At 30.4% G+C, this 230,686-nt stretch carries 166 protein-coding genes, 16 tRNA genes, 2 other RNA genes and 2 pseudogenes (2 of these 186 cut by a window edge); 62 read left to right on the top strand and 124 right to left on the bottom strand.

Annotation, left to right across the window (positions count from 1 at the left end; genetic code table 4):
• The 10 genes from IM807_RS04285 to IM807_RS01970 all read right to left on the bottom strand — a co-directional run.
• Window positions 1-5,300 carry the 5' portion of an SGNH/GDSL hydrolase family protein gene (locus tag IM807_RS04285; protein WP_196362879.1) on the bottom strand. The gene continues 502 nt to the left of window position 1, outside the view, so 5,300 of the gene's 5,802 nt are visible here — the first part of the coding sequence; its start codon is at window positions 5,298-5,300; the stop codon falls past the left edge of the window.
• A gap of 270 nt (window positions 5,301-5,570) precedes the next feature.
• A tRNA-Arg gene (locus IM807_RS01930) sits at window positions 5,571-5,647 on the bottom strand.
• 11 nt (window positions 5,648-5,658) lie between these two features.
• A tRNA-Cys gene (locus IM807_RS01935) sits at window positions 5,659-5,733 on the bottom strand.
• Between the two features lie 384 nt (window positions 5,734-6,117).
• Window positions 6,118-8,865, bottom strand: a complete 2,748-nt coding sequence (locus tag IM807_RS04290) for a DEAD/DEAH box helicase family protein (RefSeq protein ID WP_196362880.1) — start codon at window positions 8,863-8,865, stop codon at window positions 6,118-6,120.
• 24 nt (window positions 8,866-8,889) lie between these two features.
• On the bottom strand, window positions 8,890-10,392 hold the full coding sequence (locus tag IM807_RS01945) for a site-specific DNA-methyltransferase (protein ID WP_374958964.1): 1,503 nt from the start codon (window positions 10,390-10,392) through the stop codon (window positions 8,890-8,892).
• A complete protein-coding gene (locus tag IM807_RS01950) occupies window positions 10,317-10,700 on the bottom strand; it encodes a type III restriction endonuclease subunit M (protein WP_196362881.1) in 384 nt (127 codons plus the stop codon). The genes IM807_RS01945 and IM807_RS01950 overlap by 76 nt, the downstream gene beginning before the upstream one ends.
• Window positions 10,693-12,204: a site-specific DNA-methyltransferase gene (locus tag IM807_RS03745; RefSeq protein ID WP_308699302.1), complete on the bottom strand. Its 1,512-nt coding sequence runs from the start codon at window positions 12,202-12,204 to the stop codon at window positions 10,693-10,695. The genes IM807_RS01950 and IM807_RS03745 overlap by 8 nt, the downstream gene beginning before the upstream one ends.
• The gene (locus IM807_RS03750) at window positions 12,129-12,512 is read right to left on the bottom strand and encodes a type III restriction endonuclease subunit M (RefSeq protein ID WP_230861165.1); all 384 of its coding nucleotides are present in this window, start codon (window positions 12,510-12,512) and stop codon (window positions 12,129-12,131) included. The genes IM807_RS03745 and IM807_RS03750 overlap by 76 nt, the downstream gene beginning before the upstream one ends.
• Window positions 12,513-12,935: 423 nt before the next feature.
• On the bottom strand, window positions 12,936-13,157 hold the full coding sequence (locus IM807_RS04460; RefSeq protein ID WP_374958958.1) for a hypothetical protein: 222 nt from the start codon (window positions 13,155-13,157) through the stop codon (window positions 12,936-12,938).
• Between the two features lie 1,193 nt (window positions 13,158-14,350).
• Window positions 14,351-16,147: an SGNH/GDSL hydrolase family protein gene (locus IM807_RS01970; RefSeq protein WP_196362882.1), complete on the bottom strand. Its 1,797-nt coding sequence runs from the start codon at window positions 16,145-16,147 to the stop codon at window positions 14,351-14,353.
• Between the two features lie 188 nt (window positions 16,148-16,335).
• Here IM807_RS01970 and IM807_RS01975 point away from each other — a divergent pair, with 188 nt between their 5' ends.
• The 3 genes from IM807_RS01975 to IM807_RS01985 are packed head-to-tail and all read left to right on the top strand — an operon-like array spanning window position 16,336 to window position 19,418.
• Entirely contained in the window at window positions 16,336-18,294 is a 1,959-nt protein-coding gene (locus tag IM807_RS01975) for a fructose-specific PTS transporter subunit EIIC (protein WP_196362883.1), read from the top strand.
• Window positions 18,275-18,529, top strand: a complete 255-nt coding sequence (locus IM807_RS01980) for a hypothetical protein (protein ID WP_196362884.1) — start codon at window positions 18,275-18,277, stop codon at window positions 18,527-18,529. Before IM807_RS01975 ends, IM807_RS01980 begins: the two co-directional genes overlap by 20 nt.
• Window positions 18,522-19,418 (top strand): type I phosphomannose isomerase catalytic subunit, encoded by an 897-nt coding sequence (locus IM807_RS01985; RefSeq protein ID WP_196362885.1) that lies wholly within the window; start codon window positions 18,522-18,524, stop codon window positions 19,416-19,418. The genes IM807_RS01980 and IM807_RS01985 overlap by 8 nt, the downstream gene beginning before the upstream one ends.
• Before the next feature lie 105 nt (window positions 19,419-19,523).
• On the opposite strand, the gene IM807_RS01990 is transcribed toward IM807_RS01985, so the two are convergent.
• From IM807_RS01990 to IM807_RS02020, 7 genes are read right to left on the bottom strand one after another with little or no spacing between them, the layout of a single operon-like run.
• Entirely contained in the window at window positions 19,524-20,900 is a 1,377-nt protein-coding gene (locus tag IM807_RS01990; RefSeq protein WP_196362886.1) for an MSC_0618 family F1-like ATPase beta subunit, read from the bottom strand.
• Between the two features lie 2 nt (window positions 20,901-20,902).
• Complete coding sequence (locus IM807_RS01995; RefSeq protein ID WP_196362887.1) at window positions 20,903-22,429, bottom strand: MSC_0619 family F1-like ATPase alpha subunit; 1,527 nt, start codon at window positions 22,427-22,429, stop codon at window positions 20,903-20,905.
• On the bottom strand, window positions 22,429-24,675 hold the full coding sequence (locus IM807_RS02000; protein ID WP_196362888.1) for an MSC_0620 family F1-like ATPase-associated subunit: 2,247 nt from the start codon (window positions 24,673-24,675) through the stop codon (window positions 22,429-22,431). The genes IM807_RS01995 and IM807_RS02000 overlap by 1 nt, the downstream gene beginning before the upstream one ends.
• Entirely contained in the window at window positions 24,668-25,138 is a 471-nt protein-coding gene (locus IM807_RS02005; protein WP_196362889.1) for an MSC_0621 family F1-like ATPase epsilon subunit, read from the bottom strand. The genes IM807_RS02000 and IM807_RS02005 overlap by 8 nt, the downstream gene beginning before the upstream one ends.
• Window positions 25,138-26,004 (bottom strand): MSC_0622 family F1-like ATPase gamma subunit, encoded by an 867-nt coding sequence (locus IM807_RS02010; protein ID WP_196362890.1) that lies wholly within the window; start codon window positions 26,002-26,004, stop codon window positions 25,138-25,140. The genes IM807_RS02005 and IM807_RS02010 overlap by 1 nt, the downstream gene beginning before the upstream one ends.
• 26 nt (window positions 26,005-26,030) lie before the next feature.
• On the bottom strand, window positions 26,031-26,579 hold the full coding sequence (locus IM807_RS02015; RefSeq protein ID WP_196362891.1) for an MSC_0623 family F1-like ATPase-associated protein: 549 nt from the start codon (window positions 26,577-26,579) through the stop codon (window positions 26,031-26,033).
• 10 nt (window positions 26,580-26,589) lie between these two features.
• Complete coding sequence (locus IM807_RS02020) at window positions 26,590-28,143, bottom strand: MSC_0624 family F1-like ATPase-associated membrane protein (RefSeq protein ID WP_196362892.1); 1,554 nt, start codon at window positions 28,141-28,143, stop codon at window positions 26,590-26,592.
• A gap of 225 nt (window positions 28,144-28,368) precedes the next feature.
• On the opposite strand from IM807_RS02020, the gene IM807_RS02025 reads away from it, so the two are divergent.
• Window positions 28,369-29,175, top strand: a complete 807-nt coding sequence (locus tag IM807_RS02025) for a Cof-type HAD-IIB family hydrolase (protein WP_196362893.1) — start codon at window positions 28,369-28,371, stop codon at window positions 29,173-29,175.
• A gap of 93 nt (window positions 29,176-29,268) precedes the next feature.
• Here the strand turns inward: IM807_RS02025 and IM807_RS02030 are convergent, their stop codons facing one another.
• The 4 genes from IM807_RS02030 to IM807_RS02045 form a co-directional block, all read right to left on the bottom strand.
• Window positions 29,269-29,952 (bottom strand): hypothetical protein, encoded by a 684-nt coding sequence (locus IM807_RS02030; RefSeq protein ID WP_196362894.1) that lies wholly within the window; start codon window positions 29,950-29,952, stop codon window positions 29,269-29,271.
• Between the two features lie 58 nt (window positions 29,953-30,010).
• Window positions 30,011-31,474 (bottom strand): magnesium transporter, encoded by a 1,464-nt coding sequence (gene mgtE, locus IM807_RS02035; protein ID WP_308699287.1) that lies wholly within the window; start codon window positions 31,472-31,474, stop codon window positions 30,011-30,013.
• Between the two features lie 2 nt (window positions 31,475-31,476).
• On the bottom strand, window positions 31,477-32,088 hold the full coding sequence (locus IM807_RS02040; protein WP_196362895.1) for a DNA integrity scanning protein DisA nucleotide-binding domain protein: 612 nt from the start codon (window positions 32,086-32,088) through the stop codon (window positions 31,477-31,479).
• A gap of 305 nt (window positions 32,089-32,393) precedes the next feature.
• On the bottom strand, window positions 32,394-34,421 hold the full coding sequence (locus IM807_RS02045) for a hypothetical protein (protein WP_196362896.1): 2,028 nt from the start codon (window positions 34,419-34,421) through the stop codon (window positions 32,394-32,396).
• Between the two features lie 234 nt (window positions 34,422-34,655).
• On the opposite strand from IM807_RS02045, the gene IM807_RS02050 reads away from it, so the two are divergent.
• From IM807_RS02050 to tuf, 8 genes are all read left to right on the top strand, one after another.
• Entirely contained in the window at window positions 34,656-35,918 is a 1,263-nt protein-coding gene (locus tag IM807_RS02050) for a phosphoglycerate kinase (RefSeq protein ID WP_374958959.1), read from the top strand.
• 315 nt (window positions 35,919-36,233) lie between these two features.
• The gene (locus IM807_RS02055; protein WP_196362897.1) at window positions 36,234-36,932 is read left to right on the top strand and encodes a purine-nucleoside phosphorylase; all 699 of its coding nucleotides are present in this window, start codon (window positions 36,234-36,236) and stop codon (window positions 36,930-36,932) included.
• Complete coding sequence (locus tag IM807_RS02060; RefSeq protein WP_196362898.1) at window positions 36,932-38,221, top strand: thymidine phosphorylase; 1,290 nt, start codon at window positions 36,932-36,934, stop codon at window positions 38,219-38,221. The genes IM807_RS02055 and IM807_RS02060 overlap by 1 nt, the downstream gene beginning before the upstream one ends.
• Window positions 38,222-38,258: 37 nt before the next feature.
• Complete coding sequence (gene deoC, locus IM807_RS02065) at window positions 38,259-38,927, top strand: deoxyribose-phosphate aldolase (RefSeq protein WP_196362899.1); 669 nt, start codon at window positions 38,259-38,261, stop codon at window positions 38,925-38,927.
• 120 nt (window positions 38,928-39,047) lie between these two features.
• Window positions 39,048-39,662 (top strand): uracil phosphoribosyltransferase, encoded by a 615-nt coding sequence (gene upp / locus IM807_RS02070; RefSeq protein WP_196362900.1) that lies wholly within the window; start codon window positions 39,048-39,050, stop codon window positions 39,660-39,662.
• Window positions 39,663-39,666: 4 nt separating this feature from the next.
• Window positions 39,667-40,353 (top strand): MPN527 family putative ECF transporter permease subunit, encoded by a 687-nt coding sequence (locus tag IM807_RS02075; protein WP_196362901.1) that lies wholly within the window; start codon window positions 39,667-39,669, stop codon window positions 40,351-40,353.
• 142 nt (window positions 40,354-40,495) lie between these two features.
• Window positions 40,496-42,967 (top strand): endopeptidase La, encoded by a 2,472-nt coding sequence (lon, locus tag IM807_RS02080; RefSeq protein ID WP_196362902.1) that lies wholly within the window; start codon window positions 40,496-40,498, stop codon window positions 42,965-42,967.
• Between the two features lie 243 nt (window positions 42,968-43,210).
• Window positions 43,211-44,419 carry an elongation factor Tu gene (tuf, locus tag IM807_RS02085; RefSeq protein WP_196362903.1) on the top strand — a complete coding sequence of 403 codons (1,209 nt, stop codon included), beginning with the start codon at window positions 43,211-43,213 and terminating at the stop codon, window positions 44,417-44,419.
• 305 nt (window positions 44,420-44,724) lie between these two features.
• On the opposite strand, the gene rplA is transcribed toward tuf, so the two are convergent.
• Entirely contained in the window at window positions 44,725-45,420 is a 696-nt protein-coding gene (gene rplA, locus IM807_RS02090) for a 50S ribosomal protein L1 (protein ID WP_196362904.1), read from the bottom strand.
• Window positions 45,420-45,863, bottom strand: a complete 444-nt coding sequence (rplK, locus tag IM807_RS02095; protein WP_196362905.1) for a 50S ribosomal protein L11 — start codon at window positions 45,861-45,863, stop codon at window positions 45,420-45,422. The genes rplA and rplK overlap by 1 nt, the downstream gene beginning before the upstream one ends.
• Before the next feature lie 223 nt (window positions 45,864-46,086).
• On the opposite strand from rplK, the gene asnS reads away from it, so the two are divergent.
• The 6 genes from asnS to ruvB all read left to right on the top strand — a co-directional run bounded on the left by asnS (window position 46,087) and on the right by ruvB (window position 53,533).
• Window positions 46,087-47,436, top strand: a complete 1,350-nt coding sequence (gene asnS / locus IM807_RS02100) for an asparagine--tRNA ligase (RefSeq protein ID WP_196362906.1) — start codon at window positions 46,087-46,089, stop codon at window positions 47,434-47,436.
• Window positions 47,437-47,447: 11 nt separating this feature from the next.
• Window positions 47,448-48,092 (top strand): RDD family protein, encoded by a 645-nt coding sequence (locus IM807_RS02105; RefSeq protein ID WP_196362907.1) that lies wholly within the window; start codon window positions 47,448-47,450, stop codon window positions 48,090-48,092.
• A 4-nt stretch (window positions 48,093-48,096) separates the two neighbouring features.
• The gene (locus IM807_RS04025) at window positions 48,097-50,355 is read left to right on the top strand and encodes a UvrD-helicase domain-containing protein (RefSeq protein WP_196362908.1); all 2,259 of its coding nucleotides are present in this window, start codon (window positions 48,097-48,099) and stop codon (window positions 50,353-50,355) included.
• A 38-nt stretch (window positions 50,356-50,393) separates the two neighbouring features.
• On the top strand, window positions 50,394-51,821 hold the full coding sequence (locus IM807_RS02115) for a hypothetical protein (RefSeq protein WP_196362909.1): 1,428 nt from the start codon (window positions 50,394-50,396) through the stop codon (window positions 51,819-51,821).
• A 103-nt stretch (window positions 51,822-51,924) separates the two neighbouring features.
• The gene (gene ruvA, locus IM807_RS02120; RefSeq protein ID WP_196362910.1) at window positions 51,925-52,590 is read left to right on the top strand and encodes a Holliday junction branch migration protein RuvA; all 666 of its coding nucleotides are present in this window, start codon (window positions 51,925-51,927) and stop codon (window positions 52,588-52,590) included.
• Window positions 52,568-53,533: a Holliday junction branch migration DNA helicase RuvB gene (gene ruvB / locus IM807_RS02125; protein WP_196362911.1), complete on the top strand. Its 966-nt coding sequence runs from the start codon at window positions 52,568-52,570 to the stop codon at window positions 53,531-53,533. Before ruvA ends, ruvB begins: the two co-directional genes overlap by 23 nt.
• A gap of 8 nt (window positions 53,534-53,541) precedes the next feature.
• Here the strand turns inward: ruvB and IM807_RS04295 are convergent, their stop codons facing one another.
• Both IM807_RS04295 and IM807_RS02135 read right to left on the bottom strand, forming a co-directional pair.
• Window positions 53,542-55,413: a DUF2779 domain-containing protein gene (locus tag IM807_RS04295; RefSeq protein WP_196362912.1), complete on the bottom strand. Its 1,872-nt coding sequence runs from the start codon at window positions 55,411-55,413 to the stop codon at window positions 53,542-53,544.
• 62 nt (window positions 55,414-55,475) lie between these two features.
• Entirely contained in the window at window positions 55,476-56,573 is a 1,098-nt protein-coding gene (locus IM807_RS02135) for a hypothetical protein (protein WP_230861166.1), read from the bottom strand.
• A 270-nt stretch (window positions 56,574-56,843) separates the two neighbouring features.
• Here IM807_RS02135 and IM807_RS02140 point away from each other — a divergent pair, with 270 nt between their 5' ends.
• The 6 genes from IM807_RS02140 to IM807_RS02165 all read left to right on the top strand — a co-directional run bounded on the left by IM807_RS02140 (window position 56,844) and on the right by IM807_RS02165 (window position 68,212).
• Complete coding sequence (locus tag IM807_RS02140) at window positions 56,844-59,063, top strand: Mhp366/Mhp367 family surface (lipo)protein (protein ID WP_196362914.1); 2,220 nt, start codon at window positions 56,844-56,846, stop codon at window positions 59,061-59,063.
• Window positions 59,064-59,584: 521 nt separating this feature from the next.
• Window positions 59,585-61,399, top strand: coding sequence for an LppA-related lipoprotein (locus IM807_RS02145; RefSeq protein WP_196362915.1), 1,815 nt, complete (start codon window positions 59,585-59,587; stop codon window positions 61,397-61,399).
• 260 nt (window positions 61,400-61,659) lie between these two features.
• Window positions 61,660-63,861: a putative immunoglobulin-blocking virulence protein gene (locus tag IM807_RS02150; protein ID WP_196362916.1), complete on the top strand. Its 2,202-nt coding sequence runs from the start codon at window positions 61,660-61,662 to the stop codon at window positions 63,859-63,861.
• 207 nt (window positions 63,862-64,068) lie between these two features.
• Complete coding sequence (locus IM807_RS02155) at window positions 64,069-66,303, top strand: putative immunoglobulin-blocking virulence protein (protein ID WP_196362917.1); 2,235 nt, start codon at window positions 64,069-64,071, stop codon at window positions 66,301-66,303.
• Between the two features lie 440 nt (window positions 66,304-66,743).
• Window positions 66,744-67,484: an NAD(+) synthase gene (nadE, locus tag IM807_RS02160; protein ID WP_196362918.1), complete on the top strand. Its 741-nt coding sequence runs from the start codon at window positions 66,744-66,746 to the stop codon at window positions 67,482-67,484.
• Window positions 67,484-68,212, top strand: a complete 729-nt coding sequence (locus IM807_RS02165) for a YebC/PmpR family DNA-binding transcriptional regulator (RefSeq protein ID WP_196362919.1) — start codon at window positions 67,484-67,486, stop codon at window positions 68,210-68,212. Before nadE ends, IM807_RS02165 begins: the two co-directional genes overlap by 1 nt.
• A gap of 70 nt (window positions 68,213-68,282) precedes the next feature.
• On the opposite strand, the gene IM807_RS02170 is transcribed toward IM807_RS02165, so the two are convergent.
• The 13 genes from IM807_RS02170 to IM807_RS02230 form a co-directional block, all read right to left on the bottom strand.
• Window positions 68,283-68,663, bottom strand: a complete 381-nt coding sequence (locus tag IM807_RS02170) for a DUF4231 domain-containing protein (protein WP_196362920.1) — start codon at window positions 68,661-68,663, stop codon at window positions 68,283-68,285.
• Entirely contained in the window at window positions 68,656-69,189 is a 534-nt protein-coding gene (locus tag IM807_RS02175; RefSeq protein WP_196362921.1) for a DUF4231 domain-containing protein, read from the bottom strand. The genes IM807_RS02170 and IM807_RS02175 overlap by 8 nt, the downstream gene beginning before the upstream one ends.
• Window positions 69,183-69,680, bottom strand: a complete 498-nt coding sequence (locus tag IM807_RS02180; RefSeq protein WP_196362922.1) for a hypothetical protein — start codon at window positions 69,678-69,680, stop codon at window positions 69,183-69,185. Before IM807_RS02180 ends, IM807_RS02175 begins: the two co-directional genes overlap by 7 nt.
• Before the next feature lie 436 nt (window positions 69,681-70,116).
• Complete coding sequence (locus tag IM807_RS04300) at window positions 70,117-71,082, bottom strand: carbohydrate ABC transporter permease (protein ID WP_196362923.1); 966 nt, start codon at window positions 71,080-71,082, stop codon at window positions 70,117-70,119.
• Entirely contained in the window at window positions 71,045-72,055 is a 1,011-nt protein-coding gene (locus IM807_RS02190) for a carbohydrate ABC transporter permease (protein ID WP_196362924.1), read from the bottom strand. Before IM807_RS02190 ends, IM807_RS04300 begins: the two co-directional genes overlap by 38 nt.
• Entirely contained in the window at window positions 72,055-74,223 is a 2,169-nt protein-coding gene (locus IM807_RS04305; protein ID WP_196362925.1) for an ATP-binding cassette domain-containing protein, read from the bottom strand. The genes IM807_RS02190 and IM807_RS04305 overlap by 1 nt, the downstream gene beginning before the upstream one ends.
• A 3-nt stretch (window positions 74,224-74,226) precedes the next feature.
• A complete protein-coding gene (locus IM807_RS04310) occupies window positions 74,227-75,162 on the bottom strand; it encodes a thermonuclease family protein (protein ID WP_308699288.1) in 936 nt (311 codons plus the stop codon).
• A 15-nt stretch (window positions 75,163-75,177) separates the two neighbouring features.
• Window positions 75,178-77,340 (bottom strand): P68 family surface lipoprotein, encoded by a 2,163-nt coding sequence (locus IM807_RS04315; protein WP_196362926.1) that lies wholly within the window; start codon window positions 77,338-77,340, stop codon window positions 75,178-75,180.
• Between the two features lie 40 nt (window positions 77,341-77,380).
• Entirely contained in the window at window positions 77,381-79,615 is a 2,235-nt protein-coding gene (locus tag IM807_RS04320; protein ID WP_196362927.1) for a P68 family surface lipoprotein, read from the bottom strand.
• A 516-nt stretch (window positions 79,616-80,131) separates the two neighbouring features.
• Window positions 80,132-82,276, bottom strand: coding sequence for a P68 family surface lipoprotein (locus tag IM807_RS04325; RefSeq protein WP_196362928.1), 2,145 nt, complete (start codon window positions 82,274-82,276; stop codon window positions 80,132-80,134).
• A gap of 174 nt (window positions 82,277-82,450) precedes the next feature.
• Window positions 82,451-83,389: a DNA polymerase III subunit delta gene (holA, locus tag IM807_RS04330; RefSeq protein WP_196362929.1), complete on the bottom strand. Its 939-nt coding sequence runs from the start codon at window positions 83,387-83,389 to the stop codon at window positions 82,451-82,453.
• Complete coding sequence (locus tag IM807_RS04335; protein ID WP_308699289.1) at window positions 83,329-84,450, bottom strand: ComEC/Rec2 family competence protein; 1,122 nt, start codon at window positions 84,448-84,450, stop codon at window positions 83,329-83,331. The genes holA and IM807_RS04335 overlap by 61 nt, the downstream gene beginning before the upstream one ends.
• Before the next feature lie 164 nt (window positions 84,451-84,614).
• Window positions 84,615-85,070, bottom strand: coding sequence for a hypothetical protein (locus tag IM807_RS02230; protein ID WP_196362931.1), 456 nt, complete (start codon window positions 85,068-85,070; stop codon window positions 84,615-84,617).
• Between the two features lie 379 nt (window positions 85,071-85,449).
• Here IM807_RS02230 and IM807_RS03830 point away from each other — a divergent pair, with 379 nt between their 5' ends.
• The 4 genes from IM807_RS03830 to IM807_RS02250 all read left to right on the top strand — a co-directional run bounded on the left by IM807_RS03830 (window position 85,450) and on the right by IM807_RS02250 (window position 89,799).
• A complete protein-coding gene (locus IM807_RS03830) occupies window positions 85,450-85,617 on the top strand; it encodes a hypothetical protein (RefSeq protein ID WP_230861167.1) in 168 nt (55 codons plus the stop codon).
• 291 nt (window positions 85,618-85,908) lie between these two features.
• On the top strand, window positions 85,909-86,904 hold the full coding sequence (locus IM807_RS02240; RefSeq protein ID WP_196362932.1) for an asparagine synthetase A: 996 nt from the start codon (window positions 85,909-85,911) through the stop codon (window positions 86,902-86,904).
• Window positions 86,905-86,906: 2 nt separating this feature from the next.
• Window positions 86,907-88,535, top strand: coding sequence for a M28 family peptidase (locus tag IM807_RS04340; protein ID WP_196362933.1), 1,629 nt, complete (start codon window positions 86,907-86,909; stop codon window positions 88,533-88,535).
• Complete coding sequence (locus IM807_RS02250; RefSeq protein ID WP_196362934.1) at window positions 88,519-89,799, top strand: hypothetical protein; 1,281 nt, start codon at window positions 88,519-88,521, stop codon at window positions 89,797-89,799. Before IM807_RS04340 ends, IM807_RS02250 begins: the two co-directional genes overlap by 17 nt.
• Before the next feature lie 851 nt (window positions 89,800-90,650).
• Here the strand turns inward: IM807_RS02250 and IM807_RS02255 are convergent.
• The 6 genes from IM807_RS02255 to IM807_RS04345 form a co-directional block, all read right to left on the bottom strand.
• Complete coding sequence (locus IM807_RS02255) at window positions 90,651-91,175, bottom strand: tRNA (cytidine(34)-2'-O)-methyltransferase (RefSeq protein ID WP_196362935.1); 525 nt, start codon at window positions 91,173-91,175, stop codon at window positions 90,651-90,653.
• Window positions 91,168-91,575: a hypothetical protein gene (locus IM807_RS02260; RefSeq protein ID WP_230861168.1), complete on the bottom strand. Its 408-nt coding sequence runs from the start codon at window positions 91,573-91,575 to the stop codon at window positions 91,168-91,170. Before IM807_RS02260 ends, IM807_RS02255 begins: the two co-directional genes overlap by 8 nt.
• The gene (gene gltX / locus IM807_RS02265; protein WP_196362936.1) at window positions 91,548-92,969 is read right to left on the bottom strand and encodes a glutamate--tRNA ligase; all 1,422 of its coding nucleotides are present in this window, start codon (window positions 92,967-92,969) and stop codon (window positions 91,548-91,550) included. Before gltX ends, IM807_RS02260 begins: the two co-directional genes overlap by 28 nt.
• A 70-nt stretch (window positions 92,970-93,039) precedes the next feature.
• Complete coding sequence (locus tag IM807_RS02270) at window positions 93,040-93,747, bottom strand: peptide chain release factor N(5)-glutamine methyltransferase (RefSeq protein WP_196362937.1); 708 nt, start codon at window positions 93,745-93,747, stop codon at window positions 93,040-93,042.
• Complete coding sequence (prfA, locus tag IM807_RS02275) at window positions 93,734-94,819, bottom strand: peptide chain release factor 1 (RefSeq protein WP_196362938.1); 1,086 nt, start codon at window positions 94,817-94,819, stop codon at window positions 93,734-93,736. Before prfA ends, IM807_RS02270 begins: the two co-directional genes overlap by 14 nt.
• A 68-nt stretch (window positions 94,820-94,887) precedes the next feature.
• Window positions 94,888-97,701 carry a DUF31 family putative serine protease gene (locus tag IM807_RS04345; RefSeq protein ID WP_308699290.1) on the bottom strand — a complete coding sequence of 938 codons (2,814 nt, stop codon included), beginning with the start codon at window positions 97,699-97,701 and terminating at the stop codon, window positions 94,888-94,890.
• Between the two features lie 66 nt (window positions 97,702-97,767).
• Here IM807_RS04345 and IM807_RS02285 point away from each other — a divergent pair.
• Window positions 97,768-97,851: transfer RNA gene (locus tag IM807_RS02285), tRNA-Leu, on the top strand.
• A gap of 87 nt (window positions 97,852-97,938) precedes the next feature.
• Here the strand turns inward: IM807_RS02285 and IM807_RS02290 are convergent.
• From IM807_RS02290 to IM807_RS02305, 4 genes are all read right to left on the bottom strand, one after another.
• Window positions 97,939-98,886 (bottom strand): L-lactate dehydrogenase, encoded by a 948-nt coding sequence (locus IM807_RS02290; RefSeq protein WP_196362940.1) that lies wholly within the window; start codon window positions 98,884-98,886, stop codon window positions 97,939-97,941.
• A gap of 76 nt (window positions 98,887-98,962) precedes the next feature.
• Window positions 98,963-100,414: a hexose phosphate transporter gene (locus IM807_RS02295; protein ID WP_196362941.1), complete on the bottom strand. Its 1,452-nt coding sequence runs from the start codon at window positions 100,412-100,414 to the stop codon at window positions 98,963-98,965.
• Window positions 100,415-101,048: 634 nt separating this feature from the next.
• A complete protein-coding gene (locus IM807_RS02300; protein WP_196362942.1) occupies window positions 101,049-101,246 on the bottom strand; it encodes a hypothetical protein in 198 nt (65 codons plus the stop codon).
• Window positions 101,236-102,648, bottom strand: a complete 1,413-nt coding sequence (locus tag IM807_RS02305; protein WP_196362943.1) for a DUF2130 domain-containing protein — start codon at window positions 102,646-102,648, stop codon at window positions 101,236-101,238. The genes IM807_RS02300 and IM807_RS02305 overlap by 11 nt, the downstream gene beginning before the upstream one ends.
• Window positions 102,649-102,825: 177 nt before the next feature.
• Between IM807_RS02305 and IM807_RS02310 the strand changes: the two genes are divergently transcribed.
• From IM807_RS02310 to uvrA, 3 genes are all read left to right on the top strand, one after another.
• On the top strand, window positions 102,826-103,167 hold the full coding sequence (locus IM807_RS02310; protein ID WP_196362944.1) for a hypothetical protein: 342 nt from the start codon (window positions 102,826-102,828) through the stop codon (window positions 103,165-103,167).
• Between the two features lie 200 nt (window positions 103,168-103,367).
• Entirely contained in the window at window positions 103,368-105,686 is a 2,319-nt protein-coding gene (locus IM807_RS02315) for a ribonuclease J (protein ID WP_196362945.1), read from the top strand.
• A 47-nt stretch (window positions 105,687-105,733) separates the two neighbouring features.
• On the top strand, window positions 105,734-108,574 hold the full coding sequence (gene uvrA / locus IM807_RS02320; RefSeq protein WP_196362946.1) for an excinuclease ABC subunit UvrA: 2,841 nt from the start codon (window positions 105,734-105,736) through the stop codon (window positions 108,572-108,574).
• Between the two features lie 2,275 nt (window positions 108,575-110,849).
• On the opposite strand, the gene IM807_RS02325 is transcribed toward uvrA, so the two are convergent.
• From IM807_RS02325 to IM807_RS02350, 6 genes are all read right to left on the bottom strand, one after another.
• On the bottom strand, window positions 110,850-111,251 hold the full coding sequence (locus IM807_RS02325; protein ID WP_230861169.1) for a hypothetical protein: 402 nt from the start codon (window positions 111,249-111,251) through the stop codon (window positions 110,850-110,852).
• Window positions 111,252-111,284: 33 nt separating this feature from the next.
• Complete coding sequence (tig, locus tag IM807_RS02330; RefSeq protein WP_374958960.1) at window positions 111,285-112,688, bottom strand: trigger factor; 1,404 nt, start codon at window positions 112,686-112,688, stop codon at window positions 111,285-111,287.
• 539 nt (window positions 112,689-113,227) lie between these two features.
• Window positions 113,228-114,481 (bottom strand): Hsp33 family molecular chaperone HslO, encoded by a 1,254-nt coding sequence (locus IM807_RS04350; protein WP_308699291.1) that lies wholly within the window; start codon window positions 114,479-114,481, stop codon window positions 113,228-113,230.
• Between the two features lie 27 nt (window positions 114,482-114,508).
• Complete coding sequence (locus IM807_RS02340; RefSeq protein ID WP_196362947.1) at window positions 114,509-115,327, bottom strand: MAGa7180 family putative nuclease; 819 nt, start codon at window positions 115,325-115,327, stop codon at window positions 114,509-114,511.
• Window positions 115,328-115,337: 10 nt separating this feature from the next.
• Window positions 115,338-115,988, bottom strand: coding sequence for a chromate transporter (locus IM807_RS02345; protein ID WP_196362948.1), 651 nt, complete (start codon window positions 115,986-115,988; stop codon window positions 115,338-115,340).
• Window positions 115,972-116,580: a chromate transporter gene (locus IM807_RS02350; RefSeq protein WP_196362949.1), complete on the bottom strand. Its 609-nt coding sequence runs from the start codon at window positions 116,578-116,580 to the stop codon at window positions 115,972-115,974. Before IM807_RS02350 ends, IM807_RS02345 begins: the two co-directional genes overlap by 17 nt.
• Window positions 116,581-116,634: 54 nt before the next feature.
• Between IM807_RS02350 and IM807_RS02355 the strand changes: the two genes are divergently transcribed.
• Window positions 116,635-116,709, top strand: a tRNA-Trp gene (locus IM807_RS02355).
• Window positions 116,710-116,823: 114 nt separating this feature from the next.
• Here IM807_RS02355 and IM807_RS02360 read toward each other — a convergent pair.
• From IM807_RS02360 to IM807_RS02425, 14 genes are all read right to left on the bottom strand, one after another.
• Window positions 116,824-117,420: a hypothetical protein gene (locus IM807_RS02360; RefSeq protein WP_196362950.1), complete on the bottom strand. Its 597-nt coding sequence runs from the start codon at window positions 117,418-117,420 to the stop codon at window positions 116,824-116,826.
• Between the two features lie 91 nt (window positions 117,421-117,511).
• The gene (locus tag IM807_RS02365; protein WP_196362951.1) at window positions 117,512-119,701 is read right to left on the bottom strand and encodes a putative immunoglobulin-blocking virulence protein; all 2,190 of its coding nucleotides are present in this window, start codon (window positions 119,699-119,701) and stop codon (window positions 117,512-117,514) included.
• 193 nt (window positions 119,702-119,894) lie between these two features.
• Window positions 119,895-123,044: a P110/LppT family adhesin N-terminal domain gene (locus tag IM807_RS04355; protein ID WP_196362952.1), complete on the bottom strand. Its 3,150-nt coding sequence runs from the start codon at window positions 123,042-123,044 to the stop codon at window positions 119,895-119,897.
• Between the two features lie 35 nt (window positions 123,045-123,079).
• Window positions 123,080-126,226, bottom strand: a complete 3,147-nt coding sequence (locus IM807_RS02375) for a P97 family adhesin (protein ID WP_196362953.1) — start codon at window positions 126,224-126,226, stop codon at window positions 123,080-123,082.
• Between the two features lie 258 nt (window positions 126,227-126,484).
• Entirely contained in the window at window positions 126,485-129,748 is a 3,264-nt protein-coding gene (locus IM807_RS04360) for a P110/LppT family adhesin N-terminal domain (RefSeq protein WP_196362954.1), read from the bottom strand.
• A 41-nt stretch (window positions 129,749-129,789) separates the two neighbouring features.
• Entirely contained in the window at window positions 129,790-133,203 is a 3,414-nt protein-coding gene (locus IM807_RS02385; RefSeq protein ID WP_196363097.1) for a P97 family adhesin, read from the bottom strand.
• Window positions 133,204-133,455: 252 nt separating this feature from the next.
• Window positions 133,456-135,375: a DNA gyrase subunit B gene (locus tag IM807_RS02390; protein WP_196362955.1), complete on the bottom strand. Its 1,920-nt coding sequence runs from the start codon at window positions 135,373-135,375 to the stop codon at window positions 133,456-133,458.
• 568 nt (window positions 135,376-135,943) lie between these two features.
• Window positions 135,944-136,705, bottom strand: a complete 762-nt coding sequence (locus tag IM807_RS02395; protein WP_196362956.1) for a pseudouridine synthase — start codon at window positions 136,703-136,705, stop codon at window positions 135,944-135,946.
• The gene (locus tag IM807_RS02400; RefSeq protein WP_196362957.1) at window positions 136,683-137,114 is read right to left on the bottom strand and encodes an iron-sulfur cluster assembly scaffold protein; all 432 of its coding nucleotides are present in this window, start codon (window positions 137,112-137,114) and stop codon (window positions 136,683-136,685) included. The genes IM807_RS02395 and IM807_RS02400 overlap by 23 nt, the downstream gene beginning before the upstream one ends.
• The gene (locus IM807_RS02405) at window positions 137,107-138,252 is read right to left on the bottom strand and encodes an aminotransferase class V-fold PLP-dependent enzyme (protein ID WP_196362958.1); all 1,146 of its coding nucleotides are present in this window, start codon (window positions 138,250-138,252) and stop codon (window positions 137,107-137,109) included. The genes IM807_RS02400 and IM807_RS02405 overlap by 8 nt, the downstream gene beginning before the upstream one ends.
• Complete coding sequence (locus tag IM807_RS02410; RefSeq protein WP_196362959.1) at window positions 138,239-138,958, bottom strand: TlyA family RNA methyltransferase; 720 nt, start codon at window positions 138,956-138,958, stop codon at window positions 138,239-138,241. The genes IM807_RS02405 and IM807_RS02410 overlap by 14 nt, the downstream gene beginning before the upstream one ends.
• Entirely contained in the window at window positions 138,959-139,420 is a 462-nt protein-coding gene (locus IM807_RS02415; protein ID WP_196362960.1) for a hypothetical protein, read from the bottom strand.
• Window positions 139,392-140,099, bottom strand: a complete 708-nt coding sequence (locus tag IM807_RS04365; RefSeq protein WP_308699292.1) for a transcription antitermination protein NusB — start codon at window positions 140,097-140,099, stop codon at window positions 139,392-139,394. Before IM807_RS04365 ends, IM807_RS02415 begins: the two co-directional genes overlap by 29 nt.
• A gap of 79 nt (window positions 140,100-140,178) precedes the next feature.
• Window positions 140,179-141,375, bottom strand: coding sequence for a phosphopentomutase (locus IM807_RS02425; protein ID WP_196362961.1), 1,197 nt, complete (start codon window positions 141,373-141,375; stop codon window positions 140,179-140,181).
• A gap of 66 nt (window positions 141,376-141,441) precedes the next feature.
• Between IM807_RS02425 and IM807_RS04370 the strand changes: the two genes are divergently transcribed.
• From IM807_RS04370 to era, 5 genes are read left to right on the top strand one after another with little or no spacing between them, the layout of a single operon-like run.
• A complete protein-coding gene (locus IM807_RS04370; RefSeq protein ID WP_196362962.1) occupies window positions 141,442-143,481 on the top strand; it encodes an Mbov_0121 family peptidase domain-containing ABC transporter in 2,040 nt (679 codons plus the stop codon).
• On the top strand, window positions 143,453-143,836 hold the full coding sequence (locus IM807_RS02435) for an MAG1140 family protein (RefSeq protein WP_196362963.1): 384 nt from the start codon (window positions 143,453-143,455) through the stop codon (window positions 143,834-143,836). Before IM807_RS04370 ends, IM807_RS02435 begins: the two co-directional genes overlap by 29 nt.
• Before the next feature lie 18 nt (window positions 143,837-143,854).
• On the top strand, window positions 143,855-144,307 hold the full coding sequence (ybeY, locus tag IM807_RS02440) for an rRNA maturation RNase YbeY (protein WP_196362964.1): 453 nt from the start codon (window positions 143,855-143,857) through the stop codon (window positions 144,305-144,307).
• Entirely contained in the window at window positions 144,307-144,702 is a 396-nt protein-coding gene (cdd, locus tag IM807_RS02445; protein WP_196362965.1) for a cytidine deaminase, read from the top strand. Before ybeY ends, cdd begins: the two co-directional genes overlap by 1 nt.
• Before the next feature lie 4 nt (window positions 144,703-144,706).
• Window positions 144,707-145,585, top strand: a complete 879-nt coding sequence (era, locus tag IM807_RS02450; protein WP_196362966.1) for a GTPase Era — start codon at window positions 144,707-144,709, stop codon at window positions 145,583-145,585.
• 121 nt (window positions 145,586-145,706) lie between these two features.
• Here the strand turns inward: era and lpdA are convergent, their stop codons facing one another.
• Together lpdA and IM807_RS02460 are read right to left on the bottom strand one after the other, a co-directional pair.
• Window positions 145,707-147,521, bottom strand: a complete 1,815-nt coding sequence (gene lpdA / locus IM807_RS02455) for a dihydrolipoyl dehydrogenase (RefSeq protein WP_196362967.1) — start codon at window positions 147,519-147,521, stop codon at window positions 145,707-145,709.
• Window positions 147,521-148,429: a 2-oxo acid dehydrogenase subunit E2 gene (locus IM807_RS02460; protein WP_196362968.1), complete on the bottom strand. Its 909-nt coding sequence runs from the start codon at window positions 148,427-148,429 to the stop codon at window positions 147,521-147,523. The genes lpdA and IM807_RS02460 overlap by 1 nt, the downstream gene beginning before the upstream one ends.
• A 505-nt stretch (window positions 148,430-148,934) precedes the next feature.
• On the opposite strand from IM807_RS02460, the gene IM807_RS02465 reads away from it, so the two are divergent.
• Genes IM807_RS02465 through IM807_RS04375 form a run of 4 tightly spaced genes read left to right on the top strand, consistent with a single transcriptional unit; the run spans window position 148,935 to window position 153,839 of the window.
• On the top strand, window positions 148,935-149,672 hold the full coding sequence (locus tag IM807_RS02465) for a 1-acyl-sn-glycerol-3-phosphate acyltransferase (protein ID WP_196362969.1): 738 nt from the start codon (window positions 148,935-148,937) through the stop codon (window positions 149,670-149,672).
• Window positions 149,672-150,421: a segregation/condensation protein A gene (locus IM807_RS02470; RefSeq protein ID WP_196362970.1), complete on the top strand. Its 750-nt coding sequence runs from the start codon at window positions 149,672-149,674 to the stop codon at window positions 150,419-150,421. The genes IM807_RS02465 and IM807_RS02470 overlap by 1 nt, the downstream gene beginning before the upstream one ends.
• The gene (gene scpB, locus IM807_RS02475; RefSeq protein WP_196362971.1) at window positions 150,411-150,998 is read left to right on the top strand and encodes an SMC-Scp complex subunit ScpB; all 588 of its coding nucleotides are present in this window, start codon (window positions 150,411-150,413) and stop codon (window positions 150,996-150,998) included. The genes IM807_RS02470 and scpB overlap by 11 nt, the downstream gene beginning before the upstream one ends.
• A 3-nt stretch (window positions 150,999-151,001) precedes the next feature.
• Complete coding sequence (locus IM807_RS04375; protein ID WP_196362972.1) at window positions 151,002-153,839, top strand: lysylphosphatidylglycerol synthase transmembrane domain-containing protein; 2,838 nt, start codon at window positions 151,002-151,004, stop codon at window positions 153,837-153,839.
• Window positions 153,840-154,096: 257 nt separating this feature from the next.
• Here the strand turns inward: IM807_RS04375 and tsaD are convergent, their stop codons facing one another.
• Window positions 154,097-155,065 carry a tRNA (adenosine(37)-N6)-threonylcarbamoyltransferase complex transferase subunit TsaD gene (gene tsaD / locus IM807_RS02485; RefSeq protein WP_196362973.1) on the bottom strand — a complete coding sequence of 323 codons (969 nt, stop codon included), beginning with the start codon at window positions 155,063-155,065 and terminating at the stop codon, window positions 154,097-154,099.
• Window positions 155,066-155,123: 58 nt separating this feature from the next.
• Here tsaD and IM807_RS02490 point away from each other — a divergent pair.
• A tRNA-Ser gene (locus IM807_RS02490) sits at window positions 155,124-155,214 on the top strand.
• Window positions 155,215-155,310: 96 nt separating this feature from the next.
• On the opposite strand, the gene rpsT is transcribed toward IM807_RS02490, so the two are convergent.
• From rpsT to recO, 6 genes are all read right to left on the bottom strand, one after another.
• Window positions 155,311-155,586: a 30S ribosomal protein S20 gene (rpsT, locus tag IM807_RS02495; RefSeq protein ID WP_196362974.1), complete on the bottom strand. Its 276-nt coding sequence runs from the start codon at window positions 155,584-155,586 to the stop codon at window positions 155,311-155,313.
• A 66-nt stretch (window positions 155,587-155,652) separates the two neighbouring features.
• Window positions 155,653-156,306 carry a ribulose-phosphate 3-epimerase gene (locus IM807_RS02500; protein ID WP_196362975.1) on the bottom strand — a complete coding sequence of 218 codons (654 nt, stop codon included), beginning with the start codon at window positions 156,304-156,306 and terminating at the stop codon, window positions 155,653-155,655.
• Entirely contained in the window at window positions 156,287-157,144 is an 858-nt protein-coding gene (gene rsgA / locus IM807_RS02505) for a ribosome small subunit-dependent GTPase A (RefSeq protein WP_196362976.1), read from the bottom strand. The genes IM807_RS02500 and rsgA overlap by 20 nt, the downstream gene beginning before the upstream one ends.
• Window positions 157,145-157,726, bottom strand: coding sequence for a guanylate kinase (gene gmk, locus IM807_RS02510; RefSeq protein ID WP_196362977.1), 582 nt, complete (start codon window positions 157,724-157,726; stop codon window positions 157,145-157,147).
• A complete protein-coding gene (locus IM807_RS02515; protein WP_196362978.1) occupies window positions 157,719-158,279 on the bottom strand; it encodes an RsmD family RNA methyltransferase in 561 nt (186 codons plus the stop codon). The genes gmk and IM807_RS02515 overlap by 8 nt, the downstream gene beginning before the upstream one ends.
• 26 nt (window positions 158,280-158,305) lie before the next feature.
• The gene (gene recO / locus IM807_RS04380; RefSeq protein ID WP_196362979.1) at window positions 158,306-158,986 is read right to left on the bottom strand and encodes a DNA repair protein RecO; all 681 of its coding nucleotides are present in this window, start codon (window positions 158,984-158,986) and stop codon (window positions 158,306-158,308) included.
• Between the two features lie 866 nt (window positions 158,987-159,852).
• Here recO and IM807_RS02525 point away from each other — a divergent pair.
• Window positions 159,853-160,155, top strand: a complete 303-nt coding sequence (locus tag IM807_RS02525) for an Mbov_0400 family ICE element protein (RefSeq protein ID WP_230861170.1) — start codon at window positions 159,853-159,855, stop codon at window positions 160,153-160,155.
• Here the strand turns inward: IM807_RS02525 and IM807_RS02530 are convergent, their stop codons facing one another.
• The 10 genes and pseudogenes from IM807_RS02530 to IM807_RS04390 all read right to left on the bottom strand — a co-directional run bounded on the left by IM807_RS02530 (window position 160,156) and on the right by IM807_RS04390 (window position 181,855).
• The gene (locus IM807_RS02530; RefSeq protein ID WP_196362980.1) at window positions 160,156-160,575 is read right to left on the bottom strand and encodes a tRNA (adenosine(37)-N6)-threonylcarbamoyltransferase complex ATPase subunit type 1 TsaE; all 420 of its coding nucleotides are present in this window, start codon (window positions 160,573-160,575) and stop codon (window positions 160,156-160,158) included. It abuts the gene before it with no gap.
• Window positions 160,576-160,713: 138 nt separating this feature from the next.
• Window positions 160,714-164,820: pseudogene (rpoC, locus tag IM807_RS02535) on the bottom strand (DNA-directed RNA polymerase subunit beta'); the annotation flags it as partial.
• Between the two features lie 222 nt (window positions 164,821-165,042).
• A pseudogene (locus IM807_RS02540) lies at window positions 165,043-168,534 on the bottom strand (DNA-directed RNA polymerase subunit beta); the annotation flags it as partial.
• Window positions 168,535-168,735: 201 nt separating this feature from the next.
• Complete coding sequence (gene rplL, locus IM807_RS02545) at window positions 168,736-169,101, bottom strand: 50S ribosomal protein L7/L12 (protein ID WP_196362983.1); 366 nt, start codon at window positions 169,099-169,101, stop codon at window positions 168,736-168,738.
• A 48-nt stretch (window positions 169,102-169,149) separates the two neighbouring features.
• On the bottom strand, window positions 169,150-169,647 hold the full coding sequence (gene rplJ / locus IM807_RS02550) for a 50S ribosomal protein L10 (RefSeq protein WP_196362984.1): 498 nt from the start codon (window positions 169,645-169,647) through the stop codon (window positions 169,150-169,152).
• A gap of 308 nt (window positions 169,648-169,955) precedes the next feature.
• Window positions 169,956-172,937 carry a P110/LppT family adhesin N-terminal domain gene (locus IM807_RS04385; RefSeq protein ID WP_196362985.1) on the bottom strand — a complete coding sequence of 994 codons (2,982 nt, stop codon included), beginning with the start codon at window positions 172,935-172,937 and terminating at the stop codon, window positions 169,956-169,958.
• A gap of 268 nt (window positions 172,938-173,205) precedes the next feature.
• A complete protein-coding gene (locus IM807_RS02560; protein WP_196362986.1) occupies window positions 173,206-176,187 on the bottom strand; it encodes a P110/LppT family adhesin N-terminal domain in 2,982 nt (993 codons plus the stop codon).
• A gap of 23 nt (window positions 176,188-176,210) precedes the next feature.
• On the bottom strand, window positions 176,211-179,108 hold the full coding sequence (locus tag IM807_RS02565; protein WP_196362987.1) for a P97 family adhesin: 2,898 nt from the start codon (window positions 179,106-179,108) through the stop codon (window positions 176,211-176,213).
• A 153-nt stretch (window positions 179,109-179,261) separates the two neighbouring features.
• Window positions 179,262-180,746 carry a TrkH family potassium uptake protein gene (locus tag IM807_RS02570; RefSeq protein ID WP_196362988.1) on the bottom strand — a complete coding sequence of 495 codons (1,485 nt, stop codon included), beginning with the start codon at window positions 180,744-180,746 and terminating at the stop codon, window positions 179,262-179,264.
• Between the two features lie 413 nt (window positions 180,747-181,159).
• On the bottom strand, window positions 181,160-181,855 hold the full coding sequence (locus IM807_RS04390) for a TrkA family potassium uptake protein (protein WP_196362989.1): 696 nt from the start codon (window positions 181,853-181,855) through the stop codon (window positions 181,160-181,162).
• Window positions 181,856-182,076: 221 nt separating this feature from the next.
• Here IM807_RS04390 and IM807_RS02580 point away from each other — a divergent pair, with 221 nt between their 5' ends.
• The 3 genes from IM807_RS02580 to IM807_RS02590 all read left to right on the top strand — a co-directional run bounded on the left by IM807_RS02580 (window position 182,077) and on the right by IM807_RS02590 (window position 190,252).
• Entirely contained in the window at window positions 182,077-186,843 is a 4,767-nt protein-coding gene (locus IM807_RS02580; RefSeq protein ID WP_196362990.1) for an MGA_1079 family surface serine endopeptidase, read from the top strand.
• A gap of 512 nt (window positions 186,844-187,355) precedes the next feature.
• Window positions 187,356-189,782: a PTS transporter subunit IIABC gene (locus tag IM807_RS04395; protein WP_196362991.1), complete on the top strand. Its 2,427-nt coding sequence runs from the start codon at window positions 187,356-187,358 to the stop codon at window positions 189,780-189,782.
• A gap of 152 nt (window positions 189,783-189,934) precedes the next feature.
• Complete coding sequence (locus IM807_RS02590; protein ID WP_196362992.1) at window positions 189,935-190,252, top strand: hypothetical protein; 318 nt, start codon at window positions 189,935-189,937, stop codon at window positions 190,250-190,252.
• Between the two features lie 41 nt (window positions 190,253-190,293).
• On the opposite strand, the gene IM807_RS02595 is transcribed toward IM807_RS02590, so the two are convergent.
• Window positions 190,294-191,076, bottom strand: a complete 783-nt coding sequence (locus tag IM807_RS02595; protein ID WP_196362993.1) for an alpha/beta fold hydrolase — start codon at window positions 191,074-191,076, stop codon at window positions 190,294-190,296.
• Window positions 191,077-191,179: 103 nt separating this feature from the next.
• Here IM807_RS02595 and ffs point away from each other — a divergent pair.
• Window positions 191,180-191,264, top strand: an RNA gene (gene ffs, locus IM807_RS02600) — signal recognition particle sRNA small type.
• A 48-nt stretch (window positions 191,265-191,312) separates the two neighbouring features.
• Window positions 191,313-192,422 carry a YitT family protein gene (locus IM807_RS02605; protein ID WP_196362994.1) on the top strand — a complete coding sequence of 370 codons (1,110 nt, stop codon included), beginning with the start codon at window positions 191,313-191,315 and terminating at the stop codon, window positions 192,420-192,422.
• A 191-nt stretch (window positions 192,423-192,613) separates the two neighbouring features.
• Here IM807_RS02605 and pfkA read toward each other — a convergent pair whose 3' ends face one another.
• From pfkA to IM807_RS02620, 3 genes are all read right to left on the bottom strand, one after another.
• Window positions 192,614-193,582 carry a 6-phosphofructokinase gene (pfkA, locus tag IM807_RS02610; RefSeq protein WP_196362995.1) on the bottom strand — a complete coding sequence of 323 codons (969 nt, stop codon included), beginning with the start codon at window positions 193,580-193,582 and terminating at the stop codon, window positions 192,614-192,616.
• A 46-nt stretch (window positions 193,583-193,628) separates the two neighbouring features.
• Window positions 193,629-193,704, bottom strand: a tRNA-Lys gene (locus IM807_RS02615).
• Between the two features lie 3 nt (window positions 193,705-193,707).
• Window positions 193,708-193,793 (bottom strand) — tRNA-Leu (locus IM807_RS02620).
• A gap of 266 nt (window positions 193,794-194,059) precedes the next feature.
• On the opposite strand from IM807_RS02620, the gene IM807_RS02625 reads away from it, so the two are divergent.
• The 8 genes from IM807_RS02625 (at window position 194,060) to IM807_RS02655 (ending at window position 202,381) form a co-directional block, all read left to right on the top strand.
• The gene (locus IM807_RS02625) at window positions 194,060-195,304 is read left to right on the top strand and encodes a hypothetical protein (RefSeq protein WP_196362996.1); all 1,245 of its coding nucleotides are present in this window, start codon (window positions 194,060-194,062) and stop codon (window positions 195,302-195,304) included.
• A gap of 71 nt (window positions 195,305-195,375) precedes the next feature.
• The gene (locus IM807_RS02630; protein ID WP_308699293.1) at window positions 195,376-196,965 is read left to right on the top strand and encodes an amino acid permease; all 1,590 of its coding nucleotides are present in this window, start codon (window positions 195,376-195,378) and stop codon (window positions 196,963-196,965) included.
• A 12-nt stretch (window positions 196,966-196,977) separates the two neighbouring features.
• Window positions 196,978-197,493 carry an adenine phosphoribosyltransferase gene (locus tag IM807_RS02635; RefSeq protein WP_196362998.1) on the top strand — a complete coding sequence of 172 codons (516 nt, stop codon included), beginning with the start codon at window positions 196,978-196,980 and terminating at the stop codon, window positions 197,491-197,493.
• Between the two features lie 844 nt (window positions 197,494-198,337).
• Complete coding sequence (locus IM807_RS03920) at window positions 198,338-198,589, top strand: hypothetical protein (RefSeq protein ID WP_230861171.1); 252 nt, start codon at window positions 198,338-198,340, stop codon at window positions 198,587-198,589.
• 50 nt (window positions 198,590-198,639) lie between these two features.
• On the top strand, window positions 198,640-198,876 hold the full coding sequence (locus IM807_RS03925) for a hypothetical protein (RefSeq protein ID WP_230861172.1): 237 nt from the start codon (window positions 198,640-198,642) through the stop codon (window positions 198,874-198,876).
• A gap of 351 nt (window positions 198,877-199,227) precedes the next feature.
• Window positions 199,228-200,571: a phosphopyruvate hydratase gene (eno, locus tag IM807_RS02645; protein ID WP_196362999.1), complete on the top strand. Its 1,344-nt coding sequence runs from the start codon at window positions 199,228-199,230 to the stop codon at window positions 200,569-200,571.
• Window positions 200,572-200,580: 9 nt separating this feature from the next.
• Window positions 200,581-201,822: a serine--tRNA ligase gene (serS, locus tag IM807_RS02650; RefSeq protein ID WP_196363000.1), complete on the top strand. Its 1,242-nt coding sequence runs from the start codon at window positions 200,581-200,583 to the stop codon at window positions 201,820-201,822.
• Between the two features lie 22 nt (window positions 201,823-201,844).
• Window positions 201,845-202,381, top strand: coding sequence for a DJ-1/PfpI family protein (locus IM807_RS02655; RefSeq protein WP_196363001.1), 537 nt, complete (start codon window positions 201,845-201,847; stop codon window positions 202,379-202,381).
• A 96-nt stretch (window positions 202,382-202,477) separates the two neighbouring features.
• Here the strand turns inward: IM807_RS02655 and IM807_RS02660 are convergent, their stop codons facing one another.
• The 13 genes from IM807_RS02660 to dnaX form a co-directional block, all read right to left on the bottom strand.
• Window positions 202,478-203,125 (bottom strand): LemA family protein, encoded by a 648-nt coding sequence (locus IM807_RS02660; RefSeq protein WP_196363002.1) that lies wholly within the window; start codon window positions 203,123-203,125, stop codon window positions 202,478-202,480.
• Between the two features lie 75 nt (window positions 203,126-203,200).
• The gene (locus IM807_RS02665; RefSeq protein ID WP_196363003.1) at window positions 203,201-204,265 is read right to left on the bottom strand and encodes a DUF3137 domain-containing protein; all 1,065 of its coding nucleotides are present in this window, start codon (window positions 204,263-204,265) and stop codon (window positions 203,201-203,203) included.
• Between the two features lie 18 nt (window positions 204,266-204,283).
• Complete coding sequence (ligA, locus tag IM807_RS02670) at window positions 204,284-206,368, bottom strand: NAD-dependent DNA ligase LigA (RefSeq protein WP_196363004.1); 2,085 nt, start codon at window positions 206,366-206,368, stop codon at window positions 204,284-204,286.
• A gap of 3 nt (window positions 206,369-206,371) precedes the next feature.
• Window positions 206,372-207,331: an energy-coupling factor transporter transmembrane protein EcfT gene (locus tag IM807_RS02675; RefSeq protein WP_196363005.1), complete on the bottom strand. Its 960-nt coding sequence runs from the start codon at window positions 207,329-207,331 to the stop codon at window positions 206,372-206,374.
• On the bottom strand, window positions 207,321-208,223 hold the full coding sequence (locus IM807_RS02680) for an ATP-binding cassette domain-containing protein (RefSeq protein WP_196363006.1): 903 nt from the start codon (window positions 208,221-208,223) through the stop codon (window positions 207,321-207,323). Before IM807_RS02680 ends, IM807_RS02675 begins: the two co-directional genes overlap by 11 nt.
• Window positions 208,199-209,014: an energy-coupling factor transporter ATPase gene (locus tag IM807_RS02685; protein WP_196363007.1), complete on the bottom strand. Its 816-nt coding sequence runs from the start codon at window positions 209,012-209,014 to the stop codon at window positions 208,199-208,201. Before IM807_RS02685 ends, IM807_RS02680 begins: the two co-directional genes overlap by 25 nt.
• A gap of 16 nt (window positions 209,015-209,030) precedes the next feature.
• Window positions 209,031-209,570 (bottom strand): hypoxanthine phosphoribosyltransferase, encoded by a 540-nt coding sequence (hpt, locus tag IM807_RS02690; protein ID WP_230861173.1) that lies wholly within the window; start codon window positions 209,568-209,570, stop codon window positions 209,031-209,033.
• A 42-nt stretch (window positions 209,571-209,612) separates the two neighbouring features.
• Window positions 209,613-210,335, bottom strand: a complete 723-nt coding sequence (rsmI, locus tag IM807_RS02695; protein ID WP_196363008.1) for a 16S rRNA (cytidine(1402)-2'-O)-methyltransferase — start codon at window positions 210,333-210,335, stop codon at window positions 209,613-209,615.
• 4 nt (window positions 210,336-210,339) lie between these two features.
• Window positions 210,340-211,203 (bottom strand): DNA polymerase III subunit delta', encoded by an 864-nt coding sequence (locus IM807_RS02700; RefSeq protein WP_196363009.1) that lies wholly within the window; start codon window positions 211,201-211,203, stop codon window positions 210,340-210,342.
• Window positions 211,175-211,828 carry a dTMP kinase gene (gene tmk, locus IM807_RS02705; protein ID WP_196363010.1) on the bottom strand — a complete coding sequence of 218 codons (654 nt, stop codon included), beginning with the start codon at window positions 211,826-211,828 and terminating at the stop codon, window positions 211,175-211,177. The genes IM807_RS02700 and tmk overlap by 29 nt, the downstream gene beginning before the upstream one ends.
• Before the next feature lie 3 nt (window positions 211,829-211,831).
• On the bottom strand, window positions 211,832-212,416 hold the full coding sequence (locus IM807_RS02710) for a toprim domain-containing protein (RefSeq protein WP_196363011.1): 585 nt from the start codon (window positions 212,414-212,416) through the stop codon (window positions 211,832-211,834).
• A gap of 3 nt (window positions 212,417-212,419) precedes the next feature.
• Window positions 212,420-212,707, bottom strand: a complete 288-nt coding sequence (locus tag IM807_RS02715) for a YbaB/EbfC family nucleoid-associated protein (protein ID WP_196363012.1) — start codon at window positions 212,705-212,707, stop codon at window positions 212,420-212,422.
• Window positions 212,708-212,767: 60 nt separating this feature from the next.
• Window positions 212,768-214,921, bottom strand: a complete 2,154-nt coding sequence (gene dnaX, locus IM807_RS02720; protein WP_196363013.1) for a DNA polymerase III subunit gamma/tau — start codon at window positions 214,919-214,921, stop codon at window positions 212,768-212,770.
• A gap of 194 nt (window positions 214,922-215,115) precedes the next feature.
• On the opposite strand from dnaX, the gene IM807_RS02725 reads away from it, so the two are divergent.
• Genes IM807_RS02725 through IM807_RS02735 form a run of 3 tightly spaced genes read left to right on the top strand, consistent with a single transcriptional unit; the run spans window position 215,116 to window position 217,264 of the window.
• Window positions 215,116-215,433 (top strand): hypothetical protein, encoded by a 318-nt coding sequence (locus IM807_RS02725; protein ID WP_196363014.1) that lies wholly within the window; start codon window positions 215,116-215,118, stop codon window positions 215,431-215,433.
• 12 nt (window positions 215,434-215,445) lie between these two features.
• Window positions 215,446-216,444 carry a lipoate--protein ligase gene (locus tag IM807_RS02730; protein WP_196363015.1) on the top strand — a complete coding sequence of 333 codons (999 nt, stop codon included), beginning with the start codon at window positions 215,446-215,448 and terminating at the stop codon, window positions 216,442-216,444.
• 7 nt (window positions 216,445-216,451) lie between these two features.
• The gene (locus tag IM807_RS02735; RefSeq protein ID WP_196363016.1) at window positions 216,452-217,264 is read left to right on the top strand and encodes an alpha/beta fold hydrolase; all 813 of its coding nucleotides are present in this window, start codon (window positions 216,452-216,454) and stop codon (window positions 217,262-217,264) included.
• Window positions 217,265-217,477: 213 nt separating this feature from the next.
• Here IM807_RS02735 and mutM read toward each other — a convergent pair whose 3' ends face one another.
• The 3 genes from mutM to rpsD all read right to left on the bottom strand — a co-directional run bounded on the left by mutM (window position 217,478) and on the right by rpsD (window position 219,497).
• Window positions 217,478-218,302, bottom strand: coding sequence for a DNA-formamidopyrimidine glycosylase (gene mutM, locus IM807_RS02740; protein WP_196363017.1), 825 nt, complete (start codon window positions 218,300-218,302; stop codon window positions 217,478-217,480).
• Entirely contained in the window at window positions 218,302-218,736 is a 435-nt protein-coding gene (locus tag IM807_RS02745) for an RpiB/LacA/LacB family sugar-phosphate isomerase (RefSeq protein WP_196363018.1), read from the bottom strand. The genes mutM and IM807_RS02745 overlap by 1 nt, the downstream gene beginning before the upstream one ends.
• A gap of 143 nt (window positions 218,737-218,879) precedes the next feature.
• Entirely contained in the window at window positions 218,880-219,497 is a 618-nt protein-coding gene (rpsD, locus tag IM807_RS02750; protein ID WP_196363019.1) for a 30S ribosomal protein S4, read from the bottom strand.
• Between the two features lie 253 nt (window positions 219,498-219,750).
• On the opposite strand from rpsD, the gene rnpB reads away from it, so the two are divergent.
• Window positions 219,751-220,047, top strand: an RNA gene (rnpB, locus tag IM807_RS02755) — RNase P RNA component class B.
• A 301-nt stretch (window positions 220,048-220,348) separates the two neighbouring features.
• Here the strand turns inward: rnpB and IM807_RS02760 are convergent.
• The 9 genes from IM807_RS02760 to IM807_RS02800 form a co-directional block, all read right to left on the bottom strand.
• Window positions 220,349-220,424, bottom strand: a tRNA-Phe gene (locus tag IM807_RS02760).
• A gap of 2 nt (window positions 220,425-220,426) precedes the next feature.
• Window positions 220,427-220,502: transfer RNA gene (locus tag IM807_RS02765), tRNA-Asp, on the bottom strand.
• Between the two features lie 3 nt (window positions 220,503-220,505).
• Window positions 220,506-220,580 (bottom strand) — tRNA-Met (locus IM807_RS02770).
• Between the two features lie 61 nt (window positions 220,581-220,641).
• A tRNA-Ser gene (locus IM807_RS02775) sits at window positions 220,642-220,732 on the bottom strand.
• Between the two features lie 4 nt (window positions 220,733-220,736).
• Window positions 220,737-220,812, bottom strand: a tRNA-Ile gene (locus IM807_RS02780).
• A 242-nt stretch (window positions 220,813-221,054) separates the two neighbouring features.
• A tRNA-Met gene (locus IM807_RS02785) sits at window positions 221,055-221,131 on the bottom strand.
• A gap of 3 nt (window positions 221,132-221,134) precedes the next feature.
• Window positions 221,135-221,211 (bottom strand) — tRNA-Ala (locus IM807_RS02790).
• A 6-nt stretch (window positions 221,212-221,217) separates the two neighbouring features.
• Window positions 221,218-221,294: transfer RNA gene (locus IM807_RS02795), tRNA-Pro, on the bottom strand.
• Between the two features lie 108 nt (window positions 221,295-221,402).
• Window positions 221,403-221,479: transfer RNA gene (locus IM807_RS02800), tRNA-Arg, on the bottom strand.
• Window positions 221,480-221,528: 49 nt separating this feature from the next.
• Between IM807_RS02800 and ylqF the strand changes: the two genes are divergently transcribed.
• Window positions 221,529-222,347: a ribosome biogenesis GTPase YlqF gene (gene ylqF / locus IM807_RS02805; RefSeq protein WP_196363020.1), complete on the top strand. Its 819-nt coding sequence runs from the start codon at window positions 221,529-221,531 to the stop codon at window positions 222,345-222,347.
• Between the two features lie 267 nt (window positions 222,348-222,614).
• Here the strand turns inward: ylqF and IM807_RS02810 are convergent, their stop codons facing one another.
• The 8 genes from IM807_RS02810 to atpA all read right to left on the bottom strand — a co-directional run.
• Window positions 222,615-224,330, bottom strand: a complete 1,716-nt coding sequence (locus tag IM807_RS02810) for a hypothetical protein (RefSeq protein ID WP_196363021.1) — start codon at window positions 224,328-224,330, stop codon at window positions 222,615-222,617.
• Window positions 224,315-225,139: an ABC transporter permease gene (locus IM807_RS02815; protein ID WP_196363022.1), complete on the bottom strand. Its 825-nt coding sequence runs from the start codon at window positions 225,137-225,139 to the stop codon at window positions 224,315-224,317. The genes IM807_RS02810 and IM807_RS02815 overlap by 16 nt, the downstream gene beginning before the upstream one ends.
• A complete protein-coding gene (locus tag IM807_RS02820; RefSeq protein ID WP_196363023.1) occupies window positions 225,132-225,992 on the bottom strand; it encodes an ABC transporter permease in 861 nt (286 codons plus the stop codon). Before IM807_RS02820 ends, IM807_RS02815 begins: the two co-directional genes overlap by 8 nt.
• A complete protein-coding gene (locus IM807_RS02825; protein WP_196363024.1) occupies window positions 225,979-227,313 on the bottom strand; it encodes an ABC transporter ATP-binding protein in 1,335 nt (444 codons plus the stop codon). Before IM807_RS02825 ends, IM807_RS02820 begins: the two co-directional genes overlap by 14 nt.
• Window positions 227,314-227,711: 398 nt before the next feature.
• Window positions 227,712-227,972, bottom strand: coding sequence for a hypothetical protein (locus IM807_RS02830; protein WP_196363025.1), 261 nt, complete (start codon window positions 227,970-227,972; stop codon window positions 227,712-227,714).
• The gene (gene atpD / locus IM807_RS02835; RefSeq protein WP_196363026.1) at window positions 227,959-229,374 is read right to left on the bottom strand and encodes a F0F1 ATP synthase subunit beta; all 1,416 of its coding nucleotides are present in this window, start codon (window positions 229,372-229,374) and stop codon (window positions 227,959-227,961) included. Before atpD ends, IM807_RS02830 begins: the two co-directional genes overlap by 14 nt.
• 17 nt (window positions 229,375-229,391) lie before the next feature.
• Window positions 229,392-230,222 (bottom strand): ATP synthase F1 subunit gamma, encoded by an 831-nt coding sequence (atpG, locus tag IM807_RS02840; protein WP_196363027.1) that lies wholly within the window; start codon window positions 230,220-230,222, stop codon window positions 229,392-229,394.
• 30 nt (window positions 230,223-230,252) lie between these two features.
• Window positions 230,253-230,686: the 3' end of a F0F1 ATP synthase subunit alpha gene (atpA, locus tag IM807_RS02845; protein ID WP_196363028.1), read on the bottom strand. Its footprint extends 1,090 nt past the window's final position; the window shows 434 of its 1,524 coding nt (coding positions 1,091-1,524); the start codon falls outside the window, past its right edge; the stop codon is at window positions 230,253-230,255.

Raw genomic sequence — 230,686 nt, forward strand, 5'->3', positions numbered from 1 at the left:
TCTAATTGTGGATCCTTTTTGCCTGAACTAAATAAATCAGAAAACGAAATCCCCGTGTAATGAATGTTATTTAGTTTTTCTAAAATTGGTGACATTTCTCTAGTTTTATTTTTATCTCATTTTGGTGAAACTAAAAAAACTAAGTCAAAAAAATCAGCAAACGCAGCGATTGAAATTTTATTGTTTTTTGGAACTTCAAGATTGCGTGTATCCACACTAAAATTTTGTGCAGTTTCCTCATTTTTTTTAGCGTTTGAGTCAACCAAAGGTTCCAATTTTATAACTAAATCAAGATTTAAAATATTTTCTAGGTTAATTTTATTGAAAATTTCAGTAAAAAAGTTGTTGTCAAAACTTGCTGTTTTTAGCGCATTCACAACTTGGTCTAAAATTGTTGAAACCAAGGGATTTTCGAATCCAAGACTAATAAATTCCTTCAAAAATTTTGTGATTACTTCAGTTGGATTAGAAACTTTATCTATCTTCTCTAAATTTAATTTTAAGTAAGAAGCAATTACTTTTGCAATAATTTCACTAAAATTTTTGTCTTTTAATAAAAAATCAAGTAAGTATCACAAATATGATTTAATAAAATTGGAATTGTTGTGATTTTGGTCAGAATTTGTAGTATTAGAAGAATTAGTCTCCAAAAATGTTTTGAGAATTCCAGAAAAAGTCTTGATACTAGTAAACTTTTCACTGTTTTGATTAATTGATTCAAAAAAACGAATTATCAAGACTTTGTTTGCTGGTAAACTTAAAAATTTGGTTAGTAAATCTTTAAGTTGTAAGTCAATTCTGCTTTTATCAATCTCATTAAGATTTTTAAATAGTGAAAATTCACTAATTTTCCCAAAATTTAGTTGCTTAATTTTAGCGATTAGTGATTCAGATTTAAAAATCTTATCAATTAGGATTCATAAACCGGATTTTTCAGAATGGTCAAGTTTATCAAAAATTTGACCAATTTGCTTGAAAAGTGAGACAATAAATTCCTCATTTCCAAGCTCTTTTTCAAGAATTTCACTAACTGATTCGCTTGAAAAACCTGAACTAATCAGCTTACCAATGATTTTTACAAATTTACTAATTAAAGCGTTTTCTTTTGTATAATTTGGTTTTTTTTCTACTAAAGTTATGGCTTCAGTCGCTCCAACATTGACGGGAATCGCAATGATTTTTGACAAATCCTCAGGTTCATTCTTGTAAAAATTTGTAAGATTATCAGTAATTATTTCTTTAATTAATTCAAATAAAGATTGAATTTCTTTTGTTTCAAATTTTGTTTTGAAAATTTTACCAAATAAACTAGCAAAATTTTTTTCTAAATCAGGGATTTTTCCAACTTCAAGAATAAAATCGCCCACAATTTTTGTAAAATATTGCTTTTCAAAAAGTGTTTTAATTAGTGAAACGCTATCAATTGCTTGGTGAATTTTTGCTTTTGCAAGCAAGGAAAAATAAGAATTAACTAGTTGTTCAAGTGCTTCACTTTTCAAAAAAGCATCAACAATTGGTTTTAAATCCTGCGAATATTCCTGCGGCAACTTAGATAAACCAGTGTCAATTTGAGTTTTGACAGCTTCAGTTTGTGCAATTGCTGCAAAAAGCTTACCAATATTTTGGGTATTTGCACCCTTATTTTCAGAATTTCCCTTATCACCATAATAAAGGTTCGCAATATCAACGCTTAAATTATCAATCAGAGTTTCGTAAATTGACTTTTTGGAAGTTGAATTTGGCGTAATTGAATCTGTAATGATTTTCAAAACTGACTGCATAATCAACGGCGCATCAGTTTTTTGACCCTGATTTGTGGCGATAGTTGCATTTCGTAATTTTGTAAAAATGTCTCTAATTAAGGTAAGAATTATTTCCTTGTTTTCCGAAGAAAGATTGATTTTATTCGCTTCAAGAAGGTTTAACAAAAACTCTCTTAGTGAAATTCAAGTGGCTGAATCGCCAAGAAAAAGACTGAAAATTTTCTCAATTAAAGCCTTGTTTTCATTAAGAAAATTATTTCCAAAGGTGGTAAAATCAGTTGCTTTTTCAAAGTTTTTCTTGTCAAAAATATAGTTGATAAATTTTGCTAATAATTCTTCAACAACACTTGATTCAAAAAAATTTTCAAGAAGGCGAAAAAGTGAATTTTTAACTTTTTCTTGTCCAAAAATAGTGCTTTCTGCCAGTTTGTTCACTAATTGTTTTTCTAAAAAATCCTTACCCAACAATTCTTTAAAAAACAAAACAAGATCATTGACAGTGACTATTGGTTCAATCTTAAGATCAGCTAAACCTCTCATTAATTCAAAAATTTGCTTTGTGGTAAGGAAGTTTTCAAGAAAAAAATTTAAAAAATTACTAAGATTAAGTTCTGCATCAACTGTAGCAATTTCTGTAGAAATTGCATCAATTTCAGTTTGATTTTTTGCTTTTTTAGCAGCTTCAAGTTTACTTTTTAGCTGATTGTATTTTTCAGAATTTTCCTTGGTAAATCTAGCAAAATTTTTAATCACCGATTCAACAAAGTCAAAAATTAGATTACCAGAAAAAACTGTCTGTTTTCCTTTTTGAACTTCATATTTTTCAACAAAATCTTGAAAAATTAACTTTATAAGTTTGACAAAAGTATCAATTGATTGTTGACTTAGACCATGTGAATCAAGTAACTTACCAAACGAATTAGAGATTGATTCTAAAAATTTTTCTGATTTGACGTTTTTTGCCAAAAAATCATAAACCTTTTCCCTTAATTTTGCTAAATTATTAGCTGCGAAGTTGAAACCAAAGCGATTTAATGAGTCAACTTGTTGGTACAAATGCTTGTTTTCAACCAAAAAATCTTCAATTGCAGCCATGACCAAATCATCAAGAACACGAAAGGAATTAGTACTCAAAAAATCTTTGATCGAGTCAAAAAATATCAAAAAACTACCGTAATTAGGTTTGGTTGGACTGATAAAATCCTCGAGTCTGATTTTTGCAACCAGAGGATAAAATTTTTTGGCTAAATTTTTAATTGAATTAATTTGATTTTTGTTTAAATCAAAGCGCAAAATTTCTTGCAAAAGTGTCAAAATATGACTAGGTTTCTTGAAAAAATCAGTGTAGGATTCCTCGATTTTTTTTGTAAAAATTTCAGAAACCTTTTCAGTTGTTGTGCTAAAGTCAGTTTTTTTGATTGCATTTAGGAAATTTTCGGCAACATTTTTAGTTAATTTATTCCAAGTTTCAGTGCGAATCACAATGTCACCAATTGACAAAAATAGATTGCCAATCACTTTTTGTTCCTCTTTCTTTATGCCAAAACTAAAATATTGATTGATAATTTTGACCAAAAGTTGTACTGATTCAGGATGCTTAAGTGTTTCCGAACTAAAATCCTTGGCAAATTTGACAATATTTTGGTAATTTTCGGAGTTTGAAAGAAAAATTCTGATAATGTCCTGAAAGCTTTTAGCAGGCAAATAATCCGCTGAGTTAATTATAAATTCATTAATTACTTTTGTAAAAAGCTGTCGCACCGAGTCAAATTTGAAAATAACCTTCAAATCATCCTGATATTCAGGCGAAATTTTGATAAATTCATTGATCAAAAGGTTCTGAATTGAATTTTCGCCAAAAATAGCAGCAAAAATTAGTTCCTTAATTTTGATCTGATTTTGGCTAACAAAATCAGAATTTATTGTTTCCTTGAAAAGTGAAACCAAGTTTTTTTCGTTAAAATTACTAAAAATAAAATTAATTAAACTAGAAAAAGTTGCCTTTTTTCATTCCTCTTTAGTTACAACATCTTTGATATAATTTTGCAATTTTTCGATAATATCAAGGAAAAAATTACTTTGAAGAATTTTTTGCAAAACTTGAAAAAAGGAAGTATTATTTTTTCCAAGTTTTGCAAAAAAATCACCTAATAAATCAGCAAAATGAGACTTAATTTGTGAATTTGATTGCAAAAAACGTTGTAAAATCACGCCAAAATTAACACCATCACCAACCGCGGCCAAAATCGCGACTTGTGGTCCGGAATTTGGCGAAATTCCGGCAATGCTAATTTTTTCAATTTCTGAATCTTGTGACACAAAATCAGAAATTGAGTCATTGATCGTGAGCTTTTTTAAAATTTCCTCGTTTGTGCCAAGGTCCAAAATTCGCTGATAAGAATTCTCATCTTTTTGCAAATATTCCTTATTTCAGGTAAGTTTTTCGGAAATTTCACTTTCAAAGTCAGGATCTTTCTTAAGTGCAAGTTTAAAAATTAGATCTTGCGCCATTTTTTTGTAACCTTTTGGCGAAGGATGAATGTCAAACTCGTTTTTTGCAAAATTATTTGATTTTTCTTGTCAAAGTTTATCGTTAAAAAGGTCGACAAAATTGAATTTGCCGTTTTTTGCTAGCCTTTGAAGCAATTTGTTAAGCCTTTTGATTAGTGAACCGGCATAATTTTCCTCCAAACCAAGTTCATTTTCAAACATTTTTTCCAAAAATTTGATCGAAATTGAAGACAAAGTATTGTAACCAAGGAAAACAATTTTCAAATTTTTGTTAATTTGACGAATTTTTGTAACTAAAGTTTGCAAATTGCGTTCAATTTGCAAAAAAGCAGTTTCAATTTTTTGCAAAAATTGAAATTTAGCCTCATTTTTTGTGGCAATATTTTGCCCTGGTAAAAAAAGTGCGCCAAAATCCAACGCTGACATCAAGTCATTTGCGCCCAGCGAAATTGTTAGCAAGTTTGCTTTGGCAATTTTTGCACGCAAGAGTGGAAAATTTTCACCGGAAAAATCCCCGAAAACCTCGCTAATTTGCTTTCCATAGGGTGAATTTGTCAATTTATCAAGTTGATGACTAAAATTTAAGTGCCCTTTGCTAAAATTTTTGAACTGCGGATTTGTGGGTTCAAGCAAATAAAGTCAATCGGCAATTGTTGTTCAAGAAAGCGCCAAATTATCAAAGGATTTTAAAGCTCCAGGCTTAATTTTTTGCACAAAATCTGCAAAAAATGCAGGATAAGAAAGGCCTTTGACTTGAGAATTATCATCAAGAAAACCGCGAAAATCAAAACTATAATCTCAATTGAAGCCAGCAGAAATTGAATCACCAAGCGCCAAATAGTTAATTTCTTTCAAAATTGGTTGATTTTCCGCAATTGAATAATTAACAATTGTACTGTTTTTTTGCAAATTACGCCTGTTTTTCAAAGAAATTGCTGCTGCAGTAACTGCGGTCGCAGCAAGAGTTGTGATGCCGAATAAAAGCTTGAAGGCATTAGAAAATACTGGTTTTCTGGAGTTTTTCAATGTTCAACCCCCTTTTAATATTCTTTTTTTAAGAACAACAAGCAACTAATGCAACTAATATAGAAGAATAAATAAAACAAAAAATAATCAAATAATTATAACAATTTTTATCAAAAACATTTTTTTTTTTTTTTTGATAAAAAAAATCCCAAATATATTTGGGATTTTTTAGACTCACATTTTATTTTTTAATTGTTTTTGTTTTTTATTATTAATGGTGATTGAAAACAAAAGGTCAATATAAAATAAAGAACACATACAATATTTTCTTGGCGCGCCCGGAAGGAGTCGAACCCTCAACCTTTTGGGCCGTAACCAAACACTCTGTCCGATTGAGCTACGGGCGCATGGAAAGATTTGGAGGCACCAACCGGACTCGAACCGGTAAATCAGGGTGTTGCAGACCCATGCCTTACCATTTGGCTATGGTGCCGTTTTTTGTCATTGAACAACAACAAGAATATTATACCATATTTTTGAAATTATAAAAATTTTTTTACTTTTTATTATAAATTTTACAAAAAATTTGGCAAAATCATTTCACTAAAATTATACCAATAAAATCTTAAAATTTAGATTAAATTAGTAGAAAAAAGTTTAACAAAATATTTGTAATTTGAGAAGTAGCTTCAAATGTTTCAATTGAACAAACCGGCACTTTAGACCTTAATTTTGCCCATTTCAAAATTCAAGTTAAAAATAAAAATAATCAAAACTGACTAATTTTTTTTTTTTTTTAAAAAAAAAACATAAGTTAATTCGAATGGTAAATTGCAAAAATTTCGGGAATTAGAAGATTTTTTCAATTATATTTATGTTAAGATTCATAAATTGAATCCATTATTTCGTTTAATTTAATAAAATGTTTTGAGCGGTTTTCTTGACTATTTTTGCTGTTTTCAGCTAATCGCCTTAATTTACATTTCTCATAAGAATTTGATACATTAGTGGCACATCTATCAATTTCGCTAATTGATTTTTGTGAAATTTTTTTATTTAAGGATTCAATTGTGCTATAACCATAACATTCTAAATCTTCCTTTTTAGTGATGGTATCAATATAACAAACCATCGCAGTAATATGTGGGCTATTAATAGTTTTTTGTTGATAATTGCGGTAGCCAAGAAAAAAATCAAGAAATGAATCTAATATTACTTCAGTTTTTTGTGGGTTTATGTCACTTTGACTATTTTTAATTTCAATAAAAAATTGGTGACTAACTTTTAAATCATTACTTTCATCCCTTTTACCAATGATAAAATCGGGATAAATTTTTTTTAACATTCCTTCGTTATCAATGTAATTAAGTGAAGGGTTTTCGACATCAACTTTGGCTTTAGTTCAAAAAATTTCTGCCATATTTTTTCTTGATTTTTCTTGATTTTTCTTATTATATTTTTTTAGAATTTGAAAAAATTCTATCTCGGTATCAGAATCAAGAGGAATTAAATCTTTATTAGATTGTTTGCTAGACTCTTTAATTATTTTCTGATTTTTACACGCTGATTCATGTGTAAAAAAGTCATCAATTTCTGCGTGTTTATTATTTAGAATGCTACTATCCTTTCCGTTTTGCACATAAAATTTAAAAATTTGTTCTTGTGGTAGGTTAACTTTATTAATTTTGTAAGTAAATTTTTCATTTTTTATTTTCTCTAATGTTTTATTAAAAATTTTTTTAATTTCAAATATTTTTTGTTCCAAAAACAAAAATCAAAACATATTTAAACTAATTTTAAAAGGCTTAATTCCTTTATTATTAACACTAAATTTGGAAACAATCATGTTATAAAAACTACTTTCAATTGTATTTATTAAAAAGGAATTAAAATATTTTTGATATTTATTTTTTAAATCAATGACAATTTCACTTAGTTCAACAATATTATAAATTTCATATTCGGCTTGCTTTTGTGTTTCACCGTAGGTTTTTAAAAAACCGGAAATATAATGGTTTTTTCTTTCATTTCATTCATCAATTTTTTCAAGAAAATTTTTATAAATTTGACTAGATTCATAGATTTTTTTATTTAATGAATATGATTGATTATTTATTTCTTTTTTGTAAAAAAAATGAAGATTTTTTGTTGTTAAAATTTCAATTATATTTTGGCTTTGAGGTTTATTTTCCTCATATTGCTCATAATCACAATTAATAAAATCGGCTAAAATTTTAAAAACCTCAGGCTTATATTGTTCCAAAAAAGTTGGATTATTAATTAATGAAGTATTTTTGTCAAAGCCTTTTGGGAATTCATGTTCACCAACAATAATTTTTAAAGATTTGTTTTCCTTTTTTAGAGTATAAATTTTTGAATGATAATCATCAATTTTTTTATCAAGATTGCTACTATAAATAAAAAATTTTAAACCAATATGATCACGATTGTTTCTTCAATTATTGATTAATAAAGGATTTGGATTTCTTTTAATGCGGCCAAGAGTTTGGATTGTTAAATTTGGCGAGCTAACTTCGCGTAATTGTACTAGCATGCAAGCACGCGGTATGTCCCACCCGGTTGCAGGTCCAACTTTAAAAATAATGACATCAACAGGCGATAAATTTTTTGATACATCCTCTAATTTTCAATTTTTAGCACCTTTTAAATTTGATTCAGTATCATTTTCACCAAAATACTTGAAGTAATTTAGACCTTCGTTTTTGATAATTTCAATAAAATTGTTGATATCTTCATGAAATTTTTCTGATTCTTCTTTGTTTTCGTTTCGAACTTGAATTAACATTGCTGGATAAATTAGACTTAAGTATGGGTTTTCCTTATACTGCTTTTTAATTTCCTTGAATTTCTGACAAGCAGTTTTTAGAATAATTTTGCTATCAACAATTTGCTTTTCATCAAAACCTGCATTGAATTCTCGCGATGTTTTAATTAAAAGTGGGTTATCATTTTTTAAGTCATCCTCGGTTATTTCATAAATTTTGCTAAAATTATCAGGTGTTGCTGTTGTTTTTACAATGAAAGTTGCAGCCCTTTGAATTTCCTCTTCAAAATTCTTAAAATCTTTATTATTTTTGGTTTCAATATCACCAATATGAGCTTCATCACGTATATAAATTAGCTGATAATTTTGTAGCTTAATTTGGTTTTTGAAGCTTTCAAAAACGTTTTGTTCTTTCATTATTGTATTTTTTCGAAAACTAGCACCCCCTAAAATGTAAATTTTGTTGCGCTTAACCTTGATTGTAAAATCTTGTTCATTAATTTTTCGGCCACTACTCTGAACTGACGGACTTTGGATATGTTCAATTTCAATTTCATTATCATGCTCCTTGTATTCGTTAAATTTTCTATAAATTTGTCCAGGTAAATCAGAAGTTGAAACGGTACAAACGACAAAAACTAATTTTATATTTGCATTATTAAGAAAATTTTGGCGTAATTGCTTGATGAATTCAAAAATTATGAAAGTTTTTCCCGAACCTGTTGGTGCCTTTAAATTAACAAAATTTAATGAGTTTTCCATTGAATTATTGCTTAAATGTTTTTTTGCTTCATTAAATAAATATTCAATTGCATCTTTTTGGGACTTACTTGCTTTCATTTTGTTGTTTTCCTAACTTTTAATTTATTTTTGCGGCTTTAATGATTTTAGCGCTCTAATAATTTCAATTTCATAACTAAAATCTTTATTTTTTTGAATTATATCAAAATCAAATAGCATTTTTTTAAATTTTTTAGCTAAATCGATTAAGATTTTATCATCGCCAAAAACAGAAACATCATAATAATTTATTCTATAAGTATTTAAATTTGATTTAAAAGGCTTATTATTTTTGGTTCAGTCAATTTCTTTGTCTTTATCAAGATTTTGTGGGCTTTTTTGACCAAAATTTATTCGATAAAGTCGTTCAAAAGTAATTTTTTCACCAATTTGATTTTCATTATTTGTTACTAAAACAAAATTGCGATTACCGCCATCTTGTTTGTTTAACTCTAAAACTGCTTGTCCGGTTGTGCCACTTCCGGCAAAAAAGTCTAAAACTTTTGCATTTTTGTTTGGGTGTAAATTAATTAAAAATTTAATTAATTCGACTGGTTTGGGGTAGGAAAATAAATTTTTATCACCTAGAATTGAAACTAAATCCTTTTTTCCTAAACTTGTTATTATGCTTCTTGTTTTTGTTTTCTTTTTGTTATTTTTAGATTCATCATTTTTATTACTAAAATCTTCTTCTATAATAACTTCAATTATGTTGCCAAACCTTATTCCTGCTAGTCTAAATTTAATTAATTCATCATCGTTTTTTGCTTTAGGATTAAAACTAACTTTTTCATATTGCTTACGGTATGCTTTTCAATATTTTATACTTCTAACTTTGTCAATTTCTTGTTTAATCACAATAAATCCTAATTGTTTTCCTTTTTGGAAAGTTTCAAGGTTTCAAGTATAGCACCCGGTTTTTGGACTTAAAATATTTCGATAGTCAATAAATTTTGTCCCATCAGGAGCTTCAATTTCATAATCAAGTGATTTTATATATTGAAAATTTTGTGATGATGAAGTACGAAAAAGTTCTGTTAACTTATAATGGCCACGTTTTTCAAAAAATTCATCCTTAAATTTAAAATCTTTTCGTTCTTCATCTGTATAAATTTTGTAGTTAAAATCACATTTACTGATATTTTTACAATACAAAAGAATGTATTCGCTATAAATATCAATAGAATTTTGCTTTGTAGTATTGCCGCTAGGGCTATTTTTCTTGATTCATATTAAATTCGCAACAAAATTTTCCTCCCCAAAAATTTCATCCATTAAAACTTTTAAGTAGGCTTGCTCATTATCATCAATTGAGACAAAAATTATTCCATCATCTTTTAAAAGATTTTTGGCTAATTTTAGTCTTTCATTTAAAAGATTAAGTCAGCCATTACGGCTAAATTTATCACGGTAAATGAATTTTTTTGGCAAAATTTCGCTTGAAATAAAATTTCCATCACTAAAACTAGCCTCTGTATTATAAGGTGGATCAATGTAGATTATGTCGTATTTTATTGCATTTTTGTCGCTATCTTCTCTCTCTCTCTCTCTCTCTCTATTGCTAAAAGATTTTTTAGAGCATCATAATTTTCGCCAATAATTAGATGATTTTTGGGAAAATTATTTTCATTTTCAAATGAAAAATTTTCATCTTTTTCCAAAATTGCAATTGTTTTTGAATCAGCAATTGGCGTTTCATCAAAAGTAAAACCAACTTTAACACGTTGGAGTAAAAAGCCAAAAATTGATTGTAAATCCAAATTTTTTTCTGCTGAAAATTCTAAAATTTGTTTACAAATTTGTTTTTGTTCGCTGTTGAGTTCATTTTGTGAGACCTCATCAAGTATTTTAAAGAAATTTGTAAGAATTTCTTCGTTTGATTTATTTTTATTCATCGATTTCCCTTTGCGGCTTTAATGATTTTAGCGCTCTAATAATTTCAATTTCATAACTAAAATCTTTATTTTTTTGAATTATATCAAAATCAAATAGCATTTTTTTAAATTTTTTAGCTAAATCGATTAAGATTTTATCATCGCCAAAAACAGAAACATCATAATAATTTATTCTATAAGTATTTAAATTTGATTTAAAAGGCTTATTATTTTTGGTTCAGTCAATTTCTTTGTCTTTATCAAGATTTTGTGGGCTTTTTTGACCAAAATTTATTCGATAAAGTCGTTCAAAAGTAATTTTTTCACCAATTTGATTTTCATTATTTGTTACTAAAACAAAATTGCGATTACCGCCATCTTGTTTGTTTAACTCTAAAACTGCTTGTCCAGTTGTGCCACTTCCGGCAAAAAAGTCTAAAACTTTTGCATTTTTGTTTGGGTGTAAATTAATTAAAAATTTAATTAATTCGACTGGTTTGGGGAAATTAAAAACTTTTTCGGTTGAATCGCTAAAAATTTTATTAAATTCATTTGTCGCTGTTTTATTTCCAAATTTTTTACCTAAAATAAATGATTTTAGAGTGTATGATTGGTCAAATTTTTTAACTTGTATACGATAATTTTTATTCGATCCATCTTTAGGTTCGATAATAACCAGATCGTCTGCTTGTTTTTTTACGGTATTTTTTTCTCAACGTCATACTAATTGAACATTTTTGCCATTTTTTCTAGGTCAAATTTCGACAAAATTTAATTCATTATCAGGTTTTTCAACTCTTATATCTCAAAGGTTACTGTTTTTATGTGGTTTTTCTATTTTTTTTACATAAATTGGATAAAATAAATTTGGTCGATTTGAAGAATTGAACTCACCATTTGAATTCTCAAGATAATTTTGAAGAATATAGTTGTCTTTTTCTTGATCTTGATTAATTTCAGAATCATATTCAACATTTTTTTTATAATTTGGCTGTGTCTCTTGAATGGATTTGGCTTTTCTTTTGGGATATACAACCGGCATAAATTCATTAGCATAATTTTTTTCAATCTTTTCAAAAACAAATTTTTCAGTTTTATATACTAACAAATATTCATGACATATTGCAATATTTGTATTTACTTGACGACCAGAAGAATTAGAAATAATTGAGAAAGTTGAAACAAAATTTTCCTCCCCAAAAATTTCATCCATTAAAACTTTTAGGTAGGCTTGCTCATTATCATCAATTGAGACAAAAATTATTCCATCATCTTTTAAAAGATTTTTGGCTAATTTTAGTCTTTCATTTAAAAGATTAAGTCAGCCATTACGGCTAAATTTATCACGGTAAATGAATTTTTTTGGCAAAATTTCGCTTGAAATAAAATTTCCATCACTAAAACTAGCCTCTGTATTATAAGGTGGATCAATGTAGATTATGTCGTATTTTATTGCATTTTTGTCGCTATCTTCTCTCTCTCTCTCTCTCTCTCTATTGCTAAAAGATTTTTTAGAGCATCATAATTTTCGCCAATAATTAGATGATTTTTGGGAAAATTATTTTCATTTTCAAATGAAAAATTTTCATCTTTTTCCAAAATTGCAATTGTTTTTGAATCAGCAATTGGCGTTTCATCAAAAGTAAAACCAACTTTAACACGTTGGAGTAAAAAGCCAAAAATTGATTGTAAATCCAAATTTTTTTCTGCTGAAAATTCTAAAATTTGTTTACAAATTTGTTTTTGTTCGCTGTTGAGTTCATTTTGTGAGACCTCATCAAGTATTTTAAAGAAATTTGTAAGAATTTCTTCGTTTGATTTTAAGTTTTTCATCTTTGCTCCCTATTTAATTTTTTTAATATTAATATTTTATAGTTAAAATAAAATTATTAATATATTGTTTGCTTTTAATAAAAAAGTTTTAGCAAATTAGCTAAAAACTTTTTTATTAAAGAAACTTAATCAAAATTGAATGTTATTTAGTTAATTTTTACTAACAAAATAACATCGTATTTAGCTAATTTTTTTCTCCCTTGCGATTTCTCTAGTTCAATCAAAAAGATGATTTTGGAAACAAATGCGCCTGAATTTTCAATCATCTTTGTAATTGCATGAAAGGTTCCGCCAGTTGCTAATACATCATCAATGATCGCTTTTTTGGCCTAGTTTGATCATATCGACTTGAACTTCTAAAATTGATGATCCATATTCAAGATCGTAGGCAAATTCCTGAACTTCACCAGGTAACTTGCCAGCTTACCGAACCATTATAAATGGTTTAGAAAGAAAAGCGGCCGTTGGTGTACCAAACAGGAAACCTCGAGCATCGGGACCGACAATAATGTCGACATCCTTTGCTTGTGCTGTCATTTCAACAATAGCATAATTTAGAGCTTTTCCATTAGCGAGTAATGGTGAAATATCTTTAAAACTAATACCTTTCTTTGGAAAATTCTTCAACAGTTCGAATATATTCATTTAAGTTAATTATCATAACTTTCTTATATTATAAACTTTTTTCTTGTTTGTGTTGATAATTTCTAATTTTTTTCAAAATCAATTAGAAATTAAGGTAAAATGGGAATTATGATAAAAAGAAAAGAACAATAATAGTTGTTATTCTTGTTTTTAAAAGTTGGTCAAAATCACTAATTTTAGGTCGAAAGCTTACTAATAAAATTAAATCAAGATCGGTATAATAATTGCAAAAATTAGTGTTAGACTAATTAAAAAACAGAAATATTAATAAAAAATAGAAGGTATTTCTATTTTTTATTAATATTTTTTTACCTTAAGAAAAAATTCAGACAATTAGTTTTTTCAATGAATTTAAGACAGACTTTTTTAACATGTTCATTTTTAAAAAATTTTGAAGAATTAATTAACACACATAAAAACTTGGAGGTTTTATATAAACCGCTTTAAAATCTTGAGTTGGCATATCATTCAATAAATGATTTTATTTTCTGATAGGCAACAGTTGTATTTTCGAAATTTTGATCTTAAACACTAATAAATTCTCGCTGTAAAATTCCATAAAAAATTCAGTTGGTGCGTTTACAGGCGCGTTATCTTTTGACAACATGGATTGTTGGATCTCCTTCTCCTTTAAAAAACGAACAAATTCTACTAGAATTTGTTCGTTTTTTGCTTATCTTTTTTGGTTTCCTATTTTCGTCTTTTAAGTCCATCAAGAACTATTGCAATATTAATTCCGCGCCTTTTTTTAAAGAACATTTTCCATTATTTCTTGATAAATTCCACGATTATTTTTAGAAAGATCGCTAATTGTGTATTTCTTTCTTAGTCTGCGAGAAGATTCGCTTTTTCGGCAAGCGCTCATTAGAATTTTCATAGCATTATTGAAAAGCTTTTGTTACCAATTTCGTATTAAATTATTTCCATAAACATGAAAATTAATTTTTTGTGTGCAATTTTGCTATTTGATTTGCTTTTTAAATTTCTATAAATTCTTACGCAAAATGCAAAATTGCTGTTTTTGACCCTTGAGATTCAGTAATTTTGATGTATTTAATTTTCTGTTTGTAAATTTACACTGTTTAATTCTGACACACTTTATTGATGTGTCTAAAATACTAATTAATCTGGGTTTTTACACTAATTTAAATTCTAATTCTGTCATTCTTTTATTTTTAGAATATTTTTTAAAATTAAGAAGAAGAGCTCGATTTTTTAACAAGATCTTCAAATACTTTTGAAAGATTAAGATTAGAAATTATGTTGCTAATTAAATCAGAAATTAATTTATTAACTGTAATTTCTGAAGTTTTATTTTCTTTCAATTTGTTTTTCAGAAACTCATGTATTTTTTGAACTAAATGATCTAACAAATTAGTATTTGGATCCAATAAATATGGTTTGGATAGTTCGTCAATTTTTCTCAAAGCTTTAGTGATTGTATAATCTGATACATCTTTTGGAAGATTACTTGCAAGCTGACCAGCAAAATCAGCACCGGAATTTTTAATCAAAGTTTTAAAATCCAAATTTCCAATAACTTTTTGATCTAAAACAGCCAAAAATGAATCTTTAAATGAAAATTTGTCATTTCCTAGGATTTTTTGTTGCTCTGTTATAAAATCAGAAGCCTGAATGTTTTCATTGATTTTTTTAATTAATTCATCATTGGATTTTGCAATAGCTGATAAATCAATTGCTTGTGAATAGGTGAATTTTTTATCAACTATATCATCAAATTGGATGTTTTGCTTCAAATTATCATCATTTTTGTTACTATCTGATTGATTAATAGATAATTTCAACAATAATTCTTGAGCTATTTTTTTATGACCTTCAATTTGAGGATGTAAATCAAAATTGGTTGCGTTGTATTTTTGATCATTATCATTTCAAAGAGTTTTGTCATATACATCAACATAATTTACATTATTAGAAACAGAAACATCACGAATTAATGAATTTAATTTTTCAATTGTTTTGTCTAAGAATTTAACATCTAGAATAAATTCATTTGCTAAAAGGTGTCTTAAAATTTTAACCAAATCTGAATTTGGCAACTTGTAACCAATTAAGTTAATAATAAGATTAGGATTTAATTTTTTTAATTCTTTTATCAAATTATCAAGATCAATTTTTAGGGTATTAAAAATTTCTTCAATATCTTTGGTTAAAATTTTCCCTAATTCAGCCCTAATTTTCTGTTGTTTGTCATCTTTTTGTTTAGATTCACCAAGAAGTTTTTCTTGCAACTTCTTAAGTTTTTCTTCAAGACTTGCATTTGGATCAACAAATCCAGCGCCCGAACTAGAATCACTTCCTGCTTTCGGATTTTCCTTTTCATTTTTGGCAATAATATCATTGATTTTTTTTGAAAGTTGCTCATCAGGAGTTAAAAATTGACCAATTTTAGTTGCAAAGGAAAAAATATCATTAGCACCAACACTCATTGTCAAAAAATTTGCTTCTTTGACTTTTTTTATCAAATCAGGATAGGTCTGCTTATCAAAATTCCCAAAAACAGATGTTAACTCATTGAATTTTTCATTAGAATCTATTTTTTGGACAAAGGGATTCTCAACAACTTTATTACCTGGATATTTTACTGGGTCTAATAAGTGTAGTCAATTTTTAGTTGTGGACCCTGAAAAAGCTAAATTATTATAACTTACAAGTGCATCTTTTTTGATCTTTTGCAAATAATGCGCAAAAAATGCAGGATAAGAAAGGCCTGTTAGAACTCCTTTTGAATCTAATTTACCTTGGAAATCTCGATATGTTTCTTGATTAAACCCTGATGTAACTGAGTCACCAATTGCCAAATATTTAACTTTTGAAAGAACCTGTTGTTTACCTTCATTCTGCTTGCCCTCATTTACTATACAGGAAACAGCAGTTGTAAACGTAATAACAGGAACTAATCCAAACATAGAGAGTTTAAGTATTTTTTTTCAAGATGAAGACGAAAAGGTAGTGGAATTAATTTTCATAGTTCAATCCTTTCTATAAAAATTAATTATAACCCAAAAAAAAAAAAAAAACAAGTTTAAAAAATAAATTAGTATAAAAAACCAAATAATTAATTTTTTAAAACAAATTTTTTTCAAGCATAATTTTTAATGTTTTTACTTTTTAATAATATAATTATAAATAATAAATTATATTATTAAGGAGGAAAATGAAGTTTTTTACAAAGGAAAATGTTTTTCTAAAGCAAAATTTGAACTCCCAAAATGAAGTTTTCAATTTTATTGCTACTCAAGCCAAAAAATTAGCGCTAATTATTGATGAAAAAATGTTAATTAGTGACTTAAATGAGCGTGAAAAACAAGTTAGTACTGGCTTGGAAGACGAATTTGCAATTCCACACACGCAAAGTGACACTGTTCTAAAACCAAGTTTATTTTTTATTAGCACACAAAACGGCATTGACTGAAGCAGTTTTGATAAGAGTTTGGCAAAATACTTTTTTGTAATTTTATTGCCAAAAAACAATAGTGATATTGAACAAATTGAAATGCTAACAAGAATTTCAAAAATTCTTTTAGATAAAAGCCTTATTGAACAAATCAAAGAGGGCGATCTTGATCAAACTTTTTCGATCATTAATGAATTTGTTTCCATAAATATGGAAAAAAAGGAAATAAAAAGTGATAAAATTATTGTTGGAGTCACTTCCTGTCCTGTTGGAATTGCTCACACTTATTTGGCTGCAGAAAAATTAGAACAAATTTTGATTGAAAAAGGTTATAAACCATTTATTGAAACTCGTGGTTCAGTTGGCCCAAAAAATGTTTTGACACAAGAGCAAATTAATAAAGCTGAATTTGTAATTGTTGCTACTGATATTCAAGTTGACTCAAGTGCTTTTGATGGTAAAAAGGTGTTTTTCACTTCAACAAAAGAAGCAATTCACAATACTGAAAATGTTGTTAGTAAAGCAAAAAATGCAACAATTTACAAGTATAATGGCCAGAAAACGGATCAAAAAAAGGATGAAACTAGCTTTTTTAGACACATAATTACCGGGATTTCTTACATGATCCCTTACGTTATCTTTGGTGGAATCATGATTGCCTTGTCGCTTGGAATTGGAAAAGCAATTTATGGAAATAATGCTGAAGCTCCTCGCGGCGATTTTCTTTGGTGAATGCTACAAATTGGTATTGTTTCCTTTAATGCAATGATTGGAATTTTGGGCGGTTTTATTGCTTTTTCAATTGCTGGTAGAGCGGCAATTATGCCTGGTTTTGTTGTTTCCACAATTGCAAATAATTCACAACTTTTTTACAACATCGGCGGCATTAACGCGCAAACACCAATGGGGTTTATTGGTTCAATTCTCTTTGGTTTTTTAATTGGTTATACTGTCAAATACCTTGCCAACCTAAAAATTCAAAAGCCAATTAGTTCAATAATTCCAATGTTTATTATCCCAATTGGTGTCACACTTTTTTACGCAATCATCGTAATTTTCCTTATTGGTGCACCAATTGGTTGGGTTAATGATAAATTTATTAGTAGCCTTAAATCACTTTTCTTGAACAAAAATGGCATTGGAATCGGATTGGCAGTTGTTATTGGCGCGCTTTTAGGCGCGATGATTGGATTTGACATGGGTGGGCCAATCAACAAAGTTGCTTTTTTGACTTCAACTGCCCTTGTCTCAGCTCAGGTTTTTGAACCAATGGGAATTGCAGCGGCTGCAATTCCGGTTGCACCATTAGGAATGGGGCTGGCAACTATAATTTTTCGAAAAAAATTTAACAGTGAACAAAAATCATTGGGAGCCTCTGCAATTATTATGGGATTCATTGGTATTTCTGAGGGAGCAATCCCTTTTGCAGTTGCTGATCCAAAAAGAGTAATTTTTGCCAATGTTGTTGGTTCGGCTGTTGCCGGGGCGATTGCTGGTGGGCTTTCTGTTACAAATCAAGCCGGACATGGTGGACCAATTGTTGCACTTTTAGGCGCAATTGGTTCAAATATTCATGGAACAGGTCTGGGAATTGCCTTTTTCTTTTTAGCTGTAATTGTTGGCTCAATTGTAACAATGCTAATTTATGGCTTAAGCAAGGATAGGAAAATTTTTTCATCTTTTACAAAGAAGGTAAAATATGCAATTAAAAAAAGATAAACTTGGTTTTTTTATTTTACTAACAATAATAGTAATTTTACTAATTACAGGTGTTGTTTTAGTTGTTCTTGGAACTCCTAATTACAAGCAATTTATTCAAAAAAGCACAAATTTTGAGACTATTTCTACCTTTGTTTATGGAATTGTTTGCCTTGTTAGTATGCTTTTATTAACAATTTTTGCTGGTTTAATTTACAATAGCAACCGCCTTATGAAACAAAAAACTAATGAATAAGCTTTTCTACTTCTTAAAGCCCTATTTTTCCGAAACAATTTGGGCTAGTAATGAACTTAAAAATTATTTTCAGACCAACAAAAATGTTGGTGAAGCTTGACTTATTAGCGCCTTAAGGGGTAAACAGTCTTTTGTTCTTGAACTTCCACTTGATCAATTTTATCAAGAAAATCCTGACTTTTTCAACTTTTATCCAGCAAAAGAATATCCAAATCTACACAAAATTATCAGTGCCAAAGCTGATCTTAGCATTCAAGTTCATCCAAACGATGATTTTGCGCGTCAATTTAATTCTAAAGGGAAAGATGAATGCTGATTTGTTTTGAGTGCAAAAAATCCTTTTGTGATTGGCGCAAAAGCGCTTACAATAGAATCATTTTTCCATAATTTGCAAGAACAAGATCTTGAAAAATGAAAGCAAATTCTTGTGTACAAGAATTTGCAAAAAGGTGATTTTTGTTATATTCCCGCAGGATTAATTCATGCAATTCCCCAAGAAACAACTGTCTATGAATTACAGCAAGCAAGTGATATTACCTACCGTGTTTTTGATTATAATCGCCGCGATCAAAATGGTGATTTGCGTGAACTTCATCTTGATAAAGCAAGGCAAACAATCAATCTGAATACCAAAGCAATTATTGTTAAAAATCAAGAAAAATTAGTGCAAAATAAATATTTTAATCTCAGCAAAATTGAACTAAAAAATACATTTACATTGCAATTTGACAAAGAAACTTTTTGGTTTGAAGCAGTTATTGTTGAAGGCGCTGGAGAAATTAACAATGAAAAATTTCAAAAATATGATGCAATTATCATTAAAAATCAAAAAGAAATTCCTATTGTTTTCAAGGGAGAAGCAATAATTTTACTTAACAAAATTAGATAAATTTGGCAAATTTACCAAAACCATTATAAAAAGCACAGAAGTAAGAATTACTTCTGTGCTTTTTATATACAAAATACAAACTTTTTATTGTATTTTTCTTAAATTTTAAACTTCTTTTTTATTAGCAAGATCGTCAACTGAACCAATAAAGGCAAATTCAGAAGGTGAAATATCTAAAAATTCGCCATCGATAATTCTAATTACTGAATCAATTGTTTTTTCAAGTGGAACGTAAACTCCCGGTTCCTTTGTAAATGAAGCCGCCATGAAGAAGTTTTGGGTGAAAAAGTTCTCCAATTGGAGTGCTTTTCGCACAATCACTTTACTTTCAGCATCAAGTTCATCAAAACCAAGAATCAGAATCACATCTTCTAAATCCTTGTATTTTTTCATAATTGATTTGGCAGCAATAATTGCATTAAAATGTCTTTCACCAATAACATTTACAGAGACGGAGTTTGAGGTTGAAACTAGTGGATCAAAGGCAGGAAAAATATTTCTTGACATTTTGTCACGTGAAAGCACAAATGATGAATCAAGGTGAGTAAAAAGCGAAATCGCCGCTGGATCAGATAAGTCATCCATTGGTAGAAAAACAGTTTGGAAAGATGTAATCGAACCATTTTCATTTTTGTAAAGACGATCTTCAATAAAGGAAACATCCGAATCCATTGTTGCATGGTAACCACCAATGGAAACATTCTTTTCAAGAGCAGAAGAAACCTCATTAGTTGCTTGAATAAATCGGTAAATATTATCAATAAACAATAAAACATCTTCCTTTTCATAATCACGCGCATATTCTGCAGCTGTAACACCCATTGGCACAATCATTGATCTTGCACCAGGAGTTTCGTTCATTTGGGCAACAAACATTGTTGATTTTTCCATTAAATTTGACTCTTTTAGTTCCAAAAAGAGTTCAAGACCTTCACGGGAACGCTCACCAGAACCAACAAATATTGAAGAAACTTTTTGTCTTTGTTTGGAAACATTAAAAATAATTTCCTTCATTAAAACGGTCTTTCCAACTCCAGCTCCACCAAAAATTCCGATTTTATAACCTTCAAAAATTGGCACAAAAAAGTCAAGCGCTTTGATTCCAGTTTCAAGCAATTTGTGGCGAACCGAAAAATTTTCCTTTGTGACATTAATTGTTGAATTAATTGGAATTGTTTTTGGCCGATATGATGAAGTGTTTTGTGATGTAGCCAAAATGTTGAAAACTTGATTTTTGGCTGATGGTCCAACCGGCACCTGCAAAAAATTCAATGTATTGAAAACTTGATGTCCAACAGCAATTGGTTGTGATTTTGCAATCACAATTGCACGTACTGTGTTTGCATCAAGAATTTTTTTGATCACTAAAACCGTTGTTTTTTCATGCATTAACAAAGCTTGCTCAAGCTGAATTTTTTCAAGATCAGTAGAAAACTTGATCTCCGCAACATTAGTTCAAATTTGGGAAACAACACCAATCATTTTTATCTACCTCCAAGATTTTTTGCTTTTTTAATAATTTCATTTAAAAAAGCTTCTTCCATTTTTGGAAAAACAAGTGGAACATCCAATTCAGTTGTTGTTGATTTTGCCAAAAACTGATTAACAACAGTGGCAAAATAAGAAGCTGCAAGTTCATCATCAACAAACTCATTACTTGTATATTTTTGAAAAATTTGTTTTGCAAAAGGATCGTTTTCAACTAAAGCTTGCACAAAATGAACAACTTTGGTAGGGTCAGCAACATCTTTTAAAAGTCCTCAGGAAATAATTTTAATTCCCATCAAAACACTTTTTGGTGAATAATAAGAATAACCCTTTTGTACTAAAAATTGCTCAACTTGTTGACCTTTAAAGAGTAAATCAGAAGTTTCCTTGTTAAGATCATAATCTAATTTTGCCAACTTAATTTGTTTTTGATAATTATAGTAAAGTGAGGAAATTTCCTTGGAAATTGCACGAATATTTTTTGCTTGGATCGAGGATCCAGTACGGGAAACTGAAAGCCCGATGTTAATTGCCGGGATTTTTCCTTCAGCAAAAAGCGCTGAAGAAGTAATAATTTGCCCATCAGTAATCGAAATCACGTTCGATGATACAAGTGAAGTGATGTCGTTGTCAACTGTTTGTAAAATTGGAAGTGCAGTAATTGATTTACGACCAATAAATTTACCTGATCTTTCAAGTAGCTTTGAGTGAGCAAAGAAAATATCAGCTGGAAAGGCCTCTTTCCCAATTGGTTGATTTGTTAAAAGGGCAACTTCACGTCAAACACTTGCGTGTTTGGAAAGATCATCAAAAACAACAAGAACGTCGTAATTATAACTTAAATTTTCAGCATGTGCCATCGCAAAATAAGGCACTAAATACTGGTCAAAAGGACTTGTTGAAGGTGCATGAATCACAATTGTGTTCGCCATGGCATTATTTTTAACAAGATCATGGTAAAGTGCAACTAAATTTTGTCTTTTTTGACCAATTGAAACATAAATACATTTTGTTGTTGGCGAATCTTTTTGATTAATAATAGCATTAATTCCAATATGTGTTTTTCCTGTTTGGCGATCCCCAACAATTAATTCACGTTGACCAAATCCAACGGGGTTGAAAAGATCGATTGCTAAAATTCCAGTATAAATTTGGCGATCAAGCAATTCACGTTGTAAAACACCAGCAGCAGTTGCAAAAGCGCTGTGGCGCTGAGGTAAAAAATTAGTTGCTGGACTTGAAGATGGTTCAATAATATTCCCTGCCAAGTCAATGATTTTACCAAAAAAACTCATTGAAGTAGCTACTTTATCAAAATCAGGAATTTCAACAAGTTCATCATTGATTTCCACTTTTCCTTTTTGATTGTTAAAAAGTAAATAAGCTTGTTGGTATGATGCTTGAATCACGACAGCTTTAATTTGTGGTTTGTTTTTGATTTGAAAAAACTGTTGTTCTTTCCAATTATATTCTCCTTTTACAAGAATAACATAATCTAAAACTGATGCAATTTTTAGTGCCATTATTTTTCTCCTTCTATTGAATTTATTTGTGCTTTTCTTTTATAGACCACAAGTCTAGTCACAATCGCCGTGCTAACTAAAAGAAAAGTAACTACACCAACGGCAAAATAACCCAAGTTATCACTCATTCACTCACTGGCATTTTGTGAATTGTATTCCTGAATTAAATCAGCAAAATTTTGTACTGGATCAATTTTTTTCTTTGGATCTTCATCAGATCCAGAATTAGGTTGTTTATTCTTGTCTTCCTGACCAAAATAAACAACTTGACCTAGAATTTGGTTCAATTGATTAATTTTTCGACCTAACTTTGTCATTGCCAAAAATGAGGTTACTAAATTTGAGGACAATTTGTAAGATTCATTATGAAATAAAGCAACTTTTTGGTGAGCTTGGGCAAAAAAACGATTAATATCTTCGCGAGTTATGTTTAATTTTTGAAGATTTTCATCAATAAGTTTTTGTTTTTTTGCCTGCTCTTCTTTGTCACCGCGAGGAACAAAAAGATCCTGAAGTACAATTAGGTTTAGAAAATAAATTAAATAATAATGTGCTCAAGCTTTGTTATTATCAATTTCTGATTTTTTAAGGTATGCTAAAAACTGAAATTGTGAAGCCGAAAATACTGTTGAAAATGAAGAACCAACATAATCAGCAGCTAATTTTTTTTGAGCATCAAGGAAATCTTGATTATAAAAAACCTTTGTAATTAGGTAAAAAAAGTTGTAAATAGTTGCTTGTGAACCTGAAGAATAATAACGAATTTGGTCAAAAGTGAACTGATCTTTGACATTAATAGTGGCAAAAAACTCATCAATTACAGCAGTTACACCTAAATTCGAGTGGTATAAATTTGCAGTAATTGCTTGTTTTTGTTCAGGGGTTGCATCATTTGGAAAATCAGTGTAATAATCAGTTTCATAAACTTTTTCAAACTTGGTTTTATCAGTTGATTCGCGGACTTTGTTAACAAAGTCAGTAATTTTCACAGTGGCTTTGATTTTCCCGCCATCACCAATTGAAACTGACTGAATATTGTATTTAAAACGTGAGTTAAGTGGGTTTAAAAAGAAGAAAATTTTCTGTTTTTCTTCAGCAGAAGTTGTTGATGCATTAAATAAATCAACAACATTTTGGTTTGACAACAAGGCATATTCAGGAGCAACAATTGGTGGCAAGTCAGGTGCAATCCGCACTTCAAATTCCGGTTTTTGAGCAACATCAGGCGGGTTTTGGTTGGTTATTTTCTTAATTGCAAGATTAATTTGTTCTTGGGCTGACTGCGAAGAACTCGGATTTGGAAGTTGATTTAGAGAAAAATCAAGCAAAAGTGATTGTTTTTCAAAGTATTTTTTGATTCAATCATCTCAGGAATTAATATTTTTACCCTCAACTCCTTTTGGTTTTGAAAAAAGCAAAAGATTTTCATCACTGTCAACTTTGTCACTGTTCAAATTTAAATCAAAATTTTTCTTGTAAACAGGAAATTCATCTTCTTTAAAAAGATATTGTTTATAACCAGATTCTAGACCCTGAAAGTAGGTTTTAATTCGCTTTTCGAAATCTGCGCCTTTCAAAGTGTTAGGAACTTCAGTTATTTTTTCAGTTTTTACACCACTAATTTTTTCATAATTATCATCATCATTTGACCCTCATTCAAGACCTTTATAAGACTCTTTTTCAAAACTAACATCGCCACGTTTTAATTTCAAGTTATTAGCAAAGGCATATGGAGTAATAATATTGAGGCCAAATTTTTTTGGATCTTGCTTAATTGCTTGTTGATTTTTAGTAAAATAGTATTTTAACTGAATTCAAAAGAAACTTTGTTGCAATCTTTCTTCTAAATTTCCACCAGTTTTTGAGGCAATGTCAGCTAATTTAATTTTTATATCGTCAATTACTTTGGTGATAAAATTGTCAATTAAGTAAGATTTTTGCACATTTCATCAGTCTTTATTCTTTTTTAAATCATCATCGTTGATTGGATCAGCCTTTTTTGGCGCAATTGATTTTCCAGGTTCTTCTGAAGAAGGTTTGCTAGCTTCAGAACCTCCGTTTTCACTGCTTGGGCTAGTTGTAGTTGACCCTGAAGAATCAGAAGAACTTGAACTACCTTCAGAAGGCTGTTCCTGTGTTAATTGAATACCTGATGAAAGAAAAGCAAGTGGACTAAGACTAATGATTGGTGAAAAAAGAAGGAAAATAAGGGCTTTTTTTAGCTTTTTTCTTTTTTTATTAACCATATTGCACCTCCGTTTTCACAAGAAAAAATAATTCTCTAAGTCGATTTTGTTCATTTATTTGGTGAGTTAAATGGTAATTTTTGTACAAATCAAGGTTGGCGCTAATTTCAAGGTTGGCCTGTAACTGCAATTTGCGCACCAAACTTGTTTTTTGCTGTCTTAAAGATTTTCTTTGAACATAAAACTCTTTTTTGTCAGTTTTGTAAAAAACAAGTTCTTCAAAAAGGCGTATTGAAACTGAATCTTCAAGTGAAAAAAGTAGTGAATTATGGGCAAAAAAATAAAAAATTCCACTAGAAATTTCAATTTTAATGAGTGAAAATTCCAGATTTGAAACCAAAAAAGGTTCAAGTGGTGCAAAATATTTTTCCTGTTCAATATTGATGAAAACTTTACATGATTTAAATTCAATAGTTTTGTTTTCGCGAGTTAAAATGCGAAAATTCCAAAGCTTATCTACCATTAGAAAACTCCTTTTGGCCGTGGTTTAATCAAGTTTAGCTCTTCGATTTCTAATTCACGTTCAATTTTGAGAATTGTTGTTTTCAAACGGTGAATTTTTTCTTCAATTTCTTTTAAAAGTGTATTTTCATGAATTAGCTTGTTTTTGTAAACAATAAATTGTGATTCAAGAAGTAAAACCTGAACAGCGGAAGCAAAATAAGTTGAAAGTTGAGCCTGATAAAATTCATCAAAACTTGGGAAAAAGCGTACTTTTTCGGAGTTTTCCTTGATTTTTTCAAGAACTTGTTGGTTTGTTTCCATGCGAAATTCAAATTGGTTTAAAGGGAAAATTGTGGCGATGAAATTCGGAATTTTAGTAGAATAAACAGCCATTTTGACACTTGAAAATTGACGAGTTTTTAGACCATATTCAATAATTTGGGAAATTTTCAGTGAATTTTCAAAGGAATTATCCAAATTTTCAAAACTTGTAAGACTTTGTAAATTACGCGAATTTGCAAACGCAATTGCACGTGCACCAAGTGGAATAATAAAGTCGTTTTCAGAAAAATTTTCTAAGATTTTTTTTTCAATTTGGTCAAAAAAGTTTTGTGTGTATTTTTCATTTGAAGAAGGGTAAATTCATAAACAAGAACTTTCTTTTGCAAGGGTTTTTTGGGTTACAAATGACATTTTACTCATTAAAGAACGTTGTGGTGTGAATTTTTCAAGAAAATATTGACCAACTAGAAAAAATTCATAAACATTACGAATTGTTTTCAAAAGTAAATTAATTTGAATCAAAGAAATATTACGATTTAATGAAACCAAATCATAAATTTTGATAAAATTAGCGCGTTTTTCCTTTTTTTCATTTATATTCATGATTTAAAACTTTCCAAAACCAACAATTATTTTTGATCTTCTTGATTTTCTGTGTTTTCAAGACTTGAAGCCAATGAAACTTCACTAAAAATTACTTTAAGTGTTTGTGTTTGGGGATCGCTGAAAACAATACAACCCTCGACAACTTCAACAAGCCGGTTCTTTTTTGTGATAAAATCCCATGCCAAAGTGTTTAAATTAGCAAGGATTGCTGAAAAACGAGAGTCAGTGTTATCGGCAAAAAAATTATTTGCAAGAACATTTGTTGACTCTTTTTGAGCAATAATGGGAACTAAACCTCTTGTTCCAAATCGCGAAGATCTTTGTCAGGAAATCACAAAATTTTTGAAAACTAGCTCAGAAGTGGCTTTATAAGCGGCAATTACTTTTTGTTGATACTTGTTTTTCATTGAAGAAGTTGCTTTTTGGGAAGAAACAAGCAAAGTAAGATTCATTAATGCATCAAAACTAATAAAATTTGGTTGATTAATGAGATCGTAGTAATCACGGAATTCTGCCTTGTTATCAATTGCGACAGCTTCCGAATTCTTTTTTTGTGAAGTAAAAAATTTCATATTATGCTCCTTATAACTTTTTTTTCATATGTTTTGTTGGCGAATCTAGTTCAATTGCTGGATTTTCAATAACCACAGCTTGCTTTTTGAATTTTAAAATTAAAACATTTTTGGTAATTGCAACAAATAAATTTGCAAAACAGAAAATTGCCAAAAATATTGCCAAAGTACCATGAAAATAATAACTATAATCAATGTAAAAATTGTTTGATAAACCTGATTGGTAATCTTCTTTTTTAATTTTAGAAACAGCGGCAGTGTAAACTTCAATATTTACCAAGAAAATCAAACTAAAAATTGTATACAAGGCAATGAAAATAGCTGTTAAGAACTTTAATCAAGTAGCAAATTCAGGGTTAGATCTAACAAAAATAACATAAATTAATAAGAAATAAACAATTTGCGCTAAATTTATTCAAATAAGCTCGTAAATAGTTATACTTTGATAGGAACTTGCAAAACTTGCAACAAAAGAAATTAACAAAAAGAAAGCGAATAAGCTAACGCGATAATCCTTAATTTTTTGCTTCAAAGAAGTAAAATTAATCAAAGTATAAATAAGTGCAAAAACAAAAAGAGACCCGATTCCAATGAACATTGGTAAATAATTTGGTTCAAGATTAACACCAAAAGGTAAAAACTGAACAAAGGCAAACATGGCATAAATGTTGACATAAACATGATAAGCCAAAACCCCAAAAATAACAAAAATTAACACTGACAAACTTGAAACTAATTTCTTTAGTCCCCACCAAGTTTGTCGATAAAAGTAGATTTGTGGGCTAAATGCGAGTAAAAAAATCACAAGCCCTGAAACCAAAATCCCGATTAAAATAAAGGAATTTTTCACTTTTCCAACTTCAGTAATGAATGTGTGAAGTCAGTCAGCAACCGGGTTTTCGTAAGTTACTTTACCTTGTTCAGAAAAAACCATTGAAGCAAAAATACCAGTTAAAATGGCTGCAAGTAAAAAAGTTGCTCCCAAGCTCATATGCTTAAAAAGGAGCAACTTTTTATAATTATAGTTAATTTTGTCATCCTTCTTGCCAATTCAAAGTCAAATTAAATAATCAAAGATAATTAACAGAAAAATTTGCAATGAAAGAATAAAAATATAAGTTCAGTTTGTTGTCAATCAAACAAAATAAACAACAATGTTAATTGCAAAAAGGGCAAAAAAAGTTGCAGCTACAAGGTTTTTTTTCAGTTCTTGGCCTAATCGAAAATGTTTTAATGACTTTCACAAAAAAGCAATGCTAAAAAATAAAAGCAAAACTGATCTTGTCATTCTCGGTGCCAAAAATTCACGAACTTCTGGTTCAATTGGATTAAAAAATAAGGAAATACTTGAGACTCCCGGAATTGGTGGCGCATCAGTTTCCTGGCTAATGTTATTAATATTTAACAAGGAACGTGATGAATCAAAGAAAATTCCGATGCTCAAGCCAATAATTAAAAAAGCAATCAAAGCACGTACTAAAAATTGCAAGTGGCTTTTCTGGCCACTTGCAACAGTGTTTGTTTTTTTCTGTAAGGTTTGATTAACTTTTACAGTACTTTCCATTTCTAACTCCTTTCATTGTTAAATATCCAAATATTCAAGGTATGAGTATATTATACTTTTTTTTTTTTTTTTCTACTAAAAATTTAAAAAATTAATTGTGATTGGTATTTAAGGTCGATAAAATCAATCTGAATTAATTATGTGAAAATAAAATTAGACCATTTCATGTTACTAAACTAAATATTTTTTTCTTTTTTTAAAAATTAAACCTTATAATTTTAGCAAATGAATGGTAAAAAATTAGTATTTAGTGATATTGACGGCACATTGTATTGTGCAAATTTTCAAATTAGCGAAGAAACAGCTAGTTTTATTAAAGAAAACAAAGATAAACTTATCCTTGTTCTAAACACAGGAAATCCGCTGGCTTCACGAATCAAAAAGCTAGCGAAAACACTAGAAATCCGCTACCTTTTAACTTCCAATGGCGCTTTATTTAGCGATCTTGAACTTAATAGTCACCAACTTGTCAACGGTGAAATTGATTTTGAATCACAAAAACAAATTTTTGCAATTGCCAAAAATTTGGATTTGCAACTCAACTTTTGAAATCAGAGCCATTATTTTGCTTTTAACGCCAAAAAAGAAAATAACGGCTTTTTTGATTACCCTCATCTTGAGGGTGAAAAAGAAGTAATTTTCACTGACTCTTACCAAAAAAACATCATTAAAATGGAGCTGATTGGTGAACAACACAAACTTGAAAAGGCACTAAAAAAACTAGGTGAAAACCCTAATTTAGAAAGTATTTTGATTAAAAATTTGAGTATTGAAATTAGCAAGAAAGGGACTAACAAGGGCAATGGGCTGCAATTTGTAAGCGCATTTTTTGGTTTCAATCATGATGAAGTAATGGCAATTGGCGATAGTCCTAATGACATTTCGATGCTCAACGTTGCTGGATTTTCCTATGCAATGGCAAATGGTTCTTTCAGTGTTAAAAAAGTTGCCAAATTCCACACTAGCAGTTGTAATCAAGAAGGTGTTGTGATGGCAATCAGGGATTTTTTTTATCGCACTAAGTTTAAATAAAAAGGGAAAAATTTTCAAAAAAAGTGATTTTTAGACACTTTTTCCTAAATTTTTCCCTTTTTTTAATTTTTTTTCAAGTTTTTCTTAATACAATTAGAACCAATTGATTTTCACAGGCTGGTTTTTTGACTTGATAAAATAAATTTGGTAAAAATAAGCAATCATTTGAATGGTTGCAATCAGAAGACCAATTGATTGAAAAATCAACGCTGTCAGAAGATCAGGTTTTGAACTCAACGAAAGCGACTCGTAAATAACTCAAGAAAGGTTCAAAAGAAAAAGATTAATTATGAAGAAAATTGGGATAAAAACCAAAGTTTTTTGTCTGATTCCGTTGAAGGTTTGTGGCAAAAATGCAATGTTAACACAAAAGCCGGAAATAATTCCAAGGTATTTTGACGCTGGAAGCAGTTGTTTTTGAGCGAAAACATTTGTGACATGAAGAATTCCGGCTAGCAACACACCTGCATAAATAAGCAATGCTAAAACAATGAAGATAATATTTTGTGAAAAACGGCTTTTAAGGGCAAAAAAGTAAACCTGCAACAAGAAAATTACAGTTGTAAGGCCGCTTAGGACCTGGGTTATGATCATTTTTAAATCAGAAACAGCTAATCCGAAAAAAGCAAATGAAAAAATTCCAAAGTAGTAAATTCACCAGCTCAAATGTGAAACTTTCGGTGGTTTTTTGGTGATAAAAGTGTTACTCACAAGTGGCAAACCAATCGTCCCAGTTAAAATTGTGGCAATTCAGCCAATTATATCAATAAAAATCATTTACAAAATCCAATCTAGTTTATTTTTAAAAAACCTTTTTCAAATTAAAGGTTTTTGATTAGATCAAAAGGAAAACAACAATTGTAACACCAAAGAAAATTAAAGTCGAGACTGAGTCAGTAACAGTTGCCAAAATTGGTGCTGACATCACAGCAGGATCACGTTTAATTCATTTTCCAATCATCGGAATGGTTGCACCCAAAATTTTTGAAAAAATAATAACAATAAGAAGTGAAACTGATGAGGCAAACGAAATTATCAAAATGTAATCACGAACATTAAGGCCAGAAATTGAATTTGCTAATACAGTGGTGGTATCCTTAATATCGCCTGTAAAAGTAAAGTAAAGTACAAGTCTGACAAAATTTAGAACCATCAAAATCGTTCCGATCACAAGACCAACACTAATTTCTTTTAGTAGAACCTTGCGAAAAAAATTGGCCCGTGAAATTTCTTTCAATGAAAGCGCACGAACAATAGTTGTTGCTGACTGCGAACCAGCATTTCCAGCAGAACCAGAAATAACCGGAATCATTGAGACAATTGTTGTAATAAAGGAACCAAGGCCGATTGAACGGATAACGTTGTTTTCAGAAATTGCATTTGTGAATTCCTGAATGATAAACTGTGAAAGTGTCGAACCAAACATTAGAATTATCAGCCAAAAAACCCTTGATTTTACTATCTGTTTTAGGGTTGTTTTAATATAGGAATCCTCAATTTCTTGAGGTGAAATCCCGGCTAATTTATAAATGTCACTTGTTGCTTCTTCCTTGACAATATCAATCATGTCGTCACTTGTAATCATGCCAATTAATTTTTGGGCAGTATTGACAACTGGCAAAACTGAAAAGTCATTTTTGGAAAAAACATCAGCTGCATAGTCTTTTTGATCTGTTGTAAGTAAAAAGGGGACCTGAAAAATAATTTCAGTAATGTTCAAAGTTGGTTCAGAAAAAACAATATCCTCAAGTGTTGTTGCACCAATTAATTTTTTGTGATCATCAACAACATAATAATAGTGAACTAATTCTGAAATATCTTTGTAATAACGAATTTTTTCAAGAGCTTCTGCACAATTAAACTGATCAGAAAGATAAACAATGTCAACTGACATAAAAGCACCAATTTGGTTATCGTTGTACTGCAAAAGTTGATTTACCTGTTTACGAGTTGTTGAATCAATATTGCGCAAAATTCTTTTGGCAACATTGTCAGGAACTTCGTCAAGCAACTCAACAATTTCGTCAGCATAAAGTTCATCCAGCAATTTGTTCATCATCTCGTTTGGCAAACTAATGACGATTTCAGTCTGAATTTCAGGTGAAAAATAAGTAAAAATTTCACCAGCAGTTACAGTTTCAAGCATTCTAAAAAATAAAAGACGGTCAAAGGGATCAAATTGTGAAACTTCTTCGGCAACTTCTGAAAGTGGTTTCTGAGCTGTGTAATTACGGACTTGGTTAATTTTTTTGTTATTTACTAATTCAATTAGTGTCAAATTAGAATTGTTTTTTGTCACTTTTACTTGGTAGAATTACGATTTAATTGTAATTCTTTCCCTAAAATTTCCGAGAAAGCATCAAGATTAGTAACTTTAAAAAAATTAGCATCACGGACGATTACAACTTCGCCACTTTGTTCAGAAACAACAATTGTAATCGAATCTGAAACTTCAGAAATCCCGAGCGCTGCCCGATGACGGGCGCCATAGCGATCTTCAAGCGTCGATTCAGAAACACTAAAATAAGTTGAAGCATAAGAAATTCGGTCATCAACAATAATTACAGCTCCGTCATGAAGTGGCGAATTTTTCTGAAAAATCGCGATCAAAAGGGAAGAATTAATCATTGAATCGATCTTGACTCCATCGGTACGCAAACTATCAAGTAAAACACTTCGCTGAAGTGTAATAATCGCACCGATTTTATTTTTCGAAAGGTGCTTAACTGCAAAATAGAGCTCGTAAATTATTTTTTTCTGCGTTGAAATTCCAAGATCTAAAAAACTGCGGCTGACCTTGTTCTTGTGCATCGCTTTGATGTGGTTGTAGGCCAAAAAGAATGCAAAAGAAACACTAAAGGCCAAAATTAGGGCTGAAATCGAAAGAATCGCAATTTCCAAATTTGCTGCCACAGTTCACTTCCTTGTTCAAAAGCCAGATTCTAATTAATTTACAGGTTTAATTATATCTAAAATTGCCAAATTACAAAATATTTTTTTATATTTTTTAAAAACCTCCATTTTTGAATCAAAAATAGGGTTTTAGTAATTTTATTTATTTTTTTCTAAATCTTTTTAGTAAAAACTCATTTAAAATTTAATTGTAATTTTAAATGAGTTTTTGATTTAGAAATACACATGCAAAAAAGCATTTATTTTCAGGTAATTTCTTTAGATTAAGAAAGTTTTTTTCTTTTTTTGCAACAAACCAAGTAAATCTAAATTAGACCAGCTCCAAATACAAAAAACATCACAACCACAGTGATAATTACGGCAATTAGACCAAAAACAATAAACCATAGAATATAGGAAGGAAGACCCCAAATTGAAGACTTTTCGGTGGCGACAATAATAATTTCTTCGTCTTCGTCAACTTTTGAGGTTGTTGCTGAAATCACACGGGTGGCCTCGTCAACTGAAAGATCACCAATTCCAATTTGACCGCCAGCGAACATGCCAGGCGAATTGTAGCCTCCAAATCCCCTTTTGGTGTTAAATAGTTCATCCTCGACAATTGCACTTTGTTCTTCAAAGTTAGAACTCAAAAAAGCTTCGTAAATAATACCAGTGTAATGGGGAATTGAGCTTGGAAACTGGTCAAGTGGCTGATTTGAAAGCTGTAAATGGTCAAAATTTTGTCCTAAATCCAAATAAGGAGTTGATCAAGGCAAATCTTGACCTTGACGCCCGTGGGACAAGATTGTCAAGGGATCAGGGTGAAAAAAGTCTTCTGGATGATTTTGGTAATTTATTATTTTAAGTAGATACTCAATTGATAAATTTTTTTGCGCAAAAGCATACTTGCAAGCTGGACAAACCTGCGCTTCCTGCAAAAATTTACGATATTTTTGACATAATTTGCAAAAATAAACGTGTGTACAGGAAGAACAACTAGAATTGTAAGCAACAATTTGACTTTTTTGTGTCAAATCGCTACTTTCTGCGTACGGATAAACGCTAAGTTCAATAATTTTTGCATCGGGATCAACGCCTTGAAGCGCAAAAATTTGGCGACATGCAGGACATTCGCGCGCTTCTTTGTAAAAAGCTAATAGTCGGCGACATTTGTCGCAACTAAAATTGTGGTTGCAAGCCTCACAAGGCGAATTGTAAGCGACAATTTGACCTTTTTGTGACAAATCGCTACTTTCTGCGTACGGATAAACGCTAAGTTCAATAATTTTTGCATCGGGATCAACGCCTTGAAGCGCAAAAATCTGGCGACATGCAGGACATTCGCGCGCTTCTTTGTAAAAAGCTAATAGTCGGCGACATTTGTCGCAACTAAAATTGTGGTTGCAAGCCTCACAAGGCGAATTGTAAGTCATGTTTGGACTATAAACAGAAAGTTGGCGTATTTTTTTTTCATAATCAAAACCTGAAACTTGAAAGGTTTCAAGACATTTGGGACAATTTTTTGCCTCTAAAAGGTAACTTTTATACTTATTGCATCAAGAGCAATCAGTGTTGTGTAAGCAAGTAGAGCAGGAAGCCTCCCTTTTGAAATCAATAGGTGTATCGCAAAATTCAGTGTGGTAATTTTCATCTTCAGTGATTATTTTTTTCTTGATTTTTGCAATTTCTACAGACTTGCTACTTGGTTTTTTAGGGTAACTACTTGGTAGCAAAAAATTAAGATCTGAAGACTGTTTTACCTCAGAAACTTCAAGTTCAATAAGGTGGCAAGGACAGTTGTAACTACTTTTTTCACTTTCTAGTTCCTGATCACAAATAGAACAATCGATTTTTGTGTCATTATTTTGTGAAAAAGAATAAACAATTTCATCAATTGTTTTTTCGTCTTCAACAATAACAAGTTCAGTTTGATCAATATTTTCAGGAAATGATTTAACAGTTTTTTTGGATTTTAACACTTTATTAATAGCAATATCGCCTACACTCTCAAAAAACTTTGTTTGAGAAACCTTCTTTTTACCAGCAAAAATAGATAAATCAGAATTTTCAACTAAAAGTTTTGCCACGAAACTTGCTTTTTGTTCAGGATCAAGTTTATCCAAATTGATTGAAAGGGGAAAAGAAACCACCGAAAAAAACTTGCCATCTCGCAAAATCCAAAGTTTTACAGGCGATTTAAGACTCTGAATTTTTGAAAAAACATCAACAAAGGAATTAAAAATACCAACAGTTTGTCCTGCGAATCTAAGCCGGTAATAGCAATCTTGTACTTTCTGAAATTCATCACAAATTTCGCTTAAGTAAAAACGTAAAATTTTAGTTTTCTTCATTTTTGGGTAGCTACTTTTTTTATATAATTAACCTTCAAATTATCAATATTATATATCATTATATAGTGTTTAATCAAAAAAATTAATTTTTTGTTTTTTCATGATAGAACCTATGCTAATTTTACCACAAGGGGCGCAAAAAATCTATCTTTTTTTTATTTTTTAGGAAATTTTTAAAATTTTTACTTTAATTAATTTCATGAAAATTTTTTGTTTTCTTAACTAGAAAATTTCATGAAAATGGTTTATAATTTGCTTGTTATTACAAAATGGAGGAACTTGAAAATGCCAGCAAACTATTTAAACAAAAAATTCATTGATCAAATTGATTTTTTTGGAAAAAAAGTAATTCTTCGTGTTGATTTTAATGTTCCAATAGCCAATGGAAAAATTACCTCTACCAAAAGAATCCTTGCTAGTCTCAAAACCATTAATAAAATTGTTGATGATGGCGGAAAACTGGTGATTTTATCCCATCTTGGCCGTGTTAAAAGTGAAGCTGATCTTGAAAAAAAATCACTAAAATTAGTTGCTGAAGAACTAGCAAAAATTTTAGAAAAAAAAGTTGGATTTGTTCCACAAAACCAAGGCGATGAAGTTGAAAGAGCTGTTGAAAATCTGCAAAATGGTGAAATTTTGGTACTTGAAAACACCCGTTTTCAGGATCTAAACAACAAAGCTGAATCAAAAAATAACCCTGAATTAGGTAAGTATTGGGCATCACTTGGTGATGTTTTCGTCAATGATGCTTTTGGAACTCTTCATCGAGCTCATGCGTCAAATGTTGGGATTGCAAATTATATTGGTGAGTCAGCGATTGGTTACCTTGTCAAAGAGGAATTAGATGCACTTTCAAAATTAATTTTTGAACCGCAAAAACCATTTTTCGCAATCATTGGTGGGGCAAAAATTTCCGATAAAATCGGCATAATTTCCTCTTTGTTGGAAAAAGCAGACAAAGTTTTCATCGCTGGTGGAATGGCCTACACTTTCAAAAAGGCACTTGGTTACAAAATAGGGCTTTCAATTTGCGAAGATGATAAATTAGATTTAGCAAGAAAATTAATGGAAAAATATCAGAAAAAAATTTTTTTACCGATTGATTCAGCTTGTGCTGCTGAATTTGCTGATGTTGAACCAATATTCAACACAGAAAACCCACTTGAAATTCCAGACCATCTTGAAGGAATGGACATTGGACCTTTAACTATTAAATTATTTAAAGAAGAGTTGCAAGGTGCAAAAACTATCTTGTGAAATGGGACTTTAGGAGTTGCTGAGTTCAAAAATTTCAGTAAAGGAACTTGTGAAATTGCGAAAATTATTGGTGAAATTAAAAATTGTTACAGCGCGATTGGTGGCGGTGACTCAGTTGCGGCTATTGAAGCTGAAAATTTAGGAAATTCTTTTAGTCACATTTCAACTGGTGGTGGTGCTTCAATTAGTTTTATTGAAAGTGGTGATTTAATTGGGCTTCACCCAATTCAAGAAAAATAACCTTTAAAAATTTGAACTTTCAAAAGTGCTAAGAAAAGAAAAAAGTGTTGAAATAGTATTGAAATTTTGAATTTGAATGTTTAGAAAAATCCAAAAAGTGGAAAAATTTAGGAAAATTTGGCTATTTTCCTGCTCATCAAACAATGTTTTTATGCATAATTTCTCAAAAATCAAAAAAAGATGGTGTCATATGACATTTCCTTTTGATTATTTTTTCAATTAAAAACCAAAAAATTATAAAAAAATGTATGATTTTTGGAAAAAATACCACCTAAATTCTTTCTTATATTATAATTTAGTAAATAAAGGAGAAAAATGACGCCACACATTGAAGCTAAAAAGGGGGAAATTGCCCAAATTGTACTCATGCCAGGCGACCCGCTAAGAGCAGAATTTATTGCCAAAAATTATCTTAAGGATGTAAAACTAGTCTCAAAAGTTAGAAATAATTTGATTTTTACAGGTAAGTATTTGGACAAAAAAGTCACAATTGCAGCTTCTGGGATGGGAAGCGGCTCAATTGGAATTTATGCCTACGAATTATTCAAGTTTTATGGAGTAGAAAAAATTATCCGCATTGGTTCAGCTGGTTCATATGACGAAAATTTGGAGGTTTATGATCTTGTGATTGCAAGTTCAGCCTGGTCTGATTCATGTTCTTTTCCAGCATTAATAACTGGAAAATCAAAACATCTTGCCTTTCCAAGTGAAAATTTAGTAGCGAAATTATTTCATAGTGCAATTAGGTTGAAATTAAGCCCTTCTTTCCATAAAATTCATTCAACTGATGTTTTTTATGCCCAAAGACAACTTGCAAAAACAATCGAACTCTCACAGGCAAGAGCTGTTGAAATGGAATCTTTTGCGCTCTTTACAATCGCTAATTTTTTGGGGAAACAGGCTGCTTCAATCTTAACAATTTCAGATAATTTAATAACAAATTCAGCACTTGATTCACAAACTCGTCAAGAAAAATTTAAGCAAATGATTGAAATCGGGCTTGGAGCAATTTAATGACTGTTTTTGAAATTATTGAAAAAAAGGCACATAAAACAAAGTTAACTGAACAAGAAATTAGTTTTATGGTCAGTGGATTTCAAACTGGATTAATTGCAGAATACCAATTTTCTGCATTTTTGATGGCAATTTTTATCAATGGTCTTGATGACAATGAGCTATTCTTCCTAACAAAAGCGATTGTTGAATCTGGAAAATCCATTAATCTTGATAAAATTAATGGTGTTAAGTTTGACAAGCATTCAACAGGCGGTGTTGGTGATAAAATTTCCCTGATTATTGGACCAATTTTTGCTGCACTTGGTTACAAGGTTGCAAAAATGTCCGGACGTGGTTTAGGGTACACAGGTGGAACAATTGATAAATTAGAGTCAATTCAAGGTTTTCACACACAGTTAACTGAAACTAATTTTATAAATCAAGTTGAAAAAATTGGCTTAGCTATCACAGCCCAATCACCGACAATTGTCCCTGCAGATAAAAAAATTTATGCACTTCGTGATGTTACGGCAACTGTTTCTTCAATTCCTTTGATTGCCAGTTCAATTATGTCAAAAAAAGTTGCAACTGGCGCTGATATCATTTTAATTGATGTCAAATGTGGCAGTGGGGCCTTCATGACTGAATTACCAAAAGCGAAAAAACTTGCAAGTAAAATAAAGATGCTAGGAAAAAAATTTGGTAAAAAAACAATTGTTAGAATCACAAACATGGAATCACCGCTGGGGAAAATGATTGGTAACAAAAACGAAATTATTGAATCCTTGTCAATTTTACAAGGAAATCAGTCTCAACTAAGTGAATTTGCAGTTGAATTAGTTGCTTCGACGCTTGTTGAAATTGAAAAAATTTCTTTGGAAAAAGCACAACAAAAAGTTAATAACATCATTGAATCTGGACTTCCAAATGAAATTTTTCTAAAAATGGTTGCTGCCCAAGGCGGAAATCCCTTGACAATTCAGTCCTCAAGTTTCTGAATTCCAGGGTACAAAGAAGAAATTTTTGCTCCTCGGAATGGCTACATAAAATGAGAAAATGCCCTGATTTTTGGCAAAATTGCCACTTTTTTGGGTGCTGGACGCACAAAACTTAATGAAAAAATTGACTACGAGGCTGGAATTTGTCTTGAAGTTGAAACTGGAACATATGTTCAAGAAGACCAATTAATTTACACACTTTATTCCTCACAACCAATCCAAATTGAAAAAATTAAAAATTTAATTCAGGAAAGTTTTTCAATTAATCCAAAACCGGATTTCCCTAAAATGTTTCTTGATTTAAATTAAATAAATTTTAAAAAACTATTGAAATAAAGGATAATTTATGGATTTTCGACCACTAGTTGATCACACGCTTTTAAAACCTCAGGCAACTTCACAAGATATTTTAAATTTGATTTTGCAAGCCAAAACACATGGTTTTGGTGCGATTTGTGTCGCCCCAATTTGGGTCAAACTTGCAAAACAAGAATTACAAAATACTTCCATCAAAATTGTTAGCGTCATTGGTTTTCCCCTAGGTTCGCAAATTACTGCTGTCAAACAAAAGGAGGCAAATTTGGCCACTGTGCATGGTGCTGATGAAATTGACATGGTGATGAATATTGGAAAATTTAAGGAAAAAGATTACCAGTTTGTGCTTAATGAAATTAATTTAATTAAGCGCGAAATTGGTGCTAAAACATTGAAAGTTATCATTGAAACTGCCCTTTTAAGCGCAAGTGAAATTGCCAAAGCAACCCAGGTTATAAGCTCTTCAGCTGCTGATTTTATTAAAACTTCAACTGGTTTTTCTTTCCGTGGCGCTTCACCTCAAGATCTGGAAATAATTAGTGAAAATAAATCGCCAAAACTGCAAATTAAAGCGGCTGGGGGTATTAATTCCCTATCTGAGATGGAAGAATTTTACAAATTAGGCGCTAGGCGCTTTGGAACATCTAAATCAGTTGAAATTTTTTCTGGAAAAATTACAAAAAATACTAATAATTATTAAAAAAAATATAGAAAATTTTTTTATTTACTTATTCTCCAACTTGTATTAGAATTTAGTAATAGTAATTTTTTTTATTGTTTATTACACATAAAAATTAGAATTAGAAAAGAGGAAAAAATCATGGAAATCAAGGTAAATCATCCTATTATTGCCGATCAGTTTTCGCGAATTCGTCAAGAAACAACACTAAACGAGTTTAGAGATGCGCTTGAAATTATTTCGACTTTACTAGCTTTTCCAGTTTTAAGCGAACTAAAAACTAATAATTTTGTTGCAAAATCTGTTTTGAATTCAGAATTTTCCGGGTCAAAATTGGCACAAAATATTGTTTTTGTGCCAATTTTGCGTGCTGGTTTTGGAATGATTCCTGCTTTTATAAAATTAATTCCGAATGCAAAAATTGCACCACTTGGACTCAAACGCAATCCAGATTTGTCAACAAGTAGTTATTTTAGTCAACTTCCTGCACCTAATTCAAATTCTGTTGCCATTATTTTGGACCCGATTTTGGCAACAGGAAACTCGCAAATCACAGCAATTGAGTACCTAATTGCCGCTGGTTATGAAAAAATTGTCATTGCCACAATTTTGGTTGCTCAAGAAGGAATTGAAAAAATTAGGGAAAAATACCCAAAAATTCCAATTTATTATTGCCAAAAAGATGAAAAAATGAATGAAAAAGGCTACATAATTCCCGGAATTGGTGATGCAGGTGACCGTTTTTTCGGAGACTAAATTGATGAAAAAATCGCTTTATTGGAAAAATAATTACACTTTTAAAATTGCCATCGGTGGAATTCTGCTGTCTTTATCATTAATTTTTTTTATTTTTTCACATAATTATTTTAGTTGACCTTTTTTTCAATTACTAGGGCTAAAATTTGACCTTTCAACACTATTTTTAGTGCCGATTTTTCTCATTGCTGACATCCGAATAGGAATTTATTGCCTTATTATTCGCTTTGGCATTGGCCCTTGATTGATTTTTAATCATTCAGGTGGAATTGGTATTATTTATTTTGGACATTTTGTTTTGCTTTTAGCATCAACAATTTACATTTTCAGCTTTCTGTTTTTTTATTGGGTTTCATTAAAACTCAAATTAAAAGTAAAATTTGCCATTGCTATTGCGCTTTTGGATGCAATTTTGATCACTAGTTTCATAATGACGCTTTTAAACGGAGTTTTGATAACACCCGTTTACTTAAAATTATATAAAATCACTGATTCGATCAGTCTGAATAACATTCTTGTCAAATGGAGTGAAATTTCCAAGAAATTTGGTGGCATCAAATTGTCTTATTGAAGTTTTATTTTTGCAGCATTTTTCCCCTTTAATCTAGCTAATTTTGTGGTTGAGTCAGCTTTGGCATTTCCACTTTATATTGTTATTACCGCTTTTATAAAAAAGAGAGTGCGAAATTAGTAGTAAAACGGGCGTTTTTTGTCAGGATTTTGGCAATTTTTTGCGCAAAAAAAATTGCCAAAATTTAACTTTTGTGATATAATGTTTTCGATGACAAATTGTGAAGCAGAATTAAAATACGAACAAAAAATTGGAGGAAATCATGCAAACACATCGTTTTTTGGCTATTGCAGATGATGTTTTTTTCCAAAACACATCGCAACAGACTGCTAGTTTTAGCGATCCTGAAGCGCTTGCAACTTTACGCGAAATTTACCATAGTTCTTCAAGAGCAACACTTTCTAATAAAGAAGTGTTGCTTGTTTACCATAAAACACTTGGATCAGCGGAAATTGTTGATGTTGATGATGTCCATAAATATGCTTCTTTAGTTCGTATTCAAAGTTATCGAGCAAAATCAAAACCTGACAAAGCTGAGTGAGACACCGTAATTATTGATTTTATTGTGCTTGCAAAAGTTCAAGTTATTAATCTTTTATCTTCTGAATCAAATAATTTAAGAATTAATTTGGCAGAAGTAAAGTCTACACGTGAAACCGTGCGAATTAAGGAAATTAAAATTGAAATTATTAACGATCTTTTGGAAATTGCCCGGAAAAATAAAGGTTTTAAATTGCCCTCTGAACTACTTTTGGTTCTTGACAAATTTGATCCAAAATCAGAAGTGGACATTGTTGAATATATAAAGAGTGTTACAAACACAGTTTCTTGCTCACCAACCTTAACTTTTAGCCAAAAATACAACATTTTCAAATTAAATTCTTATTCAAACAAAATAAAACTTTTATTTGAATACATGCATACAATTAATGAACAAATTAATCTTGAAGAAGAAATTAATATTATTTTAAAAAGCAACTTGGATCGTCAACAAACTGAGTTTATTCTTAAGGAAAAAATTAAAGCAATTCGCAAAAAATTGGGCGAAGATTCCAAATATGAAGATGAAATTGACGATTTAATTAGTTCAAAAATTGGAAAAATTATCTTCCCTGAAGAAGTTGCCAAAACAATTAGTCGCGAATCAAATCGTTTAAAATCAATGATTGCGACTTCACCAGAATCAAATATTACAAAAACTTACCTTGATCTTTTGGTCGCTTTACCATGGAGAAAAGTGAAAAAAGACATTTTGGATATCCAAAATGTCCGTGATCAACTTGAAAACGCGCATTATGGACTTGATGAAATTAAAAAGCGCATAATTGAATATTTAGCAGCACTAATTCATCGTCGCTCACAAACAAAAAATGATTCTTTGTTAACAAAAATTGGTAAGGAATTTGCTGATCCTAATTTATTTTTCTACACAAAAGAAAATAAAAATAAGGGTAGTGCAATTCCAATCTTGACACTTGTAGGGCCGCCTGGAACCGGAAAAACCTCAATTGCCCGGGCAATTGCGGAGGCAATTGGCAAAGAATTTGTTAAAATTTCTCTTGGTGGAATCAAAGATGAAGCTGAAATTCGTGGACATAGACGCACTTATGTTGGTGCAATGCCTGGAAAAATTGTCCAAGCAATCAAAAAAGCTGGTGTTTCAAATCCACTTGTTTTGCTTGATGAAATTGACAAAATGGGTTCTGATTTTAAAGGCGATCCGGCTGCTGCTATGCTTGAAGTGCTTGATCCTGAACAGAATCGTTTTTTTCAAGATCATTATTTGGAAGTTGAGTATGATTTATCACAAGTTTTGTTTGTAGCAACTGCTAATGAAATTAGTGAAATTCCTGAGCCTTTACTTGATAGAGTTGAAATTATTGAACTTTCTTCTTATACTTTTTTAGAAAAAGTAGAAATTGCCAAATCACATTTGATTCCAGCAGTTTTAAAGGAAAATTCTCTTAGTGAAAAATATTTTCAAATTGATGACCAAACAATTGATTACTTAATTCGCTTTTACACTCGTGAGGCTGGAGTTAGAGGTCTGAAACGAATTTTTGACAAATTGGCTAGAAAAATTATTGTTAAATTACTTGAAAAAAAACTTGAAAAAAATCAAAAAATTGATGGTAATTTTGTTCGTGAATTGCTTGGAATTGAAAAATATGATCCTGATCTTGTTGATGCAAATCCACAAATTGGCGCTGTTAATGGTTTGGGATATTCGCCTCATGGTGGCTCAACTTTACAAATTGAAGTCACAACAATACCGGGCCGTGGTGATATTAAATTGACTGGTTCACTTAAGGATGTTATGCAAGAATCAGCGCGAATTGCGCTTTCATATGTTCAATCTCGTGCTGATGATTTTGGGATCAACCTTGATTTTGAGAACACAATTATCCACATTCACGTTCCTGAAGGTGCGATTCCAAAGGACGGGCCATCTGCTGGAGTTACTTTTGCAACTGCAATTATTTCTGCGCTTGCTAAAAAACCAGTTTCACACGATATTGCCATGACTGGTGAAATTACACTTCGCGGCAAAGTTTTGGCAATCGGCGGCCTAAAAGAAAAATCACTTGGCGCTTATAAAAGTGGCATTAAAACAATTTTTATTCCACAATCAAATACAAAAAATTTAGTTGATATTCCTGATGAAGTCAAAACAGCAATTCGTTTTATTCCTGTCGATTCTTATCAGCAAATTTATGATTTTATTTTTAAGTAAACCAAACTCAAAAATTTACTAAAAATAATTATTTGAGTTTGGTTAGCAAATAAAAAATGTTTATTTGCTAATTTTGGTAAATTTGGTATAATTAGAAATGAAATTTGCCAAAATAAATTTCGAAATTTCGTTGTCACAAAAATTGTTTCAAAAAGGATAGGAAATAGTTGAAAGGCTATTCAAAGGTGGTTTAAACAATTTTTGTTTTTATATAAATTATATAAATAAAAAGAAAGGAAAAAAATGGCAGTTGTTAAAACTGGTGCAAAAAAAGATTTTGACCGTTCTAAAGAACACATCAATATCGGTACAATCGGTCACGTTGACCACGGGAAAACTACTTTAACTGCGGCGATTTCAACCGTACTTGCAAAAAAAGGGTTAGCTGAAGCAAAAGATTATGCTTCAATTGATGCAGCTCCTGAAGAAAAAGCCCGTGGAATTACAATCAACACCGCCCACATTGAATATTCTACTGACAAACGTCACTATGCCCATGTTGATTGTCCCGGACACGCTGATTATATTAAAAATATGATCACAGGCGCTGCACAAATGGATGGTGCGATTCTTGTTGTTGCTGCTACAGATGGGCCAATGCCCCAAACCCGTGAGCACATTTTGCTCTCCAAACAAGTTGGAGTGCCAAAAATGGTTGTTTTTCTTAATAAAGTCGACCTTCTTGAAGGTGAAGAAGAAATGATTGACCTTGTTGAGGTTGAAATTCGCGAGCTTCTTTCATCTTATGACTTTGATGGTGACAACACCCCAATAATTCGTGGATCAGCTCGTGGAGCCCTTGAAGGAAAACCTGAATGAGAAGCAAAAGTTCTTGAACTTATGGATGCAGTGGATGCTTATATTGACTCACCAGTTCGAGAAATGGATAAACCATTTTTGATGGCAGTTGAAGATGTATTTACAATCACAGGACGTGGAACTGTTGCAACTGGAAAGGTTGAACGTGGTCAAGTTAAGTTAAACGAAGAAGTTGAAATTGTTGGCTACCGTCCAGAACCTAAAAAAACTGTTGTAACTGGAATTGAAATGTTTAACAAAAACCTCCAATCAGCAATGGCTGGTGACAATGCTGGTGTTCTCCTCCGTGGTGTCGATCGTAAAGACATTGAACGTGGTCAAGTTATTGCAAAACCAAAAACTATTATTCCACACACAAAATTCAAAGCGGCAATTTATGCTTTGAAAAAAGAAGAAGGTGGTCGTCACACACCATTTTTCAAAAACTATAAACCACAATTTTATTTCCGCACAACTGATGTTACTGGTGGGATTGAATTTGAAGCAGGTCGTGAAATGGTAATTCCTGGTGATAATGTTGATTTAACTGTTGAATTAATCGCTCCAATTGCTGTTGAACAAGGAACAAAATTCTCAATCCGTGAAGGTGGAAGAACTGTTGGTGCTGGAACTGTTACTGAAATTATTAAGTAATTTTTACTAACATTTGTTTAAAAATATATAAAAAAAATCTAGAAAAATCTAGATTTTTTTTATATACTAAGGGTTTGTTTTCGAAAATACTTAATTTAGTAGATTTTAAAATAAAAATCAGTTGATTTTTCTTAAAATTTTTTCTACTTTTTAAATAAACAAATTACCCTGACCCCAAAAATATGTCTAGACTTATAAAATTTTGTCCTCTAATTTAATACCTAAATTACTTTTTTATTTCGGAAAAAGAAAAAAATCCCAACTTTTTGTTTGGGATTTTTTTCATTATTTTGAAAAATTTCTAATTAAAAGACATCAAAACGAATTTTAATTGAAGGCCCCATTGAAGCTGAAACAGTTAAATTTTTAAAATAATTTCCTTTTACTGAATTAGGTTTTAGACGACGAATCAGCTGCAACAAAGTACGAGCATTTTCTACTAAATGAGTGGTTTCCATGTCCGTTTTACCAATTAGTGAGTGCACGATTCCGTACTTGTCAGCGCGATAATTAGCTTTCCCTTTTTTAATTTCAGCAACTGCCTTTTCTGGATTTGGAGTAACTGTGCCTGTTTTTGGGTTTGGCATCAAACCTTTTGGTCCCAATTTTTTTCCGTAACGTCCTAAAACGGGCATTAATTTTGGTTCAACAACAATAACATCAAAATTAAAATTGTCAATTTTTAAATTTTGTTCTAATTCAGCAGTGGAATAAATTAAATCAGCGCCAGCTTCAAGCGATTTTGCAGCGACTTCTGATGAATCAGTTGCAACAAGAACACGCACTTGTTTCCCAGTTCCATGAGGTAGAACAATTGCGCCACGCAATTGTTGGTCAGCTTTTCGAGTATCAAGATTAAGACGAATTGCCAAATCAACAGAGCCTGAAAATTTTGTATAAGAGGTTTTTTTAACTAATTCCATTGCCTCTTCAAGTGAATAAAATTGGTCTTTGTCAACAAGTTGGCGAGCTTGAGCTAGTTTTTTTGAAATTTTTTTCATTATTTAGTACCTTTCAAAAATTCTTCAATTCCTTCAACTTCGACACCCATTTGTTTAGCAGTCCCATAAACGGTACGAATTGCTTTGTCAAGTTCAGTTGTATTTAAATCAACTAATTTGTATTTAGCAATTTCTTTGAGTTGATCAAAAGTAATTTTTGCAATCTTGTCAGTTTTTGCATTTTTTGCACCTGATTCAATTTTTGCCGCTTGCTTGATTTTATAAGAAGTTGGACTTGTAAAAAGTTGAAATTCAAAACTTTTGTCCTTAAAAACAGTAATTTTTACTGGCACAGGCTCGCTTCCACGATGTTTAGTTTCATCATTAAATTTCTTCGTAAATTCGGGCATAACAATCCCGAGACCTGCAAGCGCTGGCCCTGGTTTTGCTTGGCCAGCATTGAATTGCAATTTTGCAATTCGAACAACATTTTTTTTTGCCATTTCGAGCTTCCTTCCTTCTCTTAGTGGTTTTGCGACCTGAAATTTCAGTAAATGTAGATCTCCCACTGGTAAAATTAATTCTAAGTATTATACTACAAAATAAAAAAAATGTGTAAGTTTTTAGTAAAAATTTTTTGCACCTGAAACTATTACTAAAATAAATCCACCATATTTCACTAAATTATAGTATAATTATAAACCTTAAGGTGAAAGGGGTGTAAAAATGTCAGCAGTAATTAATGAGGTTTTTCTCCACCCAGAGTTGTACGATCAAAAAAAGATTCTTGTACAGGGTTGGATTACCAACATTCGTGGTAATTTAAAAATTAGATTTGTTGAAGTAAACGATGGTTCTTCACTAAAAAATTTACAGTGCGTTTTAAAAAATGATACAATTGATTTTAATGAAATTGAAAATTTAACCACCGGAATGGCGCTTGAAATTTCAGGAATTTTTTCCTACACACCTGAACGCCAACAAGAAGGTGAGGTTTTAGTTGAAACCATCGAAATAAAAAGCGAGTCTTATTCTGCTAATTTTCCGATTCAAAATCAGGAAATGGCGCTTGAAACATTGCGCCAAATGCCCCATTTTCGCCACCGCAGCCGCTTGTTTCGCGTGATTATGAAAATAAGATCACAACTTTTTCAAGAAGTTCATAAATTTTTTCGCCGGCAAGGATTTGTGAATTTTTCAGCACCAATTTTGACTTCAAATGATGGCGAAGGTGCCGGCGAAACTTTCATTGTTGATGATGAGGAACAAGGGTTTTTCAACAAAAAAACAACACTTGGTGTGACAGGGCAATTACATGCTGAGTCTTATGCGCTTGGATTTAAAAAAGTTTATACCTTTGCACCGACCTTTCGGGCAGAAAGGTCAAACACAAAAAGGCATGCAGCTGAATTTTGAATGATTGAGCCAGAAATTTCCTTCTGTGATTTACAGCAAATTATCGATTTTGCTGTAAAAATGTTGCAAAGAGTAATTAAAGCAGTAGTGATTCGTAACAAAGAGGAGTTTGCTTTTCTTGAAAAATCATTGGATAAAAAAATTCGTCGTCGCCTGATCCAGTTTTGCGATTCACAAATTAACCAAATTGACTACGAAAAAGCGCTGGAATTACTACGTGAACACCGCGAAAAATTTGAATTTAAGGACCTTGAATTTGGGGTTGATTTAAAAACTGAGCACGAGCGCTTTTTGGCTGAGGAAATTTTCAAATCACCTGTTGTTGTCACAAATTACCCAAAATCAATCAAAGCCTTTTACATGCATCAAAATGACGATGGCAAAACTGTTGCCTCTTTTGACCTTTTAGTTCCCGGAATTGGTGAGCTAGTTGGTGGTTCGCAGCGCGAAATTCGTCATGATAGATTGTATAAGAGAATGGAGGAACTAAAAATGAACATTGAAGATTTTCAATGGTATTTAGACCTTCGAAAATACGGAAACCCGGGTTCAAGTGGGTTTGGTCTTGGTTTTGAACGACTTTTGATGTTTATCACCGGAATGGACAATATTCGTGACGTGATTCCGTTTCCACGAACTAACAAAAATATTTTAATGTAAAAAGGAGAATTTTGCAAAAAGTTAAAACAAAAGCAAGTTTTTGGCGCCGAATTTTGGCAGGCTTAGTTGATTTTGCCTGTCTTGTTTTTGTTTATCTTTTAACTTTTTATTTATTAGTAATTCTTCCTGGATTTACTAGTTGAAAATTTTATTTTTGACTTATTTTTGTTGTTTTTAGCACAATTTTTTACAGGATTTTCCTAGTTTTTTGATTAAAAAAAAGTCCTGGACAATTTTTATTCAAACTTGAACTTAATTTTTCCAATGAAAAATTAAGTTCAAAACAAAAATTATTAATTTTGCTAAAAAGAGAGATTTTTTTAAGTTTAAATTGACTTACTTGTTTAGTTATTAGTGCGATTTTGCTTGATTTAAATTTTGGTTTACAACAAAAAATTTGACATTTTTCTGCAAAAAATCTTCAAAATCTAAACTTGTGGCAGCAAATTAGTCTTAGTTTTCTAACCCTTTTTGCAAAAGTAAATTTTTTTATTCTTGTTGTCAATAATTTATCAATTTTTAACAAAACACGACTTTCACTTGTTGATCGTTTTTCAAAATCAATAGTGTTTTACTGAGAAAAAGCTGTCGAGAAAGTGCAAATTAGCGCTGAAAAAGCCAATTTTGCCCCGGTTTTTTGAAAAGAAAGAAATTAAAACTATGTCATCACAAAATATTTTAACTCAGCTAAATGAAAAGCAAAAAATTGCAGTCATTAGCAATAACGCTCATCTGCGGATTGTTGCGGGCGCGGGAACAGGAAAAACTAATGTTTTAACAAGAAAAATTGCCTATATTATCAATGAGTCTTTGGCTTTTCCAAACCGAATTTTAGCACTTACTTTCACAAATAAGGCTGCTCAAGAAATGAGACAACGAGTTGAAAAATTGATTGGTGAAAAAGTCAAGGATGTGCAAATTCTCACTTTTCACTCACTTTGCAACTTAATTTTGCGTTTTGAAGCCAAAAATATTATAAAAATTCCTGATATCCCGATCAATGATAGTAACTTTAACATCATTGATGAGCAGGACCAACGCCGAATTGTTGAAAAATTACTAGGTGAATATTTAAAAACTAATGATGACAATGATGAAACTAAAGTTTCTGCTTTTCAAGCAATTGAATTTATTTCAAAAGCCAAAAACTCTGAGAAAAGCCCACAAGATGCTTTCGCACTTGCCCGCGACCAAATTGAACTAATCAAAGCAAATGTTTATGCAAAATACCTTGAAAAAACAAGGGAAAACAACATTATTGACTTTGATGATTTGCTAATTTACACAAAAATTACTTTTGAAAAAGAAGCTGAAATTGCATCACGCTGGCAAAAAAAGTTTGATTTTGTCTTGGTTGATGAATTTCAGGACACTTCCTTGATTCAGTATTTAATTTTAAAATTTTTCATTAAAGACAAAACACGCTTGATCGTTGTTGGTGATCCTGATCAAACAATTTATTCTTGAAGGGGCGCTGATCCTTCCTTGATTTTGAACCTTGAAAAAGACTTTCCTGATTTACAAACTGTCATTTTAGATAAAAATTATCGATCAACGCAAAACATTTTAGATGCAGCAAATCACTTGATTTCCAATAATAAAAACCGTATTAAAAAAAATTTAGTTGCACATTCAAGTGAGCAAATTGACATTCGTTTTGAAGACCTTAGTTATGAAAGAGGCGCCGAAGTCAACTGAATTTATGACAAAATTTTAGAACTTGCTACCAAACAGAAAGCAAATTATGGTGATATTGCAATTTTAGCACGTTCAAATTTCTACTTTCGGTCAATAATTGAAAAACTTGATGCCCATAATATTCCCTATATAAAACACGGAAATTCTTCACTGATTAACAAAAAAGAAGTGCGGGAAGCCATTTACTTTTTAAAAGTAATTGAAAATGCTGACAGTTATGCTTTTGAGCAAATTATTAATGTCCCGCCAAAAAAAATTGGTGTTATCACGGTGCAAAAATTAAACGAACTTGCTAAACAATTTAATCTTAATTTGCATGATTTTCTTTTTAATTATTATTCCCAAAAAATTGTTCTTAAACCGGAACAGGGAAAAATTCCTTTGGGTCATGAAAATCAGACAAAAATTAAAAATCTTTTTGAACGCCTTGCAGCTGCAAGACGTTTTAAAATCGAAATTGAGGAAAAAAGACCTTCTGTTTTCAAACTTTTTTCACAAGTTCTTGATTCTTTCTTAAAAAAAATCGATTATTTTGACACCATCAAAGATCCAAAAGTAGCTTCAGAAACAAAGGAAATTTTACAAAAATATTACACTGTTCTTGACAATTGACAAAGTGAAAATCCAACAAAGAAATTGGCTGATTATCTTGATTTTGTCGCACTTTCAAACTTTGAAAATTCTGAAAATAACAATCGAATTAATCTTTTAACTGTTCATTCATCAAAGGGGCTTGAATTTGAATATGTTTTTCTTGTTGGGATGAATCAAGGCATTTTTCCTAGTCAAAAAGTGCTTGAATTAAACTCACTTGATGAATATGAAGAAGAAAGAAGACTTGCTTTTGTAGCGATCACGCGCGCAAAACGACTTTTATACATCACAAACGGTTTTCGGGCAAATTTTAGCCGAAATCTCAAGAACTCCTGAAAGCAAAATCTTAGCAAAACTTCAACGTTTGTCAGTGAAATGAAAATTAAGGCTGAACAATTTTACCAATTTCGAAAATTAGATGAAACTGGGAAATTAAATTATAATCGTACCAGTATTGAGAGTGTTGAATTTAACGTAGGTGATCAGATTAATCATCTTAAATTTGGAAAGGGAATAATTTTAGAAGTACGAGCTGACTCAATTTTAGTAAAATTTTTTGAATTAAGTGGTGATAACGGAATCAAAACACTAGTTAAGAACCATAAGTCAATTGAAAAAATTTCTTAATTTTGATTACAAAAAAATTGAAAATTAACCTATAAAACATGAACTTTTTGCTTGAATCTTACCTTATTATTAGTCTTATTATTCTAATTAGCATTGCTTTTGTTTTGTCACTTATGGCAATTTTTTTCTTTGTTTATAGTCGTAATGCAAAAGCTGCTTTAATTATTCCGTTTAGTTATGAACCTGAGTTAAAAAGAATAAGAATTAATGATGTTTTTACACTTTCTTCACTTAAGTTTGTGGTTAAAAATAATAATTTGCTTGATGGACTTTGGACAAATCAAACTGATTTTTTGGCGCTTTTTGAAAAAGATTCACAAAAAATTTTTCTTGAAAGCCTTGAAAATTGAAAAGAAAATACAATCGAAATTAAGTTCAAAAAGCGCTGATTTTTAAACAATCGTTTCCAAGTTTGCTTTCAATCTGAACCACAATTTGGTTTTGTGCTTATCGAGATTCAGCGAAATTTTTTGGAAATTAGCAAAATCAGAAAATTTTTCAAAAATCACTTTGTTGAAAAATTGACACATGATCCTGAAAAACCTTGTTTTCTTGCATCTTTTTACTTTCCTTTTAAAATTAACAAAGATTTTTCAAAAAATTTTTTCCTTTGATACAACAAAAAATTTTTCTTTTTAAGAATGATTAGCGATTTTTCAATTTTAAATTTTGAAAACATTTTGATCATACAAATTTCTGCAAAATCTGTACGGAAATTGGAAAAAATTAAAAATCATTATAAATTAAATACAAAAAATTACAAAATTGGTAATTTTCTGTATTGATTAATTGTCAATTTTGACAAAAAAATTGATTATGATTGGAAAAGTGAAATTTATAAATTTTTTGACCAAATTATCGCTGAAAAAACTAATTTTTTGGAAGTTAACACTTCAGGTAAGTATTTTGAAATTATTAATCAAAAAGCACAAAATTTACCGTTTTACTTCAATATAAATGATTATAAAATGCGTCAAATTTACGAATTTGATAGCAAAAATCCGGTTTATCAAGTTTATAATTTCGATTTTTTTGAAAGCAAAAAAATCGAAAAATTAATGGAATTTTTTAACCAAACTCAACAAGTTGACCATTCAAATCGCATTTATAAAATAAACTATGTAATTGCACAAAAATTGAAAAATTTACCAATTGATTTTGCCAAATTCACCTTTTTAATTGAAGATGAAATCAATATTCCTGCTGAAGAAATCGACCATATTGAAAACATTTTTTATAAAAAAGTGGTTGATTCACAGCTTTTTTACTATCTTGATATCTGTAAACCAAAAATTCTCTTTGTGAGCGTGCAGGAAGACACAATCGGTGGCAATGATATTGAAGATATCATCATGATTTCGCTTGGAAATTATGCGCGAAAAGAAAAAATAAAAGTTGTTTTTGACCATAAAATAATTAAAAAATTTAATTTTTCAAATAAAAATTTTCCCCTTTATTATTGATAAAATTAGGAAAAATCGCTAATTTTTCCTAATTTATTCCTATTTTCTTCATTTATTCCCAAAAAATTATAAACTTGTACGAAAAGAACTTTTAAAGGGGGGGGAAATGAATATATATAAATACGGAAAAGTTGTTTCAAAAAATAAAAATTACTTAATTATTGAAAATGCAGGGAATGGTTATTTAATCTATGTTCCCCAAATTGACCGCTTTCAACGCGACGAAAACAGAAAAATTTATGTTTATGAATATGAAAATGACTACACGAAAATTACTTATGGTTTTGAAAGTTTTCGTGAGCGGATTTTGTTTGAAGATCTAATTTCGGTGCAGGGAATTGGGCCAAAAACAGCAATTTCAGCGCTAAATTCTGGTTTTAGAAGTTTTATTAATTTGATTGCAAATGGTGACTGAAAAGCGATTGCGAAAATTCAGTATCTTTCTGAAAAAAATGCAAAACAAATTGTTTTTGAATTCCAAAAAAAATACAAAAAATTTGCTGAAACCGAAAAAACAGCTGCAAAACAAGAAACAGCTGAAAACACCGATGAAATAAATGAAAAAAAAGACGAAATTATTGATGAAATCCTCCAAAAAACTTCCCTTGAACAGAAAACCGCTTCAGATCTTGAGGATGCTTTGAAAATGCTTGGTTTTAAGGTACGCCAAATTGATTATGCACTTGCCAACATCGAACCTAGCGAGAGTTTTGAACATCTAATCGAAGAGGCAATTAAGATTATCTCCAATGCCAGAGAATTTAGAAATTAGACCAAGAAATTTTGAAAACTTTATTGGTCAAAAAAAATTAGTTCAAACCTTGCAAATCCTAATAAGTTCAAGTCAACAACGAAAACACTCACTGGATCATATTTTATTTTATGGACCGCCCGGAACAGGAAAGACGACCTTAGCGAATATTGTCGCAAATCAACTTGAAGCAAAAATTAAGTATGTTCAGGGTCCTTTGTTAGAAAAAAAAGCTGATGTTTTGTCAGTTTTGGCAAATATTTCACAAAACACAATAATTTTCATTGATGAAATTCACGGAATTAACAAAAATATTGAGGAATTATTGTATTCGGCAATGGAGGAATTTGTGATCGATTTGCAAATTGGTGTTGATGGTGAAAGGAAAATTATGCGCATGAAATTGCCAAGTTTTACACTAATTGGCGCTTCAACAAAACTGGCACAAATTTCAACACCGCTGCAAAATCGATTTGGCTATGTGGCCAAAATTATTGACTATACATGCGAAGAGATGATTCAAATCATTAAAAATTCAGCGGCTATTTTAAAACTAAAAATGAGCACTGAAATTGTTAAGTACATTGCCAGTTTTTCCAATAACACACCAAGAATTGCAAATAATTTGTTGAAAAGAATCCGTGATTTTGCACTTGTTCTTAATGTCAAAAAAATTGATCGTGAAATTGTTGACAAAACTTTTGATAGCATTGGAATCTATAATCAGGGACTTTCGCAAATTAACATTGAATATTTGACTTTACTTGTAAAAATTTTTAAGGGGAAAAGTGTTGCTCTTGACGTGATTGCTAATGTTTTGCGGGAGCATCGACAAACAATTGTAAATATTATTGAACCACCCCTAATTGAACGAGAATTAATTGAAAAAACGCCACGGGGGCGGCGAATTACGGCAAAAGGTCGGGAGTATTTGGAACTTTTGCCTTCGAATAAAAGCAAATAAATTTACTTTTAGAAAAGTTTCACTGGTTGAAAATCAGCTGAAGAAATATTTGCGATTTTATTGACATTTTCACAAATAAAATTGAGAAAATCCCAGACCATAATCATTGCAACAACATCATTTTGACAATAAATACGGAGATTTTTTGAAGCCTTTTCCCATTCATGGTCTCCAACAAAATTTAAATAACGATTAATTGCAATTTTCATTGCCTGCAAACCATTTTGGATTTCCAATTCTTTATAGGGAACTATTAAATGCTTTAATTTGTAGTTGTATTTATTGATGAAATATTCAATTTTTTTGATTGAGTAAAAACCTTTTAAATCAGATAGCAAAACCCAGCTTTTTGCAAAAGGATCTTTCAAATCAACGATTTTTGCAACAATTTCTTGCACCATTTTGGTGTATTTTTCCATTTTTTTTGTAGCTTCGAGTCTTGAATATTTTTGCAAAAAGTTTGCAAAAATAATTTGAAGCATCTCAAAAAGTCTTGTTTGTTCATAAGATTGATTAAAAACAAGATAAAAATCAACATCATCCTGATAAATTGTTTCGATAATTTTGTAACAATTTTCTCAATTATAACCTTTTGGATCAAAAACAAGGTTGTTTTCTAGAAAATCCTGTTCCAAAATTTTGCCATTAACCGTAATCACAATCGAAACCTGAAAAACAATTTGTTGGTATGGTTGGACAAAATCGATTGGCGGATATGGTAGGGAAAATGCCTCAAAATCGAATCAAACTAGTTTTTTGTTATTCAATTTTTCTAAAAAAAGCTTTGTTTTTTTAAGATCATTTAACAAAATTTGGTTAGTTCTTTGGAAAAATTTGAATCAGAATGAGTTTGTTTCTAACAAAATCAGACCACTTGGGTCTTCGACTAACTCAAGCGCTTTTTTAGCCTTTAAAATAGTGCCGCTAAAATTTGTTAATTTTTCGTTAAAATTTGCTAAAAGCAAGCTAAACTCAGGATTTTTTTCAAAAGGGGAATTATCAATTTTTTCCGGGGGGCCAAACTCTTTCACTTTTTGAGCCGCTAAAATTTCAATTATGGCTGATTTTACTGGTACCATTTTGGTGATTTTTGGTTTTTTAATCAAAAATCGTTGAATTGTTTGTAATTCAAGACTTTTAATGATTTTGTTTGCTTCTAAAAATTTTTCATTTTCAAATTCATCAAGTGTCATTCCGATTTGTTTTGCAATTTTTTTGGCAAAAAAACGCCGCGAAGTTTCCAAATCACTTTTCTTGGCATTTCGTGGTGATTTGTTTTGTGAAAGTCAAAAAATCTCTGTAAATTCAATCGCTTTTTCTTTTGGAAATTCAACAGTGTCAAGCAAGAAGAAAGAAATATCTCTAACTGGTTCAAGGTCAGGAAAAATTTGTCGCAAAGCGTAGGTTGTGATTCAAAAATCTCAATTTGCGCGCAAATAATCACGAATTTTCGTGCTTGTTGAAAGTTTTAAAATGCTTATTTTTTTGTTGAAAACAAAAAAAACTGAGGGTTGTGAAATTGCATTTTCAAACAAAAAGCAGGGATTTAAAATTATTTCACATTGCCCTGATTCTAAAAAAGCTTTTGTTTGTGCAATTTTTTCTGCAGTAATTAATTTAGTGACAGTGCAAATTTTTTTTGTTGAATATTCTTTATCAATATGCTTGCGGAATTCAATAGCAAAATTTTCAAAAATGTTAGCATGCAAGTCAATAAAATTGCTTGGTTGGTCGAAACCATCAAAATCTCAAAGCGAATCATTATCATTTTCGTTGTCAAAATCAAAACGATCATAAAAATCTGAATCAATTTGGTGTCAAACAAAATATTTTTGACGCGTATTGAGACGAAAATAGTGAGAAAATGTAATTTTGGTCATTTAAAAATTCTTTATTTTTACAAAAATATAAGGAAAAATTGACTTCAGATCTACAAAAAAAATTAGGAATCAATCCTAAATTTTTGTTGTAAAATCGAAGGATTAATCTTCAAAATATTAGGTGAATCTAAAATATTTTGATCAAAAGAGTGGTTATTTTGGGCAAGTTTGTTGTAGCCCTTGGTGATTTTGTAAAAATTATTAGGCTGATTTCAGGGAAATTTAACTCGAAAAATGTATGAATTTGATTTTGGATCCTGATTTTTGGAAAATTTTGCAATAAACTCAAGGTCCTTATTGTCAACCTGATCAAAACCAGTACCAACTCCTTCATTTTCGCGTTTGAAAACAAGAACGTAATTTTTTACATTGTTCGCATTAACGATTCCAGGGCTAAATCTAACAACAAAATCAACACTAATTGATTCTAATTTTCCGTCAATTTGTCCAGCAAATTTCTGATTTGAAAGCTCAAGTCCGACAATATCAGCTTCGGTCCGAAAATTATAAGGAAATAAATTGTCATCAAAAGTCAACAAATTACCACTTTGATCAAAAAGACCAGAAATTACGTAATTTGTGCCCCGCTCCAAATTCGTCAAATTAACATATAAAAACTGATCAGATTTAAGATTATGCGTAAATTGCTGAATTTCAACATTTTCACGAGTTTCATTCGCTTTATAAAAGTGAACATCAATTTTTTGTTGCGACAAATTTTGATTTGCCAAAGCGACTTTGAAACTAAATTGACTTGATGGATCAGATGGAATGATAACCTGAAAGGATTTTGGAATAATTATCGGATTTGGATTGGTTTTAAAAACATTTCCCTTTACAAAAAGTTGTTCTTTTTTTTCACCTTTAAAGCGATTAATACGAATTACATACCTAGTATCAGCGTCCAAATCACTAATTTTTAACAAAATTTTGGGTTCATTGTTGTGCAAAGTTTTCCGTGCAGTGAAATTTGTGGCCTGATATTCTTTGGTATTTTCCTTTTTCAGCTCAACAAGAAAAGATTTTGCCACATTTTCTCCAGGAGCCAAGTTGACATTATCAAGGATTATTTCAACTGACTTGGATTGCAAATTTTGTAATAAAATTTCCGGCTCTTTTTTGACAACACAAGCCATTGTAAGCACTGGAACAAGAAACATAGAACTTAAAAAAAAGAACTTAAGACTAAATTTTTTGAATCATAACTTCATAATTCTAACTTCCAAAAAATTTTCTTATAATATAATTTAATAGATAATTATACCACTTTTAAACTAGAAATCCCAAAATTTTTTTGTTTTTTTACAAAAAACTAGAACCTAAAAACCTTTTGCCCAAGCATGTTTGAAAATCGCTTAAAAAAAAAAAAAAAATATTGTATAAATATTTGTTAAAATTATACAGAAAATTTAACTTTGGAAAAGGAATCTATGAAAATAAGAAAGCTGGCAAAATTTTCAGCCTCTTTTGCGATTGCATTTCTGCCAGTGCTTCTTTTTTCTTGTGGCTATTTTAGTGCAATAATTCCAAAAAGCACTAAAATTATTTCTAATTTAGAACAAGAAAATGAAAAAATAAACCAACCAAAACAGGAAATAAAAAAAGAAATTAAGCCAGAAAATACTGAAATTATTTCATCACCAAAAGCAAAAAATCAACAGTTTAGTCCTAATTTTAGTGGCCAGGGGGAAAAAAATGACAAATTAATTCTTCCTGATTTATCAATTCCAACTGAAAAATCTGCAAAGCCAATGGTGTCAGTTGAACCTAAAGCGGCGGTAGAAATCAAAAAAACAGAAGAAAAAATTAAAGACAAATCTCCTGAAAAACCAATTGAAAAAAAGAAAGAAGAAATTATAAAACCGGTTGAAAAACCAACACCACCAGTGCCAGTAATTCCAGTCTTACCGACAAAGCCTGCAAAAAGAATAATTTTTCCACCAAAAGAAAAAGAGTCTTTAAAACCGGAAAATATTGACAAAAAAATTCTAATTTTGCCAAAAAATGAGCAAAAACCAAGTATTTTTGACAACCAAAGTGAAAATAGAACCAAAAAAATCATTAAAACTCAAGGCAAACCTATAAATTTACAGGCCAATTTACCTTCAAATCTGAACAAGGTTGATCCAAATATTTTTGATGAAACTAAATTTTTGGCAATAAACAGAAATTCCATTAACAGTTTCAACCCATCTAAACTCAGCGATGTCGTTGAAACAAAAGTCCAAGATATCAACTTTAAATGGGATAAGTTAAAAAATTTATACCAAAATTTTATAATTAACGCAAAAAATGGCATTAAACAGGAAAACGACAAAATGTTTTTAGGGCAAAAAAACGAAGGTTTGAATATTTACCTGCTTGACAAACTTAATGCGAACCAAATTTCCTACCAAAATCCAGCACGCTTTTTGTACAACAGTTACTATAATCCAAGGTTTAGCAATAAACACTATAAGTTAAAGTATTTTGGTTTCAAATCCTTAGATTATTCTGACCAACGTTATAGAATCACCTTTCAGCGAAATGTACGATTTAGTGTTGGAACTGCAGTTTTACTTGATTCCTACAATGGCGAAAGTGTTTTTTTGACAAATAGACACGTTTTATATGTGGGTGGTGAGCCTTTTTGAAAAAAAAGCGCCTTTCCATTTATGCGATTTTACTACAATAACAAAGCAAACACGGTTTATCCACTGGGCTATTCAGGAATTTTGAGTCTTTTGTGAATCAAGAATGAATACGAAAAGAAGATTGCTGAAATCAAAAAAAAGAATATTTATAATGTTAAAACTCAAATTCGGATTTCAAATCCTGATATTAAAACAATGCAAAAATTTAGCCAAGATTTTTACTCAAAATTTTTCCGACTTGCAAAAGATTTTAACAATCACAATAAGGATTTAGGAATTTTTTACTTTAATGAGCAGAAATTTACTAAGGAAATTGAGGATCTTTTGGCCTTTTACAAACAAAATCAAAAATGGTTTATGAGGTCTTTTCGTTTATCAAGTGGTGAAACTTTTGATGATTTAATTAAAAAATTCACTGATCAATTCAATGTTTTCAAAGAATTTTGGCAAGAAATGGCAAAATTACCACCGTTAGAAATCAACGATCGTGTTTGAAAAGAGGGTGAAATTGACTACACAACAAAATTAGGTAGTTTTTGGCCAAACATGGTTTTTGCAAAAAACATTTTTAAAGGTGTTGTAATTCGCAACGGTGAACCAATGTTTTTTGCAACTAATGGGCCTGGGGCCTCCGGAAGTGGAATTTTTGATGCAAACGGTAAACTTGTTTTTCTAAATCAACTAATTATGCTTGACAAAAATCAGAAAAATTTTTATTATGACCAAAATAATTTAACAAGCCACGTTACTTCTGGCATTTTATTTCGAACCAAATACTTAAATTTAGTTGATGAAATCAAGAAATTTTACTATAACAAGAAGGTCAAAGAAGTAAAAACAACTGAAAAAACCGCCAGTTCCGATGTTAAATCTAAAATAGAAGAATCCAAAAAACAGACCAAAGATCAAGTAGCAATCATTATTGAAAAGTTAGAATCAAAAATAAAATCTATTGAAAACATGCTTAAATTTAAAAATTTCCCGAATTCATCAAGTACACAAATTCAATCAAAATAGTTGACTAATGTGAATTTTGTAAATTTTAGCCATTAGAAATAGGATCTCAAAAGTCTTGATTCTAGAGTGTTTTTTTGAATTTAGGACCTTAAAAAGTGGAAAAATTTAGGAAAAAACCTTGATTTCTCTACACCGTCAGCATTTTTCATGTGGATATTTTACCAAAATCAATTTAAAATACTCTCTGACAGGCAATTAATCTTTTAAATCAGAAGTTTAAACTTTTTAGTAAAAATCATTTAAAAAATTGAAAACTGCAAAAAGTAGTGAAAATAGGATCTTTTTTAAAATTTGACAAGCAAAAGCAACTGAAAAGCGGAAAAATTTAGGAAAAAACAGTTAATTTTTTTGCTTGTCAAACAGTGTTTTCATGTGTAATTCTACAAAAATCATATAAATATGCCCTCATATGAACAAGCAAGTTTTATTGAATTTTTCTCATTTTTCAACTCTTGATTTTTTAAAATTTACCTATTTTTAGGGTATAATTTTATTTAATAGATTAATTTAGGAGGTTAATTTTGAAGAAGCATTTACAAAAAAAATGGTTTTTGGGATTAGGATTTGCTCTAACTCCTTTTTTGTTTGTTGCCTGCATAGTTAAAAATGATCAACCTAGCCTAGAATCTAGCACTATTGAAGCTGATACTGGTTTAAAAAATGGCCAAAATAATCAAAATTTAAATCAAAGCACAGAAAATAACAACCATGAAGTAGCTAATTCAATTCCTTTTCTTGAGAATAAAAAAAATAATCTTGAAATTGAAGCACTGAGATTAATTAGTCAAGAAAAAAACAAAACGGAAGAACTGCAAAAAATTAGCTCTCAGGAAACTGAAGTTGAAAAAAAAAGGGTTGAAATTGAAAAAAAACTTACTGGTTTAGCAGACACAACATCTAAAGTCCAACCAGAAAATCTAGCAAATTCAGGAAATGTGGAAAACTCTGAGAATCAAAAGCAAGGAACTATCCTCAAACAAAAGGAGGAAATCAAAAAACAAAAAGAAGAACTTGAAAAAAAAGAACGAGAACTTGAACTAGCTAAATTAAAAAAACAAGAAGAAATTAGTAAAATCAAAGAAGAAAAACGAAAAAAAGAACTTGAAAGACAACAACTTATTGTCAAAAAAAATCAACTATACAACAAACAAAAACAAGAATTAGAGCAAGTTCTTGATAAAATTCCTGATTATTTGCAAATTTCTGATTATGAAAAGAACCAGTCAAGCAACACCGCTACTGTTCTTTATCATTTTCGGCAAAAGCCCACAACTTTCCACTATAGCAATTTCATCAAGGAAATACCAGATTTTGATGATTCAAAATACAACATAAGTTTTAATTTTCCCTACGATGTAAAGGCAGTTGAAGACAATAACGATCCAAGTGGCCGCTACCTTGATAATGTACAATTATCTGTTTCAAAAAAAGAGGGGTCTATCCAATTAATAAAAAATGTTATACTTTTTTGGGATGTTGAAAAAGGTAAAGAAAAACTTGGCACAACAAGCAGACCTTCTGAAGAAGGGAAAATTCATCAGAAGAAACTTCCTGATATTTTTAGCAAAATTAGTCCTTCAATTTTAGCCTATGCACTCGTGAATTCAGACAATGAAGAAACATTAAATTCGCCAATTTTTGCTGATTTTAGTGCTGCTTTTAATCAAGTTTCACTTTCAATTGGTCTCAAAAACGAGTTTTTAGAAGTGAAATCTAACACACAACCATTTAAATGATCTTTTGATGTAATTAGTGCAACACCAAACGATTCAACTGGTGAACTAAAAATCAAAGTGCAAAAAACAAAATGAAATGAAGAAAAATCAGTTGTGGGAACTCCGGAGGAATTTACTTTTACTAATTTAAGGAAAAATCCTGCAACAGAAGATTTTGTTTTTGAAGTTGATCCGCACCAAGTTTGGCCAAAAATCCGCGATAAAAATATTTTAAAGAATAATGAAAAGGATCAGCCACTTACTGAAATCACCAAGGGAAGTATTGCAAAAATTTTACTTGAAAGTCTGTTTTTCAAATTAAAAAGTCCTGATCCTAATATTTTATTGAAAGAATTTTTAGTAAAAGATTACATAAAAGACAATGTTTTGACTTTTCCACAAATTGTTTCACTAAATTGGGAAAGCATTTTGAAGGACGGAAATAAAAATATTACACTTGAATTAAAGGATAAAAAATTGTTTTATAGTTTTGAACTTGAATTATCTTATCTGTCTTCAGGTTCAGCGCTTACCAAGGAAAATAATAGTTTCAGTTTTGATGCAAGTTCTAAAAAAATAAAAATTTCTGGCGAGATTCCACTAGATCAATTTTTAAAATAATTTTTTTTTTTTTTTGTGTTTTCAGGCAATTTTTTATTGATTTTAGCCAAATCCACATCGATAATTTTGGATTTGGCGTGAAAAAATTTGGGAAAAAACCTTAATTTTTTCAATTTTGGATTCTCTTTGTATCCTAAAACTATAAAATTACCTATTTTTGGTGCTTTTTTTAGTTTTGAATTTTGTAGCTAAAATTCCTAAAGATTTAAAAAAAATGTATTATAATTATTAATTAAAAAATTAGTGTAGAGAGGAGAAAAATGGTTGCTCATTTATCAAGACGCAAAAAGATGATTACTATCGCACTTGCAAGTCCGGTAGTAATTTTTGGTGCTTACCTAACAAGCAGTTTAATAAACCATATTTATGCAAGCGAACAAATTAAGTATTCAACAATTGCTCCTTCAACAATTTTGAAAAATCGACCAAATGATACCGGGTTTCGCTCTCCTGTTGCAAATACTGATTATGTTAGTCCTCCACCGGCAAAAAAATTACCTGAAGCACCCAAACCATCGCCTGGGCCAAAAATTGAGGTTGAAAAACCAATTTTCGTTCCCAAAGTTGCACCAATAAAACCAATTGAAAACCCAATTCCACAGGAAAAACCAAATGAAAAACCGAAAATTGTTGCGCCAATTGTTGCGCCAATTCCAGTTCCAACTCCGATACCACCAAGAAAAATTCAAAAACCAACAACAATTACACAAGTTGCTCCACCCACCCAAATTACTCGACCAGTAGCGCCGACTTTCACACCGCCAGCGTCAACTCCAGCGCCGACTATTAGTGTTAACCCGGCCGATGGGCGTTATGCTGGTGCAATTGAAAATTTAAAATTTCGGGCTTCAACTAATGTTAATACTGCGCAAAGAAATATCAGCAACATTGAGGCGCAAATCAAAGATTTAGAGTCTCAAAGAGATCAGAAAGAAAAATCTGTTTATTGAAATTCAAAAGTCAGTCTTGAAGCTTGAAATGAAACCTATAATTACCGAATCAATAATAAAAAATATGAATTAGAACGCCAAAAATACGATCTTCAATACCATCAACAACGAAAACAACGCTTTGAACAAGGAAGACTAACAAAAGAAGAAATTGACATGATCAACAAGGGTTACACACCTGATAGAGAAACAGATGGATGAGAACCCAAAGTTAATATAGTTAAACAAGGGATTGCTAAAAGCAATGAAAGTGGGATTGCGCCCAACAAAAGTCCTTGACAAAATCAGGATTCAACAATTATTGGTTCACTTAAGCGACTAGGTTGAAAAGGCGGGCTTGATGACAGTAGTTCACACTTGCAGACTGAGAATTTCAAAAAAGCTTTAAGTGACAAAGGAATTTCTAACACAAATTCAATCAAACTAATTAAATACACAAAAGAGCAAGGAAATGGAGCGACTTCAAGTTACAATTCTTTTCATTCGCTTGTTCTTGATTCAACTGACCCAAATGCACTTAAGAATTTTAGTGAAATCCTAAAAAGTCTTGCTTCCTCAGATCAGGAACTAAAGGAAATTGTGCTCCGAAATGTTAAAGGTGAAAGTGCCGAAACTATTGGTCAAATTATTGGCCAGATGCCAAGTTCAATTATATCATTAAGACTTTTTGTCGAAGATCCGAAGGGTCTTGAAGGTCTTTCAAAACTTGAAGGACACAAACTTTCAGAACTTTCGCTTTACTCAAATTTGCAAAAAGACAATGGGAGCTGAGCAATTAATCCCAATGGCCTCAAAGACGTTGATTTTGTTAAATGAGAATACGTTGACAAAGGTTCGATTCAGCTTTACAATCCTGCAGAAAAACTGCCTGGTTCAATCCGTTTTGACACTTTAAATTGGGCAAGTGGCCATGATCAGAACAAAATCAACGAAGGACTGAAAATTGCTTATGGTTCCAAAATTAACCAACGGGTTTTCCAAGGAGTTTTTGGTGGTCGCGGCGGCTACCCACCAAACCTTGATTTTAGCAAAACTAACCAAAAAACTTTTAAAGGAATTCAATTTGATGAAGCAAATAAGGCTTTCAATGACCAAATTTCGAATTGGGACACCGATACTGGTGTTAAGCAAACGGCAAATTATTTTCTAAAATTTGCTAATATTTATTTTGGCTATGATGGCGATTCAAGCTCTTCAGGCTCAAATTCTCAAAAAGGTTATGAGGTGAATGCTGATGATTTTGATGGCCAATTTAGCAAACGACTTAATTTTGGGCCATATGAATTTTCAACTATTTTTCTAAAGGACAAAACTGGTAAACAGGTGCAAAATGTGCCACTAGTTTTAAAAGGAAACACAATAACTGATGCGCAAAAAAATGATTTAAGTAAATTTATTGAGGCCGCAAAACGTTCTAATGCTTTTTCAAAAATAATTGTTGAAAGCGGGAATACGATTCTTGGTTCTAGTTTTGGCGGCCTAACTGTTGAAAAAAATCTTAAGTCTGTTTAATTTTTCAAGAAAAAATCAGGAATACCAATCTTATTTTTCTTGAAAAATTGGCAAGGCTTTTTTTTTTTTTTTTTGCAATTTTTAATTTATAATTTAGTAAATATTTTCAAAACTACTTAAAAACAAGAATTGAGAAAAAATTCTAGTTTTTTTTTTTTTTTTTGTTTCTAATTAGTTTTTTAACAAGGGGGCGAAATTATGATATTTATGTACATGTCAAAGCGTAAAAAAATGATTGTTGGCATGGCTGCACTTGCAGTTGCAGCTAGTTTTTCCTTTTCAGTTAATGAAATTCTTAGTAGCCGAAATTCAGAATCATCCCTTATTTCTTATTCACCGCTTGCACCTTCAACGATCGCAAAGAATCGGCCAAATGAATCGGGTTTTAATTCACCAGTAACAAATGCAAAATTAGATCCAAAAACTGAGCCCAAAAAGATTGAAAAAACCACACCGCCGCAAATTGTTGCTCCAAAGATTGAAGAAAAACCGGTTGTTCCTGAAAAACCGAAAGAAATAAAACCCAAAGAAATAAAAAAAGAAGAAAACAAACCTTCTGCTAAAGTTGAATCTGTCATAACAATCCCAGCAAGACCTGCAGAAACTGCTCGTCCAATCACAAATCCAAGTCGCTCACAACCTTCACAATCCAATAGAACCTCTGCTGAAGTTTCCCAAGGACAGATTGATGCTGCAAAGAGCGCCTGAAAAATTGGAATTGGTAGTTCAATCTCAAAAACACAATCAAAAATTAAAGGTTATGAAGACAGAATTGCAGAATTAAATCGAAGAATGAAGCATGATTACAATCTTTATTCTTATGGTGGGAAGGTTTCAAAAGAGGTTTTTGAAGAATCAATCAAGGCCCAAATTTGAGAAGCTAATAACTGGAAACAACGAGAAACCGATTATTTGAATGTTCTAAAAGAGCAAGAAAAAAGAGGTCCACAATTTACTGAACTTGATCTAAAATCAATTGCGCGTGGAATGTTGCCATCAAAAGATGACCACAATGTTTGAACTTTTGTTAATCCTGACGACAATCCTGTTACTGGAAAAAATGGAACTTATCGTAAGAGAAACGAAAACCGTGTTTTGAATATTCCAGGATGGGCGCCTCGAACTCCAAGCGGAATCGCCAATCAAGAATTCGAAGGTTGAACAAAAAATGATGTTTCCACTTCAAATAGCGAGTTTAAATCTGCAATTGAAAAAGCCTTAGGTTCCGGAGCCAACACCGGTTCAATCAAAGTTTACGAATACACACCAAATGATAGTAATCCTAATAAATCTTCAAAATCAAAAATCACCGCGGTTTCCCTTGATGCAAGAGATAATAATGCTTTTCAAAAATTCCAAGATTTTTTAAAAGCAACATCAGGAAAAATTGATGCTGTTGTTCTTAAAAATGTTGGTTCAGGAAACAAAGAACAAAATATTACTAAAATTTTAGAAAATCTTCCTGAAAAAGTCCAAAAATTAACCCTATTTTTGGATAATAAAAAAGCAATTAATGGCCTTCGTGCAATACAAAACAAAAAATTAAAAGAACTTGAATTGTATTCAAACGACATGGCAGTTGATGAAAACTGATCAATTAACCCGAATGCAATTGCAAATGTTGATTATATTAGCTTTGATTACAACAATGCTGCCACTTTTCATAAAAATAATCCTGGCGAACAAATTCCGGGTTCAATTTTGTTTGACACACTCCGTTGGGATAGCGGTGATGATGTAAATAAAATTACTGATGGTCTTAAAATTGCTTTTGGTTCCAAAATTTACCAAAGACCCTTCCAAGGCCGTCAAGGTGGAAAAGGTGGATACCCTCCGAACTTAGATTTTAGTGATACAAATATCAAAACTTTGAAAGATATTAAATTCGATGAAGTAGATAAGCTCTTCAATGATAATATCAAAAATTGAAAAGAAGACAAATATGCTGCTGAAGACTATGAAGGCTTCAAACAACTTAAATTTAATTATGTTTATTTTTCAGTTGATAAAAACAACAATGGATCTGGCGGAAGTTCATCTACTTACACTGCACAGGCAAGTGATTTTGACAATTCACAATTTAGCACTAGATTAACGGGTATTGAGCCAGTAATTAAACCGCCAGAACGTGACATGCGACCGAAGCCAACAATTTATTTGCGTTCAAATGGTGAAAATAAATATGGTGTAACTTTTAATCTCAAAGGTCAATGGTCAAATTTTACTGAAGATGCTAAAAAACAATTAAAAGTTTTTGTTGAAGCGGCTCACCGTGGTGGTACTTTTTCAAAAATAGTTGTTGATTCTGATGATGTCAAGACTAATTTGATCAAATATTACAACGAGGAAAAGAAAAAAGAGAATCCAAAATTTGTGGAGGATCAAACCAAATTTGCTGGAACCATAGTTGAAATCAATAGTACACAACAGTCATCGAAGTAAAAAAAATCACCAAAGTGGAAAAATTTAGAAAAAAATGGCCATTTTTTTGCTCCACAGACAGCATTTTTATATATAATTCCCCAAAAATCAAAAGAAGATGGTGTCATATGAAGTCTACTTTGAGTGAATTCTTCATTTTTTAAAGGAAAAGCCTTTGAAAATGAGAAATTCAAAAAGCCCTGAAAATAGGGCTTTTTGAATTTAGTTGCCCTAAAAACTCAAAAAAATCACTGAAATTAGATGAATTTATTCCTTCAAAAAGTTCTTTTATTTTGTCAAGCTCAATTGAAAAAATAAAACTTTTTTGCATTTTTTGGAAATGCGAAAGTTATTTGAAGCAATGTTTTTGTAATTAAGGTAAATTTAATTAATAAAAATTTTACAAAATTAACCTTTTTATAGTAAAATATAAAAAAATTAGTAGGCTTTTAAACAAAATTATGGTTGAAAAATTAGAATTAATAAAATATTTTGATTACCTTGTCGATTGAATTAAACAAGAAACCCAAAAAGCACAGAAAAAAGGTGTGATCTTTGGACTTTCTGGCGGTGTTGATTCAGCTCTTGTTGCTACGCTTGCGCAAAAAGCTTTTCCAGAAAATCACCTTGCCGTGATCATGCCAATTATTGACATGCAAAAAAATCTTAATGATATTGATTTGTTGATTAAAAAATTTGCAATTAAAAACAAAAAAATTGCTTTGGATTCAACCTTTAATTCCCTGAAATCAGAGCTAAATTTAGGAAATAAGTTGGCGGTTTCTAATATTCAGCCGCGATTAAGAATGACGACTTTATATGCATTGGCTCAAGAATTAGATTATTTAGTGCTTGGAACTGACAATTATTCAGAAATGTTTCTTGGTTATTTTACCAAATACGGTGATGGTGGCGCAGATTTATTGCCGATTGTCAACTTGACAAAAATGCAAGTTTTTGCAATGGCAAAAGCAATTGGAATACCTGATGAAATTATTAGAAAAAAACCAAGCGCTAATCTTTGGGAAGATCAAAGTGACGAAGATGAACTAGGTTTTGGTTACCAAGACTTGGAGTTTTACTTTGAAAACCCAAATCAAGTTGATAAAAAAATTGTCCAAAAAATTGTTAATTTGCACACCTTAAGTAATCACAAACGACTTCCGATTCCAAAACCTGAGAAAAAGTTAGGAGATTTTTAGTGGCTGGTCATTCAAAGTGAGCTAATATCAAGCACCGAAAAGGCGCTCAAGATTCGATTAGGGCAAAAATTTTCAATAAATTTTCCAAGGAAATCATGGTTGCTGTTGCAAAAGGTGGCGCTGATCCGAATTCAAATCCGAATTTACGACTTATTATTGCAAAGGCTAGAGCAAAATCGATGCCAAAATCGAACATTGAAAAAGCAATTGCCAAAGGTAGCGGAAATGCCAATAATGGCGAAAATTTTAAGGAAATAATTTATTCAGGAACACTAACTCACGGAATTAGCGTCATTGTTGTACTGCTTACAGATAATATAAACCGGGCTATTTCTTCACTTCAGGCGCATTTTCGGCGTGCTAATGGGCAAATTGGTAAGCAAAACTCAATCCCTTACCTTTTTGAACAAAAAGGTTACCTTGAAATTAAAAAAAATGGAATAAATGAAGAAGAATTGCTACTTTTTAGCATTGAATTGGGTGCTGATGATTTTAAGGCGACCGAAGAAAGTTATGAAATTTATTGCGAACCACGAAAAATTAATGATTTAAAATTAAAAATTGAATCAAAATTTAGTGCAAATTTTAGTGCTGTCGAAATTAGTTACTTTCCGAATTCTTGAGTTGAACTTGATCTTCAACAAACTGAAAAAATTATTGGCCAAATTGAACAATTTCTTGATGATGAAGACATTCAAAATGTTTACCATAATTTACAATTAAATTAGTAGAAAAGAATCAGACAATTATTTTTTCTACTAATTTATAATCATTTTATAATTTTTTCTTTTTAATAAACTAATTTTCAATTTTTATATCAGCAAGATCGCTGACTATTTTATCAAGATCTGCATCGTGTTTTTGTAAAGCAATTTTTTTTGCTTGGTAAAACTCAATTTTTTTGGTTGATCTAAGGTAAATATTTTCAAAAACAAAAAATGAGGATAATGAACTCACAAAAGTGATAACAGCGTTTATAAAAGCAATTGCCACAAACAATTTTACCGCGGTCTCACTAGGATTTTTTGTAATTGCATAAGCTGACAAAATCCCGTTAAAAGCTGAAGATAAAATTAATGCAATGCTACAAAAAAGGAAGATACCCTTTGAAAGTCGTGCTTTTGCAGTTAATCTGATGATGTCAGATTCAATTTTTGCTTCTCATTCTGCCTTATTCATCTTGATCACCCTGATTTTCCATGCTATTTTCCGGTTCTAATTTATCTTTAAGCGCGCTTAAGCAGCCTAAGAATTTACAAATTGCATCAAAAAGTGTAATTTGTAAATTCTCTGATTTTGCATATTTTCCCGATTTTGTTTCAAACAAAATCAATTCAATTTTTAAAAAATCATTGACTTGCTGATTGCGAATTCAACGTGGTTTTACCAAGAAAAGTGCAAAAAGCGCATTAATTATGGTGATTGAAAGGTTTATTCAAAGTACGAAAATTGGCCATTGATCCACTTTTGCACCATTTTTGTCAATTGAAGTAAAAAGTTCATCAAAACCATCAAAAGTGCTGATTTTAGGAGCTGCTAGCTTAAAAATCCCCATCAAGGTTGTAATAAAAGCAAAAATAATACTGAAAATCGAGACAGTTCAAAACAAAAATTGAAAAAAATAGGCCTTTATAAAGGTTTTTCTATACAAAAATTTTGCAAAAACGTATGAGTCTTCGTCCAAACGGGTGTTTTTTATTATCATTTTTTCTCGCCAAAAAGTGCTTTTTTAACTATTTTTAACTTAGAAACTTCCTTTTTTTGAAAATAAAATTCACAAATTGCATCATAATCGCGCTCAAATTGCTCGAAATTGTAATCAGGATTATTTCTGATTTGAAAAAAAATGTAACTAAGTTCGCGTTGCGCTTTTTTATATTCTTTGAATTTCATAATTTCACGGAAAATTGCCAAAAATAAATTAACAAAAAAGGTTAAACAAATTGAACTAGCAAGAATAATTGTTAGTCCGAGGTCAGAAAAAATTGATTTTGTCTCAGAAATGATGGCGGTATAACGCTTGACTTCGATGATTATTACCGCAATTGCTAATGAAACTACGGCAATGTTTGAAAAAAAAGTAACCCATTTTACAACGTTTGTGCCAAAATGCGCAATTTTTTGGTTCCTTTTGAGATTTGCTTGCTTTGTTTCAATAAACTCAATTAGTTGCTTTTTTGCTTGGTTTTTTTCCATACTTTTCGACCTTTTCTAGTAATTTTACCAAAATTTAAAAAAAATATTATTCTTTATAGGCAAAAATTTATATCAAAAATTGGGCTGTTATCAAGCGCATTTTTAATCTGATTTTGGGAAATATCCATGAAAATAGCGGATTTGGAATAAAAAAAATAAGAGTTTTTCTAAATTTTTCCACTTTTTTAGTTGTTAAAACAACTCAAAAAGTGGAAAAAGATGGCCGGAAATAAAGTGTTTTTTAAAGTTTGCTAAATTTAAAAATTTTACAAAAATCCGTCACTAAATGCTTGTTGGATAAAATAAATTATTGCTCAAACTGTAAGCAAAGTAAAAGCCAAGCCAACAATGACTGAAATTCAAATGAAGCCTGACTGCATTTTAAGGCCAATTTCCAGTCGTTTTTTCTTAAAAAAAGCTTTAAAATTAAACATTTTTAACCTTTCACAGTTGTTCCTTGACGTGAAACTGCATTCATAATCCTTCTTCGGAAAGCAAAGTAAGCAATGAACATTGGTAGGATCGTTAAAATTGCTCCCGCCATTCTTATATTTTTGAAAAATCCACCAGGAATCTGGGCATTTTCATCAGCAACCCCAACTTTTTGAAGCAACCAAGTGTTGAGCGTTGTCATTTCTGATGAATTTGATTGTAAAATCAAAAGCGGCCACAAAGTTGAATTCCAAGCAGAAAAAGCAGTTAAAATTCCAACTGTCCAAATTGTGGGCCCAATCATTGGAATCGCGACACGAAAAAAGTATCTAATTCGTGAACAACCATCAACCATTGCGGCTTCTTTAATTCGATCAGGAATTTCTTCAAACGCATTTCGGAACATAAAACCAGAAAAAACTGAGGCAACAAACGGTGCCGTAAGGGCAAAAATTGACTGAAATCCGTCATTTCAACCTAACATAACCATAATTCGGTACTGGCCAATTAAAAGCGCGGTTTCAGGAAGAACAAGAATTGAAAGAAAAACTGTTCAGGAAATTTTCTTAAATCTTCACTTTTTGAGTGAAAATGCATAACCGAAAGTCATTGAAAAAAATATTTTTGCAATGACAGAAATTGCTGTAACCAGTGCGGTGATCCCGAGAGCCGCAAAGTAACCAGATTGGGCTGCTTTGACAAAGTTATCCCAAGCAAAATGATCTGGCCAAAAAATTGGAACCCTCGTGTCATTGGCTTGTTCTTCGGGCGAAAGCGCGTAAACTAACATGAAGTAAAAAGGAAAAATGATAAAAATTCCAAAAACAAAAAGAATAATAAACTTAAGAAAAAAGGTCAAAATCGCACTTAACAAATTCCGGTTCCGCACCTGAGAATTAATCGATTCGGTCACCTTTGCTGTTTTGTGATCACTAATGAATTTGTGAATTTTTAATTTTATAATAAACATTTTTCTCCGAAATTTTTTCCACTAAAAGGAAGGTTAAACTTAAAAACTTTTTGACAACAACAGAAAGGGTGATTCCAAAAACAAAAAGATAAATTGTAAGCGCACCTGCTTGGGCAAAATTTGGCGTTCCACGCACATTTTTGTAAATATAAATTAACAAAGTAGAACCACCATTACTAATTGCTTCGGTTTCATTTGGAAAAATTCCCAATGGAAAAACTTTGATTCCACCAATAATTCCGATTGTGATCAAAAAATTAATTGTTTTTGAAACTGAAGGCAAAGTAATTTTGAAAAATTGACGAAAAGGTGAAGCACCATCAATTGCTGCTGCTTTGTAAAGTGTTGGATTTACTGACACCATCGCTGTTGTTAGAATTAAAATTTCAAAAGCCAAACTGCGTCAAACTCCAGAAATTAAAACAACAAAAAGTGCATTAATTGAGCCCGGATTTCCGGAATTTAACCACCTTGTTGAGATTCCAAAAAGCGAATTTATGAAACCAATTTCGCTATCAAAAATGTAAGCAAAAGCAACTGAAACAGCAATTCCAGAAGTAACATAGGGTAGAAAAAAAATTGTTTGCCAAAAACCACGGGCATATTTTCTGTGTAAAGAAGCCAAAGTTGATGCAACAATTAAACTAATTATCAATCCGATTGGCAAAGCCACAATTGAATAAATAACCGAATTACGAATTGCAATGTGAAAATTAGTGTCAATTGTAATAAGATCAATAAAATTATCAAATCCAAACCTTGTATTTCCGGCAATATTCTGGTTAATTTCAATACTAACAGATTTGGAAACTGAATACAAAAAAGGTAAAAAAGTGAACAAAAGAATCACTAAAATTGAGGGTAAAAGTAGCAAAAAAGGTCGTCAAAAAGGATGTCTTTTGTCAAGAACGCCTAGTTCTAGAACTTTCTTTTTAATCCGTCGACGATAGAAAAAATTACTAATAAAATTCATTAAACTCGCTCCCTTGTTTCAAAATCAAAAAGGTGTATTTTTCCTGATTTGAAATTAAAATGAACAATTTCGTCAACCTCATAGTTGCTCTTTTTTCTTAAAATTATAGAAATTAATCCAATTTTTTCAAGCTCAATTTTCCCCAAAATATCCTTTCCAAGGTATTCAACAACAACAATTTTCCCTTGAAAGCTTCCATTATCGTGCTCAACAAGGTCCTCTGCTCTTATTCCAACACGAATTTTTTCGTGTTCATAATTTGTTAAATTTTCATAAACAACTTGATTATCAAGAATCACTCGACCAAGTTGTTTGTCATAAAAAGCATCAAAGATGTTCATTTCTGGAACTCCCAAAAAAGAGGCAACAAATTCATTTTTAGGCTTCTCGTAAAGATCAAGTGGAGTGCCAATTTGCTGCACATATCCAGTCGACATGCAAATAATTCGGTCCGAAATCGACATTGCCTCTTCCTGATCGTGGGTCACAAAAACAGTTGTAATCCCAATTTCCATCTGAATTTTCCGAATTCACTGGCGAGTTTGAACTCGCAATTTAGCATCTAAATTTGAAAGTGGTTCATCCATTAACAAAATATCAGGATGACGAACGATTCCACGTGCAATCGCAACTCGTTGTTGCTGACCACCTGAAAGTTTAGTCGGTTTTTTTGCAAGGTTTTTCGTGATTTCAACTTTTTCAGCTGTTCTTAGAACAGCGCGATTTATCGCTTCTTTTATTGAAATATTTTCATTTTGAAACTGGTTGTATTGTGCTAATTCTTCAGATGATAATTTGGAAATATTAAGTGAAAATTTATTAATTAATTCCTTTTCATAGTTAAGGAAAAGTTTTAAGGTTTGCGTTTTAAAAGTCTTAATTTTTTTCTTAAATGATTTCAAAACAACAAAATCCGGAGATAATTTTGTATTTGTTTTAAGAAATTTTTTCTTGGATTCCAAATAATTACGCTGAATTTCAGCAAGTTTACCTGAATTTTTAATTATTTTTTTTTCAGCAGCTATTTCTGCTTTAAATCACATTTTTTTTTCTATTTTTTTTTGGTTAAAAACATTTATTTGTTCAAGAAAATCCAATTTTAGCGACTCTTGTTCTTGGGATGAACTTTTTTTATATAACTTTTTGTAACCAATGTTAATTTGCGTCAATTCAATTTTTGCATTGTGCTTAAATTTTTTAAAAAGTTCTTTTAATTGATCTAATTTTTTATACAATTCAACTTTTTGTTCTAAAAAATTTTTTCGAATTCTTACTAATTCAGGCGCAAATTTAATGCGGAATTTTTCCTCAGAAATTCTTTTTTTCTGTAATTTTTTTTCATCTCTTGCATGTTTTTTAATTTTTTTTACTTTTAATTTGTAAACTTCCCGAAAGGTTCGCGCTTGCTCAACAGGGCATTTTTCATCATTCACTTTTGAAAAAAATTTTTTCAAAAGTGCTCAAAAAATTGAAGCTGATCTGCCAAGTTTTAAGAATTCAATTGTTAAGCTTTTAATTTCAGCTTGTTTGTGTGCTTCAATTAAAAAATAATCAGTTTTTAATTGATTATAATTTTTATAAAGTTGTGTTTTGAGTTCATTATAGTCATGTTCTAATTGGCGATAAACACTAAAATAGTTAAATAAATGAGACTTATAAGTTTCCAAATCCTTACTTGAAGCACCATTTTTAGCAAAAACAATTGAATTGGCTTCAACCCTTGCCAGCATTGATTTTTCATACACTTTTTGTTTTCAACGGGCATCATTATGAAGTGAAAAAGCAATGTTTCCAAAGACATTTAAGTGCGGATACAGTGCATAATTTTGAAAAACAAGACCAATTTTTCGCTGTTGCGGTGATTTTCGTGTTACATCCTCGCCATCAAAAATAATTTGCCCTGAAGTTGGATTTAAAAGTCCTGCAATTGCGTTCAAAATCGTTGTTTTTCCTGAACCAGAAGGCCCTAAAAGTGTGACTAATTCACCTTTGAAAATTTGCAAATTGGCCTTGTCAACTGCCAAAGTTTCGCCAAAATCAATCGTTAAGTCCTTAATTTCAATCGCTGGAATCAGTAGTTTTGTTTTGTAGCGATTCTCGGAAGCATGTTTAATTTTCTTAATTTCAGCTTCAAAATTTTCCTGAAAAGTATAAGTTGGTGTTTTCATTTTTTAGTTGGCCTTCCCATAATTCTGCTTTAAGTAAAACTCGTAATAATCAAAGACATTTTTGTCTCTATTGGTTTCAAGAACAAGAAAATCAGCAATATTTGTGATGCCTCTGGTCTTGTAAACCATATCAAGAACGTTAGTAATTGATATAAACTCGGCACCTTGAAGTTCCTGGTAAATTCCAAATTTGTGATTGATTGAATTTTCAAGCGCAGCAGCTTGTTTTATTGAAGAATAATGGTAAATTGCAGTTTTATTAGTTACACCTGCAAGTCCTAATTGCAAAGTTGGCACTGCTAAACCGGCCTTGATTACTTCAACATTGTAATTTTTATAAAAATTATCGTGGCCAAAATAAATGTTACCAACAAGTCGCGAATATGATTGCGCTGGTTTTGGTTTTGTAAAAACAAAGAGGATTTTTGTGTTTTTTGGCAGGATTTTTTCAGCAAATTGTTTTGCTTGATCAGCATATTTTTTCTCAAGACCAACTGTTTTTCTGTATTTTCCACCAACAAACGAACCAATTTCGGGTGTGTCGATGCTTTCAAGGCGAACGCTGAAACTTTTTGGCAATAAGTCTGTTTTTAAAGGGTTAATTTGTACAGTATCACCATCAGTTCAGTTTTCAATTTTTGCTGGAACTATTGCAAAAAATTCTGAATTTGGCAAGACATCATTTTTAAATTTTTGCTTGTCTTTTTCAGTTCACTTGTATTTTTCATCCAAAAATTTGGCAACATTTTTTGCATATTCACTTTGGGAATTGTTTAAATCATCAAACGGATTTTTGGAAAAAGTTTCAATTTGATAGTATTTTTGTGCATTTGTAAAATTAAAGCTAGTACTTGTTTTTTCCAAACAAGATATAGTGAAAAAAGGAACTGAAGTCAACAAAGTGAGACTAAAAAATAATTTTAGGCGAGACATTGTCATAATTTTTTCCGATTTTTAATTGTTTTGTTGACGTAAAAAGGCAGGCCCTAAATTTGTTTGCAAAAGTTTCAAGAATTCTGCAAAAGTTTGCTTTTTTCCTGAGCCAGAACGCAAATTTTGCACCTGCATAATTGTTGAATGGAGTGTTTTTCGAAAATCAGCTGAAATCGCATCGGCAACATCTCCCTGAAAATGATAGCCTTTTTTACTATTTTCATCTGAAAATTTTTTAAAGGAATTGAAAGCCAACGTTTGCCCTAAATCTTTTGGATTATAAATATTTTTTTCAAAAATTGACTTCAATGGCAGCAAATAGGAACTTGATTTTGCAAAAAATTCAATTGGTGTAATTTTGCCACCGGCACCAAAATCGACTTTTTCTGTCAAAATTCAGTTCAAAAATTCCTTCACAGCTGCATCCTCTTTTGCGGTCGAGTGAATTGGAATCAGATCAGGACCCTGCGCAAAGATTATACTAGTTTTGCTGTTTTTATCAAATCTATAAGGTGCGGGTTCGATTGAAAATTCACCTTCGTTGACAGAAGCAGAACCTTTTTGTTCCTTAATTTCCAAAAAACCAGGAATTACAGTGGGTTTGTATTTTGGTTCCTTATCTAAAATTTGGTAAGATTCTTGTGGCAAACCTGCTGCTTCAGGGTTTGCATCTGAAAAATAAAAGAGTTTTTTATTGGGATTTTTTTGCAAAAGTTCCTTGATTTTTGGCAAATATTTTGCACTAATTTTCACAGTACCATACTTATTTTTTGAAGGATCAAGAGGTTTTAAAACCAAATCTTTGGAAACATCAGCTAGGTTATTTTCTTCAATCACTGCAGAATACCCAGTATTTATTGGGTAAAAAATACTTGTTTTTTCGCTGTTTTCACCAAATTGATAGCTGACAGAATAAGTATTTTTTGTTGTTCCTTCAACTGCGTTATATTTTACACCAGCCGTTGTACCAATTGAAAAAACCATTTGGTGATTGCGAAAATAAATTGAATTATATTCTCCTGATGTTGAAAAATAAGTGGATTTATCATCAATTCCTGAAGTTATCAAATCATAAACTTTATTGAATTGTTGGTATCTTGCTGATTTTGGATCATTAAGGTAAGATGTGTAATCAACAATTTGCTTTTCTTTATTGAGCACAGCAATTTCTTTTGTTCTGTCGGCGTTATTCAGTGAACGTGAAAGTGAATAAATTAAAGTCACTGAATTATCAATTCCAAGGACAGATTTTGCTGAAGAGAGAGTTGAACCAGAAAGTGCATTTGGAAAAGATTTAAGAATCCTTGACGATAGTTTTTGTAAATCACTAAAATTTTCAAGGTCAGATTTCTTAAATTCATAGCCAGCAAGACCATCTTTTACAGGAACATAATCCTTTCAAATTTCTTCAATTTTTTTAACATCATCAGTTTTAACAGCAACTGAGTCAGTGAATTTTTTAAAAAATTCAGCATCTTCATTCTTAATTGTTGCTTTTTGCAGCTGATTTTCATTTCCAATCGGAGATTCAGTTGCTTTTTTGATTATTCAACCAAATAAAATGTTGTCAATTGCCAAGTATTCAGTTGATTTTGCAAACGGAATTGTATAAATTCCTTTAGGGTCAAGGAAAGGAACTTCTGCATTTATTTCAAGAAATTCAGGAATTGCGTTGTTTTTTAAGAAATTTTTTAATGATTTTTCAGTTGCATTAGCTGGTTCAAGATCCGATCAAAAATCACTAACAATTGGCAAAGACATACCATATTTGTTCACAATTGCAAGTAAAGACGAATAATTTGGAACAAGATTTGGAAGTTTAATTCTGTCCTTTGAAACTAAATAACGCTCAATTGTTTCGGAAGCAGCGGTGTAACCTGACGCAAGATTGACAATTTCCATTGGGATAAAATTAGGGCGATTTTTTTGCTGCAGGTTTCAGAGTTCAACTATTTTTACAAGCGCATCTGTAATTGGCGATTTTGCTGAAAAAGAATGTGCGAAAACTAATTTATTGTCCTCATTTCCGTCAAATCTAAGCGATTTTGCACTGCAATTAGCAGCTAAAAATGCAACAGGTGCCAAACCAAAAATACCTGTTAACAAAAGTTTTGTTATTTTTTTTAAAAAATTAGAATTTTTTGTCCTTTTTCGCTGTTTTGTGCTTTTTTTCAATAATTTCATAATTTTTATTCTCTTTTCTTAATATTAAATTATGTTCAAATTATGCTGGTTTTTCAGCGCTTTTTTCGGTATTAATTTTCAATCTAACACCAATGTTATTTTTCAATTTACTAAGAAAATAATCAAAATTAAGATCTAATGTAGGATCAGTTTTGACGTTATTGTTGACTTGCGATAAAGTTGTAAGAACAACTTCGCGGAAAATATTTGAATCAGCGCTGGCTGGTTCGACAAATAATTTAAATTTATCAGGATTCTGAGCTTGTTTGTGAAACTCATCAAAAGCAGTTTTTAAAATTTTACTTTTGGGAATTGCGGGATTAGTTTCAAAATCAGACTGCAAATTTTCTTTTGTTGGATTAAAATTTGCCGCTGAAAGGGCGAGAAAATCACTCGGAGTAATAGTGATTTTCTCATTTTTTTGAGTAGTAAATTCTTGCTTTTCGGAAACAAACCATTTAACAAAATTCAATGTCGCCTTGTCCTCGATATCGTTGTTGTGAAATCCAATCAGTGAAGGGCCCTGAGAAGTAATGACTTCAAACTTGTTGGATTGTTGGAGTTTTGTTGGTTCAGGAAGAATCATTAACTCGTGTTCATTCAATTTTTGGTCCGAATTGGAAAAAATACTTACTTTTTCCGATTTTTTTATTAATTTAAAACTTTTTGAATCATTTTTCTTAAAATCTTTTTGTAGAAAAGCAAATTCTGATTCTTGCAATTTGCTTTTAGTTTTTTGATCAGCAAGCCATTTTTCAAAATCTGGGTCTTCAGCTAAGAAGCTAAAATTGTTAGGATCAATCTCGTTATTTGTATTTATTGATTCTTTTATTGCATCAATTAAATCTTTATCAGTATTTGGGTCCAAATAAATACTGTTTTTAGAATCAATTTCCCGACCTGAAGCTACTACTGGTTGACCTGAAGTGAAAATATATCCGGGGGTGTTGTCTAAAATTTGGTGGATTCTGGCAATTGCATTTGCTGGTAAATTAGAATCAGAAACCACTTTTCAAATTTTGCTTTTCGAACCAACAGGATAATCAAGATTTTCGCTACCAGATTTTAGACGCAAAAAAGTTTGGCCTTTTTCATCAAAGTTTCTTGTGTAGTTACTTGTTGAAGTTATTGCAAAAATCAACTGATGATTTTTTAAATAATCGCTTGCCTTTTTATAAGGATTAGTGGGTCCGACTAGATTATTTTTAAATAAACTAGCAAAAATATCAAAAGCTTTTTTTGCATTTTTATAATTTTCACTTGATTTGTCAAAAAGCGAATTATAATTTAGCGATTTACCATCTTGTTCACGAAAATAGGTTGATTTTGAATAATCAGCGTTGGCTTCAGCAAAAGTCGCAAAGAAAAAAGTCGATGCCGGATCGTTAATACCAAGCATGAAATTAACTTGTTGAGTTGCGTCACCTTTTCCAGCGTTTGGAAAAGATTTCTTAACGCGAATGATAAAGTCGCTAAGCTCCTGGAAATTTGTCAATTTATCAAAACTAAAAGTGTAATTTTCAAAACCATCTTCACCTGGTGAAGGATTTTTGTATTCCCCCCAAACTTTTTTTATGTATTCAAAGTCGGTTTTGTTTTGATCAAGTGCCTCAACTTTTGCTTTATCACTCTCAACTATCTTGAAATTTTTGGCAGTTTTGGCGCCTTCAAGAATGTATGCCAAAACTGGTTTGTCAATTAAAAGAACCTTGGAAGTTTTTAAAATTGGTAAAAAGGGGATTCTTTCTGGGGCGATTTCAGGTAAATTTTTCGTTTCAAAAAGAACTTTTTCATCATAAATTTGATTAATTTTTTTCTCCAATTCAGGAGAATCGTTGAAATCCAAAAGCATTCCGTATTTATTTACTGTTGCTGCAAGTGCTGGATAATTTAAGGTTAAATTTGGAATCTTTTTATTTTCCCTTGCAACCAAAAAAGATTCCAAAAAATTTTGATCTTTGGTGTAATTATTTAAAACACTATCTAATTTTGCTGGCAAAAATCCTGATTGCTTGTTTATAACTTCGGGTTTTTTATTTCATTTTTCAAAAATTTGTTTTAATGCTTTTGTTCTTTGGTCAGATATTGGAAAAATAGCACGAAAATCAATTGATTCGTCAACTTCTGTGTCATATCGATTTGGATTTTCCTTTTGGGATGGGAAATTTTTTTTATCATTAATAATACAAGAAACAAAAAACGGCAAGGAAACAAATGGGACTAAAAGTAATGTGGTTTTTCTGATTTTTTTTATAAAATTTTGTGATTTTTTCATTGTTTTGAAGTAAATTTTATCCTTTTTTGTTGCTAATTTCAATAATTTATCAATTCTGATTTAACTGGTGTTATAACAAATTGTTTTCAATATCATTTCTCCATAAATTATTTTCAAAAAATACAAAAGCACAACAAAAAAACTATCAACAATTTTGTTAAGCCAATTTTTAAATTTTGGCCAACTAAACAAAGATAATTTTAAGTTGTGCTTAGACATTTGTTATTATTATAATATTTTTCTAAAATTTTTCTAAAAAATTTACTTTTTTTATTTCTTTTGCGCATATTAAGGATAAGATTTTAGAATGTTTTTAGTTTTAAAAAAATACAAAAATAACGGATTTTTAGACATAATTTTGGATTTAGATCACCTTAATGTGCAAAAAAGTGAAAAATTTAAGAAAAAATCCCATTTTTCATGTAGATTGGTCAAGAATTGATCCAAAATTATGTTTGAGAAACAAATTGAAAAATTTGCTCCATTTTAAGGCATTTTTTTAAATCAAATCCAAAACTATGAAATTCTAATCGAATAAAGATTGGTTCTAAGCGCGCTCAGAAAGCTGTCAAAATCCGCTTTTTCAGGATGTCCACCCAACACAACTCGGCCCATTTGGTTCAGACTAGCAAGAATCACCTCGCGAATCAAGGATGAGCGTGAGTCGATCGGATCGATGTAAAAAACATTGCTTTCAGGGTCATCATTTACCTGTTTAAAGTTTTTGAAAGCAGTCCGAAGGGCGTTATTTTGGCGAAATTTAGATTTATTTGTCAAACTTGATTGAAAATTTTCACTAGTTGGCGCTAAATAATTACCCCTAAAAGCAACATATTCCGCCGGACTGCCGCTGAATTTGCTCTCACCTGTAGATGTTTTGTAAAAAAAGTCCTGTTTGTGACCCAAAATCCACTTTAAAAAATTCTTAGTTGCAATATCTTCTTCCTCATTTGAATGAAATGCAATAAGATCTGGGCCTTGATATGTGATGACATTTTTGGGGTCGTTTTTGGAATTTTTAAGTGGTTCCTGAAGAAAAACAAGCTCATTTTCATTAAGGTTTTTGTCGCCACCGACATTTTCAATTCAAGCTGACTTGATCAAGAAAATGTTGTTTTCGTTTTGGTTGCCAGTTAAATTTTCAATTGAAATTTGTGCTGAATTTACAGCTAATTTTTGAAAAAATTGGTTAATTCTAGAGTCAAGTGCTAAAAAAATGTCCTGATTTTTGGACAAGGAATCAGTAATTTTTTTAACCTTAAGAATTAAATTCTGATTTTTGGGATCAATATAAATATTTGCATCTGGAAAATCTGGTGTTTTATCACTAATCAAAAAAGAAATTTGGTTTGTCAAAACACCTTTTAGTTTCAAAAGGGCGTTTTTAGGCCGATTTTCAGTCAACCCAAACGGAATAATTTGGTAAATTTGTGAATTTTCTGAAATAGGAAATTTTTCTTTTTTATCACCATTTTTAATCACAAAATTAGAAATTGCTCTGCTAAAACGACGTTCATAATTACTTGTTGAAGAAATTGCAAAGGCGATTTCGTGGTGATTCATAAATAAATTTGCAAAGCTTGGTTCAGAAAATCGACCTGGATAGAAAAAGGCATCAGCTTTAAATAATTCTAAAATTTGATCATAATTTTTCTTTGCAATCAAGTAATTTTGTGAATTTTTTTCATAAAGTTTTGAAAAGCTGATTTGCTCCATATTTTTCCCTTCATCCTTGAGGACTTCAAACATAAATTTTGCATAATCAGCGCCTGCAGAAGCGAATATTTTTGAAAATAATAAATTTGGAATATCATCAAAACCAAAGGGAAAATAGGCAAAATCGGTGTTTGCTGGTTCCAATTTAAAACTTTTTTTAATTCGCAAGGCAAAATCAAATAATTGATCAAAATATTTGAAAATGTCCTGTGAAAATTCAAAATTAGCTCAAGGATTAGCGACTTTTTCAAAACTTTGTAGCTGCCAAAGTTTCTTAATTTGGGGCAAATCAGATTCTGATTTGCGAAATTGACTAAAAAATTCTTCCTCACCTTGTTTAATTCTAGCCCCATTTTCCAGTGCTTTTTCGATAATATAAGCCATAACAGGACCATCAACGACAAGGGTTTGCGAAGATTTTACAAAGGGAATCGTGTAAATTCCATCCTCGGATAAAGTGGCGATTTTGCTGTTTGTTTCAAGAAATTTGCTATGATAAATTTCCTTAATTTTTTGGGTTAAATCAGGAAAGTCTTTCAGATTCAAAAGCATTTTATATTTTGCAGCAATTGCTGCTGCTGCTGGATAATTTAGCACCAAATTGATTGTCTGCGCCTTGTCCTTTGCAGAAAAAACTTGACTGAATTTCGTTGCCATGGGCGCATAATCAACATCGTAAGAAGGTGTTAATTTGATCGGAAGAAACTCTCTATTGGTTGTGTCAAGAACTTCGGGTTTGCTGTTTCAAATTTGGACAACTTGATTTAGCGCTTTAAATCTTGCCTGTTCGGTTGTTCAGCTTGTCACCATTTGCAATTTTCCGTCTTGATTGCCGTCAAATCCGAATTTTGAATCAGATTTAGTGTAACAAGAAATTAAGCTAGCTGCTGAAATAAAAATCGGTAAAAGTAATAAACCTTTCGATTTTTTTATTTTTTTTAACATTTTTTTAGAAAAATCTTTCACTCTTTTTAGATATAAAAATAAACCATAACCAAAATATTAGTTTGTTCAAATTTAAATAGGAAACAATTTAAACAAAAAACAATCAATATTTTGGTTATGGTTTACTAAACGGGAGAATTATAACATAATAAATTTAAAATGTTTTTCATTTAATTAGAAATTTTTATTTACAAGGCTTAACAAAAAAACTTCAAATCCTAATTTGTCATTTATTTTGGATTTTTTAATTCTTGTATCTAGAATTGCAAGATCAATTATCAGTTTTTGCAACTTTTGAATCCCAATATTTTTGTATAAATCAACTGCTTTATTAACTTGAAAGCTTGAAATTGACATTTTTTGGGCAATTACAGTATTTGAAAATCCGATTTGCTTATAGAGATAAACCATAAATGATAGTGATAATTTTGAATTTATTTGGCCAATTAGGAGACTTAAAGTGACACCCTCTAGCAATTTTTGGCGATAAAAATTTAAAGTACTTTTTAGGTCAAAATTGACAAATGAATTAACAAAGTCTCAAGGTGAAGTTACAAAATAATCGCTAACAAAATTTTCAATAATTGAAGAATTTATCTTACAATTTAAGCTTGATAATTTTGAGATTTCATTGTAAATAATTTGCCCTTTTAATGGAAGTTGTGACTCAATTTTGGTTAAATCAGCCGAAGTTAAATTTAATTTGAATTTCATCGCCACTTTTTTAATAAAGTCAACAACATTTTGCGAATTTAACTCGGTAGTTTCAAATAATTTTGCAAAAGGAGAAAAAGTCTTATAAATTACTGAAGATTTAAGGTCGTTTTTGCTAAAATTTTCATCAAAAATATACTTAAAAATCACTAAGTGTTGTGTTTTCTTGATTTTTGCAATCAAAACCTTATTTATTTTCGCGCTCGGCGAGAATTGCAAAAAATTATTAAAAATGAAAATTTTCTTTGATTCAAAAAGTGAAAGATTGGCAACATTGTCGCCAATTAAATCCAAATTATCGCCTGGAAAAAACTGAATTACATCAGCTTTTTCGTTCTCTATGAGGGTGAAAATCTTTTTCTGGACAAAGAAAACGTCGCTTCCATAAACAAAAAACATATCAATGAAATTATACAAGAAATAATCAATGAATACTGTTGAATTTTAAAGTCAAAAACTAAAAACTGAATTTCTGTAATGAAACCGACCGAATTGACAAAAAGATCGCTGATCCACTCAATAATCGTTGGATTAAAAATAAAAATGAACATAATTATGTAAAAAAGGGTAAAAAATGCCGTAAATACAAGGGTATTTAGTGGTGACATCATGTTATAGTTAGAATTGTAAAAAGCTGAAAAAAGACCACTAAATAAATTCACAAAAAGGAAATTTACTATAAACTTATGTCATTTTTTTGGAAACCTAACTTGATTAATTATCACAATTATGAAACTAATTGTAAAAGATAAAATAAACCCTAGTGAATAAAAAACTAACACATTTGAAAGTAAAATTAAAATTCCACTTATGGATAAAGTGTCAATTTTGTTCAATTTTTTGTTCAAAAAAGTCTCGTTAATTTGATTAAGTGTTCAAAAAACAAAACCGCGTAAAAAGGAAATTGCAAAATTAAATAAAAAAAGTTGAAATAGCAAAAAAGCAAAAAAAATTGGCCTGTATATATATTTTTTAATTCTCAAAGCCTTACTAATTGCATAAAAAACTTGTTTAAAAAGGTTGATGTGAAAACCTGAAATAACAAAAATTTGATAAACTCCTAACAAAATTAGTCATTTTCTAAGATCATTTGCAAAAACCGGCGTTTCACCCAAAAAAATCATTGGCACTAACATTCTTGAATGATAATTGTTTGTTGTAAAAAGTTGTCGAAGGCCAAAAAAAATGTCATGACTTTTTTCTAAAAAAGTGATTTTTGGCTTGTTTATAATCAAAAAAACACTTCTTGCTTTCAAATAAGTTATTAAATCAAAATCAGGTTTTGAATTTTTTGCTAGTTCCAATATTCCTGTCACCCGGACTTTTGTCCCAATTTCAATATTTTTTCAGGGCAAAAAAATTTTATCAGCTTTGTATTTAACAAAACTGCCATAATTAGTTTTATCAATAATTTTTGATTCAAAACTAACTTCTAAATTAGAAATTTTCGGAATAAGCATTCAATAACTTACACAACAAATAATTCCTAGCACAACAAAAACTAATATTTTTTTGAATTCTCTTGTATAAATTAGAAAAAAAATCGAAAAAATTAGCAAAAAAAGTCATATTACACCGAATTTGTCAATCAAAATTATTAGAAAAACAAGTGCCAAAAAAACCGCTAATCAAGAGTAAAATTTTCCTGCAGAACTTTTACAATAGCTGAGTCAAGTTTTAATTTCCATTTTAAATTTGTCCAGGTTAAACCAGATTTACCTTCCTCTTTTATCAAATTTCTGATTTTTGCAACGGTTTCACGCTCGATTTTTAATTTCTTTGCATAAAAAATTGTCATTTTTGACAAAGGTATTTTTTCAGCTGGCAATTTTAATTCAATTGTTTGATCACTTGTTATTTTAGAATCAAGATTAAATTTTTCAATATCGATTCCACGAATAACCTCGAATTTTGCAAAAATTTCTCGTAAGCTAGTTCCAGGCTTAAAAAATATGGTTCCTGGATTTCTTACACCTTTTAGAATTGTAATACTTATTTCTTCCTCTGGTGCCAAATATGATTCAATTTTATATGCCAAAAAACTAAAGCCACTGATAACTGCAATGGTAACGACTAGCATCACAACGTATGTTTTCCTCATTTATTAAATTTATTTTTTTTGCTAAAGCTTTAAGGAAAAAAATAAAAAATAAGGAAAAAGGCTAAATTAGTATATTAATTTCAGACACATCAAGAAGGGTCTGTCGAAATGAAATAATATAAATTCACGGTTGAACAGAAAATTAAATAAATCAAAATTACTGAATCTAAAGGAATAAAAACTACAATTTTGCATGTGTATGGAATAATTTAATACGAAATTGGTAACAAATGCTTTTCAATAATGGTATGAAAAGTCTAATGAGCGCCTGTGGAAAAGTAAATCTTCTCGCAGACTAAGAAAGAAATACACAATCAGCGATCTTTCTGAAAATAACCATGAAATTTATCAAGAAATAATGAAAAATGTTCTCAGAAGATATGGGATTGATCCTGCAATAGTTATTGAAGAACTTTTAAAAAAAAGAAAAAGAAAGCTTTATGCGATTTTACAGCGAGAATTAATTAATATTGAAGGTCAAAATTTCGAAAATACAACCGTTACCTATCAAAAAAATTCTAAATAATATAGAAACTCAAGACTTCAAAGTAGTTTATCATATAAAACTCCAAGTTTTTATATAAGTTAAATTAATTCTTCAAAATTTTTTAAAAATGAATATGTTAGAAAAAATAAAAATAGAGATTGTCGCAAAATCATAGGAAAAGATAGTTGTTTGATGAGTTTTTTATGCTGATTTATGTAAAATTTTGCAAACATTATTTCATTTAAGTAAAAAAATTAATTTTTTCTAATAAACTTGGTTTTTAAAACATTTTAGTATATAATTTAAATTATTAAACGAGAATAAATTAAAATGGATTTTAAAGACTATAGGAATAATTTTTTGGATTATGTAACTCAAGAAAGATATTCAAGAATATTAAGAATTTTCTCTGAAATAAATTTTTTAACATATAAGAAAAATAAGAAAATAAGTATAGTTAATTGTCCAATAACAACTCAAAGCATTTCGAGCCCAATGGGGCTGGCCAGCGACTCACTACCATATAAAGTTATTTCTAACCAAAACAAGAATTTTAAATTTTATTTAGCAGATAGTATGCAATTTTATCTGGAACTTTTCCTAAGAGCTAACAATGTAAAAGCAGTCGGGTACATTTCTCAAACTTTCAGAGGAGAACAAGTTGATGAAAGACATCTACACCAATTCAATCATTTCGAGATTGAATTGGTGAGTTCGTTAAATGAAACAAAAAAAACAGTAATAAAATATATTAAATATATAATAAAAAATTTATTAAAATATTCCTCGCAGGACTTGGATTATTTCAATTCAAGCAACACAATAAGATTAAAAAAGTGATTAAAATTAAGAACAATTAATGTTTCACATGAAGATGCAATATCGACACTAAAAAAAGAATATAGAGAAGGAATTGAAATTAAACAAGGCTTTGAAATTATAAATTCAAACGGGGAAAAATATTTAATTAAAAAATATAAAAACAAAATTATATGGTTAGAGAGCTTTCCGCATGAATTAGTGCCATTCTACCAAAAAAATAAAAATGGGAAGGCTGTAAATTCTGATCTGTTGATGGGAATTGGCGAGATAGTAGGTGCTGGAGAAAGAAGTGAAACATATAATGAAACATTAAAATCATTGTTAGATCACGGTAATAATCCAACAAATTATGGTTGATATTTAGAGATGAAAAAACAAATTCCTTTAAAAAGCTCAGGTTTTGGCATGGGTCTTGAACGTTTTTTATTATTTTTAATTAATGAAGTAGATATAAGAAATGTTCAGTTGATCCCAAGAGAAACAGATTTAGAAATTTTGCCATAGAAATGAAAAAATTATTACCCCTTATTTCAACGTTAATTTCGACCTTTAACAAAAAAAATAATTTAGATCTACAAATTTTTATAAAGGGCAGTTATCTTTTTTGGGCTAGAGATTTGATTTCGCGAATGCCAAACGATTTGGACTTTGGATTTATGAATTGTTCATTCACTCAAAGAACAAATTTCATTGAATTTCTTTTAAAAAATAATTTTGAAGTTATCAAAAGAGATGAAAATCTGCAAATTTTAAGATATAAAAATTTTCTTGTTGAATTCATAATACTAGAAACTATAAATAAATCATTCTTAGAAGAAACTCAATATAAAAATATACATGAATTAAATTTTAAATACGCATTTTTCCAAAAAACAACAATGATTGGTTATGTATTAGATCCTGTTTACACTCATGATGTTGATAAAAAAATACTTAATATAATAGAAGATTTAAATTTTTGTTGAAATTTAATACCTACCAGGGATGAATTTCTAAATTATGAAAAGGAAATAAAATTTTTGCAAAATAGTCTTTGAAACAGTTTCTTTATTTATTGATATTATAATTACGATCGAATGCTTGACAAATATTTTAGCTTCGAAAAACTAGAAAAATATACGCAATTTTTAGATAATTCATTAAAAATTTGAATTCAAAATTTTTTAGTTTTTATAAAAGATAAATTCAAAGCTAATTTAAATTTTTTCGATGAAATTCTAAAAAAAAGAGAGAATTTTACAAAATTACTGAATAATTTTCTTATTTTTCCTTCATTACCAGGCTTTGAAAAACAATATGTCAAAAAACTATTTGGAGAAACTATCAACACAGAAACAAATGGAGTTTTTCTATCAAAAAATAGTACAAAAAATAACGTTCTTTTTATTTCGCATACTGATGAAGTTGGTGGAATTGTGGTAAATGGCGAAGTTTATAATCAAGGCACTCCGTATTGAGAAAATGGAGTTTTTGAGGTTTATAATCAAAATTCAGAAAAGATAAATGAAATTTTTTGTGAAAAATTAAATAATTTTATCTATTCTGAAGAAAAAATAAGGAAAATTAATAGGCCAACTTTAAGCTGTAATAACCTTAATAAAGATGAAATTTATCAAATTTTTCCCAAATCGGATACAAAAGTTTCTAAATTTGATATTTCTTCGAGAAACCTTGATAACAAAATATCAAACATATTACTTCGAATTCTCTTAACAATGAAAATGGAAAAAAGTATCAATATTCTTTTAACAACCAAAGAAGAAATTCAATTACAAGGCATAAAAGATTTTACAGCAACCAATGAAATAAAAAAATATAAATTTTTAATCAATCTTGATGTTAATCAAGACAAGGATTGAGACCAAGAAGGGGTAAGAATTAGAATAGCCGATCAATTTACTGCCGTTAATATGCCTTTTTACAATAAAATTAGAAAACTTTTTGAAAAAAATGCAATTCCATTTTTACCTTATTTTGGTTCAGGTTCAACTGACATCACAAATTTTCAAAATAAAAATGCAATAACTCTTTCAATTTCAGCTTCAAAAATACATAGCAATTCTTCGTTTTGTTTACTAAAAAATTTTTTCTTTTTGCTTTGGATGTGCAAGGAAATCAATGAGAATCTTTCTTAAAAATTCATTAAAATATACAATTTCACTTGCAACATCGTTAATTGGATCAGAAGCTTTTAAGTTTTCTTCATCCTTATATATTTTTAAAGTGACAGGTGATTTTTGACTTGTTACAATTTTATATTTACTAATACAAATTCCAAATTTAATAGTTTATTTGTTTAGTTCAAAAATTATTCAAAAGTGAAAAAACAGTAAATTAGCGCTATTAAATTCAGATTTATTAAGTATTTTTTCGCTCTTACTTTTACTGATAATATTTTTCAGTATCAAAAATCCTTTAATTTTTTCATTTTCGATAATTCTAATTTTAATAAATACCTTGTTGGGATTCATACATTCATTCCGTTTTATTTATTTAAAAGATATAGTTTATTATTTGTCAAATAACAAAATGGAAATGACAAATTTAAACATTTTTTCCACATTTGCAGCAGCTATAGGATTTTTAATTTCAGCTGTTTTTTCAATAATTTTATATTCAAATCTAGATTTTCACTGACTAATTTCTTTCAATATTTTAACCTATTTAACTTCAGGTATTTTATATTTTAGTTTGAAATTTAACAAAATCAAATTTGATTTTGTTAAAAATGAGGAAGAATTAGACAAAATAGTTAATAAAAATACTATTTTTTATAAGTGATTATTGATTTTGGCTGGAAATTTAATTATTGGCATCTTTCTAATTCCAAGAACAACGATTATACCGCAGTTTTTCACTTACATTAATTCAGAAAGTAAAAGTAAAGTTTTTAACTTTCAAAGTTGAGCTACATATTTGAACTTATTTTTTTCTTTTCTTTCTGTTTTGGGAAGTGTTTTAACTTTTCTAATAACAAACAAAACTAAAATAAAAATAAATTTTAAATTAGTAGTAATAGCGATCGTCTTACTAAACTTATCTTGACTTTTTAGTATTTTTTTGAATAATTTAAATCTCCGTTTCTATTTTTACGTGACAATTATAGGTCTTCAACAAATTTTATTTTCGCTTTTTTTGCCGGTTTTTTACAGCTCTACTTACACCTTATTTGACAAGAAAAAATTTCACCAACAAAACGGTATTTCTCTGGTTTTTCGTATTATTTTTTATTCATTTATTTCAATTATTACAACTACGATTTCAATTTATGTCTCATTTTACTTTTCCTTTCTATTTTTTTCAATCATAATTTCACTTTTAGGTTTAATAACTATTTTTTCTTACTCAAAACTTCAAAAAAATTCAGCTAAACTAAAAGAATCTCTTCAAAATAAGTAAATCAATATAAAAAACTCATCAAACAACTATCTTTTCCTATGATTTTGCGACAATCTCTATTTTTATTTTTTCTAACATATTCATTTTTAAAAAATTTTGAAGAATTAATTTAACTTATATAAAAACTTGGAGCTTTATATGATAAACTACTTTGAAGTCGTGAGTTTCTATATTATTTAGAATTTTTTTGATAGGTAACGGTTGTATTTTCGAAATTTTGACCTTCAATATTAATTAATTCTCGCTGTAAAATCGCATAAAACTTTCTTTTTCTTTTTTTTCTAAGTTCTTCAATAACTATTGCAGGATCAATCCCATATCTTCTGAGAACATTTTTCCATTATTTCTTGATAAATTTCATGGTTATTTTCATAAAGATCGTTAATTATGTACTTCTTTTTTGGTTTGCGAGTAAATTTATTCTTACCACAGGTACTTATTAGACTTTTCATATCATTATTGAAAAGCATTTGTTACCAATTTCGTATTAAATTATTCCATACACATGCAAAATTGCTTTTTTAACCCTTGAGACTTAGTAATTTTGATGTTTTTAATTTTCTGTTCAACTGTGAATTTATATTATTTCATTTAACAAACCTTTCCTGATGTGTCTGAAATTAATATACTAATTTAGCAGAAAAATTTACATTTTTGCTAAATTTAACAATTAAAAATTAAAATTTTCACGTTTTTTACAAAATTTTGCTTGAAAAAACTTAGGAAAAACAGCCAATTTTCTATGGTTTAACCGCGTATTCAAAAAAATAATTTTAGTTTCAGTTTTGTTTAAATTTTTAAAAATATAAAAACAAATTTCATAATCTAATTAAAATTAGAAAGCTAGTTTTCTAATTTTCATCAAGATAATTTTTGCCTTTTTGAACCTCAAAATGTGATAAATCTTGAAAATTTAATTGTCTGTGAATTTCGTAAGCAACAATAACCACTGAATTTGCAAGATTTAGCGATCTTGCTTTTGCCAACATTGGAATTCTGAGACATTTTTTCTTATTTTTTTTTAAAATCTCGATGGGAATTCCAGTTGATTCACGACCAAAAATGAAAAAAATGTCTTTTTTTTCAGTTATTTCTTTTTTAAAATCAACTTCTGTATAAAGTTTTTGACCATACCTGGTGATGAAGAATCAATTTTTTTTACCATATTTCTCACAAAATTCATCCCAATTACGATGAATTTCGTGTTCAATATCAGAAAGTAAAATCCCAGCAGCTGGCCTTTTAAGATGTTTTGGGTCAAGGTCAAAAGCAATTGGCTTGATTATGTGCAATTTTAAATTTGTTGCAAAGCATGAGCGAATGATGTTGCCAGTGTTAGGACCAATTTCTGGCTGAAAAAGAACAACATTAATCATCTAAAAACTCCAAATTAGTGTAGTAAGTGTCGATTTTTATGGCATCAATTGCATCAATTTTTCCCAAAAATAAGTCATATTTTATCTTAATTTTGTTGATTTTAAGATCCAATTGTCAAAGTAAGGAAAAAATGTCGGCTATGTCATTTTCTGAGTGAAATTCATTAGGTATTTTTTTATTTAATTCAAAGAAAAGCGTGTTTTCACCTGCAAAAACTGTTAAAATTTCTTTGTTGATTTCAAGTCTAATTGGCATGTTATTTTTCGGATTGATTGTTTCAAAAACATCAATTTCTACACCATTAATATTATCTTTTGAAATCATTAATGGTCCTATAAAATTAACAATTTCTTGTTTTTTTTCGTTTAAAATTATGCCTGAGGAGAATTTTGCTTTCATTTTTCCAACCTTTTTTCAATTATTTTTGGACCCAATAATCAAATTGCGCTAGCTAATTCAGGTCCGGAAATTGATCAAGTTGTTGCAAGGCGAATCGGAAAAAGCAATTGTTTTCCTTTTATTTTTAATTCCTCACCAATTTGATTAATTATTTCTGTAATTTTGAAAATTTGTCAATCTTCAAAACTGATTTTTTGCACAAAAAGTTCAATTGGTTTTTTATCATTCTCTTGTAAAAGCTGACTAATTTCCTGAGTCATTTTGCTTTCTGGTTTAGAAAAAAAGTTAAAATGCTTTTGAAAATCACTAAATTTAATAGCACTTTTTTGAAAAGTTTCAACAAAAACACGGTTCCACAAATTATCTTTTTCCAATTTTAGTTTTTCTAAAATTGCATCTGGACTCATTTTTGAAATATAAGATTTTGAAAATCAGTTTAACTTTTCAATATCAAAACTTGAAGGTGCTTTCGAAAGTCTTTGATAATCAAAAACATTAATCAACGATTCCTTATCAAAAAATTCCTGTGAATTGTGGCTAGTCCATCCTAAAAGCACAAGAAAATTGAAGAGTGCATGACTATGATAGCCTTGATTTTTATAATCTTCAATGAACTGAAAAAGATTTTTGTCTCGTTTTGAAAGTTTTTTACCGTATTTATCAGTAATTATTGTCAAATGGCCAAATTCTGGTGGTTTTCAACCAAAAGACTCATAAATTCCCAGCTGTTTTGGAGTGTTAGAAATATGCTCTTCACCACGAAAAATATGACTTATTTTCATGTCAAAATCATCAACAACCACAGCGAAATTGTAGGTTGGAAAACCATCAGATTTTAAAATAACTCAGTCGCTAATTGAGCTAGAATCAAAGCAAATTTCACCGCGAACAAGATCATTTCAGCAATATTTTTTTACTGGATCCATTCGAAAACGAATCACAAATTCTTTGTTTTCTAGTCGTTTTTTTTTCTCTTTTTCAGAAATTTTTAGCCATTTTGGATCATAGCGAAAACTAAAAATTCCTTGTTCGGATTGTTGTTTTCGTTGCAATTCAAGTTCATCTGAATTGTCAAAAGCATAATATGCAAATCCTTTTTCAACTAGTTTTTGTGCCAATTTTTGGTATCTTTCCAATTTTTCTGACTGGCGATAGGGCCCATATTCAGTAATTGATCCTGGTTTTTCATCAGGAATAATTCCAAGTCACAGCAAATTTTCAATTTGCGATCTTTCACCTTCAACAATATTTCTCTGAACATCGCTATCTTCGATTCGAAGAACAAAATCGCCATTGTAATGCTTTGCAAATAAATAATTAAAAAGAGCGGTTCTGGCGCCACCAATGTGCAAAAATCCAGTTGGCGATGGTGCATACCGGGTTCTAATTTTCATTTATTTTCTCCTTTAATTTATTAAAAATAATTCATAATTCTTAAAAAAGCATGAAAAATTCGCCTTTTTTCTACTTTTTTTGCCAAACAGCAAATCTTGGCTTACCATTAATGTCATTTTCAATTATAAAATCTGGAAAGTTTTTTTGAAAAAAATCGACACTTTGAAAATCAATTTCAAAGAAAATTCAGCCATTTTTTTTAAGAAAATCATTAGCTTTTTGCATGATTCTTTCATAATAAAAAAATGGTGTAGGCACAGCGAACAAAGCATTTTCAGGTTCAAAATTAAGAACTGAATCAGCTAGTTTTTGCGGTGCTAAATAAGGTGGATTTGAAATTATTATATCAAACTTTTGCAATGGAATATTCTCAAAAAGGTCAGATTTAATGACGTTTACTTGTAAATTATTATGTTTTGCATTTAATTTTGTTTGAATAATTGCCTCATTACTAATGTCACTCAAAGTGATTTTTGCATCAATAAATTTTGCAAGCGCAAGACCAATAAACCCTGAACCGCAGCACAAATCAAGGACAAAATCACCTTTTTTTATCACTTTTTTAACCTTCAAAATCAGTTCTTGAGTTTCATATCGTGGAATAAAAACCTTCAAATCAAGATAAATTCTAACGTTTTCCATCTCAATAAAACCAATGATTTTTTGTGCTGGATAACCAAGCTCAAGCTTCAAATTTTCCAAATTTGAAATTTCTAAAGGCAAATTATAGCGCTGTTTTTCCTTTAGAAGTGCAATTCTTGCACTATTTTGTACCATAATTTTGAGCCATCAACTCAACCTTTTCTTCTGCTAAAAGCCCATCAATTATTGGATTTAAAGCCCCCTGAATCACCGATTTTAGAGAACAAGAAAAACCAATTCGATGGTCAGTAACACGATCCTGAGGATAATTATAAGTGCGAATTTTTTCTGATCTTGCACCAGAACCAGCTAATTTACGAAAATTAGCTTGTTTTTCTTGTTGTTTTTGCAATTCAAGATTGTAAATCTTGGATTGCAAAATTTCCATGGCAATTTCCTTATTTCCAATTTGTGACCTTTCATCCTGCGAAGTAACAACAATTCCTGTTGGAATGTGGGTGATTCTAACTGCTGAATCTGTTGTGTTTACGGACTGGCCGCCGGCACCTGACGAGCGATAAGTATCAATCCTGAGATCAGTTGGGTTGATTACAATTTCAATTTTTTGATTAATTTTTGGCATAACCGTAACCGTTGCCGTTGAAGTATGAATTCGACCCATTGTTTCTGTTTCAGGAACTCGCTGAACCCGGTGAACACCGGATTCAAATTTCAGTTTTGAGTAAATATTTTTACCTGAAATTTGAAAAATAATTTGTGAAAAACCACCGGCAATTGCCAACGAAGAACTCAAAATTTTTGATTTTGCCTTTTCAGAATCAGCTCATTTTAAATACATTCTATAAAGATCACCCACAAAAATATTAGCTTCATCACCACCGGCGGCACCTCGAATTTCAATAATTACGTCTTTTTCGTCATTTTCATCTTTGGGAATCATCAAAACAAGAAGTTCTTTTTCAAGTTCTTCATTTTTTTTTGTTGCTGTGGTGATTTCAGATTTGGCTAGTTGAATTAATTCAGGATCTTTTTCTTGTTGCAAAAGTAATTTCATGTCCTTAATTGCTGTCTCATTTTGCAAAAATTGTTCAAAAACAGTGGCAATTTCAGCAATTGCTGAAATTTCACGAGAAATTTGTGTGTATTTTTTTTGATCAACTAAAATTTTTTCATCTAGCAAAAGTTTATTTAATTCCTGATATTGTTGGCGAATTTTTACTAGCGAATTATGCATTTGTTTTTCCATTTTGCTCCTGCAAAATTTTCATTTTACTCATTAAAATCAAGCTTTTTTCACTTTTTGGGTCAAAAAAATTAAATATCTTCAAAAACATTTTGTGAATTTTGGTTAAATTTAATTCACTTAGCAGAATGAGCCATTTTTTCAATTTCAACTGGGTTTTCAAGATCAAAAACTTTTTTTGAAACTGCATCCAAATCAGTTTCAATGTTCTGAGTCTGTGCAAGTCATTTTGCTAAAATTGTTGGATTTTTATCAATTTTAATTCCGATTGGATCAAATTGACCCACACCTTTTACCAAACCTTGTGTTGTTGGTGGAAAATACCCACCCCAAAAAATCCCTAAAACCTGGTTGTATTCATTGACAACCAAGGAGCCTGACATCCCATGACCACCTCGCAAACCAGGAAGCGAAATTCCATCAGCACCGTTGAAGTCTCTAATTTCTGAATTGTTTTTAAACTTGTTTTGTTTGACAATTTTTTCTGTTGTTATAAATGAATTTTTATCATCACTTTCCCAGGAATAACCGCCTAAAAAACCGCCTAAATAAGCATGTAATGGTAAAATTTTTTCATTTTCACGGGCATCAATTTTGTTTGATATCTTTGTAAAACTTGGTAAAAGTTTATTTGTAACTAAAAAATCAAGCGGATTTTCGTTGTAATAACGAATTGCATCAGGAATATTTTTGACAATTGATGTTGAAAGACCAAAGGGATCTTCAAAATCTAAAAACGGAATCCCTAAATTGAAGGGATTGTCAATTTTTTTGTCATTTGGAAAGGTAATTTCAATAATTGCAATGTCACGAAATTTACCATTTTCTGGCGAATTAAGACCAATTGGATTAACTTTCAAATCTTTTCAAAACTGTTTTGCTTCAGGTGTAATGTACTGAAATCCTTCCGGGGGCAAAAAATCTTTGTTTGATTCAGTTTTTGAAATTCTATCAAAACGACGAAAAAGATTGTTATTATCAAAACTAATTGCGTCAAGATTTTTAATATTTCCATCCAAAAGGTAAGAAAAAGAGTAAATTTGCTCTGGATTATTAATTAAATCAGCAACAACATGAAGATTTGTCGCCAAGTAATAAGTGTTTGTTGGTAAAAATTTACCAGGATTTTTTGGGTCTACTTTCAATTTACGGTCAAAAACTCAGGCAGTTCCAGATGTTATTTTTGTTGTGTTGCTCTGAGTTTTGCTATCAAAAGCATTGGAACGAAGTCTAATTACAATCGATCTTGCCCGTAAACCATCGTTGATTATTTCATTTTCAAAAACTCTTTGACCAAAATCAGCCACAATATTTTTGGTTGGTGCTTTTTCATCAAAAGGAACAAAAATTTTGTAAAAATCCTGAACTCAATTAGAAAAATAGAAGGAAACACCAGTTTTATCGACATTAAAATTAACTAGTGATGCAAATTGATAATTTAACTTGTCAAATTTTTTTAATTCTTCTGTGTTTCTAAAAAGTGTTTCATCAGTCATTGTTTTCTGAATTGCCTCACCAAAAAGTGGCCAAAGCAGTGAATCACTTGAAGAATTTAGACTGTCTGTGATATTTTTTAATTTTTGCGCAACTGTACTGTCAGATGATAATTTATATCAATTATCAAGGTATTCAAAGTTGATTTGGTCACGAAATTCCTTTTTTGCAAAGATTTTTTCGTAAGAATTAAAACCTTCAACTTTAATAATTTGACCGGGACTATAAGCCCCAAAAAGCAAATTTTTCTCTTTTGAATTAAGAATTACAAATAAATCACCTGTTTGATCATTGGAAAGTGAAGAAACAACCTTGATGTCAAAGTTTTTATGATTTAGACCGGAAAAATCGATGTATTTTTGCAAAAATTCGTTGTTATAACTTGGGTTTGTAAGAAAACTTGGTAAAAAATTGCTGTAATTTTCGCGTAATTTGAAACTTTTTGCTTCAGTTAATTTTTCTAAACCTTGAGTTGAACTAGGGTTGATTTTTAACTTGACAATTTTAGAAATAAAATTCTGAAATGAATCATGGTAAATTGACAAAATTACATCGATTTCATTAGTGCTTTTGTCATAAGAATTACCTAAAATTGTTCCTTTTATATAATAAAAAGGTTTCACTTTTAGGCGGTAAGGGTTTTTGGCGATATTTGCAAGCGAAGGCGCAGAAGAGTCCCGGTCAGGAACGTCAAATTGGTCAAAATTGTTTAATTTTTGAAAGTCCATTTTTTCAAAGTTACTTGGTAAATTGACAAAATCCCAAATATTTTTAGTACCAATTTGTTGCAAATCAAGATTTTGATTTCCATCTTTTAAAGTTAAATTTTTGATACTTGCAAATGCAGTTGCAATTCGATCCTTGTAGGCATAAATTCCCGTTTGAGTTGTCTCAAATCCCGTAATTACAAAGATTTTCGACTGAATAAATTCCTTGGAATCCTTATCAAAAGCATCAACTTTTACCTTGACAGAACCATAAAAATCATTGGCTGAATCAAAGATTGGAGTCACTTTTAGGTCAAATTTACCAATAAGATCAAAATTATCAACTCCGGGAATGAAGGTCCAAATAATTGAATTATTCAAAAAAGTTTCTTGTCTATTAGCATTTTTTCTGCCAATTGACTGATCAGGTTTGCCTTCAGGATTCAAAATGGCTATTTTTTGCAAAAATTCTGTTGCTTTAACAGTTGAGCTAATTTGGCGAACACGACCAGCAACAACTGAGTCTAGTGGCTTTCTCAGATTCAACTGCTGATCTCAAGGATTTTTGGACCCAATTTGTAAAGTCTCTCTAAGCTTTTCGGCCGCGCCTAATCAAGTACAAGAAACAACTAATCCCGGCGCAAACAACGCTGGGATTCCTCTTAAAAAAATTTTTTTAAACATTAAACTTCATTTTTTCATGATATAATTAATTATATTACAACAATCTAATTTTAATTTTTAAAATTTGGCTCATTGGTGGAATGGTAGACACGGCAGACTCAAAACCTGCTGCAGCGATGCGTATCGGTTCAAGTCCGATATGAGCCACCATTTATATAATTTACCCCTTTGGAATCTTTTCTTACAAAAGGATTCCAAAGGGGTTTTTTAAATTAAACAAAAAGAGTAGCAAAAATACTAAATATTTTTAGTAGCATCTTGATAAATTTGCTCAATTATTTCAATTGATTTAGCAAATTTAGCTTTTTCTTTATCATTCAAGGTGATTTCAACAATTCTTTCAATTCCTTTTGCACCTAAAACGACAGGAACTCCCACATTTGGACCTGAAAAACCGTATTCGCCACGAAGATTTGCACCAACGATTAAAATATTTTTGGAATCTTGAATAATGCTTTTGACAATTGTAGCAAGAGCAGCGCCAATTCCGTAAAAAGTTGCTTTTTTACGATTAATGATTTCATATGCCTTGCGTGAAATTGGAAATTCAAGCTCTTTTTCATAGTTTGAGCTATCAATTCCGGTTAGTTTGGTAAAATTACAAAAACATTCACCGGCAATTTTAATGTTTGAAAAAGCAACAAAAGAAGAATCACCATGTTCTCCCATCACAAAAGCTTGAACAGAATTTGGAGACACATTTGCCCGTTTTGCAATTTCAACTCGCAATCTGGCAGTATCCAAAACTGTCCCTGAACCAATCACTTTTTCATCAGAAAACCCTGAAGCTTCACGAAAAGCACGAGTAATAATGTCAACTGGATTTGAAGCAATAACTGTGATTCCGCTAAAGCCACTTTCTTTTATTTTAAAAGCAATTTCTCTAATAATTCGGATATTATCTGCAACTAATTGAAGCCGAGTTTCGCCATGTTTTTGTGGTCTTCCAGCAGTGATCACAATAAAATCAGTATCTTTTAAGTCGCTATATTCATAACGACGAACTGAAAAACATTGATTTAGTGAACCGGATGCATCCTCAAAATCAAGCGCATTTCCATCAGCAAAATCAGGATTTACATCAATAATACCATATTCAGAAGCAAGCCCTTGGTTCATAGCAGCATAAAGAAATGAATTTCCAACATTTCCAGCGCCAATTAGGGCAATTTTTATAGGTTTCATGTTTTTCCTTTCAGAAAGTTTTGATTTCTTATTTATATTAAGAATATTTTGTTTAAAATTTCTAATCTTTAAAAAGCTACTTTTCTATTTTTTTTATTTCTTTTAGACTTCGAACCTTTAGTAAATTCTTAAATTGAGTGTTTGGCTCTCTGAGAAAAACAAGACCAACAGAGGAAACAAGTGACAAAATGATAATTATTATGAAAGCGCCAAGTGCCAGACCATCCACTTTTGCAGTTGAAAGTGATTTTAAATCAACTCCTGGTGGGGAAAGAACCATTGAGGTCAAAATTGTGCCAATTGTAAAAGCGGTGTAACCAAGACCCCAAATTAGCCCAAATTGAAAACCAATTTTTTGTGGATTTGAATTTGGATATTCATGTGGTAAGTTCAAAATTACACCCTGAATTCCCCAAAGACAAACTCCCATTAAAAATCCAAAAATTAGAAAAATTCAAGTTCAACTATCGCTATAATTTTTTGCATTTGCAACATCTGTACCAATTTTTGTCACAAAAATAATTGCAGCAAAAATATAGAAAAAAACACCTAAAACAATTACAAAATTGATGAAACCGCGACGGCGGAGTTGAAATTTTGAAATCAATCCAACACTAAAAGGACCAACAAAAATTCCACAAAGAAATAAAATCAAAAATGTGTTAATCTTTTGGTTGAAAATTCCATTAGCGCCACCAATTAAGCGATCAAAAATAGGTTTTGAAAACAAAAATGGAAAGACAACGGCAACTAATCATGAACCATACAAAATTGTTCAATATCAAGTATCTTTTTGTTTCAAAAAACCTAGTAAAGTTGGTTTGGGTTCTTTGCTTTTTTGAGCAATTGCTGCAGAATAAAGGTCAAATTTTGTCCCAAAAATTAGGTAACCAATCAAAGGAATTAATGTCAAAAGACCAATTGCAAGAAAGACAATTTGCCAATTATCAACAAAAATTTTTAATGATTCTTCACCCAAAATCCCACTAAAGGGAAGTAAAGTAATAATTGTTCCAATTGGGTAAAAAAATGGTGAAAACTGTGAAATGACAGCTTTTTGGCGTTGATTCATGTAATTTGAGACAATCGGTTGAATAAAAACGATTTGCATTGTTCCACCAATAGCAAAAATTGTTCTTAAAATAACAAACCCAGCATATGTTGGTGAATAAGGTGCTGCAATTCCAAAAAGCATGAAAATTAATGATAAAATTACAGCATATTTATGTGATACTTTTACAATTAACCATCCAACTAAGACTGAGCCAATTCCACGACCAATTGTGATTCCCCAATTTACTGCTTGAGAGAACAACGGGGAGGGGGCGCTACTAGAATCAAAAAAATGACCTAAAATACCATTCACGCCAGCTTTTCCATTTAATCCGGCCGAAGCAAAACCCCAATTTACCACAAAAATTACATAAGCAAAAACAAGCAAGAATCAAAGAATAAAACCAGTAAAAAATGTAGGTTTCTTTTCATTGATGTTCTTTTTTGCAAAGTCCAAAATCAAATTTGTTTTCATACTATTTTAAACAAAATCCTTTTTAAACTTTAGATATTAGAAATTTAAAACAAGAGGATAAAGCCTCTAAATATAATTATATAACTTTTGATAAAAAATAAAAATTAGGTTTGAAAGTTGTTAAATTAGTAGAAAAATTCAGAAAATTAGTTTTTCAATGATTATAAGACAAACTCTATTTTTATTTTTTCTAACATGTTCATTTTTAAAAAATTCTGAAGAATTGATTTAACTTATATAAAAACTTGGAGTTTTATATGATAAACTAATTTGAAGTCTTGAGTTGCTCTATATTATTTAATAAATGAATTTTTTTGATGGTTAACAGTTGTATTTTTGAAATTTTGACCTTCAATATTAATTAATTCTCGCTGTAAAATCGCATAAAGCTTTCTTTTCTAAGTTCTTCAATAACTATTGCAGGATCAATCCCATATCTTCTGAGAACATTTTTCCATTATTTCTTGATAAATTTCATGGTTATTTTCAGAAAAATCGCTGATTGTGTACTTCTTTTTTGGTTTGCGAGTAAATTTATTGTTACCACAGGTACTTATTAGGCTTTTCATATCATTATTGAAAAGCATTTGTTACCAATTTCGTATTAAATTATTTCCATACACATGAAAATTGATTATTTTTGTGCGATTTTGCTGTTTGATTTGCTTTTATAAATTTCTCTAAATTCTTCTGTAAAATGCAAAATTGCTGTTTTTGACCCCTTAGATTCAGCAATTTTGATGTATTTAATTTCCTGTTCAACTGTAAATTTATACTGTTTAATTTTGACACACTTTCTTGATGTGTCTGAAATTAATGTACTAATTTGCATTATGCTCATCAAAAATATTTTTTGATACATCAGTTAATTTCTCAATTTTTTTTGCAACTTTTTCAATCTTATATTCTTCAACATCTTTAATTAAATTAATAATGGAAACATTGATAATTTTTTCAAGATTCTCAGTAATTTCTCTTGCATGTTCAGTAATTTTTTTGCTTGATTTTAAACAAATTTCAGATTCTTTCTTGATTTTATTTGCTGCTTTAATTATTTTTTTTTCTTTTCATTCATTAAATTTTAAAATAATTTCGTTTTTTTCATCAAAATTTTTAGTTCTTGATAACAATTGTAGTGACAAATACTTTTCCTTAAGAATAAAAGATTTTAGTAGCGCCAAAAGTGTAAGAAAATATTGAGGCCGACACATAAAAATTTTGGGATATTTTTGCACAACTTCAACAGTAATTGAAGTTTCATCTTCAAGTTCAGTAACTAAAATTGCATACTCAGCTTTCTTTTTATTGCGATCATTTTCAAGTTTTTTAAAAAAACTAGCATTCTTTTGAGAACCTGTTTTTTGACTAGACTCAGATTTTGCCTCAATAACAATTCTTTTGCTATCCTTAATTTCTTTTTTATCTATAATTTCAAAAACAAAATCAGTTTTGGTTCCACCACCTTCACCAACAACAACATCATTATCTTTTCTTAAATCCATACTAAAATTTTCATTTTCATCACCCAAATTTGGGAAAAAAGTTCTGTATTGATTAAGAATTCATTTTTCAAGATCCTCACCAATTTGCTTTGAATTATACCTATTTACGCGTTCTACTTGAATACGATAGGCCTCTTTTTCATCTTCTAATTTTTTAATTTCTTTATCTTTGTCTTCAAGTTTTTCCTTATTTTGTTTCTCCAATAGCTCTATCTTTTCATTTTTATTCTTTTCAGCATTATCCTCTGCTTTTTTTATTTCTTCCTTAATTTTTCGATTTCAATTTTCTTCAATTTCATCTTTTTTCTTAGCTAATTCTTCTTGAACTTTTCTGAATACTTTATCATTAAGATTTTCTTTTAGATTTTTTATTTCGTTTTTCAAATTATTAATTTCAATATCTGATTTATTTATTTTTTCGGAATTTTCTTGCCGTAAATTTGATACTTTTTTATTAAATTCATTTTCATTTTTACGAATATCGTCTTGTAATTTTTTATTCTCTTCTTTTAATTCTCTAATTTTAGGATCATGCTCAAGAATATTATTACGAATTCTTTCCTCATTATCAGCTTCTCTTTCTTTTACTCGCGAATCAATATAAGATTCAACATCTCCAATTATTGAGAATCAATCTCCCTTTTTTGCATCCTCTAAAAGTTCATATTTCAATCTGTCTCTATCAACTATTTTGATAGAAACAGATTTTTTAGTATTAAAATTGTTTTCCATAATTTAACAAATTGTAACATTTTGTGAAAGATTTTAGTAATAATTGCCCTTTTTGTGTTCGAATAATCTTGTTTTTTCTTTAAATTGTGGTAAAATTATTTTTTATAAGAATTTTTTGCATGTTGAAAATGTTTCTTGTCTAAACTAATGTTTTTAATTTGAAATTGGCAATAATATATGAAAAATAAAAAAACAAAGCAGTACCATTTTGCAGATTGGGATGAATTTATTAATGAATTAGAAATAAGTACAAATTCTAATTCTAATTTTCAATTTCATTCTTTTGATGATGAAGAAATTTTTTTTGATTTTCATGGTTTTGATTCACTAAAGACAGCAAGTATTATCGAAAATTTAATTTTTCAGTTAAATTCTTCAGCAACAAAATGTCTTAGTTTAATTTCTGGAATTGGTATGGGTGTTGTCCGTGAGCAAATTTTGTCAAATTTAGACCATTATATGGGCCAATTTGATCTTGATTTGAGAAATCCAGGAATTGTTCGTGTTTGCAAAAAATAAAAATTAATACTTTTTGATAAAATTTTGTTAAAATTATTAGTTATTTATAATTAAACTTTTCTTAATTATAAATTGCCTAAGACTTGCTTGTTTTGCTTTTTTTCTTTTTGAAAATAATAAAAAGAAAAGCGTTTTTAGTGACTTTTTGCAAAATTTTCACTATTTTTAAATAATAAAATATTAAAAATGACAGGAAAATTATGTCAACAACTGTTAATCCAACTCGTTTTTTTGGCCTTGGTGGGATGCAAGAAATTGGAAAATCAACCCTAGTTATCGAAGATGATAATGACATTGTTATCATTGATGCTGGAATAAAATTTGCCAATCTTTTTTCAACTGGGATTAAAGGAATGGTGCCAAATTACCAATATTTACAGGAAAATCAGGCAAAAATTCGTGGACTTTTTATAACTCACGGACATGAAGATCACATTGGTGGTATTATTTATTTGGTTCAAGAAGTTGATATCAAAAAGATTTTTGCCCCAAAAATTGCCATTGAATATTTAAAAGCAAAATTTGAGGATCAAAAAATTAAACCCAAAGTTCAATTTGTCGAAATTGTCAAGGATGAAATTCACTGTTTTAACACATTGACAGTTGATTTTTGGACTGCACAACACTCAATTCCTGACGCTTTTGGGGTTCGAGTCACTTCAAAACATGGTTCGATAATGTGTACAGGTGACTTTCGTTTTGATTACACACCAATTGGAAATTACACTGATTTTGAAAGACTAAAGCAAATTGGTAAGCAAAATTTGACAGTATTATTTTCTGATTCAACAAATGCAATGCGGCCAAATCACTCACCGTCAGAACGTGACATTTTGGCTGACATTGAAATGCACATGCGTGCTGCGACAAGAAAAATTATCATCACTGCTTTTGCATCAAATTTAACGCGAATTAAGGCTCTAATTGAAATTGGGATTAAATTAGAAAAAAAAATTCTTGTTTTTGGCCGTTCAATGGTCAATGGAATTAATATTGGCCGTCGTTCAGGTTACATTAATGTTCCTGATGATGTTTTTTTGGGCAAAAATTTAACTGGAATTGATGAAAATCAGATGTTAATTTTAACAACCGGATCTCAGGGTGAACAGCTTGCAGCTCTTGACAGAATGTCAAATAAAAAACACCCAAAAATCAATATTGAGCCACGTGACATGATTATTTTTTCTTCTTCGCCAATTCCGGGAAACAAAATTAAAATCGAGCATTTAATTAATCGACTTTACAAATTACAAGCAATAATCAAGGAAAATGGGCCAGATGGCTATTTACACACTTCCGGACATGCTTATAAAGCAGAACATGAAAAAATTTTTCAACTAACAAAACCAAAGTATTTTTTTCCTTACCATGGTGAATATCGAATGTGCGTTTCACATGCACAAACCGCGATTGAGTCGGGTATAAATACTAAAAATATTTTCATCCCGGAAAATGGCCAAGTTTTTGAAATGATTGATGAAGAAATTTATCAAACAAACAAAAAAATTCCTTGTGAACCGATTTATATTGATGGTGAAACGATATCACGTGATAATTCAAAAATTATCAATGATCGACAAAGCCTGCGAGAAAATGGTTTTGTTTTTGTACTAATTCCTGTTGATAAGGCCAAGAATTTAATTGCTGGAAGAATTTCAATTGTCACAAAAGGCGTTTTTACACTTCGAACTGGCAACCAAATTATTGCTGAAATTAGGCGACTTGTTTTCTCATCAATCAAATATTATTTTTTAAATCGACAAAAATGGTCGCCACCGCAAATTAAACAGTTGGTAAAAAATCGCCTTAGTTCTTATTTTTATCGAACAAAACGTTGAAAACCAGTAATTTTGTCAAAAATTGTTTGTGTGGATCAAAAAGTTGATTTTATTATTGAACATCAGGAAAAATTTGGCGAAAAAAATCAGTCTAGAATTACACAGAAAAATGAAAATGAATCTAATTTCCAAGAAAAAAACCTTGAAAAAATAGCGATTTTTTCTAAAAATAGTGACAGAATTGAAGTTAAAAATTCTTTTGAAACAGGAACGAAATTTTTTGCAAAGAAAATAAAAGGTGAAAAACAGGATCAATTTAGCAAACCAAATTTAGTAAAATCGGAGCAAAATTCGCCTAATTATATTCAAAAAACAAGAAAAAACTTAGATTCATTGCAAAAAAACTTTGAGTATAAGAATAAAAATCAAAGAAAAATGCAAGAAAAAAGGGTGAATTTTCAAAGCATAAATCCTAAAAATTTCGGAAATAATCTTGTAAAAACACAAAAAACTGATTTTTCAAATAGTTTTTATTCAAAAAGACAGATAAAAATTTCGGAAAATTTGCAGAAAATGGAATTGCAGAATAAAAATTTGGAAAAAGAATACAGACCAAAACAAGATTCAAGGATTTTAAAAAATCCACGAAAAACTTATCAAAATCGACCTAATTTTGCTCAAAATGAGCAAAAAAATTCACAAGAGCGAAAAACTAATTTTGATAAGAAAACTAATAAATAATTTAGATAAATTTAAATATTTCATAAAAAGCTATTAAATTTTTAACTATGACAAAAAAAGACACACATAATTTTATTTACATTCAGGGCGCACGCGAAAATAATTTAAAGAACATTGATCTTGTAATTCCTAAAAATAAATTAGTCGTTTTTACGGGACTTTCAGGTTCAGGAAAATCTTCACTTGCCTTCAGTACAATTTATGAAGAAGGAAAACGCCGCTATATTGATTCGCTTAGTTCTTATGCTCGACAGTTTTTGGGTGGAACAAAAAAACCAAAAGTTGATGCAATTTATGGACTTTTGCCTACAATTGCAGTTGAACAAAAAACAAGTCATAACAATCCACGCTCGACAGTTGGAACAATTACAGAAATTTATGATTATTTTCGTCTTCTTTTTGCAAAAATTGGTAAACCAGTTTGCCCAAATCATAAAGTTGAAATTGAAGCTCAGAAAATTGTAGCAATTCTGTCAGCAATTCTTGCAAAGCCTGAAAAAACTAAATTAGTAATCTTGGCTCCTGTTGTCAAAATGGAGAAAGGGAGTCACCGCAATTTGATTGAAAGCCTTAAAAATCAAGGTTTTGTACGACTCAAAATTGATGGTAATTTTTATTATCTTACTGATGAAATTGATCTTGATCCTAAGCAAAAACACACAATTTCTGTTGTTATTGACCGTTTTTTGTTAGAAAAAGAGGACGCAAATCGCTTACAGTCCGCACTTGAACTTGCTTTTGAATTAGGAAAGGGGATTGTACTTTGCGAATTTAATGAAAAAGAAACAGTACGATTTTCGCAATTATTGGCTTGTCCATTGGGAGATTTTGAAATGCCAAACCTTGAAAATCGCTTATTTTCTTTTAATTCACCCCATGGTATGTGTGAAACTTGCAAAGGTCTTGGTGTAAATATTGAGCCAGATTTTGATTTAGTTGTGCCTGATAAAAATTTGACAATTAATCAAGGCGCATTAAAATATTTTGGAAAACCGCCGAATACAAAATCACTGGAATGACAAGAATTTAAAATTTTACTTGATTTTTTTGAGGTTCCAATGGACCAAAAAATCAGTCAAATGACTAAAAAACAACTGGAAATTGTTAAAAATGGTGCAAAAGAATCAATAAATTACTGATTAATTTCAGAAAGTGGCAAACGCTACGACTATTTTCGCCCGATTGAAGGTGTTCTAAATCGGATTAAGCGCAAATATTGGGAAACTAGTAGTGAAGAAATGAGACTTTGATTTAAAAAAATGATGTCTGAATTTCCTTGCAGCGCTTGCAAAGGAGCGCGTCTAAACAATTATAGTTTGGCAGTTCTAATTGAAAATTACAACATTTTTCAGTTAAGCCAACTTTCAATTAAGGATTTAATTAATTTTTTTGAAAATTTAAAATTACCTGATTTTGATCTTAAGGTTTCTCAATTAATCATGTCAGAAATCAAGTCAAGACTGTCCTTTTTAGCTAATGTTGGACTTGAATATTTAACCTTAAGCCGCTCAGCAGCAACACTTTCTGGAGGTGAATCGCAACGAATTCGCCTTGCTAGCCAGGTCGGTTCCCAATTAACCGGGGTTCTTTATGTTCTTGATGAACCCTCGATTGGACTTCACCAAAAGGACAATGATAAATTAATTAGAACTTTAAAAAAAATGGTTGAGATTGGAAACAGTTTAATTGTTGTTGAACATGATTTTGAAACAATTTTAGCTGCTGATTTTCTTGTTGATATTGGCCCAAAGGCTGGTGAAGACGGTGGTTTTCTTGTTGCTGCAGGTTCAATTTCGGATATTGAAAACGAACCAAAATCGATTACTGGACAATTTTTAACCGGAAAATTAAAAATTCCAGTTCCAAAAAAACGTCGTCCTGGCAATGGGCAATTTATCATTTTGGAAAAAGCTGAAGAAAATAATTTAAAAAAAATTAGCGTTAACTTTCCACTAGGCAAATTTGTGGTTGTTAGCGGAGTTTCTGGTTCAGGAAAATCAACTTTAGTTAACCAAATTCTGGTGAAGGCTGTTGCAAAAAATCTAAATTTAACAAACACGAGGATAGGGAAACACGCTGAAATTAGAGGTCTTTTTAATATAGATAAATTAGTTGCTATTAATCAAAGTCCAATTGGAAGAACGCCGCGTTCAAACCCAGCAACTTACACTTCTGTTTTTGATGATATTCGTGATATTTTTGCCAACACGGAACAGGCGCGTGCGCTTGGATTTTCTAAATCAAAATTTTCCTTTAATTTAGCCAGCGGTCGCTGTGATAAGTGCCAAGGTGATGGGCAAATTAAAATTGAAATGCACTTTATGCCGGACATTTATGTTTTGTGCGATCATTGTCAGGGAAAAAGATACAAACCAGACGTGCTTCAAATAAAATTTCATGGAAAATCAATTGCTGATGTACTTGATTTAACAGTGGCATCAGCACTAGAATTTTTCCAAAACTGGCCAAAAATTGTTGCAAAATTGCAAGCGCTTTTTGATGTTGGTCTTGGCTACATCAAACTTGGTCAATCAGCAACAACTTTGTCTGGTGGTGAGGCTCAACGAGTAAAATTAGCAACTTTTTTGCAAAAAAAACCAACAGGAAGGTCACTTTTTGTCCTTGATGAACCAACAACAGGTCTTCACAATTACGATGTCGCCAATTTAATTAAAGTTTTAAACAGAATTGTTGACAATGGGGACAGTGTGATTGTAATTGAGCACAATCTTGATGTGATAAAAGTGGCTGATTACATTATAGACTTAGGCCCTGATGGTGGTGAATTGGGCGGAGAAATTGTAGCTAAAGGGACTCCGGAAGCTATTGCAAAAGTAAAAAATTCGTACACTGGCCAATATTTAAAGACTATTTTAAACATTAAATAGTGAAAATTAAATATTTTAAAACAAAATTTTCACAAAAAAACCACCAAATTAAATTTGGTGGTACAGTTTTTTGCTTTAACTACAACTGCAAAGTCAAGTTCAACCCGTTTGAGCAGCCCGGGCCGCTGGCCAAAGCTTATGTACCTTTTTCTGGTAGCTCAAGTAAAATTATAACATTTTTTTGATTTTTCGCAAAAAACTTTTCACAGCAAATTAGTATATTAATTTCAGACACATCAAGAAAGGGTGTGTCAAAATGAAACAATATAAATTCACAGTTGAACAGAAAATTAAATACACCAAAATCGCTGAATCTCAAGGGCAAAAAACAACAATTTTGCATTTTGCGGAAGAATTTAGAGAAATTTAAAAAGCAAATCAAACAGCAAAATCGCACAAAAATAGAAAGCTTTATGCGATTTTACAGCGAGAATTAATTAATATTGAAGGTTAAAATTTCGAAAATACAACCGTTAACCATCAAAAAAATTCATTTATTAAATAATATAGAGCAACTCAAGCTTTCACAAAGTAGTTTATCATATAAAACTCCAAGTTTTTATATAAGTTAAATCAATTCTTCAGAATTTTTTAAAAATGAACATGTTAGAAAAAATAAAAATAGAGTTTGTCTTAAAATCATTGAAAAAACTAATTGTCTGAATTTTTTCTACTAATTTATTACTTTTTTTTTTTTTTTTAGTTTTTTATTCTAATTTTTTAATTTTAAAACTGCTGATTCAATTTAAAATAATCCTCAGGATCAATAAGCCTAAAAAAGGGAGTTAATTTCCCATTTTTCAATTTTTTGCCTCTATACAAACCAACAAGTTTATTTTTGAAAAATAACGAAGAACCCGAAGAACCTTAAGTGTAGTCAATGTTTTTAACAAAAACATTTTCCTTATCTAATTTAGCTATTTTGTCATTCAAATAAAATAGTATTTTCGATGTTTTAAGTTTAAAATTCTCATTTAAAAGCGTAAGAAAACCTAAGCTAAATAAACTATTTTTTGTGTTTGCAAAATCTTTTAGAACTTCAAAATCAATGGAAGCTGAAATTGTCAAGGACAAGAAATTTTTTGCACGCAAAGAAAAAACTATGATATCTTTTTCTTTATTTTCATATTCGACTCTAAATTTTGATTTTGATTTAATTTGATTTCTGAGTTTTTCGCACTAAATTGTTGCCAAAAAATGTCAAAAATTTGCTGTTTTATTTTTTAGTGAATTTAATGAATAATAAGTGCTAACAAAATCAAATTATTATCAGTCTTTTTTTAACAAAGTTGCGGTAAATCTGGTTAAATTTATTTTGTTTTCTTTTACTGTAGAATTAAAAACATTGTTTTCAATTTTCGATAATTCAGATTTGCTAATTATGATGTTTTTGCAAGAAACAAACAACAGCCAAGGGCTTATAATACTGAAATAACTGGTAAAAACAGCGATTTTTCTGAACAATTTCATATTTTTATAAATTCTTTTATATCTGTGCTATAACTCCAAATTATATAATTTTTGTACAAACTAGAAAGGAACAATCATGAAAGCTTTACTTATAAAATCAAATAAATTTAATTTTTTTCTTCAGCACTAATATTTTCAACATTGGCGAGCCCGTTTTACTTACTCCTATTGCGCTAGTTCAACAAAAACAAATTGTCCCGGAAATTTGAAAAAGTTAGAATTTGTGCAAATTATCTCTATTATTACAATTTGTATTACAATGCATAGAATGGATTATTTTTCAAGTATGAATGTTTAAAAAGGCTGAAATATGGTTAATTTATTTAATCTAAAAAAGAAAAAAAATTTAATAACGAAAATGTTGTAAAATTTATACTTGTCTTTTTATTATCAATCGTTAAAACAATACTTTTTATTGGGTTTACCTTTTTATATAGTTTTATCGAAAACAAAGAGAGTCTAGATTTAAGAAATAATTTTGAATCATAAGAAAAACAAAACTATTTTAGTTTAGTCTGTTTTTTAAAAGAGGCTTTGAATATTCACAAATTTTAACAGCTTACAAAAAATCTTTGTGGTAAAATCAAATTAATTCAAAGGTAGTCGCAAATTTACCAGCTCACGTTTTTTAAAACATTTGTGAATTCCAAAAAGTGAAAAAATTTAGGAATAATCAACTAATTTTTCACTGCAAATATGCCATTTTCATAGTGATTTTGATTTAAAATCAAACCAAAATGGCGCAATACATATAAAAAACAAGACCTTTTCGAAGCAAAAGGTCTTGTTTTTTATATGTTAAATTTTAAGTTAATTTTCAAACAACTGGAAATTCAATCAAACTTGATGAAACAACTGAAGTGGCAACAGCTAGTTTATTAGGTGAAATAGCTTTGACAAGCTTTAGAATTTCATCTAATTTAGTAGGGTCAAAACCTTTAAGAACATCAAGTTGAGTTTTAAGACCGTTGACATCAAGTTGCACAAATTTGTCTAAACCTTCTTGAAATTTTTTGATTTGCACCGAGTCAAGGTTATTTAATGCATTCTGAATTTCAGTGACTGTTTTGGTGATTTTATCAATTTGAAAGCCATTAATTTGCCTTTTAAACACAAAATATAATGTTGCGCCAACTATTCCAACGAAAATGATATTTCCAAAAATGACTGATAAAATTGTGATTAAAAACATGCCAGTTTTTGACACTAATCCTCCTTAATGATTAAAAAAAATGTCAATTTATTTTGAATTTTTAGTGGAGGTTTTGTTAGAAGACTTTTTGCTTTTCTCAGTTGAGTTTGTTTTCTGATTTTTGCTAGTTGCTTTTTTTTCTTCTTTAACAGTTTTTTGGCTTAATTCTAGTGTATTAAATTCAATTAATTTGTCAATTACTTTTCTATTTGTAATACTAATTTGCAATTCGCTAATTGGAAGTGTTTGCTCCAATTCGCGAAACGATTTTCCGGTAATTTTTTCCATTTTTTCAATTTGCTCATTAATGTCTTCTTGCGTTGGCGCAAGCGCTTCTAATTTGGCAATTTCGGCAAAAACAAAGGAATTTTTCAACAATTTTCTTGCCTCAGCATCCAATTGAGCATAAATATCATCTGGAGTAAATTTAGTAATTCTATAATATTCTTCAAGCGAAAAGCCTTGTTCTTTTAAGGTGTTGGTGAAATTTTCGTTCAAGCGGTAAATTTCACTATTTATCAATTTGCTAGCAAGTGGAATTTCTACTTGCGCTGTTATTTCTGCAAGTGCGTCTTTTTGAAACTCAAGCCGTACTCGTTCAATATTTTCCCTTCTTACTAAATCAGTCATGTAAATTTCAAGCTGACTAATTGAGTTAACCTCCGGAATTTTCAGCGAAGCAACAAAATCATTTGTTAAATTTGCAGGATGATTTTCCTTGATTTTGTTAATTTTCACCAAAAACCTTGCCTGCTTATTTGCATAAGCAGGCACATGGTAGTCAGCCGGAAAAGTGACATTAATATTTGCTTCCTTTTTGATTTCAAGACCAACAAGTTGTTCTTCAAAACCTTTAATGAAACTATTTGAGCCAACACGGAGTACAAAATCCTCGGCTTCACCGCCCTCAAAAGGAACATCATCAATGAAGCCTTTGAAGTCAAAATTAATGACATCACCCATTTTGATAGGGCGCTTAACTTCAACAAATTCACCTTTGGATTCTAATAATTTTTTCATTTCAAGGTCAAGATCAGCTTTTGTTATTTCCTTGACACTGAATTTAGTTTTAAGATTTTTGTAATCTGGAAGTTTGATTTCTGGATATGTTGGATAAAGAAATTCAATTTCCAAATTTTTCGGATCAATGTTAATGACATTAAAAACTGGAGATTCAATCACATTATCAGTATCCATTACATTTGTAAATGCTAATTTTTCAAGTTCAGGAACATACAATCTAAGTGCTAGCTCAAAAACTGAATCTTGGTTAATGAATGGACGCGCTTTTTCTAACGGAACTTTCCCCTTACGAAATCCTTTAAGAGAAATTTTTGCTGCCTGCCTTAATTCGGCTTTTGCATAAAATTCAGCTCACTGCTCTGGATTTGCAACTAATCTAATTTTTAATTCGGCGCTTTGCGGTAGTAATTCACGAGTGATCATTGACATTAAACCTCCATTTTCATAACATCTTTAAAATAAATATACATATAATTATAGAGTAAATTTTCAAAGTTGTATTTGAAAAAACTAAAAAATATTTTTCAACTTAAAATGAGATCCAGTTTCAATTGGGAAAAATACTAAAAATACGTGCTTAAATCATCAAAAGTTTGGTTTTTTGGCTTTTTGGTTTTAATCTAAAAAAGCAAAAATTCCATGTTAAATTTTAGGTTTTTTAACTATTAGAAAAATCAAGAAAGAAAAATTAAGTCAATTTTTCAGAGGTTTTTTGTGATCTAGAGTATATTTTTTTGCACATAAGGTGGAAAAATTTAGGAAAAATAAGCCAATTTTTGCTCCAAAAACTGGTTAATCAAAGGTTTTAATTAGCAAATAACAAAGGGGGTTTCATATAAAGAATTGACCAAATTTTCCAATTTTTAATCAAAAATGCTTAAAAATTGGAAATTATAAAAAGTCACTAGATTCAGGTCTTATTTAAATTCTGTTTTAGCTTGAAAAATAAAAATTTCAAGTTAAAAAATCTAATCCGAAATTGTTCCGGGCCTTATTTCGTTGATTTTTTCGCCCGCAAATTTAATACATGCTTCAATAATTTCTGCCCGAGTTCCTGAGAAATTTAGTTCCCAGACTTTTTCATTCAAAGCAACGAAAACCTGACCTAATTTACCATCTTGAATTTTTGGACCTGCATTACCAGTGAAGCTAATGACATATTTTGTTTTGAAAAATTCTCTGCCAAATTCAGCCATTTTCAAAGCGGTTTTAGCATTTGTGACTCCGTTTTTTGTGTCAATTCCCAACTGATTTTTAATTTGATTTTGGTAGCAAATAAGTCCGCCAGCAAAAAAAGCACTTGCGCCGCTTTTTTCTACAACTTTTGCCGCAAAAGCGCCACCAGTTAGCGACTCAACAGTTGCTAAGCTAAAAGGTTTTTGTGCAAAAAGTCAATCTTTTTTACTAAAAAATTGACTTTTTGCACAAAAATTGCACTTAAATTCAATTTTTCCAAAATTTTTGATTAAATCGTCAATTTCGTTCTCACTCAACATTTTTAATGTTGAATCCAAATTTTTTTCAGTACACTTGCAAAAATAAGTTCAATTTTGTGAATCAATTAACTGATAATTTTCAAAAAAACTCATAAAATCAGTGATTTTTTTATTTTTAAATAACTTTTTGATTTCTTCCCTATCTTCTTGAGAATGGTTTGGCAAAAATTGAACAATAACTGATTGCGCCTTGGTTACTTTCAGATTTTTATCAAGATTTATCAAATTTTTTACAATTGATTTTATTTGCTGTGACTGATCAAAAAAATATACTAAATCTGTGGAAAAATCGCCTTTTTGCAATGAAATTTGGCTTTCATAGTTAGTTTTTTGATTCAAATATATGATTTTTAAAAAACCTGAATTACCAACAAACATACTAATTATCTTGTTTAGTGGCAATTTAAAAAAATCATCTGCAACTAATTTTAGGTCATTTGCATCAAAACTAGCTCGAATTTGGCCCTGATTATTAGTCTCAATTGTCATTGAATTCAAATTTCCCGAGGAAATTTTAATCAAAAAACCACCATTTTTTTTCTTAATTAGTCGCGAAAGTGGCGAAAAAACACTAATTCCTGCTGCCAAAATAAGTGACTGGATATTTTCAAGATCATGAATTTTGATTGCCTCATTGACAATTTCAGTCATTTCCGAAACTATAATTAAAATATTTTTTTTAAAAAAAACTTTTGAATGTGAAGCCATTTTTGTCATTTTTGCCATTTTACCTTAAATAAAAATGTTAATTTTTTATTTTTGTTGCTGAAAAATCCAATTTTCATAAAGATTTTTCCATTCCTCTTGATTTTCACAGGACAAATATTCAAGAATTTTTGCATCCAAAATTGGATCAAACCTTGGAGAAATTCCCAGTTGTGTGAAATTTTCATATCATTTCTTAATTTTTTGAATGTCATCCAGGACTTGCTCTTCGTTCACCTTGAAAGCATAAGTTCGGATTGGCCGTTTTCTAATTGGAAAATTTTGTGGATTTTCATAATCTGAATCTTCCAAAAATGTTGCAACAATTGCAAAATTTTTGGCCTTTTTTAAAAATGAATAAAGTTGCGCTTGTTTTAGATATTTTTGGGGTAAATTTTCACCTTTTTTCCCTCATTTTTCTAGATTTTTAATCCCTGTGGTTTTAACTTCAATGATTGTGTTTGTTTTTTTAATAAAACCATCAGGAATTCCGCCCAAAATCGGGTCCTCTTTAAAATAGTCATAATTGTATTTTTCGGGCGGAAAAGTTTCAATTTCAAAACCTGTCTTTTCAAAAATTGCTGCAATTACAAGTGGTTCGATCGCAACACCCGCGTCAATATATTTTGTGTCCAAAATCGGCATATCCAATTTTGCAATTTTAACAAAAGCGCGAAAAGGCGAACTAAAATTATCAAGACCAAGAACTTCGCCGATTAAGGAACCACCAATTTTTTTGAAACCAGTATTAAAGGCAAATTTTTTTGCTAATAATTTTTCATGGAAAGACTTTTCCAGAACTAAAACTTGTTTTTCAAAGTCAATAAAATAATCTTTTTTGTGATAAAATTTGCGATCTTTATACATAAAATAACTCCTAAATTCATGGTTGTAGGCAAATAAATGCTAACAAAATTCCGAAAATTGTGATCAAAAAAACATTAACTTTTTTCAAATAAAGCACCAAACTAGCGCCTGTTCAGAAAAAGGCAAAACTAATGTAGACCCAAAATCTTCAACCCTGGAAAAATTCATCAGTTTTTTTTGACAAAATATAACCGCCATTAGTATTAAAATTATAATTTACAAGAATTAGGTTAGTAAAAATTTGAAAACAAAGGGCTAAAATGATTCCTGTAATAATCGGCTTTAAAATTTTTGCCAAATTAAACCAAAAAATAGTATTTTTTTGGGAATATTTCTTTTTGATTCTTAACCAAGAAGCAATCAAAAAAATTGCCGGTAACGAAAAAACAAGCATCAAAAAAATTGTTAAAATTCAACCAACCGCGCCGTAACCACCGATTAAAAAACCAGTGGCAGCGGCCAATTTTAACGACAAAACTCCGGGAGTTGAATTTGCAATCGTAAAAATTTCGTCTATTCGCGTTTCAGAAATTTTCATTCCTAAATCGCCAAGTCTAAGTCAAAATCAGCTGAAAACAGGCATAAAAATTTGTCCGCCACCAAAAACAACCAAACTAATTAAAATCAAGGCGGCTGAAGCGACGCTAATTAATACGATCATTGCTTTTCTTTCTTAATTTTTTGAAAAAAAATCATATTGAATAAACTAAAATTGCTACAAAAACAGGTACAAGTGACAAATTATATGGACTTGGCACAAAAAAACAGTAAATAAAACTGAAAAACAAAAGTGCAAAATAAAGTCCAAAATTAAGTGATTTACTATTATTTTTTCAATAAATATAGGAAAAACCTAGCAAAATTCCCACAATTGTTGTTAAAGCAGCCAAATTTAGCACAATAAAATAGTTTTTTGGTAAAAACTTTGTCAAAAAAAGTAACCCTGAAAACAACAAAACATGTGGTAACAACCCTAAAATTGAAACCAAAATTCCACTTAGAAAACCTAGTTTTTTGATTGCAATGAACGAAATCATTTGTAAAACTGATGGACCAGGAAGCAAATTTGTCATAATAAATCCATCATCAAAATCTGCCTTTGTAATTCACTTCTTTTTCACAACTGCTTGCTCGTAAATAATCGGCATTAGGGCGTTTCCGCCACCAAAGGAAACCATCGAAATTTTGATGATAAACCACAAAAAGTCTAAAAATTTATTAATTTTAGTGAATTTTGACAATTTTCAGTTCATAACTCTTATATAATATAGTATTTTTTAAAAAATATGTTATAATTTTAGTGGCTTAGAGGTGTAGTTCAAAGGTAGAACAACGGGCTTCAACCCCGTGTGTTGCGGGTTCGAGTCCTGCCACCTCTGCCATTTTTTTTTTTTTTTTAAAAAAAAAAAAAAAAAGAAATTCATACAAATTTTAATGAAAAATTTGTATGAAAACTCTCAAAAAGCTACTAAAATTCAATAATTTTAAAGGTGAAATTATCTTTGGTTATACCAAATCCGTTTTATTTGCCAAATATTTTCCACAAGTTGCACTTTATTAGTAATATCTTTATGGGTCAAAAGTGCCGTGTAAAAAGAGCAATAATCAGATTTATATTCTCCGCTACCCCGAAACTTATTAAGCCCCACAACCATTGTGTATTTTTCACTTTTCCAGATTAACCCTCGAAAAAAATAAAGCTTTTTTGCATAGAAAACTTCCTTCGCCACCTTTGTTTTTTGATAATCACCCTCTAAAAAAGCTAAGTAATACTCTCAAACAACTAATTTTGCCTTAATTTGGTTGAGTAGAGCACGATTATCACTGTTATCTCACTTTGAAAAATTAGTAAATTTTTCCCGAAATTTGCCGCTTATAATAAAAACATTAATTTTTTTAGCAGGTCAGCCTTTTAAAAAGGGAAGTTTCCGCAAACCAATTCCATGGGGAAAATCAAGTACATTTAACAAAATTTGAGTTGTCCTTTCATTTTGACTTAACGAAATTGCAACTGTTTTTAACTTCTCAACAATTTTTTGATAACGTTGCAAATTAAATTTAATTTGCGAAACTCATTTGCTATTTTTTTCCATTTTTCCTTTTTTTGTAAAAACAAAATCAATTTAAAATCTTTATTAATTTTAAGTGAAAAATTACAAATTGAAGTAAAAATAGGAAAATTAGTTATTTTGTTTTATTATTTTCATCATCAACAGTGATTTGTTTAGTTTCAACAGAAAGACCAAGACCAGAAAGTTTACTTTTTAGTTCTTCTTTTTCAACATAAATTTTTCCAAAAGTTGCGCTACTTTTTCCAACAGACACAAATTTTTGTAACTGAGAAAGCGCGTCGCCACTAAACGAAGTTCCCGTGATGTAAAGCGGAATGTTAGTTAAATTTTTTCCCTTGTCGTCTTTTACATAAATTCCAGGGCTAAGTGGTGGCGGAGAAACAAGTCGGTCAGTAAATTGAGAATTTTGAAAATCATCAGCAGAAACTTTGTAAACTCATTGCTCATTATTGGAATTGCTAGAGTTTTTTACTTTCGATGCTCCGAAATACAAATATTGAAATTTCAAAGTAACATGAGCAGGGTTTTTTCGTGACTCAGCTTCAACTTCTCAACTTTGCAATTTTTGGTTGAATAAAGTTTCAATTTCACCAAAATTAATCCCTTTTAATGTCTTGATTTTTTTTGAAGAAGAAAAATCAAGATTAATAGGGTAACCACCTCTACCACCATGGGTTCCTTGGAAAACCCGCTGATCAATTTTGGAGCCAAAAGCAATTTTCAATCCTTCATTTACTTCATTTGTGGTGTCCCCTTCGTCTCAACGGAGGGTATCAAAAATAATTGAACCAGCAATTTTTTCCCCAGGATTCCGCATTTTAATGTCGCCTTTATTTATATAATCAAAGGAAATAAAATCAACATTTTTAAGTGCATTTGGGTTGATAGCTCAGTTGGACTCGTTAGTTTCAGAATTGGAATATAGTTCTAATTCTGTTAATTTGCTAAATTTTTCTAAGCCGCGAAGTCCATTAATTGCTTGGTGGTCATCCAAGAACAGGGAAACCTTTTGCATTTGTTTTGGTAAAAGTTCAAGAATTTTCTTAATATTTTGCGTTTTGTGTATAGCACCAACATTTTTTAGAACAATTGACATAATTTTTTGATCTTTTTCAGCGGCTTTCTTCATAATTTCAGCAAAGGCTTCAAAAGCTTTGTCATCATCAGCATTTAAGATTAATGTTTTAAATTCAGAATATTTTCCGGCAGTATTTCCGGGTTTTCTTGTATATCTCTTCAAGACAATGCTATTAGAAGAAAATCCTTTATCTTTTATAAATTCACTAATTTCACTACTTGCATCAGAATCGTCTCACCCATCATACTTCAGTGAGTTAATTGCAGTGCCGTCATAGCGCGTCCACTTGGAATCAACTGCATTTAGTCTTCTTGCATTATTTTTTTTTATATTATTTACAACAACATTCACTTTTGGTTCTCAACCATCGGTTGCAGGATCAGGGGTGTAACCATCTTTAATCATTTGCAGTTCGTCTGCAGTAAAGGGTTGATTAAGCTTCCTTTTTTGCTCGATAACTTTTAAATATGCGTCTTCACGCTCGCGATAATTATTTGCCACCCAACGTTTATATTTTACACCTTCAATATAAACTTCCAAAGAAACCTTTGGTTTTCCTTTTTCGTCAGTAGGGCCGTAAGTTTTTCAATGATTCTCTACATCTTTTAAAATTCGATCTTGTTCAGCAACTTGAGCAGCATATTTGTCACGTTCACTTCTAACCTCGTTAATTTTTCGATCGGCTTGCTGGCGTCATAACCCTAGCGCTCTTTGGTACGCGCTATCACCAATATTCGCAGCAGGTTGAGAATTATTAGCCTGTGGCCGAAATTGTGTTTTAGGGATAGGCTGAGACTTTGAAATAGTAGGACGATGATAAATTGGGCGTGACGGAGTTGTTGTTCGTGAAGGACGTTGAATCGGTGTTACGGATTCAATTGCTGGAGCTGGAGCAGGTTTTTCTATCTTCTTTATTTTTTCAGGAAGAGGCTCAACCTTTTCAACTTTAGGAACGATAATTTCCGGTTTAACCGGGTTTTCTGGCTTTTTTTCAACTGGTTTTGGTGGCACAAACTTTGAGTTGGCAACTGGCGAATTAAAACCAGTATCATTAGGTCGGTTTTTTGCAATTGTTGAAGGCGCAGCAGTTGAATAACTGACTCTAATTGTACTAGAATCAAAATTTGCCAATATTTCTTTAATTGCCAGCGAGGCGAAAGCGGCCATGGTAAATCCAACCACAGCAACTACATATTTTCGTCGGCGCGTCAAATGAACAATCATAGTTTCACCTCCCTTTTTAAATTATTAACAAAAAACTAAAACATGTATATAAAAATTTCACTTTTCAACAACCAGTTTTAGTTTTCAAAATTATACACAAAAATCCAAAAATTCAAAGAATTTTTAGAAATTTTCAAAACCTTGGAGTCGCGCACTTTATTACGTCTTAAAATGCCTAGATTTGAATTTAATTTTATTTTTTAATATAGGAATCCAAAAAAGCCCGTAAAATTTCATTCCGATTTTTCGCATATTCGCGCGTTGTGAACAAAGGATCATCGAAAACTGCCAGCGCTTTCAATGTCATCGTTGCTTTTTTTTCAGTTTCGGTTGAAGGTTGAACTTCCTTGGTTTTTGCTGAAGATTTTTCTTTTAAATCTTCAGCTGCTAAAACTTTTTTAGATTCAACAGGAACCTTAACTTCAGGTTTTGTTGAATTTGGGCCAATTTGGTTCCAATCCAAATTGAAGAAATTTGGAAAAGGATTTCAATTTCCTTTAAGGTCAACATTGTAAAGCAAAGTTCCCACTTCCTTGACATTTAAATCGCTATTTTCACTTGAAAATAAGCTAAGTTTGAGTGAATAAGGTGTTTTGAGGATTTCAATCAAGATGTTGGCATCTTCTTGAATCAAGCCTTTTTGGTTTTCTTTTTCAGATTCAGGAAAACCAAAATCTTTCTGGGCAAACCAAACATTGTGAACAACATCACCAATTCTTGGTTTTTTCTGAGTTTCGGTTTCTTTTCCGGCTGATGCAAGCCAGGATTTGGCGTCTTCTTGTGAAATTTTTTGAAGTCCGCTTGTTACCAAAATTTGCTGTTCATCCAGTAATTTTTGGTTAATTTTATTAGAAAAAGGTAATAAAAACAAGTTTCCTTGAACTTCAGGCATACCTTTATTTGTTCCTCAACCATACAAAGAATATTTGCTGATGAATTTATAGTCCATGCCGATTATAAAAAAGCTTTTTTTATCGCTTGTTTGCATTTTTTGGATGAAAATACCCTTATTGTTACTATCTGCAAGCAAATAATGTTGTTTTCCATCAGAAATATTTTTGGCATTGAAGGCCAAGTAAAGCGCTCCTGAATCCAAGCGCGATTGCGGTTTTGGTGTGTACTTAAAATCACCGTAATCGTCACGGTTTGGTGGTTCTACTGTGCGCAATTTCAGGTCGTTTTTAACCTGAAATTTCAAAGGCTGTGTCAACTCTAACCCATTTTGGGTTAGAGTTGCGCTTTCAGATTTAAAAAGCAAATTCTGGTTGGCAGGATCAGCCAATTCGGCGGTTTTTTTGGATACATCAGCCTTAAATCTTGCGCTAATTGGTTCTAAAAAGAGACTTGGATTAAACTTTTTAATCACATCATAAGCAGATTTTTGCGAGTTAATTACGTTGTTAATAATCAATTGTGAAGACGCTAAAACCCTATTTTTGTCACTTTTTGCAACAAATTTGAACTCAAAGACCAAATTAGCGTCAATAGTCTTAATTTGGTATTCAGCACTAACATCGTTTAAATTATAAATTAAAGCAGCATTAATTGCTTTTCAAATGTTAGTACCAATTCCAGATTCAGAATTTTGTGCTAAATTTGCTGATTGATTTTCAGTTTCTATATCAGCAAAAGCGCTCACTTTCGCTTTTGCAGGTTTCATTGAATCAAGGGATTTTGGCTCCTTTTTTTCAGCATCATTTTCGTTTTTAGTTTCCTGACTTTTGGCACCATTTTTTGAGGTCTTGCTTTGTAAGTCATTTTTTGATTTTGGTGCAGCATTTTCTGCCTTTTCACCCTTTGTCTTCGCAGCAATTATTGCCTTTTTTAAGGCATCTTTTGCTATTTTTTTCTCAGAATCAGATGGATAACGACCATGATCAAGCAAATAAACTTTGACAACAACGTCATCACTTGGATTTTCTAAATTAGATGGTATTTTCGCTAACTCAAAAAGTTCGTCAATTGTGGTTTTAATCTCCTTTGTTGACAAAATTCGGGTTGAATTTTCAGGTATTGAAAAAGTTTGAACTGAATTTACTGAGCCAAAAATCCGCCCCAAAACTCGTTCATATTTGCTTAGATCTACTTCTAAATCAACGGGAACAGCGAGTTTTGAGGTAATTTTTGCTTGAGGTCGTTTGACATCAACATGAAAAACAAAACGAATTTTCTTCGCTTTTTCCAACTTCGCAAGCTCTGTTGGCGAAATTTCATTTTTCTGGACAACTTCTGGACGAATAATTTTGACACTATAAGTGCCAAAATTTTTTGTTCTGACATCAAAATCACTTTGGTGAATTAAGAAAATATCTGAAAAAGCCTTTTTATTGGCCAATTTTTGGGTTTGGTTTCCATTTTTGGCACTAGAACCATAAAAAAAATCAATGAAACTGGTGTTGTCATCCACAATTGCTTTTTGAACTTCAGGTTTAATTTGAATTTTGTCCTCAAGATTTGTTGCAAATCAAGACTCAAGTTCTTGCGACAATTGTTCTTTACTCACCAAACCACGAATTTCTAATTTATATTTAACACTTTTTTGGGTTATTTTGTCCTTTAATTCAAGGTCTAAAAATAATTTTCCGTCTTGCTCGGAAAAACTCAGTTTTTCCTGAGTTTTTTCCTTGACTAAAACTGGCTCAAGTTGAAAATTATCACTAATAAAAATTGGTGAACCCAATGAATTGTAAAGCGAAAGTGTTGCTCCTGAATTAATTAGAGCGTTTTCTAAACGCACAAAAGAATTAATTTGCCAAGAATTTTGGTAGTTTTCTTGTAATTTTTGCTGAAATTCCAAAGGTGTAAAAAAACCATTGGAAATGCTAGCGAAAGATTTTGAAGGATCAAGGTAAAATTTATTTAAATCACCGTCAAAACCATCATTTTCAGCAAAACCTTTAAGTTCAGTTACCAAAGAAAAAATATTTTTTTCCTTTTCTGATTTTGCAAAAACAACAACTTTTTTGATTGAATTTTTATCAACTTCAGCCTGTGAAAAATCAAGACTAACAGCAAAACCTTTTGATTTTAGGGGCTCAAAATCAAAAAATGTTGTTAAATCAAACTGATAAAGTTGATTTTTTGTAAGCGCAAGCGCAGTTTTTGCCGAAACCCTCGGTGCATCAGCTTTAACTTTTAAATTGGCAACAATTCCAGCAAATTCTTCAGGAGAAACTGTCGATTTTACGGCCACTTTGAGTTCTGCTGGTTTTTGATTTAAGATTGAATAATAAGACTTTTTGTAAGCATTTATACCAATTGCAGTGCCAACAACTCCCGAAAAAACCAAGGCTGAACCTAACACTGACGCAATAATTAGAATTTGTTTTTTAACTAATTTCATATTTTTTACCTTTTTATTTTGCAGCATTAGAAGAACTAGCGGGTTGCGGGTTCGCTGCTGGTTTCGGAGCCTCTGTTGGTTTCGGAGCTCCTGGGAGCATTAGCTTTTTTTGCGCCTTTTTTAACAACGATTCTAAATTTTAAACTTGAAAGTTTTTCTTGAACTTCAACTTTTTTACCTTGATTTGGCGTTCCCTCAGCTTTTTTCCCCTGATTTTGAGCTCCTTCAGCAGTTTTTTTAATTCTAAAAAGAACAATTTTTACATCAGAGTTGTTGGCAAGTGGTGAAATACTTTCAATTTTTGCTTCATATTTTTCTTTTTTTAGAAACTCTTCAATTTTTTTGCCAAATTCTGGGAGAAGTTTTGAAAGAGAGTTTTCTCCAGTTGAAGGTGGGGTTTGAACATTTGGAAAGGTCAATTTTGAAAAACTGTCTTCATCAATTGTGGTTTCTGAAAATTCCTGTGGAATTGACAAAACAACTTTATTAAGTTCTTTAATTTCCTTGTGCTGTTTATAAACATCATCTTTTTCCAACTCCAGAAATACCTTGTTTACTGGGGTTAAAAAACTAAAATCACTTTTTTTATTTAAATATTCAAGTTTAAATTTAAATTTAATTTGAATGTATTGAGGTTCCTTTGGAGTTGTTGGAGCTGGTTCCTTTGGAGTTGTTGGAGCTGGTTCCTTTGGAGTTGTTGGAGCTGGTTCCTTTGGAGTTGTTGGAGCTGGTTCCTTTGGAGTTGTTATTGCATTTGATAATTCTTCAATTTTTTTATCCACAGTTTCTTTTGTAGAATCAGTTTCATTTCCCTTTTCAAAAATTAGGGTATATTTTAGGTTGTCATCAAGTTTGGCTCAAGCTGAAAAGTTAGCGAATTGAGCTGCTTTAAGAAAAAAAGCTAGTAAAATGTCGCCAAAAGTGGTAAATTTTACCCCTTCAGTCAATTTTTTTTCTGTAATTTCAGATGCAACAGGAATGGCTGCTGCAACCGCAGCTGGAGTTGCCTTTAAATCCTGCTTAATCAACAAGTGATTTTTTAACTCCGCAAAAATTGCACTATCACTTGCAAGTGGTTTTAATTTTTCATTAATTGTTGTTGGTAACACTAAAGTGCCGTAAAATCCAATTCCGCCCTCACTAAAATCACGCCAAACATCGTTAAATGAGAGTAATTTGACTTCGTTTTTGTTAGGTTCAGTGGTTGTATTTGTAAGAGTAATTTTTTTTGCAGCACTAAAAAGATTATCATTTGCATTCAAAAGATCTTCAGGCAAATCCTTTCTTTCATCAAGTAATCCAAATTTTTTGGTAAGCTCAAAAAGTGTTGTCACAATTGTTTTTTGGTCTTTTGTTAGCAAATCTTGAAAAAAACTGGCAACTTGGTGGCCATCACGAAGAAATTCACGTGAATCAAGTACAGCTAAATTTTTATTACGAAGAATTTCTCTTTGATCTTTAGTAAACTTTTTGATGTCACCAATAGTTGGTAATTTCAGTTTACCGGTTCAAGAATCAGCTAGTGAAAAATAAGGGTCAAGGTCAAAATCATAATTATTTTGCAAAACTTGTTTTAATTTGTTAGTATTTTCATCAACATTTTTATTGAAAAGTTCATCAAATTCTGCTTTTGCAAGTTTTTCCAAAGAAGGACGAGGTTTTCCACCAAAGGCAAATAAATCCTGCTTTTCCTTAGCTTTTTCGATTCCTTGGACAAATTTTTGTTTGAAAATTTCAGCATTTAAACTTGGAAATTCAGGTGAATTTGCTCTTTGGATTCCTTTAAATCCAACTAATTTTAGATCGCCTTTTTTGGTCCCAACCTCTTGTTCACTGCTTTTTTGGCTAAAAAATTTACCTTGAACTGAAATTTCAAAAGGGATGTGAACACTAGTTTTATCCTCTGGATCCACAAATGATTTTTGGGTATCAAAGGTGAAATTAAGACCTTCGGTAGGGTTTTGTTTAAACATATCGGTGAAATTTCCGAACTTGTATTCAATTTTTCTGGATTTCAAAAGTTCTTCAATTTCCTTTTTTGTTGCACCAGATTTTTGTGCTTGATTTTTGAAAAATCCGGATTTAATTTTTGCTAAAAACTCCTGTGCAAAAATTTTGTTAATTGACGCAGAATAATCAGTTTTTTCCGGATTTTTTAAATCTAAATTTTTCAGAAAATCATTTAAATCTAAAAAATAAGAAGATTTGTCACTTTTAACGATTTTAATCGCGTTAATGATTGGCTTGAAGTTGATTGCAGACTCACCAATTTGGTTGCGAGCCGCGTTTGTCAAGTTTGCTTCCAAAAAAAGTACCGGAATTTGGTCTTGAAGGCCAACAAATTGGTAGGTAGAACGATCTTTGACAAAACTAAAATCAAAAATTTTAGCAGTGTCATTTGGAATTTTATTTTCAGGTGAAGCGTTTAAGGTTTCAACAATATTTTTTAAACTGGGAAAATAACTAGCGAGTTTTGTGTTTAATTGGCTTGGATTTATGGCTGTGTTAAGTTCATTTTGGAAGTCAATTGGGCGGAGAGATGCAGGATTTCTTGTATCTTTTATACTTTGAGATGCTGAAGGAGCATCAGCAAACCTACTACTTTTGTTAGAAACTAAATTTTGAATTTGCTGATTTAATTTGTCAGTAATTTTTTTGAGTGTTGAATTAAATTCGGCAATTAAGAATTTAGATTCTTTGGCGAATACAACGGTTTGCTCAAAAATATCTGAATTTGCAACATCACCATTTTCAAGTACTTGGCTAACCTGAAATTTAACACGAAAATTCTGATTTCCATCATCAGGAACAATTTCAATAATTTTGAGACTGAGATTTTTAGCAATTATTTCTTTGTCAGCAAGGTCAACTTTTTCTAAATTTTCACCGTTTCTTCTAAAATAGGAAAAATAATTGACAACACCATCTTGGTCTTTAATTTGGTTGCTTGAATCAACAAGCGAGTTTTTGACAGTTTGGTAGTCAGAATTTGCATCAAAAGCGTTCAGACTAAAAGACAAATTGGTCAATTTTGCAGCAAATTCATTTACAACCTTACGTGGATTTTCGGCATTATATTTGATTGTTGAAGTAAGTCCAACAACAAGGCCAAAAATTCCCAAACTAGCCACACTGGTGGCTAGTCCAATTATAAATAATTTTGATTGTAAAAACTTTTTCATGAGTCAACCTCCTTGTTCACATTAAATAAGTTTTTGCTTGCATCTTCAACTTTTTAAAATTTTTCGAAAATTCATTAATTTTTCCACTTTTTCCCCTTCAAAATTAAACATTTTGGAGGGAAGTACAACAAAAACTTAATAAAGAAACTTTCAATACATTATACCAAACCAAAAAAAAAAAAAGGAAAAAGCTAATAAAAATTTATTAGCTCTTCCAGAATTAATAGGGCAAGCGCCCTTGGTGATTAAGTTATATTATTATTTTTTAATATAAGCATCAATAAATGATCTTAAAATCTCGCTACGCGCAACGTCGTAATTCTTGGTTGTAAAGTTAGGGTCGTCAAAAACTGCTAGCGCCTTCAGGGTGATTTTAGCTTGGGATTGAGAAGTGTCTTGATTTTGGGCTCCTTCGGCTTTTTTACCTTGGTTCTGGGCTCCTTCGGACTTTTTCCCTTGATTTTGGGCACCTTCGGCTTTTTTCCCTTGATTTTGAGCTCCTTCGGACTTTTTCCCTTGATTTTGGGCTCCTTCGGCTTTTTTGCCTTGATCTTGAGTAGTTTCGGAAACTGGATTTGGCCCAATATTGGTTCAATCCAAATTAAAGAAATTTGGGAAGGGATTTCATTTTCCTGACGCATCTATATTGTAAATTAAAACACCAACCTCTTTATAATTTTTTGGATCTTTGGTGTTTGAAGAAAATAAACTAACTTTAATTGAGTAAGGTGTTTTGATAATTTCAAGCAGCAGGTTCTCATTTTCTTGAATTAATCCGCCACCGTTTTCATTTTTATCTGGTTCCTGATCTTCAGGGTGATAGGTGCTTTGATTAAAATAAACATTATTTGTGATGTCCTGGAGTTCCGGAGTTTTTTGTTGGGTTTCAGATTTTGATTCAGTTTTTGAAGGTGAGACAATTCCGAAAACTGAAATACTTGGGTTTTTTTCAAAAGGCAAGGAAATAGTACCGCCAGCTTGCACTCCTGTTATTTCAGGTTTGCCAGTTGTAACTTCAGAATCTGAAGTTGGTGTTAAACTTCTTGGAAACCCAGAAGTTACTAAAATTTGCTGTTTATCAGTTGACTTCATTCCACCCTTTAAAGGCAGCAAAAGGTGTCCAGGTCTGGGCGACCAAATTGCTGACCTTAAATACACGTAACCGCTAATTTGTTTATAGTCCATTCCAACGACAAAAAAAGGTTTTTTTGTCTTTAAAGTTTCCATTTTTTGAATAAAAATCCCTTTTCCACTCTTGTCAGAAAGGAGATAATGCTGTTTCTTATCAGAAATATTTTTTGCGCTAAAAGCAAGATAAATTGCACCAGAATCAAGTTGTGTTATTGTTTTTTGAAGACGGGGAAAAACTTGTGAAATTTCAGAAACCTGTGCTAAGGTCTTTTCTTCTCCACCATATTTTAGAGGTTGACTTAACTCCAAACCATCCTTAGTTTTGGTAGCTCCAGTTGTTGTAAAAACTAATTTTTTGTTGATTGGATCAGTTATTTCAAAAGTTTTTTTATCGTCTTTTTCCTTTATTTTTGCACCAGTTGGCTCCAAAAATAAAGTTGGATTGTACTTTTGAAGAACATCATAAGCAGATTTTGTTGAATCAATTACATTATTTATAACTAATTGTGAAGATGCTAGAATTGAATCATCAGTTGTAGAAATCAATTTAAAATCAAAAACTAAATCAGTACCAATATCCTCAATTTTATATTCAGTTTTAACCCCTTTCAAATCATAAATTGAAGCCGCGTTGATTGTTGTTCAAACGTTTGTTCCAATTTTAGTATTTGAACTATTTTCAAGGGTATTTTGTGGTTTTTTTTCATCTGCAAAAAGTGAAACTTTTGTCATAGTCGCTGAATGCGAAGCAGAAGTTGCCTGAGTCGAACCTCCACTTGCTGCAGCGCTACCGCTTGGTGCTGGTTTTGCTGGTGCTGGTTTTGCTGGTGCTGGTTTTGCTGGTGTCCCAAGTTCTTTTTCTACTCTTTTTTTTGCTTCAGCAATAGCTGTTTTCAGACCAGCTTTTGCTTTTGTTTTTTCCTCTTCACTTGGGTATTTTCCATGATCAAGAAAGTAAACTCTTGTGATAATTTCATCGTTTGGTTCATCGGCTTTTGAATTATTTTTTGCTAACTCAAAAAGTTGGTCAATTGTGGTTTTAATATCATTTGAAGTCAGAGCACGAGTTGGATTTTCAGGTATTGAAAAAGTTTGAAATGAATTTAGTGAACCAAAAATTGAGCCCAAAGCACGTTCATATTTATTTAAATCGATTGCTAAATCAGCGCTTGAAGTGATCTTTGTGGCAACTTTTGAATCAAGGCGTTTAATATCAATTTCAAAATTAAGGCGCAATTTTTTCTCTTTTTGCAATTTTGTCACATCAGTTTCAGAGATTTTTGATTTTTCAGCAACTGAAGTTTTTGTAATTGTTACATCATAAGTTCCGAAGGTTTTTGTTTCCACTTCGAAACTTTTTTGAAGCACTTCAAAAAGTTGATCAAAAGTTTTAGTTTTTAGCTTTTGTGACTCAGTTCCACTCACTGAACCATAAAAAAGATCAGTAAGACTTACATTTTCTTTTAAAATCACTTTTTGCACTTCAGGTTTAATTTCAATTTGATTAGCAAGATTTTTTTCAAACCAAACCTTTAATTCCTGAGCTAATTTTGCTTTTTCGGCAAGTCCGCGAATTTCTAAATCGTGTTTTTGAGTTTTGTTTGCTATTTTATCTTTGAGATTAATTTGCAAAAATAATTTGCCGTCTTTTTCAAGAAGACTCAATTTTTTTCCAACCAAAACTGGTTCAAGTTCAAAATTATCACCAATGAAAACAGGCGCACCCAGCGAATTATAAAGCGAAAGTGTTGCTCCTGAATCAATTAGGGCGCTTTCTAAACGTGCAAAAAGACTAATTTGTTTTGCATTTTCAAAATTTTCTTCTAATTTTTGTTTAAATTCAGTAGCAGTATAAATTCCATTGATAATGTTTGCAAAAGATTTTGTAGAATCTAATTGAAACTTACTTAAATCACCATTAGAACCGTCATTTTCAGCAAAACCTTTAAGTTCAACAGCCAAAGAAAAAGTGGTTTGGTCTTTTCTTGATTTTGCAAAAACAACAACTTTTTTGATTACTGTGCCTGCGGCTTCAGCTTGTGAAAAATCAAGACTAACACCAAAACCTTTTGATTTTAGAGTTTCAAAATCAAAAAATGTTGTTAAATCAAGGTGATAAAGTTGACTTTTTGCAAGTGCAAGTGCGGTTTTAGCAGAAATTTTTGTTGAACCAGATTTTACTTTCAAATCTTTGACTATGTTGGCAAATTCTTCAGCTGAAATTGCTGAATTAACTTGCGTTTTTAGTAAGGCGGGCTTCTCATTTAAAATTGAATAATAAGAATTATTATAAGCTTTTATTCCAATAGCAGTACCTACAACTGCTGAAATTGCAATTGTGGTTCCTAAAATAGTTGTTATAATTCAAATTGGTTTTTTAAACAGTTTCATGTTTTTCCTTTTTTAATTTAGTTCTTATATTTACTTATTATTTACTTAGTTGAGATGTTGCTGGCCGTACTCCTGGCACCTTTATTTACAATAATTTTGAATTTTAAACTAGAAATTTGAGAGCCTTGGTTCTGAGCACCTTCAGTTTGCGCTTGAAGTCTGAACAAAACAACTTTTACAGTCTGGTTGTTAAGAAGTGATTCGATACTCTCAACTTTGGTTTTATAATTTTTCCCACTATAATTTTTGGTAAGGAAATCATCGATTTTTTTACCTAATTCAGGAAGAAATACAGAAATTGAATCCTCACTCTCTTGGCTCTGAGCACCCTCGGATTTTTTGCCTTGGTTCTGAGCACCTTCAGCTTTTTTGCCTTGATTTTGGGCACCCTCGGCTTTTTTACCTTGATTCTGGGCTCCTTCGGCTTTTTTCCCTTGATTCTGGGCACCCTCGGCTTTTTTGCCTTGATTTTGAGCACCTTCAGATTTTTTCCCTTGATTCTGAGCACCCTCAGCCTTTTTCCCTTGATTTTGAGCGCCTTCGGATTTCGGAAACTTCAAATTATCAAACGCTGTTGCTTCTAAAGTTGTTTCTGAAAATTCCTGTGGAATCGCTGAAATAACCTCATCAAGCTCTCTAATTACTTTGTTTTTCTTGTATTCTTCTTCACTTTCCAACTCCAAAAACATTTTGGTAGGAGGGGTCGTGAAAACTAAATCAGCATTTTGGTTAGCATATTCAATTCTAAATTTGAAATTGACAGGAAGATATTCTTCTTTTTTGCCTTGATTTTGGGCACCCTCGACCTTTTTCCCTTGATTCTGGGCTCCTTCGGATTTTTTCCCTTGATTTTGGGCGCCTTCGGATTTTTTGCCTTGGTTCTGAGCACCCTCAGCCTTTTTCCCTTGATTTTGGGCACCTTCAGCTTTTTTCCCTTGATTTTGGGCACCTTCGGATTTTTTGCCTTGGTTCTGAGCACCCTCGGCTTTTTTGCCTTGGTTAGAAGTCCCCTCTGTTTTTTTTATCGCTTCAGTTAATTTTTTAACTTCTTCATCAACAGTTTCCTTTTTATTTTTGTCTTCAAGCTCGTTCCCTTTTTCAATCACCAAAGTGTATTTGAGATTATCGTCAAGTTTGGCTCAAGCTGAAAAATTATCAAATTGAGCTGCTTTGAGGAAAAAAGCTAGCAAAATGTCACCAAAAGTGGTAAATTTTGTTGATTCTGTCAATTTTTTATTATTTTCTGTGGAAACAGAATCTACTGCTACAGGTTTAGCCATTCCTTTTTTCACTAGTGATTCTTTTTTAAGTTCAGCGAAAATCACGCTGTCACTGGTGAGGCTGTCAACTTTACTTTTAATTTCTTGCGGCAAACCCAAAGTCCCGTAAAATCCAATTCCACCTTCTTCAAAATTGGTTCAAACATCGTTAAATGAGAGTAATTTGACTTCGTTTTTGTTAGGTTCAGTGGTTGTATTTGTAAGAGTAATTTTTTTTGCAGCACTAAAAAGATTATCTTTTGCATTCAAAAGATCTTCAGGTAAATCCTTGCTTTCATCAAGTAATCCAAATTTTTTGGTAAGCTCAAAAAGTGTTGTCACAATTGTTTTTTGGTCTTTTGTTAGCAAATCTTGAAAAAAACTGGCAACTTGGTGGCCATCACGAAGAAATTCACGTGAATCAAGAACTGCCAAACCTTTATTACGAAGAATTTCTCTTTGATCTTTAGTAAACTTTTGGATGTCAGCAATTGTTGGGATTCTCAATTTACCGGTCCAGGAATCAACTAGCGAAAAGTAGGGAGCAAAATTAAAATCGTAATTTTTGGCTAAAACTTCTCTTAATTTATTAAGTTTCTTTTCATCTGCTGGCGCCTTAAAAAGTTCCTCAAATTCTTCTTTTGCAAGCTTGCGTAGAGAAGAACGAGGAGTACCGCCAAAGTCAAATAAAGCTTGTCTTTCTTTAGCTTTATCAATTCCTTCAACAAATTTTTGTTTAAAAATTTCACTATTTGGCGCTGGCAAAGTTGGTGTTGTAGCGCTTTTTTCAACTGATTTGAAACCAATCAATTTTAATTCACCTTTTTTGGTGGCAACCTCTTGATTTGAACCTTCTTTGGCAAAAAAACCACCATGAACAGCAATTTCGTAAGGGATCACAAGGCTAGTTTTATTAACAGGATCTACAAAAGCTTTTTGGGTATCAAAAGTGAAACCAAGTCCCGTGGTATCTTTTGTTTTGAACATTTCCTTGAACTTACCAAAGTCAAATTTGAGTTCCTTTGTAGTCAAAAGTGACTTGATTTCTTGCTCTGTGTTCATGGATTTTTTGGTTTGATTTCCAAAAAATCCAGATTTAATTTTTGCTAAAAATTCTTGAGCAAAAATTTTACTAATTTCAGTTGAATTAAAATCAGTTTTTTCCGGATTTTTTAGATTTAAATTTTTGATAAAATCATTTAGATCTAAAAAATAAGAAGAATTATTTTTTTTGACAATTTTAATTACATTGATGATTGGTTTGAGGTTGATTGCAGACTCACCAATTTGGTTGCGAGCCGCGTTTGTCAAGTTTGCTTCCAAAAAAAGTACCGGAATTTGGTCTTGAAGACCAACAAATTGGTAGGTAGAACGATCTTTGACAAAGCTAAAATCAAAAATTTTAGCAGTATCGTTTGGAATTTTATTCTCAGGCAAAGCATTTAGACTATCAACAAGATTTTTCAAGGTCGGAAAATAACTAGCGAGTTTTGTGTTTAATTGGCTAGAATTTATTGCTGTATTAAGATCATTTTGAAAGTCAATTGGACGTAAAGATGCCGGGTTTACGGTATTGTTTGTGCCTGCAGCATTTTTTTGGTCAACAAAGTTGCTAACTTTAGTAGAGGTTAAATTTTGAATTTGTTCATTTAATTTATCAGTAATTTTTTTGAGTGTTGAATTAAATTCAGCAATTAAAAATTTGCCCTCTCTGGCGAAGGCAACAGTTTGCTGAAAAATGTCAGAATTTGCAACATCACCATTTTCAAGCGCTTGACTAACCTGAAATTTAACAAGAAAATTCTGATTTATATCGTCAGGAATAATTTCAAGAATCCGGAAATTAAGGTGCTTTTCACTGTACTCTTTATTAGACAAGTCAATTTTTTCTAGATTTTCACCATTTTTTGTAAAGTAGGAAAAGTAACGAATCGCGCTTTCTTGATCTTTAATTTGGTTGTTTGAATCAACAAGTGAATTTTTGACAGTTTGGTAGTCAGAATTCGCATCAAAAGCTTCGGAGCTAAAAGCCAAATTGGTAATTTTTTGGGCAAAATCATTCGCTTGTTTTCGTGGATTTTCAGCATTATATTTAATCGTTGAAGCAAGGCTAACAACAGTAACAAAAACACCAACGCTAAATATACCAGTCGCAAGTCCAATTTGGAACGTCCTTGATTTTAAAAATTTATTCATAAATTAACCTCCAGTTAATCAAAATAAAGCGGTTTTTTGCTAATTTTCACTTTTTGAAAGCATTTTTGCTCTCTTTTTGGGAATTTTAAATTAAAGAAAATTTCACAAAAGAACAAAAGTTAAAGTTCTAAAAAAATTATACCAAACCAAAAAAAAAAAAAAAGCAAAAATGCTAACAAAAACAAATTTATTAGCATTTTTTAGTCAAAAAGAAGAAAAATTTAATACTACTAAATCTACCAAAACAATAACTTAGACATCAATTTTGGCATATTGAGCATTCTCCTCAATAAAAATCTTCCGTGGAGTAACATCTTCACCCATCAGGCATTCAAAAACTTGCGCGACTTGCTCGGCATCATGAATTTGTACCTGCGACATCCTTCGAGTTTGCGGATCCATTGTTGTTTCCCAAAGTTGTTCGGGATTCATTTCCCCAAGACCTTTATAACGCTGCACCGAAAATTTGGTATTGTTATTGTCAATTTGACTTAAAAGTTGTTCTTTTTCGCCTTCATTGTAAGCATAAGTTATTTTTTTATTAACTGTAATTTTATAAAGTGGCGGAATTGCTATATAAATAAAGCCAAACTCAATCAATTCACGGAAATAGCGATACAAAAAAGTGAGTAAAAGTGAGCGAATGTGTGAACCATCTGAATCAGCATCAGTCATTAAAATAATTTTTTGATAGCGAATCTTGTTGATGTTGAACTCGGTGCCAACTCCTGTTCCAAAGGCGGCAATCATTGACAAAATTTCCTCGTTATTCAACACTTTTTCAAGCTGACTACGATGTGAATTTATCACTTTTCCTCTTAAAGGTAAAATTGCCTGAAAATGGCGGTCACGACCCATTTTTGCACTTCCACCAGCTGAGTTCCCCTCGACAATATAAAGTTCAGCATCCAAAGGATTTTTTGTAGAGCAATCAGCTAATTTTCCTGGTAAAGTTCCAATGTCAAAAATTGATTTTCGCTTAACTGCTTCACGTGCAGATTTTGCAGCACGTGAAGCTTTTTGAGCAAGTAAATTGCGATCAATAATCCTTTTTGCCTGATCTGGATTTTCGGCAAGAAAACGCTCAAAAACTGCACTGAAAGCTCTATTTACAAACTGGCGAACTTCAGGATTGTTCAATTTTCCTTTTGTTTGTCCTTCAAAAATTGGATTGGTATGCTTGATTGAAACAATTGAAACTAGGCCGTCTTTTATGTCTTGTTTGTCAAACTTATCCGCCTCTGAACGGATAAGTTTGTTGTTTAAAGCGTAATTATTTAAAATGCGCCAAAGGGAATCAAAAAGACCTTTTTCGTGAGTTCCACCCTCTTGATTATAAATATTATTGGTGTAACTCAAGATTTTGCTATGTTCATCACTAACATAACAAAGTCCAACTTCAACTTTGATCGTATTGTCGTTATCTTCAAATTCATCCTCTACATAAATAATTTGATCGTTTATTTTTTGGTCATTTTTTGTCAACTCAGTGACATAATCTAAGATACCGCCATCAAAACGATAATTTTTTCTAAACCCGGTTCGATTATCAATGATTTCAAATTCAAGACCACGAGTTAAATAGGCAGTTTGACGAATTCGGTCAAGAATTCGGTCAAGATGAAAACTATTTTTTTCCATGATGTTAAAATCGGGTTCAAAAATAATTTGTGTTCCAGTTGTATCTTCATCTAAATCGGCAATTGCTGCTAAATCGGCAAGTTTTTTACCGCCATTGACAAATTCTTGGAACCACAATTTTCCATCACGCTTAATAAAAACCTGCAAATTTTTTGCAAGTGCATTAACAACGGAGGCACCAACTCCATGCAAACCACCAGAAACTTTGTAGGATTTACCACCAAATTTCCCGCCAGAATGCAAAATTGTCAAAACAACTTCGGCAGCAGAAACACCGTGTTTTGGGTGAATTCCAACCGGAATTCCACGACCATTATCCTCAATGCTAATTTTGTGATCATCAATAATAGTAATCAAAATTTTTGATGCAAAGCCAGCAAGAGCTTCGTCGACTGCATTGTCAACAATTTCTCAAATTAAATGGTGGAGTGGCTCAATTCCTGTTCCACCAATGTACATCCCCGGTCTTTTCCGAACAGCTTCAAGCCCCTCAAGGGTGACAATACTTTCTGCTTGATAATCTTTTGACATTGCCACCCCCCTTTTTAAAACTTCTACTATTGTATTTATAAATTAAATGTAAAAATTATATCATAGAAACAAAAAGATATTTTGAAAAATTGACACTTTTTGATGTTATTTATCAAAAGATCAAAACAAATTTGGAGTAAAAAGCATTGATTTTTAAACTTTATTAGTTATGTGGTTTTTGCAACCTTTGCTAAAAATTGAAAACTATAAAAAATCCTTGGTTTTAAGGTATTTTTTCAAATTTAGATTGATAAAACCACTCAAAAGGTGGAAAATTTAGTAAAATCTAGTCAATTTTCAATTTTCCAGACAGCATTTTCATGTGTAATTGGTCAAAAATTAAAAAAGATGGTGTCATGCGACGAGTTTTTCGAATCATTTTTTAATTTTTTATAATAAGGTAAAACCCTTAAAAAGAGGATCACAAAAAGTGCCGAAAATGTGTACTTTTAAAATTTTAAAATTTTAAAATCGTTATAATTGTGAAAAAGTAGAAAAATTTAAAAAAATCGTCTAATTTTTCATATAAATTTATCAAAAATCAATTTAAGCAAGGGTTGATAAGCGCTTAATTTTTGAAACCAATTTTTTTAGAACTTTTTTTGGCAAAATCATAATTTTTTTTATCCTGAACTTGGAACATCAAAGACTTAATTTCAGCATTTGTTAATTTCCGAAATTCACCATATTTTAATTTTCCAACCGAAATTCCAGCAAAATTTACTCGTTCAAGATTGATAACTTTTTTTTTGATAACCGCAAAAATTTTTTTAATATGGTGGTTTGAACCCTGTCAAACTTGTACAAGAAATTTTCTTGAGGCAACTTTTTCAATTTTTTGAACTGACTTCACGCCGTCCAAGTAAATTTTTCTTGTATTTAGGAAGTCAATTTCATTTTCTGAAAGAGAAAAGTCTGTTTCAACCAAATATTTTCGCTCAATTTCAAAACTCGGATGCAACAATTTGTGAGCAATCTCACCATCATTTGTGACTAAAATTATTCCAGTTGTGTCATAATCAAGTCTACCAACAGGAAATAAATAAGTATTTTTGTTAAAAAAATCAATGATTGTTCTTCGATTTTCAGGGTCAAATCGGCTTGATATGCAATTTTTTGGCTTATTTATCGCATATCAATAAATTCTTGGCTTTCTTCCAATTTTGGTCCCATCAATTTCAATTTGGTCACTTTCAACAACAAATTGCCCAATTTTAGCAAATTTACCATTAATTTTGACGCGATTTTCAAGAATTAATTTTTCAGAATTGCGGCGAGAAGCAATCCCTTTTTTTGACAAAAATTTATTAATTCGAATTGGATTTTCCATATTTTTTTAATTTTTCTTCCAACAAATCGGCTGCAATTTTCACGCAAGAAACACGATTTGGATGACTTTTTGTCATCACAAGCGCATTCAAATCTAACAAGTCAGGGTCAATTTTACCAAAATCAATCATTTTTCTGTATTTTTCAATCAAAAAAATTGATTTTTTTACATCTTTTCCAAACAAAATTTTTTCAAACAAAAAACATGATGCAACTAAAAGATGACATCCCTGAGCACAAAATTGAATTTTAGTGACCTTCCCTTGTGAAATCTTCAAATCAACAAGTGCGAATTCATCACAATTTTCGTTGCGTTTTAATTGATTAGAGTGACAAACCCGCCTTTTTTCTTTAAAATTTTTATTAGATTCAATAATAATTTTTTGTCTTCTGGTGAAATCGTTATACAAAATTTAAAAAATCCTTTTTTTCTAAATGATAAATTAATGTGTCAATATCAACAAAATCGTTGTAAAATGCTAGCGAAACACGAATGAAACTGCTATTTTTTAACACTTGTTTCAGTAGTGGAACACAAAAATTACCGCTTCGAACATAAATATTGTTGTTTCCCAAATATGAAGCAACGTCCTGAGAGTGAAAACCCTTGATATTAAAAAGAAAAATGTGGTCTCCTTTTTTTGAATAAATTTTAATTCCTTCAATTTTTTCCAATTTTTCATATAAATATTTACTCAATTTTTCTAATCTTTTTGCAATTTTAACAAAAGTGATTTTTTCAACAAAATCAATTGCAGCATTTAATCCTCAAATTGCTGCAAAATTTTGCGTTCCTGCCTCAAATTTTCTAACACCTTCGTGATAAATTATTTCTAAATTATTAACTTTTGCAACAGTTCCGCCACCAAATTTTACTGGTTCTAGTTTGTCTAAAAGCGATTTTTTAACCGCCAAAACTCCAATTCCAGTTGGTCCGTAAAATTTATTTCCGCTAAAAGCGATCGCATGGGCAAAATTAATGCTAACCTTTTGAAAATTGATTGCTTGGGTGGCATCATTAACTACAAAAATACCATATTTTACGGCTTCTTTTCAAATTTGATGTAGATCAAGCTCCACTAAAAGCGAATTATTTGTTTGACTAAAAGCAATAATTTTTGTTTTTTTTGAAATTTTGTCAATTATTGAAGTACTATAGACAATTTTTGCACTGTTTTCCTTTGCGATTTTAATCCAAACAATCAAATTTGAAGAGTGATTTAGCGGTGAAAGGAGAATTTCATCACCTTTTTTAATAAATTTTTTCACCATATTTGCAAATAAATTAATTGATTCAGTTGTACCAGAGGAAAAAATAACTTCATTTGCTTCAGCGTCGATTAACTTAGCAATTTTTTGCCGAATCTTAGTAATTTTTTCCTTATTTTCAAAGCTTATTTTGGAATTCTGCGAGTGTGTGCTCACAGCAAAATTCTGGTAAAAATCAACAATTTCCTTTATCACTAAATTTGGTTTTTGCATCATTGCAGCTGAATCTAAATAAATTATTTTGTTGGAAAAGGGGAAGAAGCGCTTATAATTTGTCATTTTTTCTTCTAAAAAGCAAAAAATATTCAATATTTTTTGCTTTTAAACCTTTAATTGGTGACTTCATTGAATCAATTAGTTCAAAATCAGCTTTTGCAAATTCAACAACCCGATTAATTAAAAATTGGTGATATTTTTCATTCACAAAACCGCCTTTTTCAACATATTTAGAACTTGCTTCAAATTGTGGTTTTAAAAGTGCAAGGAAAAATTTACCTGATTCTAGCAAATTTTTGACAACAACCAAAACCTTTTTTAGACTAATAAAGGAGACATCGCAAACTACAAAATCAAGCGAATCTGAAAAAAATGCCGGATTTACAAGCCTAATGTTCGTTTTTTCCATCACTTTCACACGCGGATCCACCCGCAATTTATAGTCAAGTTGGTTAGTTCCTGAGTCAAGTGCAAAAACTTTTTTCGCACCTTTTTCAAGGCAAATTTCGGTGAATCCACCTGCAGAGGCGCCGATATCAAGAATAATTTTGTTACTAAAATCAAGTAAAAATTGCTTGTGAGCCGCAAGCAATTTTAATGCCCCTCTAGAAACATAGGGAAATTTTTGGTTGATCGAAATTTGTTCAAGTCCGGAAATTTTTTGACTTGGAAGTCAACAAATTTGATCATTGACCTTAACATAACCAGCACGAATGAGAGATTCTGCATTTTCAAAACCCATTTTTTGAATTTTTTCGACCAAATTCATCTATTTTCACCTCTTGAGAATAGCAATTATTTTTTTGTTGAATTCAGAATCAATTTTAATTCATTCAAGTGACAAAAGGTTGAAAGCGTTGCGTCTTTTGTGTTCGTAGTTAAATAATTTTGGCTTAAACTTGAATTTTTGTAAGTAAATTTTTCAACTATAATATAAAAAAGTTGCCAAGCTTTTGCAAATTTGAATGTTGAATTTCAAGTTTAGCTCTGAAAAATAACCAACACAAGAAATTCAAGTTTCAATTTTGTCAATGTTGCTAATTAGTTTTAAATCAAGCATTGCGCATTCTGAATTAGGAATTTCAGCAACTAAAATTTTTGACAAATAATAAAATAAATAACTAAATTTTTTGCCCAAAACTTGTTTGTAATGGCGAAATTTAACTTCATTTTTAATGAATTTTTTAATTTCACACTTATTTTTATGATCGTAAAATATTTTTAATTTCATAATAGTCGTAAATTTTTTGCAAAACTGCATTTACAAAAGAATAATCAGTGTCGTTTTTTGCACAAAAAATTTTTGTAATTTCAATTGATTCATTAAAAACAATTTTTGGCGCAATAAAAAATAATTCTGCTGCACCTACAATCAAAATTGAACGAATTAGTGGGAAAATTCTCTCTCAACTTCAATTTGATCTTAGTTGCAAAACAATCACTTTTTTCAAAAAAGTATAATTTCGTTGAATAAATGAAAGAAGTTTAACCTGATCTTGGGTCAAGTCAAAATATCTTGCCTTAATAACATCAATATCAATATTTTTATCAAAAAGTTCTCAACTATAGACAAGTGAAATGTTCATCATTCTTTTTGTGCGCTGCCTAGAAAGATTTCGCATTTCATTTTTTTTAGTTTCAGAAGTAAATTCGTCAAAATAAATCTTGGTTTCACAACCACAATTTTTGTTTGCATTCTTTGAAAAATGTGAGTTAAATTCATTTTTTTTCTCATAATTTTCATTTTCAGAATTATTTTTTTTCTGAAAATTTGTGTACAAATTTGCTGAAAACTCTGTATTTTTTTGAAAAAAAACAGAGTTTTCAGAACGATATGAAGTTGGTTCAATTTGTTCTTTACCTAATTCATTTTTCATTTTTGGGTAAATTTTTTTTTGAAACTTGCTCATAATTTTCTCAAACTTTTAAATTTATTTTATAATTTAATTATAAAGCAAAGTGCAATTTTATGATATTCCTTTTTTTAATTTATTTTAATAGATCAAAAATATCTTCGCCAATTTTAGCCAATTCAATCCCAAAATTCCGCGCAATTATGTTGCCGATTGTTGCAAGTGAATCAATAGGATTTTTCAATTCTTTAGTTTTTGAAGTGAACTTTTTAGAGAAAATTGTCACTGGAAGCGCCTCTCTTGTGTGATTAGTGCCTGGAAAAAGAGGATCATTTCCGTGATCTGATGAAATAATAAGTAGGTCATTTTTATCCAAAGCATTCACTAATTTTGCTAATTTAATGTCAAAATTATTTAAATTCTGGCAATAACCATTGACATCGCGGCGATGTCCGTAATGAGAATCAAATTCGACTAAATTAACAAAAATGAACTCATTTTTTGTAATTTTTTGTGCAAGTTCAATTGCAATATCCATGTTATTTTCATCGCTATTAGGACCATAAATTTCATCAATCCCTTGGCCAGAAAAAATATCAGCAATTTTTCCAACTCCAATTGTTTTAATTCCTTTTTTTTGTAATGCATCAAGAATTGACTTTGGTGGCAAATTTGCATAATCATGACGATTAAAGGTGCGCGTAAATTTGCCGTTTTCGCCAATAAAAGGTCTTGCAATCACTCTTGAAACGTTTCATTCTGGCTTTGAAGAACAAATTTGCCGCGCTGATTTGGCAAAACGATACAAATTTTCAAGCCCTAATTTTTCTTCATGACCACAAATTTGCAAAGTAGAATCAGGAGAAGTGTAAACAATTATCTTGTTTTCCTCAATGGATTTTTGTCCTAATTCACTTAAAATCACAGTGCCACTAATTGATTTATTGCCAATTATTTTTCGGCCATCAAAGGCTTTTTCAAGTTCCTGAATTAATTCAGGTGGGAAACCATTTTCAAAATTAGGACTTGGTGTGACAGTTTCAATCCCCATCATTTCCAGATGTCCTGCAAGCGTATCTTTTGCTTTTGATTTGACAATTATTTTGGAAACATATGCAAGCGGTTCTTTGTTTTTTTTACCACCATTTTCCACCTTTGCAACGTTAGTGATTCCCATTTTTTTTCAAAATGGAATTCGCAATTCGCCTGTTTTTGATGCGCTATAAAAAGTGTTAGCGCCTGAATCACCAAAAAATTCCTGGTGACCATCGTCCCCGATCCCTAACGAATCTGTGATGATTAAAAAAACACGGTTAAATCTAAACTTTGACACAATTTTTCCCTTTTCTTTCCTTTTTTTTATTAGATTTATAAATTTTACATTAATTATGTTTAGAAAATGAAAATATTTTTACAAAAGGATTCAAGAGATTGCGGTTTGGCTGTAATTCAGTCAATTTATCACCATTTTTATGATAAAAAATTATCAATTAATTCACTAAAAACTAAAGCTTTTTATTCACATGATGGTATTAATATTGCTAATTTGGAACATTTAGCAAAGGAATTTGGAATAATTCTTGAATCTTATGGCGCTAGTTATGACAATTTAAAATCAATTGACTTGGCCAAACCAACAATAATTTTAGTCAAAACAGGAGAAATAAACCACTATGTTTTGCTAGTAAAAAATACAAGGAGATTTTTTCATGTTATTGACCCTTTAAAAGGAAAGATACGAATTAGAAATGAAGTAATGGCAAAAATTTTCCAAAATGTTATAATTTTTGCTCAAAAAGATTTAGATTACAATAAAAACAGTAAAAAATCTAATTCTTGAAATAATTGGTGGTTTTTCCTTGAAGCAAAAAGTAATTGATACCTACTTTTTTTATTTTTTATCACCGCAGTTAGCAACTTTGTTTCATCATTATTTTTAAAAACAGTTATTGATAAAGTACTTCCACAGCAACAAATTTCGCTGGTTTTGAAGGTTTGCTTATTCTTTATTTGAATTGCTTTTTGGCGAGTTTTACAAGATCTTTTTAAAAAAACTTATATCCAAAAAATTGAAATGCAAATTGAAAAAGACATTTTTGATCGTTTTTTTAACGCCTTAAAGTCGGGGAAAAATTTTCAGCTTTTAAAGCTAGACAATCATGATTATATTCGACGAATCAATTTAATCCCTAGTTTTGCAGGTTTTAGTGCAAGTTTTTACTATCATATTTTCAATGAAATTATTACTTTTTTAATTTCATTTTCAATTTTAGTCTGAATTGACATAAAAATGTTCGGCTTAATTTTGGCAATTAGTTTTGTTTATCTTCTTGTTAGTGTAATTTTTCGTAAAAAAATTACACTAAATCATCGATTTTTGCTTGAGGACAAATTAAACAGCTTGACAAGTACAAATGACATGATTTTTTCAATTGAAAATTTAAAGCGCGAAGATGTTTACAAAAATTTAAAACGCCAATTTGATGAAAAATACTATCGTTATAAAAAAACTGAATTTAATATTTGAAAAAAAGAAAGCATTTTATCAGGTTTTAACAATTTTATCTTTACAATTGCTCCAATTTTAATTGTTTTTGTGTCCTCATTTTGAATTTTTGACAAAAAATTAACAATTGGTGAACTCCTATTATTCCTTAGTTTTTTTAGTTTTTTCATAAACCCCCTTTCTTCATTTGTTGATATTGTTACAAATTTACCAATTTTTTTAAAGGAACTTGAACTTTTAAATTTCATCTTAAACATTGAAAAAGAGGAAAAAGGAAAATATCATCAAAAAATTTCGGACATTAAATTGAAGGATTTAAGTGTAAGTTACTACGGTAATAGGACGCTTTTCCATGTTGAAAAGATGCAAATTAAGAATAATTTGCGAGTTGTTGGCAAAAATGGAAGTGGAAAATCAACTTTTTTGAAACTTTTAAACCAGGAAATAGTTTATAATGGTGAATTTTTAATCAATAATTTGGATTTAAAATATTATGACAAAAATGAACTACGAAAGCGAATTTGCTATATAAAATCACAAAATTATTTTCCTAGTATTTCAGTTTTATCATTCATTACAAACGAAAACCCTGAAAAAATTCAAAATTTAATTAGTAATTTTCAGCGCTTTGACATTCAAGAAATGCTTTATACTTGACAGATTTCACTTGATACTAAATTTATTAATAATGGTTCTAATTTTTCAAGTGGGCAAAAACAAATAATTGCTCTTTTGCAATTGCTAACACAAAATTTTGATCTTATTTTATTAGATGAAGCTTTTGAAAATATTGATGAAAAAAATTTTGAATTTTTAAAAAAAGCAATTAAAACTTATCAAAAAAGAGCAATTTTTGTAGAAATTTCTCATTCAAAACGATTTTTAAATGAGGAAGGAGAGATTCTTGATATCAAAAATATATCGAAACAGTAAGGTTTCAATTTTTGCTAGCATTTTTCTAATTTCACTAATGGGAATTAGTTTATATTATTTTTTTAACATTAAAACTTACAAAACAGTTAATTTTATCCTTGAAATTGATGAAAATCAAAAAACCTTCACAAAGGTAAATTCGGATATTTATTATTTACTTAGCAAAGACTCGTTTGTACAATTTCAGCTTGAAAATCGGACAATTAGATTAGAATTAATGAAAATTACTAATACAAAACAGAACGAATTTATGCTAGAATTTACTAGATCACTATTATTAAAGCCAAAGACACAAATTCCAGCTACTCTTTTTCTTGAAAACAATGGAACTTTTCTTGATCTTTTTGTAAAATAGCAGTAAAATTATTGACAAATGCAACTAAAAATTCACTTTTTAAACCAAAGTAAGATTAGTTTTAATTATTTAAAACTTTTTAGGAAAATTTTTGCTTTGATTGCCAAATATGAAAATTTTTCTGGTGAAATTAATTTAGATTTAACACTAATTTCAATGCAAAAGGCTCAAAAACTTGCAATTAAATATAAAAATAAAAATTATGTTCCTGATGTTTTGTCATTTCCAAATGACTTGGTGATTCAAGAAAACGGAATTAAATTAAAATTTCTTGGTGAAATTTTTATGACTCCTGCTAAAATTTATGAGCAAGCAAAAAAATATGGCCATTCCACAAAAAGGGAATTTTCCTACCTTTTTGCTCACAGTTTGTATCATTTATTAGGTTTTGATCACCAGGATGAAAAAACAAATCAGTTCATGCACGAAAAAGTTGAAAAAATCTTAGAAGAATTGGAGATTATGCGCTAATGCAAGAATTTTTTTCAAAATTGGAAATTTTAAGTAAAAAAGCTTACTGTCCTTATTCAAATTTTGCAGTTTCAGCAATTCTTGTTGACAAAAATGGCCAGACTTGAGAGGGCGTTAATATTGAAAATGCCGTTTATCCAGCCGGAGTTTGCGCTGAAAGAGTTGCTATTTTCCAAGCAATTCTTGCTGGAAAAAGCAAAAATGATTTTCAGGAAATCCATATTTACAGCCCAAATTCAAAAAAATTTATTGTTCCTTGCGGCCAATGTCTCCAAGTTTGTGTTGAATTTTTTCCAAAAAACTTAAAATTTTTCCTTTATAATTCAAAATCTGAATTTATAAAGGAAACTTTGGAGAAATTACTTCCTTTACAATTTGACAAGGATTTTTTTTAAATTTATGGATAAAAAAACCTGTTTTGTGGCCGTTGTTGGCCTTCCGAATGCTGGCAAATCTTCCCTTGTAAATTCAATTGTTGAATTTCCTGTTTCAATTGTTAGTTTCAAATCGCAAACAACCCGTGATTCAATTAATGCAATTTACAACAAAAACAATATTCAAATTATTTTTGTTGATACCCCAGGTTTTCATAAACGCATTAATTATTTAAGTAATTCAATGAATTTAGCAATAAATTCAACTCTTGACGGAATTGATTTGGTGCTTTTTTTGTACCCAATCAATGAAGATTTTGATGAAAATCACAAGTTGCTTGCTGAAAAAATTAGTAAAATTAGCAATAAAATTGCAATAATTACAAAAGTTGACCTTGAAAATGATGAACTAAAAGTCGATGAAAAAATTTCCATTTTGAAAAATGAAGGTTTTGAAAGAATTCTCACTTATTCAACAAACTCCACTGAATTTCGTGATAATTTGCTAGCAGAAATTGAAAAATATGCCTATATATCAAATCATTTTTTCAGCGAAGTTGATGTTACTGACCAAAGTTCGCGCTTTTTTGCCAAAGAAATCATTCGAAAACAAATATTATTGAATCTTGAGGATGAGATTCCTCATCAGTGTGCGGTTGTAATTGATGATTTTGATGAATCTGATAGTAGATTTATCAAAATTGAAGCAACAATTCATGTTGGAAGAAAGTCACATTTACCAATTGTTGTCGGTAAAGCTGGTACAGTTTTGGGTAAAATTGGAACTGATTCCCGAAAAGAATTAGAGGAAATTTTTGGTTCAAAAGTAGTGCTAAAAACAAAAGTTGTTGTTTCAAAAAAATGATTTTCTGATCCAAAAATGATAAAAAAATTTGGTTATTAAACTTTTTCTAGAAAAATTATACTAAATAACAGCAACTATAATCCATAAAAAAATGGGAAATTTTAAAAAAATTTCCCATTTTTTGTCTAGACTAAAAACTTTTTAGTAAAACTAGTTTAAATTATTTTTTTAATTTTGCAACAATTGAACGAGCTGCTTCCCAAATAATTTCACTATAAGTTGGGTGAGGATGAATTGCCGCTGCTATTTCATGAATTGTTACCTCATTGTCCATTGAAATTACAATTTCAGAAATCAAATCAGTAGCAACTGGGCCAATTATGTGAGCGCCAATTATTTCACCGTATTTTTTGTCAACAATCAATTTTGCAAAACCAAAAGCGTTCCCAGATGCGATTGCTTTTCCGATATGTCCAAAACTTGCTTTACCAACAACAAAATCAAATCCTGCTTCTTTTGCTTGTTCTTCAGTGAGCCCAACAACCGCAATTTCTGGATGAGTATAAACACAAGCAGGAACAGTTTTGTCCTGATATTTTTCAGTTTTTCCTAAAATTGCACCAACAGCAACAACAGCATGGCGATAAGCAACGTGAGCAAGCATTGCTTTTGCAGAAAGGTCACCAATTGCATAGACACCAGTAACATTTGTACGGCATTGGTCATCGACAACAACACTTTTGCGTGAATCAAGTTCAATTCCAATTTCAGCAAGATCTTCAGAATTTGCTTGGCGACCAACGCTGACAAGAACTTTGTCAGCACTAATTTCTTGAGTTTTTCCTTCAATTTCAAAGATAATTTTATTGTTTTCAAAGCGAAGAATGTTACAATTTGTAAGAATTTTTACACCTTTATCAAGCAAATTTTTACTAATTATTTGTGAAATTTCACTATCAAGGTTTGCAAGTAATCTCGGTAGATTTTGCAAAATTGTTACTTGAATTCCGGCAGCGGCAAAAATTTGTGCAAATTCAACACCAATAACTCCACCACCAATAATAACAATTGATTTTGCCTTTTTTTCAAGATTGATTGCTTCTTTTGAAGTTAAAATTGCACCTGATTTGTAACCTTCAGCAAATCCTGGCAAATTCAATTTGCGATCAGTTGATCCCATAGCAAGAATGATATTTTTGCCACGAAAGACCTGATTATCAACACTAATTTCATGGCTACCCACGAATTTTGCTTCACCAAAAACGCTTGTTGCTTTTGCAGAACGAACGATTGCCTTGACACCACCAACTAATTTGTTAACAACTTCTGTTTTTCGTTGGTGCATTTTTTCTCAGGAAATTTTAAGATCTGAATTTCCTGAGAGTCCATATTCAGTGAATTGTTCAATATAATCAAAGACTTCAGCAGTTTTTAGCATTGCTTTTGTTGGAATACAGCCAACATTAAGACAAACTCCACCCCAAAATTCTTTTTCAACAATTAAAGTTGAAAGCCCATTATTCCCAGCTTCAGCAGCTGCCAAATAACCTCCAGGACCAGAACCGACAACAATAACATCAAATTCTTTGTCAACTTTCCCTTGGTAGATTTTGCCTAAATTTTCACTTTTTGCGTCAATTTTTGCAGCATCTTGATTTTGGGGAACTTGTTTTTTTGACCCAAAATCAAAACTTAAAAGATCATCACTGACTTTAACTTCACCAACAACACTTGCTCCTGCTGCAGCAGGAGCTTCTTCAGTTTTTTGAACAGGAGCTTCTGGTTCAACACTTGCGCCAGAGCCATCATCAATATAGTAAATTTCCTGGCCAACATGAATTGTGTCACCAACAGCCATTAAAACTTTAACAATTTTTCCGGTTGTAGGTGAAGGAATATCAGATGTTATTTTATCAGTTTCGACTGAAAAAAGTGAGTCACCTTCATTGACTTGATCACCTTCTTTTTTATAAATTTCGGCTACAACGCCTTCGTGAAGACCTTCACCGATATCAGCAAATTTGAACTTATACATTATAAAATCCCCAAAATTTCTGGTTTTTCTAGTAATTCTTTAACTCTTGCGGCAAAACGACCAATTGTTGCTCCATCAATTCAACGGTGGTCGGCTGCAACTGTTAAGTGCATAATTTTTGCAGCAACAACTTGACCATCTTTGACCTCAGCAGAATCAATAATTGCGCCAACTCCTGCGATAGCAAGTTCAGGGTAATTTATGACAGGAACACCATAAAGTGAACCAACTGAACCATAATTTGTGATAGTGAAGGATCCGCCCTGCATTTCATTTGGTTTGATTTTTTTGTCACGTGCGGCACCTGCAAGGCGAATAATTTCTTTGGCAATTTCAACAATTGAAAGATTTTGCGCATCTTTAATTACAGGAACCATCAAACCAGCTTCAGTATCAACAGCAAGACCTAAATTGAGAGTTCCTGGATAGACAATTTCGTTTGATTTTTCATCATATTTTGCTGCCATAATTGGAAAATCAGCGAGCGCGATCAAGATCGCTTTGGCAATAAAAGCAAGAAAAGTAAGTTTAACTCCGGCTGCTTTTTGCACTGGTTCCAAAACCAATTTACGTAAATTTCAAAGTGAAGTGACATCAATTTGGTTTACTAAATTAACATAAGCAACTGAATTTCATGAATTTGTCATTGCTCTTGCAATTGCTTTACGAATTGGTGGAATTGGTTCACGGCGAGATTCAAGTTGTGGTGTTTTCGGGGCAACTTGCGCTGGTTTTTCCACTGTTTGGGTAACTTTCGGAGCTGGAGCTGGGGTGCTTTTGAGCGAATTTAAATACTTTTCTACATCCTCTGATGAAATTTTAGGACCACTGATTTTAATATCAGCAAGATTAATGTTGGCTGCTTTTGCCATTGCTTTCGCTTTTGGCGTTGCTAAAATTTTTGACATATAATTTCCTAGCTTTTTTTAAATTATAGTTGTTAAAATATGTAAGATTTTAACAGAACAACTTAAATTATAAACTAAAAACAAACTAAACAAAATAACTTTTTGGGTAAAAATCTATAAATAAAAGCATTTTTGTGCAACCTTGAGAAATTTTACAAAAAGGTATTCTTATAGTTAGTTGCTTCATTTTCCAAATTTTTTTAGAAATTTTGGAAAATTTTAGTAGGTAAAAAAAGTGTTGGAAATAGGGCATAATTTTGTAGTTAGTAAAGTTTAAAATTAACATGTTAAAAAAAGCATTGGAAATAGGACATAGTTTTAATGCCTTTTTTGCTACTTTTACCATAAATTATCCAAAAAAAGCTGTGAAAACCTCCATAATCTCAATTTTAAAATTTTTACTATGATCTTATTGAAATCAATATATAATTTAATATATTTATCTCGGCCTTCACAAATGAGTTTAATTAAAATATATAGGTAAAATAGTTTAAAAAAGAAAAAAATGATAATAAAGTTACGAATTTTCCTTTTCTCACTAATATGATTTTTCAGGCTAAAAAAAATTCGCTCAACCTGAAAAAAATATACAAAAAAAAATATTGAATTAAATTCGCATTATCGCAATAACTTAATTTTGAACTATTCTAAAATGATTTTGAAAATTTTTCGGATAAAAATAAGTGTGTCTGGTTATGAAAATTTGCCAAAAAATGCCGCAATTGTACTTGCAAATCATAACTCATTTGCTGATTATTACATTCTTTTTTCTGCTTTTGAGAATCAAAAAAAAGGTGAGGATGAAGATAATCCAATTCTAAATTTTCTTTTGCACTCAAAGGAAAAAACACGAAAAAATAAGTGAATTTTTGAAACAATTGATTCAGTTTTTTTAAATTCTGATTCAGAAAAAGATGTCTTGATAGTTAATAATTTTTTGAAATCTGTGCGTGAAAAAAGGAAAATTGCAATTTTTTTTGCAAAGGAACCAACAAAGAAAAATCATCTTGAATTTCCTATAAATATTTTTGCAGCAGCAAAAAAAAATGGGCTTTCAATTTTACCAATCACAATTAATTTTTCAAATGCAAATTCACTAAAAAGTAACCGGAAAACAGTCCAAAAAGTTGAAATTTTGATTCACAAACCAATTAAAATTGCAACTGTTTTTTCGCAGAGCGAACAAGCACTTTTTTTGTCAACTAAAAAAACAATTTTTGACTCTTATCAAAGTGAGGAATAATGATTTTTAACGAAAAAAACGACTTAAAATTAAGTAATTTTTCCGGGCCATTAGAACTTCTTTTGGAACTAGTTAAGTCAAAAAACATCAGCATTATGGATGTTGACTTGGTAGAATTAGCAAGTCAATATGTAAAAATAATTGAAAATTTGAAGTTAAAAAACATTCAGGTTGCCGGCGAATATTTGGTGATTGCTTCAACTTTAGTTCATTTAAAAGCAAAAATTCTTCTTCAATTTGACCAAAAAGAAGAATTAGAACCTGAGGTTGAACAAGATAAATTGGAATTTCTTGCTCTTTTGGCAGATTATCAACAAATCAAAAATATTGCAAATATGTTGAAGGAACAACAGGAACATCGCAATGATTATTTTGAAAAAAACGTCTCTGATTACGCTGATTTCAAAAGAACTAGCGATCCAAGTCAGCTGGACGGACATTCCTCGCAACCACAGTTGCTTAAAATTTTGAAGCAAATGTTTGATCGCACAAGAGCAAAAAATCGCTTAAAAATTACCACCACCGAAGTTCATGTAACAGCCGATCAGCAAACTTTGTGGGTAAAAAATCTTTTGGAAAAATTTCCTGAACTTGATTTTGCAACTGTTTTTTCACTTCCAAGTCTCAAGCATTTTGTAATTACTTTGATTTCAGTTTTAGAAATGGCCAAAAAACAGGTTTTGCATTTGCAGCAAAAAGAACAATTTTCAGAAATTTCAATTTTCCGAGGAGGTTTTGATGAAAAATAGAATAATTGAGGCAATTATGTACTTGCAGGGTGAAAAAGGTGTTTCATCACAGCAATTGCAAAATGCCCTGAAATTGGCAAAAATTAATGAGGCAAGGAAACTTTTAAAAGACTTTTTAGTCGATTTTAATCGCCAAAAAAGAGGAATCTTGGTTGTCGAATTTGATGATGTTTTCAAATTTGTAACTGCAAAGGACTTAAAGCATTTTATTATTGACTTTGTAAGCAACGAAAGAAAATATCGTTTAACCAATTCAGCCATTGAAGTTGCTGCAATTATCGCTTATAAGCAACCAGTAACCAGATCTGTAATTGCGCAAATTCGGGGTGGCGTAAACTCAGATTACATTGTTGGATCTTTGCTTGCAAAAGGAATTATTGAGGAAGTTGGAACAGCGTCAAGCCCCGGAAATCCGACTTTATACGGAGTAACTTCACGCTTTTTTGATTATTTTAAGCTAAGATCAGCAAAAGATTTGCCAAAATTCAAGGAATTTGATCTTTTCGCAAATCAAGAAAATAATGAGGAAGCAGAAAATTTTGATCTTTTCGCCTCCCAACGTGAAATTGAAGAATAAAAAATGAAATCAATAGCTATCAATCCCAAAGAATTCGTTGAAAATGAGAATTTTATTTCCTTTAATTATGAATTGCCGCTTGAAATTAGTAATTCAAAAATTATTGGATTCATTTCCAATAAACCCAATTTCATTAATGAAAGTTACATTTTTAGTTTGGCAAGCGCGATTTCTGGTTTTTTAAAGCAAAAAAAAATGACCAAAATTCTTATTAACCACAGTTCAAATAATTTTGGAATTGCTTTTTCTTCGATTTTTTTTGATATTTTGAATTCAGGAAATGAAAGACAAATTTTAATTTTCGATAGCAAATGTGGCTACTCACAGAGTTTGGCCCGGCACTATTTTATCAATAATGATTTCGATTTTTTGATTGATATTGAAGTAAACTGGACCACCAAAAATTCAAATATGGTGAAAATTTCCTTTTTCAAGGAAAAAATGAAATTTTTGAATTTTGAAGAAGAAAAATTCATTAATCGCACAGAAAAAAATTATCTTTTTTATAGAAAAACTAGCTTGAATAAATCAAATAAATTTCCTATTGATTGAAAAAATATCATCGAATTTCAAAGATATTTAAACCTAGACCTGCAAAATTTAACAAATTCTTATCAATTTTATGATCGCGATTCCTGATTTTTAACAAGTTTCATTGAAAATAATTTTGATACTAAAAGTATTAAATTTTTGCCTGTTAAAAATATTTTTCCAATCCAAAAAATTATTAAAAAAGTTGGTGATAATTCGGTAATTTGAAAAAAAATTATTACTGGTGCAAAATTTAAAACCGATTTTATTTTTTGGTTAAAAAAAAATAAAATCAGAGTTGCTCTTCGCAAAAAATTAAACTTCAACATAATTAAAGAAAAAGATTTGCAACTTTTGTTTCTTGATTTTCTTCGCTCTAACTGGCAAAATGGAAAATATTTTTTGATTAGTAATCAAACTGACAAATATATTGTTGATTTTGTTCAAAAAAATTTTTCTGCAAAAATCTTTAATTATTGTGAATTTAAACAAATGCCTGAAACTGAAATTATCAAAATTAGGGAAGAAACTAATGAAGAAATTATTCTAATAAATTCTGAAAATGTTTTTTTTATTCCAAAAAGCTCTGAATTCATGAAGTATTTTGGTATAAACACTTCATTTCAAGCGCTTTGATATTTGAAAATTTTTGAATACTATAAGGAAAAAAATCTTGATATTTTTCAAATAATTAGTTCCCTAAAAAGTGAAGTTGACTTTATTTTTCACCACAAATTCAAATTATCAATTTCGCCAAACAGTTTCGATAAACTTGTGAATTTGCTGGTGAGTGAAAAAGATGAGGAATTTCGGCCTCAAAGTTTCAACATCAAAAACCTTGATTTCGACAATCGTTTGATCATGATCAAAGTTAATTTACAAAAAAACGACAGTTATATTTTAACTTATTTCAAACCAAAGCAGGAATTAACACTTTTTACGAGTTTTTCGGCAAAAAATCATACCCATAAGCAGGCGATTTTTCGCGAAAACACACTAATAAGCAAATTAAAATTAGTAAATAAAGATGTAATTGCCACAAAAACGAGCCAAAAAACTAACATTTTAAAATTTTCAATTTTTATCACCACAATCATTGTAATTTTGATAATTTTATTTTACAACTTTTATAATTCAAGCTTTGCTGATGGCTCGACAACACAAATTTTTGTAAAATTTTATGATTTCTTCTTCAAAAATAAGCTACACAGGCTAGTTTTTATTGGTTCTTTAGCCTTTTTTTTATTTTGAACAATAAGTTCAGCCTTTCAATTAAAAAAAATCTTTAATCACCAAGGAATAAAAACCAAATTTAGACACCTTTTTATTGGTTCATTTATTGCAACCTTTATGCAATTTTCCACACCTTTTTCCTTCGGGGGCGAAGTAAGTTATTATTGATATTTTCAGCGAAAGCAATATCCACTAAAAAATATTAGTGCGACTTTGACTTATAATGCCTTAATTCACCAGGTTTTCAATTTGATTGTAAGCTTCATTTTTGTGCCTGTAGCATTGATTTTTTATAAAGATCTTTTTGTCTTTGATTCTTGGGAAAAAATTGTCTTTTTTATTTGGCTGACGGTAAACATTTTCCTAAATTTGCTTGTTTTGTTGATAATTATTGTAATTTCAATTTGAAAAAGGCTTCAATATTTTTTGATTAGAATTTTTGTTGGTATACTAAATCTTAATTTTTTTAAAAAAATTGAAGACAAAGAACGACTTGAGTTTAAATTTCAGTTTTTGATTGATAATTTTAAAAACCATTTTTTGCAAGTTCTTGCAAACAAAAGGTTGCTAGCACAAATTTTAATTTTGTACAAATTACCCTTGTTTTTACTAAATTTTTCCTTCATTATTCTAATTGTGACAATGGAAAGTGCAGGATTCTCTCTCAAAAGTGTCAATTTTTTTGAATATTTAAAATTTATTTCAGGATTTACAATATTACAAATTTCAAACAATCTTTCTCCAACGCCTGGTGGTGTCGGTTCTGCTGATGTGATTACAAAATTGATTTTTGAAGAGTATTTCAGAGAAAAATCATCCGCAAACTTAGACATTTTTAATTTTGCCAACCGAATTTTCACTTGATTTTTGCCCTATGTTATTTCAGCGATAGGAATTTTCACAGTTTGGGTTGGCGAAAAACGTATGGATCTTTACAAGGAAATTCGTCAAACAACGGAAACTAATCTGATTTTAAATCACCAACGTCAAAAACAATATTCAAATTTTTACCGTTACGCTTTGCTTTTTTGAGGAATTATTGCAATTTCAGTCATTATTTTTGTTTTTGTTCATTAATTTAAAGAATTTGATTTAGAAAGTTTTATTTAACCTTAGAGATGATTTTTGGTTAATTTTGACCAAATCTACATGAAAAGTGTGGATTTGGCGTAGGAAATCGACCAAATTTTCCTAAATTTTTCCACTTTTTAGATTTATTAAAGTTCCTTAAACACAAAAAAGCCCCGAAATTAGGGAATTTTTGAGATTCTCATTTTTTCAATGATTTTTATTAAAAAAATGAGAAATTTCGGTTCAAAATTTAACCCAATTTTTTATTTTTCTTCACTATTTTCAAGCAAAATTTGAGCAGCTTTTGCAATCATTGCGCCGTTGTCAGTACAAAATTTTTTTTCAGGAATCACAATTTTGAATTTTTCGGCGTATGATTCTATCAATTTTCTAATTTCAGAATTTGCTGCAACACCGCCAACAAGTGTGATTGTTTTTATATTTTTTTTCATTTTTAAAGCTAAATCTAATTGCCTTTTTAAATATTTTACTACAGTTTTTTGGAAGGAAATTGCTATTTCCTTCACTTTTTCAGGATTAATCTCTTTTTTTTGTTCCAATTGATGAATATAATTTATGACTTGAGTTTTTAGACCGCTAAATGAAAAATTGAGTGGATTTTCAAGAGTTTTCGGCAAAGTAAACTCAATTAATTGAAGTTTTTTTTGTATTTTTTCTTGGCAAATTAAATCAATTTTTGGTCCACCAGGAAAACCAAGTTTTAAATTTCTAGCAATTTTGTCATAAATTTCGCCCAGTGCATCGTCAATGCTTGTACCGATAATTTGTAAATTTGTAGGACTTTTTGCTCAAATTAACTGGCTGTGACCGCCTGAAATTAACAAGGAAAGTACTGGAAAATCAAGGTTTTTTTCAATGCTTGCCGATCAAAAATGCCCCGAAAGATGGTTAATTGGAATCAACTTTTTTTTAAAAAAAATTGCCAAAGCACTTGCAAACAAAAACCCCATTTTCAATGGTCCGATCAGTCCTGGATTTTCAGTGTAAGCAATTGCATCTAAAGTGGAGAAATCCACTTTTTTTGCTAATAATTTTTGCAAAATTATTGCCAAATTTCGCGAATGTTCGCGGGCTGCAAGTTCAGGAACTGTGCCGCCAAATTTTTCATGAATGCTAATTTGGCTAATTGTTAGCAAAATTTTTACACTATTTTCTTCAATCAACGCGATTGATGCGTCATCGTGGGAGGTTTCAATTCCTAAAATTTTCATTAGTTCCTTAATTTTAAAATGATTTTATGGTAAAATTATATTATGTTTCTTCAAAAATGGGTCAGTACTCAAGAGGCTGAAGAGGACGCACTGCTAACGCGTTAGGGGAGTTACATCCCGCGCAGGTTCAAATCCTGTCTGACCCGCCAAATATGAAGTCAAATTCATTTTTTTAGGCTTCAACACAAATAAAAAAACTCTTTTTGACAAGAGTTTTTTTATTTGTGTTTTGTTTTTTAAAAAAATTAGGCAGACTGATTGTTTCTAGTTCTATTAACAAACAAATCAAGTCTCGAAATTTTTCTGGCAGCTTTATTTACATGAAAAACACCCTTTGATCTTGCTTTGGCGATTTCCTTGCGAGCTTTGACAAGCAACTCAGATTGTTGATCTGAATTGGAAATTACAGCAAGTTTTGCTTTTTTGATCGCAGTTTTCACCCTTGATTTTATTGCATTATTTCGCGCGCGCGCCTTTTGCATTTTTGAAATTGATTTGATTTTTGATTTAATATTTGCCATAATTTTGTCCTGCTTTTTTTTAAATTAGATATAAATTAAAATATGTGAAAATTTTACCATAAAATGCTACTTTTGCAACAATTTTTTAATTTTTATTTTGCTTGGTTTTTCTGCCAAAAAGGTACCAACAACAGCGACATCAGCTCCTGCAGCAAAGACTTTTTGGGCATTAAAATCCTTGATTCCACCATCAACTTGAATGATAATTTGTAATTTTTTTTCCTTAATTATTCCTGAAAGTTCACTAATTTTTTCATAAGTTTTTTCAATAAAACTTTGACCACCTTTTCCAGGTTCAACCGACATTAACAAAACAAGATCAACTTTTGGTAGCAATTTAACAATTTTTTTCACACTTGTTTCGGGCTTAATTGCAATTCCAAGCTTTGTTTTTTGCGAATATTTTGTGATTAACTCTTCAATTTCAGTATAATTTTTACTTTCAAAATGGATTGTTATAAAATCTACAAAGCCAATTAATTCTTCAATTTGTTCTTCAGGATTTAGCGACATTAAGTGAACATCTGAAGTAAATTTTTTGGATTTTTTGACTATATTTTTGATTTCAGCTAGTGAAATTGCTGTGTTTTCCACAAATTTCCCGTCCATGAAATCAAAATGGAATCACTTAATTCCCAAATTCATGAGCGTTCTTGTCATTTTTAAACGATTTTGTTTTTTTACATTTAAAAGTGAAGGGCTAATTATCATTTTTCTCATAATTTCCTAAAAAATAAAGATAATTTTTATATCTTGATTCGGGAATTTTCCCGTTTTTTACAGCTAATTTTACTGCGCATTGGTCAATTTTTTCCTGAAAATGACTGCAAGACCGAAACTTGCAGTCATTGGCATATCTTCGAAAAATTAAAAAAGAATTTTTAATTTCGTTTTTGCCGATTTCATTATAGCTAAACGAAGAAAAACCCGGTGTATCAATGATTCTAAAACCGTTTTTTTGAATAATTTGGACAACACGTGTGGTGTGTTTTCCACGATTTAGTGATTGTGAAATTTCCTGAACTTGAAAATTTTCCTTTAATAAATTATTAATAAAACTAGTTTTTCCGACGCCTGTTTGTCCAATGACAAAATTTAGCTTATTTTTTAGCATTTTTCTCAAATTTTCAGCAATTTCACTTATTGTGTTATTGACAAAAAAGAAGGAATAACCCATTCTATCATAATCAATCAAGAGTTTTTTGTAGTTAGGATCAAGGTCAATTTTCGTGATAATTAGAATTGGTTCAATGTTTTTTGATTCAATAACTAGTAAAAATTTATCCAATAAAAGGCTGGAAAAATTTGGCTCTTTTATTGAAATAAAAACTAAAGCTTGATCAATATTTGCAACTTTTGGCCTAATTAATCAGTTTTTTCTTTCATAAATTTTTTTGATAAAACCATCAATTTCAAATTCAACAAAATCACCAACTAAGGGTGGATTTTCTTCTTGCCGAAGAGCCCCTGCGCACTTTAAAAGTGGGTACAAAATTTGACTTTTTAGGTCAATTACATCATAAAATCCAGCATTAATTCGCGAAATCTGCCCTTTCATTTATAATTCTTTCGTCTCGCTTACTATAATTTTTTCAAGTTCAAAAACACAATCATGTAAATTGTCATTGACAATTGAGAAATTAAATAAATTTTTAATTTCAATTTCATCTTTTGCTTTTTCAAGTCGCTGTTTTATTTGCAAATCATTCTCTGTTAAGCGATTTCTAATGCGATTTTCAAGGACTTTGAGTGATGGTGGAAGGATAAAAATTGTCAAAAGATTGTCTAAATTCTTGTTTTTTTGAAAATAATTGATAATATTTTTTGCGCCATTAGTCTCAATCTCCAAAAGGGGATTTAAATTTTGACTTTTAATTAGTTCGATTTGTGATTTTAAAGTGCCATAATAATTGTTAAAATGGCGATTTCATTCCAAAAACTCGTCATTTTTAATTTTTTCCTCAAATTCTTCCTTTGTTAAAAAAAAGTAATTAATTCCGTCAATTTCATCTTTTCTTTTTTGACGTGTTGTCGCTGAAATAGCCAATTTAAGTCTTAAATCCTTGTTTTTTAACAATAAATTTTCAATTGTACCTTTTCCAACTCCAGATGGCCCTGATAAAATTATTAATTTATTCATTTTCACCTTCTAATTGGTAATTTAGAAAAAAAACCTCATTTTTAGCATATTTTTTCACTTTTTGGATTGAAAAAATGTCAGGGATTAGCTTTTTCCCTAAATTAGTTTTGTAAATTATTAATCCATTTTTTGCAAGTAAATCATATTTTGCAATTTTCAAAAAGCATTTTTGTGTAATTTTTTCCTCCTTGTGTGGCGGATCAAGAAAAATGAAATCAAACTTTTGCCCATTCAATTCGTTTAATAAAAATATTGCATTTTTGTGCAATATTTGGTAATTTTTTACTTTATATTTTTCGCAAAAATCAGCAATATTTTGGTAGGCTTGAAGATCTAATTCGCTTGCAACTACTTTTTTTGCCCCACGCGAAACCGCTTCAAGACCGATTGCACCAGTTCCAGCAAATAAATCAAGAACGGTTGAATCAGGAATTTGGAACTGCAACTGTGAAAAAATCGCCTCACGACAGCGACTTGACATGGGTCGAACTACTGAAAATTCAGGATTTTTAATGATCGCTCTTCGATAAATGCCAGAAATAATTCGAATCATAGATAATGCCCTAATTTTATCAAATTTTAGAGATAAATATATGAATTTTGTTTTAAAAATTCTTTTAAAACAACAAAAACAGAATGAGCATAGTTAAAATCGATTTTTTTTAAAAAATTGTCAAATTCATAGTCAGATCAGTAAAAAATTGCTAATTCTTGCGAATTAAAGTGTGGTGATGGTTTTTTTTTAAAGTGAAAAAAACATTCCATACCACCGTAAAAATCAAAATTTGTTAGGCGTTGATTAGTTTTGCAAACTCGACAAGCTGACAAATTAGCAATTAAGCCGTTTTTTTTAAGTCAATTTAGAATAATAAAAACCTTGATTGCAGCGGCATTTTGTCAATTTATTATCAAAAAAGCTTTCTGGATTGATTCAAAAAGTTCAACTACAAATTCATCCTTGCGGGTAATTTGACTGATTAATTTTCAAAAATCAAGGACAATTTTATCCGTAAAATCAAGGTTTTTAATAGATTCAGCTCTTTTTAATTTTGACAATCTTTCAGTGTTTTGGGCTAGAAAAAGTTCAAATTCGCTTAGTGAACCTTGATTTAGCCCAAAAATATTTTTACTTCCAACTTTTCTCACTCCTGGAGCAACAAATTTAATGCGGCCAAGAGTTGTTACAATTGTCACAATTAGATCAAAATCACGGTATTCATAGCGCTCAACCACAATTCCTTTGATAACTTTGATACCCATTTTGTCGAAAAGCCCTTGTTTTTCCAAAAAAGTTTAATTTACAAATATTAATTATATATAATACACAAATTGAGAAAGAAATATTGTAAATTATTAGAAAAAAATTCAGACAATTAGTTTTTTCAATGATTTTAAGACAAACTCTATTTTTATTTTTTCTAACATGTTCATTTTTAAAAAATTCTGAAGAATTGATTTAACTTATATAAAAACTTGGAGTTTTATATGATAAACTACTTTGCGAAAGCTTGAGTTGCTCTATATTATTTAATAAATGAATTTTTTTGATGGTTAACGGTTGCATTTTCGAAATTTTGACTTTCAATATTAATTAATTCTCGCTGTAAAATCGCATAAAGCTTTCTATTTTTGTTTTTTAAGTTCTTCAATAACTATTGCAGGATTAATCCCATATCTTCTGAGAACATTTTTCATTATTTCTTGATAAATTTCATGGTTATTTTCAGAAAGATCGCTGATTGTGTACTTCTTTTTTGGTCTGCGAGGAATTTATTTTTACCACAGGTACTTATTAGACTTTTCATATCATTATTGAAAAGCATTTGTTACCAATTTCGTATTAAATTATTTCCATACACATGAAAATTGATTATTTTTGCGATTTTTAACTCTTGAAATTCAGCAATTTTGATGTATTTAATTTTCTATTCAACTGTGAATTTATATTTTTTTCATTTTAACACACTTTTTTTATGTTTCTGAAATTAACATACTAATTTATATTAATTTCAGAATAAAAATTTAAAGCTAAAAATGAAAATATAAAAAATTTAACAAATACAAAAAATAACTTTTCTACCTACAATTTAATTAATTAAGAATAAATTTTAGTCAAAGGATAAACCATGGCAATCAAGGATTGAATAAAACTGAAAAAATTCGGTTCATTTAAAACACTTGTTTTTAATAGTTTAGCTCAAGAAATAAAAGCAAAACCGGTAATTATTTTTCATGATAGCGAAGAAAATTATTACTATTATATTAAAGCCCGCAATGCTCGTTTGGATAATGGTGAGTTAAAAGATCGTTTTAAAGGCGAAATTTTCATTCCAAAATCAAAAAAAGCTAATACTTTATTTACAAAATATTCATATCTGGATTGTTCGCAAATTTTAATACTCTACAAAGAAAAAAATATTCAATTTTAGTTAGTTTCAGTAAAAATCAATTTTTCTAGTTTCCAAATTCACTATCTCAAAAATTATTAGAATTGAATTTTTTTCAAAATTCAATAATTTATTAGCTCACTCAATTGCAATATAATTTTCCTCAAAATAATCTTGAAATTCAGTTAAATCACCAGGGAAATTATCAAGATCAATATGCACTAAATTCTCATAAAGAAACATGAAGTTAAAAGATGGGGAGGTAATTTCAGAATTTATGCCAATTTTTCGTGCAAATTTTTTGACAAAATCAGTTTTTCCTGAACCATAACCTCCAACTAAATAAATAAATTGAATCCTTTTTTTAATAATCTTAGTAAAAATAATCTCCAAATCATTTTCTGATTTGGAGATTATACTTGCTGAAAAAAGGTAATTTTTAATAATTTTTTCTTTTTCCATAAATTTTTAGTTGCTAGTTTTTACAAAAAAACTAAATGGATCACGGATATCAAATTTTGATTTTGGTTCAAATTTGGAATTAGTTCCAGCAGGAATTTTGTGACCAACAATAATATTTTCTTTAAGGCCTTCAAGTCAGTCAATTTGTGAAGAAATTACCGAGTGGACTAGTATTTTTGATGTTTCCTGGTAACTTGCAGCTGCCAAAAATGAGTTGGAAAGCAACGGAATTTGTTTTGCACCCTTGACAATAATGTTCCCAAAAGCTGGTTTTTTGCCTTCAGAAATCAATTTTCCGTTAACTTCTTGGTAGTCACTGATGTCAACAATTGATCCAATAAAGAAATTAGAATCACCATTTTCAACGATTTGAATTTTTGAAAGCATTTGACGAATAATAATTTCAATGTATTTATCAGAAATCATAATTCCTTGCATACGGTAGATCCGTTGAATTTCTTTAAGCAAATAATTTTGCAGAGTTCTTGCATCAGAAATTGCTAATAATTCTTTCAAAATTATTGGTCCTTCAACCAATTTTTGACCAGGAATTACTTTGTCTCCAATTTCAACTCTCAATTTTTGGTTTTGATCAACCCGAACAATGTGTTCGGCTTTTTCACGTTGTGGATTACGGTATTCAATTGTGATTAAAAGACCTTTGTTTCCAGGACTTTTTGTGGCTAAATCAGTAATTTTTGTAACTACTCCATAAAAAGGTGAAATTTTTGCTGGACGACCTCAAGGATGCTCATGAGAGTCAATTAATTCAATCAAGCGCGTAAATCCGCCAGTAATATCCTCAACGTTGGCAACCCCACCAGTATGGAAAGTTCTCATTGTTAATTGTGTTCCTGGTTCGCCAATTGACTGAGCAGCAATAATTCCAACAGCTTCCCCGATTGAAACAAGACGGTTGCTTGCCAAATCTTTTCCATAACATTTTTTGCAAACACTATTTTTGATGTGGCAAGATAAAATGGATCTAATTTCCACTTTTTTAACACCAGAATTAACAATTGTTTTTGCCATTTTTAGGTCAATCAATTGACCTGCACTAGCAATTTTAACCCCTTTGGTATCAAAAACATCTTTATTTAAAAAGCGACCTTCAATTCTTTCAATTAAAGGCACAATTATTGTTTTGGTTTTTGTATCAACAATATCTTTGACAACAAAACCAAAATCTGAGAAACAATCTTCAGACCTAACAACAATATTTTGGGCAACATCAACAAGTCGACGTGTTAGATAACCTGATTTTGCAGTGTTTAGGGCTGTATCAGTTAATCCCTTTCTGGCACCATGGGTTGATGAATAAAATTCAAAAGAAGTTAGACCTTCAAGGAAAGAAGATTTAACTGGAACTTCAACAATTGAGCGAACAACTCTTTCATTTTCAGCATCAACCTTCAAAGCTTTAACATTATTGGCCATCAATCCCCGCATTCCAGCCAATTGCACAAAGTTAGACATATTCCCCCGTGCCCCTGATTTCATCATCATAACAAGCGAATTATGACTGTCATTTGAAACCGAACTATCAAGATCAGCTTGAATATCATTCTTAATTTGCGTTCATTTGGCAATTGAAAGAACATAGCGTTCATCGTCAGTAATAAGCCCTTGATTATAAAAAGTGTTCAATTTATCAATATAATTTTCACCTTGAACAATAAATTCTTGTTTTCTGGGTGCAATTTTAATATCACTAATTGCAATTGAAGTTCCAGAAACTGTTGAATAATAAAATCCTAAATCCTTGATTTTATCAAGAATTGATGAAACCATGTTGTTATATTTAAACCAAATTTTTTCAAGCAAACTAACTTTTTCAAAATCCTCAAAAACACGATAAGTTTGTACTTTTTCCAATTGCTTTTGGCGCTTAAAAAGTTGGTTGAATTCAAAAATTGTGAACTCAGCTAATTTTGAAAGGTGAGAAATTGGTAATTTCTCACCTTTATAATCACGAAGTTTTTCGTAAATTAAAATGCAATTTTCGTAATTTCCAAAATCAAGTTGATCAATAACACCGGCAACATCTTCCTTTGACAAAATTCCGTCATAAGTATCAAAAATTTGACGAACAATTTTGGCAATTGCTCTCTTATTTAAAGGTTCATTAATCTCTAAGTTTTGCAAGTATTCTTGTAAATTTGTGCCATAAGGCACAACATATTTTTTTAGTTGCGCTGGATAATTTAGTTCTAATTCATCAACTTGTTGATCAAAAATAAAAGGAAAATTATCAGGAAAAACATTGTTTAAAATGAATTTTCCGACAGTTGAAATTATATGACCACGAGCATTTTTTGCTGCAAGCGGTTTGATTGATTCAAAAGGCAAAATTACTCTTGCATGAAGCTCAACTGAACCAAATTCATAAGCTTTTAACATTTGATTGTAACTAGAAAAGAAGGAACCTTCACCTTTTGCCCCTGATTTTTCCTGTGATAAGTAATAAATTCCTAAAACCATGTCCTGTGAAGGATTAACGATTGGTTCGCCATCTTTTGGACCTAAAATGTTTTTGTTTGCAAACATTAATTCCTTGGTTTCACGAATTGCTTCAGGTGAAATAGGGATGTGAACAGCCATTTGGTCACCATCAAAATCAGCATTAAATCCTGCTGTCACTAATGGGTGAAGTTGAATCGCCTTTGCACGAACAAGTACTGGCTCAAAAGCTTGAATTGAAAGTCTGTGGAGGGTTGGTGCACGATTAAGAATAATCGGTTTGTTCTCAATTACTTTTGCTACATGCGGCCAAATAATTGGATTTTCTTCTTCAATCATTTTTCTTGCAGCTTTAATTGAAGTAACTTTTTTTTCTTGAATTAAGTTTCGAATAATTCAAGGTTCAAAAAGAATAGCAGCCATTTTCCGTGGTAATCCAGCTTGATGCATTTTCAATTTTGGACCTACGACAATTACAGAACGGCCAGAATAATCAACCCTTTTCCCAAGGAGATTTTGTCGAAAACGGCCTTTTTTTCCGGTTAAAGAATCAGAAATCGATTTTAAAGGTCGATTTTCTTTTGTTGTTACCTGATTGCTTGTTTTTTTCTGATTATCAATCAAAGCATCAATTGCTTCCTGAAGCATTCGCATTTCATTTTGGATAATTATGACAGGCGCTTCAGAATCTTTTCATCTTTTTAAACGATTATTTCGAATGATTATTCGACGGTAGAGTTCATTGCAATCACTAGTTGAGTGTCTTGATCCATCAAGTTGTACAAGTGGGCGCAAATCTGCTGGAATTACAGGCAGATTTTTAATAATCATTGCTTTTGGATCTTGACCTGAATTAATAAAAGCATTAATTACTTGCAATCTTTTATATAACTTATCTCTTTTTTGATTTTTAACAACAACTTTTTTATTTGAAGCAGTTTGTTGCTGAAGTAACGCTAATTCTTCCTCAATTTGTGCTTTTTCCGCATTTAAGTCAAGTTGACCAAGTAAATATTCAATTGCTTCAGTTCCAGTTGAAATTTTTGCATTGGAAAATTCTTCAATAATTTCATTTAACTCATAATAGTCAATTCCATATTCGCGCCCGATTTTGCTGGAAGCAACATCAGTTAATTCAGAAAGTGAATCAGAAACTGTTTCGTATTCCTCAGTCCCAGGTTCATAGGATTCAAGAATTTCTACAAGGGCATTTTTATAAATTAGACCAGCCTCGGCAATATCAATAATTTTGTTTTTTTGGAGTGATTTTAGCCCTCCTGTTTCCAAAACAATGTGAGATTTATAATAAATTAGTTGTTCAAGTGTTGATTTTGAAACATTTGTAGCTGTTTTTTCATTTTCAAAAACTTTTAAACCAAGCAATTTTGCAACAATACTGTGATCGATTTTGAAAAATCAAAAATGGAGAATAGGCGCATTCAAAGCAATGTGACCCATGGCGTAACGACGTGAAAGTTTTGACATGATCTGTGATCGTGAAATTTGACAGTCATTAGTGGCAACACAAAGTTGATTTTCATTGGCTTTTCGGTATTTTCGACCACAAATTGAACATTTAAAATCAACAAGTGGCCCAAAAATTAATTCATCAAAAAGCCCGCCTCTTTCTGGTTTGAAAGTCTTGTAATTAATGGTTTCAGGTTTTGTAACTTCACCTCGAGATCAATCTAAAACATCTTGGGGTGTTGCAAGTGCTAAGGAAATTTTTTCAATTGAATTTTCATAAATTTTAGCATACTGTCGTGAAACTTTTGTGTTATTCATAAGTCATTTTCTCCTTTAAAAGTTAGAATTTTCCTTGTTTTTGGAATTTCAAAAACAAGGAAATAATTATTCAAAATCAAGGTTTTCTTCATCAAAATCGTATTGATCATCAAGATTTTCAAGCTGAACATGACCATCATTAAAATCATCAACATATTCAGCAGCAATTTCTGTGCTTTTCATTAAATCCATTTCATCATCGGGTTCTTGACCTGGTTGGAATTTTTTGTGAACTTCGAGTTTAATTAGTAAACCACGAAGCTCATAGGCAAGAACATTAAATGACTCTGGGGTACCAGGGTGCGGAATTTTTCCGCCTGAAATTATGTTGTTATAAAGTAAATTTCGACCATGAATATTATCAGATTTGTAGGTCAAAAGTTCTGACAAAACGGAAGTGGCACCAAAGGATTCAAGTGCTCAAGTTTCCATTTCCCCAAATCTTTGTCCACCATTTTGCGATTTTCCACCCAAGGGTTGTTGTGTTGTTAGTGAATAAGGTCCAATTGATCTTGCGTGCATTTTGTCATCGACCATGTGTTGCAATTTCAACATGTACATGTAACCAACTGAAACTGGATTTTCAAAAGGTTGGCCAGTGATCCCATCGAATAATTTGAATTTACCTGATTCGGGAATATTTGCTTCTGCAAAAAGCTCTTTGACAGTATCAATTTTAATTCCATCAAAAACTGGAGTGACAAATTTTGTTTTTAATTTTGCAGCAACCATCCCCAAATGAAGTTCTAAAACCTGCCCAATGTTCATCCTAGATGGCACACCTTGAGGGTTTAAGACAATGTCAATTGGTGTTCCATCTTCTAAAAATGGCATATCCTCAACTGGCAAAACAACAGAAACAACTCCCTTATTACCGTGTCTTCCGGCCATTTTGTCACCCACTTTTATTTTTCTTTTTTGAGCGATCAAAATCTTAATTAGCATACCAACGCCTTCTTCAAGCGTATCACCTTGATCACGGGATAAAATTTGCACGTCAATTACAGTTCCACCTTCACCATTTTTGACGCGAAGCGAAGTATCTTTTTGTGCAAGCGCTTTGCGACCCCAAATCGCTGCCATCAATTTCTCTTCAGCAGTCGGGTTGTCTTCACCTTTTGGTGAAGTTCGACCAACTAAAATGTCACCAGTGTCCACTTCAGAACCAATAATTACGATTCCGTTAGCATCTAAATGTGCACGTGATTTGGCTGGTGCATTTGGAATCTCAGCAGTTAAAATATCATTTCCTGCTTTTGAGGAACGGAATTTAATTGTTTGTTCCTGAATGTGAATTGAGGTAAAAACATCATCTTTTACAAGTTTTTCACTAATTATAATGGCATCTTCGTAATTGTAACCATACCATGTTGAGAAGGCAACAAGAACATTTTTTCCCAAAGCAAGTTCACCATTGTCAGTTGAAGGCCCGTCACAAATTAGTTGACCTTTTTTTACAAAGTCACCAACTTTTACAGTTGGTTTTTGGAGAATTAAAGTTTCCTGATTGGATTTTTCAAATGATCTCAAAAAGTAAGTGTTTTTGCCTTCACCATCATCAATTACGATCTTTTTGGCATCAACGCTGATGACTTTTCCATCTGTTCTTGCCCGTAAATTTGTTGCAGAATAGCGGGCAACATCAGCTTCAATTCCAGTAGCAACAAGTGGTGCTTCTGATTTGATTAATGGTACTGCTTGACGTTGCATATTTGAACCCATAAGCGCTCGGTTAGCATCATTATTTTCCAAAAATGGGATTGCTGATGCTGAAATTGAAGTCATTTGCATTGAAGAAACATCAATGTAATCAACTTGATCTGCATCAATGACAAGGTAAGTTTGGTTTTTACGGACTGTTAATTTGTCAGCAATAATTTCATTTTTTTCATTAATTTCAATTGAGGATTGAGCAAAACTAAGGTCAAATTCTTCAGCTGCTGTTAATCAATGAACCTTGGAAAAATCAACAACACGATTTTTCACTTTATAATAAGGTGTAATGATAAAACCATTTGAATTTGTGCGAGCAAAAACAGAAAAGTTGAGAATCAATCCAATATTTTGCCCCTCTGGTGTTTCAACTGGACAAATTCGACCATAGTGTGTTGAGTGCACATCACGAACCTCAAATTGAGCTGTATCACGATTTAGACCTCCTGGTCCAAGTGAAGTAACACGGCGCTTATTGGCCATTTCTCCTAAAGGATTAATTTGGTCCATAAATTGTGATAATTTTGATGAATTAAAGAAATTTTTGAACTGATTGTAAATTGGTTTGTTGTTAATGACTGATTTAACTGTCAATTGTGATAAATCTGATTTGGAAGAAATTCTCTCCTTAGTGTTTTTTTCAATTTTAGTCAACGCAATTAAAAATTGATTTTGCAAAAGTTCACCAACACTCACAATTCTTTTGTTAATTAGTGAATCTGGGTCGTCATTTTTTCCTAGATTACTTAGTAAATTAAAATAATAGGAAACAATCGCAACAATATCTGAAAAAACAAGGGTAGTTTCAGTTAAACTTGGGTCAGTTCCGATGACGGTTACTGGCTCTGATTCCTGAATCATCGCTTTTTTGTTTGGTCAAACTTTAACAATTGCCACATAAATGCGCTCACCCAATTTTGGGTTTCGGCTAACTTGTAGTTGTCGCCCATAAACTTCGGAATCAATGCCATCAATTTTTGAAAGTGGAATTTCAGAATTATCGAACTTTTTTTGAATTTCAAGGGCAATTTGCCGTGTGATATAAGTTTGTTTTTTAAATAAAACTTTATTGTTTTTATCAATTAAATCTTCGGCCAAATAAGTTTGTGTCAATCTATCAACTAAATTTAATTTTGCATTTAGCATGTAACGACCAGTTGAGGCCAAATTGTAACGTCTTTCATTAAAAATGATTGAAGGGATCAAATTTTTAAGACCATCGTCAGTAATTCGGTCGTCTTTACGAATAATTCGGTAAATTAATTCTAAATTTTCTTCATAGGTTTCTAATTTGTGTTTGCGAATTGACTCTTGTAATTCAATGGAATTTCCAAAATATTTGCGTATTGTTGCGTCAGTGAAACCAAGCGCTTTCAAAAAAGCAATGAGTGGAATATTTTTGTGTTTGTCAATCCGAAACTTAACTGTGTCAATTTGATTTCCTGTAACTTTGTGGAAAATTTCCATTCAAGAACCAAGTTGAGGAATAATTTCTACTTTGTTAAAAAGGTCATCAGCCTGGCGATTCCGCACATTTTCACGAAAACAAACACCAGGTGAACGAATTAATTGCGAAACAATTACTTTTTCAAAACCATTAATAATGAAAGTTCCACCTTCGGTCATGTAGGGAAATTCAGAAAGTAAAATTTCCTGCTCTTCCATTTCACCATCTTCAACTTGGATTTTAATTAACGTTGCATAAACACGGGCAGCATAAGTTTTTCCCTTGATTTTTGCTTCACGAATTTCCAAATATTCGTTTTCAGGTCTTTCTACCCGAACTGAATTTTCACGAAATTTAATTTCAAGTTTTCCATTTGAGGAAACAATTGGAAAAATTTTTTCAAAAGCTTGCGCAATTCCAGTGGTCAAGAACCATTCAAAAGATTCACGAAGCGAATCTAGAAAATCGGGAGTTTCTAGATTAGCATTAGTTTTTGCATAAAAACGGCGTTGAGTACCCAAGCCGTATGATTTTAGTTTGAATAATTGGTTCATTGTCCCTCTTTTTTCTCACTTTTCTTTACTTATTAAGGTATAAAATTATACAAAAATTTTACTAATTTAAAAGCATTTCCATAATAAACTTTTCAATTTATTATGGAAATTTTTTCTTTTTAAAACAACAATATTAAAAAGAAAAATGGTGTTTAAAACACCTTTTTAAATTAGTAAACTACAAAATTAAACAAGCAAAAATTAATCAATTGAAACTTCAGCTCCAGCTTCAACTAATTTTGCTTTCAAATCTTCTGCTTCTTCTGGTTTTACTGCTTCTTTAAGAACTGAAGGCGCGGCATCAACCAGTTTTTTTGCATCCATCAAACTTAAACCTAATAAATCTTTAACTACTTTAATTACAGCTACTTTTTGTTGTCCAGCTGATTTTAGAGTTAATTTTACTTCTGATTTTGCAGCTTCGGCAGCTACTGGAGCAGTAGAAGCTGCAACTGCAGTTGGATCAACGCCAAATTCATCTTTTAGAGCGGAAACAAAGTCCATAACTTCTTTAATAGTCATTTCCTTTAGTGATTCAATAAATTGTTCTTTGGTAATTTTAGCCATTTTTTTCCTTTTTTTTTTTTTTTTGTAAATGTAAAAAATTAACTAATTTTAGGCAGAAATTTTGCCTTCATCAACAAGCAATTTTAAGCCAATAGCTAATTTTCGCAATGGATCAAAAAGTGCAGAACCCAACAAAGCAAGTGATTCTTCGTAATTTGGCAAGGTAGAAATGACAGCCATTTCTGTTGCAGAAACTACTTTTTTGTCGTAAATTCCACCTTTTAAGACGATTAATGGTTGCTCTTTGGCAGTTTTTGCAATAATTTTTGCAGGGGCGATTGGATCTGTTGAACCGAAAGTAAAAATATTTGGACCAACAAGATCAATTTCTAAATCATTAAAACCAGATTCGCTAGCTGCAATTTTAAAAAGTCGATTTTTATAGACTTTTGAAAAAACACCGGCCTGTTTTAATTCCTGGCGTAAATTTTGCAATTCAGCAACAGAGAGACCACGGTATTCTGCAATTGCTAAAGATGAAGAACTTGCAAGTAAGTTCTTAATTTCAACAACAGTTTCAACTTTTTTTTGGCGAAAAACGTTCAAATTTGCACTCCTTTCTTTTTTTAGGGGCAATACTTTGAAACTTACATTCAAATAACAAATTAAGCCATCTTGACAGTTATTATCTCTATGTATTGCGTTCAAAAATTATACCAAAAAATATAAAAAATCCAAATATTTTTGATTTTTGTTTATAGGAAGTATTTTTAAAATTAATTTTGCTTAAATCACCATGAAAAATGGGAGATCTGGCACGAAAAATATTAAGGAAACATAAGGTATTTCAAATTTTTCTATTTTAGGAATTTTTACTTAAATAGAAAAATTTGAAAGGTATAAAATGGACAAATTTACTTTTCAGTTGAAGGGGCAAAATATTGATCGTGAAATTTTCTAATTATTTTATTAAAAGCTTCCTTAGTTTGTGGCTTATCAAACAATGCAAGTGCTTTAAAAGTGATTCCGCCTTTTGGAACTTGATCAAGACTGGAAGTCTTATCAAATTCTGGTCATTTTTCACCAACAGTTTTTGTTGTTCCAATTGTTAAATTCTTTGACAAATCAACCTGCAAACCAAATTTAATTTCTTGATTCCATTCAAAAAGGGGTTCTAAGCCATTTCTATGTTCCGATGAATAAAAAGAAAACTTTAATATTTGAGTATTTTTCGTGCTAGATTTTTCATTTTTTTCAATTGTTACAACTAACATAATTGTAGCGTCAGGGTTTGAGAGAAAATCTTTTTTTATTTCCACAGAATTTTTTGGTTCAGGAGATATGTCAGTCGCATCAGGTTTAACTTTAATATCTGTCTTACCGTCATTAAAAGTACTTTGTAATTGAGAATTTAATTTAAAAATTGTGTTATTTTGACTATCAGAACTGTGTGTATAATTTGGTTTTTCAGTCGCTTCAGAGCCATAGCCTATCAAGTTAGTAGTTGAATTTGTTGAATTTAATTTATCATAAGATTGAATTAATAGTCCAAAACTAATATCTGCAAATTTTTCACCTGGTTTGAAATTGCTTTTAAGCAAAAAGTATTTTGTTGAAGCTGGTCTAATTTTATCTGTTGGCTTAAAAACATAAACAAAAGTTTTCCCAAATTTTAATTTTAAATCATCAGGAGCTGTTTGTGGTGTCGAAACAGGAGGATTTTGTGAAGTTGTTTTGGGTTGCAACATGTCTTTTTTCAAATCAAAACCTGAATCAGTTAAGTAAATACCCCCACCTTTTTCATTAATAAAAGGCTTGGTTTCAGGGTAAAATCAAGTTTTTGGTTCTCTTCTTCCTGGCGTAAATTTTAAATTAGGATTATTAATTGAAGATATTGAAGACACTCTTTTTATTACAGTGTTATCTTTGTTTTTAAAATTTCATGATTCAACATTTGTTTGTCAATCAAGAAAAAGATAAGTTTTTGTATTGTCAGTGAGTTCCTTGTAGGCAACATTGTCTCGTAAAACATTACTAATTATAACTTCAAATTTTTGAAAAGTATTTTTATTTTCTTTGAGTTCAATTTGAAGAGTGTATTTATCATTAAAACTTGAGGATAGATAAATAAAAATGTTTGTTGGGAAATTTCTTTTTGCAAGGTCTTCAAAAAAAGACTTCAAATAATCCCCCAATTTTTGCTGTGGTTTTGGTGTTGGAACAGTAGGCGCAGATGGAACAGGAGGGGTTGAATTTTCAGAACTTGTTGTTGTAGAAGGTTTTTCTTCAAACAAAGTTGTTGAAGCATTAGAAATCATTGGTGATTTAGGTGCTACAGGGGGTATAGTTTCTAGAGTAACTGCAGGTTTTTCTTTGGATTCAGTAGAAAAATTTAATAATTCAAACAATGGTTCAGCAGTTTTGGTGATATTTTTAAGATCAAGTGGTTTGTTGAAAAATTGCTTAATTGTGTCGTCAATTGTTGAAGCAAAAATTCTGATTGGCAAATCTTTTTTGAGTTCAAAATTCAACTTTTCAGGATTTTTTACTGCAACAGAACCAAAATTTTCAGATGCGTTTTTCAAATAAGATGAATAAATTGAGTGTGATGCATCAAAATTTAGGCTAAAATTATAAATATATTCACTATCACTATTAAGTTTCACGCCTGCTGGAATATTAAGTGATTTTAAAAAATTTCCATAAATTTCTAAATTTATTGGTATTAAATTATCGTTTTTTGTTTGATTTTTTTGAAATTGTCCCAATTTAAAAATAATTTTTTTAGCAACAAAATTAGATAAAAAAGGTTTGATTTCATTTAAAAAAGCGGCGCTACCTTTGCCAGGTTTTGCATGAAATCAGGTAGCAAAATTTGATTCTACATTTAAGTCGCTAGGTTTTTTCTGAATAATTTGTATTGGTTTCAATTTTTTTTTTTTTTTTGCTAAATATTTTGAAATTTCAGGGTTAAAAACAAAAGACTGACTAAAAATTTCTGCAAATTTTGTTTCATAATTTTCATTTGGAAAATCAACAAATTTTAGGGAAAAATTAGTTGATTTGCTTGTTTTTTTGTCAAACAAGATCATGTTTAGTGAAATTGTTTTTTTGAAGTCATCAACATTTGAAAACACTAGTTTTTCCAATTGTAAATCAGGCTTTATTTCATAATTTGAGGGTAAAATAACCAAGGAATCTGTTCCTAAATTCAAGGAAATCCCACCAAATTTGGAAAAAGTCTTAAAAAGTGCTTTTTTAGAATCTTTTGATTCTTTGTAATTTTCATAAAAATCTTTATAAAACAAAAGCGCAATTTCTGTTGCGGTTTTGTTTCTCAAAAAATCTAATTTTGAAAGGCTAATTGTTGCACTAAGATTTTCTGGTGTAAATTGAAAATTTTTCAATTTTTTTGAAAAATCAAGGTTTATTTTGGTTACAAAATTAACAGTTTTTTCCACATTTGTAATACTAAGTGGTAAATCTTTGATGATATTCTGATTAATTTTTATAGTACTACTTGACTCAGGAACTAAAATTTTGAATATTAAATTGGGAAATTTTTCCTTTAACTCTGAAAAATCAACTGCATCATTTAAATTGAAATTGTAACTTTTGTCAAAATGCAAATTTAATGCTTCATAAGCATCTAAACGTTCAGAAAATTTTGATTTTGGTTGTAATTTCTTAGCTAATTCTTCAATTTGTTGCCTATCTTCAAAGGTAAATTTTTTCAAATTTTTGGCAGAGCTTTTATTTTCAGCAAATTCTTTTAATTTTTGATCAAAATTTTTTGAACTCAATGAAATGGCAAGTGGAATTGTAATTGCAACACCAGCAATTGCGCTAATTCCTAAAGTTGTCAAAAGTATTTGTTTTAAAGTAAGTTTTTTCATAATTCTCTAAAATCCTTTCAAAACTATGATAAAAATGTAAATTTTGTTTTAAATTGAAAATGGTAGTAATAAACTGCTGCTATTTAATTTTAAAACAAAAAATCCATTGTCGAATTTAAAAATTTTACTTGCTTTTTTGTCAAAATTCAATGTTAAACTAGGTTGTAAATACACTTTTTTAATTTATTCACTACTAAATTAATAAAAATTAATTGTATCAAAATTCTAAATTTTTACATTTTAACTTAGTTTATGAAAGAAAAATAATTTAACGAAAATATTGTTTATGAAATTTTTCAATGATTTCATCAAATACAACTTCTGATTGAGGTTTATCGAATAAAGCAAGAGCTTTGAAAGTAATTCCAGGTTTTTCTTTTTTTTGTTCATTATTTTCTTTTTTTTCATCAATAGTTCTTGTGGTTCCAATTGTTAAATCTTTAAATAGATCAACATTTAAACCAAATTTCATCTCTTGCTCTCACTTAAAAAGAGGTTCTAAACCATTTTTATGCTCTGATGAATAAAAAGAAAATTTTAATGTTTGTTGGTTATTTGTTGCAGATTTATCAATTGTTGCAACCAACATCACTGTTGCATCAGGATTTAAAAGAAAATCTTTTTTCATTTCTATTTTTTTTCCAGAACTACCATTTTCCTTAGTAGTAGAAATAGGTTTTTTGTCATTATGAGTAACAGAACTACTAGTATTTTCTGTATGATAACCAATTGTAACTTTTTTATCAGAGCAAAAATTAATCACAAAGCCAAAACTAATAAGAGTTGTATTAGCTGGTTTTTTTGGTTTCGCTGCTTTTGGTTTCGCTGCTTTTGGTTTCGCTGCTGCTTTTTCTCCTGGATCATAATTACTTTTGAGTAAAAAGTATTTTGAGCTTGAGCTTGATCCGGATGCAGGTTCTTCATTTTGTTTTGTTGGTTTAAAAATATAAACAAAAGTCTGTCCAAGTTTTAATTTTAGAGATTCATTTGAGTTTGATGTTTGTGAAGTAGAAGTTGTTGTATTATTTAATGACAAACCTCCATCAGTTATGTAAATACCACCATCTTTTTCATTAACAAATCTGTGTGTAGATTTTTCATATTTCAACCCAACAGGGAGTTTTCCAGGTTTGAATTCCAATTTAGGATTATTAATTGAAGAAATTGAAGACACAATTTTTGTGACTGGAGTTTCTATTATTGGGTTTTTTCATTTTGAGCTTGGTGAGTTTCATGATTTAACATTTGTTTGTCAATCAAGAAAAAGATAAGTTTTTGTATTGTCAGTAAGTTCTTTATAAGCAATATTTTCACGTTGAACATTTTCAATTTTAATTTTGAATTTTTTAAGTATTTCTTCTTTTTGCTTAAGTTCAATTTCAAGTGCATATTTATCTTCAAAACTTGAAGATAAATATGCAAAAGTGTTTTGCGTAAAATTTGTTTTTTCAAGAGTTTGAAAAATTGATTTTAAATAATCACCTAATGGTTGTTCTATTTCTTTTTGATCCTGTGTCATTGTTGATGAAATTTCATTTTTGCCATTTGATTCACTAGCGGTAGAAGAACCAGTAGTAGTAGTAGTAGTAGTAGTAGTAGTAGTAGTAGCACTTTCTGAGGTTGCAAACGAACTAGTTGAAAAAGCGGAAGCTACTGCAGGTTGTGGTACAGGTGGTACAGGTGGTACAGGTGGAGTTGGTGCAGGTGTATCAATTTTTATTTTAATAGGACTTGTTAAGTAATTTAACAATTTAAACAATGGTTCAGCAGTTTGTGTGATATTTTTAAGCTCAAGTGGTTTGTTGAAAAATTGCTTAATTGTATCATCAATTGTTGAATCAAAAACTGTAATTGGTAAATCTTGTTTAAGCTTAAAAATCAAATTTTCAGAATCGTTTATTTTGACAGAATTAAAATTTTCAACTGCATTTTTTAGATGAAAAGAAGAAATTTCACCTGTTGCATCAAAATGAATATTGAAATCATACTTATATTCACTATTTTTATCAAAATTTAAACCTGCTGGAAGATTAATTTTTTCCGAAAATTTTCCTAGGATTTGAAAATTTATTGGAAATAAATTTTCATTTTTATTGGATTTTTGAAATTCACCTATCTTAAAAACAACTTCTTTTGCTTCAAAATAATCAGGTAAAAAGGGTTTAAAATCATTCAAAAAATTAGCATTGTTATCGTTTTGCTTAGGTGAAAAAAGAGAAGAAAAATCATAATGCTGAACTGAGTTATTGGTGGAATTTTTTCCAATAATTTGATTTGGTTTTAAATTATTTTTTGCTAAATATTCTGAAATTTCTGGTTTTAAATTAAAATTTTGACTAAAAATTTCTGCAAATTTGTTCACAAAATTTTCATTTGGCAATGGAAAATCAACAAATTTTAGGGAAAAATTAGTTGATTTGCTTGTTTTTTTGTCAAACAAGATCATGTTTAGTGAAATTGTTTTTTTGAAGTCGTTTACATCTTGAAAAATCAATTTTTCAAGATGTAAATCAGGCTTTATTTCATAATTTGAGGGTAAAACAACCAAGGAATCTGTTCCTAAATTCAAGGAAATCCCACCAAATTTGGAAAAAGTTTTAAAAAGTGCTTTTTGAGAATCTTTTGATTCTTTGTAATTTTCATAAAAATCTTTATAAAACAAAAGCGCAATTTCTGTTGCGGTTTTGTTTCTCAAAAAATCTAATTTTGAAAGGCTAATTGTTGCACTAAGATTTTCTGGTGTAAATTGAAAATTTTTCAATTTTTTTGAAAAATCAAGGTTTATTTTGGTTACAAAATTAACAGTTTTTTCCACATTTGTAATACTAAGTGGTAAATCTTTAATGATATTCTGATTAATTTTTATAGTACTACTTGACTCAGGAACTAAAATTTTGAATATTAAATTGGGAAATTTTTCCTTTAACTCTGAAAAATCAACTGCATCATTTAAATTGAAATTGTAACTTTTGTCAAAATGCAAATTTAATGCTTCATAAGCATCTAAACGTTCAGAAAATTTTGATTTTGGTTGTAATTTCTTAGCTAATTCTTCGATTTGTTGCCTATCTTCAAAGGTAAATTTTTTCAAATTTTTGGCAGAACTTTTATTTTCAACAAATTCCTTTAATTTTTGATCAAAATTTTTTGAACTCAATGAAATGGCAAGTGGAATTGTAATTGCAACACCAGCAATTGCGCTAATTCCTAAAGTTGTCAAAAGTATTTGTTTTAAAGTAAGTTTTTTCATAATTCTCTAAAATCCTTTCAAAACTATGATAAAAGTAATGATTCATTGTGTTGGATTATAATAACTTTTATTGGAACTGATGAACGTCTTCATGGACGGTTTTTATTGTATGCTTTGTTATAAGCATAAAGTCAAAAATTGAATTGTTTTTGGTTTCCACCCACTGGATCTGAGCTTTCAAGAATTCCTCTAATTCCATTAGTTTGTTCTTTACCTCAACTTTTCTCAAAAACATAGAGACCAAATCCTGGATAATTAGTAGTGAAATAACGATAAAATGGAAACTTTTTAATTAAATCTGAAACATCAACAAGTTTTCCAATTTTGCCTTTAACAGCTTCTTTCATTTTGGCAAGAAGGTCATTATAATCTTTTTCTGTTAAAAAAGTGTATTGACTAACTGTGGGAAACTCACGAGCAATTTCGTCTAATTTTTGAACTTCATCAGTTAGTAAAATACCTTTTTGGTTTGTTTTTAGTTCTAATTCAGTTTGTTTGGTCTCAAAAATAGTGGAAATTAAATTGCCTTTTTCATCAACAGGACCAACTTTGTACCAATATTTTAGTGTTAATTTTGGTTCACTAGTTACACCAGCAGTTGATGCAACACTTGCTAAAACTGGTTCAATTGCAAATTGAATTTTATAATCATAATTTTTACCAAGTGGTTCAGTTAAAAATTGACCATTTTTTTTGAAGACTAAGTAATAAAAACCAACCAAAAAGTCAGCTAAACTACTCATAGTTGTATTGCTATTATCAATTTGTGATAAAAAATCTTTATCACCAACAGTTTTTGTTGTCAAAAAAATTTGTTCTAAAAAGTAATTTGCATCTAAATTAGAATTAGAATTAGAATTACTCTTAATTAATTCTAGAATTTTATCAAATTTTTTGTCAATATAAAAACTATTATTTAGATGTTCGTTATCTGATAGGTGATCAGTGTTAAAAGTAACAAGTCAAATGCCCTTTTCAGGTGTTTGATCAGTAATTTCAGGTTGTTTTGTATTAAGTTTAATTTTGCTTAACTCAGAAAAAATGTTTTTAGAATTAAGATTTGCTGACAATTCAGTTGGTGACTCAATCAAATTTAAATGTTTGAGATAATCAAACCAAAATTTTGCAACAAAATTAATCCCTTTTTTGGCAAGCGCACCAAAAAAACGACTGGTTTCAGTAGTTCCTTTAAAAGCGGGATTCAAAAAATTAATGACTTTGGTTTTTTGTTCTTTTCCTCCCTTAATATAATTAATTTTTGAATTTTTGTTAAATTCTTCAATTGAGAGCAATTCAAAATTGTTAATTAGCGCTTTTAATTTGTCTTCTTCAAAATTGTAGCCATAATAATTACCGTTTTCAAGAATGGACTTTAATTTATCAAAATTATTTGTTTCAATCAATTTTATAATTTCATTTCTTGGTAATCCATAAGGATCATTTATTCTCAAAGTTGATTTGGGTTCAAATTTAAATTGCGTTGTTTTAACTTTTTGCGCTAATTGCGGATCATTTTGCGCAATTACTTCAAGATTTTGTACATTTTGGACAAAATCTTTTTGAGCAATTATTTTTTGATCCTTTTTATTTTTAATAATAATTTTTCCCACAACTTTTGCAATTACCTCGCCTTTGTCAAAGGCAAGTTTGGTCATTTCAGAGTCAATTTTAATTTCAATATCAAGGAATTTTGAAACTTGACCTAAATCCAAACCATCAAGTTCAGAACTAAATTCAAGTTTTGACAAAAAAGAGGTTTTGAGAGCTTTTGCCAAAATATTATCTAAAAATTTTTGTTTATCTTCTTGAGTTGCAAAAATTTGGTTATTAAAATAATTAAAAAAATCTCAACTAGTGACACCGTTTTCGGTGTTGTTTTGTTGAGATTGTGGAAAATAATAATCATCTTGGCTAAACTCGGTCAAATTAATATTATTAGCAACTGATTTATCTAAAAATTTATTTGACAAATCTAGTGTGACAACAAAAGGAAATTTGGAATCTTTTTGAGGATTATCTTGATTTTGTTCAATAAAAGAAGGAGAAAAACTAGCCTTAAATGTTAAATTATATTGATTTTCCTTTGGTGCTTTTGATAAATACTCCAAATTTAGCAACGGATCTTTGGCAATTTCAATTTGATAAAGTGGTTTAAAATTTCCTGTTTCATCACGGAAATAATTTTTTTTGAAGCTAAAAATTTCTTCAAAAATTTCTTCAATATTGAAATATTTTCCAAGAATTTTTTGCGCTTCAACTGGCGAAGATGCTGAATTAACTTTTTCAAAAAAATCATCAATAAAGGTTAATTTCGTGATTTCTTTTTCAGTTGAAGAACTAAATTCTTGATTAGAAAAAGTTCTTAATTTGCTAAGTTTTCTTTGTGCAAGGTCAACAAAATTACTTAATGAATAATTTGAGGCAAAATTATAGGCAATTTTTTTCTTATAAAGGTCAGATTTTGCAATTTTTTGATCACCAAGATCCTGTAAAAGTCGATAATAGACTATAAAAGATTGTTCTTTATCTACAGGATCAATGTCAACAATTTCAACTTTAAAGCGCGATCATTCCTGGTCGGTAGCGAAATCAATTGGAAGATTATTGTTATTTTTTTGGAAAAAATTAAAAAAATCAGTGAAATTTACGTTAGTTTTTTTAGTACCATCTACATTAAAAAGTTGCTTTTTTATTTCAAGATAACTAAATTTTGTTGAATCAAACTCATGTTTTAGGTCAACATTTGAAATCAACTTGGCCTGATTTTGAACTTCAAATAAGGGATTTTTGCTAGGAAGAAGACTAACAACAATCGGTGGAGTCGCAATTACAAGCGATGAAAAAAGGATGGTTGCACTGAGAGCGAAAATGTTTTTCTTATTATTTATCAGTTTTTTTTTTTTTTTTACAAGGTTTTCCATAAAAACTCCCTTAATTTCTTCAAATTTCTTCAAATTTCTTATTTCTGTTTGATTTGAAGGTCAAAAACAATTTCAAACTAAATTATATCACATTTTTATTTTTCTATATGAAATTTTAAAAACTATAAAAAATTAGGTATTATTCAGGAAAAATTATCCAATTAAAAGGTCTTCGGTTATATAAGCCTTATTTTGTTTGCCAATATTATCGCCCTGAATTAAGTAGATAAATGAGCTAATTCCTAGCTGACCGATCAACATTATTAGCATAAAGCCCATTTGCGAGACAAAAGAAAGATGCCTAATCAGGCCTGTTGATAGTCCTGAGGTCCCAAAAGCCGAGGTCACTTCAAAAATCAAGTGATGGATTTGATAAGTGCTTTGTTCGCCTTGATTTATTAGATCATCAAGCGAAAAACTTGCTAGAAAAACAAGCAAAATAACAAGTACTATTGAAATAAAAAAAACGATTGCTGCTGATACAATTTTGTCAGTTGTAATTTTTCTTTTGAAGACATTAACATCCTGAACTCCACGAATTTTTGAAATAATCACAATCAAAAAAATTCAAAAAGTAGTCACGCGGATTCCACCACCTGTCGAAGAAGGCGCTGAGCCAATAAACATTAGCAAGCTGGTCAAAAAAGTACTTGCTTGTGAAAGTTGTTTTAAATCAAAAGTGAAAAAACCAGCAGAACGAGCCATGAAATTGTGGAATAAAAGTGTAAATGACTTGTGAAATCAGTTGCCATTTTCAACCTGATTTCAAAAAGCAAATTTCGAGGACGAAGTTGCCTCAAAAGAAATAAAAAGAATTAGTCCAAATAGTGAAATTACAAAGTAACTAAGAATTGAAATTTTTGAAAAAAGCGAAAAGCGAAAAGTTTTTACCTTTTGTTTTGAAAATTTTATTCTAAAAAAACAGTAAAAATCGTAAATAACTGGATACCCAATTCCGCCAATTATTACTAAAATGATAATAATTACTTGCAAAAAATAAGAAAAATAGTAGGGTTGAAAACTGTGAGCGCCAACAATGTCAAATCCAGCATTATTTATTGCAGAAATACTATGGAAAATTGCAAATCTCAAGGAAAGTGCAATATTTTTGTAGGGAGATTGCTGATGTGCGAACTTTTCTGGGCCGACTTCATAGTAGTAAAAATGGATGCACAAAATTAGACTAGAAATGAGAACGAGAATCAAGAAAAAATTAATTGAAGTTTTAATTACCCCTTTTAGTTCATTTATTTTATTTGATCCTCGTTCAATTTTGAGAATTTCACGGGATAAAATACTAATTTTTTTTCCAAAAAGGTAGTTAAAAATATAGAATTTTACAGCAAAAATCCCAATTCCACCTAGTAAAATTAGAATTGCAATTACGGTTTGCCCAAAAACGTTGAAGCTTGAAGCTGTGTCAATTAGACTGAGTCCAGTGTCACTAAAGGCTGAAACTGAAGTAAAAATAGATCTTCAAAATCCGATTTTTACATTAGGGTCGCTATGTGCGAAAGGCGCCGACAAAAATGCAGCACCAAGCAAAATCACCAATGTATAAAAAACAAAGATAATATGAAATTTCTTGAGTCGAAAAAGTAAACGTTTTAAAGCTTTTCAACTAAAATTATGGATCATTTTTCCCCATTTTTTAACGCCAAATGGCATATTATGGATAATCAACTAAAATCTAAATTTTTAAATTTTGGTGGAGTTGTAAAAATTATAGCAAGATTTGCAACTTCTAAATAAAAATTTTCTGATTTTAAAAATTTAAAAAATTACTTAAATTTTTTAAATTTACGCTCAAAAAGTGGAAAAGTAAAAAGAACTGAAAATAGGGAATAATTTTGAATTTTGTGAACTGAAAAAATGGAAAAATTTAGCAAAAAATGGAAAATCTTTTTTGACTGTGATGCAACATTTTCATGTGTAATTGCCCAAATATAAAAAGATCGCGTCATATGACACCTACTTTCGAGTAAATTTTTCAATTTTTAAAGTAAACCCTTGAAAATTGAAATTCCAAAAAATGGAAAAATAACCTTCTTTTATTCTTTTATTGACTCTAATTTCTGCAAAACAGTTGTGACATCGCCTATTTTGCCAATAATTGTGATTTCATCATTTTGTTGAATAATAGTCTCTGCCGTCGGCAAAAAAGTTTCCTTATTTCTTCTAATTACGACAACATTGACGTTAAATTGGCGTAAATTCACATTTTTAATTCGCTTATTTATATAGTAAGGTGATTTTACATTGACACTACCAGCGAAAACACCGCTGGCAATTTCTTTTAAACTATCTGCGTAATTAAGGAAGTTTCGGTCTACAGTTAGAAGCGCCATTTTAATTCCAGCTTCTTCCTCAGGGCTGATAATTCAGTCAACACCGATTTGCTTTAGGACGCGGGCGTGCCTCTTGTTGACGGCTCGGGCAGCAATTTTCAGGTTGTTAAAAAGGTTAATTTCTGTCTGTAATTCAAGCAAAGTGGCAATAATTTCAATGTTATCAGAAGTTGCCACAATAATTGTGTCAATATCCTCAAGCCCGACTTCATTTCGCATTGCGTTGATGTCGCTGGCATCCATAATTATTGGTTCAATTGTGGCAAATTCACGAATAAATTTAAGATTTTCAGCTTTTTTATCAATTACAATCACGTTGTGCCCTGATTCAGCAAGTTGTGAGATTGCAGCTCGACCCAATCTTCCAGCACCGATTATACAAATATTTGCGCGTTTCATTTGACTAAATTTTAGACCAAAAATTTAAAAATGAGTAAAAATTTTAAAAAAATTTTAAATTTTCTAAGGAAAACAAAGTAATTTTGTGATCTTTCATATTTTTGCTAAATATGTTAAAATTAGAAATATTTTCATAAATAGAGATTTCTTGTTCCAAATCTTTTATGCAAAATAAAAAATTCGCTATTTAAACCAAAAATTTTAAAAAATTAGAGATTAATATGAACAAAAAGCCAAAAATCAGAATAGCGCTATTAACTTTTAGTACTTCTACTATTGTAATTTCAACAGTAGTAACAACTGCTTGAAAATTTGCAACAAATAACTCTAATTTAACAAAAAATTCTCATTTAAATCTATTTTTAAGTGAAAAAACAAGCGAATTTAATGATTTAATTTCCAATTTGGGTGTAAAAAATCTTGGAAAAATTCCCTTTTTTGTTCACTTTGGTGATTTAAGAAACAAAAAAGGGAATTTTGAATACAAAAATAAAGAATCAATTTTTGCTATTAACAAAAAGTGACTTTCCGAGTTAAAGACAAAAAATGAAACAATTGATTATCAAAAATTGAATAATTCAAGAGAAAATGCTATTAAAATCATTGAAAATTTGGACAAATTATCGCCTAAATTAGGTGTTCAATTTGTCAAAGTAGTTAATTTTTTAAGCAACACAAATCTGATTGACTATATTTTAAAATTAGCAAAATTATCTAATGAGGTCAGCGAAAATTTGTTGAATTCAATCGTTGAAGCTGAGACAATAAAAGAAAATCCTAAATATTTATCAGCAACAAATTACGAAGAATTTGATGCAAAGCTTGCTTCAGCAAAAAAATGATTTTCAAGTGGAAAATTGGTTTTGAATTATGAAAAATTTAGTCTTGATTTGCAACTTGAAAATTTGCAGAATTTAGTATCTAATTTAAAAAAATTAACTGATACTTTAAACGGAAAATTAACTCAGCAGCAAGTTAGCGATTTCAGAAAAAGCGTTGAATCTAGACTTCATGTGAAATTGAGAGACTCGGTTGACAAGTATAATTTGCGTTCTTTTTTGTATAGTGGTGCAATTTCACTGAAAAATGTAAAATTATTTTTTACTGAAAATGAACTTAAAGATGTCAAATTGAAATTAAAAAATATCACTTTTGACACTAAAAATTTAAATCAGCTCACATTTATTTACAACGCTCAGAGTTTAAATGATAGAAAAATGGCGGCAAATGTTGAGTCAAAAATCATGCTTGATGCAGATTTTACTAAAAAAATCAATGAAATTAAATTTAATAATCTTGATGAAATTTTTGATTTTAGCTATGAAAAATTAGCTAATTTTTACTTGTCGGATTTGGAAAAAAAACAAGTTGAAATTAAAGATCTTTTTACAAAAAAATTTGAAAATATTAGCGGATTTTTTGACTATAAAATTTCAGACGCTAAAATTAGTTCTAATCATAAAAAAATTTCGTTAATTGTTGACTTTTTGGTTGGCGATTTAGTTGTTAAAAGTCTTACTTTGTCAACAAAAAACACCATTAATTTTCCAGATGAATTTTGGAAAAATTTAAAAATTGAATCAAGTGAATTTTTCAAAAATTCACTTTTTTACGAAGATCCTGAAGCATGAAAAAAAGCCAAAAAAGATCGTGTTTTACAGTTTTCTCAGCTTGCAAATTTTAATTTTTGATTTGTTGAAAATATATTTAATGAAGCAAAAAAAACTTTTCCCAACCTTGAAAACAAGGTTTTAGATTCAGAGATTAATCTAAAATTGGCTGGAAAAAATGTCAATTCCTTGACAAATGAGGAAGTTGATAAGATTTATCAAAAAATCACAACTGATGAAAAATATTGGCAAAAATTACTCAAAATTTCTTTGCCGAATGGTGCAAAGCTGACTTGAGAACCTTTTTCTCCAGTTTATCGCTTTTTTGTGGCAGGCGACAATGCCATTTTTAAATTTAAAGTTACTAAATCTGGCAAGGAAAAAATTTTATTAGTTAACGTCAATGTGGAAAAAGATGACGAAAAAAGTGAGGATTTTCAAGATTTTTTGGAAATTAGGAAAATTATTGAAGTCGAAAATGTTCCAAAAAATCCTTTAAAATCGGCAGAAAAATTGATGAGTTTGATCAAAATCAAAGAAAACGGTAAAACTCACAACAAAATTAATTCAAAAGACGCACTTTTTGCTTTTAACAATTTTTATGATTTGCCCAAAATCGGTCGCTACCAAATTTATGCAAAAGATTTAATTTCTCATGAAAATATTACAAATAGCACTAACGGTGGAACAGCAAAAATATTTTTTTGAATCAAAAAAGATGGAGTTCCAATTCCATTTTCAATCCTAAAAACAAAATTAACCGAAGAAGAGTATAAAAATAAATACACAAAAATGGTATATTTTTTCAAGCCACTGAATTTTGATGATATAACTCCTCAAAACAGTGATTGGTTTCGTTCTTCCGATTTTGTAAGTAAATCAATTGAAAAAGCTGATAAAGAATTAATTGACAAAATTAATTCAAAAAATTTTGAATATCAGCGAGTAAATGGCGCAGTTTTGAAGAAAAAAGCTATAAAATACGCGCTTGTTGATCCAGTTGATATTGTTGAACAAAAGGCATTTAAGGAACTTAGTTTCCTTTTGAAACTAAAAAAGACGGAGCCAAATTCTGACGCAAAACCTAATCAATTTGAAGCCCTAAATAATTTGAAGGAAGAAGAAATAACTGGAAAAAGTGTCCGAAATTCTACTTTTTTTGTTTCAAAAGAGAATATTTTTAATCCAGCTGACGCTAGTTTGAATTTAAATTTAAACAAAATTATCAATGATTATTTTATGTATTTTTATGATGTTGAAAGTAAAAATTCTCAATCCTTAACTTTCCGGATTGGTTTTATCAACAAAAAAAATCCAGAACTAAGATATTCACCTGACAAAAAAATCACTTTAACCAACTTAAAAAATGATTACAAAGAAAATTTATACCCGGAAATCATGCTAAATATGGTTGGTTTTTCTGATTTTGAATTGAAAACAACTGGGACAATAAATATTGAAAATCTTGATGAATTAAGCAAATTAATAACTTGAAAAAAACCAAGCATTTTTTACAAAAATTTCCAGATTTCAACTTCAGATATTAAGGTTGCTGACCTAAAAAAAGATAAGGAAAATGGTAATTTTTTTGTGAAATTCAAGTACACTAGTCCAATTTCTAAAAAAGTTTTCACTGGCAATAATTGATATAAAATTAAAAACATTCGGGCAAATTTCGCAAAAAAAGGCCTTAATTTTGCAAACAAAGCACTTCAAACTGTTTTTGATTCAGAAAATTCAGTAAAAAGAGAAAGACAATTAGAACTATTTTTTAAAGATTTACTGTGAGATTTTGACTCAAAAACACAAAAAGCAACTTGAATTTTAAAAAATAAATATATTGAAAAAACACTTTTAAAACCAGGGTCAACTAGCAGAAAAATCAAGCTGAATCTTTTCGGAAATCAACTAATTCAGGATGACTTTCGGCTCAAAAGAATCATTGAACCTGATGAAAATTTGCAATTTCAATTTGATTTTGAAAAATTAATTAGAGGTGAAAAGATTAAAGAAACGCGAAAAACCAAATTTTATCATGGCATAAATGGGAAAGTTCATCCGCAAATTAGTTTTTCGCTAACTGTTGTATACTTAGAAAATGAAGGTCTTAAGTTTGAATTTGAACTTGAAAATAAGGATTTTAAAATAATTTTCAAAAATCCTTATTCTGAAGTACTTTCTTTCCGCGAAATTGGAGGTGAAAGATTTGCTGAATTCAAAAAGGAAAAAGCTTTTTTGTTAAATCCGGCGGCTGCAGGAGTCAGTGTTGTTTATGAAAATTCGATTCAACACGAAGATTTTGGTGAATTTACAAACAGATTTGACTATAAACACCTTGATTTTACGCAGGAAAATCAGCCTATTTTGTTTTATACCCCTGAAGAAATAATTAATTCAAACAGTTATAATCCCAACCAAAATGTCAACTATGAACTCCATAATGGTTATCTTTTAGACCAGGAATACGGTCACGCTGATTGAAAAAATGTTGAAGTTTTAAACAACGCAATGGCCCGAAGTTTTGGATATTCAAGAGGAACAGCGACTGAACTTGCTCGGCTCAACGACTCGCCAAACGATTTTCGATTTTACATGATTACAAATCGGCATGTTCAAGGTGTGAAAAATTTTTCAGATCTATCTTATGAAAAATTAGGCAGCAAAACTACCGGTGGTTACATTACAAAAGCAGCAAAAAACTTTGAAAATAATATAAAAAATGGCTTTTCTTATTGAAATGGTCTGAACCATTTTAGCAGACCACCAATTCAAGTGCTTTGGTCTGGGACCAACCAATTTGAACGAAAAAGTGTAAGAAAACCAGCAAAAGATGTTGATATCACAGTTTTTGTTGCTGATCTAAAATCAGCAATTGACCAAGCACGAAGTGAGGGTAAATTTGACTTGGCGCAATGATTTGAAAACTGAAAAACTAAACCAAACTTGCGCCTAAATTTCAATTGGAGTCAGAATGGATTTTTTCCAATGGCGAACACTAGAAAATTCGCCATCGTTGGTTTTCCATACGGGAAACAGGCAAATTATTATATAAATAGAGTTTTGCCAGGTGACGGGACAACTGGGTTGCAAGTTGAAAATGGTTATGTTCCAGCGTTTTTTAATGCTGGAAATTCCGGAACCGGAATTTTAGGTTCAAATAACGAATATATTGCAACGATAAATTCCGGTTCACCGCTCACTTTTTTACAAGGTTGAAATTACGACAGCACATCAACTAATTTTTTTGGGGTTAATTTTAAAGGCGAACATCCGTTGGACCTTGAAAACACAAATTCACTAGCAGCGCAAATTATCAGATGACACCTTAAAGAACCGCTAAATGTCGATTTACCGTGGTTTTTGCGCTCTTTTAAATAGTTTTTCTAAAATTTTAGAATTAAAAAAATCTCAAATAAGAGATTTTTTTAAAGTCGTGTGAAATCATTTTCAATTTAAATGCCAAATCTACACAAAAAAATGATAGATTTTAAGTAGAAAATAAGGATTTTTAACTAAATTTTTTCACTTTTTGATTCAAAAAATTAGCCAAAAATTAAAAAAATACTGGTTTTTAATACTTTTATAGTTCTCAATTTTTTAATGGTTTTTATTAGAAAATTGAGAAATTTAGTTTTAAAATTCAGCACCAGTTTACCAAATTTTCACAAAATGCAGTGTTGTTTGTTCGAAAAATAATTTTTTTTCTAAAATTTTCGCTTTTTTGTATTTTTTTAGCAAAAAATTTAAAAAATGTAGAAAAGCAAGAAAAAAATATTTTTTTATTTTAAAAAAATTTAACAGTTTTTTTAGTATAATTTCTAATGATTAGTATGATTGCGAGTTAAAATCACTGCTAATCATTTTTTATATAATTATAGAAAGGAGAAGAGATGACCTTTTCACTTAAGTCGGTCTTTGCTGAAAAGCAAAGAAGGAGCACCAACAATTCTGGTTCTGGCAAAATTCGCAAGATTTTGTCCAAATTATCTGGTGCCTTCATGCTCCCAATTTCAGTTATGTCTGTTGCGGGTTTGCTCCTAGGAGTAGGTGCTGCAATTGCAAATAATAGCGAATCTATTTTTCATCTCAATAGATTTGGACTATTTATTCAGATGCTTGGCGAGCCAACTTTTGCTGCTTTGCCACTGTTATTTGCAGTTGCTTTCGTTATTGCTTTTACAGATGAAGCCGGTGTTGCGGTTTTTTCTACTATAATCGGCTATCTTGTTTTTGTTGCAATTCAGTCCGTTTTTATCTCTGACATAACAGTTGATAGTAGCACTAAAGGCGTAAACATTTTGTTTTCTGGTGCTGGACGCGACCCAGTTGGTCTAAAAAGTTTGGTCGGAAATTCGCTTGGATTTCGTTCATTACAAACTTCAGTTTTTGGTGGAATTGCTGTTGGACTCAGTGTCCAATATCTTTACAATCGTTTTCACACAATTCAACTTCCACAAATAATTTCATTTTTTGGTGGAAAAAGATTTGTTCCCCTTATCACAATTCCAGCAATGGCGATTTTAGCCTTCATTTTCTTGATATTTTGACCTTGAATTGGGTTTGTTTTAAACATTTTCGGAGCTGGACTTGCAAAAGTCCCTTATGGATTTGAGTCCTTTATTTTTGGTTATATCGAGAGATCGCTAATTCCTTTTGGATTACACCATGTTTTTTATGCTCCACTTTGATATTCATCTGCTGGAGGTGATGCGGGCGCAACAATTACTAATTGAGCACTTGCGCAAGGAATTGAAGTTATTGAAAAGACTGTTAATGATGAAAAATTTCATGAAGTTGTCACAAAAATGCAAACAGTTCCTGGTGAATCATTAAAAACTTTGTTAATTGATATTGCCAAAAATAAAGATAAATTTGTTGGTGATTCAACTGCCTCAACTTATTTACTTCGTTTTGCGAACACAATTGACTACATAAAAGACGGAAAATCATTTTCAATTCCGCTTTTCACATTTTTACAAGATAATGGCTTCAAAGTTGGTAGATTTGCTGATGGTAAATTTTCAGGAATGATGTTTGGTCTCCCAGCTGCTGCAGCTGCAATGATTATGGCTGCGCCAAAAGAAAACCGAAAAGTTACTTCAGGTACTGTGATTCCTGCTGCAGCAACATCTTTTGTAACCGGAATTACTGAACCAATCGAATTCACATTCCTGTTTTTATCACCACTACTTTTCTGAGGATTCCATGCTTTCATGATGGCGCTTTCATTCATGTTTGCAAATATTGCTGGAGTTCACGTACCAATGGTGTTTTCTGGTGGAGTTCTTGACTTGTTAATTTATGGAGCTGTTCCAATTCAAAAAGGTACTAATTTCTGGTGAGTTTTGGTAGTTGGACTTGCCTACTTACCAATATACTATTTTGTTTTTCTTTTTGTTATCAAATGACAAAATTTGGAAACTCCAGGAAGAGGACAAAACACAAAATTATTCACAAAAGCTGATTATTTTGCAAAAAAAGATCAGCAAAAAGGCAAAAATGCTGTTGATCCACAAATTCTTGCGATTGTTGAAGGTTACGGTGGAATTGATAACATTAGTGTTTTCAATAATTGTGCTTCTCGACTTCGTTATGATGTCAAAGATTTGTCACTTGTGAGTGAAGAAAAACTAAAACAAGCCGGCGTTATTGCTATCAAAATTGAGGGACAACACCATGTTCAAGCAATTTTAGGGCCTGTTGCTGAGCAAATTAATGCAAAAATCAATTCGCAGCGTGACTTGATTAAGTCACTTTCAAAAGCAGAAATTTCCCAAATTTTGGGAAATTCTCAACCTTTCGAAAAGCCAACTGAAGATTGCAAATCTGATTGTGAAAATATGAAGTCACACCAAATTTTTGCTCCTACAAATGGCGAATTAATTGAACTTTCGGATGTCAAAGACGGCGTATTTTCTGAATTTGAATTAGGAAACGGATTCGCAATTCGGATTGGAAACACTGGAAAAAGAGAGATTTTTTCACCTTTTTCTGGTAAAGTCAAAATGGTTTTTCCAACAAAACACGCAATTGGTTTTACCTCACTTGATGACAAAATCCAAATTTTGTTGCATATTGGAATTGACACTGTCAAATTAGATGGACAAGGATTTGAAATTTTTGTTCAAGCAGATCAAGAAATCACAGCTGGCCAAAAAGTTGCCAGTGTTGACCTTGACTTTTTAACTAGCCAAGGTATAGAAAATACCGATATAATTGTCGTTATTCTCAAAGAGTCAGCACAAAAAGACTTCAAATTTAAAATTCCTTTGCAATCAATTACAGAATTACCAACTTTAATTGGTGAAATCAAATAGAGTTGGTGAAATCAAAAAAATTAATATTTTTTTAAAATTTTAATAATTTACCCACAACCACGATTGATTTTAAAAAATATAATCGTGGTTTTTTTATTTAAATAAAAGGTAATTTTTGTGCAAAAAACCGCGAAATATAATATAATTTTAGTATGAATGTAAATCCTTTTTATTCAATTAACTTGCCACTTCCAGTGTTGATTTCGCTTTCAGTCATTTTCTTTTTGCTTGGAATAGTTTCGCTTTCATTCCACCGCTACACTCGCAAAAAAATCAATGAATACCGCCAGATGCAAATGGAGGATTGAAAAAAAGAAAATCCGAACAAAAAACACTTTTCCTACCAACAAACCGGAATGTTTTTACCAGCTTGACAGCGGGCAAAATACAATTCACACTTTATCTTAGCAACTGTTTTTTTTGTTGGTGGCTTTGTTTTTGCTTTCGGAAATTTGCTAACAACTTTGTAAAAAACTAATTAGACAAAACCAAAGATTTAAAATTTGAAATTTTATTTTTTTAGCAAAAATGATTGAAAAATGTTGTTAAAATAATCGGGATTTTCAGTGTAAATTAAATGTCCTGTTTTTGGAATAATTTCAACCTGGATGCTCGGAATTAATTTTTGATAGTAAGATTTTGTTTCTTTTTGCAAAACAATTCCATCATTTTCCCCAAGAACTAATAGTGCCGGACACTTTACTGTTGCAATCCCAGCTTCAATTCTATCCATGTTTTCGGGCAAATGTTTTCCAAGTTTTACAATGTTGTCATTGTTGTAAAAATTGTAATCAAAAACATTTTCTGCTCACTTCTGATATTTAGGATTCTTGAATTTTTCTTTGTCATATTCATAAATCGTTAAAAATTCAAGCATTTCACTTGGAGTTTTTGGAAAAAATTTTTCATAAAAAAGTGGTGCAAGTGGCAAATTTGCTTTGTTCATTGGGCCAATAAAAACAATTTTGGAAATTAACTCAGGAATTCTATGATAAACAAGTGCTGCATTTCCTGCGCCCATTGAGTGTCCGACCAAAATTACATCCTTAATTCCGAGCTTTTTGATAAATTCGACAATCAAATTAGCATAATATTCCATACTTAATTGCTCATCTGTGGCTGGAGTTAAATTATTCCCAGGAAGAGTAAAACTATAATAATTTGCACCTTTTATTCTGGCAGCTGCCTCAAAAAAAATCATATGATTTGAGTTAAAACCGTGGCAAAAAACAATATTAATTTTGTTAAAAGGACTGTAGTTGACCACAAAAGGATATTTTCATTGAAAGTTCATAATTCCGCCTTTTTTTTTTTTTTTTTGACTTTATGATATCATGATATCATATTTTTCATTTTTTTTTTTTTTTTGCTAAGAAATAAATTATGATATAATTCACTTGCCACTAAAACAATAACCTTGTAACCTGGTCAGGATAGAAGTATAGCAGCCATATCGAGAAGTGTTGTGTTTAGTGGTTTTTTAATAAAATTTATCTATACCATTTTTATTTTTTTAAAAGTTTAATTATTATGTCAACTAACAATCAAAAAAATTCAAGTAAAGATTCATCTTGTAGTTGCCCTGATAAAAAGAAGAATCATAATTTTGCAAAATGCTTGAAAAAACAATTAATTAACCGTGCTGAACGTGAGATTTTTCAGCACAATAAGTCGCAAATTACAATTAAAAATATTTGGAGACAGAAAACCCTATCAATCACAGTAATGGCATTCTCGTCCTTACTCTTTACTTTAGGAGTGATTTTTTTTCTAGGTCAAGCAAGAGCATTGCCAACTGGTGTTTCTGCAATTCCTTCATTAATTATTATCATCTTAAATTCACACTACACTACTGACATTCGTTGAGGTTTTTCTCTTTTATACCTTGGAATTAATATTCCATTAATGATTTTTATGTTCATAAAAATTCCAAATCGCACCTTTAGTTACCTGACTTTTTTGTGATTAGTTTTTCAAGTTTTTTGAAACCAAATTTTTCTTCTTGACACACCACTTAAAACTTTTTTAGTTAATAATATTAGCGTTAAAGACCCTGGGGACTCTTGAAGTCTTTTTTATTACACAATTGTGGGCGCAATTTTATCAGGTTGGTCAACTGGCATCGCTTGAAAATTTGGAGGTTCATGCGGAGGCACTGATTACATAACTTATTTTATTACACTCAAATACCGTAAACCAATTGAAAAAGTTATGTTTAGCATTTCAATCTTTTTTGGAATTTTTTCACTAGGTGTTCTTTATTTTGTTCAACCTGTAGAAGTTGATAATCAAATTTTTGGTCCTAAATTACTGGCGGTTTTTGTTTACTTAATTGTTAGTTCGTTAATTGTTGGCCGGATTTATCCAAAATACGGAAAAACACTTTTGCAAATATATACAAATGATCCTGATAAAATTGTCGCACATCTTCGTTCAATAAAGTATTGACACTCCTACAACATTTGAGAGGGTTGATCAGGTTACACAAATCAAAAACAATGGCGAGTTGAAACAATAATTTTTACAATTGAGCAAAAAGCAATTTTGGAAGAAATAGTAAGGGCCAACGTGAATTTTTGGTATTCAGCAACCCGCATTTTGCAAACAACAGATCGCTTTGATACTACAAAAATCAATTAAAAAACAAGTAAAATTTTAAGGTTTTACTTGTTTTTTTTTTTTTTTTAAATAAAAAAATTACTTAATTTGATCAACTAAAGATTGTAATTTAGCATTGGCTTTTTTTGCAGCTTTTGAAATTTTTAGACGACGTAATTCACGTTTTTTAGCCATTTGTAATCTTCGAATTTTTCGCATAATCATCCTCTTAACTAATTTTGATTAATTTTATTAATTTTTTTCACTAATTCATTTGTTCTTCTGACTGGATGTGAAACCACATCAGTGATATTTTTAGCAATAACTTGGCCATTTAAATAACCAACCGCTAATCCAGATTGGCCTTCAACAATCAATTCAACTGCCTTTATAGCCATTTTTGCTGCTAAAACTCGTTCAAAACCGGTTGGTCTGCCACCTCGTTGCGTGTGACCAATTTCAAGTGATCGGGTAGAAATTTTTGTAAAATCTTCAATATTTTTGGCAAATTCCTTCAAATTATCAAGAACATGCTCAGAAACCATTACTATCACGCTATTTTTTCCTTTAGCAAATTGTTCAAGGACAATTTTCCCGGTTTCTTCAGCGCTTAATTTGTAAGTATTTGTAATTAAAATCTCACTACCAGTTGCAAGTGCCGAGTATACGGCCAAATCCTGGCAATCACGTCCCATAACTTCAACAACAAAACAACGACGGTGTGAATTTCCAGTATCACGTAATTTGTCAACAGCTTCAACAATTGTGTTTAGTGCTGTATCAAATCCAATTGTAAAATCAGTGAATTCAATGTCATTGTCGATTGTTCCTGGAAGTGCAATCACATTAATTCCTTGAAGGTGCAACTGATTTCCACCTTTATAAGTTCCGTCGCCACCGATGACAACAAGCGAATCAATACCAAATTCTCTAAGAATTTCGACTGCCTTTTTTTGAATTTTTTCCTCTTTAAACTCAGGGAATCGTGTCGAACCAATAGCAGTTCCTCCATAACTTCCTATGTTATGATAGGGAAATTTTTCTGCTGGCACAATTTTTTTGTTAATTATTCCAGCATAGCCATCAAAAATTAAAAAAGGTTCAAATCCAAAATTTAACGCTGATTTAACAAGAAAACCTATAGCTGTGTTCATTCCAGGAGCATCGCCACCTGATGTCAAAATCGCGATTTTTTGTGCCATTTTTCAACCTTTTAACTTTCAAAGTAAGGACAAAATAAATTTGAAATGGTACGCCCTAGAGGATTTGAACCTCTGACCCAATGATTAAAAGTCATTTGCTCTACCTGCTGAGCTAAGGGCGCTTTTGGTGCTCGAAACTGGACTCGAACCAGCACGGGATTACTCCCAAGGGATTTTAAGTCCCTTGTGTCTACCATTCCACCACTCGAGCTATTATATTAGTGGTTTTATGGCATAAATTATATCAAAAAGCAATAATAATTATAGCAAAAAATAAAAAATATTTAAAAAATTATTTTTTTACCCTAAAAACAGGTCAGTTTTTGAAGCTGACGCTTAAAAATTTTAAACTAAAATTGAAAAATTTTCTCAAAAATGGAAAAAAATAGGAAAAAAATAGGAAAAAAATAGGATTTTTCCTATTTTTTAAAAAATTACTCAAAAAACTTAAATTATTATAATGGAGTAAAGACCAAAATGAAAACAGTAAAAATCAGAAAATTATTGCTTTTTTTCCCTATTTTTTCACCATTTTTTTTATTTACAAGTTGTTTTAAAATTGATTTTAATTTTGAGAATTTAAATGAACAAAAAAATAGTAAATCTAACCAAAATGAAAATGAAAAATCCTTCTTTTTTAATTCAATTATGCAAGGATTAGGAACTAATCCCACAAAACCCAAAGTAAGATTTTCAGGTATTTTTTCAAATTTTGAAATCGAAAATTTGCAGTTAGGACAAAACGATCAAAAATATTCAGGACTTGAAGAAGTTTTAGTAAAATTTTTTAATATTCTCAATGACAAAAACCTTAATTTTGAAACAAAAAAAACCTTATTTGAAAAATTACTCAAAAAATTAAATAGCAGTAAGTTCAAAATTGATCTTGGGGTTAAAAAAGATCAAGAAAATATCAACTTTCCAAAGAAAAATTTGAATTCCAAGGAACCGGTTTTCACGAATACTGAAGATGAAAATTTTTATCAAGAACAGGTAAATTTGTTTAAATCTAGTAAAAATTTAGAAAATTTCTTAAAAGTCCGTGACAAAAATCTTTTTATTGAAGAAAAATTAATTGAACAAAAAAAGCAATGAAATCCGCTAATTAAGATCATTTTTCAGATAAATTTAACAAATTATCAAGTGGATTTAATCCAATTTTCACAAGAATTAATTCGCGATATAATCGTCTCAATCATTAATTTTACTACAAACCAGGAAAAAATAATTTCACAAGAACGCGAATTAAAATCTAAAATTTTAAAATTATCAGTTCAAAAAGAAAAATTTTTGGAATCAAACTCCAAAAATTCTAGTTATGAAGTTTCAAAAACTGAAAACAAATTAAACAAAACTAGAAAAAACCTGGAAGAATTAACCAAAATTAACCAGCAAATTGCTAATTTAAATGCAGAATTTGAAAAGCTTAAGCAATCAAATTTAGAAATTTTAAAATCTGATATCAAAAAAATTAGTAATTTACTGGTAAAATTTTTTAACCCAAGCATTCATGTTTCAGTAAACAAAAAGAATGTTTTTTTTAATGAAGTTGACCTAAAAGTGAATAATCAACTTGCTTTTAGTAAATTTTTTGAATTTTTCTCAAAAAATTTACAACCAAATTTGGCCAAATTTGGAATTAGCTCACCTTTTGAAACACTTGGCGATCAAAAAACTAATTTTATTAAGAAATTCTTCTTACCGCTGATATCTGAAAAATAAATTAGCGCTATAAATCAGTCACTAATTTGGAATTTTTTATGGTAAAATTCCCTAATATAAAAAGGTGAAAAATGCAAAAATCAAAAACCAAAAACCCAAAAACCCAAAAAATCACCTTTTTTGGTGCACTTTTAATCGTCCTTGGTGCAAGTATTGGTGCCGGAATTTTTTTTAAATCAAAATCTGTTTTGGAAAATTCAGGTTTCAACCTTATTTTGGCGATCGCAAGTTGGCTAATTGCATGTTTTGCCATTGTTTCGATGGCAATCGCACTAATAGAAGTTTCCTCAGCAACTGGAAAATCAAATTTATCACTAATTATTTGAAACAAACTCTTTAATTCAACGACTTTTTATAAAATTTCGAAAAATTTTATAATTTACCTTTATTTACCCTTCACTTTTTTTGTGTTGCCAGTTTATTTTATGCAAATTTTGCAAGATTCAATTGCTGCTTTTCGGTTGGAATCAAGCCCAAATTGAAATCTGAAATTTGACTGATTGATTGTCCTGGTTGTTTCAATTGCAATTGTAATTTACTTTTTTTTGGTTGGATTAAATGCAAAGGTTGCTGAAATTCACAACAAAATTATCTTAATTTTCAAATTTCTACCCATAATTATCACAGTAATTCTTGGTTTTACTTTTGCTTTTCAAGGTGCTTCGAATAATTTACAGCTCTTGCCCCAATTTTCGCCTCCTTCTGAAATCAAAAATCAAGGTTTGTCACTTGCAACAAGCCTACCTGGAATTGGTGTTTTGCTTTCGATGACTGGAATTTTCTTTTCGTACGAGGGTTTTTTTACTGCTGCTGGTTTGCAATCAGAAATGAAAAATCCCAAAAAAACACCAATTGCGATTCTAATTGGGATTGGAATCACGACCATAATTTATTTACTAATTGCAATTGCGACTGCAATTGCAGGTGATGGGACAATTTCATCCTTCATAAAAATTGCAAAAGAAGAATTAAACTGGTCGCATTTGGCAATCAAAATTATTCTTGGCACCACCTTTTTGCTGATTGGGGTTAGTTTGCTTGGTATTATCAATATTTTTACATTGTGAGGAACCCGCGCAGTTGAGGAATTAACTATGAAAAATGATTTTTTTCTATTGAAAAAATGAAAAAAAATCACTAACTTGCAAAAACCGGTTGTTGCAACGGTTTTTTTAGCGATTTTTGCCATAATTTCCCTAATTATTTTTACAGTTATTGGCGTTTTTGCTTTTGATGACTCAACTTACGGAAATTATGGCGAAAATCTTAACAATTTATACTCCTTTGCTGACATAACCGGAAATTGGTCAGCATTAATTAGCTTTTTGTTGATTGGTGCTGCAATTTTTGGTTGCATTCGCAACCGGAAGACAGAAAAAATTTTGGTAAAAAAACAAAAATATTTTCTTTTTTTTGGCTATATTTCTGTTATTTTTATCGCAATAACTGTTATTTTTGCAATCGCTGTGCCGCTTGTTGACCTAATTTTATTTTTGAGCTTTCAGCCAAAAATTACTGACTTTAGTCAAGTTTTGAAAACAAGAATAACAAAAGTTATTGTGCTTTTTTTCTTCATAATCATCCCGCTTTTGCCGCTGTTTTGTACTTGGTTTTGAAAAAAAATAAAAATTTTTAACAAAAAGCAAAAAAAAGGTTTATAATATAAGAAAGTTATGACAATTAACTTAAAAAAATATATTCGAACTGTTGAAGATTTTCCAAAGAAAGGTATTAGCTTCAAGGACATTTCGCCATTGCTTGCAGATGGGAAAGCATTGAACTATGCAATTGTTGAAATGGCGTCACTAGCAAAGGATGTCGATATCATTGTTGGTCCAGATGCTCGTGGCTTTTTGTTCGGCACTCCAACGGCTGCATTTCTTTCTAAACCCTTTATAATGGTGCGAAAGGCAGGTAAGTTGCCTGGTGAAGTTCAGGAATTTGCCTATGATTTGGAGTACGGATCATCAATTTTGGAGGTTCAGGTTGACATGATCAAACCTGGGCAAAAAGTTGCAATTATTGATGATGTGCTTGCCACTGGCGGAACTGTTCATGCAATTACAAAGATGATTGAAGATTCAGGCGCTATTGTTTCTAAAATCATCTTTTTAATTGAGCTAGAAAAACTACAAGGGAGATCAAAATTAGAAAAATATGACGTTATTTCGCTAATAAAAATTAGCTAAAAAGTCAAAATTATTTTTCAATTTAAAAAATAGCTGATAACAATCAGCTATTTTTTTATAATTCGTTTTCCCGTGTTTTTCATAATTTTTAATGATTATCTTGGTGACTTTTTTAAGAAATTTTTCTTAAAAAAGTGATTTATAAAAAGAGGTAAAATTGGGAATTTTTTCTACATTAAGTTTTAAAAAACAAAAAGTAGAAAAATCTGGTCAATTATCCGCTCGTCAGAGCGCATTTTCATATGTAATTGGTCAAAAATCAAAAAAAGTGGTTATCAATGATAGCTGCTTTTGAGTTAATTTTTCGTTTTTTTTTTTTTTTAAAAAAAAAACTAGCAGCTTGAAATAGTGCTAGTCTTTATAAGGATATCATTAAAATTACGAATAATAAATAAAAAAAAGAAAGAGGTATCGGTTAATAACAATAAAATGCTCCAATAGGCATTTTAAAATTGATTCTAATCGTTTTTTTTTTTTTTTTAGTTATCAAAACTAAAAAATCCTAGTTTAAAATGAAAATTAGGAGGAATTAAAAATATTACTAAAAAGAAAGGAATTTATATTATGAACTCAAAATTACAAAACGAAATTAAAAATTATAAGAAAAGAGAAGTGTTTTTATCCTAACATGTATAAAACCATTAGATAAACAAAAAATGAAAAATATAAAGAAAAAAACGAAAAAAATATGAAAAAAAATATGGAATAATTAAGAATAAATTTGTGGCCAAAATTTAATGAAATTCTAACCACATGATTAATTATAACAAATTTTTTTGTAAAAAAAAGTCAACATTTAAATTAGTAAATTGATTTCAGACACATTAAGAAGGGGTGTGTCAAAATGAAACAATATAAATTCACAGTTGAACAGAAAATTAAATACACCAAAATTGCTGAATTTCAAGGGTTAAAAATTGCAATTTTGCATGTTTATGGAAATAATTTAATACGAAATTGACAACAAAAGTTTTTCAATAACGGTATGAAAAGTCTAATAAGCGCTTGGGTAAAAATAAATTTTCTCGCAGACCAAGAAAGAAATACACAATTAACGATCCTTCTAAAAATAATCGTGGAATTTATCAAGAAATAATGGAAAATGTTCCTTAAAAAAAGCACGGAATTAATATTGCAATATTTTTGATGAACTTAAAAGACGAAAATAAGAAATCAAAAAAAGATAAGCAAAAAATAAAAAATTCTACTAGAATTTGTTTGTTTTTTAAAGGAGAAGGAGATCCAACAATCAATGTTGTCAAAAGGCAATTCGCTTGTAAACCAGCCAACTGAATTTTTTATGCTATTTTACAACGAGAATTTATTAGTGTTGAAGGTCGAAATTTCGAAAATACAACTGTTACCTATCAGAAAACAAAATAATTTATTGAATGATATGGCAACTCATGATTTTAAAGCGGTTTATACAAAACTCCAAGTTTTTATATGAGTTAAATTAATTCTTCAGAATTTTTTAAAAATGAAGATGTTAGAAAAAAAATAAAAATAGAGTTTGTCTTAAAATCATAAAAAACTAATTGTTTGAATTCTTTCTACTAATTTAATTTTTCTAAAACAAGATTTAAAAAGATTTTTTAAAAAAATTTCCATTATTTTACAAGTTTTAAAACAAAAAATAAATTTATGTTATAATATTTTGAACTAGTCTTAGGTTAAAACATTATAAAAAATGTGATTATTGTAATAATAATTTAGAGAATTGGGGGGTTGCTTATGTCAAAAATTACAGCGATTTTAGCAAGAGAAATTTTGGATTCAAGAGGAAATCCAACTATTCAAGTCGAAGTTCGCACTGAACTCGGCGGTTTTGGTACTGCCATCGTTCCTTCTGGAGCTTCTACAGGTTCAAGAGAAGCTCTTGAGCTTCGCGATGCAAATACAAAATATGCTCAAAATTGGTATGGTCAAAAAGGTGTGATGACTGCCGTTGATAATGTAAATAATAAAATTGCTCCTGAAATTATTGGTCTTTGTGTTAAAAACCAACGCCAAATTGATCAAAAAATGATCAATTTGGATGGAACACCAAACAAGGAAAAACTTGGTGCAAATGCAATTTTAGGTGTTTCGCTTGCGGTTGCAAAAGCTGCTGCAAGCGAGTTAAAGTTACCACTTTTTCGTTATTTAGGTGGCCCAAATCCAACACTAATGCCAGTTCCAATGCTCAACGTGATAAACGGTGGTGAACATGCTTCAAATACACTTGATTTTCAGGAATTTATGATTATGCCGCTTGGATTTGCAACGTTTCGCAAATCTTTGCAGGCAGCAAATAAAATTTTTCACACTCTTGCAAAATTGTTAAAAAATGCTGGATTTGGAACTCAAGTCGGTGATGAAGGTGGCTTTGCACCAAACTTAAAATCACACCAACATGCGCTTGATTTTTTAGTTCAGGCAATTAAGGAGGCTGGATTTAATCCTTCACTTGAAGGTGAAAATGCCGTTGCAATTGCAATTGACGCTGCTGCCTCAGAATTTTATGATGGCCAAAAATATGTATTTAAAAAATTAAAAGTTGCTGAAAATTCACAAGGTCAAAAATTTGAATTTACAAGTGCTGAATTACTTGAATATTATGGTGAACTTTTTAAAAAATATCCAATAATTTCTGTTGAAGATGGTTTTGCTGAATCTGATTGAAATGGTTTTATTGCTTTTAATCAAAGATTTGGTTCAACTCACCAAATTGTTGGTGATGATTTAACAGTTACAAATGTAAAAATTTTAAAAGAAGCAATAAAAACAAAAGCAATTAATTCAATCCTAATTAAATTAAACCAAATTGGAACACTCAGTGAAACACTTGATGCAATTGAATTAGCGCAAAAATCAGGTCTAACTGCTGTTGTTTCGCACCGCTCTGGTGAATCAGAAGATACAACAATTGCTGACCTTGTAGTCGCAACTGGCGCTGGTCAAATCAAAACAGGCTCACTTTCAAGAACTGATAGAATTGCAAAATACAATCGACTTTTAATAATTGAAGAACAATTAAATACTTTTTCAAAAAGTAGTTACATTGGTAAAGATGTTTTTTATAATTTAAAAAAATAATTTATTAACATGGATATTCGTTTAATTTTAAACAACAAATCATTTGTTGAAAAAAAGTTGGCTGATCGTGGTTTTGATGTTTCAAAAATTAATGAATTGTATGAAAAAAGTCAAAAACGCAATTTATTTCGCCAAGAAATCGATGAATTATTAGCTCAAAAAAATGCAATTAGTAAAAAAATTGGCGTTTACCAACGTGAGGAAAAGGATTCTGAACTTTTAAAAGCAAAAGTAATAACTATTAAAAATAAGATAAATGAATTAGAAATTCAGTGAAATCAACTCAATGAATGAATTGACAAAGCGATTCTTGAAGTCCCAAATCTACCTGATGATTCGGTTCCTTTTGGAAAATCTGAAATTGATAATCAAGTAATTGCACACTGGGGAGTTCCAAAAAAGTTTGATTCAAAATGCAAGCCTCACTATGAATTTGGAGTTGAAAAAGATATTTTAGATTTCAAAAGAGGAATTAAAATTTCAGGAAATCGCTTTGTTATTTACAAAAATTTAGCAGCTAAACTAATCAGAGCACTAACTAATTTCATGATTGATACCCACACCAAAGCAGGCTATCAGGAAATGTCTATAAACACACTTGTACTTGCAAATTCGCTGCTTGGCACAGGTCAACTACCAAAATTTGCTGATGATTTATATAAACTTTCGGATTCAAGGTTGTGACTAATTCCAACTGCTGAAGTTCCACTTACTAACTATTTTCAAAATGAAATAATTGATCTTAAAAAGCCAATTTCACTAGTTGGTTACAGTAAATGTTACCGTTCTGAAGCAGGAAGTGGAGGAAAAGACACGCGAGGCTTAATTCGCTTGCATGAATTCCACAAAGTTGAACTTGTAAAAATTACTAATCAAGAAGACGGAAAAACTGAATTTGATACTGTTGTTCGCGATGCTGCTAGAATCCTAAAATTATTAGAAATACCTTTTCGAATGGTTCTTTTATCAACAGGTGATTTGGGATTTTCTGCTCAAAAAACAATTGATTTAGAGGCCTGACTTCCATCTGAACAAACTTATCGTGAAGTTTCATCAATTAGTTTTTGTGGTGATTTCCAGGCAAGAAGAGCGAAAATTCGCTACCGTGACGGAAAACATAATCGTTATGCACACACAATTAACGGATCTGGACTTGCAATTGATAGAATAGTAGCAGTTTTGCTTGAACAGTACCAAAATCCTGACGGAAGTTGAAGTGTGCCGAAAATTTTGGAGCCATATTTTCGTTAGATTCTGTTAAAAAAGGTAAAAAATGAAAAAATTATTGGTGATTTTGCTTGATAAATTTCAAGATATTGAATTGACAGTCTTTATTTCTTTGATAAAAAAAGCAAATATTTTTACAGAAATTGCTTTTTTTAATCCAGAAAACAAATTGGTTACTGGCCAATTTGAAATTGTAAAAATTCAGGCACAAAATCACTGAAAAGCTTCTGATTTTTCAGCAGTTTTTATTCCTGGCGGATTTGCAGCGCAAATTTTTCGCACTTGTGAAAAATCAATTAACTTAGTTAGTGAATTTTTTAAAGAAAATAAACATGTTTTTGCGATTTGTGATGCACCAAATGTAATTTTTGAGCTTGGAATTGCTAAAGGTTATCAATTTTCATCTTATCCAAATGAAGGAAATTTAAGTAATAAATTTAGAACTAATTCCTCTGTTTGCGTGGATCGAAATTATATTTCAGCTAGAAATGCCTCTAGTTCAGCTGAATTTGCTTTCAAAGTTATTGAAAATTTTGGTTCACCAGAATTATCACAAAAAATTAAGTCAGGTTTTGAAGCTTAATTTTTATTAAGATTTTTAAAAACCAAGCAAAAAACTGATTCTTTTTAAAATTAAGAAAGAATTATGGCCCATTTTACTTGGTTTTTAAAAATTAAATTAAAGATTTTTCATTGAGACATCTTCACGATTTTTTGCACTTGCTGCAAACATTGGATAAGTTGTTAAATTCATTGAACTCCCAACAATCGATGAAGGAAAAACAAAAATTTCTGTGTTAAAAATATTAACTTTACTATTATAAAGCCGTCTTGCAGCTGCTAATTCTCTTTCTAAATAAGTTGTTTGCTGCATTAATTCTTGGTAGGATTTTGAAGCTTGCAATTGTGGATAATTTTCACTGACTGCCATTAATCTGCCAAATAAAGAACTATTTAGATCTTCGATTTCCTGAGCATTTTGTATATTTGATTTTAGGCTTCGCAATCTTGTAATATCACTCAAAATTGACTCTTCATATTCACGATAGGAACGAACTTGGTCAGCTAATTTTAGCAAAGTTGCGCTTCGCTGTTCAAGCTGAACTTCAATTGTGCCAGCTGATTCATTAATTAAATTCTGTTGGCGCATGAAATTATTTTTTTGTGAAATATAATAAATTGGTGCAAAAAATAAAAACAATGTTCCAAAAACTCAAAATAAAATTTTTATAGTTTTAGAAACAACAGGTTTTTTTGCACTATTATCAACACGAGGTTCAAATCCTTGAATATTCTCGTTATTTTCGGGATTAAATAAATTTGACATTTTTTTCCTTTTTAATAGATTTACAATAAAATATACTATATTTTTCCATTTTTTGAAAAAATTTATAATTTTCAACTAATCCAAATACAAAGTTATATAAATAAGTGACAAAAGATAATACAAACTGTAGGTATCGGTCAGAAAATCTTCAAAAATCTGATTGATAAAACCATCAGGATTAACCACTGATTCAGGAAAGTCAAGATACATGAAATTTCACTGACAATTGTAGGTAAAATAAACTGAATTTCCAACAGATTCAATTGCAACATTTCAAACTTTAACTCCCTGTTGGTCGAAATACCTTTTCAGCGAAAGTTCCATAGCAAGAGGTGTATACATTTTGCGAATTTTCAATTTATCCTTGCTCTCCGGACTAAAAACATTATTAAAATCTTCGTTTTCAAGTCTCACTTTGTCGCTACTAGAAAATCATCCAGATGGTTTTAACAACCTAAAATCAAAGACTTTTTCTGCAAGAATTGAGGTATCAATTTTCAAAATTCCAGTAATTCTTTCGTTTATCACAGTAGTATTATTTACTATTTCCTTCCACTCTCAGCGCACATTTGTGAAACCAACAACAAATTTTTCATCAATTAACAATTGTTGAACTGGTCTAGTTGTTGTAATTTTAGCTTTTAATGAACCAACAATTTCTGTTGGTGTAAAGTATTTAATTTCATCCCTTGAAATATTAGTTTTTTTAGCAATTTTAGAGCTTGTTCCCAAGTATTCCATGCCCCTGTCCAAAAGGTAAATTGCTTGTTTATAGGCAATTTCTGGCTTAAAATTATCAATTACATTTTGTGAAATCTGCTTTGTCAAGTCTTTAATTTTACTTTTTTTTGAACCCAAGATAAAAGAGGAGAATAACGCTACAATGCCAGGAATTACAGCGAAAATAAGGATAATGACGCTTCCCTTTAAAAGAAGAATAATTGCTACTGTAAGAATGGTTAAAAATATTGAAATTGAGAAAATAATGCTAAGTTTCACTGAATTTTTTCGCAGTAAAGCAATTTCTTCTAGTAAATTTGCATTTCCCTTATTGACAATTTCCTCCAATTTAGGTCGAAAATGCTCTTCTGCTCTTTTTCTGTATTCATCAAATTTAAAATAATCATTTATTATTTTCATTTTTGTTCCAGTAACTAATTATTGACGATTTTTAAACTTTTTTTGTTCCAAAATTTCTCAAAATTCGTCTTCATTAATTATTTTTACACCTACTTTTTTAGCTTTTTCAGCTTTTGAGCCAGCCGCTTCACCAAAAAGCAAATAATCAGTTTTTGCTGTTAAATTTTGGTGAAAAATTGCACCAGATTCCTCAATTATTGTAACAAAATGGCTTCTAGATCTTGTCAATTTTCCTGAAATTGCAAAACTTGCTCATGCATTTTTTGGATCAACAATTCCTGAATTTTTAAAGTTAAAATTAACATTTTCGAAACAATCCATTAATTTTTGATTTTCAGAATCTGCAAAAAAATCTGATAAAGATTCAATAATTACAGGTCCAAAATCATGTTGATCTATTAATTTTAGATAATTTAATTTTCTTAACTCTGTAATATTCTTTGCATAAAGTGCAAGAATTTTTGCTGATTTAAGACCAACATTTCTAATTCCTAAAGCATAAATAAACCTATAAAAATCGATGTTTTTTGCATTTTCAATTTCATTTAATAGTTTTACAATTGACTTAATTTGTAAAGACGGTGAACTTTTTTTCTGTAAATTTTCAATTTTATCATTTTTATTGGAATTAAATTGAGTGTAAATTTTTTCAAGTTTGCTTTTAAGTGAAAAAATGTCGCAAACATTGGTAATTAAATTATTTTTCAAAAGAACTTCAATTCTTTTTTCGGCAAGAGTTTCAATATTTAGTGCTGGCTTTGAACAAAAATGAACAATTTTTTGTAAAATAACTTCTGGACACTTTTGATTTGGGCAAAATTGGTCTAGTCCCGTTTCACTAAAAATTAATTCTGTATTACATTTTGGGCAATTTTCCAAAATTGGAAAATTGGTTTTTGGATGCTCTAAGACGCTTGCAATTATTTGTGGAATTATCTCACCTGCCTTTTTCACAAAAACTTCAGTATCTAGATTTAATTTTAAATTTTCAATATAACGATAATTTGGTAGAACTGCTGAAGAAACAAGTGTTCCTGCTAGTGCAACAGGTGAAATTTTCGCATTGTAAGTCACTTTTCCAGTTCTTCCAATTGTTGGAAAAATTTTTAAAAGCTTTGTTTTTACGACATCATCCTCAAATTTAAAAGCAATTGCACTGTGAGGAAATTTTGAAGTAGAACCTAATTCATCATAAATGGAAAATTCATTAATTTTGACAACAATTCCGTCAATATTGTAATTTAATTTTTTTCTTTTTTGGTTAATTTCTTCAATATATTCAAAAACTTCTTGAATACTTAAACATTTTTTTTGTAGTGGATTGGTAACAAAACCAATTTTTTTTAAAAAAGAAAAAGCTTGCGATTGTGAACTAATTTTGTGTTTTTCTGGATCAATTAAAGTATAAAAAAATGCACTTAAAAAGTCAAAGTCGCTTTGTTTTGAAAGACTTTTTTCATTTTTTTCTTTGGATTTTTTATATCTACGTAAAATTCCACTTGCAGCATTTCGTGGATTTTTGAAAGATTCTTGATTCAATTTTAGGCCTGAAAATGCGCTATTTTCGATGTAAACTTCACCTCTAATCTCTAAATCCTCATAATAATTAATGTTTTTTGGAATAAATTTATCATTAATTTTCAAAGCATTCATCAAAACATCTTCGCCAAAAACACCATCACCACGAGTTAAAGCGCGAATTAATTTTCCATTTTGGTAAAAAAGCGAAAGTGAAACCCCATCAATTTTTGGTTCAACAAAAAAACTAACATTTGGCAAAATTATAAACGCTTTTTCTGCTCATTTTTGCAATTCACCAATTTTATAGGCCTTATTTAATGAAAGCATTGGGGTTGAATGTTGGACTTTTGCAAATTTTGAGGTAATTTTGCTACCAACTTGTTGGCTTGGTGAGGCATTCAATTCCTCAAGACTAAACAAAAAATAATACTTTTTTTCCAAGGAAAGTAATTTTTTCAACTCACGGTCATAGACAAAATCCTCAACTAATGGTTTTTGAAGTTGATAATAATGATGGTTTCATTTTTCAATTTTTTCTCTTAATTGAAGAATTTCATCACGAATTTTCTTATTATTTTCCATAAATTAAATATTCTGATTTGTGTAAAGTCACCATTTTGGCAAAGTTGAAATAGGGATTACATTATTTTTCATGAGAACAGTTAAAGCAATTAGACTAATAAAAATTAGGACAAAAATGTAATCATTTTTGCAAAAAACTAATTTACGGTAGCGACTTCTTTTTGAATAAACATCGTATCCACGGACATCCATTGCATTTGATAGATCCTCTGCGCGGGAAAAAGCCAAAACAAAAAGTGGAATAATCAATGTAACTAGCGATTTCACTTTGTCCTTAATTTTCCCATGTTTAAAATCAACACCACGCGATGATTGTGCTTTCATAATTCTTGCTGCTTCAAGTAACAAAGTGGGAATAAACCTAATCGCAATCGAAATAATCATTGCAATTATATGTGTTGGAATAAAAAGAAGTCTCAAAGGCAAAATTAAATCCTCAATTGCTTTTGTCAACAAAAAGGGTTTTGTTGAATAAGTCAGAATTGTTGTTGAAATTATCATCCCATAAATACGGATTGCAAGAACAAATGAACGAATTATGCTGACAGTACCAATTGAAAATTCTACTTTTCCAAAAAGGTTAGTTTTAGTTAATTTTCAATTAACAAAATCGCTTGTTTGTTGAGGATTAAGACCAACAACCTCATATGTTGGTAATTTTTGAGTTTTTGAAATTCCCAAGATATTGTCAATATTTTTCTGGTCAATAATAAAACCATAAATCACAATCATAATTAAAAAAAGGATGATTGGTAATTTCAATAAAGTAAAAATTTGTTTAATTCTTCTTGTAGTTATAAAGAAGAAAACAAGTGTTAAAACAAGCAAAATTGCTACTGTCAAAAGGTGATCTGTGATAAAAAAAAGCACAGCAAAAAGGATGTTAAAAGCAATTTTTAGCCGCGGATCCATTCTGTGAATAATTGTATCGCGGGGCACATATTTGGCGATGCTAATTTGCATTTTTTTCCTTTCTAATTAAAAGGTTTAATTCATCAATTAATTCACCAGTTGATTTAATATCCGGAATTTCATAGCCAATTTTGTGTAATTTTTCCTTAAAACTTAGCAAATTAGTTGGAAGCATTTTATTTTCAATCAAAAATTGATTATCATTTAAAATTTTATAGGTGTCACCATCATAAATTATTTTACCATCTTTGAAGAAAATGCATCTTTTCGTTCATTCTAAAACATTGTCAAGATCATGTGTAGCGAGAATAATTGTTTTCCCGTTTTTGTGTAAAGTGTCAAGAATTTCCAGCATTTTTTGTGTGCCTTGAGGATCAAGGCCAGCCGTTGGCTCATCAAAAAAAATGATATCAGGATCCATTGCCAAAATTCCGGCAATTGCTACGCGCCGTTTTTGACCACCTGAAAGTTCGAAAGGTGATTTATCTAAAAAGGAATCATCTAAACCAACAAGTTTTATCATTTCTAATGCTTTAATTTTTGCTTCAGTTTTTGGAACCCCCATCGAAACTGCGCCAAAAATAATGTCTTTTTCAATTGTTTGCTCAAAAAGTTGGTATTCTGCAAACTGAAAAACAACGCCAACACGACGACGAATATCATTTATTTTTTTAATTTTTGAATGAAAAAAACTTGGTTTTTTAACGATTAACTTTTTCTCTTGATTCTCAGAATCAAAATAAAAATATTCAATAAAACCTTCATCGGGCAACAAAAGCGCATTCATGTGTTGAATAAAAGTCGTTTTACCTGAACCTGTTTGACCAATAATTGCAATAAATTCGTTTTGGCCAATTTCAGCGCTAACCCCGTTCAGGGCCTTAATTTCAATTGGCAACTTGTGGTCAAAAATTTTGACTAAATCTTTTGCTTTAATTTTCATAGTTGATCTAACAATTCATTTTCATCATAAGTTGGCGTAATTGATTCAAGTGAATCTGAAATTTTATAAATAAATGGTGAATCGATTTTAGCAACTTCAATTATTTCAGGATTATTTAAAATAAATTTTGGATCACCTTGTGCAACAATTTTACCTTTAGCGAAAACAATGATTTCATCTGCCAGAATTGCCTCATTCATGTTATGAGTTATTGAAATCAATGTTTTTGACTTGTCTTTTCTAAGGTCATCTAAAATTTTGACAACATCAACTTTCCCTTTTGGATCTAACATTGAAGTAATTTCATCAAAAATAATTATTTCAGGATTTAAAGCAAGAACTGAAGCAATTGCCACTCTCTGTTTTTGCCCACCAGACAAAAATTGCGGTTCACGATCCAGGTATGATTTCATATTCACTTTTTCAGCTAAATCAGCAATAATTTTTGGCATTTCCTTTGGATTAACATTAATGTTTTCGAGACTAAAGGCGATGTCATCTTCAACAGTCGCTCCCACAAATTGATTGTCAGGATTTTGAAAAATTATGCCAATTTTTTTCCTAATTTCTGGCAAATTTTTCTTATTTAACAAAATTGAATCAACTTCAATTGTGCCTTTTTGAGGTTTGAAAATACCGGAAAGTACTTTTGAAAAAGTTGATTTTCCTGAACCATTGTGACCAAGAATTGCATAATATTTACCTTTTTCAAGGATGACATTAACATTATCAAGCGCCAATTGCTCCATATCATTTGTGTAGCTGAAGCAAACATCAGTAACTTTTATCATTTTTGCCTTTTTTTATTTATTTTTCAGGATCAAAAATTACTACAAAAGGCCAGTTTCTGTACTTGTCTTGATAGTCAAGACCAAAACCAACAAGAAATACATCTGGGACAACAAATCCAGAAAAATCTGCTTCAATATTGTATTTTCGTTTTGATTTTTTGTCAAATAAAGTTACAACTCTCAAGGATTTAGGTTCTTTTAGCATCAAGTGGTCGCGAATTTTTGCCAAAGTTATTCCAGAATCCAAAATATCATCAAGCAATATTACATCTTTATTTTTGATTTCAGTGTCAATATCTGTAATAATTTTAAGTTGACCTGTGGATTCAGTTCCACCAAAATATGATTTTGCAATAACAAAATCAACAATGCAGTCAATTTTTATTTTTTTAATTAATTCAGCAATGAACATTAAACTTCCTTTGAGAACGCCGACGAAAATAATTGTATCTGAACTTTTGTAGTTAAAATTTATTCACTCAGCAATTTCAGAAATTTTTTCCTCGATCTCTTGTTGAGTATAAAGAACCTTTGTAATATGTTTTGATTTAATCATTCCTTCACCTGCAATTTTATAAATAATTTTAATTTACTAATTTTACAATATTTTTGAAAATTTTTGGTACTTATTTTGTTTTTTTCGTTCATTCCTGCTATTTTTCAGTCTTAAAACCATTGTAAATTCGCCTTTTGGAATGTTTTGCAATTGTTCTAAAATTTGATTTGGTGTACCCAAATAATATTTTTGATAAATTTTAGTCATTTCTTTTACAAGAAAAATTTCAATATTTTCATCATATTTTTCCTGAATAATTTTCAAAATTTGTACTAATTTATAAGGTGAAACATAAAAAATATAACTAAAATATTCTTCAAAATTACTGATTTGTTTAATAATTTGTTGTTTTCTTGAATCAAAAAATCCCATAAAAACCAAAGGAAAATCAAATCCTGAGAGTACAAAAGCGCTCACAAAAGCACTTGGACCAGGAATAAAATCAACCTCAATACCTTTTTCATGAGCCCAACTGACCAAAAATTGCCCCGGATCACTAATTGAAGGGGCTCCGGCATCGGAAATCAGTACAATTTCCTTACCTTCATCAAGAAAAGCGGAAATTTTGTTAATTGAGGATTTTTCGTTAAATTTATGATAAGAAATTAATTTCTTATCATAAATTTGCAAATAATTCAACAACTTTTTTGAAACTCGTGTATCTTCACAAAATATCAAATTAGTGGAACGCAAAATTTCAATTGCACGGAGGCTAATGTCTTTTAAATTTCCAATTGGCGTCGAAATAATAGTGATTTTTGGCATTTTTTTAAGATAAAATAACATTAAGCCTGACTAAAAAAGCTGATTTTTGCAAATTAAAATTCTCATTGGACTTAATGGATTCAAGAAACTTTTGGCATATCAAGATCATTTTTGTTCAAATTTTATAATTTATTGACAAAATTTTGCTTTTTTGAAAATTTTTTGGCAAATTTTTCAAATTTCTTGAAAAAATTGCTTTAATGTAAAAAATTAAAATTTGAACAAAAATGATCGCATTTTCCTTACTAATTAGTTGATTTAAAAACAGCAAAAATTCAAATCTATTTTTAAAAATATTACTAAAAAGTAACTCAAATTTATCCAAATCCGCAGTTTGAATTTTTGAAATTGCTTCTTTTGCCTCTTCAAAATTTGTAAAAATTTCAGCATAAAGAAAATTATAACGGTTTTCACGTCATGAATTAAGTTTTTTTTCAAGCCGATTAGTCTGATCAAATTCATTGAAACTGAAAATTTGGCATCTTGATGCAATTGTTGGTAAAATTAAATTTTTATTTTTGGCAGTTAACAAAAAATAACTGGAATTAGGTGGTTCCTCAAGGACTTTTAGGATCGAATTTAGCAGAAAGATGTTTGCTTTTTCAACATTTTTTAACACAAAAATTCGCAAATCACACTCCGAAATTGAACTATAATATAATTTATTAATCTCCTCCACAAATTCAGATTTTGAAATGCTTTTATCTAAAATATCAAGTTGGTAAATTTCGTATTTTTTTTCAAATAATTGACTAAATTCAATAATTTTTTGATCAATTATTTCTGAATAATGTGAAATAAGCAAAATAGCATGAGGAATTTTTTGATTTTTTGACAAATTATCGAGAAAAAGATTTCAATTTTTCATTATTTTTATAAAAATCCTCAAAAATCATAATTACTTGAGCTAGAACTTCATTTCAATCCATGTTAGCGTTAATTTCAAAAAAATTTTGCCTAGATTTGGCTAAATATTGATACCCTTGAATCACTCTTTTGTAAAAATTTTCATCATGAGTTTCAAGACGATCTTTTTGTTTTTTTCGAGAAATGGTCATTCTTTCAACAGATTTTTTAAATTCTACATCCAAGAAAAAAGTAATATCAGGTTTGATATTCTCTGAAACTATGTTATTTAAATCCTCAACAAGATTAATGTCTAAATTGCCGCCAAAACCTTGATAGGCGATTGAAGAATCAATAAAACGGTCACAAACCACAATTTTTCCTGATTCAAGTGAAGGCCAAATTAGCTTTTCAAGGTGGATTCTTCTTGAGGTCGCAAACAAAAGCATTTCAACATAAGGGCTAATTTGGTTCTTTTTATTAAGTAAAAATTCCCTGATTTCCTGCGCTTCTCTAAGATTTTTCCCTCCTGGCTCAAAAGTTAAAACAATTTCCTTTTGGGGGAATTTTATTGCCAAATATTTAACAAAATATTTCGAAATTGTTGATTTACCACTAGCGTCAATGCCTTCAAAAGTTATAAACATATTCTAATTTTCCACTTTCTGTCGATTTTTGAGAGCCTGATCCAGGGTTAAACTATCAACATAGTCGATCGTGGCGCCAAAAGGGACACCAATTGCTAATTTTGTGATTTTTTTACCAGTAAAAAATGGATGTTTTGCAAGAAAGTTTGTAAGAATTAACCCATCAATTGTCGATGAAAAAGCAAGGATTATTTCTGATTGATCACTCACAAAACTAGCTAATTTTTTGACACGTTCATCAAGTTTTTCAAGGTTTTTTTTGTCGTATTTTCCAAAAACAAAATATTTTCCATCAAATTTTCCTGATTCTTCAAATTTAGTGACAATATCTGAATGTTCAACCACCAGAATTTTCAAAGAACGCTGTGAATTCAGGCACATTTTGCAAATAAGATTTGAATTTAAATAACCACATTTTTCACAATAATGGGTGTTTTTTTTAAATTCGCGAATCAAATTTAGAAAATTTTCAATTTCTTCCATTGGAGTTTCGATCAAAAAAAACAGGATTTTCATTGCCTGTTTTTTGGAAATTCCAGGAACTTTTTTTAGCTGTTCTATAAGATTTTCAAGATCTTCGTTGTTCATAATTTAATTCAAATTTGTTGGATTTACGGGAACTAATTCTTCATTTTTTTCTTTAATTTTCAACAAAGATTGATTCAAGGTGATTGTAATTAAGTCTTCGAGAGTTTCAACATCGTCTTGATCAATTAAAATAGGGTTAATTTTTAACTTTTTAATCTCAAATCCGCCGGAAATTGTTACTGAAATTCCTTGACTGTTAAAATCAAAATCAGTATTTTCAAGCTCTTTTTTCTTTTGTTCTTGATCTTTTTGCATTTTTTGTGCTTCTTTTAATAATTTTTGAAAATTCATTTTTCCCTCCAAATTTTAATGTAAATTATAAATATTTTACATGAAAAAAGTTGGTAAACCTTATTTGGCTAAACTAAGTTTTTCAAGATCTTCTTCAGTAAAATTTTTGCCTTTCAAATTTGGCAAAGGCTTCGGTTCAATTTTTTTTCCTGCTTTCGAAAGTTCAGATTTTTTTTCTTTTGCCTTATTAAAAAGCTCTTTGCTAATGGCATAAAAATGCATTTGTTTGCCAAAAATCAAGGAAATCAAATAATGTGCATCAATGTTTTTTTTTGCAATTTCAATTAAAAAACTTTCATATTCTTTTTTTAGAGTGTAAAGACAAATCATGTTTGTATCAAGTGCAAAAATTATTGAATGCTTGAAAACACTAATTATTTGCATGAATTTTGAGTCAAATTCATAAGAAATCATGTTATTTTTTCACTCTTCTTTCATTTTTTCATACAAACCTGGATTTTTTTTTTTAAACCTACGATCCAAAAGTGCAAGATTTATAACTTGCTCAACATTTAAATAGTCGTTAATTATGGAATTTTTGTTATCAACATAGTCAAATTCTGAAAAATTTTCTGGCGAATTTCCCTGGAATTCTATTTTTTCATTTAAGTTGGTTTTAGTTTCTTTATTAAATTTTTGTTTTGAAAAAGTTGATTTGACAAGGTTGAAAATATTCAATGAATTCAGACTGTTTTTCGGTTGAGTTTTTTTTTGAGAATCCAAGTTTAAATCGTGATTTTCAGACAATTTTTCAGGAGCCAAATTGGCAAAAGACTCATGTTTTACGACATCTTTTGAGTTTGGATTGCTATCAAAATTATTTTCATTTAATTTTTGAAAAATAAAAGGATTTTGATTTTTTTTCTCATTTTGCACTAAAAAATCAGGTTTTTTTTCAACTTTTTCTAAATTTTCATTGACTGGAATTTCCTTAATTTGCGATCTAAAATTGAAATTTTTTTCAATCCCAGCTTCAAGTTTAAGTCTCTGAAGTCGATCTTCTATTTTTTGAAAACTAGTAATATTTTCTTGGGTTTTTTCGTAATTTTTAATCACTATTTGTTTAGAATTTTGCTCAACGACTTCATCTTTTTGCGAATTTTGGACTGTAAAAATTGGGTCATTTTTGAATTCGACCTGTGTTTCCGCCAATATTTTCATTGCAAAAATTTCAAGCGCTAAACTTTGTGATTCATTTGCATCAAAATCTTTTAAATTTGTAAAAGCAATTTGCAAAAATTTGTAAGCAAATTCACGATTAATTTTTATTTTATTTAATTCAGCAACGCTGAAAATTTCAAGTAATTCAACGCTTTGAGTTGATTTTCAAAAAATTCATTCCTTTACTAAATTAATCAATGATTCTAAAAACAAGCGGTAATTTTTATTTTCTGAAAAAATTTTTTGTAAAATTGCAAAAGAAGTTTTTGATTCTCCAGCAAAAAGTGCATTAGTAAAATCGACTAATTTTTCCTTTGTGGTTAGACCAAAAAGCTCGTTAATACTGGCTTGATTTAGAATTCCATTGCCAAAAGTGACAACTTGCTCTAAAATAGAAATTGCATCGCGGAGACTGCCTTTGCTTAATGAAAAAATTGATTTTAGGGCATTTTTTTCATAATCAATTTCTTCATTTTTAAGAATAAATTCCAGCCTTTGACAAACTTCTTCTTCATTTAGTGTTAAAAAATTATAACGCTGAACACGTGAAAGGATTGTCAAAGGAATTTTGTGAACTTCGGTAGTCGCTAAAATGAAAATTACATGGCTTGGTGGCTCTTCCAAAGTTTTCAAAAAGGCATTGAAAGCAGAAGATGAAAGCATGTGGACCTCGTCCAAAATGTAAATTTTAAACTTTCCAACTTGTGGTAAATTAACAATATTTTCACTAATTTCCCTGATTTCACGGACTCCATTGTGTGAAGCGGCGTCCATTTCAATAATGTCAAGCGAGGTATTGATATTTTGAATACAAAGTTTGCAAGGCTCTAAAACATCTGATTTGTGAGCGCAATTTATTGTGTTTGCAAAAATTTTTGCAAGTGATGTTTTTCCGGTTCCTCTAGGCCCAGAAAACAAATAAGCATGAAAGAAATTCCCTGATTTCACGATGTTTTTTAGACTTTCGACAAGGTATTTTTGGCCAACGACATCGCTAAATTTTGTTGGGCGATACTTTCGATATCAAGCAACATAATTCATCTTTCCTTGCATAAATCTCCTTGATTTTTTTTTTTTTTTTGAACAAAAAAGTCTAAAACACGCTTAAAAAATACTTTACAATCTTGCAAAAGTAGAAAAAATTTACACCAAAATTGCAAAACTAAATGAAAACAAATAGTTTATAATATTATAAATTATAACTAAAATTTTAGAGGTAAATAATTTCTTCAAGAAATTTCTAAGCGATGGAAAAACAAAAATTACAAACCAAAAATTCCAATGAACTGAGTTTATCTTTTGATTTCCAAATTCTTAATTATGAATTTCGCCAAATTGATATTAAAATCAATGGTCTTTTGACAAAATTAGATTATAATCCCAACTATTTTTATTGATTTGTTGAAGATTTAATTCTATTTTTGGCAAAAAATCGTTACGCATTGCGCTGAGATTATGAGAAAGTGAAAATTTTTAACCTTGAAGTTCTTCAATTAGGCGAAAATCTTAATGATTTTAAGAAAAAATTTAGTTCGATCACAAATTTTGATTTAGAATATAATTAATTTTGGAGAACAATGAAAATTTACACTACACAAAAAACAAGCCCTTTTTACACGCTGATTTGTGAGGAAGTGATGTTAAAAGATGACAAAAATCAAGAAGATATTTTGTATTTTTACCAGCATGATAATGCCATAATTATTGGAAAAAATCAAAATATTTATGAAGAAATCAAGCTTGAAGAGGTTGAAAAAGAGAAAATTGAAGTTTACCGTCGATTATCAGGTGGTGGCGCTGTTTACCATGATTTAGGGAACATCAATTTTTCTTTTATTACAAAAAAAGGCAATCACAGTTACCAAAAATTCTTGACTCCGGTAATCGAATTTTTCGAAACTCTTGGTTTGAAAGCCGAATTTAAAGGTCGAAATGATTTAATTGTTAACGGCGGCAAGGTTTCTGGGAATGCACAAATTATTTACAAAGACAGAATTGTTCACCACGGAACAATTCTGTTCAACGCGAACTTGACAAAATTGGGTCAAGTTCTTAAACCAAATAAATTAAAAATTGAATCAAAAGGGATAAAATCGATTCGGCAACGAGTTACAAATATTTTGCATGAAATTGATGAACAAATGAAAAATAGTGAATTTATATTTCAACTTATTTCATTTTTTGAAAAAAAATACGACAGCAAAGCAATTGATATTGAAAAATATTTTTCAAATGGAATTTCAGAAAATTTGGAATTTCAGAAATTAGCTAAACTCCGGAAATCAAAAGATTGAATTTATGGCACAAATCCACATTTCACCTATGAAAATATGAACAAAACTAGTGCCGGAATTTTGAAAGTTCTTGCAAATGTTGAAAAAAATTTAATTGTAAAAATTAAATTTGAAGGTGACTTTTTGTCGCAAAGGCAAGTTGAAGAAATTGAACTTTTACTAGAAAATAAAGAATTTAATCCGCAAATAATTGCTGAAGAATTACGAAAAATTCATGATTTAGAAGAATATTTTGGCGCAATTCCTATATCGGAAATTTTGTCAACAATTTTTGGAAACTAATTAAAAAATGCAACTAACAGCAAAAATTCCAATTGAAAATGAAGAAATTTTCTACTTCATTGAAGAAAATAATCGTCCAAAAGTCTTGTTTTTACATGGTTTTAACTCAAATCAAAATTTTATTTTTCAATTAAAAAATAAAAAAGACCGAAAATATGATATTGTTGCTGTTGATTTTCCAGGTTGTGGGCTAAGTTCACAAAATGAAGAAATTACTGTTGAAAAATATCAAGATATAATTGCAAAATTTATCAAAATACTTGATATTGATATCAGCTTGACAGTGGGGCATTCGCTCGGCTGCGTGATAACCTTATTTTTGTTAAAAGAAGGCTTAACAAAAAAGGCAATTTTAGTTGCGCCACTAAATCCTTATATTTTTCAAGCTGTTTTTAAAAATCTTATCAAAAATTTGAACATTTGATTGCTTCCAAAAACTTTGGAGGATGCAAAAAACTGTCTAAAAAACTTAGTTTTTAGTGATAAATTAAATTTTCGAAGTGATTTGCAAAAAAATGCGATTAATTTTTTAAAATTAGTCAATAAAAAACGTGTTTTTTTAAAAAAAATTGTTACAAGTCAGATTCTTAATCCAGATTGACACCGAAGAATTTTGCTGCCACTTTTTCAACAGCAAAATGATTTTTTGATAATTGGTGCTGCAAATGATAATTTTGTTCCGATTACAAGTTTAGAAAAAATTTCAGAAAAATTTAAGAAAAAACTTATAACAATTAATGATTGCGGTCATGCAGTTTTTTTTGAAAAAAGTGAGGAAATCAATATTGAAATTGAAAAAATGTTGGAAATAAATCTGTAATTTTGAACTTTTATTTGTTTTGTTCCTGAAACACAATTTTAAACTAATTTTACCCAAATATACATGGAAAATGGTGGGCTTAGTGTGGAAAATTTGGCCAATTTTCCTAAATTTTTCCATTTTTTTTATATATCTATTTTGAAATCCTGAAATTTAAAATATACCCTAAATTCTGTATTTTAAATTAATTTTCAATCTGGAAATACTAGAAATTTATTCATCTGGATTTTGACATTTAGGACAAAAATAAGTTCCTCTGCCGGCAACGACTATCTTCAAAATTTTAGTTTTGCATCTTTGACAAGGAAAATTTTTCTTTGTATGAACCTTCAAAAAATTTTGAAATTTTCCCTCTTTTGCGTTCAAAGATGTATAAGAACTGATACTGGAACCACCAAGTTCTATTGATTTTTGCAAAATTTCCTTGCTAAACTCAATAATTTGCTCTGTTAATTTTTTTGAAATCGAATTTGCTTTTTTTCCAGGAAATATTTTTGCAGCAAAACAAACCTCATCTGCATAAATATTCCCAAGGCCACTGATTATTTTTTGATCAAGCAAAACCGCTTTAATCGAACGATTTGACCTTGAAATTTTTTGCCAAAAAATTTCAAGGTCAATTAAAAAAGGATCAGGCGCCAAATCAACAAGTGGTTTTGTTGCAAATAAATTATCATTTTGCCGAATCATGAAAGTTCCAAATTTACGGCTATCATTGTAATTAAGAACAAAATTATCGGAAAAAATGAAAGAAATATAGTCAAATTTTTCCCATTTTTGAGTTTTATAAGTAAAATATTTTCCATTCATACGCAAATGCGAAAGAATAACTTTTTGATTATCTAAAAAAATTAAAATATGTTTTGCTTTATTTTGAACATCAACAACAGTTGAATTTACAACCGCTTTTTGAAATTCGGGGAAGCTAATTTCCTTTATAAAGTTGGTGTCACGAGCCAAAACATTGATAATTTTTTTACCAATTATCACTGGTTTTAGGGCGTTTACGACCGTGACAACTTCAGGCAATTCAGGCACTATTTATCAAGTTCCTCAATTCGCGCTTGATGTCTTCCCCCCTCATAGTCTGTTTCCAAAAATTTGTTAATGAAGGAAATTGTTTCATCTTTGGAATTAAATCGCGCAGAAAGTGCCAGCGCATTTGCGTTGTTATGCAATTTCGCAAGATAAGCGTCATTTTCGCTTGTAACTCTAGCGGCCCGAATGTGTTTGAAACGATTTAGGGCATACGACATTCCAAGCCCGGTTCCACAAATGCCGATCCCGACTTGATCAGGATTTTTGAGCAAAAAATCTGCCAATTTTTTACCATAAAATGCGTAGGATGTTGATTCTGAGTTGTTTGGTCCAAGATCTGAAACTACAAAACCATGTCTTTGAAGATAATCAATAACTTCCTTTTTTCTCTCAAAACCAGCGTGATCTGATACAATTGCAATTTTTTTAGCCATAATGCTCCAATGATAATTTGCATTTTTTGATTAGTTTTTAATTAAATTATATAATAAGTTCCTACCAAAAAAATAATTTAATTTTTTGGTAGGAAAAAAAGAGACAGATAAAATTTGTCTCTTTTTTCAAAATTTAGAAAAAATTATTTACTATAAAACTCAACAATTAACGATTCTTTGATTTCTTGATTTAATTCAGAACGTTCAGGAAGTCGTGAAAAAGCAACTTTAAAATTTTGACGATCGACTTCAAGCCAAGGTGCAGGAGTTTTTTTATCAAGAGCGGATAAAATCTGCTCATTTTTACGGATTTTACCTTCCTTGCGATTTGTTAATTCAAAAAAATCACCGACTTTTAATTGAAAAGATGGAATATTCACTTTTTTGTTGTTAACTAAAAAGTGACCGTGATTTACCAATTGGCGGGCTTGGCGACGAGTTTCAGCAAAACCAGCTCGATAGACCGAATTATCTAAGCGTGATTCAAGTGCTTGAAGAAATAAAGTACCTGCGATCCCAGTCTTTTTTGATGCTTTCCGAAAAGTATTACGAAACTGTTTTTCAGAAAGTCCATACATAAAACGAGCTTTTTGCTTTTCTTGAAGGTGGACACCATAATCAGAAAGTTTTGAACGTCGTTGACCATGTTGACCAGGCGCATATTTTCTTTGTTTACCCTTGGCAAATTCTTTGCCGGTTTCCAAAATTGAAAAACCCAAACGGCGCGATTTTTTAAATACAGAACCTGTATATCGTGACATTTTTTCTCCTTTTAACATTGATATTGCATTTTTAGATTAAAAAGAGAAAACTAAATAGTAATTAAATCACTTTTAGATCTAATGTTTTCATTTACAGCTAATTACTCACAAATCTAGGCAAATCTAAAAGCAAATTTAACACTAATTACGCTGTTAATTTAAAAATGCTTCTGGAATTATAACATATTTTTACTAAATAAAAAGCATTTTGCTAAATTTTTGGGAAAATTTTCAAAATATGGTAGAATTAACTTGCACAATTCAATCGCAGATATATTTTATATTTGAGGAAAGTCCGCGCTAGCACTGCCTGCGATGGTAGTAAAGTTCATGTTGGATCTAATAAATCCAAGCTTAGACGACAAGTGCCACAGAGACGAGTTTTTTTATGATTTTCATAAATAAAGGTGAAACGCGGTAAACTCCATGAGCTAGAAACCTAAATATTTGGTAAGGGAGTCCAATCAAGGGAATTGAACTGAGATTGGGAGGTTTTTAATTTTAAAAACTTAGATAAATGATTGATTGATACAGAACGCGGCTTATTAGTGCAAAACGCCATTTTGGCGTTTTTTTATATATATGAAACTGCAGCAATTAAAACCACTGGAAATAAGAGCTTTCTGTGGATCTAAACCTATTTGTTTTTTAAAAATTAGAGAAAACTTTTTTTCTTTTTTGAAATTACCATTGAATGGTAGGATGTTAAAATTTGTGGTTTTATTTTTTATGGTAAAACTTCAAACTTAAAAAATAAAAAGATTTAAAAATCTACTGGAGATCATTCTTACATAGAAAAAGTGCTGTAATTTACAGCACTTTTTCTATGTAAGAATTGATTCAGAATGATATGGTGGCTCCGACAGGAATCGAACCAGTGACACACGGTGCTTCAAACCGTTGCTCTACCTACTGAGCTACAGAGCCGATGGCGGTCTAGACGGGGATCGAACCCGCGATCTCCTCCGTGACAGAGAGGCGTATTAACCACTTTACTACTAGACCAAATGGTTGCGGAGGCAGGAATCGAACCTACGACCTTTGGGTTATGAGCCCAACGAGCTACCTCTGCTCTACTCCGCTTTGTTATTTAAGATAATAAAATTATACAAAAGAAATTTGTGGTTTTAAATTAAATGTTAAATGGCGGGCAATGAGGGATTCGAACCCCCGCGGGCTTTCACACCCCTGCCAGTTTTCAAGACTAGTCCCTTCAGCCACTTGGGTAATTGCCCATTTTGGTGGATCTAACTGGATTCGAACCAGTGACCAGCCGGTTATGAGCCGGGTGCTCTAACCACTGAGCTATAGATCCACACTATTATTTCTATATTCAAACAAAAAAGGATCAAAAAAAAAAAAAAATAAAAGGAGGAATTTTATACAAAAAATTTTAGAAAAAAAGTTAATATTAATTTTGAAAGTATGCGAAGTTCTCTTAAAAGATGAAGACCGTAACATAAAAACAAGTAAAGGTAAAGGTGAATACAAAAATAACATGAGTAACATTAAATAATTTAAATAAAAAATTACAAAGTGTTAAACCAATTAAAAATCTGGTGGCTCCAAAGAGATTCGAACTCATGACCTTCCGGGTATGAACCGGGCGCTCTAACCAACTGAGCTATGGAGCCATTTGGTGGAGAGGAAGGGAGTCGAACCCTCTACCTCCTGCGTGCAAAACAGGCGCTCTAGCCAAATGAGCTACCCCCCCAAAAAATGGTGAAGAAGACAGGATTTGAACCTGCGACCACTACGTCCCAAACGTAGCGCTCTACCAAGCTGAGCTACTTCTCCAACAACTAATTATACACTAAAAAAAATTAAAGACAAAAAATTTTTCATTTTTTTAATTGTTGGCGAATTTTGGGAATTTTTTTTTTTTTTTTAAAAAAAAAAAAAAAATGGCGATCACGAGAGGATTCGAACCTCTGACCACAAGCTTAGAAGGCTCGTGCTCTATCCTACTGAGCTACGTGACCACTTACAAAATTATACCATTTTTTTAATCTGAATTTATAATTTTATGTTATGAAAATAAATTGATTTCCTGGTCATATGGCGAAAAGTGTTAATGATCTTGTTAAAAAGGCGGTTTTAGTTGATCTTTTTATACTTGTTTTGGATGCGCGAGCGCCGATTTCTAGCTTTAATAGTGAATTTCAAAAAATTGCACCTAATAAATTCAGACTTTTAATTATTACTAAAATTGACTTGGCTGACCAAAAAAAACTCGTAAAAACAAAAAAATTTTTTGAAAAAAAAAATTTTTTTGTTTTGCTTATAAATTTAAAAGATAATGGCGCAAAAAGACAAATTTTGGCAAAATTAAATCATTTAAACAGGTTAAAACAAGAAAAAAATCACAAAGATTTTCAGAATGCGATTATGAAAATCTTTGTTGTTGGAATGCCAAATACTGGAAAATCAACATTGATAAATTTACTTACAAATTCACAGTTAAAAGTTGGAAATCAGCCCGGAATAACAAGAAATAATCAATGAGTTAGTCTAAACAACTTCCTTTTTCTTGACACACCGGGAATTTTACTTCCAAAAATGGAGGATGAATTAGTAGCAATAAAATTAGCACTTATTGGTTCAATAAAACAGGAAATTATTGACCTGAATTATCTTGTTGTTAATTCATACATTTTAATTTCGGATTTATATCCAAATTTATTAATAGATTTAGGTATAAATCCGGCAAAAATTGAAAGTGAAATTAATTTTAATTTAATAAAATTAGCGCAAATCAAAGGATTCAGGAATAAAAATGACCTTGGTTTAAATAGATGTAGAATTTGGTTTTTGAATTATATTAGACAACAAAAAATTACTTTGGATTAAAAAAGTAGAAAAATTTAAGAAAAAATGGGATAGTTTTTCTAATTCAAACAACATTTTCATGTGTAATTACCCAAAATTAAAAAAATAGACGTCATAGACGTCTATTTTCAAATGAAAATCTCAAAAAGTACTGAGCATAAGTGTTTTTTTGAATTTTGATCTCAAAAATTAACTAAAAAGTAAGAAACATTCTTATTTTTTGCTCCAAAATCCTTATTTTTCATGTGGATTTTGGCAAAAACGAAAAAACTACTTACAGACAAAAAATTAATTTTTTGTCTGTAAGTTATAATAAGTACGAATTTGAGAACTAAGTTGTTCGTCCAAAGGTTTTAAAAAAGTGTAACTAATTGAGTATCTTCCCTCATCAACATTTTCTTCAGTGGGAAGGTTGCCATGCAAAGTTTGCGTTTTTTGCTGAGCCAAATAAATATTTAAAGCTCGAAGTGATTTTTTCTCACTTGTTTCAGTTTGAATGTTCTCACTAGTTAGATTGTTAGGATCAGAAATAATTTCGCCTTTTTTGTCAATAAACACATAAATATCTTCGCCATCTTCAGCTTCACGGACGACTGCAACTTGGTCGTTAAAATAAAATTTTTTGAAAAATTCAAAGGATTGATTGAATGCTGGTGTGTAATTGATAAAATCAAAATTAGCCAAAAATGGTAATGATTCGTAATCAAAATTAAAACCTTTTCCTGCTTTGGGTTGAAAAGTTTCATCTTCTGAATTTTGCAAAAAAGCAAAATTCACTTCTGATTTAGCAGCCTGAATTATCTTGTTGAATTCAAAATCTTCACCTTTGAAAATCGCCTCATACAAAGATTTATAAACTTGGTCAGTAAGTTCGGGTGAAGTGTCTTTCAAAATAATTCAGCCATCCAAAAGAGTTAAATTATTTTTTGGACGAATAATTGCAACTGTATTTTCCTCTTCAAGTTCTTCATAATTATCCTTGGAATAATGGGCATCTAAAGCATCGCCATTGTATAAAAAACCAACATCTTGGTTCAAGGAAGGGTCAATTACTGAATTTGCTAAGTCAAGTCCAGATGTTTTAAAAACATTGTGACGCAAATCAAAATAATCAGAACCAGAAATTTCACCAATATATTTAATAAATCCGTCAACTAAATCTTTATAGTTTTTTTCGGTTATTTTTGTGCCATATTGATTAATTTTCTCACTTCCAACAAGCAAATTATCGCGCATTGCCTCAGTTCATTCAAAAAAACTATAGCCGTTTTCTTGCAAAGTTTTACCAATTCCAGCAAGACTTTGGTCAGGAAATTTAAGCCCCTTTTCTTGAATTGAAGCCCGCAAAGCGGGAGTTCAATTGTTTTGAAAGTCTCTTAAATTTTTCCTTTTTCCACCAACTTCATAATCACCAATTGTGTAAGCAATTACTTTGTCCTGTGTGTAATAAGGGATAAAAAATTCCCAAAAACGGTCCTTAATTCCATCATTGTCAATATCCAAATCTTTTGTTGAATCATTGGCATTTTTCATAAATTGATCATACTTGTCAATGTGTTCAACAATTTCTGGGCGAAACATTTTTTCAAAAGCTTTTCTTTTTTTGTCAATAAAAGCCTGTTTTTCTGAAAGTGAAAAAGTGTCGTAATTTGCTGGTTTTGTGAAAACTTTTGTCAACTCTCAAGTTGGAAAAAGTTTTGCATAGTCAATTTTTTGTAATTTTCCCTTTTGTGCTAAACGTGCAATTTGGAAATCAGAACCAACACCTGCAATTGTACGATTATCTTCAATTGCTTTTGTAAATTCACTAACATCACCAAATTCGCGATAATTAAAATCTTGATTAATTACATCACGCCCAAAATCAGAAATATAGGACTCATAATTGTAAATTACAGGTTTAAAAGGTAAATAGCCTTTATAAAAAGATGCAATAAAAACAACACTAACTGCAGAAAGTGGCGCTGTAATTCTTAAGAAAATCTTTGCTAAGCTTTTTTTCATCCTTGTTCCTTTTTGTTTTTATAATAAATTCAAAATAAATTGGAAATTATGAGTAAAAACAACATAATTGTTCCTAGCATTAGCGCTCAAGTTTTAAAAGTTCCTTGATACAACAAAGTCCCAACTGTTTGTGCGTTTGAAGTTATTTTTGTGATAATAAAATCATCAAAGGAAAGAAAAACTACAACAACAAAAGTGGAAATTGCTGCAAGCGACATGTGTTTTAAATAAATTGAAAATCAAGCTCTTAATTTTGAATAGCCTAAATCCTGAGCTGCTTCATATAAACTTAGAGAAAATTTTTCACTTTGAGGATACAAAAATAAAATTCCGTACGGCAAAGCCATTATAATATGAGAAATTATTGCACGAAAAAGCCCTTCATGCGCTGCGGAAAGTGACCCAAAAAGGAAACCTAAAAGTGTCGCAAGTGCAACTGCAGTAATTACATCCGGATTAATAAGCGGAATATTTGAGGACATACTCACATAAGTTTTTACAGTTTTATTTTTTTGACGTCAAAGGGCGAAAACTGTCAAAAGTGAAATTGCCACAACTGCAGTTGCTGCAAAAAATGCAATAATTAGTGAGTTAATTAAAGCTGAAAGAAAACTTGTTTTTGTGAATTCATCAAAGGCTTGAAGAGTAAATTTATTTCAAGTTGCAGAGACGAACCCTTTTTTTGAAGGTGCATTGAAGGCTAAAACTGAACCAACAATGATTGGAATGTAAAAAATTATTAGCAAAAATCAAATGTATGATTTTTTCAAAATCTCATGTTTTTGGAAAAAATCTACTATTTTAGTCATGTTTAAATCCTTTAATTTTCATAATAACTACTGGTGTAAGTTGAATTAGTCCATAAATTCCAACAAAAATCAAAAGTGTCACAAGAACAAGTGATGAAACTCTAGCAAGGTCAAAAGGATTCGAGGTATTTGCAGAATTATTGATTAAATTTCCAATTAATTGGTTTTGTGAACCATTTGGGAGTAATTTGTCAGAAACAACAATTGAAGTTGCCGCCATCAAAAAAACAATTGCAAACCCAGAAGTTATAGCGCGAAAACTATAAGGAATTACGACTTTTAGCAAAACTCAAAAACGGTTATAACCTAAATCAGTGCCAGCTTCAAGTAAATTTTTTGGCATATCACGGAAAATTGTGTAAAGTGGAAGCACCATAAAAGGGAAATTAAGGAAAACTAGCCCTAAAATCATAAAATAATTATTGTTTAGGTCACCTTCATCAAACATTGCTAAAAATAATGCCCGAAGTGCAAATATTTTTGCAATTGTAAAAATGATTAAAGGTGAAACTATCAATGAAAGTGCATAAATTTTGAAAATTTTTGACTTCGAACTAGCAACTATAAATGCATAAGGAAATGCTAAAAGCAGACAAATAAAACCGCAAATTAGTCCTACAAAAATTGAACGACCAATAATTTGTCAAGTTGTTCGGTCTTTAATCAACAGGTGATTGTCAAAATCTTGTCCATTTGTTGAAAGTGGAGTTACTGCTTTTACAAAAAGAAGAATTAGGGGAATAATTATTAAAATTAGTGAAATAAAAAAGTATGGAATAACGAGACTGATACGAGGATTAAGAGATTTTTTTAAATTTTGTCAAGTTTTATCAAAAAAACTAGCTATTTCCATCTTCAATCTCCATTAAATGAATCGCATCATCGTCTCATTTTAGAAATACTTCAGTGCCAGTTGCGTAAAAATCATTGGTCTCAACATGAATAATTTTATTTCCAACTTTAATATCAAGTCAATAATATGAGCCTTTATAAATAATTTCAATAACTTTTCCTTGAAAAAATCCAGAATTTAGGTCAATGTCAATGTCTTCTGGTCTGATTAGTGCATCCAATTTTTGTCCTGGTCCAAATTCAGTGTGAATTGTGAAAAGTGATTTTCCAAGAATTTCAACTTGATTTTTTTTTAAAAATTTTGCTTCAAAAAAATTGGAGTCACCAATAAAATTCGCAACTCATTTGTTAACAGGAAAATCATAAATTTGTTTTGGATTATCATATTGCGCGATTTTTCCGTTGCGAATAATTGCGATTTTGTCTGATAATTGTAGTGCTTCGTCTTGATCATGAGTGACAAAAATGAAGGTTAGTGCGAGTTTTTGTTGAATTTTTTTAAGAAAAACTTGCATTTTTTGTCTGATTTTTGCATCTAGCGCAGACAAAGGTTCATCTAAAAGTACAATTTCTGGTTCAATAACAAGCGATCTTGCTAGCGCAACACGTTGTTTCATACCCCCTGACAATTCTGAAATTGCACGATTTTCATTCCCAGTGAGGCCAACAAGTTCAATAATATCCTTGATTTCTTTGTCAATTTCGGACTTTGTGATCTTACGAGTTAAGTACTTTTTTTCAAAATTTTCCACTTTTGTGAAAACGTAATTTTCTCAATTTGAGTATTTGAAGTCAGAATCATCAAGTTTATCTTGAAGTTTTCTTCTTGTTTTTGGATCTAAATTTTGATTTTCAAGCTGCATTTCTAATTCATTTTGCAGTTTTATTAATTCTGAAATTTTAGAATTTTGCTTTTTGAGTCAAGTTTCCTTTAATTCAGCAAGTTTTTTCCATGTTGAATCAGTAATCTCCTCCTTGTTTTTTTTAATTCTTTTTAGTTTTAGTCCAAATTCAATGTTTCCGCGAACTGACAAATGTGGAAAAAGTGCATAATCCTGAAAAATAGTTGCTGTATCCCTTTTGTGTGCCGGAATGTCCTTAATATCAACGCCATTAAACTTAATTTCGCCACGAGTTGTTCACTCAAAACCGCCAATTAGCCGCAAAATTGTTGTTTTTCCAGACCCTGATGGGCCCAAAAGTGTAACAAAATCACCTTTTTTGATATCCAAATTAATTTGATCTAAAACTTTTTTATCGCCAAATTCTTTGTCAACATCAACAAGTGAAATAATAATTTCACTTTTTTCAATGCTATTCATCTAATAATTTCCCCTTTTTCTAAAAAATTGAAATTTAATTTAAGTAAAAATATGAAAACTTCATTTTTGAAGAAAAATCTCTTCTCTAATGAAGAATAATGGGAAATCTATCAAAAATATCAAGTGTTGCAGATTCCAAGAAAAAAGCTGCATCATCAAAAAGAGATGCTTCAAATTTATAAAGGTTTAAAAAATGTAAGTAAATTTTCTCGAAATTCATTGATAAAACAAAATTATATTATAATTTTGTATTTTTCAAAAATTTTAAATTTGTTCTTATTTATCAAACAGCAGCAATTTTGAACTATTTATGGTCAAATATTTAAAAGAAAATCAGTTTTTTAAGAATTTTATCTTAAAAATTAAGAAATTAAAATGAAAAGCTGTTTAAATAAAATTTAAACAGCTTTTACTTCGTTTTCACTAAAAATTAAAACTTCCACCTTCGATGCATAAACAAGACCTGATTTTAGCTCAAAATTTTTTGAAATTTTACCGGTTTTTGCAAACAAAATTGATGGTTTGATGACTCCCGCAAACGGCGTAATTCCAAACTGAGCGACACGGTAACCAATTTCAGTCATAACTGTAACAGCATCAAATTCAGATTCAAAAAAAATCCCTTTAGGTGTAAAGATTTTAAGATTAATTTTTTGCATTTCAGCCCATTTTTTTTGCTTTTTCTAGTGCTTGCTCAATTGAGCCAACATATAAAAATGCTTCTTCAGGAACATCATCATATTTGCCTGACAAAAGTTGATCAAAATTATTGACAGTATCATGAATTTTGATAAATTGCCCTTCAATCCCGGAAAATTTTTGAGCAACAAAAAATGGTTGAGACAAAAAGTTCCTGATTCTCCGAGCACGAGTGACAACTTTTTTATCCTCTTCACTAAGTTCATCAATCCCCAAAATCGCAATAATATCCTGCAGTTCCTTAAATCTTTGCAAAATTTGCACAACTTGTTTGGCGACTCGATAGTGCTGTTTTCCCACAATGTTTGGTTCTAAAACTCTTGAAGATGATGCGAGCGGATCAACAGCAGGGTAAATTCCAAGTGCAGCAATGTTTCTGTCTAAAACCGTTTTCGCATCAAGATGCGAAAACGCCGTCGCCGGCGCTGGGTCAGTAATGTCATCAGCAGGCACATAAATTGCTTGAACTGATGTGATCGAACCCTTAATTGTTGAGGTAATTCGCTCTTGAAGTTGCCCCATTTCAGTTGAAAGTGTTGGTTGATAACCTACGGTTGAAGGAATTCTTCCTAATAAAGTTGAAACCTCAGAACCGGCTTGAGTAAAACGAAAAATGTTGTCAATAAAAAGCAAAACATCTTGATGTTCTTGGTCACGAAAATATTCGGCCATTGTGAGTGCAGAGAGCGCAACACGCATTCTGGCACCTGGAGGTTCATTCATTTGTCCAAAAACAAGGGCTGTTTTGTCTAAAACACCTGCGGCTTTCATTTCAAAGTAAAGATCATTTCCCTCACGCGATCTTTCGCCGACACCTGCAAAAACAGAAAGTCCACCGTGTTTTGTGGCAATATTATTAATTAATTCCTGAACTAAAACAGTTTTTCCGACACCTGCACCACCAAAAAGGCCGATTTTTCCACCTTTTGCAAACGGAATTAAAAGATCAATCACTTTGATTCCGGTTACTAAAATTTCACTGGTTGCTTTTTGTTCTAAATATGTTGGCGGACTTGCATGAATCGGCATTCTTTGATTTTCATCAATTTGTGGTCCATTGTCAATTGGTTCACCTAAAACATTGAAAATTCGTGACAAAACTTGCCTTCCAACAGGAACTAAAATTTGCGAACCTGTGTCGATGACCTCCAAACCTTTGGACAAATTAAAAGTCATTGACATCGCAATTGCACGTACAATTCCTTCCCCTAAGTGCTGGGCAACTTCAAAAATAATCTTTTGGCCCTTAATGTTAATTTCAAGTGCTGAAAGAATTGCAGGCATATGATCGTTTGAAAATTGAACATCGATTACGGGGCCAAAAATTTGGACAATGTGACCAACATTTGTTTGTTTTTTCATAAATTTACCTTCTTTTTCTACATTTTTCCACTGATAATTTCAATAATTTCTTGAGTTATCATTGCCTGACGACTAGAATTTATTTCGATTTCAAGCTTTTGAATTATTTCAAGAGCATTTTCAGTCGCACTTTCCATTGACGCCCGTCGAGCTGAAGTTTCAACAAGTTTTGCTTCAATAAAAAATTTTTCAAGAATTGCCTTAATGTAAAAAGGGAGTAATTTTTGAAAAACTGCAGTGGAATTTGGTTCAAATTCAACACCAAATCCTTCATGTTTTACGATGCTTTTTGGAAAATCAAGCAAATTGTGAATCTCTGGTTTTGAGTGAATTATATTGACAAATTTATTGTAGCAAATCAAAATTTTTGCGAATTTTTTATCCAAAATTGACTGATGAATAAAGTTTGCAACTTTTAAAATTGGTTCTGAAAAATTTGTTTCTTCAATTCCTAAATAACTTTGAATTATTTCTTTTTCATGTTTTTGGATAAAAAAATTATATGCTTTTTTACCAAAAACAATAATTTCATCACCCTGTTTGAATTCAGAAAGCATTTTTTTTAAAACTAAATTATTAAGGCCACCACAAAAACCAAGGTTTGAACTAAAAACAACAAAAAGTTTTTTTGATGAATTTGTTTGCACAAATTCATCAACTTTTGTTTCAAGGTTTTCAAGAACATTTGCAAAAATATACTCCAAATTTTCAAAATATTCTTGTGCAAGTTGAAAATGACGTTTGATTTTTGGAATTTTTGCATTTGCAATCATTTCCATAACACCAGTCATTTTTTTAATATTTTGAATTTGAATAAATCTTGCCCGAAGTCTATTTAATTTTGCCATTTTTTAACTATTTTTTCTTTTCCTATTTTATTAAAAAACATGCCCTGAATTAAATTTTGAAATAAAATCTGTAAAATTTTGTAGTAAATTTTGAAAAATTTCACCTTCAATTGCTTGATTGTGATTGAATTTTTCTAAAATTTTTTTGATTTCATCATCAGAATCAAGGAATTTTAGAAATGAAATTTTAAATTCTGGAATTAAATTCAAATCCAATTTATCAATTAAATGTTCGCGAATTAAAATTAAAAGCATAATTTGTTGATTCTGTGAAAGATGTTGTTGATTTTCTTGCTTTAAAAGTTCATAAATTTTATTTCCACGTTCGAGAATTAATTGTGAGCTTGCGCCTAAATCAGACCCAAATTGAGCAAAAGCCTTTAGCTCATTATACTGAGCTAATTCCAATTTTAGTGTTGAGGATGCTGATTTCATAGCCTTATTTTGAGCTGCTGAACCAACAC

Origin of the sequence: Mycoplasma sp. 'Moose RK' (assembly GCF_015708155.1) — a bacterium.
GTDB lineage: Bacteria > Bacillota_I > Bacilli_A > Mycoplasmatales > Metamycoplasmataceae > Mesomycoplasma.